The 230,686-nt window shown below is 45.6% G+C and carries 235 protein-coding genes and 4 tRNA genes (2 of these 239 cut by a window edge); 98 read left to right on the top strand and 141 right to left on the bottom strand.

Features of this window, described 5'->3' with window-relative positions; all coding sequences use genetic code 11:
• From MHUN_RS15065 to MHUN_RS15055, 3 genes are all read right to left on the bottom strand, one after another.
• On the bottom strand, positions 1 to 88 hold the start of the coding sequence (locus MHUN_RS15065) for an ATP-dependent DNA ligase (RefSeq protein WP_011449827.1). The gene continues 1,556 nt to the left of window position 1, outside the view; the window shows 88 of its 1,644 coding nt (coding positions 1-88); its start codon is at positions 86 to 88; its stop codon lies beyond the left edge, outside the window.
• 12 nt (positions 89 to 100) lie between these two features.
• A complete protein-coding gene (locus MHUN_RS15060; protein WP_011449826.1) occupies positions 101 to 958 on the bottom strand; it encodes an MBL fold metallo-hydrolase in 858 nt (285 codons plus the stop codon).
• Positions 959 to 1,021: 63 nt separating this feature from the next.
• Positions 1,022 to 2,173, bottom strand: coding sequence for a TIGR04084 family radical SAM/SPASM domain-containing protein (locus MHUN_RS15055; RefSeq protein ID WP_011449825.1), 1,152 nt, complete (start codon positions 2,171 to 2,173; stop codon positions 1,022 to 1,024).
• Between the two features lie 75 nt (positions 2,174 to 2,248).
• Between MHUN_RS15055 and MHUN_RS15050 the strand changes: the two genes are divergently transcribed.
• Both MHUN_RS15050 and MHUN_RS15045 read left to right on the top strand, forming a co-directional pair.
• Positions 2,249 to 2,629, top strand: coding sequence for a response regulator (locus tag MHUN_RS15050; protein WP_011449824.1), 381 nt, complete (start codon positions 2,249 to 2,251; stop codon positions 2,627 to 2,629).
• 17 nt (positions 2,630 to 2,646) lie between these two features.
• Positions 2,647 to 3,189, top strand: a complete 543-nt coding sequence (locus MHUN_RS15045; RefSeq protein ID WP_011449823.1) for a Holliday junction resolvase-like protein — start codon at positions 2,647 to 2,649, stop codon at positions 3,187 to 3,189.
• Positions 3,190 to 3,205: 16 nt separating this feature from the next.
• Here the strand turns inward: MHUN_RS15045 and MHUN_RS15040 are convergent, their stop codons facing one another.
• Entirely contained in the window at positions 3,206 to 3,670 is a 465-nt protein-coding gene (locus tag MHUN_RS15040) for a response regulator (RefSeq protein ID WP_011449822.1), read from the bottom strand.
• Positions 3,654 to 6,440 carry a PAS domain S-box protein gene (locus tag MHUN_RS17845; protein ID WP_052288912.1) on the bottom strand — a complete coding sequence of 929 codons (2,787 nt, stop codon included), beginning with the start codon at positions 6,438 to 6,440 and terminating at the stop codon, positions 3,654 to 3,656. Before MHUN_RS17845 ends, MHUN_RS15040 begins: the two co-directional genes overlap by 17 nt.
• 242 nt (positions 6,441 to 6,682) lie before the next feature.
• Between MHUN_RS17845 and MHUN_RS15030 the strand changes: the two genes are divergently transcribed.
• On the top strand, positions 6,683 to 8,806 hold the full coding sequence (locus tag MHUN_RS15030) for a PAS domain S-box protein (protein WP_011449820.1): 2,124 nt from the start codon (positions 6,683 to 6,685) through the stop codon (positions 8,804 to 8,806).
• Between the two features lie 2 nt (positions 8,807 to 8,808).
• On the opposite strand, the gene MHUN_RS15025 is transcribed toward MHUN_RS15030, so the two are convergent.
• Positions 8,809 to 9,504, bottom strand: a complete 696-nt coding sequence (locus MHUN_RS15025; RefSeq protein WP_011449819.1) for an HAD family hydrolase — start codon at positions 9,502 to 9,504, stop codon at positions 8,809 to 8,811.
• Between the two features lie 109 nt (positions 9,505 to 9,613).
• Between MHUN_RS15025 and MHUN_RS15020 the strand changes: the two genes are divergently transcribed.
• Genes MHUN_RS15020 through MHUN_RS15010 form a run of 3 tightly spaced genes read left to right on the top strand, consistent with a single transcriptional unit; the run spans position 9,614 to position 12,023 of the window.
• Complete coding sequence (locus MHUN_RS15020; RefSeq protein ID WP_011449818.1) at positions 9,614 to 10,801, top strand: MFS transporter; 1,188 nt, start codon at positions 9,614 to 9,616, stop codon at positions 10,799 to 10,801.
• A 52-nt stretch (positions 10,802 to 10,853) separates the two neighbouring features.
• The gene (locus tag MHUN_RS15015; protein ID WP_011449817.1) at positions 10,854 to 11,327 is read left to right on the top strand and encodes a hypothetical protein; all 474 of its coding nucleotides are present in this window, start codon (positions 10,854 to 10,856) and stop codon (positions 11,325 to 11,327) included.
• Positions 11,328 to 11,372: 45 nt separating this feature from the next.
• A complete protein-coding gene (locus MHUN_RS15010) occupies positions 11,373 to 12,023 on the top strand; it encodes a putative phosphothreonine lyase domain-containg protein (RefSeq protein WP_011449816.1) in 651 nt (216 codons plus the stop codon).
• 4 nt (positions 12,024 to 12,027) lie between these two features.
• Here the strand turns inward: MHUN_RS15010 and MHUN_RS15005 are convergent, their stop codons facing one another.
• The 23 genes from MHUN_RS15005 to MHUN_RS14895 form a co-directional block, all read right to left on the bottom strand.
• A complete protein-coding gene (locus tag MHUN_RS15005) occupies positions 12,028 to 12,174 on the bottom strand; it encodes a 50S ribosomal protein L40e (protein WP_011449815.1) in 147 nt (48 codons plus the stop codon).
• 62 nt (positions 12,175 to 12,236) lie between these two features.
• Positions 12,237 to 12,782: an RdgB/HAM1 family non-canonical purine NTP pyrophosphatase gene (rdgB, locus tag MHUN_RS15000; RefSeq protein ID WP_011449814.1), complete on the bottom strand. Its 546-nt coding sequence runs from the start codon at positions 12,780 to 12,782 to the stop codon at positions 12,237 to 12,239.
• Positions 12,779 to 14,341: a bifunctional N(6)-L-threonylcarbamoyladenine synthase/serine/threonine protein kinase gene (locus tag MHUN_RS14995; protein ID WP_011449813.1), complete on the bottom strand. Its 1,563-nt coding sequence runs from the start codon at positions 14,339 to 14,341 to the stop codon at positions 12,779 to 12,781. The genes rdgB and MHUN_RS14995 overlap by 4 nt, the downstream gene beginning before the upstream one ends.
• Before the next feature lie 5 nt (positions 14,342 to 14,346).
• Positions 14,347 to 14,535: a 30S ribosomal protein S27ae gene (locus tag MHUN_RS14990; protein WP_011449812.1), complete on the bottom strand. Its 189-nt coding sequence runs from the start codon at positions 14,533 to 14,535 to the stop codon at positions 14,347 to 14,349.
• Positions 14,536 to 14,550: 15 nt separating this feature from the next.
• Positions 14,551 to 14,889: a 30S ribosomal protein S24e gene (locus MHUN_RS14985; protein WP_011449811.1), complete on the bottom strand. Its 339-nt coding sequence runs from the start codon at positions 14,887 to 14,889 to the stop codon at positions 14,551 to 14,553.
• A 23-nt stretch (positions 14,890 to 14,912) separates the two neighbouring features.
• On the bottom strand, positions 14,913 to 15,431 hold the full coding sequence (locus tag MHUN_RS14980; RefSeq protein WP_011449810.1) for a GTP-dependent dephospho-CoA kinase family protein: 519 nt from the start codon (positions 15,429 to 15,431) through the stop codon (positions 14,913 to 14,915).
• On the bottom strand, positions 15,431 to 15,634 hold the full coding sequence (gene spt4 / locus MHUN_RS14975; protein WP_011449809.1) for a transcription elongation factor subunit Spt4: 204 nt from the start codon (positions 15,632 to 15,634) through the stop codon (positions 15,431 to 15,433). The genes MHUN_RS14980 and spt4 overlap by 1 nt, the downstream gene beginning before the upstream one ends.
• 2 nt (positions 15,635 to 15,636) lie before the next feature.
• Positions 15,637 to 16,209, bottom strand: a complete 573-nt coding sequence (locus tag MHUN_RS14970; protein ID WP_011449808.1) for a DNA-directed RNA polymerase — start codon at positions 16,207 to 16,209, stop codon at positions 15,637 to 15,639.
• A gap of 4 nt (positions 16,210 to 16,213) precedes the next feature.
• On the bottom strand, positions 16,214 to 16,624 hold the full coding sequence (locus MHUN_RS14965; RefSeq protein ID WP_143709535.1) for a PIN domain-containing protein: 411 nt from the start codon (positions 16,622 to 16,624) through the stop codon (positions 16,214 to 16,216).
• Positions 16,588 to 17,823: a translation initiation factor IF-2 subunit gamma gene (gene eif2g / locus MHUN_RS14960; protein WP_011449806.1), complete on the bottom strand. Its 1,236-nt coding sequence runs from the start codon at positions 17,821 to 17,823 to the stop codon at positions 16,588 to 16,590. The genes MHUN_RS14965 and eif2g overlap by 37 nt, the downstream gene beginning before the upstream one ends.
• A 125-nt stretch (positions 17,824 to 17,948) precedes the next feature.
• On the bottom strand, positions 17,949 to 18,242 hold the full coding sequence (locus MHUN_RS14955) for a DUF2098 domain-containing protein (protein ID WP_011449805.1): 294 nt from the start codon (positions 18,240 to 18,242) through the stop codon (positions 17,949 to 17,951).
• Between the two features lie 24 nt (positions 18,243 to 18,266).
• Positions 18,267 to 20,831: an oligosaccharyl transferase, archaeosortase A system-associated gene (locus tag MHUN_RS14950; RefSeq protein ID WP_011449804.1), complete on the bottom strand. Its 2,565-nt coding sequence runs from the start codon at positions 20,829 to 20,831 to the stop codon at positions 18,267 to 18,269.
• 4 nt (positions 20,832 to 20,835) lie between these two features.
• Positions 20,836 to 22,089, bottom strand: a complete 1,254-nt coding sequence (locus MHUN_RS14945; protein ID WP_011449803.1) for a GDP-mannose 4,6-dehydratase — start codon at positions 22,087 to 22,089, stop codon at positions 20,836 to 20,838.
• Positions 22,086 to 23,204, bottom strand: coding sequence for a glycosyltransferase (locus MHUN_RS14940; protein WP_011449802.1), 1,119 nt, complete (start codon positions 23,202 to 23,204; stop codon positions 22,086 to 22,088). The genes MHUN_RS14945 and MHUN_RS14940 overlap by 4 nt, the downstream gene beginning before the upstream one ends.
• Positions 23,201 to 24,367: a glycosyltransferase gene (locus MHUN_RS14935; RefSeq protein ID WP_011449801.1), complete on the bottom strand. Its 1,167-nt coding sequence runs from the start codon at positions 24,365 to 24,367 to the stop codon at positions 23,201 to 23,203. The genes MHUN_RS14940 and MHUN_RS14935 overlap by 4 nt, the downstream gene beginning before the upstream one ends.
• Complete coding sequence (gene glmS, locus MHUN_RS14930; protein ID WP_011449800.1) at positions 24,364 to 26,103, bottom strand: glutamine--fructose-6-phosphate transaminase (isomerizing); 1,740 nt, start codon at positions 26,101 to 26,103, stop codon at positions 24,364 to 24,366. The genes MHUN_RS14935 and glmS overlap by 4 nt, the downstream gene beginning before the upstream one ends.
• Before the next feature lies 1 nt (position 26,104).
• Complete coding sequence (locus MHUN_RS14925) at positions 26,105 to 27,271, bottom strand: sugar phosphate nucleotidyltransferase (protein ID WP_011449799.1); 1,167 nt, start codon at positions 27,269 to 27,271, stop codon at positions 26,105 to 26,107.
• Entirely contained in the window at positions 27,268 to 28,473 is a 1,206-nt protein-coding gene (gene glmU, locus MHUN_RS14920) for a bifunctional sugar-1-phosphate nucleotidylyltransferase/acetyltransferase (protein WP_011449798.1), read from the bottom strand. The genes MHUN_RS14925 and glmU overlap by 4 nt, the downstream gene beginning before the upstream one ends.
• Positions 28,470 to 29,729: a phosphopentomutase/phosphoglucosamine mutase gene (locus MHUN_RS14915; RefSeq protein WP_011449797.1), complete on the bottom strand. Its 1,260-nt coding sequence runs from the start codon at positions 29,727 to 29,729 to the stop codon at positions 28,470 to 28,472. Before MHUN_RS14915 ends, glmU begins: the two co-directional genes overlap by 4 nt.
• An 11-nt stretch (positions 29,730 to 29,740) precedes the next feature.
• Positions 29,741 to 30,376, bottom strand: coding sequence for a hypothetical protein (locus MHUN_RS14910; protein WP_143709533.1), 636 nt, complete (start codon positions 30,374 to 30,376; stop codon positions 29,741 to 29,743).
• On the bottom strand, positions 30,370 to 31,020 hold the full coding sequence (locus MHUN_RS14905) for a protein-L-isoaspartate(D-aspartate) O-methyltransferase (RefSeq protein ID WP_011449795.1): 651 nt from the start codon (positions 31,018 to 31,020) through the stop codon (positions 30,370 to 30,372). Before MHUN_RS14905 ends, MHUN_RS14910 begins: the two co-directional genes overlap by 7 nt.
• Positions 31,021 to 32,130, bottom strand: coding sequence for a SufB/SufD family protein (locus MHUN_RS14900; protein WP_011449794.1), 1,110 nt, complete (start codon positions 32,128 to 32,130; stop codon positions 31,021 to 31,023).
• A gap of 78 nt (positions 32,131 to 32,208) precedes the next feature.
• Positions 32,209 to 32,982 (bottom strand): TIGR01458 family HAD-type hydrolase, encoded by a 774-nt coding sequence (locus tag MHUN_RS14895; RefSeq protein ID WP_011449793.1) that lies wholly within the window; start codon positions 32,980 to 32,982, stop codon positions 32,209 to 32,211.
• Between the two features lie 92 nt (positions 32,983 to 33,074).
• Here MHUN_RS14895 and MHUN_RS14890 point away from each other — a divergent pair.
• Positions 33,075 to 33,145, top strand: a tRNA-Gly gene (locus MHUN_RS14890).
• A gap of 195 nt (positions 33,146 to 33,340) precedes the next feature.
• Here the strand turns inward: MHUN_RS14890 and MHUN_RS14885 are convergent.
• The gene (locus tag MHUN_RS14885) at positions 33,341 to 33,859 is read right to left on the bottom strand and encodes a hypothetical protein (RefSeq protein WP_011449792.1); all 519 of its coding nucleotides are present in this window, start codon (positions 33,857 to 33,859) and stop codon (positions 33,341 to 33,343) included.
• A gap of 154 nt (positions 33,860 to 34,013) precedes the next feature.
• On the opposite strand from MHUN_RS14885, the gene MHUN_RS14880 reads away from it, so the two are divergent.
• The gene (locus MHUN_RS14880) at positions 34,014 to 34,262 is read left to right on the top strand and encodes a hypothetical protein (protein WP_048067600.1); all 249 of its coding nucleotides are present in this window, start codon (positions 34,014 to 34,016) and stop codon (positions 34,260 to 34,262) included.
• A 540-nt stretch (positions 34,263 to 34,802) separates the two neighbouring features.
• Here MHUN_RS14880 and MHUN_RS20110 read toward each other — a convergent pair.
• Positions 34,803 to 34,964: a DUF2080 family transposase-associated protein gene (locus tag MHUN_RS20110; RefSeq protein WP_143709531.1), complete on the bottom strand. Its 162-nt coding sequence runs from the start codon at positions 34,962 to 34,964 to the stop codon at positions 34,803 to 34,805.
• Between the two features lie 344 nt (positions 34,965 to 35,308).
• The gene (locus MHUN_RS14875) at positions 35,309 to 35,827 is read right to left on the bottom strand and encodes a hypothetical protein (protein WP_011449792.1); all 519 of its coding nucleotides are present in this window, start codon (positions 35,825 to 35,827) and stop codon (positions 35,309 to 35,311) included.
• Positions 35,828 to 35,981: 154 nt separating this feature from the next.
• On the opposite strand from MHUN_RS14875, the gene MHUN_RS14870 reads away from it, so the two are divergent.
• On the top strand, positions 35,982 to 36,230 hold the full coding sequence (locus MHUN_RS14870) for a hypothetical protein (protein WP_048067600.1): 249 nt from the start codon (positions 35,982 to 35,984) through the stop codon (positions 36,228 to 36,230).
• A gap of 781 nt (positions 36,231 to 37,011) precedes the next feature.
• On the opposite strand, the gene MHUN_RS14865 is transcribed toward MHUN_RS14870, so the two are convergent.
• The 6 genes from MHUN_RS14865 to MHUN_RS14840 all read right to left on the bottom strand — a co-directional run bounded on the left by MHUN_RS14865 (position 37,012) and on the right by MHUN_RS14840 (position 41,457).
• Complete coding sequence (locus MHUN_RS14865) at positions 37,012 to 37,374, bottom strand: hypothetical protein (RefSeq protein WP_048067599.1); 363 nt, start codon at positions 37,372 to 37,374, stop codon at positions 37,012 to 37,014.
• Entirely contained in the window at positions 37,371 to 37,493 is a 123-nt protein-coding gene (locus tag MHUN_RS19820; protein ID WP_275039191.1) for a hypothetical protein, read from the bottom strand. The genes MHUN_RS14865 and MHUN_RS19820 overlap by 4 nt, the downstream gene beginning before the upstream one ends.
• Positions 37,494 to 37,868: 375 nt before the next feature.
• Complete coding sequence (locus tag MHUN_RS14855; RefSeq protein ID WP_011449790.1) at positions 37,869 to 38,567, bottom strand: DUF2637 domain-containing protein; 699 nt, start codon at positions 38,565 to 38,567, stop codon at positions 37,869 to 37,871.
• Positions 38,564 to 39,010: a hypothetical protein gene (locus MHUN_RS14850; protein WP_143709529.1), complete on the bottom strand. Its 447-nt coding sequence runs from the start codon at positions 39,008 to 39,010 to the stop codon at positions 38,564 to 38,566. The genes MHUN_RS14855 and MHUN_RS14850 overlap by 4 nt, the downstream gene beginning before the upstream one ends.
• Before the next feature lie 36 nt (positions 39,011 to 39,046).
• Positions 39,047 to 40,864 (bottom strand): hypothetical protein, encoded by a 1,818-nt coding sequence (locus MHUN_RS14845; RefSeq protein WP_048067597.1) that lies wholly within the window; start codon positions 40,862 to 40,864, stop codon positions 39,047 to 39,049.
• Positions 40,861 to 41,457: a bifunctional DNA primase/polymerase gene (locus tag MHUN_RS14840; protein WP_011449788.1), complete on the bottom strand. Its 597-nt coding sequence runs from the start codon at positions 41,455 to 41,457 to the stop codon at positions 40,861 to 40,863. Before MHUN_RS14840 ends, MHUN_RS14845 begins: the two co-directional genes overlap by 4 nt.
• Before the next feature lie 147 nt (positions 41,458 to 41,604).
• Here MHUN_RS14840 and MHUN_RS14835 point away from each other — a divergent pair, with 147 nt between their 5' ends.
• Positions 41,605 to 42,393, top strand: coding sequence for a hypothetical protein (locus MHUN_RS14835; protein WP_011449787.1), 789 nt, complete (start codon positions 41,605 to 41,607; stop codon positions 42,391 to 42,393).
• A gap of 491 nt (positions 42,394 to 42,884) precedes the next feature.
• Positions 42,885 to 42,958, top strand: a tRNA-Val gene (locus MHUN_RS14830).
• Between the two features lie 78 nt (positions 42,959 to 43,036).
• On the opposite strand, the gene MHUN_RS19815 is transcribed toward MHUN_RS14830, so the two are convergent.
• The 10 genes from MHUN_RS19815 to MHUN_RS14780 all read right to left on the bottom strand — a co-directional run bounded on the left by MHUN_RS19815 (position 43,037) and on the right by MHUN_RS14780 (position 54,704).
• Complete coding sequence (locus MHUN_RS19815; protein ID WP_011449786.1) at positions 43,037 to 45,928, bottom strand: PKD domain-containing protein; 2,892 nt, start codon at positions 45,926 to 45,928, stop codon at positions 43,037 to 43,039.
• 211 nt (positions 45,929 to 46,139) lie between these two features.
• Positions 46,140 to 47,735 carry an O-phosphoserine--tRNA ligase gene (sepS, locus tag MHUN_RS14820; RefSeq protein ID WP_011449785.1) on the bottom strand — a complete coding sequence of 532 codons (1,596 nt, stop codon included), beginning with the start codon at positions 47,733 to 47,735 and terminating at the stop codon, positions 46,140 to 46,142.
• Positions 47,732 to 48,652, bottom strand: a complete 921-nt coding sequence (gene twy1 / locus MHUN_RS14815; protein ID WP_011449784.1) for a 4-demethylwyosine synthase TYW1 — start codon at positions 48,650 to 48,652, stop codon at positions 47,732 to 47,734. The genes sepS and twy1 overlap by 4 nt, the downstream gene beginning before the upstream one ends.
• Positions 48,633 to 50,300, bottom strand: a complete 1,668-nt coding sequence (gene argS, locus MHUN_RS14810; RefSeq protein WP_011449783.1) for an arginine--tRNA ligase — start codon at positions 50,298 to 50,300, stop codon at positions 48,633 to 48,635. Before argS ends, twy1 begins: the two co-directional genes overlap by 20 nt.
• The gene (gene prf1, locus MHUN_RS14805; RefSeq protein ID WP_011449782.1) at positions 50,300 to 51,571 is read right to left on the bottom strand and encodes a peptide chain release factor aRF-1; all 1,272 of its coding nucleotides are present in this window, start codon (positions 51,569 to 51,571) and stop codon (positions 50,300 to 50,302) included. Before prf1 ends, argS begins: the two co-directional genes overlap by 1 nt.
• 76 nt (positions 51,572 to 51,647) lie before the next feature.
• Positions 51,648 to 52,526: an alpha/beta hydrolase family protein gene (locus tag MHUN_RS14800; RefSeq protein WP_011449781.1), complete on the bottom strand. Its 879-nt coding sequence runs from the start codon at positions 52,524 to 52,526 to the stop codon at positions 51,648 to 51,650.
• Complete coding sequence (locus MHUN_RS14795; protein WP_011449780.1) at positions 52,519 to 53,028, bottom strand: NUDIX hydrolase; 510 nt, start codon at positions 53,026 to 53,028, stop codon at positions 52,519 to 52,521. The genes MHUN_RS14800 and MHUN_RS14795 overlap by 8 nt, the downstream gene beginning before the upstream one ends.
• Positions 53,029 to 53,031: 3 nt before the next feature.
• The gene (gene queC, locus MHUN_RS14790; protein ID WP_011449779.1) at positions 53,032 to 53,694 is read right to left on the bottom strand and encodes a 7-cyano-7-deazaguanine synthase QueC; all 663 of its coding nucleotides are present in this window, start codon (positions 53,692 to 53,694) and stop codon (positions 53,032 to 53,034) included.
• Between the two features lies 1 nt (position 53,695).
• Complete coding sequence (locus tag MHUN_RS14785) at positions 53,696 to 54,400, bottom strand: 7-carboxy-7-deazaguanine synthase QueE (RefSeq protein WP_011449778.1); 705 nt, start codon at positions 54,398 to 54,400, stop codon at positions 53,696 to 53,698.
• Positions 54,291 to 54,704 carry a 6-carboxytetrahydropterin synthase gene (locus MHUN_RS14780; protein WP_011449777.1) on the bottom strand — a complete coding sequence of 138 codons (414 nt, stop codon included), beginning with the start codon at positions 54,702 to 54,704 and terminating at the stop codon, positions 54,291 to 54,293. The genes MHUN_RS14785 and MHUN_RS14780 overlap by 110 nt, the downstream gene beginning before the upstream one ends.
• Positions 54,705 to 54,861: 157 nt before the next feature.
• Between MHUN_RS14780 and MHUN_RS14775 the strand changes: the two genes are divergently transcribed.
• From MHUN_RS14775 to MHUN_RS14755, 5 genes are all read left to right on the top strand, one after another.
• Positions 54,862 to 55,290 (top strand): 30S ribosomal protein S12, encoded by a 429-nt coding sequence (locus MHUN_RS14775; RefSeq protein WP_011449776.1) that lies wholly within the window; start codon positions 54,862 to 54,864, stop codon positions 55,288 to 55,290.
• A 5-nt stretch (positions 55,291 to 55,295) separates the two neighbouring features.
• A complete protein-coding gene (locus tag MHUN_RS14770) occupies positions 55,296 to 55,880 on the top strand; it encodes a 30S ribosomal protein S7 (RefSeq protein ID WP_011449775.1) in 585 nt (194 codons plus the stop codon).
• Positions 55,881 to 55,922: 42 nt separating this feature from the next.
• The gene (locus MHUN_RS14765; protein ID WP_011449774.1) at positions 55,923 to 58,118 is read left to right on the top strand and encodes an elongation factor EF-2; all 2,196 of its coding nucleotides are present in this window, start codon (positions 55,923 to 55,925) and stop codon (positions 58,116 to 58,118) included.
• Positions 58,119 to 58,299: 181 nt separating this feature from the next.
• A complete protein-coding gene (locus MHUN_RS14760) occupies positions 58,300 to 59,169 on the top strand; it encodes a hypothetical protein (protein ID WP_011449773.1) in 870 nt (289 codons plus the stop codon).
• 99 nt (positions 59,170 to 59,268) lie between these two features.
• Entirely contained in the window at positions 59,269 to 59,742 is a 474-nt protein-coding gene (locus MHUN_RS14755) for a HEAT repeat domain-containing protein (RefSeq protein ID WP_011449772.1), read from the top strand.
• A gap of 22 nt (positions 59,743 to 59,764) precedes the next feature.
• On the opposite strand, the gene metG is transcribed toward MHUN_RS14755, so the two are convergent.
• Complete coding sequence (gene metG, locus MHUN_RS14750; RefSeq protein ID WP_048068090.1) at positions 59,765 to 61,759, bottom strand: methionine--tRNA ligase; 1,995 nt, start codon at positions 61,757 to 61,759, stop codon at positions 59,765 to 59,767.
• Between the two features lie 132 nt (positions 61,760 to 61,891).
• Here metG and MHUN_RS14745 point away from each other — a divergent pair, with 132 nt between their 5' ends.
• Positions 61,892 to 62,665, top strand: a complete 774-nt coding sequence (locus MHUN_RS14745; RefSeq protein ID WP_011449770.1) for a hypothetical protein — start codon at positions 61,892 to 61,894, stop codon at positions 62,663 to 62,665.
• Here the strand turns inward: MHUN_RS14745 and MHUN_RS14740 are convergent.
• Positions 62,652 to 63,629, bottom strand: coding sequence for a DHH family phosphoesterase (locus MHUN_RS14740; RefSeq protein ID WP_011449769.1), 978 nt, complete (start codon positions 63,627 to 63,629; stop codon positions 62,652 to 62,654). The genes MHUN_RS14745 and MHUN_RS14740 overlap by 14 nt on opposite strands.
• 130 nt (positions 63,630 to 63,759) lie before the next feature.
• Between MHUN_RS14740 and MHUN_RS14735 the strand changes: the two genes are divergently transcribed.
• Positions 63,760 to 63,833, top strand: a tRNA-Phe gene (locus tag MHUN_RS14735).
• A gap of 159 nt (positions 63,834 to 63,992) precedes the next feature.
• Here MHUN_RS14735 and MHUN_RS19265 read toward each other — a convergent pair.
• Positions 63,993 to 64,145, bottom strand: coding sequence for a hypothetical protein (locus MHUN_RS19265; RefSeq protein WP_204222978.1), 153 nt, complete (start codon positions 64,143 to 64,145; stop codon positions 63,993 to 63,995).
• A gap of 711 nt (positions 64,146 to 64,856) precedes the next feature.
• On the opposite strand from MHUN_RS19265, the gene MHUN_RS14730 reads away from it, so the two are divergent.
• The 6 genes from MHUN_RS14730 to MHUN_RS14710 all read left to right on the top strand — a co-directional run bounded on the left by MHUN_RS14730 (position 64,857) and on the right by MHUN_RS14710 (position 71,200).
• Entirely contained in the window at positions 64,857 to 66,551 is a 1,695-nt protein-coding gene (locus tag MHUN_RS14730; RefSeq protein WP_158498238.1) for a CotH kinase family protein, read from the top strand.
• Positions 66,552 to 66,643: 92 nt separating this feature from the next.
• The gene (locus MHUN_RS14725; protein ID WP_052288908.1) at positions 66,644 to 67,144 is read left to right on the top strand and encodes an ion transporter; all 501 of its coding nucleotides are present in this window, start codon (positions 66,644 to 66,646) and stop codon (positions 67,142 to 67,144) included.
• Between the two features lie 244 nt (positions 67,145 to 67,388).
• Positions 67,389 to 68,747 carry an IS4 family transposase gene (locus MHUN_RS14720; RefSeq protein WP_011449767.1) on the top strand — a complete coding sequence of 453 codons (1,359 nt, stop codon included), beginning with the start codon at positions 67,389 to 67,391 and terminating at the stop codon, positions 68,745 to 68,747.
• 319 nt (positions 68,748 to 69,066) lie between these two features.
• Positions 69,067 to 69,231: a DUF2080 family transposase-associated protein gene (locus MHUN_RS20105; protein WP_011448518.1), complete on the top strand. Its 165-nt coding sequence runs from the start codon at positions 69,067 to 69,069 to the stop codon at positions 69,229 to 69,231.
• The gene (locus tag MHUN_RS14715; RefSeq protein WP_011449766.1) at positions 69,221 to 70,741 is read left to right on the top strand and encodes an IS66-like element ISMhu3 family transposase; all 1,521 of its coding nucleotides are present in this window, start codon (positions 69,221 to 69,223) and stop codon (positions 70,739 to 70,741) included. The genes MHUN_RS20105 and MHUN_RS14715 overlap by 11 nt, the downstream gene beginning before the upstream one ends.
• A gap of 27 nt (positions 70,742 to 70,768) precedes the next feature.
• Positions 70,769 to 71,200, top strand: coding sequence for an ion channel (locus MHUN_RS14710; protein ID WP_083758483.1), 432 nt, complete (start codon positions 70,769 to 70,771; stop codon positions 71,198 to 71,200).
• Between the two features lie 68 nt (positions 71,201 to 71,268).
• Here the strand turns inward: MHUN_RS14710 and MHUN_RS14705 are convergent, their stop codons facing one another.
• From MHUN_RS14705 to MHUN_RS14685, 6 genes are all read right to left on the bottom strand, one after another.
• Positions 71,269 to 71,937 (bottom strand): DUF4956 domain-containing protein, encoded by a 669-nt coding sequence (locus MHUN_RS14705; RefSeq protein ID WP_011449765.1) that lies wholly within the window; start codon positions 71,935 to 71,937, stop codon positions 71,269 to 71,271.
• Positions 71,931 to 72,773 carry a polyphosphate polymerase domain-containing protein gene (locus MHUN_RS14700; RefSeq protein ID WP_011449764.1) on the bottom strand — a complete coding sequence of 281 codons (843 nt, stop codon included), beginning with the start codon at positions 72,771 to 72,773 and terminating at the stop codon, positions 71,931 to 71,933. The genes MHUN_RS14705 and MHUN_RS14700 overlap by 7 nt, the downstream gene beginning before the upstream one ends.
• A gap of 450 nt (positions 72,774 to 73,223) precedes the next feature.
• Entirely contained in the window at positions 73,224 to 74,081 is an 858-nt protein-coding gene (locus tag MHUN_RS19590) for a PD-(D/E)XK nuclease domain-containing protein (RefSeq protein ID WP_239441537.1), read from the bottom strand.
• Positions 74,015 to 74,974, bottom strand: coding sequence for an AAA family ATPase (locus tag MHUN_RS19585; protein ID WP_052288905.1), 960 nt, complete (start codon positions 74,972 to 74,974; stop codon positions 74,015 to 74,017). Before MHUN_RS19585 ends, MHUN_RS19590 begins: the two co-directional genes overlap by 67 nt.
• 389 nt (positions 74,975 to 75,363) lie before the next feature.
• Positions 75,364 to 75,993 (bottom strand): class I SAM-dependent methyltransferase, encoded by a 630-nt coding sequence (locus MHUN_RS14690; protein WP_011449763.1) that lies wholly within the window; start codon positions 75,991 to 75,993, stop codon positions 75,364 to 75,366.
• A gap of 96 nt (positions 75,994 to 76,089) precedes the next feature.
• Positions 76,090 to 77,589, bottom strand: a complete 1,500-nt coding sequence (locus MHUN_RS14685) for a serine hydrolase domain-containing protein (protein ID WP_011449762.1) — start codon at positions 77,587 to 77,589, stop codon at positions 76,090 to 76,092.
• Between the two features lie 127 nt (positions 77,590 to 77,716).
• Here MHUN_RS14685 and MHUN_RS14680 point away from each other — a divergent pair, with 127 nt between their 5' ends.
• Entirely contained in the window at positions 77,717 to 78,217 is a 501-nt protein-coding gene (locus MHUN_RS14680) for a SulP family inorganic anion transporter (protein WP_011449761.1), read from the top strand.
• 135 nt (positions 78,218 to 78,352) lie between these two features.
• Here the strand turns inward: MHUN_RS14680 and nrdD are convergent, their stop codons facing one another.
• Together nrdD and MHUN_RS14670 are read right to left on the bottom strand one after the other, a co-directional pair.
• Entirely contained in the window at positions 78,353 to 80,500 is a 2,148-nt protein-coding gene (gene nrdD, locus MHUN_RS14675; RefSeq protein WP_048067593.1) for an anaerobic ribonucleoside-triphosphate reductase, read from the bottom strand.
• A gap of 59 nt (positions 80,501 to 80,559) precedes the next feature.
• The gene (locus tag MHUN_RS14670; protein WP_011449759.1) at positions 80,560 to 80,814 is read right to left on the bottom strand and encodes a glutaredoxin family protein; all 255 of its coding nucleotides are present in this window, start codon (positions 80,812 to 80,814) and stop codon (positions 80,560 to 80,562) included.
• 131 nt (positions 80,815 to 80,945) lie between these two features.
• On the opposite strand from MHUN_RS14670, the gene thpR reads away from it, so the two are divergent.
• From thpR to MHUN_RS14655, 3 genes are read left to right on the top strand one after another with little or no spacing between them, the layout of a single operon-like run.
• The gene (thpR, locus tag MHUN_RS14665; RefSeq protein WP_011449758.1) at positions 80,946 to 81,497 is read left to right on the top strand and encodes an RNA 2',3'-cyclic phosphodiesterase; all 552 of its coding nucleotides are present in this window, start codon (positions 80,946 to 80,948) and stop codon (positions 81,495 to 81,497) included.
• A complete protein-coding gene (gene cca, locus MHUN_RS14660; protein ID WP_011449757.1) occupies positions 81,494 to 82,876 on the top strand; it encodes a CCA tRNA nucleotidyltransferase in 1,383 nt (460 codons plus the stop codon). Before thpR ends, cca begins: the two co-directional genes overlap by 4 nt.
• Before the next feature lie 45 nt (positions 82,877 to 82,921).
• Positions 82,922 to 84,652 carry a tetratricopeptide repeat protein gene (locus tag MHUN_RS14655; protein WP_011449756.1) on the top strand — a complete coding sequence of 577 codons (1,731 nt, stop codon included), beginning with the start codon at positions 82,922 to 82,924 and terminating at the stop codon, positions 84,650 to 84,652.
• Here the strand turns inward: MHUN_RS14655 and MHUN_RS14650 are convergent.
• From MHUN_RS14650 to MHUN_RS14640, 3 genes are read right to left on the bottom strand one after another with little or no spacing between them, the layout of a single operon-like run.
• The gene (locus tag MHUN_RS14650; RefSeq protein WP_048067592.1) at positions 84,636 to 85,919 is read right to left on the bottom strand and encodes a clostripain-related cysteine peptidase; all 1,284 of its coding nucleotides are present in this window, start codon (positions 85,917 to 85,919) and stop codon (positions 84,636 to 84,638) included. The two genes, MHUN_RS14655 and MHUN_RS14650, sit on opposite strands and share 17 nt — an antisense overlap.
• Positions 85,870 to 87,792 (bottom strand): clostripain-related cysteine peptidase, encoded by a 1,923-nt coding sequence (locus tag MHUN_RS14645; RefSeq protein WP_011449754.1) that lies wholly within the window; start codon positions 87,790 to 87,792, stop codon positions 85,870 to 85,872. Before MHUN_RS14645 ends, MHUN_RS14650 begins: the two co-directional genes overlap by 50 nt.
• 48 nt (positions 87,793 to 87,840) lie before the next feature.
• Positions 87,841 to 88,761 (bottom strand): ROK family protein, encoded by a 921-nt coding sequence (locus tag MHUN_RS14640; protein ID WP_011449753.1) that lies wholly within the window; start codon positions 88,759 to 88,761, stop codon positions 87,841 to 87,843.
• 53 nt (positions 88,762 to 88,814) lie between these two features.
• Between MHUN_RS14640 and MHUN_RS14635 the strand changes: the two genes are divergently transcribed.
• Positions 88,815 to 90,800 (top strand): cation:proton antiporter, encoded by a 1,986-nt coding sequence (locus MHUN_RS14635; RefSeq protein ID WP_052288904.1) that lies wholly within the window; start codon positions 88,815 to 88,817, stop codon positions 90,798 to 90,800.
• A gap of 4 nt (positions 90,801 to 90,804) precedes the next feature.
• Here MHUN_RS14635 and MHUN_RS14630 read toward each other — a convergent pair whose 3' ends face one another.
• Both MHUN_RS14630 and MHUN_RS14625 read right to left on the bottom strand, forming a co-directional pair.
• Entirely contained in the window at positions 90,805 to 91,209 is a 405-nt protein-coding gene (locus MHUN_RS14630; RefSeq protein WP_011449751.1) for a hypothetical protein, read from the bottom strand.
• 61 nt (positions 91,210 to 91,270) lie between these two features.
• Entirely contained in the window at positions 91,271 to 92,047 is a 777-nt protein-coding gene (locus MHUN_RS14625; protein WP_083758482.1) for an SIMPL domain-containing protein, read from the bottom strand.
• Between the two features lie 51 nt (positions 92,048 to 92,098).
• On the opposite strand from MHUN_RS14625, the gene MHUN_RS14620 reads away from it, so the two are divergent.
• Genes MHUN_RS14620 through MHUN_RS14600 form a run of 5 tightly spaced genes read left to right on the top strand, consistent with a single transcriptional unit; the run spans position 92,099 to position 95,042 of the window.
• The gene (locus tag MHUN_RS14620; RefSeq protein ID WP_011449749.1) at positions 92,099 to 92,416 is read left to right on the top strand and encodes a hypothetical protein; all 318 of its coding nucleotides are present in this window, start codon (positions 92,099 to 92,101) and stop codon (positions 92,414 to 92,416) included.
• On the top strand, positions 92,413 to 92,928 hold the full coding sequence (locus tag MHUN_RS14615; RefSeq protein WP_011449748.1) for a tRNA (cytidine(56)-2'-O)-methyltransferase: 516 nt from the start codon (positions 92,413 to 92,415) through the stop codon (positions 92,926 to 92,928). The genes MHUN_RS14620 and MHUN_RS14615 overlap by 4 nt, the downstream gene beginning before the upstream one ends.
• A complete protein-coding gene (locus tag MHUN_RS14610) occupies positions 92,901 to 94,001 on the top strand; it encodes an ATP-grasp domain-containing protein (RefSeq protein ID WP_011449747.1) in 1,101 nt (366 codons plus the stop codon). The genes MHUN_RS14615 and MHUN_RS14610 overlap by 28 nt, the downstream gene beginning before the upstream one ends.
• On the top strand, positions 94,001 to 94,522 hold the full coding sequence (locus MHUN_RS14605) for a transcription factor (protein ID WP_011449746.1): 522 nt from the start codon (positions 94,001 to 94,003) through the stop codon (positions 94,520 to 94,522). Before MHUN_RS14610 ends, MHUN_RS14605 begins: the two co-directional genes overlap by 1 nt.
• A complete protein-coding gene (locus MHUN_RS14600) occupies positions 94,515 to 95,042 on the top strand; it encodes an HDIG domain-containing metalloprotein (RefSeq protein WP_011449745.1) in 528 nt (175 codons plus the stop codon). Before MHUN_RS14605 ends, MHUN_RS14600 begins: the two co-directional genes overlap by 8 nt.
• On the opposite strand, the gene MHUN_RS14595 is transcribed toward MHUN_RS14600, so the two are convergent.
• Positions 95,037 to 95,534, bottom strand: coding sequence for a regulator of amino acid metabolism, contains ACT domain protein (locus MHUN_RS14595; RefSeq protein WP_048067589.1), 498 nt, complete (start codon positions 95,532 to 95,534; stop codon positions 95,037 to 95,039). The two genes, MHUN_RS14600 and MHUN_RS14595, sit on opposite strands and share 6 nt — an antisense overlap.
• A gap of 161 nt (positions 95,535 to 95,695) precedes the next feature.
• On the opposite strand from MHUN_RS14595, the gene MHUN_RS14590 reads away from it, so the two are divergent.
• From MHUN_RS14590 to MHUN_RS14570, 5 genes are all read left to right on the top strand, one after another.
• Positions 95,696 to 95,780, top strand: a tRNA-Leu gene (locus MHUN_RS14590).
• 412 nt (positions 95,781 to 96,192) lie between these two features.
• Positions 96,193 to 97,023 carry an ABC transporter permease gene (locus MHUN_RS14585; protein WP_011449743.1) on the top strand — a complete coding sequence of 277 codons (831 nt, stop codon included), beginning with the start codon at positions 96,193 to 96,195 and terminating at the stop codon, positions 97,021 to 97,023.
• A 129-nt stretch (positions 97,024 to 97,152) separates the two neighbouring features.
• On the top strand, positions 97,153 to 97,863 hold the full coding sequence (locus MHUN_RS17825; protein WP_158498237.1) for a nucleotidyltransferase family protein: 711 nt from the start codon (positions 97,153 to 97,155) through the stop codon (positions 97,861 to 97,863).
• A gap of 171 nt (positions 97,864 to 98,034) precedes the next feature.
• Positions 98,035 to 99,672 carry an IS1182-like element ISMhu1 family transposase gene (locus MHUN_RS14575; RefSeq protein WP_011449741.1) on the top strand — a complete coding sequence of 546 codons (1,638 nt, stop codon included), beginning with the start codon at positions 98,035 to 98,037 and terminating at the stop codon, positions 99,670 to 99,672.
• A gap of 216 nt (positions 99,673 to 99,888) precedes the next feature.
• Positions 99,889 to 100,596 carry a tetratricopeptide repeat protein gene (locus tag MHUN_RS14570; protein WP_158498236.1) on the top strand — a complete coding sequence of 236 codons (708 nt, stop codon included), beginning with the start codon at positions 99,889 to 99,891 and terminating at the stop codon, positions 100,594 to 100,596.
• Positions 100,597 to 100,932: 336 nt separating this feature from the next.
• Here the strand turns inward: MHUN_RS14570 and MHUN_RS14565 are convergent, their stop codons facing one another.
• Complete coding sequence (locus tag MHUN_RS14565; RefSeq protein ID WP_048068083.1) at positions 100,933 to 101,370, bottom strand: EVE domain-containing protein; 438 nt, start codon at positions 101,368 to 101,370, stop codon at positions 100,933 to 100,935.
• Between the two features lie 73 nt (positions 101,371 to 101,443).
• Here MHUN_RS14565 and MHUN_RS14560 point away from each other — a divergent pair, with 73 nt between their 5' ends.
• The 5 genes from MHUN_RS14560 to MHUN_RS14540 are packed head-to-tail and all read left to right on the top strand — an operon-like array spanning position 101,444 to position 106,336.
• On the top strand, positions 101,444 to 103,042 hold the full coding sequence (locus tag MHUN_RS14560; RefSeq protein WP_011449738.1) for a type I restriction-modification system subunit M: 1,599 nt from the start codon (positions 101,444 to 101,446) through the stop codon (positions 103,040 to 103,042).
• On the top strand, positions 103,039 to 104,148 hold the full coding sequence (locus MHUN_RS14555; protein ID WP_011449737.1) for a PDDEXK nuclease domain-containing protein: 1,110 nt from the start codon (positions 103,039 to 103,041) through the stop codon (positions 104,146 to 104,148). Before MHUN_RS14560 ends, MHUN_RS14555 begins: the two co-directional genes overlap by 4 nt.
• Positions 104,149 to 105,261: a PDDEXK nuclease domain-containing protein gene (locus MHUN_RS14550; protein WP_011449736.1), complete on the top strand. Its 1,113-nt coding sequence runs from the start codon at positions 104,149 to 104,151 to the stop codon at positions 105,259 to 105,261.
• Entirely contained in the window at positions 105,254 to 105,967 is a 714-nt protein-coding gene (locus MHUN_RS14545; RefSeq protein WP_011449735.1) for a hypothetical protein, read from the top strand. The genes MHUN_RS14550 and MHUN_RS14545 overlap by 8 nt, the downstream gene beginning before the upstream one ends.
• 3 nt (positions 105,968 to 105,970) lie before the next feature.
• The gene (locus MHUN_RS14540; protein ID WP_011449734.1) at positions 105,971 to 106,336 is read left to right on the top strand and encodes a hypothetical protein; all 366 of its coding nucleotides are present in this window, start codon (positions 105,971 to 105,973) and stop codon (positions 106,334 to 106,336) included.
• A 76-nt stretch (positions 106,337 to 106,412) separates the two neighbouring features.
• On the opposite strand, the gene ltrA is transcribed toward MHUN_RS14540, so the two are convergent.
• On the bottom strand, positions 106,413 to 107,885 hold the full coding sequence (ltrA, locus tag MHUN_RS14535; protein WP_011449733.1) for a group II intron reverse transcriptase/maturase: 1,473 nt from the start codon (positions 107,883 to 107,885) through the stop codon (positions 106,413 to 106,415).
• A gap of 432 nt (positions 107,886 to 108,317) precedes the next feature.
• On the opposite strand from ltrA, the gene MHUN_RS14530 reads away from it, so the two are divergent.
• Genes MHUN_RS14530 through MHUN_RS14515 form a run of 4 tightly spaced genes read left to right on the top strand, consistent with a single transcriptional unit; the run spans position 108,318 to position 115,615 of the window.
• The gene (locus tag MHUN_RS14530) at positions 108,318 to 109,421 is read left to right on the top strand and encodes a restriction endonuclease subunit S (protein WP_143709527.1); all 1,104 of its coding nucleotides are present in this window, start codon (positions 108,318 to 108,320) and stop codon (positions 109,419 to 109,421) included.
• Between the two features lies 1 nt (position 109,422).
• The gene (locus MHUN_RS14525) at positions 109,423 to 110,838 is read left to right on the top strand and encodes an ATP-binding protein (RefSeq protein ID WP_011449732.1); all 1,416 of its coding nucleotides are present in this window, start codon (positions 109,423 to 109,425) and stop codon (positions 110,836 to 110,838) included.
• A 5-nt stretch (positions 110,839 to 110,843) separates the two neighbouring features.
• A complete protein-coding gene (locus MHUN_RS14520) occupies positions 110,844 to 113,972 on the top strand; it encodes a type I restriction endonuclease subunit R (protein WP_011449731.1) in 3,129 nt (1,042 codons plus the stop codon).
• A 23-nt stretch (positions 113,973 to 113,995) separates the two neighbouring features.
• Complete coding sequence (locus tag MHUN_RS14515) at positions 113,996 to 115,615, top strand: IS1634-like element ISMhu5 family transposase (RefSeq protein ID WP_011449662.1); 1,620 nt, start codon at positions 113,996 to 113,998, stop codon at positions 115,613 to 115,615.
• Between the two features lie 99 nt (positions 115,616 to 115,714).
• On the opposite strand, the gene MHUN_RS14510 is transcribed toward MHUN_RS14515, so the two are convergent.
• Positions 115,715 to 115,945 carry a type II toxin-antitoxin system HicA family toxin gene (locus MHUN_RS14510; RefSeq protein ID WP_011449730.1) on the bottom strand — a complete coding sequence of 77 codons (231 nt, stop codon included), beginning with the start codon at positions 115,943 to 115,945 and terminating at the stop codon, positions 115,715 to 115,717.
• Between the two features lie 5 nt (positions 115,946 to 115,950).
• Positions 115,951 to 116,169 (bottom strand): type II toxin-antitoxin system HicB family antitoxin, encoded by a 219-nt coding sequence (locus MHUN_RS14505; RefSeq protein ID WP_011449729.1) that lies wholly within the window; start codon positions 116,167 to 116,169, stop codon positions 115,951 to 115,953.
• A gap of 281 nt (positions 116,170 to 116,450) precedes the next feature.
• Here MHUN_RS14505 and MHUN_RS14500 point away from each other — a divergent pair, with 281 nt between their 5' ends.
• On the top strand, positions 116,451 to 117,581 hold the full coding sequence (locus tag MHUN_RS14500) for a C45 family autoproteolytic acyltransferase/hydolase (RefSeq protein ID WP_011449728.1): 1,131 nt from the start codon (positions 116,451 to 116,453) through the stop codon (positions 117,579 to 117,581).
• Between the two features lie 7 nt (positions 117,582 to 117,588).
• On the opposite strand, the gene MHUN_RS14495 is transcribed toward MHUN_RS14500, so the two are convergent.
• The 7 genes from MHUN_RS14495 to MHUN_RS14460 form a co-directional block, all read right to left on the bottom strand.
• Positions 117,589 to 117,906 (bottom strand): hypothetical protein, encoded by a 318-nt coding sequence (locus MHUN_RS14495; RefSeq protein ID WP_011449727.1) that lies wholly within the window; start codon positions 117,904 to 117,906, stop codon positions 117,589 to 117,591.
• A gap of 294 nt (positions 117,907 to 118,200) precedes the next feature.
• Positions 118,201 to 119,127, bottom strand: coding sequence for an ATP-binding protein (locus MHUN_RS14485; RefSeq protein ID WP_143709525.1), 927 nt, complete (start codon positions 119,125 to 119,127; stop codon positions 118,201 to 118,203).
• 84 nt (positions 119,128 to 119,211) lie between these two features.
• Positions 119,212 to 119,838, bottom strand: coding sequence for a substrate-binding periplasmic protein (locus MHUN_RS14480; RefSeq protein ID WP_048067587.1), 627 nt, complete (start codon positions 119,836 to 119,838; stop codon positions 119,212 to 119,214).
• 271 nt (positions 119,839 to 120,109) lie between these two features.
• Positions 120,110 to 120,355, bottom strand: coding sequence for a DUF3006 domain-containing protein (locus MHUN_RS14475; protein WP_083758481.1), 246 nt, complete (start codon positions 120,353 to 120,355; stop codon positions 120,110 to 120,112).
• Positions 120,330 to 121,103, bottom strand: a complete 774-nt coding sequence (locus MHUN_RS14470) for a ComEC/Rec2 family competence protein (protein WP_011449723.1) — start codon at positions 121,101 to 121,103, stop codon at positions 120,330 to 120,332. Before MHUN_RS14470 ends, MHUN_RS14475 begins: the two co-directional genes overlap by 26 nt.
• 59 nt (positions 121,104 to 121,162) lie before the next feature.
• On the bottom strand, positions 121,163 to 121,342 hold the full coding sequence (locus MHUN_RS14465) for a hypothetical protein (RefSeq protein ID WP_048067586.1): 180 nt from the start codon (positions 121,340 to 121,342) through the stop codon (positions 121,163 to 121,165).
• 248 nt (positions 121,343 to 121,590) lie between these two features.
• Entirely contained in the window at positions 121,591 to 122,469 is an 879-nt protein-coding gene (locus MHUN_RS14460) for an ion transporter (protein WP_011449722.1), read from the bottom strand.
• A gap of 352 nt (positions 122,470 to 122,821) precedes the next feature.
• On the opposite strand from MHUN_RS14460, the gene MHUN_RS14455 reads away from it, so the two are divergent.
• A complete protein-coding gene (locus tag MHUN_RS14455) occupies positions 122,822 to 123,082 on the top strand; it encodes a hypothetical protein (RefSeq protein ID WP_011449721.1) in 261 nt (86 codons plus the stop codon).
• A gap of 64 nt (positions 123,083 to 123,146) precedes the next feature.
• Positions 123,147 to 123,674, top strand: a complete 528-nt coding sequence (locus MHUN_RS14450; protein ID WP_011449720.1) for a hypothetical protein — start codon at positions 123,147 to 123,149, stop codon at positions 123,672 to 123,674.
• 5 nt (positions 123,675 to 123,679) lie between these two features.
• Here the strand turns inward: MHUN_RS14450 and MHUN_RS14445 are convergent, their stop codons facing one another.
• Positions 123,680 to 124,450, bottom strand: a complete 771-nt coding sequence (locus MHUN_RS14445) for a PP2C family protein-serine/threonine phosphatase (RefSeq protein ID WP_011449719.1) — start codon at positions 124,448 to 124,450, stop codon at positions 123,680 to 123,682.
• Between the two features lie 94 nt (positions 124,451 to 124,544).
• Between MHUN_RS14445 and MHUN_RS14440 the strand changes: the two genes are divergently transcribed.
• Positions 124,545 to 125,660, top strand: coding sequence for a V-type ATP synthase subunit C (locus MHUN_RS14440; RefSeq protein WP_011449718.1), 1,116 nt, complete (start codon positions 124,545 to 124,547; stop codon positions 125,658 to 125,660).
• Position 125,661: 1 nt separating this feature from the next.
• Positions 125,662 to 126,291 carry a V-type ATP synthase subunit D gene (locus MHUN_RS14435; protein WP_011449717.1) on the top strand — a complete coding sequence of 210 codons (630 nt, stop codon included), beginning with the start codon at positions 125,662 to 125,664 and terminating at the stop codon, positions 126,289 to 126,291.
• A gap of 1 nt (position 126,292) precedes the next feature.
• Here the strand turns inward: MHUN_RS14435 and MHUN_RS14430 are convergent, their stop codons facing one another.
• The 8 genes from MHUN_RS14430 to MHUN_RS14390 all read right to left on the bottom strand — a co-directional run bounded on the left by MHUN_RS14430 (position 126,293) and on the right by MHUN_RS14390 (position 138,995).
• Positions 126,293 to 127,498 carry a cache domain-containing protein gene (locus MHUN_RS14430; RefSeq protein WP_011449716.1) on the bottom strand — a complete coding sequence of 402 codons (1,206 nt, stop codon included), beginning with the start codon at positions 127,496 to 127,498 and terminating at the stop codon, positions 126,293 to 126,295.
• Positions 127,499 to 127,539: 41 nt separating this feature from the next.
• Positions 127,540 to 128,388 (bottom strand): methanogenesis marker 8 protein, encoded by an 849-nt coding sequence (locus MHUN_RS14425; protein ID WP_011449715.1) that lies wholly within the window; start codon positions 128,386 to 128,388, stop codon positions 127,540 to 127,542.
• 3 nt (positions 128,389 to 128,391) lie between these two features.
• Positions 128,392 to 129,342 (bottom strand): hypothetical protein, encoded by a 951-nt coding sequence (locus MHUN_RS14420; protein ID WP_011449714.1) that lies wholly within the window; start codon positions 129,340 to 129,342, stop codon positions 128,392 to 128,394.
• A 57-nt stretch (positions 129,343 to 129,399) separates the two neighbouring features.
• The gene (locus tag MHUN_RS14415; RefSeq protein ID WP_011449713.1) at positions 129,400 to 130,902 is read right to left on the bottom strand and encodes a PKD domain-containing protein; all 1,503 of its coding nucleotides are present in this window, start codon (positions 130,900 to 130,902) and stop codon (positions 129,400 to 129,402) included.
• An 87-nt stretch (positions 130,903 to 130,989) separates the two neighbouring features.
• A complete protein-coding gene (locus MHUN_RS14410) occupies positions 130,990 to 132,441 on the bottom strand; it encodes a PKD domain-containing protein (RefSeq protein WP_048067583.1) in 1,452 nt (483 codons plus the stop codon).
• 147 nt (positions 132,442 to 132,588) lie between these two features.
• Positions 132,589 to 134,289, bottom strand: coding sequence for a tetratricopeptide repeat protein (locus MHUN_RS14405; RefSeq protein WP_011449711.1), 1,701 nt, complete (start codon positions 134,287 to 134,289; stop codon positions 132,589 to 132,591).
• Between the two features lie 269 nt (positions 134,290 to 134,558).
• Complete coding sequence (locus MHUN_RS17820) at positions 134,559 to 137,261, bottom strand: DUF3821 domain-containing protein (RefSeq protein ID WP_052288902.1); 2,703 nt, start codon at positions 137,259 to 137,261, stop codon at positions 134,559 to 134,561.
• Positions 137,262 to 137,354: 93 nt separating this feature from the next.
• Positions 137,355 to 138,995: a PEGA domain-containing protein gene (locus MHUN_RS14390; protein ID WP_011449709.1), complete on the bottom strand. Its 1,641-nt coding sequence runs from the start codon at positions 138,993 to 138,995 to the stop codon at positions 137,355 to 137,357.
• 193 nt (positions 138,996 to 139,188) lie between these two features.
• Here MHUN_RS14390 and MHUN_RS19810 point away from each other — a divergent pair, with 193 nt between their 5' ends.
• From MHUN_RS19810 to MHUN_RS14380, 3 genes are all read left to right on the top strand, one after another.
• Positions 139,189 to 139,317, top strand: coding sequence for a hypothetical protein (locus MHUN_RS19810; RefSeq protein WP_275039190.1), 129 nt, complete (start codon positions 139,189 to 139,191; stop codon positions 139,315 to 139,317).
• 138 nt (positions 139,318 to 139,455) lie between these two features.
• Positions 139,456 to 139,905, top strand: a complete 450-nt coding sequence (locus MHUN_RS14385; RefSeq protein WP_011449707.1) for a GNAT family N-acetyltransferase — start codon at positions 139,456 to 139,458, stop codon at positions 139,903 to 139,905.
• Positions 139,847 to 140,680 carry a tetratricopeptide repeat protein gene (locus MHUN_RS14380; RefSeq protein ID WP_083758480.1) on the top strand — a complete coding sequence of 278 codons (834 nt, stop codon included), beginning with the start codon at positions 139,847 to 139,849 and terminating at the stop codon, positions 140,678 to 140,680. Before MHUN_RS14385 ends, MHUN_RS14380 begins: the two co-directional genes overlap by 59 nt.
• 9 nt (positions 140,681 to 140,689) lie before the next feature.
• On the opposite strand, the gene MHUN_RS14375 is transcribed toward MHUN_RS14380, so the two are convergent.
• Positions 140,690 to 141,622 carry a cache domain-containing protein gene (locus MHUN_RS14375; RefSeq protein ID WP_011449705.1) on the bottom strand — a complete coding sequence of 311 codons (933 nt, stop codon included), beginning with the start codon at positions 141,620 to 141,622 and terminating at the stop codon, positions 140,690 to 140,692.
• 227 nt (positions 141,623 to 141,849) lie between these two features.
• Between MHUN_RS14375 and MHUN_RS14370 the strand changes: the two genes are divergently transcribed.
• The 3 genes from MHUN_RS14370 to MHUN_RS14360 all read left to right on the top strand — a co-directional run bounded on the left by MHUN_RS14370 (position 141,850) and on the right by MHUN_RS14360 (position 143,173).
• Positions 141,850 to 142,374: a GNAT family N-acetyltransferase gene (locus tag MHUN_RS14370; protein WP_011449704.1), complete on the top strand. Its 525-nt coding sequence runs from the start codon at positions 141,850 to 141,852 to the stop codon at positions 142,372 to 142,374.
• Positions 142,375 to 142,442: 68 nt separating this feature from the next.
• Positions 142,443 to 142,850 carry a bacteriohemerythrin gene (locus MHUN_RS14365; protein ID WP_011449703.1) on the top strand — a complete coding sequence of 136 codons (408 nt, stop codon included), beginning with the start codon at positions 142,443 to 142,445 and terminating at the stop codon, positions 142,848 to 142,850.
• A gap of 80 nt (positions 142,851 to 142,930) precedes the next feature.
• Entirely contained in the window at positions 142,931 to 143,173 is a 243-nt protein-coding gene (locus MHUN_RS14360) for a hypothetical protein (protein WP_048067580.1), read from the top strand.
• A gap of 52 nt (positions 143,174 to 143,225) precedes the next feature.
• On the opposite strand, the gene MHUN_RS14355 is transcribed toward MHUN_RS14360, so the two are convergent.
• From MHUN_RS14355 to MHUN_RS14330, 6 genes are all read right to left on the bottom strand, one after another.
• The gene (locus MHUN_RS14355) at positions 143,226 to 145,877 is read right to left on the bottom strand and encodes a PAS domain S-box protein (protein WP_011449701.1); all 2,652 of its coding nucleotides are present in this window, start codon (positions 145,875 to 145,877) and stop codon (positions 143,226 to 143,228) included.
• Between the two features lie 278 nt (positions 145,878 to 146,155).
• Complete coding sequence (locus MHUN_RS14350; protein WP_011449700.1) at positions 146,156 to 147,466, bottom strand: response regulator; 1,311 nt, start codon at positions 147,464 to 147,466, stop codon at positions 146,156 to 146,158.
• A 195-nt stretch (positions 147,467 to 147,661) separates the two neighbouring features.
• The gene (locus MHUN_RS14345; RefSeq protein ID WP_011449699.1) at positions 147,662 to 148,072 is read right to left on the bottom strand and encodes a DUF2493 domain-containing protein; all 411 of its coding nucleotides are present in this window, start codon (positions 148,070 to 148,072) and stop codon (positions 147,662 to 147,664) included.
• Between the two features lie 229 nt (positions 148,073 to 148,301).
• Entirely contained in the window at positions 148,302 to 149,186 is an 885-nt protein-coding gene (locus tag MHUN_RS14340) for a hypothetical protein (protein WP_011449698.1), read from the bottom strand.
• Positions 149,187 to 149,310: 124 nt separating this feature from the next.
• On the bottom strand, positions 149,311 to 149,721 hold the full coding sequence (locus tag MHUN_RS14335) for a DUF2493 domain-containing protein (RefSeq protein WP_011449697.1): 411 nt from the start codon (positions 149,719 to 149,721) through the stop codon (positions 149,311 to 149,313).
• Between the two features lie 343 nt (positions 149,722 to 150,064).
• On the bottom strand, positions 150,065 to 150,478 hold the full coding sequence (locus tag MHUN_RS14330; protein WP_011449696.1) for a DUF2493 domain-containing protein: 414 nt from the start codon (positions 150,476 to 150,478) through the stop codon (positions 150,065 to 150,067).
• 510 nt (positions 150,479 to 150,988) lie between these two features.
• On the opposite strand from MHUN_RS14330, the gene MHUN_RS14325 reads away from it, so the two are divergent.
• Positions 150,989 to 151,354, top strand: a complete 366-nt coding sequence (locus MHUN_RS14325; RefSeq protein ID WP_011449695.1) for a HEAT repeat domain-containing protein — start codon at positions 150,989 to 150,991, stop codon at positions 151,352 to 151,354.
• A gap of 248 nt (positions 151,355 to 151,602) precedes the next feature.
• Here MHUN_RS14325 and MHUN_RS14320 read toward each other — a convergent pair whose 3' ends face one another.
• Complete coding sequence (locus MHUN_RS14320) at positions 151,603 to 152,010, bottom strand: hypothetical protein (RefSeq protein ID WP_011449694.1); 408 nt, start codon at positions 152,008 to 152,010, stop codon at positions 151,603 to 151,605.
• A gap of 377 nt (positions 152,011 to 152,387) precedes the next feature.
• On the opposite strand from MHUN_RS14320, the gene MHUN_RS14315 reads away from it, so the two are divergent.
• A complete protein-coding gene (locus MHUN_RS14315) occupies positions 152,388 to 152,753 on the top strand; it encodes a HEAT repeat domain-containing protein (RefSeq protein ID WP_011449693.1) in 366 nt (121 codons plus the stop codon).
• Positions 152,754 to 152,857: 104 nt separating this feature from the next.
• Here the strand turns inward: MHUN_RS14315 and MHUN_RS14310 are convergent, their stop codons facing one another.
• Together MHUN_RS14310 and MHUN_RS14305 are read right to left on the bottom strand one after the other, a co-directional pair.
• Positions 152,858 to 154,330, bottom strand: coding sequence for a PAS domain-containing protein (locus tag MHUN_RS14310; protein ID WP_011449692.1), 1,473 nt, complete (start codon positions 154,328 to 154,330; stop codon positions 152,858 to 152,860).
• A 112-nt stretch (positions 154,331 to 154,442) separates the two neighbouring features.
• A complete protein-coding gene (locus MHUN_RS14305; protein ID WP_011449691.1) occupies positions 154,443 to 154,964 on the bottom strand; it encodes a rubrerythrin family protein in 522 nt (173 codons plus the stop codon).
• A 73-nt stretch (positions 154,965 to 155,037) separates the two neighbouring features.
• Here MHUN_RS14305 and radC point away from each other — a divergent pair, with 73 nt between their 5' ends.
• Positions 155,038 to 155,715, top strand: coding sequence for a RadC family protein (gene radC / locus MHUN_RS14300; protein ID WP_011449690.1), 678 nt, complete (start codon positions 155,038 to 155,040; stop codon positions 155,713 to 155,715).
• Here the strand turns inward: radC and MHUN_RS14295 are convergent, their stop codons facing one another.
• Positions 155,716 to 156,315: a flavodoxin family protein gene (locus tag MHUN_RS14295; protein ID WP_011449689.1), complete on the bottom strand. Its 600-nt coding sequence runs from the start codon at positions 156,313 to 156,315 to the stop codon at positions 155,716 to 155,718.
• A 144-nt stretch (positions 156,316 to 156,459) separates the two neighbouring features.
• Between MHUN_RS14295 and MHUN_RS14290 the strand changes: the two genes are divergently transcribed.
• From MHUN_RS14290 to MHUN_RS14255, 8 genes are all read left to right on the top strand, one after another.
• Positions 156,460 to 156,699, top strand: a complete 240-nt coding sequence (locus MHUN_RS14290) for a zinc ribbon-containing protein (RefSeq protein ID WP_239441536.1) — start codon at positions 156,460 to 156,462, stop codon at positions 156,697 to 156,699.
• Between the two features lie 69 nt (positions 156,700 to 156,768).
• Positions 156,769 to 156,894 (top strand): desulfoferrodoxin FeS4 iron-binding domain-containing protein, encoded by a 126-nt coding sequence (locus MHUN_RS14285; protein ID WP_011449687.1) that lies wholly within the window; start codon positions 156,769 to 156,771, stop codon positions 156,892 to 156,894.
• 5 nt (positions 156,895 to 156,899) lie between these two features.
• The gene (locus tag MHUN_RS14280) at positions 156,900 to 157,238 is read left to right on the top strand and encodes a carboxymuconolactone decarboxylase family protein (protein WP_011449686.1); all 339 of its coding nucleotides are present in this window, start codon (positions 156,900 to 156,902) and stop codon (positions 157,236 to 157,238) included.
• A 6-nt stretch (positions 157,239 to 157,244) separates the two neighbouring features.
• On the top strand, positions 157,245 to 157,904 hold the full coding sequence (locus MHUN_RS14275) for a peroxiredoxin (protein ID WP_011449685.1): 660 nt from the start codon (positions 157,245 to 157,247) through the stop codon (positions 157,902 to 157,904).
• Positions 157,905 to 157,913: 9 nt separating this feature from the next.
• Positions 157,914 to 158,528, top strand: a complete 615-nt coding sequence (locus tag MHUN_RS14270) for a flavodoxin family protein (RefSeq protein WP_011449684.1) — start codon at positions 157,914 to 157,916, stop codon at positions 158,526 to 158,528.
• The gene (locus tag MHUN_RS14265; protein WP_011449683.1) at positions 158,525 to 159,154 is read left to right on the top strand and encodes a flavodoxin family protein; all 630 of its coding nucleotides are present in this window, start codon (positions 158,525 to 158,527) and stop codon (positions 159,152 to 159,154) included. The genes MHUN_RS14270 and MHUN_RS14265 overlap by 4 nt, the downstream gene beginning before the upstream one ends.
• Before the next feature lie 66 nt (positions 159,155 to 159,220).
• Complete coding sequence (locus MHUN_RS14260) at positions 159,221 to 160,306, top strand: ribonuclease H-like domain-containing protein (protein WP_011449682.1); 1,086 nt, start codon at positions 159,221 to 159,223, stop codon at positions 160,304 to 160,306.
• Entirely contained in the window at positions 160,284 to 162,539 is a 2,256-nt protein-coding gene (locus MHUN_RS14255) for a DEAD/DEAH box helicase (RefSeq protein ID WP_011449681.1), read from the top strand. Before MHUN_RS14260 ends, MHUN_RS14255 begins: the two co-directional genes overlap by 23 nt.
• An 8-nt stretch (positions 162,540 to 162,547) precedes the next feature.
• On the opposite strand, the gene MHUN_RS14250 is transcribed toward MHUN_RS14255, so the two are convergent.
• Positions 162,548 to 162,967 carry a hypothetical protein gene (locus tag MHUN_RS14250; protein WP_011449680.1) on the bottom strand — a complete coding sequence of 140 codons (420 nt, stop codon included), beginning with the start codon at positions 162,965 to 162,967 and terminating at the stop codon, positions 162,548 to 162,550.
• 43 nt (positions 162,968 to 163,010) lie between these two features.
• On the bottom strand, positions 163,011 to 163,556 hold the full coding sequence (hycI, locus tag MHUN_RS14245) for a hydrogenase maturation peptidase HycI (protein ID WP_011449679.1): 546 nt from the start codon (positions 163,554 to 163,556) through the stop codon (positions 163,011 to 163,013).
• Here hycI and MHUN_RS14240 point away from each other — a divergent pair.
• The 3 genes from MHUN_RS14240 to MHUN_RS14230 are packed head-to-tail and all read left to right on the top strand — an operon-like array spanning position 163,556 to position 168,404.
• Entirely contained in the window at positions 163,556 to 164,257 is a 702-nt protein-coding gene (locus MHUN_RS14240; protein WP_011449678.1) for a vWA domain-containing protein, read from the top strand. The two genes, hycI and MHUN_RS14240, sit on opposite strands and share 1 nt — an antisense overlap.
• 5 nt (positions 164,258 to 164,262) lie before the next feature.
• Positions 164,263 to 165,039, top strand: coding sequence for a PP2C family serine/threonine-protein phosphatase (locus tag MHUN_RS14235; protein WP_011449677.1), 777 nt, complete (start codon positions 164,263 to 164,265; stop codon positions 165,037 to 165,039).
• Entirely contained in the window at positions 165,039 to 168,404 is a 3,366-nt protein-coding gene (locus MHUN_RS14230) for a protein kinase (RefSeq protein WP_011449676.1), read from the top strand. The genes MHUN_RS14235 and MHUN_RS14230 overlap by 1 nt, the downstream gene beginning before the upstream one ends.
• Positions 168,405 to 168,440: 36 nt before the next feature.
• On the opposite strand, the gene MHUN_RS14225 is transcribed toward MHUN_RS14230, so the two are convergent.
• Positions 168,441 to 170,186 (bottom strand): bifunctional metallophosphatase/5'-nucleotidase, encoded by a 1,746-nt coding sequence (locus MHUN_RS14225; RefSeq protein ID WP_011449675.1) that lies wholly within the window; start codon positions 170,184 to 170,186, stop codon positions 168,441 to 168,443.
• 117 nt (positions 170,187 to 170,303) lie between these two features.
• Here MHUN_RS14225 and MHUN_RS14220 point away from each other — a divergent pair, with 117 nt between their 5' ends.
• A complete protein-coding gene (locus MHUN_RS14220; RefSeq protein WP_143709523.1) occupies positions 170,304 to 170,702 on the top strand; it encodes an AAA family ATPase in 399 nt (132 codons plus the stop codon).
• Positions 170,703 to 170,736: 34 nt separating this feature from the next.
• Here MHUN_RS14220 and MHUN_RS14215 read toward each other — a convergent pair whose 3' ends face one another.
• From MHUN_RS14215 to MHUN_RS14205, 3 genes are all read right to left on the bottom strand, one after another.
• The gene (locus MHUN_RS14215) at positions 170,737 to 171,189 is read right to left on the bottom strand and encodes a hypothetical protein (protein ID WP_011449673.1); all 453 of its coding nucleotides are present in this window, start codon (positions 171,187 to 171,189) and stop codon (positions 170,737 to 170,739) included.
• On the bottom strand, positions 171,186 to 171,467 hold the full coding sequence (locus MHUN_RS14210) for a nucleotidyltransferase domain-containing protein (protein ID WP_011449672.1): 282 nt from the start codon (positions 171,465 to 171,467) through the stop codon (positions 171,186 to 171,188). Before MHUN_RS14210 ends, MHUN_RS14215 begins: the two co-directional genes overlap by 4 nt.
• A gap of 96 nt (positions 171,468 to 171,563) precedes the next feature.
• Complete coding sequence (locus MHUN_RS14205; RefSeq protein WP_011449671.1) at positions 171,564 to 171,752, bottom strand: type II toxin-antitoxin system HicB family antitoxin; 189 nt, start codon at positions 171,750 to 171,752, stop codon at positions 171,564 to 171,566.
• A gap of 155 nt (positions 171,753 to 171,907) precedes the next feature.
• On the opposite strand from MHUN_RS14205, the gene MHUN_RS17815 reads away from it, so the two are divergent.
• Both MHUN_RS17815 and MHUN_RS20100 read left to right on the top strand, forming a co-directional pair.
• Positions 171,908 to 173,668, top strand: a complete 1,761-nt coding sequence (locus tag MHUN_RS17815) for a histidine kinase N-terminal 7TM domain-containing protein (RefSeq protein WP_011449670.1) — start codon at positions 171,908 to 171,910, stop codon at positions 173,666 to 173,668.
• A gap of 99 nt (positions 173,669 to 173,767) precedes the next feature.
• Positions 173,768 to 174,013 (top strand): antitoxin family protein, encoded by a 246-nt coding sequence (locus MHUN_RS20100; protein ID WP_204223088.1) that lies wholly within the window; start codon positions 173,768 to 173,770, stop codon positions 174,011 to 174,013.
• Between the two features lie 401 nt (positions 174,014 to 174,414).
• Here the strand turns inward: MHUN_RS20100 and MHUN_RS14195 are convergent, their stop codons facing one another.
• Positions 174,415 to 174,735 (bottom strand): nucleotidyltransferase domain-containing protein, encoded by a 321-nt coding sequence (locus tag MHUN_RS14195; protein WP_048068071.1) that lies wholly within the window; start codon positions 174,733 to 174,735, stop codon positions 174,415 to 174,417.
• Positions 174,736 to 174,902: 167 nt separating this feature from the next.
• The gene (locus MHUN_RS14190; protein WP_011449668.1) at positions 174,903 to 176,525 is read right to left on the bottom strand and encodes a tetratricopeptide repeat protein; all 1,623 of its coding nucleotides are present in this window, start codon (positions 176,523 to 176,525) and stop codon (positions 174,903 to 174,905) included.
• A gap of 152 nt (positions 176,526 to 176,677) precedes the next feature.
• Here MHUN_RS14190 and MHUN_RS14185 point away from each other — a divergent pair, with 152 nt between their 5' ends.
• The 8 genes from MHUN_RS14185 (at position 176,678) to MHUN_RS14155 (ending at position 181,005) form a co-directional block, all read left to right on the top strand.
• The gene (locus MHUN_RS14185; protein WP_011449667.1) at positions 176,678 to 176,899 is read left to right on the top strand and encodes a type II toxin-antitoxin system HicB family antitoxin; all 222 of its coding nucleotides are present in this window, start codon (positions 176,678 to 176,680) and stop codon (positions 176,897 to 176,899) included.
• Entirely contained in the window at positions 176,886 to 177,110 is a 225-nt protein-coding gene (locus MHUN_RS20095; protein ID WP_011449666.1) for a type II toxin-antitoxin system HicA family toxin, read from the top strand. The genes MHUN_RS14185 and MHUN_RS20095 overlap by 14 nt, the downstream gene beginning before the upstream one ends.
• A gap of 131 nt (positions 177,111 to 177,241) precedes the next feature.
• Positions 177,242 to 177,550 (top strand): nucleotidyltransferase family protein, encoded by a 309-nt coding sequence (locus tag MHUN_RS14175; RefSeq protein WP_158498235.1) that lies wholly within the window; start codon positions 177,242 to 177,244, stop codon positions 177,548 to 177,550.
• 65 nt (positions 177,551 to 177,615) lie between these two features.
• Positions 177,616 to 177,807 (top strand): antitoxin family protein, encoded by a 192-nt coding sequence (locus MHUN_RS20090; protein ID WP_011449664.1) that lies wholly within the window; start codon positions 177,616 to 177,618, stop codon positions 177,805 to 177,807.
• Positions 177,792 to 178,256 (top strand): PIN domain-containing protein, encoded by a 465-nt coding sequence (locus MHUN_RS14170; protein ID WP_011449663.1) that lies wholly within the window; start codon positions 177,792 to 177,794, stop codon positions 178,254 to 178,256. Before MHUN_RS20090 ends, MHUN_RS14170 begins: the two co-directional genes overlap by 16 nt.
• Before the next feature lie 485 nt (positions 178,257 to 178,741).
• Complete coding sequence (locus MHUN_RS14165; RefSeq protein WP_011449662.1) at positions 178,742 to 180,361, top strand: IS1634-like element ISMhu5 family transposase; 1,620 nt, start codon at positions 178,742 to 178,744, stop codon at positions 180,359 to 180,361.
• Positions 180,358 to 180,663: a hypothetical protein gene (locus MHUN_RS14160; protein WP_048067570.1), complete on the top strand. Its 306-nt coding sequence runs from the start codon at positions 180,358 to 180,360 to the stop codon at positions 180,661 to 180,663. The genes MHUN_RS14165 and MHUN_RS14160 overlap by 4 nt, the downstream gene beginning before the upstream one ends.
• 108 nt (positions 180,664 to 180,771) lie before the next feature.
• On the top strand, positions 180,772 to 181,005 hold the full coding sequence (locus tag MHUN_RS14155) for a hypothetical protein (protein ID WP_011449660.1): 234 nt from the start codon (positions 180,772 to 180,774) through the stop codon (positions 181,003 to 181,005).
• A 347-nt stretch (positions 181,006 to 181,352) separates the two neighbouring features.
• Here MHUN_RS14155 and MHUN_RS14145 read toward each other — a convergent pair whose 3' ends face one another.
• From MHUN_RS14145 to MHUN_RS14045, 19 genes are all read right to left on the bottom strand, one after another.
• The gene (locus MHUN_RS14145) at positions 181,353 to 181,619 is read right to left on the bottom strand and encodes a hypothetical protein (RefSeq protein WP_011449659.1); all 267 of its coding nucleotides are present in this window, start codon (positions 181,617 to 181,619) and stop codon (positions 181,353 to 181,355) included.
• Between the two features lie 12 nt (positions 181,620 to 181,631).
• Positions 181,632 to 181,865 (bottom strand): hypothetical protein, encoded by a 234-nt coding sequence (locus MHUN_RS14140; RefSeq protein ID WP_011449658.1) that lies wholly within the window; start codon positions 181,863 to 181,865, stop codon positions 181,632 to 181,634.
• Positions 181,866 to 182,207: 342 nt separating this feature from the next.
• Positions 182,208 to 182,465 (bottom strand): HepT-like ribonuclease domain-containing protein, encoded by a 258-nt coding sequence (locus tag MHUN_RS14135; protein ID WP_048067569.1) that lies wholly within the window; start codon positions 182,463 to 182,465, stop codon positions 182,208 to 182,210.
• 30 nt (positions 182,466 to 182,495) lie between these two features.
• Positions 182,496 to 182,804, bottom strand: coding sequence for a nucleotidyltransferase family protein (locus MHUN_RS14130; RefSeq protein ID WP_011449656.1), 309 nt, complete (start codon positions 182,802 to 182,804; stop codon positions 182,496 to 182,498).
• Between the two features lie 1,022 nt (positions 182,805 to 183,826).
• Complete coding sequence (locus MHUN_RS18785) at positions 183,827 to 184,033, bottom strand: hypothetical protein (protein ID WP_143709519.1); 207 nt, start codon at positions 184,031 to 184,033, stop codon at positions 183,827 to 183,829.
• 883 nt (positions 184,034 to 184,916) lie between these two features.
• Positions 184,917 to 186,074, bottom strand: coding sequence for a DUF4114 domain-containing protein (locus tag MHUN_RS17810; protein WP_011449653.1), 1,158 nt, complete (start codon positions 186,072 to 186,074; stop codon positions 184,917 to 184,919).
• 16 nt (positions 186,075 to 186,090) lie between these two features.
• Complete coding sequence (locus MHUN_RS14115) at positions 186,091 to 186,534, bottom strand: type IV pilin (protein WP_011449652.1); 444 nt, start codon at positions 186,532 to 186,534, stop codon at positions 186,091 to 186,093.
• A 2-nt stretch (positions 186,535 to 186,536) separates the two neighbouring features.
• Positions 186,537 to 187,397 (bottom strand): type IV pilin N-terminal domain-containing protein, encoded by an 861-nt coding sequence (locus MHUN_RS14110; RefSeq protein WP_011449651.1) that lies wholly within the window; start codon positions 187,395 to 187,397, stop codon positions 186,537 to 186,539.
• A gap of 247 nt (positions 187,398 to 187,644) precedes the next feature.
• Positions 187,645 to 188,298 (bottom strand): hypothetical protein, encoded by a 654-nt coding sequence (locus MHUN_RS14105; RefSeq protein WP_011449650.1) that lies wholly within the window; start codon positions 188,296 to 188,298, stop codon positions 187,645 to 187,647.
• Positions 188,298 to 190,076, bottom strand: a complete 1,779-nt coding sequence (locus MHUN_RS14100) for a hypothetical protein (RefSeq protein ID WP_011449649.1) — start codon at positions 190,074 to 190,076, stop codon at positions 188,298 to 188,300. The genes MHUN_RS14105 and MHUN_RS14100 overlap by 1 nt, the downstream gene beginning before the upstream one ends.
• 1,318 nt (positions 190,077 to 191,394) lie before the next feature.
• Positions 191,395 to 192,045, bottom strand: coding sequence for a hypothetical protein (locus MHUN_RS19260; RefSeq protein ID WP_011449648.1), 651 nt, complete (start codon positions 192,043 to 192,045; stop codon positions 191,395 to 191,397).
• Between the two features lie 52 nt (positions 192,046 to 192,097).
• The gene (locus MHUN_RS14080; RefSeq protein WP_011449647.1) at positions 192,098 to 192,973 is read right to left on the bottom strand and encodes an Rpn family recombination-promoting nuclease/putative transposase; all 876 of its coding nucleotides are present in this window, start codon (positions 192,971 to 192,973) and stop codon (positions 192,098 to 192,100) included.
• Between the two features lie 306 nt (positions 192,974 to 193,279).
• Positions 193,280 to 194,194 (bottom strand): Rpn family recombination-promoting nuclease/putative transposase, encoded by a 915-nt coding sequence (locus tag MHUN_RS14075; RefSeq protein ID WP_011449646.1) that lies wholly within the window; start codon positions 194,192 to 194,194, stop codon positions 193,280 to 193,282.
• Positions 194,195 to 194,489: 295 nt separating this feature from the next.
• Entirely contained in the window at positions 194,490 to 195,371 is an 882-nt protein-coding gene (locus MHUN_RS14070; RefSeq protein WP_011449645.1) for an Rpn family recombination-promoting nuclease/putative transposase, read from the bottom strand.
• 87 nt (positions 195,372 to 195,458) lie between these two features.
• A complete protein-coding gene (locus tag MHUN_RS17800; protein ID WP_011449644.1) occupies positions 195,459 to 197,642 on the bottom strand; it encodes a PAS domain-containing protein in 2,184 nt (727 codons plus the stop codon).
• Between the two features lie 198 nt (positions 197,643 to 197,840).
• Positions 197,841 to 198,479 (bottom strand): hypothetical protein, encoded by a 639-nt coding sequence (locus MHUN_RS14060; protein WP_011449643.1) that lies wholly within the window; start codon positions 198,477 to 198,479, stop codon positions 197,841 to 197,843.
• A 48-nt stretch (positions 198,480 to 198,527) separates the two neighbouring features.
• The gene (locus MHUN_RS17795; RefSeq protein ID WP_011449642.1) at positions 198,528 to 199,685 is read right to left on the bottom strand and encodes a response regulator; all 1,158 of its coding nucleotides are present in this window, start codon (positions 199,683 to 199,685) and stop codon (positions 198,528 to 198,530) included.
• A gap of 7 nt (positions 199,686 to 199,692) precedes the next feature.
• Positions 199,693 to 200,067, bottom strand: a complete 375-nt coding sequence (locus MHUN_RS14050) for a response regulator (protein WP_011449641.1) — start codon at positions 200,065 to 200,067, stop codon at positions 199,693 to 199,695.
• Positions 200,064 to 201,929 carry a hybrid sensor histidine kinase/response regulator gene (locus tag MHUN_RS14045; RefSeq protein WP_239441535.1) on the bottom strand — a complete coding sequence of 622 codons (1,866 nt, stop codon included), beginning with the start codon at positions 201,927 to 201,929 and terminating at the stop codon, positions 200,064 to 200,066. Before MHUN_RS14045 ends, MHUN_RS14050 begins: the two co-directional genes overlap by 4 nt.
• 445 nt (positions 201,930 to 202,374) lie before the next feature.
• Between MHUN_RS14045 and MHUN_RS14035 the strand changes: the two genes are divergently transcribed.
• The 3 genes from MHUN_RS14035 (at position 202,375) to MHUN_RS18435 (ending at position 207,083) form a co-directional block, all read left to right on the top strand.
• Positions 202,375 to 205,188 carry a PAS domain S-box protein gene (locus tag MHUN_RS14035; protein ID WP_011449639.1) on the top strand — a complete coding sequence of 938 codons (2,814 nt, stop codon included), beginning with the start codon at positions 202,375 to 202,377 and terminating at the stop codon, positions 205,186 to 205,188.
• Positions 205,151 to 205,837 (top strand): sensor histidine kinase, encoded by a 687-nt coding sequence (locus MHUN_RS14030; RefSeq protein WP_083758475.1) that lies wholly within the window; start codon positions 205,151 to 205,153, stop codon positions 205,835 to 205,837. Before MHUN_RS14035 ends, MHUN_RS14030 begins: the two co-directional genes overlap by 38 nt.
• Positions 205,838 to 206,069: 232 nt before the next feature.
• Positions 206,070 to 207,083, top strand: coding sequence for an ATP-binding response regulator (locus MHUN_RS18435; RefSeq protein WP_011449637.1), 1,014 nt, complete (start codon positions 206,070 to 206,072; stop codon positions 207,081 to 207,083).
• Between the two features lie 222 nt (positions 207,084 to 207,305).
• Here MHUN_RS18435 and MHUN_RS14020 read toward each other — a convergent pair whose 3' ends face one another.
• From MHUN_RS14020 to MHUN_RS14005, 4 genes are read right to left on the bottom strand one after another with little or no spacing between them, the layout of a single operon-like run.
• Positions 207,306 to 207,905, bottom strand: coding sequence for a chemotaxis protein CheX (locus MHUN_RS14020; protein WP_011449636.1), 600 nt, complete (start codon positions 207,903 to 207,905; stop codon positions 207,306 to 207,308).
• On the bottom strand, positions 207,902 to 208,267 hold the full coding sequence (locus MHUN_RS14015; RefSeq protein WP_011449635.1) for a response regulator transcription factor: 366 nt from the start codon (positions 208,265 to 208,267) through the stop codon (positions 207,902 to 207,904). The genes MHUN_RS14020 and MHUN_RS14015 overlap by 4 nt, the downstream gene beginning before the upstream one ends.
• A gap of 60 nt (positions 208,268 to 208,327) precedes the next feature.
• Positions 208,328 to 209,446, bottom strand: coding sequence for a sensor histidine kinase (locus MHUN_RS17790; RefSeq protein WP_011449634.1), 1,119 nt, complete (start codon positions 209,444 to 209,446; stop codon positions 208,328 to 208,330).
• Positions 209,443 to 210,054: a chemotaxis protein CheC gene (locus MHUN_RS14005; protein ID WP_011449633.1), complete on the bottom strand. Its 612-nt coding sequence runs from the start codon at positions 210,052 to 210,054 to the stop codon at positions 209,443 to 209,445. The genes MHUN_RS17790 and MHUN_RS14005 overlap by 4 nt, the downstream gene beginning before the upstream one ends.
• Positions 210,055 to 210,338: 284 nt before the next feature.
• Here MHUN_RS14005 and MHUN_RS17785 point away from each other — a divergent pair, with 284 nt between their 5' ends.
• Positions 210,339 to 211,520, top strand: a complete 1,182-nt coding sequence (locus MHUN_RS17785) for a protease inhibitor I42 family protein (protein ID WP_052288899.1) — start codon at positions 210,339 to 210,341, stop codon at positions 211,518 to 211,520.
• On the opposite strand, the gene MHUN_RS13995 is transcribed toward MHUN_RS17785, so the two are convergent.
• From MHUN_RS13995 to MHUN_RS17775, 3 genes are all read right to left on the bottom strand, one after another.
• Positions 211,521 to 212,084 (bottom strand): type IV pilin N-terminal domain-containing protein, encoded by a 564-nt coding sequence (locus MHUN_RS13995; RefSeq protein ID WP_011449631.1) that lies wholly within the window; start codon positions 212,082 to 212,084, stop codon positions 211,521 to 211,523.
• An 84-nt stretch (positions 212,085 to 212,168) separates the two neighbouring features.
• Positions 212,169 to 212,696: an MFS transporter gene (locus MHUN_RS17780; RefSeq protein WP_052288898.1), complete on the bottom strand. Its 528-nt coding sequence runs from the start codon at positions 212,694 to 212,696 to the stop codon at positions 212,169 to 212,171.
• Positions 212,672 to 213,040, bottom strand: coding sequence for a hypothetical protein (locus tag MHUN_RS17775; protein ID WP_143709515.1), 369 nt, complete (start codon positions 213,038 to 213,040; stop codon positions 212,672 to 212,674). Before MHUN_RS17775 ends, MHUN_RS17780 begins: the two co-directional genes overlap by 25 nt.
• Positions 213,041 to 213,057: 17 nt before the next feature.
• On the opposite strand from MHUN_RS17775, the gene MHUN_RS13985 reads away from it, so the two are divergent.
• The 5 genes from MHUN_RS13985 to MHUN_RS13965 all read left to right on the top strand — a co-directional run bounded on the left by MHUN_RS13985 (position 213,058) and on the right by MHUN_RS13965 (position 216,761).
• Positions 213,058 to 213,735: a PAS domain-containing protein gene (locus tag MHUN_RS13985; RefSeq protein WP_011449630.1), complete on the top strand. Its 678-nt coding sequence runs from the start codon at positions 213,058 to 213,060 to the stop codon at positions 213,733 to 213,735.
• A 36-nt stretch (positions 213,736 to 213,771) separates the two neighbouring features.
• The gene (locus tag MHUN_RS13980) at positions 213,772 to 214,398 is read left to right on the top strand and encodes a PAS domain-containing protein (protein WP_011449629.1); all 627 of its coding nucleotides are present in this window, start codon (positions 213,772 to 213,774) and stop codon (positions 214,396 to 214,398) included.
• A gap of 90 nt (positions 214,399 to 214,488) precedes the next feature.
• Positions 214,489 to 215,130: a sensor histidine kinase gene (locus MHUN_RS13975; RefSeq protein ID WP_011449628.1), complete on the top strand. Its 642-nt coding sequence runs from the start codon at positions 214,489 to 214,491 to the stop codon at positions 215,128 to 215,130.
• Positions 215,131 to 215,318: 188 nt separating this feature from the next.
• Positions 215,319 to 215,642 carry a hypothetical protein gene (locus tag MHUN_RS13970; RefSeq protein WP_011449627.1) on the top strand — a complete coding sequence of 108 codons (324 nt, stop codon included), beginning with the start codon at positions 215,319 to 215,321 and terminating at the stop codon, positions 215,640 to 215,642.
• Positions 215,643 to 215,681: 39 nt separating this feature from the next.
• On the top strand, positions 215,682 to 216,761 hold the full coding sequence (locus MHUN_RS13965) for a LamG-like jellyroll fold domain-containing protein (protein WP_011449626.1): 1,080 nt from the start codon (positions 215,682 to 215,684) through the stop codon (positions 216,759 to 216,761).
• A 107-nt stretch (positions 216,762 to 216,868) separates the two neighbouring features.
• Here the strand turns inward: MHUN_RS13965 and MHUN_RS13960 are convergent, their stop codons facing one another.
• The 4 genes from MHUN_RS13960 to MHUN_RS19080 all read right to left on the bottom strand — a co-directional run bounded on the left by MHUN_RS13960 (position 216,869) and on the right by MHUN_RS19080 (position 220,142).
• Positions 216,869 to 217,270, bottom strand: coding sequence for a response regulator (locus MHUN_RS13960; protein ID WP_011449625.1), 402 nt, complete (start codon positions 217,268 to 217,270; stop codon positions 216,869 to 216,871).
• A gap of 98 nt (positions 217,271 to 217,368) precedes the next feature.
• Positions 217,369 to 217,491, bottom strand: a complete 123-nt coding sequence (locus tag MHUN_RS19805; protein WP_275039189.1) for a hypothetical protein — start codon at positions 217,489 to 217,491, stop codon at positions 217,369 to 217,371.
• Positions 217,492 to 217,510: 19 nt separating this feature from the next.
• The gene (locus tag MHUN_RS17770) at positions 217,511 to 219,439 is read right to left on the bottom strand and encodes a PAS domain-containing protein (protein WP_143709513.1); all 1,929 of its coding nucleotides are present in this window, start codon (positions 219,437 to 219,439) and stop codon (positions 217,511 to 217,513) included.
• Positions 219,321 to 220,142 carry a response regulator gene (locus MHUN_RS19080; RefSeq protein ID WP_052288896.1) on the bottom strand — a complete coding sequence of 274 codons (822 nt, stop codon included), beginning with the start codon at positions 220,140 to 220,142 and terminating at the stop codon, positions 219,321 to 219,323. Before MHUN_RS19080 ends, MHUN_RS17770 begins: the two co-directional genes overlap by 119 nt.
• 208 nt (positions 220,143 to 220,350) lie before the next feature.
• Between MHUN_RS19080 and MHUN_RS19075 the strand changes: the two genes are divergently transcribed.
• Positions 220,351 to 220,623, top strand: coding sequence for an RsbRD N-terminal domain-containing protein (locus tag MHUN_RS19075; RefSeq protein WP_011449622.1), 273 nt, complete (start codon positions 220,351 to 220,353; stop codon positions 220,621 to 220,623).
• Here MHUN_RS19075 and MHUN_RS13940 read toward each other — a convergent pair.
• The 5 genes from MHUN_RS13940 to MHUN_RS13925 all read right to left on the bottom strand — a co-directional run bounded on the left by MHUN_RS13940 (position 220,612) and on the right by MHUN_RS13925 (position 225,881).
• The gene (locus tag MHUN_RS13940) at positions 220,612 to 220,809 is read right to left on the bottom strand and encodes a hypothetical protein (RefSeq protein WP_048067562.1); all 198 of its coding nucleotides are present in this window, start codon (positions 220,807 to 220,809) and stop codon (positions 220,612 to 220,614) included. The genes MHUN_RS19075 and MHUN_RS13940 overlap by 12 nt on opposite strands.
• A 74-nt stretch (positions 220,810 to 220,883) precedes the next feature.
• Positions 220,884 to 223,310, bottom strand: a complete 2,427-nt coding sequence (locus tag MHUN_RS13935; RefSeq protein ID WP_011449621.1) for a methyl-accepting chemotaxis protein — start codon at positions 223,308 to 223,310, stop codon at positions 220,884 to 220,886.
• Positions 223,311 to 223,557: 247 nt separating this feature from the next.
• Positions 223,558 to 223,716, bottom strand: a complete 159-nt coding sequence (locus MHUN_RS19070; RefSeq protein WP_158498234.1) for a hypothetical protein — start codon at positions 223,714 to 223,716, stop codon at positions 223,558 to 223,560.
• A 123-nt stretch (positions 223,717 to 223,839) separates the two neighbouring features.
• Complete coding sequence (locus MHUN_RS17760) at positions 223,840 to 225,093, bottom strand: serine/threonine protein kinase (protein ID WP_011449620.1); 1,254 nt, start codon at positions 225,091 to 225,093, stop codon at positions 223,840 to 223,842.
• The gene (locus MHUN_RS13925; protein ID WP_011449619.1) at positions 225,090 to 225,881 is read right to left on the bottom strand and encodes an FHA domain-containing protein; all 792 of its coding nucleotides are present in this window, start codon (positions 225,879 to 225,881) and stop codon (positions 225,090 to 225,092) included. The genes MHUN_RS17760 and MHUN_RS13925 overlap by 4 nt, the downstream gene beginning before the upstream one ends.
• Before the next feature lie 155 nt (positions 225,882 to 226,036).
• Between MHUN_RS13925 and MHUN_RS13920 the strand changes: the two genes are divergently transcribed.
• Positions 226,037 to 226,273, top strand: coding sequence for a hypothetical protein (locus MHUN_RS13920; RefSeq protein WP_143709511.1), 237 nt, complete (start codon positions 226,037 to 226,039; stop codon positions 226,271 to 226,273).
• Positions 226,274 to 226,278: 5 nt separating this feature from the next.
• The gene (locus tag MHUN_RS13915; RefSeq protein WP_011449617.1) at positions 226,279 to 226,602 is read left to right on the top strand and encodes a hypothetical protein; all 324 of its coding nucleotides are present in this window, start codon (positions 226,279 to 226,281) and stop codon (positions 226,600 to 226,602) included.
• Between the two features lie 11 nt (positions 226,603 to 226,613).
• Here the strand turns inward: MHUN_RS13915 and MHUN_RS13910 are convergent, their stop codons facing one another.
• On the bottom strand, positions 226,614 to 229,184 hold the full coding sequence (locus MHUN_RS13910; RefSeq protein WP_048067559.1) for a cation-translocating P-type ATPase: 2,571 nt from the start codon (positions 229,182 to 229,184) through the stop codon (positions 226,614 to 226,616).
• 283 nt (positions 229,185 to 229,467) lie between these two features.
• Here MHUN_RS13910 and MHUN_RS13900 point away from each other — a divergent pair, with 283 nt between their 5' ends.
• Entirely contained in the window at positions 229,468 to 229,719 is a 252-nt protein-coding gene (locus MHUN_RS13900; protein WP_011449615.1) for a DUF4405 domain-containing protein, read from the top strand.
• Between the two features lie 61 nt (positions 229,720 to 229,780).
• Positions 229,781 to 230,059: a hypothetical protein gene (locus MHUN_RS13895; protein ID WP_143709509.1), complete on the top strand. Its 279-nt coding sequence runs from the start codon at positions 229,781 to 229,783 to the stop codon at positions 230,057 to 230,059.
• Positions 230,060 to 230,169: 110 nt separating this feature from the next.
• Here MHUN_RS13895 and MHUN_RS13890 read toward each other — a convergent pair whose 3' ends face one another.
• Positions 230,170 to 230,686 carry the 3' portion of a ferritin-like domain-containing protein gene (locus MHUN_RS13890; protein ID WP_011449613.1) on the bottom strand. The gene runs 56 nt beyond the window's last position, so only the last 517 of its 573 coding nucleotides appear in the window; the start codon falls outside the window, past its right edge — the gene reads right to left on this strand; the stop codon is at positions 230,170 to 230,172.

Genomic DNA, 230,686 nt, shown 5'->3' with positions numbered 1-230,686 from the left:
TCGTCTCTGCCAGAATGGAGATGGTCTCCAGTCTTCCTGATATTTTCTCAAGCCTGGAACACAATTCTGCAAATTCAAGAAATATCATGGTTCATGTCAGTTACAGGGAGATAGTTATCTTCCAGCAGTCATCCAGGCATTGCCTTCTGCACTGCTGTTTGGGTTTTCGGTGTGGGGGTCGCGTCTTGGTATCAATTGATGATGCAGCAAAGAGATCCACATCATCTGCTGCAAGCCCTAATGCTTCATGAGCCTTTCTGATGGCAAGACCAGGTTCGTTATTCTCCTCTGATAGGTGGGCAAGGATGGCACAATGGATAGACCGGGAAATTTCTGCAAGGACCATTCCTGCATCCTCATTTGAGAGATGCCCCCGTGAAGATGCAATTCTGCGTTTGAGAAAAGCCGGGTATGGTCCGTCTTTGAGCATCTGCGGACAATGATTTGACTCAAGGATCACGCCGTCAGATTTTTTTATCATCTCCATCATGCCAGACGTGACAACTCCGGTATCAGTGCAGTAGCAGATCCGCAACCCCCCTTCTTCAATAAGGTATCCGACCGGATCGGTTGCGTCATGCGAAACTGAAAAAGCTGTTACGGTAAAATCACCGATGGAGAAGGGATCACCCGGATGGACCGATTGAAAGGTGAAATTTTTCTTTGTCTGTATCATCCGGTTAGTTACATCAAGGGTCCCGCTCGTCCCATATGCCGACACTTTCAGAGCGTTTCCAAGAGGGCCCAGTCCTTTTACATGGTCCCCATGTTCATGGGTGATGAGTATCCCTTCGATAAGGTCGCGGTTTCCTCCTGCCTCAAAAAGCCGTCCCTTCCGGTCTTTTGTGCCCAGGATCTCGCGTGCAGATCGTCCGGCATCGATGATAAGAGCCCCGGACGTCCCTTCAATATATACACAGTTGCCCTTGCTCCCGCTGGCAAGGACTGATATGTTCATACCCTACACCTTTTGGATTTATTGGTCATAAGGTATGGTTTCATGAAAGAGGGGATGCGCTTTTCAGGGGATAATCTCGCATCCATTATACTTTTCATGAGCGAAGGCTCCAATGCTGATCTCACCCCGGCTTATCATCTCACGAATTACCGGCACGATACCGGTGATCGCATCATATAATCCCCGTACTGTCTCGCACACGAGATCAGCACCCTCTTTAGGCCAGGGTTTTACAATAGCCGAATAGAGACACCTTCCTCCACAAAAATCACGAATCTCACAGGTCTCACAGGCACCCGTGACTGGTATGATCGGCAGAGCGTTCGGAGATGCGGTCGTTATGGTACCTGCATAAAAGTCTTTCATCCCGACCATGATTGGGCATGGTGCGATATGTCCGTCTGTCAGAATAGTGTAATTTGCATACCCCGATCCACATCGTAACCTGCTGGGCCGGCCATGGAGCAGGTCTTCAAGCGGATCAATGAATGGATACCACTTTGGAACCTCTCCGGTCTCTTTGATACGAGAAAGCCAGTCCTGAACAAGCTGATGAATGCCGGGAATATATGAATCTCTTGCCCAGGTCTGAAAGGTTCTGAGTGAATAGTCATTCCAGAAGTTTGCATCTATCTGCCAATGAATCGAAGAGAATGAGTAATGCGGATTATGCGCAAGATATCGGACCGCAGACCTGATATCTGTCCGTTCGGTCACGGTCATCCGGGCTATGAGTTCATTTCTAAATCCACCCGCGATGATGTGGTGAATATTTTCCATGACCCGGTCATATGTGCCTTCACCCCTCCCTTCATCGGTGGTTTTCTTATCCCCGTCGATGGAGATGAGGATGGTATCAAACCGGTTGACAATTTCAGGAGAAAGTCGGTGAAGAAGTGTGCCATTTGTCTGGATCATGAATCGTGATACCGGCGCCTCTTCCATGATGGTCTGAATGAGGCCGGGGCGTAATGTCGGTTCTCCCCCGATAAAGGTCAGGACTGCATCAGGATCGTCTCCGAGAAACCGGTAGAGATCGGGAAGATGAAAGGTCACTTCAGCAGGAATCGATTCATCTATGGCAATTTCGCCGCAGTCCGTCTCGGGGGTATCAAATATTTTTCCCCGACAGTACTGGCAGACAAGGTTACAGGAATCAGTTATGTAAAGATGAAAATACACAAAAACCAGTATAAGTTCATTCTGATGATGCATGAATCTGATGAATCCAGTATATCAACACATAAATGTCTTATAACCAGATGTCCATACCATTGAGTATTCTGATTTATGGCGTATCGCATTCTTCTCATGGATGATGAACCGGCAATCTGTGAAATCACCGGAATCCTCCTGAAAAAACTGGGGTATGATCCCACAATTGCAGTCACCGGGGAAGAGGCTTTGGCTGAATATAAAAAAGGCCGTGAGAACGGGAACCCCTATGATGTGATCATCCTTGATCTCACCATACCTGGTGGCATGGGTGGCCGCGAAGTGATATCCATCATTCGGGAATCAGATCCTGACGTGAAAGTGCTGGTGTCTAGTGGTGATCTCTCAGACCCGGCAATAATCTCGTATGCAGATTATGGCTTCTCAGGTGTCCTTGCAAAACCATACAATAAAGTCGGACTGGATCAGGCCATAAAATCGGTATTGTCTTCATAATACTGTTCAATGATACCATGGATATAAATCCGGTCACTCTTTTACCCTTGTCTTTTGATGTCACACTCATTTTCCTCCTGCTCATCATTGCATTGCTCCTAATCATCGTTCATATCTGGAGAAGAGCAGACAAGCGTGCCCGTATGCTCTTTGAGTCATGGAAAAGAGATGAGTATGCAAGGTGGAAGACCTGGATACAGGAAGAGGCGGATGCACGGGCAGATGTGCAGGCAGAGGCGAGGTACAGGGATTGGCAAAGATGGGAAGAGCAGAAGATTCGTCAGGATGCGATCCGACGATCCCACTCGGTTATCAGGGGAAAGATCACCGAGCATCTGATCCCCTGGTTCTCTGAGTTTTCGTATCATCCGTCTGATGCCCGTTTTTTGGGATCACCAGTGGATTTTATCGTCTTTGATGGTCTGTCAGAAGGATGCCTGAAAGAGATCGTCATCGTTGAAGTGAAAACCGGGTCAGGATCTCTTTCCCCACGGGAACGGTCCGTCGCACGGATTATTGAGGAGGGAAAGATCCGGTTTGAAGTGATAAGAAAAGAATAGTCCTTAAAGTGACAGATTATGCATCATGCCTGAACGAACCTGGTGGTGTATTAACATTTCTCCAGTAATTTATCAGGTCCCTGATGGTCTCAGCGTATTTCTCGAACTGAACCGGTTTGACAACATAACTGTTCACTCCTGATTTGTATGTCTCTCCGATATCTGCTTCCTGATCAGATGAGGTAAAGACGACGATTGGAAGTGTTTTTGTTCGTTTGTCTTTTCTGATGGCTTTCAGGACTTCATGACCACTGATAAGGGGCATTTTCAGGTCAATGAAGACCACTGATGGAAGTGAACCCGGAGCTTCTTTATATGATCCTTTTCCATGCAGGAAATCAAGTGCCTCTCTACCATCAAGAAAAACTCTGACCTGGTCTCCCATATTAATCCAGTCAACCACATTCAGAAATAATTCAACATCATTCTGGTTATCTTCAATGAGAAGTATCTCAAGTCTCCTTTCACCTTTCGCTTCCATCTCTCCCCTGCACAGTAAAATAAAACGTTGTTCCCCTGCCCTTTCCAGATTGTACCCAGATCCTTCCATGGTGCCTGAGGATGATCCTCTTTACCAGTGCAAGGCCCACACCAGTGCCTTCAGCATTCGGAGATGGAGCAAGTCTTGAAAAAACTTCAAAGACTTTATCTGCGTACTGCATATCAAATCCGATGCCATTGTCTTTGATATAATAAATTATTTCACTTTCTTTCTCATATGAACCAATCGTAATATCAGGGACAGTATCCGGCAAAGTGAATTTTATACTGTTTGATATCAGATTATACCAAACCTGTCTGATAAGGCCGGGATCGCCTTTAGAAGAGCGCATGTCTTTTATATGGACTGAAATATTTCTGGTTTCAGGCTGACTGGTCAGTTCCGTGATTACCCCTCGCACCAGCCCGCCCATCTCTATGTCAATTACCTGCAATGGCTGGCGTGCTGTCCGCGAAAACCTGAGCAGATCCTGGATGAGTCTATCCATGGTTGTGACACTCTCGCGGATCCTGGAGATCAGGTGCTTGTTCTCTTCATCCAGGATATCCCCCGCTTTCAAGAGCAGGAGATGAGAAAATCCGTCTATTGCACGAACGGGCCCCCGCAGATCATGAGACACGCTGTATGCAAATGCGTCCAGTTCATCAAGCGACGACTGCAGATCCTCGGTTCTTTTCCTGATAATCTCCTCAAGGTCCAGGTTCAATTTATGAAGTGCTTTTTCAGATTCTTTCCGAAGGGTGATATCCCGAATGAGGGTGACAACTGTAGTTACCTGATCGTCGGTAATAATTGGAATAATTTTGGTTTCGAGGTAGATTGGTCGTTCCTTTTCTATGATTGTCTCATATACTGCAATCTTCCCTGATGAAAAGACACCATCATATTCAAGATAATCTTTTTCGGTCAGATAAGTAAGAATAGAAAAGAGTTTTTTTCCTTCCAGGTGTTTATGCTCTTTGAGTAACTTCGCCTGTTTGCCCAGTTTCCATCCATTCCAGATCAGGATGGAGTGTGTACTGTCGGTGACAAAAACCCCGTCATCCATTGCATTGACCGTCTCCCGGTACAAAGAATCAGATGCATGGAGACTTTTCTCAAGTTCTTTCACTTCTGTCAGGTCACGACCTACAGACTGGTATTCGGTTATTTCACCAGTTTCTGAAAAAATTGCCTGGTCTATCCATTGGATATATCTTCTCTCTCCATTTGGGAGGATGATATGATGTTCATTCAGGTCTGTCGGATGCTGCCTGGTAAGCCCTGCGAGATGGTTTTTCAACTGGATCCTTTCATCTTCCGGAATTTCCGGAGAGAATTTTGTTCCAAGTATTTCATCGCAACTTTTTCCAAAAAATCTGCAATATGCATCATTCACGAAGATATGTGTCCCATCCGGAGTAAACCTGCATATGAACTCATTTTGTGTCTCAACAACACTCCGGTACCTCTCTTCACTCTTCTGGATCTGGAGTTCTTTCTGCTGAACTTCCTGTAAGAGGTTCCTGATATTTTCTTCTGCCTGGATCCTGTTTGAGAGTTCGTTTTTAACCTGTTCCTCCTGGGTTTGTATCGTCCTGATCATCTCTTTCAGGTTTGATACCAGCCTGTTGATGGCTCCTTCAATCTGTTTTAGTTCCAGAATGCCGGTATCTCTGATCTGATGGTTCAGGTCTCCGTCTGCAATCTGATTTAAATCCTGAATAAGCCCTTTCACCGGGTATGAAAAGTATCGGGATGTCTTCCATACCGTGAGACCTGCGATAAGAAGGGTAAAAAGGAGGGCGGCTATGTATATTATTGAAATTTCAAGAATTTTTTCCTCGATCTCCTGGGTTGAATAGACTATCCGTCCGACAAGATTCATCATCGGTGATGAGGGGTACCTGGTATCCTGGATAGAGAGATATATTATTGAAATGGCCTGTTTCAGATCAGGTTCGTGATAATAATGACTCTTTTTTTCAGATAGTACCCTGATGACTTTTTCCTGGATATGCGGAGAGTAATTTCCATAGCCGGAATCTGCACTCCATCTGGTTACAATCTCTCCCTGTGTGTTGAAAAGTTCAATAGAGACGATATTTGGATTCAGTCTGGGAAGATTTTTTACTAACTCGGCATATGATGTCTCAGTCTCTTTTGGTATAAATGTTTGAAAATTTCTGCTTATTTCAAGCACATATTTTTTATCAGGTGTCCCCTGATATGCAAATTTCCGATTTGGGGACCCTTTGACAAATCCCTTTACTGTTCTGTCAATGACATAAGCTCCCTCTTCCCTGATTCGGGTGAGTGTTTTATAAAAAGAAGGATAATTACAAAAATTTAAAAAGAGGTCAGGAGTATAGGTCGTATGAACGACGGTGCCCTCAGCATCGATAATATAAAGATCCCATGTACCTCCTATCGTTTCATTCAGGTGTGTTTTCAAAGAAGGGAGGTCTATCTTTGTGATATCACCACCTGATTCATTATACGCTGCCAGGTACATATCCATCGCTTCTTTCATCCCTGGTTCAAATGAGTACTCATACAGGCGAATGCCCCCGTCGATCCATATGACCGATTGCCGAAGAATCTGTTCAGAATGGTTTTGCTGGAGCGTGAAGCGTGATTCAATCTGGGTTCGTGTATCAATATACCAGAGTGTTGTTATCGAGAGGATGGACAGGATTAAAATAATCAGTAGTATTACCATGAAACGACTGATAAGGGAACCACCGCTCATCGGAAACTTCTGACGCATGGACATCTGTCTTCTCTTTTATTATCTGGATTCATCTTTGAGTAGGACACGAACCGATATGTTAGAATTCATTGAATAGCTGATACATGTTTTGGTTTGATTTTTTCATTTATCCCATTCTATAATTGGCAATTTTTTGTAATATTAACAAAATATTATCTCCCTCTCTTCAATTTTAAAAAAAGATGCTTGCAGGGATGCATGGCATATGTTTAATAGGGAGAAATTGAGGAAATGTATCTATGGTTGAGGATGGGGAATTTCTGAACCGTATCCGCGGTTTACTCAAGATTTACCCCAGAGGGCTCACAATTTCGGAAATTTCCCAGCGTCTGAAATGTAACCGGAATTCTGTTGCGAAATATCTGGAGATACTTCAGATTTCCGGAACGGTTGAGATGCAGCAGATGGGGGCTGCCAAGGTATTTTATCTCTCACAACGGGTTCCCATCTCCAGTCTTCTGGGCTTTACCAAAGAAGGAATTCTCGTCATTTCAAGTGATGGTAGGATAATCCAGGTTAACGAGCGGTTTTGCAGAATGTTTGACCAGGATGTTACAACAATTACTGGCACGTCATATCTGATGCTTCCACAGGAAATTTTACGAGCATTTCATTTTGACACCTATTTTGATTCAGATTTAGAGACAGAGCATACCGCTGTTGTCACCTTCACCAAGTATGACTGGAGGCGGTTCTTTAAAGTAAAATATATTAAAACCGTTTTTGACGACGGACGCTCCGGCCTTACCATTATCGTGGAAGATGTCACCCTTGAGACTGAGATGGAGGAGCGGCTTCGTATCAGTGAAGCCAGATATCGTGGAATTGTTGAAGACCAGACCGAACTCATCTGCCGGTACAACCGGGACGGTGTCATTTCATTTGCGAATGGGGCATTTTGCAGACTTTTTCAGATGAATCATACAGAAGCACTGCAACACTCCTTATTTGAATTCATGCATCCGGATGCTTCCCGGCAGATAAAAGAAGGTATGCAGAGTTGTTCCCCCTTGTCCCCGGTTTTTCAATCAGAATTTGAATTCAAACTTCCTTCCGGGCGGTCCAGGTGGTATCACTGGGTGTCACGGATGCTGGCTGATGATAACGGGGGCATTCTTGAGTACCAGGGAGTTGGCAGGGACATCACCGAACGAAAGAATGCCGAACGGGAGTTATTAATTAAAAGTCATGCCATGGACTCTTCTATCGTTCCCATTGCACTCCTCTCTATGGAAGGGTCTATCACCTATGTAAACAGGGCATTTCTGGAACTATGGGGGTATCATTCTCCAGATGAGGTTATTGGACTGCCTTTTAAGCACTTTGCCAAAGATATCGATGTCTCTTCTGCCTCATTTCTATCTCAAAACCTGTTGCACGAGGATCGATCAGGGTATGTATATGAAGTAGACGGGGTCCGCCGTGATGGATCCCAGATAAACCTCTCAGTAACCATATCAGGGGTCACTGGCCCTGATCGAAATCCCATCTGTCTGATTGCCTACCTGTATGACGTCACCCACTGGGTCAGGATGGTCCGGGAACTTGAGATTAAGGATACTGCAATCGCACATTCTTATGAGGGTATGGCTATCATTACGCCGGATGATGTGGTAATGTATGCCAATCCTTCCTTCAAGCGGATCTTCTCCCGTGTCCCGGATGGAACTATGGTCGGAAGATCCATTGAGTGGAGTTTAAGTTACTATCCCCAGATCATCAGTTCTATTCCGGATATCAGGGCTGCACTTAATGAAAAAGGAAATTTTACCCGGGTTTTTTCTGATACAGGGGAAGATGGTTCCTCGCTTGTGATACAGGTCCACCTTTCACGGGTATTTGATAAAACCGGAGTTCACCTGTGCACTCTCATATCGGCTCTTGACATTACCAGTCAGCGGACCATGGAAGAGTCCCTTGCACTCATGGTTGAGCAGCTGGAAGGGACAGTAGATCAGATGGGTGACCCCACCTTCATTATATCCCGTGACCGTATGGTTGTTGCCTGGAATGAAGCGATGGAGATCCTTACTGGTCTGAACAAACATGAGATGATCGGTTCACTCAAGTATCAGGAGGTAATCAGGAACTCAAATCCATCTCTCCCCATCCTGGTTGACCTCTTTGACTTATCACCAAAAGAGTTGATCCAGATTTATCCACAGGTCTCACGGGTAGGGAACAGTTTTTACACCGAAGCGTTTGTTCCGGGATTTCATGAAGGAAAAGGGACATATGTCTGGGCAAAAGCCTCTCCTATTACGGATACCTCCGGAAGAGTAATCGGGTATATTCAGACAATCAAGGATATGACAAACTGGAAACGTGCGGTAGAATCGGTTGTCGGAAAGACAGTCGGCTGAATCTAAAGTCCCAGGATCGGAAGTATATCTGAAAAGGAACTGATTGAAAAATCGGCAATAATTCCTTCTGAATACTCCGGTGGCAACCGATTTCCATATTCTGCATGAATGGTGCACATTCCCGCTTCTTTTGCCGGTCTGATATCATTGATCAGATTATCGCCGATTGCACATATCTGGTGGGGCTGAATCTTCAGAAGTTCTGCAGCATGGAGAAACATTGCCGGGTCAGGTTTTTTCATCCCTGCCGTATCAGGAGTGACCAGGCAGTCGAAAAGATCAGCGGTCTGGATATGGATGAGCCGCTCTGTTGCATGCTCATGGCTTGCATTGGTAACTGCTCCGATCTTCATCCCTGCCGTGTGAATCTTCAATAATGTTTCATATACTCCGGGGTACGCTTCAATCGCTTCGATTTTTGTCTTCGTGTACACCTGAACTGCACGCATGAACACATCTGCATCGGTGATTCCCTGTTCAGATAAAAATGACTGAATGGCTTTCGGGCTCTCAACACCATAGGGAGAGAACAAAAAAGTCCGTACTAAGTCATCTGCTGTTCCAACTCCGATAGCCTGAACGACTCTCCTGCATGCCTCTTCCTTTGCATATCCAAAGTCATACAGGGTGTTATCCAGGTCTACCAGAATTCCGAGAAACCGGTTTCCACACCCCTGGCGAATATCTGTACCTGCCATGCTGCGTTGTATCTATCAGGATATCAGTCTCAGGAGATGATAAGCGATCTCATAGTGCTGTATCGTGGTGGAAGGGTCTCTCTTATGGAATCAGATGTAATAATACGGTATGCCTGCGAGTGATCCAGTTCTCATTACCGAAACGGATCGCCGGTTATTATTCATATCACTCTATGTGGCCGTTTTTTCTACCATGCTTGGGATTGGTATTGTCATACCGCTTCTTCCCCGTTTTGCCGAAACCCTTGGTGCTTCCGGATTTGGGATCGGAATGATTTTCTCCTCGTTTGCATTATCGCGGGCTTTCGCCATGCCATTCTTCGGAAGATACTCCGATATCTGTGGCAGACGTCAGTTCATCATAATCGGTCTGCTCCTCTATGCGATTTTTTCTCTCCTCTATGTCCCGGCTGGATCAGTGCTTGAGCTATCCGGTATCCGGTTTCTTCAGGGGATTGCATCAGCCATGGTGTTCCCCATAGCAATGGCATATATCGGTGATATCGCTCCACCCGGAATGGAAGGACGGTATCTTGGGACGTTTACCAGTTCACTCTTTCTGGGCATGGGTCTGGGGCCTTTTCTTGGGGGCATTGTAACCGATATTGCCGGCATGGATACAGCATTTATTTGTATGGGGGCGCTAACCGGGGTGGCACTGCTTACCTGCATCTTCTTCCTCCCCGGGTATCAGGGGTCGCGAAAAGAACAGAGTTCGATACTTCATCTGCTCATTCATCCAGGGCTTCGCATTCCATTATTATATCAAATGATGAATGCATTTGCAAATGGAACATTTATGGTCTTTCTCCCCGTCATTGCCGCCCATGTCGGGAACCTCTCTGCAGGAGAGACCGGCCTTGTAATATCGGTATCAGTTCTGTCAACTGCCCTTTTGCAGAGAGTATGCGGAAGGCTTGCAGATCGGTTTGATAAATATCTGCTCATTGCAACAGGGTGTCTTACGGTAACCGTTGCACTGGCTCTGGTACCTGGCTTTGAAGGCCTCTGGTCATATCTCTTCTTTGCCCTCCTCATGGGGATCGGAGGAGGTATATCAGTCCCGGCCATGTATGCCCTGGTCACCATAGCCGGCAGGGACGTGGGGCAGGGGGCAGCGATGGGAACGATAAACATGGTCATGAGCATGGGTATGATCATATCTCCCGTTGTCTGCGGATTATTCATGGACCAGACCGGGATTAGTTCAGTTTTTTATTTGTCTGCCGTAATAGTCCTCGTTGTCACCCCGGTATTTCTCTCAAAGGCTTCTTTTTTTCCATCACAAAGGAGGTAACTGGACACGGGGTACTATTTCCCATGGGGACACAGACAATCATGTGATATATATGATACGAAAACAGTGGAAGATTGTATTTCTGATCCTGGCAGTCATCGCATCATGCGGGTTTTGTTATGCGGCAACCGAACCGACCACCATGACCATGATCCCAAAAATTGGTACTTCAGAGCCATATGATGATGAAAAGTTCCTGATCCTCGTAACACCGGTAATCACCGGTCTCAGTGACCGGAATCTGAACAGCAGTGAACGGATCGATGTCCAGTCAGCTTATTACTCTGCAACTGCGATGAAAGTCAGTCCTGAATTTTATCCGGTTGCATTCAATGTCACCAAGCTGCTCTTTTACCTGGTATCCAGTAGTGAAGCAAATGAAGAACTTGGGAAAAGCAGCGGACTTGCGACACATAATAAAGATACCCGCAACTCCCTGAAAGCACAGGCTGATGCTGATGAAGATGCTGCTGAAGAAGCATGGCGCGGCCTTATCATGTTGTATCCGAACAGCACCCTGTTTTAGATAAAACCAATATCTATTTTTTCCCGTCAGGCATTATTCCTGAGTATGGACGCAGCTGATACGGTTGAACTCTCGGACAGCGCATATGCCATTTTTGAGTTCTTTTTCAGAAGCCAGCTGCATATGCGTAAAAAATCCCTTTCTCTCATCGTAGAGAGCGGTGAGCCTTTCGAAGAACTGTTCCATGAAATATTTACCGAATTCTCTACCGTTTATCCGGAAGTATACGATCTGCTCATCAGCCAGTTTCAATCTCCTGAAGAGATATACCGGATGATTCGTGAAGGGGAAGGCGTCATTCCAAGCAAGACATATCAGGCAAGGTGGATTGAACAGGATTCGCCTCATGTCGATGGTCGGGCTGCGGACATTGAAAAGGCCGGAAAATGGCTGGTATTTCTCCCGCCTGATCAGGTGGATGATATCTGGCGTCAGATCCGTGACCGGACATGGGAAGGAACTTTAGGCATTTCTGCAAAAGTGTCGACGGCAAAACCAGATCCGGATGCCCGTGATGATCGGAAAGTCATCTATGTCTATACTGCGGACTGGGAAGATGAAGCGGATGTGATGCGTGTCAGAGAAGAACTTCGCAGAATAGGAATTACAGACAGGATCGGGTATAAACGGAATATTGAGACCTTCAAGGGAGAATATAGTGCAAAAGGAAAAAAAGTAACGTTTTATTCAGCCTGAATGATCAGGCTTTCCGATCCTTGTTCTTTGGACGCAGGTGTACATACCCGCACTTTCTACAGCTGACTGCCCTGACCGGGTTACGGGCATTGCAGTGCATACAAATCTTAACATTAAGAAGCCGTGCTTCTGCCTCAGGAAAACGTGCCATATGATATCTCCGTAAATATCTGTCTTATATACAGGGTTGTATCCTCACATAAGGGTTATGTCTTACTGCTTCTCTTCAGCAAGCCATCTTCGCAATGCATGCAGTCCGATAGCCCGATGAGAGATCCGGTTCTTCTCTTCTTCTGTCATCTCTGCCAGGGTTTTTCCATCTACTTCAAAGACTGGGTCGTATCCGAATCCTCCACATCCCCGGGGAAGGACGATAGTTCCTTTGATAGCCCCGGTGAATGATCTCTGGCAATCCCCGTCATGATAGGCTATCCCTGTCTCAAATGTAGCGGAACGGTTTGCATATCCTGCCATGAGGGCCAGGATCCCGGTATTCCCGATGGTCTTCTGGACATAGGCAGCACAGGTCCCGGGAAATCCATTGAGTGCATGGATAAAGAGTCCGGTGTCGTCGGTGATGACCGGCCGCTGCAGGACCGAGTAGGCATACGCTGCTTTTCCCGCTGCAATCTCTGCCACCGATTCATACCTGAGCTCCGGAATCTCCAGGGGGACATGTTCTATCTCGGCAAGACCTGCAAGGATTCCTGCAGCTTCCCGTGCCTTGTGTTCATTGCTGGTAACAAACGTAATTCTCACAGGTATCTTCCCCGCAGTTCAATCTCATGCTCCCGGTTCAGTATCTCATCCGCCAGAGGCATCTTCTCCCGATATCCCTGGATGAACGCCTCTTTCAGAATGTCTGAATCTTTAGATGTGCTCTCAAGGACCTGGAAGAGGACATGAATATCCACACCGCGATGCTCTATATCAGATGAGGTTCCGGCAAGACCAAAATCTATAAGCCAGGTCTTGCCGTCATGTACAAGGAAATTGCAGGTTGTCAGGTCTCCATGCACAATCTGTGCTGCATGAAGTTTCCCGACCATCCGTCCGGTCTCCTCAAGGAGCTCTGGTGAGAGGCATTCTTTGAGTTTCACCCCGTCGATATGTTCCATGATAATGGTATCCTGAGTTATCTCTCTGATGATCGGAGTCCTGACCCCGGCTTTTCGTGCCTCAGCGATAAGTCGTGCTTCAGCCCTGGTTCGTTCTGCAATAAGTCGACGGTCTAGTTCGGGATGCCGGTATCGCTTTGATACCCGGATCTTGGATGCTGCTCCATCACAGAACCGGACGATGGCCTCTGCGCCCCGTGCACTATATGCATCCGGATGCCGTTCAGAACCAGAAGGTTCCTCTCTCCAGGTGACCAGGACCTGGTCTGCACGGTATGAGGGATTCACCCGTGACTCCTCAACCGGCAGAACTGATCCTGACTCAAGCATGACCCTCCCCGTATACGCGATCATGGCACCATTATCCCCGAGGTACTGGGGGTTCGGGACTGAGAACGCTGCATCACGGTCTTCGCACATACAGGAGAGCATCTCCTGCAGACGCTTGTTCATCCCGACACCTCCGACGAGGATCAGTTGTTCTTTTCCGGTCTGTGACAATGCGCGCTCTGTGACCTCTGTACACATGGCAAAGGCTGTCTCCTGGAGACTGTAACAGACATCCTCAAGGGGGGCTGATGCATCTTTTGCGGCACTCACAAGACCAGAGAAGGCAAGATCCATGCCCTTGACGGTATATGGCAGAGGGATGTATGAACCGTTTTTTGCAATCCGTTCTATTTCCGGTCCGCCAGGATGGGGAAGCCCCTTACTTCGTGCAAACTTGTCAATGGCATTCCCAATTCCGATATCAAGAGTTTCTCCAAATATCCGGTATCTGCCCTGCAGGTATCCCAACACCTGGGTATTTGCCCCGCTTGCATACAGGACGACCGGATCGTCAAATCCTGATGCAAATCTTCCAATCTCAACATGGGCTACACAATGATTGACGCCGATGAGTGGAACATCAAAGGATAGTGCAAGTGCCCGAGCCGCGGTCCCGACAATCCGAAGGCATGGACCAAGACCAGGACCCTGAGAAAAAGCCACGGCTACCGGAGTCGGATTTCCTTTCAGGACCTCTTCAATGACACTGGTAATGACGGATGCATGATGCTGGGCTGCTTCACGCGGGTGTATACCGCCCTGCACAGGTTTGTAGGGATGTGAGACCAGTTTAATCAGGTCATCATCAAAAAGAGCAGCACTGAGGTTCCAGGCTGTACCCTCGATCCCCAGTACAGGTCCGATCTTCATCAGGGTTACTTCTTGAACTCAGTGTATCCACACTTTCCACAGGTAACACGATCTTTGTGTTCACCCATGAAAACGCCCGGACCACAGCGGGGACAGTACCTGCGTTGAGGAACTGCATTCTTTCCTTCAACCTTGAAATAGGCTGACCGCTTGACTGCGGCCTTCTCTGATTTTTTTGCTTTTTTTGCTGCCATATTTCATCGTCCCCCTTAAGATGCCTCCGCAGCGTCACCGGACGGTGCATCCTGAGCATCTGCGTTGCCTTCTTCTTCTCCGGCCATACCCCGCTTTCGGATATACTCCGGTTCGATCTTCTTCAGGTATTCAGCAGAGGTGTACACCCGTGCGTCGCCTGTTATTTCAGTTAATCCGAAACGGTTGTGAAGGGATCCGATCACCAGCTGATCCTTTGGTGCGCTGAGCATTGCTGCAAGTTTCGCATGGACCATCTTGCGTGACGGGGTTGCTCCGGTAAATGTGATGCTAAACCCGATCTCTTTCCGGTTTAACAGAACATTCTCTGTTTGTGAAGTAATCGTAATCTCCATAGAGATCCGTATTAGGTTGCCTGTCAGATGTTAAATACCTCGCGCGCTGTCGGGGTGCTGACCTCTTCAAAACAGGTGAACAGCTCTTCTGCCCTTTTCTTCATTGCCGGAGTAATTGAGAGCAAAACGACTCCTTCTCCAGGCTGACCATAGAGAATGACAGTTCCCAGAGGCGCGTGCATTGCCAGCGGAACAACAGCCAGATCCTCTTCTCCTTCAACCTGAATAACCGTCCCCTGACGAGATGCTGCTATCTGTGTTGCATCAATCAGGTCTTCGGTAAGACCGCCAGCCGGATTTTTTACCAGCAGCTGATGATACTCAGGGATGTTCACTCCCGGATATGGCTGACGCATGGTATGCCCGTCTACAATGGCAACCTCTGGAGGCCGGCCAGCCCTGAGCAGATTTGCGGTGACAACATCACCAACACTAAATACGGTTTTTCCTGGTAAAAATTTGAGAACTTCCTCAAAAGAGTGAAAAAGGGTGCCAAATGGTTCTTTAAATAACTGACGGTGCCGGGCAGGAAGAATTCGCATCAACGGACCTTAAGGGCATATCTTCCGGGGAGGGTGATATTCATCCGGCGGGCTACTTCGCTATGCTCCGGATCGATGATGACCAGGTATCCGGTCCAGTCTGCGGTAAGATTGGAGGTCCCACAGATGGAGCAGGATGTCCCTTCAACAACCCGGTGACAGTCACGACAGACCATATGTTGTTTCTTCTTTGCGCTAGCCATGTTTAAACCGCACTCTTCTCTTTCTGTTCGTTCTTCATGTCTTCTTCAAGCCAGACTAGGTTCCCAAGACCAGCCTGTCGCATGGTAAGACCAATTTTGCTTTCACGAGGTTCACGTTCGTTGAGACTCAGAGTAACAACCCGTGCCCTGACAAGAGACCCGACACCAAGATGACGACCTGAATCCTGACAGATCAGCTGCGAGTTCTTCTCATCATAACTGATGTATTCATCAGATATCTGACTCACGTGAAGCATCGCATCAATCGGTCCAAGACTGACAAACGCACCAAAACTGGTGGTTTCTACAACAATCCCTTCAATAATCTCCTGAAGAGAAAGACGAAGAGCCAGACCTTCAAAGTCTACATCATAGTAGACCGCACCGTCACCGGGGACCATCTCCCCTTCTCCAATCCGGAGAACCTTGGTAACGGCGATAAAAATCCCGATCTCCTTGTCGATACTTCCTTCCAGCTGCTCCTGCAGCACATCCAGAATGACCGTTGTGAGATCCTCCCCAAGCCGGTGAGGAGGAACACGCACCTTGTCAATCAGTTCCAACCGGTAATACATTCTCTTATCTCCGAATCAACTCTAATTTCTGTTTTCCTGCAAGACTGACAACAGGGAGGCCGACATCAAGAACCTGATCACGAAGTCTCCGGTCATTGGTAACCACACCACACTGGAGATCCATCGCACTCATCAGTATCTGTTCGTCCGGAGTGCCTTGTCCTGATGATGCGATGATCTCACATTTCTGTGCGAACAGGAGTCCAAGACGTGCCGATGCTGCATGTTTCCCTTTTCCCCTTGCCAGTCCCTCAAGTTCCCTGATCACGATCTCCGGCACAATTATTCTGACCGAGCCGAGCATCCATTTCAGTTCATCAAGGAGGTCTATCTTAAATTGTGATGCCATAAGAAAGGCATTGGTGTCGATAAGGATGGTCACTCGATCAGCGTTCCCATCCCGATCAGTCGCCACCTTCCACCAACCTGCCTGCTGATAGCGATAGGTGACCCGATGCTGGCACAGACCGGACGTTTAAGAACGACTTCTGCTGCATCTTTCCGGGTATTGCTCACCAGACCGACTGTTACGGCAGTCCCGACAGAGAGCATCAAAGGCTCGCGCTGTTTGAGTGGTTCAATGGAAACCTCACTATTTGAGCCGACAACCCGCTCCATAAGTTTCACTGAGAACCACATCTTCTCCCAGACCGGCGGGAGTTTTCCGACATGACCTAGGACCTGCCCGGCAAGCATATCGCTTTTGGTAATCGCGGGGTCGAGTTTTGTCCCGATGGCAAGGAGACCTCCGGGAGTTGCAACATGGACTTTCTTCTGTCCTTTATGAATCTCTGTCACCTTGGTGATGATAGGCTCCCACTTGGTCTTGTTCTCCACCTGGTTCTGGATACCCGGCCGGATCTCAATCTCGGCACCATCCTCAATAAGACCCCTGATAAGCGAACCACCGACAACACCGCCTTTGACATCTTTCCAGCTGCATCCTGGCCGGTTCACATCAAATGAACGGGCGATGAGCATGACCGGATCAGCCTCCGGATGGCGTGATGGTTCTGGAATGACTTCGTCAAGAGCCTGAATCAGTGCCCAGATATTGATATTTTTTTGTGCTGATACCGGTATGATTGGTGCATTCTCCGCTATCGTTCCCTTGACAAAAGCCTTAATCTCCTCATAATTCCTGATTGCTTCCTTATGGGAGACCACATCGATCTTATTCTGGACGATGACAATTTTTTTAATCCCGACCAGTTCAAGAGCCATAAGGTGTTCTTTTGTCTGGGGCTGCGGGCACCGGTCAGCTGCTGAAATCACCAGCATGGCACCGTCCATCAGGGCAGAGCCTGAGAGCATGGTTGCCATCAGCGTCTCGTGTCCGGGTGCATCCACAAAAGAAACAGCACGAATAGGTTCTGTCTCACTGTCACATCTCGTGCAGACCGGGGTTGTTGTCAATCCCTCAGGTCCGCGGCATTTTCTGCAACGGTAAAAGACAGCATCTGCATATCCAAGTCTGATAGATATGCCCCGTTTCATCTCCTCACTATGTCTGTCAGTCCAGACGCCGGTGAGGGTATTTACCAGTGTGGTCTTGCCATGGTCAACATGACCGACCACACCAATATTTGTATTTGGAATCAGTTCTTCTGGCACCAGCTATTCAACCTCCTTACGTATTTCCATCGGATCATACTTATAGCCATAACCGCAGATAGCAGGAACAGGTGCGTTCCCCATCATGTTCATATACACCTGAAACCGGTGTACATCCACCTGTATTATCCTGCTCCGGCGCAGGCACCATCCAGGTTTGGTGGTTCTTCCATTGCTTCTTTCTCAACCTGACTTCTTTCCTGTTCCAGCCGTGCAAGCTGTTCATCGCGGTCAATTTCACGCTCATTCTTCTGGACAGATTCAGCAGGAATCAACTGGTCAAGCCGGTATAACAGGCCGGTTGAATCCAGTTCAGCAAAATGTCTCCCGTTCTTGTCAACCAGCCGTGTGATCGTTCCGGAGGTTCCGGTGCGAGGATACCGCACAAACACTCCGGCCTCCAGTATCTCAGGATTCATACTCTCCCTATTCCTCTGCATATATTAAATGCTCTGCCCCTCAATTACCTGTTTTTCAGTGACCTGGTATTCAGCTCCGTTTTTGGTGTTGCGGTACTTTCCTGGGATTGTAACCGCACCAACGGTTGTCTCTGTCGGATATGGGACAGTAAAGGTACCATTGATACTCTGTGTCCGATAGATAAATTCCCGCCCGGTGTTCGTCTTAACCGGTAATTCCAGCATGCCCTCACCAGGTATCTGTGCCCCTTTCACATGCTCGAAAATTTTCACATACCGTAGATCATGCATATCTGCAGGAGTAGTCCTGGTACTTGACTCAAAGATGAGCCGGTAATGACTGAGTGCTGGGACTGGCTCGACCGGATCCGTGTATCCGAAGTTGGCCAGGATGACATCGTATTGAGGATTTTCCTGTGCATTAAATGAGTTCACAAGGGCTTTTCCTGCTGAATAGTTCGTCTGCCCTCCATCAACGACAACCGGTGCATTCAGGCCCGTAGCCGAGGGTTTCATATACCGCAGGAAGTATACATTACCAGGTTCGGTATATGTCCCGTCAAAGTTATGGAGACGGGAGATCATCGTCTGGTAGTACTCATTGGTGAGCAGCGGATAGTTGACTCCCGATTTTGGATCATCCGGACTTGGGAAGATAAAGGTCCGCTGGTAGGGATAGACACCGACTTCCGGATCATCCCAGGTAGACATGGCCCAGAATTTCCCGGTATCCATCTCATAATCGGTGATGACATATTTTGTCTTCAGATTGGCAAGTATCTGATCTGCCTCACTCTCGTTCTTCGTCATAAAGAATCTGGCAGATCCATTCGGCCCGTTCACCCCGTACTGGAAGGGATTTGCATTGGGCATTCGTTTTCCAAGGAATGTTATCATGTGTCCATAATCCCACCATGACATGACCCCGTAGGCACTATCCGGATAGGTGAAATTCTTCTCATCATACATTGCAAAATAATCAACCCCGGGATCAGGGGTGTTCTTGTTCATCCATTCAGTCGCTTCTCTCCAGTCCGGGTTCAGGTTGTACGCCCCCATCATGAGATCCCGGCCCAGTGCCTGATATGAGAATAGGAGAGCCAGAATGAGAATAATCGCCAGGAATAAGTAAGATCCGGCTTTCACTGATCCTGCTGGGTGGCCGGATCTCCCTCGTGATACGTCATGGCTTTTCCCTGCTTTTTTCTTACCTGACTGATGGTCCTCATCCATTGGCGAGATTTCAGGTTTTTGTCCGAAGGGAAGCCGTATGATATCAAGAGCAAATCCTACGGCAATTCCTGCCAATATGGCAACCGGTACTGCCAGGTAGTACTCATATCTGATATGCTGACAGGTTGCGTAAAAGATCACGACCGCCCAGATGAGAGTAAACGCATGGGACGGGCAGAGTTCTTTTCTGATCCGATACAGGAGAACCGCAGCTCCTGCACCGAAGAGAAGAAGACTGTACTGGAATGTCCTCCACGCATCATCAAAGCTCCAGGGTCGTGCTTCCTGAATAGTCTTCCAGTGAATATCATCAGAACCAAAGAATGCATTGGCATTTGCCATCATGTATGCAAAAAGGTCAGGAAGGATGACTGCAAGGGCAATAATACCAAGAATAGTTACTCCGATAATGGCTCCGACATAATACCAGTAGGGCTTGTCCCGAAGCTGATAAGAAAATCCAAAGAGGAGAACATTTGCCAGAATCAGGAGAGTATAGGCTATAGGATGCCCGATGGTGTAATAATTGAGCCCTCCTTCTGAATGCACACCGATGAAGAAAAAACCGATGATTGCGACGAGGAACGTTACCGAATTAATGACCAGTGCCGATGCTCCCAGATGCCCGATATATCGCTGGATAATAAACCAGACCGGGGTGAAGATCCCGACGATAAGGGCGAACAATAACATGGTTGGCATCAGGGCAAGTCCAAGGACATAGGTGATCCCACATAAAATTCCAAGGAATATGGGAATCTTCCAAGTCTCCTTATCTTTGAGATCGACCGGATGCTTCCTGCTGTAAACGAGTGCAGTAAGATAACACAGACAAAAGAGTGTGCTAAAAAAGACTTCTCCTGCATGATGATCCAGGTACCCGTAAAAGGATCTGAAGAAGAACTGCCCTGGCACAATTGCGATGAAAAATGCCGCTGCAAGGCCGGCTTTCCAGTCAGCTACCCTGCTGACCAGGAGATAGATGACCGGGACCATGAGTGCTGCCATCACACAGGGAAGGAAGAGTGAAACAGAGATGATCTCTGTTCTGGTGGCAGCCCCGGTGATCAGACAGATAGTGGCCCCGAGAAAGGGGAAGAGCGGTCCCCAATGCATGGGCTGCCCGATGGGGAAGTAGGTCATCGGATCAAACCAGGCAACATTTGGATAGTTTGCGATAATCTGTTCAATCCTGCGCAACTGATAGGTCGGATCATCCATTCCGACAAACATCAGCACATCGGTAGTTCCTGAGTATGCAGGAAGAGTTCTGATAATAAATGAAAAAAAAGTAATGAGGAGAACAATTGCTCCTAATATGAGAGTAAAGGGTTTTAGATATCTTGAATATTCCATCTCATCACGCTCGTTCAATCGTATGAATACTACATCTGTTCTCCGGGTCCATATAGAAATTCATCTGATCCTGTACAATGTCTCTGATCTGGTACCTTACTTCGTATCCTAATTGTTTGATCTTTCTGATATCAGCAAACAAAATTGGGACATCAGATGGTCTGAACCGCTCCAAGTCAAATTCAATAGGGATTGTCTTTTCAGCTGTCCTGACAAGAATCCCACCATCCTGTGGTCCGAAATCCAGAGTGCCGTCAAGTATCATCCGGTCAACTTTTGATTTCTCAAAATATGCACCAAACAGTGCCTCATTGTCAGGCTCCAGGGGATCTTTCAGACACTTTCCGGTTCTGGTTGTGCAGATCTCCTTGACCGGCATACCACATGCCTCAATGCTGTGGAGTATGTAGCTGAGAACTGATGTGGTTCTGTTTGATCCCTGATTATAGACATCCCCGGGTTTTCCTTTCATGGCAAGGAGCTCATAACCATGCACGATGTCATCAATATGTGACCAGTCACGAAATGCATTCACATTCCCGATGGTGATTTTATCCGCCTCATTGCACCTGAAATGACTGACCTGGCTGGTTATGACCGAGGTGACGAACTGGATTCCCCTCCCGGCCCCTTCATGATTAAATGCCCGTGATACAATTCCTTTCAGGCCATAGGTGTAAAAATAATTCCTGAAGAGATAATCCCCATATACCTTGGAGACTGCATACGGAGACATGGGTCTGAGCGGGTTATTTTCATGTATCGGGAGTTCTGGGATCGTATCCGGTTCAGGGAAGATATTCCCGTATTTCTCTTTCAGTCTGGTATACTGCTCATCAGAGCTGATAACAAGCCCGTATTCTTCACTGGTTCCCGCAAAGACCAGCACCGGGTCTGCTCCTTTCATCCTGACTGCTTCAAGCAGATTGTTTGTTCCAAGTCCGTTTATCTGGGCTGTCTCAAGGGGATGGGAGAAGGATCTCGGGACAAATGACTGGGCGGCCAGATGAAAGATGTAATCAGGTTCTGCACTATCAATCGCATTTGCAATACCGGTCAGGTCTTCAAGACCTGCTTCCACGTAGGTAATTGCCCGTTCGATCTTCTTTTGTGACACATTCTTTGGTATAGTGCCATCTGACCGCCTTCGCACCATGCCATAGACCCGAGCCCCTTTATCCAGAAGATCCCGGGCAAGATATGAACCGGCAAATCCACTGACACCGGTGATCAGGACATTTTTATCATTCCAATTCATTCAGTAGTACTCCCCATGGATCCCTGGTCTTTTTCTGATGTATATTCCTCAAAGCAGGTATGCACATACATTTTAATTTGTTCCTTAAATATCTTGTAATCAAAAAGTTCTGCTCTCTTTCGTGCCTCATGTCCGAACCGGGAGGGATCAGTATCCACATTCCTGATGGCCTTCGCAATATCCGCAGCATGTGGGGCAACCAGAAAACCGGTATATCCATGTGCAACGGTCTCCTGGTACCCACCTTCACACACAGCAACCACCGCTTTTTCACAGGCCATTGCTTCAAGTGGGGTAAGTCCGTAATCCTCATCAATAGCGGTTGTGAGAAACCCTCTGCATCTGCCATACAGGGTCAGGAGTTCCTCATCGGGCACCGGGCCAAGAAAAGTGACATTTTGCGGGGCTCCATGAACAAGATGTTCAAATTCCGGATATATCTTTCCTGCGATCACAAGTTTTTTATCCGGAAGAAGGCGAAATGCCGCAATCTGAAGGTCAATCCTCTTCCATTTATCAATCCTGCTGACCGAAAGCCAGTAATCATCATATCCCAGATTCTGATATTTTTCCAGATGTATGGGCGGGTAGATGACCGTTGCAGGTTTTTGATAAGCCTTCCAGATCCTTGTTCTGACGGTATGGGAGATACCTGCAATACATCTGACATGCTTTTTGACAAACCTTCGGTCAAGGAACCGGAAAAAGCAGAGAATAATCATGAACAATTGCCGTTTCCCGACTGGCTTTGATGCCAGGGTAGGATAATACATATCATACAATGCCCGTCGCGGCGTCAGCATCATGTACGCATGTGGGATCTTCTCTGACAGAAACCGGAGAGACATATCATCGGTGGCGATATAAAAGTCATAATCCAGGCTGAGTTTTTTAAATAATCTCATTCCTGCTATCTGGCGAAGAGGCTCGTCAGGAAGTGTTTTATGAAGCGGAAAGAAACTGACCTGTTCAGCATCGGGATACATGGTGCGCAAATCATCACTTACCGACAAGCAGACGATGGTTGCATCCAATGCCCGTGCCATATCAATAAAAAACCGCTCTGCACCGCCAGGAATTTTAAAATCCATGCAGGAAAGGATTGCAATTCTCATATCTTCTCCTGAACGGGATTGACTATCTCGTTCAAATACCTCTCTGCAATCCTGTTCCATCTCATCTCTTCAGGGGGATCGTACCGATCCTGACTTTTGTGGAGTATCAGATCTTTTATTGTATCAGCAAGCCCGTCATTATCACCAGGCCTGACAAATCTGGTCCCTGCATAGGATCCAAGGCTTTCAACAAGTCCTCCCACCTGTGTCGCCAGTATGGGAAGACCGTATGCAATGCCGATATGGGCTACCCCGCTCTGGGAGGCACGGGTATAGGGAAGCACCAGGAGATCTGCGGCAGAAAAAAACACTGGAATATCCTCATCTGAAATATACCGGTTTTCAAGAATTATCCTGTCAGAGACTGGTGATTCTTTGATACGATTAAGAGACTCCTGGTCTTCCCAGGCCTCTCCGGCAATAACAAGGACGGTCTCCTCAAGAAGATAAGAAGGGAGTTTTTCAAATGCCTGAATAAGATGGGATACACCCTTGTATGGCCTGAGCAGACCGAAGAATAAAAGGACAAAGTTTCCCCCGATTCCGAGCTGTAATTTACTCTCTTCTTTACTCAGAATCGGATACTGGTCATAGAGTCCATGAGGAATTACAGTAATCCGGGATGGATCTATCCGGTATTGGGATGCAATCAGCTCCCGGTCATGCTCTGAGTGAACAATAAACCGGGAAGCGTTTCGCCGGATGATCCTGCCCATCACCTTTGCGTACATCCGGAGCGGAAGGATGGCGTACTCCAGGGGATCTACTACTTCATGAAACTCAATGATTATCCTGGCTTTCCTGCCGGAGAGCAGGAGCAGGGCAAGGAACATGTGCATGACACTGGATGTCCACCATTCAAGGATGACCACATCCGATCTCCTGATCCTCTGAGCCCCTGTTGCCCATGAAAAGGGATTATACCAGTCAAGAACTTCAGCGACATCTATTGTATCTGAAAAGCCGACTGAGCTGGTAGTGACACCCACCCGCTTCCATCCCGGAAAAAGCCGTTTTGGGAGCATATTCCGAAATAGTACTGCATGGACTGCACTTTTTTCAGACAGGGCATTACAGAGTCTGATGGTATAATAACTGATACCTGATAGAAATCTGGTCGACGGGCCAACAACAGAAATAATAGGGTGAGTGTTTTTTCTCATTCTACGGTAACACTCTTTGCAAGATTTCTGGGCATATCAATCTCTCTGCCCAGCCGGTTTGCGGTATGATACGCAAGGAGTTGTAAGAGCACAGTAGATGTTAGAACCTGGGTCCACATATGTGCTTTTGGAAGCGGGATTACCACATCTGCAATATCGCTGACATCCCCGTCGTCTTCATTTCCAAATGCAACAATGGGAGTCCCCCTGGCCTTCATCTCTTTCATATTCCCAAGCATGACTTCGTATGCAGGACCGGGGGTGCATATGGCGATTACCGGAGTATCGGGGGATAAGAGAGCGAACGGGCCGTGTTTGAGTTCTCCGGCAGCATACGCCTCGGCATGGATATAGGAAATTTCCTTCATCTTCAGTGCCCCTTCCATCATGACCGGATAAAATACCCCCCGTCCTACATAAAAGAGATGCTGCGCCTTACTGCAGAGATCTACTGCCTCAGTCAGATCGGTCAGGAGAACCTGCTCAAGTGCATACCTGGCATGGTCAAGAATATCATGACATCGTCCCCCGGAGAGGATATTCACAATCTGCATAAGAACTCCTACCTGGGCGATGAATGATTTTGATGCAGCAACACTGATCTCAGGGCCGGCATGCATCAGAATAGTGTCATGAGCACTCCGGGTGATAGAACTATTCAGAACGTTGGTTATCGCAACAGTTTTCACATTATTGCAGATTCCTTTTCGAATTGCTGAAAGTGTATCTGCGGTTTCACCACTCTGTGATATACCGATGATCACATCACTGAACGGGACCGGGGTATACTTATATTCAGAACCCAGCTCCAGCCTGACCGGGATGCCGCATACCGGTTCAATGAGGTACCGGAATATCATCCCGGCATGATACGAGCTCCCGCATGCCACAACAGTAATAGAGGATGCCTGACGTAGGGAAGATGGCAGTGTCTCTTCAGAAACGGCGTGAACCGCCCGGTGGATGGCATCCGGCTGTTCAAAGATCTCCTTGAGCATGTAGTGGGCAAACCCGCCTTTCTGCACCGTGTCTGGAGTCCAGGTGATCTCTTTGATCTCACGTTCTGCAGGACTATCCCCAAAGTAAACCGAATATGAATCTGGTTTGAGTTCTGCAATATCACCATCATCAAGGTAAATGATCCTTGAGGTATACTCAAGAAGCGGTGTGATATCCGATGCAGCAAATATCTCACCATCCCCAATACCAAGAACCAGGGGGCTCTGGTTTCGTGCAGCTATAAGCCGGTCTTCACCTGCTGATATAATCAGTAATGCATAGGATCCGGTCAGGAGTGGGAGGGTTATTCTGACCGCTTCAAGCAGATCACCTGCATATGCCTCCTCAATCAGGTGTGCAATCACTTCGGTATCGGTCTCTGAGCGGAAGGTATGCCCTCTTCCAATAAGCTCACGTTTCAAATGTGCATAATTCTCAATTATTCCGTTATGAACAACCGCAATCTTATCGGTACAGTCCTGGTGTGGATGTGCATTGACATCTGAAGGAATACCATGAGTTGCCCATCTGGTATGACCAATTCCGATAGTTCCCTGCAACATGCCCTGTGAATCAGGAAGGTCAGAGACTTTTCCGGCCTTTTTGTGGACACATACCTCAGATGCAAGGGTTGCTATCCCATAAGAGTCATATCCCCGATACTCCAGCCTTCGAAGACCCTGGAGCAGGATTGGGGCAGCACGCCGATAACCGGCATATCCGACAATGCCACACATCCTATATCACCCGGGTTTTATCCGGAATCCGGGTACAGGAGAATCTGAGATCTGTTCGTCCCTCAATGGTCACCTCATTGCCGACGATAGTATTCTCAAACATGACTGAGGGTTTGCAAAAGACACCATTCCCCATGATGACTCCGCATCCAGCACGGATCGCAGAGTCTTCTGATGGAATAAACCCCCTGGCATATATGGCAGATGTATACTCTCCAAGAGTGCATCCCTCTCCGATGACCGATCCTGAAATGCTGCTATGAGATGCGATAACCACATCATCCATGAGGATAGATCTCCGAATGACAGTGAATGGTTCGATCTTCACCCGGGATCCGATACTGGTCCCCGGTTCAATGACAACATGCGGTCCGATGGTGCAGTCCTCTCCGATGATTACCGGTCCGGTTATCACGGTTCCAGGACCAATTTTGGTTCCGGATCCAATGGAGACCTTTCCCTGCATGTTGACTGATGAGCTGATAATTCCCGATTTTTCCTGATATATAAAAGGTAGGAGACGATCATTCATGACAAGGAGGTCCCAGGGGTAGATGGCATCCTGCCAGGAATGAGCTTTTACTGCAGCAATCCTGGTATCCCGTCTGATTTCTTCATCGATTGCCTCACTGAGACTTTGAGTGGTTATTCTGGCGAGGAGCTCAGATCCCAGATGGTATACTCCGCAACTGACCGTCATCCTACTTGCAAGAACCGGTTTTTCTGTGATACTGGAAACCGCATCATCCTCAATGGTGACAACCCCGAAGTTTGATGGCTGACGGTGTGTAGTGTATAACAGGGAGTTTTTTATCCTGGCGATATCCCTGATGGAGTCAGGATCGATGTAATTGTCTCCGGGGAGAACAAGAACGTCTCCAGCGATCCGGTCACGTGCACAGAGGAGTGCATGGGCTGTGCCAAGTTGCTCGGTCTGCCGTACGATCATGATCGGCACACTCAGATGTGCCAGATGCCGCATTACCTGCTCTTTCCGATATCCGACTACGACGATAATATCCCGTATCCCTGCTTCCAGAAGTGACAGGATTGTATGCTCAATAATTGGCTTATTGGCGACCGGGATAAGAGCTTTTGGTTTGTTCTGCGTGAGCGGGCGGAGTCGCACCCCTTCCCCGGCTGCCAGGATGACTGCCTGCAGGCTCATCGGCGAATCACCGTATGATCTTCAAGTTTCCCTTCAACCAGGGAATGCGGGCCTATTCTACAGTGGTTACCGATGATCGAACCGACATTAACCGAACAGTTTATGCCAAACAGGACATCATCGCCGATAACCGCACCGAATTTTCGTCTTCTGGTATCTGTCCCCCCGATGATGATAGTCCCTTTATCATGGCGGAGATTTGCAATTTTTGTCCCTGCTCCAAGGTTACAGCCGCTTCCGATAACACTGTCTCCGACATAGGAGAAATGGGGGACATTTGTTTTGTCCATGATGATTGAGTTTTTTATTTCTGAACTATGCCCGATATGACAGGCGTTCCCGATTGCTGTTCCAGGCCTGATATAGGCATGCGGGCCGATCTTACAGTCAGCACCGATGATACATGGGCCTTCAAGGTATGAGCCTGACATGATCACGGTTCCCGATCCTATCTGAACATCTCCCTTGATGATGACACCTTCTTCAATAACTCCCTGATGTTCCGGAATGATCTCTCTCATCATCTCTTCATGAACCCCCAGGAGATCCCAGGGTGATCCCATATCTGCCCAGAAGCTAAGGCGAACCCCACGGAGAGTTTTATTCTGGATATACGTCATAAGAGCATCGGTCAGTTCCAGTTCTCCCCTGGGTGAGGGCCTGATGGTTTCAAGTTCTTCAAAAATCCCAGGTTCGAACAGATACATACCGGCATTAATAAGGTCGCTTTTCGGGTGAAGGGACTTCTCCTCGAGACCGGTGATGATATCCCCGTCCATAGTAACCACTCCATAATCCTGTGGATGATTGGAGGTGAACACCCCCATAGCCGGGGCCGGGGTTTTCAACATGGCTTTGATATCATCTGAGTGCAGGACCATATCGCCATTTAACAGGAGAAATTGCGAATGGACATGGGGCCTGACGGTCATCAGGGCATCGCCGGTTCCCTGTTGCCGTTTCTGGGTCACGTACCTGATTGAGATTCCTTTGGATGTTCCATCACCAAAAAAATTCCTGACTGATGCTTCACCATACCCGACGACAAAGATAAAATCGGTAATCCCAGCATCCATCACTGCATTCAGCAGGTGTTCAAGCATTGGTCTGCCGGCAAGCGGGAGCATAACCTTTGGCCTGGAACCGGTGAGCGGCCTCATCCGTTTGCCTTCACCGGCTGCGAGGATAACACAGACGGTCACTGCTTGACCTCTTTTCGTATGATCCTGACCATATCCTCACCTTTCACGAGGAGTCCTTTCGCGATATCCAAACTTTTTCCTTCAGCAGTAAACCGGATCTTCGGTTCAGTTCCGCTCGCCCTGATAAGACACCATCCGTCCTCTTCCTCGATACGTATGCCATCGGTTGGATTTACTGCACCGAGAGCATAGAGTAGGTCATGAGCATTCTCTAGTTCAAGGGAAGTCCGAAGTATCGGATACGTTGGTATTGATGCAATCTCAGAAGGGAGATCCCATTCCCCTGCCATCTCACAGAAGAGTGCCGCCGCATACGGTCCGTCGGGACACCGGGAGATCTGTGGGAATATCCATGCTCCTGAAGGCTCACCACCAAAGTCACCCCATCGGACCAGTTGTTCGGATACGAATGCATCTCCCACCGGAGTCCGTCTGACCTCTGCTACCTCTTCGATTGCCATGGATGCATCATAGGTAGTAACGACTTGCTTTGCTCCGAGGTATTTTGCAAAAAGAATGAGTAAGGTGTCTCCGGGAATAAAATTCCCATTATTATCAAAAGCCATCATCCGGTCAGCATCCCCGTCATGAATGACTGCACATGCAGAACCGGATTTTTTTATGAGTGACGGGATATAGGGCAGATGTTCAGGCAGAGGCTCTGAAGGGCGTGAAAAATTCCCTGCAACATTCGCATTCACCGCGAGGGTACGGGCCCCCATCCTGCTCAGCATGCGGGGAGTGATGACCGATCCTGCTCCGTTCCCACAATCCACTAGGACTTTGAGTCCCTCCTTGATCTGAATTTTACTGGCAATAGCAGTACTATGCTCTTCTGCCGGATAGGAGGGAATGGAGATTCCCTGATGTTTCCAGTCGCCCCAGGGAATATCCACAAGAGTCTCTTCTATCTCCTTTTGCTGGATGGCCGAGAATGAAGAGCCGTCCGGATTGAACAACTTCAAGCCGTTGTAGGGTTCCGGGTTATGGGATGCCGTAACCATGCAGGCCGCATCGGTGTTTCTGCCACCATACGCTACAGATGGTGTCGGAGCGATACCTCCATCATATATCCTGGCCCCTGCTGCAAGAGCGCCTGCACGGAATGCTGCAGATATGAGCGGCCCGGTTGTCCGTGTGTCCCGCCCGATTACTACCCGGCTGGCTTTTGCCCCAACCGCCTTTCCTACCTGCAATGCAAGACCGATGAGGGTATCATCATATCTCCGGCGGATCCCGGAAGAACCGAACAGCATACCAGATTGGTTCAATCTTCAGATGTTTGAAGGTTCCCTCTTCCGAACGGGCAGAAATGTTCACAATGAAGAAGTTGTGCAGTTCCAACCGTTGATGGTCCGAGGTAGAGCACTTTTTCTTTGGAAAGTTCTGAGAGGATACCCGCGTCATCCCCGATCAACCCGTCGCCGGTTACCAGAACCACGTCTGCATCTTCAGGACGGTTTACGAGGAGATTTCCTGCAAGTTTTCGTGCATCCGGCATATTTCCATAACAATAGATTCGTTTATTCAGGATTTTTGTGGCGAGTTCTGCTCTGCATTCGGAATGCTCTTCCTGCCTGCAGGCGTGCAGTTTCCTGGTGGTGCACAAAAATCCGGTCACTGCATTCAGGATACCCGCAGCTGCGGCACGCTGCGATGCCTTTTTCAGAGGTGCATTACTCATAAAGGAAGCCTTTGTAGTTGCTTTAATTATCTCGTTAGCAACAAAAACTGCTGATCGCCCTCCAAATATCACCTGAATCGGTACTCCTTTTTCATAGGCGCATTTGGGGAGATCGTAATCCGGTGTCAGTAGGACCGGACTTTCTGCAATACCACACTCTTCCATCATAGGCACTAATGCCTGAACTGCACTGTTTATTGGATGCATTGGTGTTACCATTCTTTTTTCCATCCATACATACCGATGAGGGGTACAAATCGCACCGCTCCGAACCGCTCTGTATGGTATTCATCTTTGTTTCTGGTCACTCTGGTCAGCTCCTGAATATCCCGATCCCCGACCGGGGCTACAAGTCTCCCGCCATCTGCCAGTTCTTCAAGCAGAGGCTCTGGGAGAGCGGGTGTGGCTGCGGTGATAAGAATGCCGTTGTAGGGGGCCTTCTCCGCATATCCCTGAGTTCCATCCTGGCAGAGCACCAGAACATTCCTGATACCTGCTCGTGTAAGATTTCTCTTAGCAAGGTCGGCAACTGCCGGGATTCTCTCAATTGAGATGACCGATGCTCCACAGGCAACCAGGATCGCAGCCTGATACCCAGAACCGGTTCCGATCTCGAGAATAAGGTCACCTTTCTCCGGTGACAATAGCTCGGTCATGACCGCAACGATATATGGTTGTGATATTGTCTGGTCATTTCCGATTGGCAGGGGATAATCCTGATATGCCTCACGGGCATATGGTTCGGGGACAAACAGATGCCGGGGGACGGAACGCATGGCTTGTAGTACCCGGGGGTTTTTCACACCCCGCGCTTCTATCTGCCATCGTACCATCTCCTCCCGTTCTGTTAGCCTGCTTTCCATCTAAAATCCTGATTTCTCTGCAGCGTCTATGGCGGCATCTATCTGATCCTGAAGCACGTCAGGCAGACCTTCTACTTTGACATCCAGGAACCCCCGAATGATGGTTGCGGTTGCAGTCTCCTCATCAAGACCTCTGGCCATTAGATATTCGATCTCGTCCCGGGCGATCTTTCCGACCGCTGCTTCGTGCGAGAGTTCGGTATCCACGACATCTCCCTTTATTTCCGGTATTGCGTGGATGGTTCCGTCTCGTAATATAAGCCCCTTACATTCGATATGGCCTTTCGTTCCTTTCACTTTCCCGTCAATTCTGCCCCGTGACAGTATGGTGCCTCCGGTGGTGATAGCCCGGGTGATAAGTTCTGCACTTGTCCCTTTTGCCCCAAGCACGGCGGTTGATCCCAGGTCCATAAAGGATCCGGGCGTGCAGACAACAACACTGGAAAACCTTCCGATTGCTCCTTCTCCTTTCAGGGTACAGAGGGGAGCCATCTGGATCTTTCTGACCGGTTCCATACACACATAATTTGATAGAAATACGCCGTTCTCCTCAACAATAGCTGCTGACCGTGGATATACTGCAATATTTTTCCCCCAATTATGAATCATGGTGGATGTGACCTTGGCACCCTTCCCGACATAGATCTCAGTAACCCCAAGGTGCGCTCCGCTTTTTCGCCCTGATGAACTGGTACATCCGGAGATGATGTGAAGCTCTGAATCTTCCTCTGCGATGACGATATTATGAACATGCTGGATGGCGGAATCTGACAGGAACAGGCAGGCCTGCAAGGGATAGATACTTTTTGTCCCCTTTTTTGCAATTATTACAAATCCTTTCGGATCAGGTCGTGATGCGACATACCTCGTGTATTTATCCTTGTCTTTTGATACTGCCTTCCAGATATAATCAGACACCCATGGGTATTTTTCCAGGGCCATGGTGAATGTCAGGAACTCAATTCCTTCACAGTCCGATGTGACATGACAGACATCCTGGTCTTTCTGGAAAAAACTTCCTGACCTGTTCTTCATCTCGACTTCAAGACCGGTAAGAGCAAGTCGTTTCTGATCCTCAAGAGAGAGATCCGTCATCTGAATATTGTGCATGATTCTGCCCTTCTTCTCATACGTTATACGTAGATCCTCATTATCACTCTTATTTTTGTTCCATACCAGCCTGATCTTTTACAAGGACTCAAGAAGTGATGGGAGCATCTCTATTGATTTCATCTCCATATCTGGTGTTACACATGAATTCCTGATCTCATCATGACGGCACTTGCCGGTGAGGGTTATTGCCCCAAGGAGTCCGGCATCCTGCGCCCCCTTCACATCGGTCATGATATCGTCCCCTATCATGAGAACTTGCTTTTTCTGCACGTTCCAGTCCTTCATGGCCGCGAGAAAAAAGTGCGGGGAGGGTTTTCCCATGACAACTGCGGTGCATCTGGTACTAAACTCAAGAGCGGTGACAAACGGCCCGGCACTCAAGGAAAGCCCGTCAACATCCTTCCAGTACCGGTCTTTTTCCAGAGCAATGAGTTCACCTCCCTGCATGAGCGATCGGAATGCTGCGTTCATCGATGCATAGGTGAACCGGTCACCGGCATCCCCTACCACAACAGTTGATGCGTCTCCATTGTGGACAATCCCTGCTTCCTGAAAATCTTCCCCCAGATCATCAGTAACCAGGAGATTGCAGATCCTGATGTTGCGATCATGGAGGTACTGGATAGCAGCAATGGCCGGAGTATAAATTTCATCAATGGATACCCTTACTCCCAGGCGCTCAAGTTTTTTCAGAACATTTTTTCTGGACTTCCTGGTTCCGTTTGAGATGTATCGGTAGGGAATATTGTTCTCCTGAAGAAATCTGATTGCGGTCTCTGCTCCGGGTATGGGCTCATTGCCTGTCATCAAAGTGCCGTCGATATCCAGCAGAACTCCGTGTATCTGCATAGGTGAATATTTGGATCTGATGGTGAGAAGTGTTGTGTCAGGGTGATTTGACAAATATTAAATACAACTATGCTCAACGTTATAGAGCATCTGCATCGATGGTCTAGAGGTATGACTTTGGCCTTCCAAGCCAATAGCTCGGGTTCGAATCCCGATCGGTGCATAATCTTTTCTCTTGTGTTTTGCCGGAAATTAGTTTTTTATTGAGGCTGTTGCATAATTCCATACCACGAATACGTTGAGGTAAAAATCAAAAATACTTCTCAAGAATCGTGCTTTCAATCGAGTGGGAATTGTGTTCTTGAGCAAACCGCAATTTTATTATGCAACTGCCTCTAAATAGAAAAAAATAAAGAGTTTATTCTTCAGGATTGGATAATGCATTAAATATTGGTTTTACTTTTTCTAATTCTGTCAATGTCTTTTTTGATTTTAGTAAATTTTGATCTAATTTTTTCGATTTATTCTCCAATTCTTGTTTAGAATTTTTAAATTCTTTTTCAGAAATTATAGATTTTGCAAAATCATCAGATAATTTGACAATATTTCTGGATATTTCACTTTTTTCAAATCCAACCCGTTTTACTATCGATTCGGATTCAAAATGTAATTTCTCAAACTCTTCTTTATACTTGCGTACTTGATCAAGTAAATACAACCGTTTTTTTTCATAATCATCTTTTAATGATTCGTATGTTTCTTGTTCAATTTCTCCATCGGTATAACGAGCATTTAATTGATTCAAGTAATGTTCGGTTTCATCAAATTCTTTTTGTATTTTCAGAGTTTTATTTACCAAAGAAATGTTTCCATTTGATGTATTAGTTTGACCTAAAGCTTTGTCTAACTCTTTACCAATATTATCTAAAAACCCCATTTTGATACCTCAAATAATTAAATTTAGTCAAATCCTTATAATCGAATCATAAAGCGATGACTATAAATTGTTTATTGTCGTACCAATTATTTGTATCTATAATATATCTATTATGTGGATACTTGAATGACTATTAGGATTTTATGTGAGTAACATGGAAGAAAAAAGCCCCATAGTAGCAGGAATTTTAAGTTTGTTTATTCCGGGTTTAGGACAAATTTATAATGGTCAAGTTGGGAAAGGATTTTTATGCATTGTGTTAACGGTAATTTTATTTATTTTAATTTTCCTATTAATTGGGATTCTTTTATATCCAATTTGGATTCTTTTGTGTGCATATGATGCTTATAAGACAGCCCAAATAATTAATGAAGGTGATGAACCTCCGTTTATTCCATTCTAATTTTTTTACTTCATCATTTTCTATCCCAACTAATATACTCGCAGAGAAAAAATTCTAGGATTCAGAATTTTTTTAACAATCAATAGAAAATTTGTTAATTATGTCTAATTTCTTAATTCCAACTATTATTGAATAAATAGATTTAGAGAATTGGGCAAAAAATCTTGAATATTCTTAAAAATTGGTAAAATTTTGATAATTACCTAAATATCAAAATATCTTGAAGTTTGTTCTTCTCTCATTGTATTAATATACCTACCTTCATAACAATTCAACATATCGTCCCATTTGTTTCGATTTTTCCCAGAGAGATCATAGGTAAAGCCTTGCATGGTATCACTAATTTTTCATTTCTTGAAGTGAAAATGAACTTTATCCCGATCTTGGATTGTCCAAAAATCGTATTTGTTCTATTTCATTTATTATGTTCTTGCATATTTTAATTCAAAGATCATAAAGAATTTAATCCCGTTATCTCTTTTCAAAAAGGAATTGTTTGTGATAATTTTCATGGGAAAATAAAATTCAACGAAAATCAATTTATTCGCTATCAATAGAAATATTTTCTGGCTCGAGTAATATTACAGCGGTTTTTTTGCCAATCCACTTTGTCGGCACATAAATACGTCCTGAATTAGCTCCTTTCTTGACAGATTTCTCTATATAATTATATCCAGAAATCTCATACTTTTTGATAGCCATTTAATATTGAACTATTATCTTGCAATTAATAGTCTAATATGTAAAAAAAAAGAGATTATCTCCTTTTTGTAGATATTAAAGCTCCACCGATAACAAAATAACGCATATGAAATTTAGGAGTCGATGATATTATGAGTTCAGTGGTATCAATAAAGTATACAAAAAAACCAGATATTTATCATGGTGATTATGAGGCTGTTGCATAATTCCATACCACGAATACGTTGAGGTAAAAATCAAAAATACTTCTCAAGAATCGTGCTTTCAATCGAGTGGGAATTGTGTTCTTGAGCAAACCGCAATTTTATTATGCAACTGCCTCTAAATAGAAAAAAATAAAGAGTTTATTCTTCAGGATTGGATAATGCATTAAATATTGGTTTTACTTTTTCTAATTCTGTCAATGTCTTTTTTGATTTTAGTAAATTTTGATCTAATTTTTTCGATTTATTCTCCAATTCTTGTTTAGAATTTTTAAATTCTTTTTCAGAAATTATAGATTTTGCAAAATCATCAGATAATTTGACAATATTTCTGGATATTTCACTTTTTTCAAATCCAACCCGTTTTACTATCGATTCGGATTCAAAATGTAATTTCTCAAACTCTTCTTTATACTTGCGTACTTGATCAAGTAAATACAACCGTTTTTTTTCATAATCATCTTTTAATGATTCGTATGTTTCTTGTTCAATTTCTCCATCGGTATAACGAGCATTTAATTGATTCAAGTAATGTTCGGTTTCATCAAATTCTTTTTGTATTTTCAGAGTTTTATTTACCAAAGAAATGTTTCCATTTGATGTATTAGTTTGACCTAAAGCTTTGTCTAACTCTTTACCAATATTATCTAAAAACCCCATTTTGATACCTCAAATAATTAAATTTAGTCAAATCCTTATAATCGAATCATAAAGCGATGACTATAAATTGTTTATTGTCGTACCAATTATTTGTATCTATAATATATCTATTATGTGGATACTTGAATGACTATTAGGATTTTATGTGAGTAACATGGAAGAAAAAAGCCCCATAGTAGCAGGAATTTTAAGTTTGTTTATTCCGGGTTTAGGACAAATTTATAATGGTCAAGTTGGGAAAGGATTTTTATGCATTGTGTTAACGGTAATTTTATTTATTTTAATTTTCCTATTAATTGGGATTCTTTTATATCCAATTTGGATTCTTTTGTGTGCATATGATGCTTATAAGACAGCCCAAATAATTAATGAAGGTGATGAACCTCCGTTTATTCCATTCTAATTTTTTTACTTCATCATTTTCTATCCCAACTAATATACTCGCAGAGAAAAAATTCTAGGATTCAGAATTTTTTTAACAATCAATAGAAAATTTGTTAATTATGTCTAATTTCTTAATTCCAACTATTATTGAATAAATAGATTTAGAGAATTGGGCAAAAAATCTTGAATATTCTTAAAAATTGGTAAAATTTTGATAATTACCTAAATATCAAAATATCTTGAAGTTTGTTCTTCTCTCATTGTATTAATATACCTACCTTCATAACAATTCAACATATCGTCCCATTTGTTTCGATTTTTCCCAGAGAGATCATAGGTAAAGCCTTGCATGGTATCACTAATTTTTCATTTCTTGAAGTGAAAATGAACTTTATCCCGATCTTGGATTGTCCAAAAATCGTATTTGTTCTATTTCATTTATTATGTTCTTGCATATTTTAATTCAAAGATCATAAAGAATTTAATCCCGTTATCTCTTTTCAAAAAGGAATTGTTTGTGATAATTTTCATGGGATTATATACAAAGTGTTATAAATTATTCTGCTTTTCCAGTTCGCCAAAAATCTGTCGGTAAAATTTTTGTCGACGCTAGTAAATATATACTAAAAATGAATGATAAACCTCAAATCGTGTGAATATCTTCGTTTTTAGGTTTTATTTATACCTATGTCGAAAAGGGTTCTATTTGCCAATATTTTTGTGATTCTTTTAACTTGATTGGTTGGAAAAATATTAAAATTATTAATGAGGTAATGATACCACAACAGCAAAAACTAACGTTATTGGATGAGTGAATATCTTTTAAGGTATCTTGTGGTTCTTGTTTCAAAACCAGCCCAACAAAGGTTTTCTTTTCCCATTTCCAACCGGAATTTACAATCTGGAGGAGGTAAGTCTATCTCAATAATGGTAGTATTTTCCTCGGTCTTCAAACGATATTGGGTGGGTTTGAGTCCAACCCAATAATATAATTCTTTTTGATAATCAACAAAATTCTTGAAAGCTAATCCTTCAGGGAAGGTTACATTTATTAGATATGGCGTTATTTCAATCTTTAATTCCTGTTCATCAGTAAACTGATAGTTACCGCAGATATTTCCATTATAGGACTTATTTAAGTTCCCCTCTAATTTGACATTCATGATCGGACACCTTCTATCTCCTTCAGTGATTTTCTTTTTTTCTTTCCCATTTCTTGGGGTTTAATATTCATAAAAGGGACCTGCTTGAGAGGCTTAACCAAGGGTGCAAGGGCTTTCATGCTGCCTCCTTTCTCACGATTTCATTTAATTCGGTTCTTAGTTCTAATATTTCACTATATATTTGCATGTAACAGTAATCCATACAAAGATCAATCAAGGTTCGATAACTCTCTACTCTTACTCTATCCCTTTCTGGATCACGAATCCTTCCTGATTTGATCAAATTCTTCAGGTCAAATATCGCTTCTGATAAAACCGTATGAGCTTGATCATAGGTGAGCGGTGAGTCCACTAATACATCTCTTTTAAATATCATATGCCATTAACGTCCACTTATTGAGATAAAAAGGTGGGTCGGGATTTCAATATTAAAATGGTTAATACCATTTTTTAGTATCCATTATCCGAGAAGGCCCAGAAATTGGACCTACTTCTCATGTGAAAAATTCTTCTACTTGATAATTATTAGGTTTTCTTCCCCTTTTAGTGAAAACGACTTCTTTTGCCAGAAAACCTTCCTCTACAAGTTGTTTCGCCCTCATAGAGACGATTGATGGGCTAAGATTTAGGTCTTCACCCGCTTGTCTATAGGTTACACGCGGATTCTGAATGAAATATTCAAGTACCTTTTCTTTTTCCCCTATCAATTGTGTTGAATGAGGTAACGCTTTCGAATTCTTATCAATACACACAGATTCTGAAATAAATAAACCATCATTAATATTTTGAGAGAGACTGTCCCCCTCATCTAACTTTGATCGCAACATATAGGTCAAGATTTCAATAGCAACACATAAGGCACACGGCGGCAAGGCATGTACCAACTGAACCTGAAGATTATCAGGACTATTTGAAACGTTAAACCATAAACTTCCCAATGAAAAGGCAATAAAAATCGCCCAAAGCCGAAGAGAACCCTTTCTCGAAAGATTATTGTAGAGTATGGCAATACTTGATACTACTAATAATGAATCCAAGCATATTGGCCATAAGGGGGAGAGAGAAGAAGAAATGCCTGCTTTTTCTGCTAGCTCCCGCAAATTTGTATATGAGAGAAGGAATGCACACCCTGCAACAATCGCACAGAATAACGCTACCGCCCCTAAACATACCTTCTTGATAATCTCCCTCATAGTAATTCCCCCATCTCAAGGTTTTTTAATTCTCTATAATGTTCAGAACACAGAGGATACATGCCATGCTGGTTTCCATATTCTGGTGTCTTCGTACACCCCTTTACCATGCACCATTTTCCATCAGATTTAACTAACCGCGTGTATGAATGAGCACTTACAAGAATCGGAACCGCGTAAAATTCCTTCCAATCATAGCTTGATTGAAAAGTCCTGATCTCGTTATGATCCGGAACAACTGTCTTATATGGCACAATTGAGGTACATTGTTCATAAGGAATTAGAGAATTTTTCCCGGTTTGTCCTACATACTCTAGTGGTTCACTTTCAAAGTTCTCCGTGCTATTTGTGCTCAATGTTCCAGATGTAATAACGACACTGGTAGGAAGGGACAGATTTGAATCTTCAAATTTTGGAGAGGGTGTTGAATCCCATCTCTTCAATCCAGTCTCATCATTGATATCTACAGAGAGTGTCCTTTAAGCCGGAGACTCCACATAGCGTTTTCCTCTGAGGACTTTAGGACAAGATGGTGGAAGTGGTTCTCCCTCATCGAAATAGTACCGTTGAACAATTTCTCTCCACTTTGCTTCATTGGGGACCACTAACTTCCTGACCTGCTTACCTTTTAGTGTATCATACTTCGTGTAAATCCGGTCCCTTTCAATCTCAAACCCAATAGAATGAAGAGTACGGGTTATACTTTTTGGTGATGAGTTAAATGGTTTCGAGATCATTGATGCAGTTACTACCAAAATTTCGTTATCCTCGTAGTAGTCAGCAAATTGTGCATTCTCTGCAAATTCATCCCCTAACGCTAAAGACAAAGCATAATTAAAGATACCTCCTTCCCATGATTCAGAACGAGTCTTCTTTACTTCGGTTTGCCTCTTCATGAGATACTCTGTTATCCTCTTTTCCCCATCCGGAAAGACTTGGAGCATTATTGAGAGCGGTCTAATCATCTGCTTCAATCGTGGCTCAACATTGAAAGTGGATAGATCAATCATCTTTTCTCCATCCACCTGATTCCAATGATGTAAAGTGAATGCTGCTAAATGGGCTCTGATAATCTCAACCTGTTCAAAATACTCCCTAGAGAGTTCTGAAGGAATGTCCTTCCTCTCTGTTTCATAAGGGGAATAAGAAATACATCTGCCTTCAGTAGCAACATCGATGAATGGTTGTCTCATAGCGATGATTTTCGGTCCGAAGGGATCGAAGTATTCTCCTTGAGAGAGATCATTCTTGTCACACAGGATATACGGCTGCCCCTTTTCAAAACCTAAGTTTAGATATTTAATTATCGGGTTTTCAGCCCCACCACGAAGATCAGCTTCATCGATTCGAAGTGTACCTCTCCATTTCTCATGGGTTCTCATGAGGCCTGCAAAACTGGATGCTCCTGAAGCAGAGAGAGGATAAAAGCAAAGATCTGACACCACTCTTAAGAACCGACTTTTTCCTTTTCCTGTATCTCCTAAAAACCGAAGATATGGGGTTGTTACGCATTTCACATAAAACCATGTGAACATTGCATAATATGCAAACATTTCCAGATCATGCTTAGCAGAATCGAGATATTTGGACATATGCCCCATTATTAGATTAAAGAGACTAATCGCATCCAATACTGGATTCATTTCGAGAATATTACCGTTAGGTATACCTACAATAGGAATTACCATCCTACTGTCCTGATGTATGGGCAATTCACGCGGGTATATCGTGTACCCATAAGGTGAGGTGATACATTTGTCAAAAATGTAATTCCTATTTTCATCTAAGTGTACAAATTGGTAGACCTGATCATCACTGACAGTCGTGAGGTATAAGTTTCCCCCTTTTTCAAAGTACGTGAGAACATAGAATTGTTCCTCCTCATTCCCTCCTTTTCGAGAACGATTCTGCTTTTTCCAATCTGCATCCAGCTCTTTAATCTGATCTCTGTAACCCTCATGTTCAATGAGAGCGTTTTTTACATCCTTAAATAAATCACCCCTGATCTTGATTCTGCCAGCTTTCTCACAATTAATTAGACCGTACTTGACTGCAACAGCTTCTAATGGCCCCCCACCACTTCCACAACGATGACAGTACCAAAGATTCTTGCTGGTATTGATGCAGTAATTTTTCCCTGTAGTACTGCCATGTATTGGATGTGTCCCACAAATTTCATCTCCCAATTTATGGAGGGGTCTAGTCATATCTGGATGCAAAATCTTCACTACCTCAAGATTTAGGGTATCTGATAGAGTTTTACCCTCCTTGGTGACCTTTGCATCCGGGAATATCACTGTGGTTTGATTGGAAGAATCATCCTGAACAAAGTCTTGTAATGAACCTTTGAAAGTATCATCTCCTGAATTTGATTATAGGTTATTTCCATAATAGGGGCATCATTTGTGATGAGATACTTATTACCAGAAGGATGTGTGCATCCGGGTCCAACTACAAAGGCTGGACAATCTGAAAAAAAAATCTCTCCGATGTGTTTGCTATTATCTTTGGGATCATAGAGTGGAATTTTTTTGGCAGGGCATTCGTCCTTAATTTTAAGATAAATGTGATAGCCATCATCAGAACCTGTCTTGACAATAAAGGTTTCCTTTAAATAATCAAGGATTTCCAAACGATCAAAAATGTCTTTTTCATCAACATCAAGAACTGCAATTGTGCTAGATGGTATCACACCATAATTTCCCCCCGATGATATGTGTTTTTGGAGTACTGGGTCATCAATGGAATAATTATTCTTACTGGACCACTCCTTTTCTATAGGATTTTTTGATCCAGACGCAACGAGGATAAACCGGCATTCTTTTAATTTTTCATCGACAACAGTAGATCTGATGGCTTCTTTTTCCGTGTTGAATTCTAACTTTGTCATTAATTTCTCCTGCCCTATCTATGGGCATACAAACATTGAACCCAAGCATATTTAGTCATAAATGAGTGAATTAAGGCATATATTCGAAAATTTCAGAAATTTTAATCATTTTCGAAACATTCGGATTTTATTTAGAAAAACGAACCTATGTTAAATAGATTAGATCTTGTTGATTTTGTTCTTGAAAGAGCAGGAAAGTATGATAAGCAGATTTTGGAAGGATTAGTTATACTTAGTTTAGACTCTGACAAAAACCCTATTCCAATAAGTAAAAGCGATTTAACCAAAAAATTGAACCAATCGGGTTCAACTTTAAGCCCCCATATCAATTCTCTAATTGAAAAACAATTTATTACTGTTAAAATTACCAATAGTGAAAAATTACGTGAAAAGCATCAATGCTCTTTGTCACTGTTGGGTTTTTGTTACTTAATATTACTAAAATGGGGGGAGCCTGATATTTTTATTAGCTCAACGGTCCCAGAATCCTATAAAAAATATATTACATATTTTTCCCATAATCAGCATTTACATCCTGCCTTTTCCCTAGTTATTGATGAAATGAGAATGGAAAATCAGTCTGGGCGAAAATCATATATTAATGAACTTGTATGGGTGCTGAACATCGCATGTGCATTTTGGTACCGTTGGTTTATCCACTATGAATTTAAAAAAGAATCGATAGTATATCGAAAATATTACTTTGAAGGTAATCAATTAGCCACCTTTTGGTATTATCTCATTATTTGCGCTCTTGATCAATGTTCCCACCTTTATACAAGAGAAATGATAATTGAGGTGTTGTTCCCCAAACTAAAATTGGACAGAGATTGGCCTCAACTTGAAGAGAAATTTAATTCAATTCTATATGAATATCAAATACAAATAGATGTTCTGAAAGATGTTTTAAAGCCTGAAATAGTTGATTTTAGATAATTATCTTGTCTATATTGATTATGATATTCACTAGATTCTGGATATATCAATATTTCAATTAATGGGCCCGCTGAGATTCGAACTCAGGATCTCCGCCGCCATTTTATTCTATTACTGCCTCTCAGTATTCATGGAGCCCCATTTTCTTGGTTGGACCCAAGGTAGGAAAACTGAACCAAAATCTGGTTATGTCTATCCCTATATACGTTTCCCTGTCGATTCAATTAAAAACAAATTTATAGGAAGATCCTTCGCAATATATAAAATATCTGAATCATATATTTTGGTCGATGTGGAGGCAGAATCAAAAACCGGTTTTCTACTCGCGTTACAGTCCGGGACCCTTCCATTATGGCATCAATCGGCAATCCAAACCGGCAATTCAGTAGAAAACTGTGATCCGGTTTATATACATCAAGAACAAATGTTTGAAAGCACTAGTTTAGCTTCTAAAACCGCAATTTCTCCCGATCGGTGCATATCAGTTCATGGGGCTCGTGGTCTAGCTGGTTATGACGTCGCCTTCACACGGCGGAGATCCTGAGTTCGAATCTCAGCGGGCCCATGCATTAGAAATAGTCTTCGTTTTTTGAATTTTTACAATTATCTGTCCTCAATAAAGGACAAAAAGATAAAAAAAAGATTAATTGGTCGTATTCCCTGCGGATGCAACAATCACCGGGGTCGTTCCACTGCTGCCACCGGTGGTCATCTGGGCAAGGACGTAGGACGTTCTTCCTTCCATAACATTCACGACCTGTTCCCAAGGCTGATAGCCGGGCAGTTCGATTCTGATGGTATGCTGCCCTGGAGAAACCTGTGACAGGGTAACCGGAGTTTTACCCTGAGCCACTCCATCAAGGTAGGCCACTCCGTTCCCTGGCATGGATGAGATCATCACATATCCGTAAATGGGTGTCCACCATGACGGATAGAGAGCGGCGGTCACATAGTTCACACTTCCGCCACCTTTCACATCAATAGCCTGGTTCCAGTCAAGATACCCTGCAGAGGAGACCCGTACCTGATGCATACCTGGAGTTACGTCGGCAAGCCAGAGCGGACCAGTTCCTGCCTCCACGCCATCAACATACACCGTTGATCCGGCCGGATAGGTATACACGCTCAGGATACCATTCTGGCTTGGCTGCAGTCTCATATCTGCAACGACCTCAGTTGCCCTGCCTGAAGTAACCGGAACGTTCACATAGTAATCTGAAAATCCTGGCTTGGTAACTTTCAGCTGGTAGCTTCCTGCCGGGAGATTCTCTATTCTGAACGTCTGCAGGAATTTTGTCTCACCCTTCAGGGCATTATCAAGATAAACAGACGACCGATCAGGTGCGTAAATTATCCTGATTGATCCTGAACCAACCGGTCCTGAAGAGACCGTGACATAATCTGTCTTTACTGCAGTATTGGATGATGCCTGATTGCTCGCCGTAAGACTGACGGTGTACTTGCCAGGCTGCTGATATACATGTACCGGATTTGCAACCAGTGCGGTTCCACCGTCTCCAAAGACCCATGACCACATGGTCGGCCCACCCTGGGAACGGTCACTGAACTGGACTGTCAGAGGTGCATTTCCACTCGTTGGGGTTCCAACAAAGTCTGCAATAATACCGCCCGATGGGGAGACCGTGATATATCCTTCTCTGACCTTGGTGCTCGTGCCACCAGTCTGAGATGATGCGGTAAGTTTGACCGTGTAGGTTCCTGGGGTCTGGTAGGTGTATGAAGGTGATGCAACCGTCGAGGTTCCGCCATCCCCAAAGTCCCATGCCCACATGGTCGGCCCGCCGGTCGAGAGGTCAGTGAACTGGACGGTGAGTGGCACGGTTCCTGAGGTCGGTGTTCCAGAGAAGTCTGCAATGATTCCTGATCCACCAACAGATATGTAATTCTCACGGGTCATGGTGTGAGATCCGCCACTATTCTTCACCGTGAGCTTGACGGTATATGTGCCACCAGCGGAATATACGTGGCTTGGATTTGCCTCGGTTGAAGTTCCGCCATCCCCAAAGTCCCATGCATAGGAAGTTGGCGGTCCGATTGACAGGTCAGTGAACTGGACCGTCAGTGGAGCAGAGCCGGAGAGTGGTGTTGCTTCAAACATTGCTACCGGAGGCGGTATGTCTCCGGTCACAGAGATATAGTCCTTTTCTGTCTTGGTATCAGATCCTGCCGTGTTGGAGGCGGTCAGACTGACGGTATACACTCCTGCTTCCTGGTAGGTGTATGATGGTGATGCGACCATTGAGGTTCCACCATCTCCAAAGTCCCATGCCCACATGGTCGGCCCTCCGGTGGACTGATCAGTGAACTGAACAGTCAGGGGTTTTGGCCCACTCCGCTTGTCAACGGTAAAGGCTGCAGTGGGTCCGGAGCCCGAGGGGCTGACGGTGATATATCCTTCCCGAATTTTGGTACTGGAGCCACCGGTTGCTGAACTTGCCGTTAGTTTTACGGTGTATGTTCCGGCATTCTGATATGTGTGTGAGGGATTTGCGAGCATTCCTTCCGTTGTACCGTCACCAAAGTCCCACGACCACATGGTCGGACCTCCGGTTGAGGTGTCGGTGAACTGAACTGTCAGTGGAGCAGTACCTGATGTCGGTGCTGCGGTAAAGTTTGCAACAATGCCACCGGACTGGGTTACGGTAATGTATCCCTCTTTTGTTTTGGTACTGGAACCACCGGTTGCTGAACTTGCGGTCAGTTTTACGGTGTATGTACCGGCATTCTGGTATGTGTGCGAGGGATTTGCAATCATTCCTTCTGTGGTTCCGTCCCCAAAGTCCCATGCCCACATGGTCGGGCTTCCGGTTGATGTGTCAGTGAACTGGACGGTGAGCGGAGCGGTTCCTGATGTCGGTGTCGCAGTAAAGTCAGCAACAATGCCCCCGGACTGGGTTACGGTAATGTAATTATCCTTGGTGACGGTGTAGGTACCGCTCATGGAGCCCACGGTCATCTTAACGGTATAGGTTCCCGGAGTCTCGTATACATGGCTTGGGTTTTTAATGACCGAGCTACCTCCGTCGCCAAAGTCCCAGGTCCATACTGACCACTCGGTCGTGGATGTATCAGTAAACTGAACCGTAAGTGGTGCCGCTCCTGAAGTCGGGTTTGCCGTAAAGTCAGCTCCGAAATTGCCAACCGTCAGATCCAGTTCTTTGGCAACACCAGGTTCAAATGGAACGGTCTGGTCTGCCTTCTTATCCCCAATATAAAAGGATATGGTTGCCGATCCGGATTTCACATCATCTTCGGTTGCAGCAACAACGAGTTTATCATCAAAGATGCCGGTCCCACCATATGTTCCGGCAGTGGAAAGAGCAATTTTTCCTCGTACCTGATCATTGATCTTTGCGATCAGCGCAGTACCAATTGAAGCAGGTGTTCCGTCAACGGTTACTTTACCATAAAATTCGGCAGGCAGCGGTGGTACTGCCCCTGCCGTCATCATCAGCAGACAGAGCAGAACAGCCAGCATAGCCGCCGGCCTGATTATTCGAATCCCATCCATCATTTCATCCCCTAAAGAAGCATATTTTCCCGATGTTTCGATCAGGAGTACGTAAGTGTCCTGAGTGTTTGAATATTGTGCACAGGAGAGATAAGTATTGTGGAAGAACTCCTCGCTCCGAGTCAGATACGGATAATAAAATCAAATGAAAAAATATCTTTAAATTGGTATAATTATCTGGATATTTTTAAAAAAATATGGTTATCGGGCTTTTCTATACTTCAGAAGTGGGAAGCACTTCAGATCTGATTGTGAGAAATACCGGACCTCTCACATCAGTCTTGAGATTATTATCGGTAATATATCGCATGACCCAGGGCTCAATCTTCAGGTTGATATCACCTGGAAGCCGTGCCATCTTTATCTGAACCGTTGTCGGGATACCGAAATGTGCTGCCTGCTCTATCTCTGCAGCAGCCTGTGATGCGGCAGCGAAGAGGTATGAAATTCCTGTTGAAATCCCGTTCTTTCTAACCTCTGCAAACTTTTCCGTGTCCGGGACACCAAGGATTGCGCCCTTATGGACGAAGATCTCATTCATGCAGGCTGGTCCGAGGAGTTTTGCGTTCTCCTCCGGTTCCTCGACATATACTCTGATCTGTTTTCCGGCAATCTCCCCTTCAAATGCGACAAATGAACAGGGACCGATTGCAGTGCTATGAGTAACTGCGGTATTAATCAAGGATCTGACAAGATTCTTACCAGGGGTTGTAGCGGGTTCTGCGAGTAATGAGACACCTGCTGCAAGTTCAGTATCGGTATACCGGATGGGGAAGAACTGGGGAAAGCAGAGTTCACGAACATCCTTTGCCTTGTTCATGATCATTGCCATCCGCTCTACCCCAAGTCCCAGATTCATAACTGGAATCCCTACCCCGTACTCTGCCAGGGCCACCGGAGAATAGATCCCAAAGGTTGCTACCTCAACCCATCCATGATCAGGATGTGCGGCATATACTTCGGTCTGAGTATCTGGCATGTAGTACTTCGACCGCTTGTCATCGGGCCTGAATTCAAAGTCAGTATACCCGAATGCTGACAAAAGTGCCCGTGCAACCGCTTTTCCATCCTCAATGGTCACATACTCACCGGCAACCACACATGATGCGGAATGATAACTCATGAGACGGTGAGAGTCTTCTGCCTGTTCCCGCCTGAAACACCGGTCAATTGAAAAGAGTCGTATCGGGTGGGGAACTTTCTCCCAGATAGCCCCAAGGGTCTGAAACCATCCACTCGTCATATGGGATCGGAGCGTCTGTCTGGATGACTCTGGCTTTAATGCACGAAATTCCGGAAACACCCGGTCCAGAATTTCAACGATCCGGGCATCATCGGTATGGAGCACTCCGGAGAGTTCATAGGCCAGCTCATCCCCGTCGATCTCTGATTTTTTATATGCATGAAGGGTCTTTCGGAGTGATTCCTCCTCGTCCTCTGAAAGATCACGCCCAAGAATTGAGTTTATCTTCTGAATCTGTTCCTTCCCTATTCCGACATTCGGACGGGGGAGCCCGCCCAGATAAAATACCCGGTCCAGAACTGCCATTGCCTCAGGGCCGAACTGCCGGTAGACTTCCTGTTCATCAACGATGATTGGATTTTCTGCCTCCTGAAACCCGATGGCGAGGTATGCCTCCCTCAGCCGATGAATGGTCTCAAAAACCGGGTGGGCCTGTGCCCGTAAATACGTTAGACGGGGATACATCAGATCAGTCGTCGGGGGGGTAAGAACAGATGGCCCTGCATGCCATGCTGATTCAAAATCCTCCTTCCCTCGTTTTTTAAACTCTTCTGTGTCAAATATCATGAAACTCGCTCCAGACAGATAACCCGCGACAACGTGTTTTCACCCAGGACTCTGTATGAAAGATGTGGAAGCATTCTCTTCGTAAAATGTTCAATCTCGTCATGAAGGGGCATATGCTTGATAGTAAGCCGCCGCTGGCTGTATCCGACATGCATGTACGCCTTCACTTCAACAAATTGTGCACCGCTCTCCTGAATAATCCGTGCATACCCCTCCGGATCCTGGTCATTGATCCCCCTGACAAGGGTGACACGGATAGCAGTCCGGTCTCCCGCATCGGTTTCATGTCCCAGACACGAGATACTCTCAAGGACCTGGTCCCAATAGTCCTCCCGAGGCCGTGCAATCCGAAGATAAGTCTCGCGGTCAGGGGCGGTGAGGGAGATGTACTTCTGGTACGGATGGCACCGTTTCAATACATCCGGCATCGTGCCGTTTGATACGAGAAATGTTGTGCCTCCTGTCTGATTAAGTAGATCAATCAGTTCAGGCAGGTGCGGATAGAGGGTTGGCTCTCCTGCAAGAGAGATGGCATACTGGTCAGGCTGTAATGCCTCCTCCCATTTCTCTTTAGTAACCTTTGGTGAGACTTTATATCCCCCCAGGGCTTTTTTCTGGAGAAATGGAATGCGGGATACGATCTCCTGTGGCAGGAGATCTTTTTCACCGGTATACTCATGCTCAAATGAGCGCCAGCAGAAAAGACAAGTATGATTACACCGAAGGGTCGGGGTAAACTGCACACACCGGTGACTGGTTATGCCGTAAAACTGGTTCTTATAACACTGATCCCCGCCGGAGAGGGATCGTTTACACCAGAGGCAGGGTTTGAGGGCAGCAGAAGAATCAGGATGGAAGAACTGGTATCCCATCCTCCGGAGTGCCTTCTTTGACTGGTCACATTGCACGGAGTGCATCAATCCCCAACGTTTCCAATGCTTCCTTGAGCGTATTTCTCGTTGCATCAACCAGAGTCAGCCGCCGGTCCCTGATCTTTCCTTCTGCCCTGAGCACCGGCTCAGCATGATAAAATGAGTTGAATATATCGGCAAGTTCACGGGCATATATCGCAAGAAGATGAGGTTTCAGCTCAGTGACAACCTCGGTAATAACTTTCGGGAACAGAGCTATCTGCTTGGTGAGTGCAATCTCTCCTTCTCCTTCTGCCTCAAAACAGGGTGTATATGATTCGGCCTTTTCAAGAATGCTACAGGCACGTGCATGGGCATACTGGATATATGGCCCGCTCTGTTTTTCGAAGTCAAGGGCCTCTTTCCAGTCAAACACCGTGCTCTTTTCTGGTATGGTCCGGATGATATCATATCGGATGGCTGATATCGCAACAGAGTGAGCGATCTTTTTGCGTTCCTCTTCGGAGAGTTCTGACCTTCGTGCGGTAACCTCTTCCATTGCCCGCCGTTCAGTCTCTGCAATCAGTTCATCGGCAGAGATGAATTTTCCTTTCCGGGTACTCATCGATCCTTCAGGAAGAGAGACAAACTCGAAGAAGACTATCTCCGGCACCCGTTCACCCAGAATCTCAAGGGTTGCCTGCAGCTGAGTCCCGATAAGTTTGTGATCAGCACCCAGGACATCGATGACCCGGTCAAAGTTATGGCCCTTCCAGATGTGGAAGGCAATGTCACGCGCGGCATATACACTTGTCCCGTCAGAGCGTCTCAGGATGTAATTCTTTTCAAACCCAAATGCGGAGAGGTCAAGAGAGAGGGTCTCCTCAATCCGTGCTTCTGGGAGGTGGGAGATCCGGGAAAGAACCTTTGCTGTATCGCCATTCCGGATAAAGTCACTCTCATAGATAAACCGGTCATGCTTCACGTGCATGGCGGCAAGGGTATCTTTAAATCCGTCCAGACAGCGTTTCACCGGGATCTTGAACTGGCTGATAGTATCAGGATCGCCTGATTCAACCAGTTGCATGAGCCGGTCGATCTCTGCATTGAGAGCAGGTTCTTTTTCAAGATGGCGGTTTGCTTCGATGTATACATCGGCTATCAGATGGTCGCCTTTTCCTTCGGCATGGATATCTGCCCCCTGGGTTGCAATTCCCCAGGCAACTATTGCTATCTGTCTGCCCATGTCATTGACATAGTATTGGACTTCAAGTGGATAACCGGCCTTTCGGAAGCATCTGGCCAGCGTATCGCCGATTATAGTGTTTCTGATATGCCCGACATGAAGGGGGCCGTTCGGGTTTGCAGATGTGTGCTCCAGAACCACCCGCTCGGATTTTTCCTGCCCTTTTCCGTATCCCTCACGGACAGCCTGCTCCAGCACGTTCATGCAGTATTCTGCTCCGAAGATGAAATTGACATAAGGGCCGACAGCCCGGGTCTCTGCACCGGTCTCAGCCATTACCTGATCACTGATTGCTCCGGCTATCTCCTGGGCGATTATGGCTGGAGCTTTTCTAAGTTCTTTTGCCAGGGAAAATGCAATGGTTGAGGCGACATCGGCATGATCTCCGCCGTCTGTCAGCATGACATCTTCTTTTCCTGTATGCTGCCTGAGTATTGCAGCAATTGCATCACACGTTGTGCGGTACATCAGTATCCTGTCCTGTATCTGAGAATTGCGGCAATACCACCAAATGCCGTAAATAACTGTGATCCCTCTTCGAAGTCGTCAGAGATAATTGCGACCTTGCTGTTGGACTGGTCGGCAAGATAGGTCAGTTCATCAACAATATCTGAAGAGTCAGCAAGCACCAACGGAGACGTACACTTTGGACAGGAGCCAAGTTCGATATCCTCCGGATTTTCGCCAGGAGTAATAAGGACGGTCTTCTCTTCTGTATATCCACAAGCGTCGCATTTTATGGAGAGCCGGCTTTTCCTCAGTTTATCCGATAGCAGCAATGTGTCTACCGCACCGATCTCAAGATTTGCCCTGATTGACTGTTCTCCATACGCAGCAAGACCATTATCCTTGACAAGTTCCTTAAAGAACCGGTCCATGAGGTGTTTCTCTTCAATGACTTCCTGACCTTTCAGCGCATCTTCTGCCGCTTCGACAAGTTCCGGAAGACCGCTCTCATTGGTATACGCTACATCAAATAGTCCAATGATCCGCTTCTGGACTTCATGATGCAGAAAATTCCCTTCTTCAAACTCTTCCTTTGTCGGAGAGGGCCCGCCAATCAGTAGCCCTTTGAACCGGTTAAAAAAGTCCTTCTCATTGAGGAATATCTCGCTGGCACGCTCACCGACCTTCTTATAAAATTCATTTATCGCGATAAGACGGAGACGTTCAAAACGGATACTTGACTGACCACCTTTCCGCTGTTTTCCTGGGACGGTGGATGTTGTCCCACCAACGGGGTCAATCCGGTTTCCCCGTAAAAATCCCCAGTATGCCTCACGCCTGTCCAGTACCAACAGGCCATACACATACTTCTCCTCAAGCATTTCCCGGAGTGGTTCCAGTTCAAAACGGGAACTGCATCTGTACAGGTAGAGGTTGAGCGGTTCAGGTGGATTTACAATATCACACTCAAGATCCTGCCGGTCCCCGTGTTTATTAACGGTACCACAAAAGACTGCTATTCCATTCTCCGGAGGCTTTGAATAATATTTGAGCCTGGAAAGAATACTTGAGATAGCACTCTGGACATTGGTCCGTGTCTGCTTGGACTTGATGTTCGCACACTGGCCAAACTCATCCCTGAGCTGGGCGGTTACATCAAAGATCTGTTTGTCAGGAGGAATATACAGAGAAATAAGTTCGGTTCCACTCCCTTCCTTTGCCTCCAGACGCTCAAGCATCTTTTTAAATTCATATTTCCGTCTTGCTTCGTCCAGTTCAACCGCTTCGCTCATGAGACTATCCTACAGTATAAGCTGGTATATATTGATCTGAGGCTGACTTAAGGTTCACCGTTGCCCCTGCTCAACTTCATGAAGGCGAAACGAGGGCGATGATCCTCTCATCAACCTCCCTGTTTACTCCATGAGTCCCGTTGAAGGGGATGAAGATTGCTTCTTTTCCGGCCGATACTGCCAGAGTTTCCCCCTCTGTAAAAGCAATCACCGGGTCATCAGGGGCATGAAACAGAATGACCGGTCGGGGTGCTATCCTGGCAACCTGGACATCGGGATCAATGCTCAGGAGAAATTCCCTGATGGGAGATGTATACTCCTCTCCAATGTGGTGAAAACCTGATGTGGAGATCCCGATATATCCGGCAAAATCTGGATCAGAACCTGCTGCGAGTGCGGCATACCGCCCCCCATTAGAATCTCCCACTGCATAGATCGGAATATCCGGATATATTTTTTTGAGATACTCTTTGGCGGAGATCATATCAGCCGCAATCAGGTAAAACTCCGGCCAGGCCCCCTGCATAAAGAGTCCGGCATCTTTTTCAATATTCATCGGGTATCCGGGGGTTGCACCACCATTTCCCCTGACATCCATAATGAGCACCCCAATTCCATGCTCAGGGTAATAATGCATGTATTCAGCATAGCCGGCAGCGGGATTGTTGGCACCCGGAGCCCAGACCAGAAATGCAGCCGGATTTTTTGGACTGACAAGGATGGCATGTACATCCCCGGCAAACCCCTTGAATATCAGGTCGGTACTGATCAGGTTCCTTCCTTCTTCAAGGACCCGTTCTTCAATAACAGTCTCCGGAACTGAGAATCCGATGCTGCCATCAGGAGAGAGATTCCATGATGCAATCACTTTCTCTTCATTGCTCGCATCCATGCAGCCTGCAGTCAGGAGGGATAGGGCAAGAATCAGGACCAGAAAAAGGTATGAGTTATTCATCAGAACGCTCGCATATCCACCGGTAAAAGATGCAAATGGTCTTTGCATCCACGATTTCGCCGGTTCGGATCATCTCCCTTATCTGCGGTACAGTAACCCGTACCGGCTCAATGACTTCATCATCATCAGGGGAATGTTCCCTTGAAGGGACCAGATCTGTTGCCTCAAAGAGCCAGAGCCGCTCATCGGTAAAGCCTGGTGTTGTATAGATATATCCTAAGGCATGCATGGACCCTGCAGCCATACCGGTCTCTTCGATGAGTTCCCGTTTTGCAGTCTCCATCGGATCTTCACCTTCTTCCATGGTTCCGGCAGGCGCTTCAAAAATATAGGTGCCAATGGGAGATCTCCATTGCCTGATAAGTAAAATATCATCTCCTTCATGGGGGAGTATGACGACTGCATCACCGGGATGGACGACAATCGCCTCCTTCTCCCGCCCATCCGGGAGATGAAAGCCCCGCTTTTCAACCCAGAGCCTGCGTCCGCGATATATCTCCATAATTTACCGGTAGGGGATGGGATCCTGTATCCCAATCTGTCTGAATGCTTCCAGTCTATAATGGCATGATCCACATATCCCGCACGCAACCTCGTTCTCTGCATAACAGGACCAGGTATCCTCGTACGGAACGTTCAGGTCCATCCCTATCTTCAGGATCTCTGCTTTGTTGAGTTTTACAAAGGGCGTCTTCAGGATAATGCCTGCATCCGGGCGAGTCCCAAGGGTGATAACCTTCTGGAATGCATCAATGAACTCTGGTCTGCAGTCCGGATATCCAGAATAGTCTGATGCCTGGACTCCGATATAGATGGCATCGGCCCCCCGCGCCTCTGCAAAACTGGTGGCAACCGAGAGGAGGTTTGCATTTCTGAAGGGTACATAGGTATCTGGTATTCCGTCTCCTGCATCTTCATGAGCCTTGACCTGCATTGCATAATCCGTCAGACTTGAGGCTCCAACTGCCTTTAGATAGGTAAGATCCACCTCGAGGAATTCAAGAGCATTGAGGTGACGGGCAATCCGTTTTGCACATTCCCGTTCCTTCTCTTCGGTCCGCTGCCCATAAGAAAAGTGCAGGGCAAGGATATCATATCCATCATGCTTTGCAAGACAGGCGAGTGTGGATGAGTCCATTCCGCCTGACAGAAGACATACTGCTTTCATTTCAGGGTAATCCTATGAATTTGTGTAACTGAAGCTGCATTCGTGCCGGTAGATTTCTTGAAAGAATATATGATGCAATTCGTTGATAATCGGTCCCATAAATGGGTGAGATGAATATCTCTGCCTTTGTCGGGTGGGACATAATGACTTTTTCAGCGTATTGCAGATCGTCATCTGTTCCGACCACAAACTTGACTGAGTCGGTGGATTTCAAATCAGATAAGAGGTTGATGTTACTGAACTCACCTGAAGACGGGCATTTCACGTCCATACAGATCGAAATGTCACTTGGAAGATCATCAAAAGGAACTGTCCCGTTCGTTTCGATGCTCACCATTTTTCCGGCTTTGATAAGCTGGCGGGCTAGTTCTGCAACCTCATCTTTCTGAAGGAGTGGTTCACCTCCGGTAATACAGACATAGTGTGGTTTTTGTAAAAGGGCTCCTGCAACAACTTCGCTCACATTCATATCCATTCCACCCTGCCTGCTTGCCGGTGTATCGCAATAGGAACATGAAAGATTGCACCCGGCCAGTCGGATAAAGATAGTAGGATAGCCGGAGGTCAGTCCTTCTCCCTGGAGTGAGGTAAATATTTCAGCGATCTTCATGCCTGAGCTCTGCGCAGCCGGTTGGTGACTCCCAGACCCTGATGGTATCGACGATGATATCTCTCCCGCTGTCTTTGTATCGCAATTCAATGGCATCCCTGATCAGGCGTGCCAGAAGTTCACTTGTCGGATCACCAGGAGTCGTAATGACCTCATGAAACTCCTGAATACGCGGGACCATCGGATCTGCTTCATTGAGGATGATCTCATGGTCATAATAGTCCACGACCTCACGGATCTCATTATAGTCAACCAGAATATTTGTCTCTTCATCGGTGTAACCTGAAAGCCACACCTCCACTTTCCAACGGTGGCCGTGAAGATTGTGACACTTCCCCCGGTAATGTAACAACCGGTGACTTGCGTCAAATGAGACCTCTTTGTAGAGTCTGATCTGCATGAGATTAGGTTGGGCGTGAATACAACTATTATATTGCATAAGTGTCAACGTATACAGACAGGTTTCAAAGCCGACATTTTATATCGGAATCGTCGCGCATTTGGATTCTAATTCGCCACTTATTGGCGGAATTATCGAAGATTATCAGAGTGATGTAATGGGACAGGGTAAATTTGCAGCACGTAAATTAAAGCGTGACTCTGCGAGATTTCGCTGGAGTGACCCGCATTTTGCGAGAACAGCAGGTGGTCTGAAACTGAAGTCCGATCCCCTTGAGGGCGCGCCCCAGGGAAGAGGTATCGTCCTTGAGAAGATCGGTGTTGAAGCAAAACAGCCAAACTCCGCGATCCGGAAGTGTGTTCGTGTTCAGCTGATCAAGAACGGACGTCAGGTATCTGCATTTGCAGTCGGTGATGGTGCCATCAACTTCATTGATGAACACGATGAAGTCGAAATTGAAGGTATCGGCGGTCGTCTCGGACGTTCCATGGGCGATATCCCCGGGGTCCGGTTTGTTGTCACGAAGGTGAACAATGTCTGTCTCCATGAACTGGTGATAGGCAGGAAGGAGAAGCCACGCAGGTGATCGTGATGAGTGAAGAAGTATCTGCCCCGGCTCGTCTCCTCTTTAACCGCTGGGACACAAGTGAGGTCACCATCCGTGACCCAGGTATCGCACGGTACGTGAACCTGAACTCGATGATGGTGCCCCATTCCTGTGGGCGTCTTACCCGCCAGGAGTTTCATAAAGCAAATATGCTCATTGTCGAGCGGCTGATCAATCAGCTGATGCGTACTGAAGTAAACACGGGAAAAAAGCAGCTTGCCATCCGGATTGTCAGAGATGCTTTTGAGATTGTTCACCAGAAGACCAAAAAGAACCCAATCGAAGTACTCTGTGATGCAGTCGCAAATGCCGGACCCCGTGAAGAGACCGTCCGTCTGAAGTATGGTGGTATCAATGTGCCGAAGTCTGTTGATACCGCACCGATGCGCCGGGTTAATACCGCAGTCGGTTTAATCGCAGCCGGTGTCTATTCAGCATCTCACAAGAAGAAGAAACCCGTTGCAAATGCCCTCGCAGAGGAACTCATTGCTGCTGCAAATGGGGATGTCAAGTGTTACTCTGTCGCAAAGCGTGAAGAACGGGAACGTGTTGCTAAGTCTGCACGGTAAATAACAATCCCATTTCTGTTTTTTAAAAATTGCAGGTGAAATATGAGCCGAGGGAAGAAAACGGTAGAGCGCGTTATGCAGCTCATGAACCAGCCGGAGTGTATCAGAAACATCGGTATTGTCGCCCATATCGATCACGGGAAGACTACTCTTTCTGACAACCTCCTAGCCGGAGCAGGTATCATCAGTGAAGATTTGGCAGGAAAAGCCTGCTGGATGGACTCGGATGAGGAAGAACAGGCACGTGGTATCACTATTGATGCATCCAACGTATCAATGGTCCACGAGTACAACGGTAAAGAGTACCTCATCAACATGATTGACACCCCCGGTCACGTTGATTTTGGTGGTGATGTTACCCGTGCAATGCGTGCGGTAGACGGAGCAGTTGTACTTGTCGATGCAGTCGAAGGAACCATGCCCCAGACTGAGACCGTTCTGCGTCAGGCACTCAAAGAACGTGTCAAGCCGGTATTATTCATCAACAAGGTCGATCGGCTGATCAATGAACTTCAGGTCGATGAGATGGAAATGCAGATCCGGCTTGGTAAGGTCATTGACAAGGTCAACAAGTTGATCAAGGGTATGAATGAGGAGATGTACAACAATGGCTGGAAACTTGATGCCGCCAATGGAACGGTTGCATTTGGGTCAGCACTGTACAACTGGGCTATTTCTGTCCCGTACATGAAAAAGTCCGGTATCTCCTTTAAGGAAGTATATGAGCACTGTAAGAAGGGTGAGATGAAGGAGCTTGGGAAAAAGAGTCCGCTCTGTGAAGTCGTCCTTGATATGGTCGTATCATTCCTTCCCAATCCAAAAGAGGCTCAGCCACGCCGTATTGGTGTTATCTGGCACGGTGATGTCAACAGTCCTGAAGGAAAGGGTATGATCACCTGTGATCCGAATGCACCCAGCTGTCTGATGGTCACTGATATCTCCTTTGATCCTCATGCAGGAGAAGTTGCAACCGGTCGTCTTTTTTCAGGAAAGCTCAGCCGGGGCAATGAAATGTATGTCATGGGAACTGCAAAGAAGGTTAACCGTCTGCAGCAGGTCGGTATTTTCATGGGTCCGACCCGTGTTGAAGTTCCCGAGCTCTATGCAGGGAACATTGCTGCAGTTACCGGTCTGAAGGATGCCATCGTCGGTTCTACCGTTTCAAGCCTCATGGAAATGACACCGTTCGAATCCCTTGAGCATTACTCTGAGCCGGTCGTTACCGTTGCCGTCGAAGCAAAGAACATGAAGGATCTGCCAAAACTGGTCGATGTTCTGCGTCAGGTCGCAAAGGAAGATCCGACCCTTCGTGTCAATATTAATGAAGAGACGGGAGAACACCTCATTTCAGGTATGGGGGAACTGCACCTTGAGATCATCACCGGACGTATCAAGCGTGATAAGGGTGTTGAGATCATCACTTCCGAACCGATTGTGGTGTACCGTGAAACCATCACCCAGGAACTTACCGAACCAGTCGAAGGTAAGTCTCCAAACCGTCACAACCGGTTCTACTTCACACTTCATCCGCTCCCTGAGCATGTTGTTGAGATGATCAAGAACCATGAGATATCCATGAACCAGGAGTCTCTTGAACGCCGTGATACGATGATCAAGGCCGGTTTTGACAAGGAAGAGGCAAAAAACGTCAAGGATATCTATGCTACAAATCTCTTCCTTGACATGACCAAGGGTATTCAGTACCTGAACGAAACGATGGAGCTTATCATCGAAGGTATTCACGAAGCCCTTGATGGCGGTCCGCTTGCTGACGAGCCGGTTCAGAACATGCTTATCAAGCTTGTTGATGTCAAACTTCACGAGGATGCAATCCACCGTGGTCCGGCTCAGGTCATCCCTGCCGTCCGGAGTGCAATCAAGGGTGGAATGCTCCTTGCTGGAGACTCACTTCTTGAGCCGATGCAGAAGCTGCATATCACTGTCCCCCAGGATCACATGGGAAGTGCAACCTCACAGATTCAGAGCCGGCGTGGTCAGGTCTTTGATATGACCAGTGAAGGAGACACCATCACCGTCATCGGAAAGGCACCGGTCGCGGAACTCTTCGGATTTGCCGGAGATGTGCGTTCAGCAACTGAAGGTCGTGCAATGTGGAACAGCGAATTTGCAGGTTTTGAGATTGTACCGGCAGGTTCTGCCAAGGATATTGTCCTGCAGATCAGAAAGCGCAAGGGACTCAAGGAAGAGCTGCCTAAGCCCGCGGATTACCTTGCCTAAATCTCCCCCCAATTTTCATCACTCGATTAAATCATTTTCTTTATATTTATTTTTCTGGATATCGTCTAAATTCCAATTTTTCTGTCACTGAAAATTGACAAGGTATATATGTATAACCGACGAAATTTTCGTGACCAGTCTGACTACGGATGTGGTCAGAAAATTGATGGGGTTGATTAATATGAATGCCTGTACAATGAGGCAACTAAGCACAGTGCTTATTATAATCCTGGTTCTTACAACCGGGTGGGCATCTGCTGTCAGACCTACTTCTGCAACATATGATCAGACCGGAATTACGACTACTATCGATGCAACCTGTATCGGTACACTTCTGGTAAATCATGATATGGAGTGGCAGCAGACGAATCTTCCCAATGGGGATCTCGCGAATAATACACTTTCACCAGATGAAACAAGGGCAATCTTCACCTATCGTGAAAATACCCTTGCAGCCAGTGGAACTACGAGGTACACGAAAGAGTACAATATGGATGGTTCCAATGTATCTGATGGCAGAGACAACCTCTACGCCAGACATACGGTGAATTACCAGGCTGATCAGAGCCAGAGCGGTACGATGCTGTGGGATGAGGGAGCAACCATCACATCACTCGGGGCAGCAACGAATGGAAATGAAGTAGGTCGTTGTGTGTTCGCAGGTGGAACCGGAGGAAACGGGGCAGCGTTCAAAGGAACTGTTGAAGCAGGAAGCGCAATGAATGTGCAGGAGGTTGCTGCAGTGACGACGGTTGGTGGCCGTGCGATTTCAGAGAGTTCTACCGTCCCGGTGAATCTGCGGTATGGATTTGATGCCCAGGGTCTGGGTACCAATGCGAATAATACCCTGGCGGTCGGGGCAGCAGAGGTCTATATGAATACCAACTTTGAGACCTATGATAACATTTACCAGGCAAGTGGCGATGGAAATGTTACGACAAAGATTACAGACCGGCAGAGAACTGTGGCTCGCGGACTGTTTGATCTGGCTCAGACACATGAATACTCATCAACTGCAATGGCACAGCCGACCGTAGCACCGGTCACATAACAATAGAAGAGAGAACGATTAGGTAGGTGGGGCAGCCTTGGATGGGAGGAAATACCTAATCCTTCATTCTTTTCTTTGATAACATCCAATTCTTTTTTCATGTCTTCACTTGAACTGGAGTCTGCCTTGGCAGATCTTCGCAGTACAAATAAGGAAGTTCGTGCACATGCTTCAGCATCCCTCTCCGGAATGGGAAAAACCGCAGTCCCACCCTTACTTACATTACTCAATGATACTAACTGGGTAATCAGGTACAGGGCCGCTGAAGCACTGGGAGCGATTGGTGATGTCCAGGTTGTTGAGTCCCTTATCGCTCTTACCACCGATGAAAAGGATCATGTCCGGTACATGGCCGCAAAATCTCTTGGAAAGATGCAGGATCCACGAATTCCTCCGATCCTCATCGGGCTCCTGACCGATGATCATCCGTATACCCGGAGGATTGCAGCAGAGGGGCTTGCCAGGTCTGGTTCTGATTTAGCAAAGACTCCTCTTATGCAGGCACTGGAACAAGAACCTGATCCTGATGTGAAGAATGCAATACGGACTGCACTATCGCAGATAATGTCGTGACAGAAAAAAGAGATTTTTTTAATTATCTGATTTTTGTTCCGGATGGAACCGGGGTTTCAGGCCTTAAAAGGGATGCATTATCTCCGGCGGCCAGGATCATTCCATTACTTTCAATTCCGAATATCTTCGCCGGCTTCAGATTGGTGCAGACGACCACGTCTTTTCCGACTAGTTCTTCAGGATTGTGAAACTGGGCTATCCCACTCACAATCTGCCGTACTTCATCGCCGATGCTGACCTGTAGTTTCAGAAGTTTTGTCGATTTTGGAACCTGTTCAGCAGAGAGGATTTTTCCTGTCTTCATCTCAACTTTCGCAAACTCTTCAATAGAGATCTCCGGGGTCTTGGGCTTTTTTTCCGCATCCAGAGCATCTATCCGGTCACGGAGTCGTTTATCGAGTTCTTGAGTCATCTTATCATCAATTTTTGAGAATACAATGGAAGGTGCAGGAAGTGGTCCGGGGCTGAGAGGTTCAAGCCCGGCTGAAAATCCATTATTGGCTATTAGGCTGTCCTGGCCGAGCTGGCTCCAGATGAGTCCGGCCCGTTCCGGCATAACCGGTTCAATGAGGAGCGTCAGGGCTTTTGCCAGCTGAAGACAGTTCCTCATGACCTGTGCCATGGCTGCCTGATCAGTCTTTGCCAGTTTCCAGGGTTCTTTACTCTGAATATATGTGTTCCCCCAGGCGGAGAGTGCGAGGATTGCATCAACCGCTCCTTTAAAGTCATAGGCCTCAACAAGCCCGGTTACCTGTCCGATGGCCTCGGTTATCCGGTCAAAGATCTCCTGCTCTACCACACCTTCAGGCACTCCGCCGAACTGTTTCTGGGAGAGATGAAGCGAGCGGTATATGAAGTTACCCAGATTGTTGACAACCTCATTATTAATCCGTTCCTGGAAGAGCTGCCAGGAGAAGTTCATCTCCTTTGTATGGCTGGTGTAGGAGAGAAGATAGTACCGAAGGTAGTCGGCAGGCAGCCCCTGGTCAAGATAATCCTCATTGGTCCAGACCACATATCCTCGTGACTTAGAGAACTTATGGTCATCAATCTTGAGCATTCCTGAGGCAACTACTGCATAGGGTGTTCCATACCCTGCACCATGGAGCATGGCCGGCCAGAAGACACAATGGTGATAGGTAATGTCCTGTCCGATAAAATGGGTCACCCGTGTGTTTTCACCACACCAGTACGTCTTCCAGTCTCTCCCGGTCTTCTCTGCCCACTCCTCGGTAAATCCGATATATCCAATGGGGGCATCAACCCATACATAGACGACCAGATCATCATGACCTGGGAATTTCACTCCCCATTCAAGTGTCCGGGTAATGCACCAGTCATGCAGATCCTCATTCACCCAGCCCAGGGCGTAATTGATGGCGTTATCGGTCCCTTTTAATTCGCCCAGATATTCCCTGAGCCAGTCCTGGAATCCGCTGAGTTTAAAGAAGAAATGTTCCTGCTCCCGGTATTCTGCCCGGTTGCCACAGATTTTACACGTCGGTTCCAGGATTTCTCCCGGTTCAAGGTGTTTCCCACATCCCTGATCACATTCATCTCCCCGTGCCGGTTTTTTGCAGTGGGGACAGATTCCCTCAAGGTATCGGTCGGGCAGGAACTTCTGACAGTGTATGCAGTATGCCTGCTGGATGACCTTCGGGTATACATAACCCCTGTCTATCAGCCGGCTGACAAGATGTTTTGTCCGTGCATGGGTGGTTGGATCATCGGTCATCCCGAAGTGATCAAAGTGCACCTGCATCTTGGTGAAGGTGTCAGAGAAATGGGTATGATACCGTTCAGATATCTGGCGGGGAGTTGTACCTTCCTTTTCGGCACTCACGACGATTGGCGTTCCATGATTATCCGAGCCGCAGATAAAGACCACCTCTTCTCCTTTTCGCCGCATGAACCGCACGTAAAAATCCGCAGGTACATATGTCCGGAGATGGCCGAGATGGCAGGGGCCGTTGGTATAGGGAAGGCCACAGGTAACAAGAAGTGGGCGGCTATTCATCAGGTACATTTTTGAAGATAATTCTATAAAATATACAGAGGATGAGGACCTCTGTTCTCCCTGATCCTGAACCGGCATGTCAGACTGACTGACAGTTGCGCAGGAAGCTCCTCTGGGGTAAATGGTAATTTTATGAAGAAAAAAAGAGCGTTTAAAACATTGTCACTCGGTTCAGATCCGGACATTCCCCAGGTTTCTCTCCTGCAGGAGTTCATCTCCGCATACCGTGGCATAGAAGCTGATCTCATCACCTTTCAATTACTCCGATCCTTTTCTGCGCAAAAAGATGCGAAGATAGATGAGATAGCAGTCGGTGGAAAGTTTTGCAGGTCACGGCTGGAAGAGGCCCTGTCCTGGGATGAAGAGTCCGGACCGCATGTCATTCCTGACGCCATGGTCGCCGATTATGAACTCATAACCAGTTCAGGCAGGCAAATACGTTCGGTGCACGAGAGTCCTGCGGTTTTGTCTACCTGCCCCTCCCCTGATGACGAGGATGCCTATGCTGAGATGTTCCATGGATTTCGTCAGCTCCTGAGAACTCTGCGGGATAACCGTGTCTCCGGTCATATCATACATCTGGAGAATTCCGGCCCGTTTGATCTGGAACTCCTGTCCGGTCCAAAAAATCTCCTTTTCATGGAGCACCCTGCCCTTCATACTCTTGAGGAACTCTTAGAGCACACATCAGACCTTATCATCCGGGCAGAGATGATCTCCCATGTTGGTGATCTTATGGATCGGTACCAGGTGAGAAATCTCATCGTGTGTGATGCTTCAGAACCCGCCCTTCTTGATGCCCTGCAATACGTGGACCATGATCATCTGAAGGTGGCAGGATATGGAGCAGGATCAGAAGAAGAGTACTGGGAAAAAGTTAAGGAGTCTGCAGTTATTTTTGAATAGTGTCTGCGTACCTGGCAATTTTTTCAAACCATTGGTTTTTTTTAAAGAGACGGAGGAGTATTTTATCTGTCAGGGTAAAATTGAAGAATCCCCCTGCTGCATTGGGATGACCACCGCCGCCAAACTCCCTGGCAATTTTATGGGAAATATTGGGAACTGACCTGATAGAAAATTTTCCTGACTGGGAGACCAGAACCTCGATATCAGATCCAAGTTCTTTTCGAAGGTAGGCAGCGGTTTCACTTGGGTAACCGTACATGGGGGCGACAACGGTGCGGTATTTGGTTCCAAGAATACTTGCTGCACGCTTGGTCCGTTCCATGACCCGGTTCATCTCCCGCATGATATCCTCATATTCGCTCCTGATCTTCTTGTCATCAAAGACCCCAAGCATGATCATATCACGGACATGCTCCCTGTTCTCATGCCGCTGAAGTACAAGGCCCAGAACACCGGAACGGGGATCCTGGTGCTTCCAGAGGTCATAATCACAGACCACAAGAGCGATCTCCTGGGCGATCACATCATCCGGTGTCAGGTCGCTGGCACATATACCACAGGCACATCGGCCGGTATCAATATGGAGGTGATCAACGATGCTCTTCACCAAGCCGATCTCATCTTCGTGCCACCGGTGATGATCCCGCCATTCTATTCGCCATCCTTTCTGTTTTAGTCTTCGAAGATGTTGCTCGATCCCTTTCCGGTATGAAAGGTCGCTGATAGAGAGGGTGTCTCCTTTGCCTGCTATTTGGGAGATGATATCCAGGTACATCGGGAATTTTCCAACGGAGCTGAATACCGTGTACACTCCTTCTTTCCTGAATCTAATTCGATGAACTGCATCAGCGCCAACAGCGTCAAAATCGTTATGGGTAAGATGAACTACTTTAACTGTCCGGAGAGCGATATCTGCCTGAATTTTTGTAGTATCCGGTTTCGCACTCCGTCTCTTGAAAAACATCAGGATAATGTCGGTATTCAGATGCCTTAATGGACGTGGTATATACCGTACTGGTTCCCGGTAATTGTGTGTGAATATGAGGTTCAAATGAAAAGTATTAATTATGCATGAGTGTAATCTGTATAGTCGCGCCTCAGTAGCTCAGACTGGGAGAGCGCCAGACTGAAGATCTGGTTGTCCCCGGTTCAAATCCGGGCTGAGGCATAGATACCAAAGTCAAATGCCTAAGTTATTAGGTATTACTTTTTTTGAACAATAGTAGCTGTTGCATAAATCAATCTTGATAGTACAATAAAGGAAATTAACGTTGTGAAATTAAAAATACCCATCCTGAATTTGTCTCATAGTGCTAATAAAAAACATTCATGAAACAGCCTTTGATAAATTATAAATATCAGGATCTGGTGCTTTAATAAGGATATCCGCCTTTGCAATTATTTCTAAAAATTGCTCTAATGATACTTCCTTGGGTACCATTACCTTATTCATTGTTGGAATCTTCTTCCTTGGAAACAACGGATCATCATAGTATTCGTTGTTTTTTAAGAGATGCCTTATTCTTTGTGAGTCGTGAATTCAAACACGTGCATTGTAACAGTGAATTTCGATGAAAAGTAACATACATATGGAGCAAATATCCCAGTGCTCCACATGCAATAAGGAAACGGATTCGAAATAAATACTATCCCCTAAGTCTCTTCCGGGCTTCCGGATTTGACAATCTAACAATACGTATTCTGGATAAATATTTATTGCCTGTGCATCCATCCCAGTGGAGCCAGGCAAGAGGAAACATGAGAGAAGAATACCATTCTTCCCTTAAAAGCAAATTAAAGAGAATTAATGTCGATGTCACGGTCCACATAGTGACAATGTATCTTTACTATCATCTCTTTTTATTCCCTTCATTTATTATTTTGTCAATTTCTGAATGGGATTTTAAAAAAATGGGCTGTTAGGATCAAATACTATTGTTCACCAGGCGATTCAGTTCTGTGAAAGAATAACATTTCATTGAAAATTACATCTGCCTCCTATTCTTCACCTGGATACGTACCTGGTTTTAGTAATGTCATACTGATCTGTTGTATCTTTCAACCATCTGAATCCGCTTTTTTAATATTTCACTCAGTACGAGATATCTGTCTTCAGGCAGCCATGGCTGTCAGATAATACTCTCAAGCCCCATCCCATTCCGGACGGAATACACAATTTCATATGACTATCATGACACAAATTAGCTTTTCGACAAAGATTTTTGCACTTATCCTGGTTGCAATCTGTCTCCTTCTCCTTCAGCCAGGAAGTGCTGATGTAAATGAGAGTTTACACCTCCTTGCATCAGATTCGGCTCCCGACTATGATACGGTCTTTCCGGATGATGAAATCCGTGAAATTAATATCACCATCAGTCCTGAATCCTGGACCGAAATGCAGGAAGACATGACGGCCAAGTACGGGGAGTTTGGAGGTGGGAGTATGCCCGGACCCGGAAAAAGGGGTGGTCCGGGTGAAAACATGCCTGATGTTAACAGATCAGCAGGAATGAATATGCCAAAACCACCTGGTGAAAACGGCCCTGGTTTTCTGAATCAGGAAGATCCGGTATATGTTCCCGCCACCATCTCATTTCAGAACGAAACCTGGGATCATGTCGGTATCAGGTATAAAGGAGTAAACTCCCTGATGACTGCATGGAGCGAGGGAATCGGGAAGATCTCCTTAAAAGTTGATATGGATCACTACGAGGATGAGTTCCCTGAGACAAAGAATCAGAATTTTTTCGGGTTTAAAGAACTCAATCTACAATCCGGAATGTCTGATGTGTCTGTCATACGGGAAAAATTAGCCCCTGAAATCTTTCAGGATGCAGGGGTGATCGCTCCGGAGACTGCTTTTTATAAGGTATTCATCGATAAAGGAGACGGATTTGAATATTTCGGCCTCTATACCCTCGTTGAAAGCATCGATGATACGGTTATTAAAACTCAGTTCTCAAACGGAACGGGAAATCTCTATAAACCGGAGGAAGAAGGTGCAACCTTTGCTTTCGGAAAACTCAATCTCTCTCACTTCGAGAAGAAAACCAATGAAGATGAAGGAGACTATTCTGACATCGAACAACTCTACACTATTCTTCATTCAGAGACACGAACCGAAAATCCCGAAAATTGGCGATCAGACCTTGAATCAATCCTTAACGTCACTGAGTTTCTCACCTGGCTGGCAACCAATACGCTCATCAAAAATTGGGACACGTATGGAGGAAATGCACGGAATTATTACCTGTATAATAATCCGGATACCGGGACATTCAGCTGGATCCCCTGGGATAACAATTATGCATTCATGGAAGGAATGGGGAAAAATTTTGGAGATGGTGGTTCTGCCGAGATGAATAAAACACCGGGTTTTGGGTTTGCACCACCTGAAGGGATGAACATGACCTTTCCTGAAATGAAAGGACCCGGACATGAGTGGGGACCGGATGGAATGAATAATCCGAACCAGCCTGGTTTCATGCCACCGGGTGGTATGAATATGACCATGTCCGGAATGGACGGTCAATTCGGCCCGGGTATGGGAATGGGTAGCAGTGTATCGTTTTCAATGGAGAATGTAACTGAAAGATGGCCGCTCATCAGGTATCTCATGGATGATCAAGAGTACCATGCACTGTATGTTCAAATTCTGAAAAGAGTTGCAGAAACGAGTTTTGATCCAGAAAAGATGGAAGAGATCTGTGATCAGTATCATGATATCATTGCATCATCTGTCATCGGACCGGATGGTGAGCGTGAAGGATATACTTATCTTACGAATGAATCAGATTTTGATGCTGCTTTTGAAGAGATGAAAGCCCATATCAGATCCCAATACGAAAAAGCAATAGAGTATGTAGAATCCCAATCTGATACATAATCCTCTTCTTTTTTTGCTTATACTCACTCTTTCAAAGAAGATAATCATCGACACCATTTTCTTCTTAAAAAAAGACATTAATTCTGATAAGATTGGATTCTGAATCTTCACTGAAGTGGAAAATCTTCAATATTATCGATGATACTGATCATGAATCCAAACCTGACCGGTTTTTTGATTTCTTCATAATTATACTTGTTTTAGTTAATGTAGCCCTCATCTTCCTGGAATCATACAAATCTATCTATGAAGAATTCCGGGAAATCGCTACTTTCATTGAGATTATTACGGTTCTGGTCTTTACCATTGAATATATTTTGAGAATCTGGACATGTACCTGTTTCAAGGACTATCGTGATCCGGTGAAGGGAAGGCTCAAATATGCATGTACTATTTACATGATTATCGACCTTATCGCAATTCTTCCCTTTTACGTAGCACTCTTTTTCCCATTTCATCCAAGGGTCGTTCAGTTCTGTAGACTATGCAGAATCTTCAGGATATTTAAACTCCTGCGTTATTACAGTACTGTTGATGTCATTTTCTCCGTCCTCGTGAAAAAAAAGGGTAACAATTCAGGTTTTAGAAAGTAATCAAAAATAGAGAAATCTACTTCTATAGGATTATTCCCCCATAATATATTTGTTTGTCATCTTTTTTCTGATAAAAAATCAAGGGAATTTAGTAAGTATTCATGTAAGACAGCTTTATGGCCTGATACCTAACTAAGCAAAAATCAGTGTTACTGAGCAAGAATACAATTCCAACCTTAAATCGATACATTTATATATTTTCGGCGCCGCCCTACGGTGAGCACCGTCGGGCGACCTAAAGAATATGAAGAAGCCTTCTTCTAAGGGTCAAAAAAACCTAAAATCTTGGGTATTTCAGAAATTTACCTTTGATTTTATAGAAAAAAAAGCTCGGGAAACAGGATTTATGCAGAGAAAACGGAAACTCGATCCTGTCCTTTTGATATTTTCCCTCATTTTTGGAGTCAGCAGTCATCTAAAACCCACATTAGAGGAGATTCATCGTCATTATGTTGATCTTGATGATAATCCAAAGATTGAAACCTCAATTCTTAACCAAAGTTTCAGGAAACGGTTTAATTATAAATTAGTAGATTTTTTGAAATCCCTGATGGATCATTATATCGATCAAATAGTTCATCAGTCCCCTGCTCATTTAAAGGGAATTGTTGAGGATTTCAAAGATATTTTAGTTCAAGACAGCAGCATTATTCGAATTAGTAAAAAGCTCTACGATTTGCATCCCGCAGCACGTTCCCGTGACGATTCTGCAGGATTAAAGATCCATGCAGTTTACAGTGTTGTTTACCATTCTGTAAAAAATGCAATAATTACAACAGAAAGAGTTCATGACTATAAGATGCTAAAAATTGGACCTGATGTTGAAAATATTCTCCTGATTAACGATCTGGGATACTATTCTCTGAAAACATTCTCTAAAATTCAAGAATATGGAGGTTTTTTTGCTAGTAGAGTAAAAAGCAATGCCGTTTTTAAGGTTGTTTCAATCAATTCAGGCCCTCCAGAAATAACATCAATTGTAGATCATAATTGCTTTAAAAGCATAAATGGTGATGATTTTTTAGATAGAATGCCAAAGAAAGGTGTTTATGATCTCATCTGTTCATTTCATATTGGAGACAAGCATATTAACAAAATTAAAACTCCAATATTTCAAGAATTCAGGGTAATTTGTTCTTGGAATCCTCTCACTGAAAAATGGCATCTCTACATCACAAATCTCGGAAAAGAGGTTTTTTCTGCTGATGATATTTATGAGTTATACCGATTTCGCTGGGTGATTGAACTTATTTTCAAGGAATTGAAAGGGGATTACGACCTTGGAAAAATGTTACTCAATAATGAACCAATGGCGTTTATTCACATTTATTCCATGTTGCTACGGTTTATTATTAGCAGAGATCTGTTTACCTGGATTGTATCTACGACTCGAAAAAATGATAAAGGAAAATATACTCAGATGCTATGGTCAAAAGTATTTTCAGAGAAAGGATTGGAGTTTTTGAGCATATTGAATCAAAATTTATTTGGCACAGGCAATGTTAAGAAACGATGGGATAAATTAGAAAGATCACTGCGGCACCTTGGCAAAAGCCGCAACAATAACGAAACTCTCACCTTGAAATTTTCAGAAATTCAATAGGGTCTTATCTTCGGATAAATGACCCGATGGAGGGTTAGGTACTACTGGCTATCGGTAAAAAATCAGGAAAAACTCGTAATTCTTCCTTTTTTCTCTAGTGCCTATACGAAGCTTCAATGTTTTTAGTTTAGACCGCTATAGTGACACATTAGCGCGTACGAGTAGTAGAATAAAGTGGGAGAGGTATCTCGAGGTTTATGTATGAGACATATTTGATATTACGGAAAGTTGAAAAATTATGTCGCCGGATCTGGATCTATCTCCAAAGCTGTCTTACATGAGTAAGTATTAAATACTATAGATATCTAATAGATATCTAATGAGAACTGTTCCATTCAATGTTGCTACAGAACTGAAGGTAAACAACATTTGTGGTTTTTATAAACGAGAAGTCAAACCCTTTGGAACAAGTGCGAAAGTAGATTGTCCCAAGGAACATTTGGGTAAAACGGTTTATTTGGTTATTCTGGATAATGACGAATAATAGGACTTCCGAAATCAGTGATGAATCTATAGACGATTTACGGCGTAATATCCATCAATTAAAGAAAGAACTTAAAATTGAACGTAAACGCAGAATTTTAGCAGAAAACCAAAAAAATGAACTGAAAAAGGAAAATAAAAAACTCAAAAAAGAAATTGCAAAAATATTGAGTTCTGCACCTTTTCTCTCAGCATCAAGTAAAACAGCTGAAGCAGGAGGAGTTCCGAGTTCAAAGACCTTTTATCGCCGGAAGAGGCAGTGTGAAGAAAATAGGAAAAGTGGAGGTCAACCAGGGCATGAAGGAAATGGAAGGAAAAGACCCGCTTCCAATTCACCATCGATGAATATCCCCTTGGATTCATGTCCTGAATGTGGAACGCATTTGAATGAACCAGTCAACGGGGCGGAACAAACACGCACCATTACGGATATTCCATTTCCAAGGCACATCGTTTACGAAATCCATTATCCGAGGTATTGGTGTTCAACTTGCAAGAAATTAGTACGTGGAGAGTTGCCCTTACCGCCAAACCAGCAATTCGGACCTGCTGTAGCCTCTTGGATTGCTTATCATAGAATGTTAGGATTGACTATAAGGAAAATCCAATCCAGCCTCTTAGAAACATACGATATTCAAATGAGTGAAGCTACCATTCTGAAACTGGAAAGGTGGGTTGCAGATACTCTCAAAGAAGATTACGAAAAACTCAAAGAAAAGATAATTCAGGAGAACAATATCAATGCAGATGAAACCAGTTTCAGAGTGAATGGAGAAAATGGATGGTTGTGGGTATTCACTTCGACAATTGGCTCATATTACAAAGTGGCATCAACTCGAGGACATTCGGTTCCCGAAGAAGTTTTAAAAGGTTTTAATGGCGTTTTAGGAAGAGATGCATGGAAACCATATGATGTCATAATGTGTTCAGGGCATCAGTTAGATCTTCTTCATGTGAATCGATGGTTGGAAAGAGCAGAAATAAAGCACAAAATTGAACCGCGAAGTTTATTGACCTCTCAACCAGTCAAAATACTAAGAAAAGGCAGACCTCCAGAAAAATTTCTTGAGTTTGTTGATGGAGTTCGTTCGATTCTAAAAAAAGCGGTAGAATATACTGAAAATGATCCTCCACCATCTTTGGATGAACGGAAAAATGCACGTGATAAATTTCAGGCTGAGCTTACGGGCTTGCTTGAACGAAAATGGGTAGATCCAGATGTTATTCGTATTTCCAAAGAACTTCGAAAACGGCAAGATATGTTACTTACTTTCATGGTCCATGAGGATGTTCCATGGCATAATAATGATGCGGAACGTGCCATACGTCAGGGGGTACTTCATCGAAAAATTAGTGGGGGGAGAAGAACATGGCTCGGAGCTGAAGGTTTTGGAGTCTTGCTTAGTATTTACGAAACTTCGAAGAAACAAAAGGAGAATTTCATGCAATTGGTGGGAAGAAAGTTAGGATTTGAAGCACCTGTCGAGAATGGCAATTGTTCAACTTCCTAAAGTTGAGTAGTTACAAAAAAGGATTATATCTTCTCTATCATCCTTATTCTCTTCACCTTTCTCATCTCCTCCACCTTTGTCATGTACACCGTTGAATCTGAAGCACAACCAGAAAAGTTTGAGGATTTTGATAATGCTCTCTGGTGGGCGGTCGTCACCATGACAACGGTCGGATATGGAGATGTGTACCCCGTCACTCATATCGGAAAAATGTTTACTATCGTGATGATGTTACTTGGAATTGGAATTATTGCCCTTCCAACGGGTATTATTGCATCCGGTTTTCTTGATGAGATGAGGATACGGAGTGAACATGAGGAAAGTAAAAGAATCCCTTCGGTTACAGATGAACTGATAAAAATACATGAATTGAAAACCGATGGGGTCATTTCAGAAGAGGAGTTTTTGGAATTAAAGAAGAGAATACTCCTGCAACATGAAAAAGAGTTGAATAGCTAATGAATAATTCAATGTTCTATCAGTAATATCGCGGGAATAAAGCAAATTCAACATTCCCTATCCGAAATTTATTCTATGGTTCCGGGAGAGAGATGAAGAGGAAGGGATTCCTCAACCGGTCTGTTATCAGAATTCGGATTTTTTTTATGAATGACCGGAGCCTCTTCTTCATAGGTAATTATGATGTCCGCTGAATCCCGGATGAAATCGATTTCAACAATTTCAACCTGCGTAATTGCAAGTCCGGTTCGATTTATCAGATCTTCGATTAACCGATCATGTTCATCGGCACGAATCAGGTCTATCTTCTCATACTTGATCAGTTTCTTCTGTTCATATCTGAATCCCCATTTCTGTTCAAGAATGAAGAGCACCGCAATGATCACGAAGTCAGAGAGGCATAATTTCACAATATCCCCGCTATTATACAGGATTGAGTTCATGATCGGCAGAGCAACCATGACAAAGAGATAGGTCATCTCCCGGATGGGCACGGTATCGGTCCGGTACCTGAGAACAGAAAACAAGGCAAAGAGGCCAAATCCCACTCCGATTGTGAGTTCGACTGATGTAAAAAGACCCATCACCAGGTATATGACGGTCGAGAATGCTAGGAATGTAAATATATAATCCTGGGCTCTTTTTCTCGGATAATAGATTCCTCGTGCGATGATTACCGCTGCAAGAAGATTTATGAGAATTCCCGCAAGGAATGAACCATAGGGATCGGTTAACATAGTACCGGTCCTCCATTGGAAAGTTTATTCAGTATCCGCAGAATTATCCGGAAGTTGTTATGTTTCACAAAATCACCATATAAAAGTGATATTCCAATGCAGTATTTCGAAAACCCTCGTGGTCGTAATCTTATCGTATTCAGATAGTCAAGGGCAGGTGACCTAATATGATCTGAACTTCGCTTTATCTCTGCGATGACAATGTTTGGGAGCAGAATATCGATGGAACCTGAATGAAAGGTCAGATCGATATCAAGAGTGATCCGTTCAGGATGAATTGTAGATACGAGGGTAATTCTTCTGTATTCGTTTATCAACACTGGTTTATACTCTGCATAGTCAAAGGGGAAACATGACGAGAGAAATTCACGGATATCTGATCCAAGCCTGGTGACCAGCTCCTCGATCTGAAGCCGGTGTTTGATAGTACGTCCGGTATTTTTCTTCTCCTTTACCTCCAGATACGTGAGGTCAGAATCTATATAGGACCGGGTTCTTACTTTGTATCGAGGTTTTCGCCCGTTATGATGGGCAAGGTATAGTTGAAACTCCGGAGAGTCAAAGTAGGTCGTTTTGTAGGTCTGAACTTGTTTTCCATCCACTTCGAAGATGTGATATGTTTCCGGAAGGTGTTTGAGAAGATCGAGAGCCTGATGTGTGGTGAGCAGATATTTTGATTCTTTCCGGTTCTGCAGGGTTGCATGAGAGATATCAGAAATATCTATAGGCCTGAACTTTGAGAGAATGACATCCAGGGAGGGATTTAACTTATCTTGAGTTGATGATTCCGTTCCGGATATTGGTTCAGGGGTATGAGATTGAATATTATTTTTCATTGGTATCTGTCCTTTTCACGAGAATAGAATTTTTCATAGGGTTCGTTGGTTATCATGGGTTTACATGTGGATACTTCAGTGAAGCGATATAACTCATGAGATGGTCATTGATTAACCGGATGTATTGAAAAATATTACAGAACTAATGAGTTGGATATTCGATAAAATTCAAGAAATTCAGTTAATAAGGAGTATTGTTTTTATGGTTTAGAGAAAGTCTTGAAAACCAATAATTAGAGTCCGATTCTATGTTGGTTTTTCCTCTACACCCATAGTAATTCCGCGAATATGGATTATTCTCATCCCCACAGGTTCGGCACGTATTATTCTCCTTCTTCTCCTAAAGCTACATATCAGAACCATTATCGCAAATCCGTCGAAAATTTTCTGTTAGATCTATCTAGTTATTATTTTGATATAAGGAGTCCACGATTCATATAAAAGAGAAGTTCACGAAAATTTCCCAGGACTATTCCTTGTTAATTCAAACACTCGGAATCCTTGATTCCCAAAACAATATATAACAAACAGGCGTATCTTTGCCTCCGGATACTCCTGAATCAGCCCCTCTGCGTACCCTCTTATCTGCCTGGTATCCTCTTCTTGTACCTCAAATTCTTCGATCGGCGTTTTTAGCCTGGCCAATTCGATGTTTGAAAAATACTTAAACTCGATAACCCATCGCAAAGAAGAAAACCTTTCATGATACTTTCCGACAAACTCAAGGTCACTCTTACCTGAAGGGTACGATCGTTCCACATTCCAGGTGAACCAGGGAGAAAGATACCTGCTGCAAAGTTCGTAGAAGGTAGTGCGGTAAAAGTTCTCATTCATCTGGGCAAAGACTGATTCAGGGAGCTGGCTGACATATAACTGCCAGTAATCTGAAAAAAGTTTAAATAGATCAGGGTTTTCCACAAATCCCTGCATCATCTCTTTGTATTTTTCCTGACCGAGGTCAATACGAAATATTTCATTAAAGTACTCAACTGCTATCTCTTTCATCGAAAGGTTGGGGAAGCTGAGTTCAAATTCATCCTTCCTCGTCAGGATGCCTAAGTAAAACAGAGATACCGGATAAAAAACAGGTTCAAAAAATTCACTTACATTAAATTGTGAAACAAGGGATTTTCGGTTAATTGAGATGGTTTCACGGGTAGTCAGCTGGCTGACCAGTTCTTTGGTATTCTCATTACTCCCGCCAGTGAGTCTTCTAATCCACGAGAGATCGGTTCGCAGATTCAGATCAAAGAGATCATCCGGGATTGTCTTTTGTTCACAAAACTGCCTGAGGAAGAACATGAGCATAGTAGGTTATATACTGCTGCAGTATGGGGACTTACAAAATGATACCCATTATACATATTTTTTACTACTTCATCCACCTGGAGACGAACTGAGGGATCAAGGTTATAATCATGGTAGAGTGTATCCATCAGCGTATCAACTTCACTCTGGGTAAACCCGAGCATAGACTCAAAGGTGGGATCAAGCGTGAGGAATGTTGAGATGTTGTACGCAGAACTGAGGTCATCGATGGTAATCGGAAGCACACCGGTGATGAAAATATTTTTCACTGACCCGGATCGCCTTCCTGCTTTCAAAACCTTATACACAGATCTGAGAAAACTGTCTCCGGTCGTTATTTCCTGATACAGGCGATCCTGATAAGTTGTGATAAGTTGGTTGACAAAGTTATCATATTCGTCAATGATGATGTATACAGGGGGGGCACCTGACATCCAGAGATACGTGAGCCAATTGTTAAGATTCGTTGCAACCGGGGTGTGAACATGTAATGGGGGAAAACCTCCGAGATATTCAGGGTATAAGAGTCGCATGTTGTTGAGAAGGTTGTTACAATACTCAGTAAAATTACGTTCTGTTCCCGTAAGACCATCTTCAACCTGTACTTCAGAAAAGTCAAAGAGAAGAACGATATATTTATTCTGATCTCCGGTAGGGTGCTGTCCTATCCATGTATGGCCAAAGAGTTCCTCAAAATTTTCCTTATTCCGAAGGTCATAGTAGTGCTGTAGCATTGAACAGAAGAGAGATTTTCCAAACCTTCTGGGGCGGAGAAATACAGGATTCTGAATGTTCTCAAGTTTATTGATAAAATGGGTTTTATCGACAAAGTATCCCTTCTTCTCTATGATCTCTGCATAATTTATTATCCCGTAGGGGATACGCCGATCCATATTGTATTCACCCGGTTTCGTATACTATAAGTCAGCAGAGAATATGAATCAAATGTTGTCAAGATCACGGGGATCTCTCCGTGAACAGTACAAATCCTATTTCCAACAATCAACGTATCGATCAACAAGATTTTTTGCAAGATTCTTTTGAACCAGTCCCAAACAGGCACAGGTCCACTCAGGATCGATGTGTGCGATTTAATTTCGACACACCATTATTTCGTTCTTGTCCGGGAAATGATATGTAGAAGTACCCCAACCAGAAATACTGGAAAATGAATATTCCTACAATCGATAAGAATTAAAATTTACGCGGTTACTATCCACATCACCGCATACAGGGAAATGAATATTGAATACTCTGAATCCCAGATGGAAATTTCAATTTTTTACTCTTTCCCAAGCAGAATACAATAATTAAACCTGCTCCCGTGCCATCCCTTCTCAACAAACCCGATCCCACCGGCGAGGTCTCTTACTGTCTGCACTCTCTGGAAATGTGGATCCCGGATCGTCTCTTCGATGAGCAGCATTCCACCGGGTTTCAATGCTCCATAGATCTCCTGCATCGCTCTTTCATGATCCGGAATCTCACCAAGAACGGTAATCATCACGATCCGGTCGTACTGCTCCTTTCCGAGTTTTCCTTCTCCGATACCACCCTGCAGATATCTGATATTCGAAAGACCCTCTTTTTCTGCCCGCTTTCTTACCTCTGCAAGCATCCCTTCCTGAATATCCATTGCGGTAACATTCCCTGTCTGTCCGACGATCTTCGCAACCGGAATTGATACTCTCCCAGGACCGCACCCTGCATCAAGAACCTGCATACCCGGGTTGACATCAAGGTATTCAATCGTCTTTCTTGTCCGGCCGCTCATCCACGCAAACGGCGGATCCAGCATCCATTTCATCCATACCGGACAGGGAAGTGATCGTCGCTGTGAAGCATACCGCCATCCAACGAAAAGGATAATGATCACCAGAATAAGAATGCCTATGATAATGAGAATGCCCATTATCTGAATTATACATTATCGGATAGCAATAAATTCATCTAAAAGTCATCGGGCTGTTCATCCGGAACCTGAAAAAGGAATATTTGAATTCCTGATTCAGGCACGAGTGAACGGTCCGAACTCATTGGATTCAATACCTGTCACTGTTCCTGATTCATCTGCAATGAACGTCAGATATCCGACCAGATCATCCGGGTTCGGGAATGAGAGATACCAGGTGTTATCTGTCCAGTGGACCAGGTTCCCCTGGTATCGGTTTTGCCCGAGCCCGATTATCATATGTTCCGCATCTGGGCCCAGGTCAATCTGAATGGAACCATACAGGGGACTCGCATACACCCCTTCGATTGCACCAGGGCTGATAGTCGCAGGACCCGGGTTTTCAGGTCTATCAGGATTTTTAATTAAAGAGTTCCACCCCTTTTGATTCTGTAGTTCAAGAGCTTGGAGGTCTATTCCACTCCTGCCGATATACCGTTCAAGAAACTCATCCCTGACTGCTTCAGGAAATGCCGTCAGCTGCTTGTTTGCGATAACCACAATCCCGCTCTTCTTCCCCGGAATGAGAACAACAATTGAGCGGACACCATCAAGTGCTCCGTTCTTCTCAATGACCCGTTCATCAAGGAAGTAATAGGAGTCACAGCCAAGACCCACTGCCCCGTTTGGATCATGAAGGGGACCTGAAGGACCGGCGACGAAGCTTGCTGCATGAATATCCTCTACCGTTTTCGGACTGAGTACCATCGTTCCCTCAATCGTGCCATTATTCAGCATCAACCTGATCCACTGAGTCATATCACGGCCGGTAGAAACAATCTGGCCGGCAGCGGGAAGCGACGCCTCTTCGAAGGGAATTATATCCAATGTTCCATCAGGAGTACTGGCATGGCCGGTAATATGATTATCATCAAGGTACAGGGTTTCATGTCTGGCCCCTGAACGGGTCATCCCGAGTGGCACTATCAGTCGTTCATCGGTAAGGTTCTCCCAGCTCTTTCCATATGCCTGTGCTGCTACCTCCCCGGCGATGAAATACCCGGCATTTGAGTAGATGTACCGCTCCCTGAACCCTGCATCTGACTCAAGGAACCGCATCCGGTACAATATCTCATCATTGGAAATTCCGATTCTTCCGAGTAGTTCACCATCGCGGCGAAGTCCGGTCCGGTGGGCCAGGAGATCACGAAGGTTTGAATGATTGCCGACATACGGATCCTTTAAGGTGAAACCGGGAAGATACTCTGCAACCGGTGTATCCCAATCCAGTTTTCCTTCATCTACCAGAGTTCCGATGGCTCCACCGGTGAAATATTTCGTGACTGATGCTATCTGAAACCGGGTATCAGGATCAACCTTTTCTGGGTTTCCAAGTTCACGGACCCCGAATCCTTTCAGGTATACGACAGTGTCATTTTCAACAATGCCCACCACGACACCAGGCACATCAAAATCAGCCATCTTCTGGGTGATAAATTCATCAAAGCCATCCAAAGTGTCAGTCGGCGGTATGGTTTTTGCACTGATTCCACAGGTGAAAAGCAGAAGAAGGATGAGACCTGCACAGAAAAAAGAACGCACGGATAGTACTGTCATACCTGATCCTTACTCTGAAATATAAAATAACAGATGCCTTCTCTTCAAATAGTATCGGGGCTATCGATCGGGTATACATCAGGAGATATACACAGCATGTCTGGCAGCGAATTCGAAGGAAAGAAGGATGGGTCTTCTCATATTGACCGGCTGTTGCATTATACTCCCTGGCTGGCATATCTCTCTGCTTACCGGCGTGAATGATTCAGAAGTGATCGTATCGCAGGGGCAGTGGTATTTGCCGTTCTTCTTCCTTCAAACCTTGCGTTGGGGGGAGTTAGCCGGATTTGTTGCCATGCTTGCATATACCCTCTTCAGCAGTTCTCATCAGATCATCAATGGAACTGAATCGACCACGGCTATCCTGCTTGCAACAACCGTCGCCCCTCTTGCCATGTTAGATTCTGCACGATATGCAGCACTTGCCGGTGCTCATGCACTCTTTATCAGTTTCATCTATCTGGTGGCCGGCCGGTTCAGGCTTGGGTTTGTATCCGATTTCTTCTCGAAACCTATCCTTACCGGGTATATGACCGGAACATCAATAGTTTTACAATCAGCCCGCTCGGGAAGATGTTTGGCTTCAGCCTGTCAAGTATCAAGATCTTCGATAAATTCTTTGAACTGATCTTCAGACTGGACCAGACCCATATGCTGACCTAGCGTTTGGTATCGTCACTTTGTTCATCCATTTCTGTATGCGGGTTTTGCAAGTTGATAAAATTATGAGGGGGGATTATGGGGAAAAATTGAAAAGAGTTATTTATACGTGAATTGGCGACTGGATTCCTGTTTGAGTCTCTCCAGGATCTTTTACCGGGATATGAGCCCGTTTGCCGTCCCACTCCGAGAACTGGTGCAGGCATACGGTCAGGTCACGGGTGAATGCAAAGTATCCTATCTGGGTGCTTCGACAGAGTTTCATAGCCATGTCCATCAGGCCACGGGGATCAGGCCGGGCTTCACCAAGCCAGATATGAAAGATATTTCCACCGTCCACAATCGGGAAGAAGACATGTTCGATCTCGGCACGGCGTGCAAGGGTGATGTCTGCACCAGGAGCGACATGGGTTCCATTAGTATAGTATATCGGAAGATCGCGGGTATCGCCAAGACGGGATAAGGCAACTTCCAGATTACCCTTGATGACCTTTTTTGCCTCCTCGTGAAACTCCCTGCGGAGAAGATCGGCAACGGCAAATCGCTGACCGGTTGTCTCTGCCGGGGTACGTGCAAGGGCGATGGTCATCCCGTGCTTTCTGGTCAGCTCCTGGCTGTAGAGTTCCATCTCGGTCATTGCAAGGACTCCGAGACGGAAAGCCTCATCTGATTCATGGAGCTGATGGCCCGTAAAGTGCTGGACCATTTCATTCAGACCGACAATCCCTATGGTATAGACAAGTCCGTCAAAGTCAACGGCCATTGCACCACGTTCACCGGTCTTTGGGTCACGGGGTCGCTGCATGGCAAAAGGCATCCGGTTACTCTTCTTGATATGCTCCATCCACCGGAGTTTTATCTTAAAGACCTCAACAGCGGTGTCCATCATCGACCGGAGCTCGGCAAAGAGTCGTTCCTCATCACCATGTGCCTTGTAGGATGCCCGGGGACAGTTGAGTGAGACAACACCCCACGATCCCATGGAGAAGTGCATGCCATCTTCAAAATAGAGCTTTTTATCAAAGTCTGCATCCTTATCGGCCATGGTGGAGAACTGGTATGCACAACACTGGTAACAGGAGATTCCTTCCCCTGCCCCCCGGTATGCCGGGAGCTGGTTGTCATAGTATGGTGTTCCAAACTTTGATGCCAGTTCAAAGGTCATAAGGTAGAGATCTTCATAACTCGGAAGATCAGGGTTTTTTGCATTGAATTCCTCGTCCTCATGCATGAAGTCAGGCTCTATACTGATCTCCGGTTTTGGAAAATTAAATGGCTTGCCCCAGTAATCACCTTCAAGCATGACCTCCATAAGAGCCTTAAAGAGCAGTCTGACCTCCCGTTCACAGGAGCCATAGGTCTGCAAGGGTGCATCGGTTCCATTCCAGATCTTTCCTTTATAAACACAGGGCTTGTCTTTCCAGAGCTTTGGGACTCCCGGTGAGAGCTGGACTGATGAGAAGACCAGCTGGCCGCCTCGGGCAACCATCATCTGGGTCATCTCGTAGACAAACATCTGCATCAGCTGCTTCATCTCAATATATTCCATGCCCGTGAAATACGGCGCCAGGAATGTGAGGAAATTATAGTACCCCTGCCCGCCGGCAAAATTGGTCTGGGCACTTCCAAGAGCCTTTACTGCATGGAGTACTGCAACCTCTGCCCGGTTTGCAGGTCCAGCCACCGATGCCTTTGTCCCGTTCCCGTCAGGCATGAGACCATAGTAGAAGAAGTACCGGAGATCCCAGTCCTGGCAGAACGGCCGTGTCCCGAAGTACTCGAGATCATGGATATGAATGTCCCCGCAGAGGTGACGGTCTGCGAGATGGGGAGGAAGCTGGAGGAGGTATTGCTCCTTGCTGATCTTGTCTGCCTTTTTTTTATGAGACGTTTCAGCATTCTCCTGCAGGTTTGCATTATCCTTTGCCTCAAATCCCCTGCCGACATCTATCTGGTGAGCATCAAAGACCGGAGTTCCAACCCTGGTGCAGACATTTCTCCACTGGATCCTTCCTCGTTCGATAAGGATGATATTCATAATCTCCCGGATTAAAGGACCTGAAAGCGTGCGCAGGTTAAGTTTTCTGATCCGGTCCTCCACCTCCCGTGCTATCTCCTGTGCCGTCTCCTCATCTGCCCCGTCAAATCCGTAAAAAATCTCGACAAGCCTGGTCTCTTTCAGAATCTGTCTGACAATACGGTCCCGGTCCCATTCCAGGATATGCCCGTCACTGGTTCTGACAGGCGGCATCGACGGGATGGCAATACCGTCTAATGTAGTCTGACGTGTTCTCCCTGCCACTCCATCACCTAACAGAGTTGCAATATCCGCTGTTCATTGATGGCGTCACCACTGAAGAGTTCCTGAGAGGTCAGGAACGTCTTATCAACCTGAAGGACCGGGGCCTCCTGTACAAAGATGCCGTTCACGCGGAGCTCAGTCAGTGCCTTCGCAGATGACATGTCGGCAACGGTGAAAGGTATCTGGTGAGATGTAAGAAAATCCTTGAGAATTTCACAACGTGGACAAAACTCAAGTGTATATACGATAAAGACCGCCCCCATAATGATCAATAATCATTTGGATTACTTCATAGAAATAAAGATCCGGGCAGAAACCATTTCCATATATCTCTTTATATACATGAATGATCCAAAATCCCTTATCTTATAAGGTAAAGACATAACAGGGCAGAATGGTCCGTTTATTCGTTGCAATCGACCTTCCTGATGAAATCAGGGAACAGTTCAGGGATGTTCAGGATGGCCTGCGGTCAAGCCGTGCACGTCTGACTCTGGTGGATCAGGAGTCGATGCATATCACGTTAAAGTTTATCGGTGAAGTGAGCGGGTCAGCCCTCTCGCAGATTACTGAAATATTACAAACCATAGAGGCTTCACCTTTCTCCATGGAGGTGGGGCTTATCGGGACGAATAGTCAGCGGGCTCCCCGGGTGGTCTGGGCAGAAGTGGATGACCCTGGACAATGCCGGGCACTTGCAGAATCAATAGACTCTTCCCTGGCCTCACTCGGATTTGAACCGGAGAAGCGGAAGTTCAGACCCCATATCACCATCGCACGGGTAAGGCAATTTCATCAGTCACTCTTTGAAGCCCTGGCAGGCGTAGCATCCTCATGCTCGGGAACCATTCCGGTCAGGGAGTTTATATTGAAAAAGAGTGAACTCACCCCTGACGGACCCATATATACTGATATTCTCCATGTCTCTCTCCGGGAGCGTTCATGACATTTTCACCACTTGAACAGTCAGTTCTCGCAGAGATACGTCCCACCAAAGAAGAACTTGATCGGATGTACGCCCTTGCAGACCGGCTTATTGCAGATATCCGTGGATCCGGCAAGGCTGACGGTATGATGGTCGGATCGGTTGCCAGAAAGACCTGTGTGCATGGTGACCGGGACCTTGATGTATTTATGCTCTTTGATCCTGCCCTGCCACGTGAAGACCTGGAACGGGAGGGCCTTGCCCTTGCATGGAGCATTGCACACCAATATACCGATATAATCAGGGAGAAGTACGCCGAACACCCGTACCTGAATGCGACGATAGATGGTTTTGATGTCGATCTTGTCCCCTGTTATCAGGTAAAGGAGGCGACCGATATCCAGAGTGCAGTTGATCGGACACCATTTCATAACCGGTATATCTCTTCACGTATCGGTGATTTTACCGATGACGTTCTCCTTTTAAAGCAGTTTGTCAAGGCAGGCGGAGTCTATGGGTCTGATCAGATGACGGAGGGGTTTGCCGGATACCTGTGTGAACTCCTGGTCCTACATCATGGCGGGTTTCATAACCTGCTCAAGGCCGCAGCAGGCTGGAAACCCGGAATGTTCATCGATATTGAGCAGCATGCAGCCAAATGGTTTGATGAACCACTGGTTGTCATCGATCCGGTTGATCCCTGCCGGAATGTATCGGCCTCCGTGTCAGATACAAAACTTCTTGAGTTTATTGAGCTCTGCCAGGGGTATCTGAAATCACCGTCAAAGTGGTTTTTTTACCGCCCACCGATCTGTATCCTGACCGAGGAAGAGGTCAGCGCCCTCTTGAAAGGTCGTGAGTCTGCATTTCTTGCGATCACCCTGAAAACCCCGCCCTATATTGAAGATATTGTCGTCCCACAACTTCGGAAAAGTCTGCATACGTTGGTTGATCTTTTAAAAAGGCATGAGTTTGTGGTTATACGGGCAGATACGTGGATGCTTGAGGATCGAAGTATGCTCCTCTTTGAGCTCCTTGTTGACACTCTTCCGGCGGTCAGGTTCCATGCAGGTCCACCGGTCACCGCCCATGTCAATGCGGCAAAGTTCATTGACAAGTATATTCATTCAGATATCATCTTTGCCGGGCCATTCATTCGTGACGGCCGGTACGGGGTGGAACTTCCCCGGCGCTACCGGCAGGCCTCCGATCTCCTCTCCTCAAATGAAGTATTTGGAACTGCTCTTGGCAAGCATGTCAAGCATTCCATGAAAGAGGAGTTTGTTGTCCATTCAGGGCTTGAGTGCTGGCAACCCGGGTTTGAACCATTTATCAGTGAGTTCCTCCAGAAAAGCAGCCCGCTTGTGCGGATACGGCGGGCTGAAGCACGAACCTCATAAGGCCCTGCTCGAAACTATTTAGGAACAACAGGAGTAACTTCGCATATGACCATTCCACGTCAGGTTCATGGTTTCATCATACTGGTGGTATTGCTTTTTACCGTGCCAGCTCTTGCCACACAGTCTGATGACCTGATATCAGACGGGAATGTCTTATACAGCCAGGGAATGTACCAGGAAGCTATCTCCTATTTTGAGCGTGCTATTGAACAGGATCCTTCGAATGCAGCGGCATGGTACAATAAAGGGGTTTCACTTTATAAACTAGGTCAGGTGGATGAAGCAATCGCCTCATATGAGGTCGCCATCGGGCTTGATCCCCGGAACTCTGATTACTGGTACAATAAGGGAAATGCCCTCTTAAGTAAGAACCTGCTCAATGAGGCATATGCGGCATATGATGTGGCAATTCAGCTTGACCCCTATGATGTACAGGCCTGGATGGCAAAGGGAAATGTTCTGTCTGACCAGAAGCAGTACGAAGATGCCATCAGGGCATATGATGCTGCTATCCAGATAGACCCGGATAATGAGGAGACCTGGTTTGCAAAGGGGAATGCTCATTACAACCAGGAAAATTTTAAAGAAGCGGTGTCCGCCTATGAGATCGCTTTACAAAAGGACAGTAAGGACAGTAAGGCCTGGTACAACAAGGGAAATGCCCAGTATAATCTTGGAAACCTTGAGGATGCCCTGAAAAGTTATGAGATGGCCCTTGCCTATAACCCGAAAGATGCCATTGCATATACGAACAAAGGAATGGCTCTTGCAGATCTTGAGCGGTACGACGATGCAATTGATGCCTATGAGGCTGCTCTCAGCCTTGACGCAACCGACCTGAAAGCCTGGACCTCTCTTGGACAGGTGTATACGAAACTGCGAGAGTATGATAATGCTGTCCGGGCATTTCAGATGGCTCTAAAGCTCAACAAGACTGACTCATCGGTCTGGAAGAATATCGGCGATGTCCTCATGCTGGAAAAGCGGTACGATGAGGCACTTGCTGCATATGAACAGGCCATCGCATTAAACCGGATGGATTCATCAGCCTGGATTGGGAAGGGAACTGCTCTGAATAACCTTGCCAGATACAAAGAAGCTCTGGGCGTATTCGAGATAGCCTGCTCCATGTCTCCCCTGTTTGCTTCAGGATGGGTAGGAAAAGGGAACAGTCTTTCCGGACTTGGGCAGATACAGGAGGCTGATGGTGCGTATGAAGCAGCGCTTCAGCTTGACCCGAGGAACAGTCAGGCACTTGCCGGAAAGAGTAAGAATCTGGTGACAACCGGCGATCCGGAGACTGCACTCCAATCCCTGCAGCTAGCCATTGCCGCTGATCCGACAAATATGGCCCTGCTTGGCCGGCTTGCCGAGATATATGAAAAAATGGGGCGGTATCAGGATGCTCTTGATGTCTGGAATTCAGTCTCCCTGAATGAATCTGATCCTAACCTTGTCAGAAAAGGAAAAGCGATGACTCTGGTCCGGGCAGGCAGGGAGGCTGAAGCGCTGGCTTTATATCGGGACGTTCTTGGATCCGATCAGCAGTCAGGGTTTGTGTATGAGCAGTATGGGGATGTGCTGGCACTTGCCGGAGATACCCCTGGAGCGGAGCATGCCTACCGAAAAGCGATGGAGATACAGCCAAACCTGACCGGGATCCTTCTGAAGATTAATGCACTTGAATCCACTCATAAAGAGACTCCGCTCACAATCTTCCCAATACTACTCGGACTTATCACCGGATGTCTGCTCCTGGTCAGAAGAGAGCGGTGATATTCCCGTCTTCTCCACATTCTCCCAGGTACCTGATAAGAAATCTGTCCCATGACGGAGTAATGAATGCACTTTCCCGGTAATATTCGTAAAATACAGGATTGATGAGGACTGGTGAGAGGATGGCTACTCCGTGTGCACCAGGGACCATGGCATCATGGCGGGCAAAAATAACCGTCCGGTTTATCCCTTCACGTACTTCTTCTGCAGATTTTGAGAGATAGGGAACAGTAAGCCGTGCCTCATCTGCAAAGGAATACAGATCCATGGTCGTCTCCTGGAGTTCTCCGGTTCCGGTGCGGCCAAATTGCTGTGTCTGTGATAGAATGCGGGCTATAGTCCTGCATCCCTCCTCATCTCCGGCAAGGGCATGAAGGTCTTTTGCAAACCGATCCAGCCGCTCGGTGAGATAATCAGCCTCTTTTGGATTAAGGAGTGCGATTGTCTTTCCCTGACCGGGGGTCTTCATATACTCGTCGGTGAGATTTTTTGCATACTGCTCCACCGATTCATCCGGATGTGCACTGATATACGAGATCCAAGGCTTATATGGCCAGCCATCTGCCGGTTCTGCCTCTTCACTGGCGATCAGGTATGATGCAGACGGGGAGAGAGCGGAGAGAACCTCAAGGCATCCCATCATACATGAGTCAAACCCGATAAGGTCGATATCCCATGACCCAAGGCCCTTGGTCAGATCGTCGATGGTCAGCCCGTCGTCGCCATGGTTCTGGTCAAAGAGCATCCCGGTATATGCCTGCCCGTGGCCAATGAAGATGAGGAAGAGCCGGTCATACTGATACTTTTTGTTGATGTATGAGAGGAAAAATGCGAGTGATTCAGGATCACCCATACTGGCATTGCGGACCTTTTGAATTGACAGGTTGCTGTTGCCAAGTTCCCCGTCTGCAAGGTCTGCTTTCAGGTCGTCAAGCCCGGCGATGGTCATCCCCCTCCATCCGGGTTTGTCTGCACCACCATATGCTGCAAGAATTGTTATCCGCTCTGATAGATTTTCAGCACCTTTTACCACCTGTGTAAAATCATCGGTTATAAGCCCCATATGCTGCTCAAGGGTTCCACCAGATGCATAGAGAGCGATAAGCAGGGTGCTGTTTTCATCAGCTGCTGCGGGGATGGAAATTGCCGATATGATAAAAAAAATGAGGCATATCAGGGAGATGTTCTTCCCTGTATTACCTGTGTAATGGATTAAATTACTGGTTATTCTCTTCAGGTTCCTGCAGTGCGGTGATATTTGTCTCACTCTCCACGAGTGTTATCTCGCCATTCTCTATCTGGAACACCTGCATCCCTGCATAGTCACCAGGTTTGTTCCCATATTCTGCATAGAGTGCCTGGGCATAGGTGCCGTCAGGGAGGATGTCATAAATAAGTTTTGTATTCCCGGATATAACGAGAGCACCTATCTCAACCCACTCTCCACCGGTTTCGGTATCTTCGTCCACTTTCCATGCATATGAATACACCGTATCATTCGGTTCCAAGTCAAGGTTTTGCCGTGAGAACTGAATAATGCCATTTGGCCGGATTGTATACGGGCAGGCAACAAGCCGTGTCTCGCCGGTCTGTGGATTGATATATACGTTCAGCACCGCGGTAGTATTGAGTGATTCCCTGATCAGATCAATTTCTGACGTATACAACACCGATCCTGATGGCCCAATGGACTCAAAGTTCATTCCGAGGAGTGCATAGTTGTCTTCGTTATTCATATCCTGCAGGTAGTACCACCGACCATCCCACTCAGGCAGGGTGTACTCGCCGTTCTCATCAGGGTCAAGTGGCTCATTACCCAGTAGAATGAGTTCGTCCCCGTCAGCATAGTAATACTCAGCATAAACGGATGCGGTGTTTGTCGGATCTTCAATAAGAAACCCCGAATCAGATCTCATGATCTCCGGTTTTTCAGTGTCCTGGCCTGAAATCTCGAGGAGATTTACAAAGAACGAGTCCCACCCCGGAGTAATCCGTGCATCATCACCCAGTTCCTCATACAGGTCAGGGGTGATACGGCTCGGGGACATAATAGACAGTCCGCCAGATTCGGGCACATACTCATCATTCCGGTGGTACAGGACCGTTTCATCAATACGCGTGGTAACGACTGCTATCTCATCAGCAAGGTCAGGGGTCTGGTTCCCGATAGCTTTCAGGAATGATTTGAGGTCTACTGATGTCTCTCCCCCTTCCCGGTTGTCTGACCCATATCTGGCAGGTACCTGGTATGCCTTTCCAACAACCCGGTATCCTTCAATGGACTCGGTGTAGGGCATCATACTGGTCCCAAGGCGGTCCAATGCCTGAATGAGAGCAGGGATCTTTGTAAGATCGATGACCGAGAGGGTTTTTCCGGTATCATCCCTGTTCATGTATGTATCAACGATGATCTGCCCCAGTTCCTCAAATCCAATTTCAGGGTTTTCCCCAAGAGCTTTAATCCAGGTTTCATACTCCCATCCGGTCCCTGGTTCCGTCTCTTCTGATCCGATCAGGAGTATTCCGTATGGTTCCATGGCTTTGGCAACTTCAAGCGCTCCCATAAGGCAGGCGTCATACCCGATAAGGTCATATGTACTGCCGGATGCCTCAAGTGCCTGCGAAATATCCGTGAGTGAGAGCTGCCCGTCGGTGACCTCATCAACACCAAATCCGTCATACCCCCCGCCATGATCCCAGAATACAAGGATCTTCCGGTCAGATGGAAAATTCTCTCCGATCCATGAGAGGAAGTGCTCAAGGGTTTTCTTATCACCCATGTCTGCATCCGGGTCATGATACAAGACATCCTCAGTATTTCCGATCACACCGTCTGATGCATCCTCCATCAGTTCTTTGACGGTGACATAGGTAATCCCACCAAATCCTGGCGTTTTTGATCCCCCATACCCAAGAACAATCTGGAGATTTTGTTCGCTGGTCTTGCCATACCCGTCAAGAATTTCCGCGATATTCATGGTCGCTGACTGTGTTTCTGTCTCCAGATCACCGGCTATCATGTAGATGACAAGGAGGTTATGTGTCTGTGCTGGTGATATGTCATCCTGTGTTTCTTCCCCCATCCCTGCCGGAGTTATCCAAAGTAGCAGGAGAAGGACAAAAATGTGTGCTGCCCTCATCGGTTTTTCCGTAATCTTCAATAGCTTTTCCAGCTTTATTAAATCAGTTTAAATCATCTTCGGATGAAATACGGCCATCGCAGCACCAATAAGTGGTGCATCTCCGTTCAGGGGGCTGAATATGCAGGGTGGGAGGTCAAGGTACCGGTCAGTATAGACAAGTGCTTGGTCAAGCAGGTCTGGATTCCTCTGGATGACCGTTCCGTCAAGGATGATACAGTCAGGATCATAGGCGACAATCACCGATGAGAGTCCCCGGCCATTCACTTGTGCAAGGGCATCCCGAAATCCAGCATATCGGGGATCAGTAGCTGAGAACCGGAGAATTTCGGGTGTCGTTGAATAAATACAGGGAAGATCATGTGCGGTACACCACTCCCTGAAAAAGAATGGAATTCCTCTCCCTGAAGCATACCCTTCCCAGTGACCAGAAAGACCACAGGTGCAGGTGAGATTATACGTCGTATCAACCGGGAAATGACCGATCTCCCCTGCGTTTCCTCCCCGGCCGGTGATGACCTTTCCATTGGTACATATTCCGCCCCCGATTCCGGTTGAGATGGTGATGTAGACAACGGTTTCATATCCTCTGGCCCCTCCGGCACAGACCTCACCCAGAACGGCTGCCCGGCAGTCATTTTGGAATATCACCGGAAGGTTGGTTGCTTCTTTGAGGGGGGCAACAATCGGGACGAAGTCAAAGGGGATGTTCGGGGGATGGTCAAGGATCCCCTCCCTGATATTGAGCGGCCCTGCAGCAGCAATGCCAAGACCGGCAAGGGGGATATCTCCTGCAATATCCATGAGGGCCCGGGCAATAGCCAGGGGTATGTCCTCTGCGTTCCCGCTGACCGGCGTTGGAAATTTTTCAATCCTGACAATCTTTCCGTCCTCACGAATCAGGCCGACACGGGTATTGGTTCCCCCGATATCTGCTGCACCGGCGATCCGTCCTTCACCATGCTGCATGCTCCTCTGATGATCTGCCGTATGATGAAAAGAACCTAGTGGTATCAGGTGCCATGATAGGTCAGTTCATGGAAGGGCAGTTAGCAACTCTGTTTACCGGGATTGTGGTGGTTTTTCTCATCGCCGTCCTCCTCCTCATCGTCCTGTACCGGGTGAAGATCCCATCAGTCGTTGCCTTTTTAATCGCAGGGTTTCTGGCAGGACCGTCCGGTCTTGGCCTCATCACTAATGAAGAGTCTATCAGTTTTTTTGCAGAACTCGGGGTTATATTTCTGCTATTTACCATCGGTCTTGAGTTTTCAGTATCACGGATCTTCAAATCAAGGCGATATGTCCTTATCGGGGGGGTGGTTCAGGTATTATCTACCATTGTCATCTTCACCGCCCTTATGCAGATTACCGGGATGGATCTTGCCCATGCCTTCTTCTGGGGGATGCTGGTCTCCTTGTCATCAACGGCCATCGTGATGAAGGTGCTTGCTGACCGGATGGAGGTTGATAGTCCTCATGGGAGGGCAACACTTGGTATTCTCATCTTTCAGGACCTGATCGTCATTCCCATGGTCATGATTACCCCGGTCCTTGCCGGCACGACAGATACGGACGTCTCCCTTGCCCGGCTTCTTATCGGGAGTTTTGTGATCATTGCGGTGGTGTATGTTGCTGCAAAGTATGTGGTCCCGGCCCTTCTTCTTCATGCAGCCAGGCTTAAGAATCGTGAGATGTTCCTCTTCATCGTTATGGGGACCTGTCTTATCGTTGCATACCTGACCAGTGAGTTTGGGCTGTCGATGGCCCTTGGTGCATTCCTTGCCGGTATCATCATATCAGAGTCGGAGTACAGCACCCATGCGATGTCCAGTATCCTCCCGTTCCGGGATCTGTTTACCAGTTTCTTCTTTATTTCCATCGGGATGATCTTTAACCTTCAGTTCTTCATTGAAAATCCGCTTATTATCGCAGAACTGGTTCTGCTGGTCATCGGAGTCAAATATGCGACCGGAACTCTTGCATCCCTGCTGGCAGGTCTTGCCCCCAGGGCCTGTGTGATGACCGGTATCTCCCTTGCTCAGGTCGGAGAGTTCTCCTTTGTCCTTGCGACAACCGGAACCTCGCTTGGATTTTTCGCCCAGGACTCCTTTCAGCTCTTCCTTGATGTGTCAATTGTAACCATGGGCGTTGCTCCGCTTCTCATAGGTCTGTCAGGAAAGATTGCAGCCCCGCTCTCCTCTCCCCTCTGCCGGATTATGCCCGACCGGAGCCATGTGGAGGAGACCGAAGAACAGGGGCCGGAGGATCATATCATCATCGTCGGATATGGTCTGAACGGGAAGAACGTGGCAAGATCAGCAGATATCGCTGGTGTCCCGTACCGAATCATTGAGATGAATCCTGATACCGTACGGGACGAGAAGGCGAAAGGAAAGCCGATTATGTTTGGGGATGCAGCCCAGGGTGAGGTGCTGAAAAAGGCCGGGATAGCAAAGGCCCGTGTTCTGGTTATCGTCGTCAACGATCCCTTCGGAACCCAGCAGATTGTCCAGACGGCACGGATGCTCAATCCGGCTATTCATATCATCGTCAGGACCAGGTACATGGGAGAGGTCGCCACCCTTATGGATCTTGGTGCCGATGAGGTCATCCCAGAGGAGTTTGAGACGGCGGTTGAGATCTTTACCAGGATTTTATACACCTACCTGATACCGACAAGCGAGATTGACCGGCTGGTCAGTGAGATTCGGGCAGGTGGATACCAGATGCTCCGGAGTATTAACACCCCGTCCTACTCGTTTGATGATCTTCGGGTTTTAGTGCCTGACGTGGAGATGCGGACAATCCGGATTGCTGAAGATTCACAATATGCCGGAAAAATGCTGAAAGAGACGATGATCCGGAGTACGTATCAGGTATCGATCGTTGCCATCCGGAGAGGTCAACAGATGACGGTCAGTCCGGGTGGAGATGAGATGCTCTGTGGCGGAGACCTGGTGATGGTCCTTGGAAGTCCTGAGGATATCATCAGGGCATTTTCCGCCTGATTTTTTATTCTTCAGTATCGATAAACCTGATTGCTTCCTGGTATGCATGTGGTCCGGAAAACCGTCTCATCTCCTGCAGGTCATCAGAGACGATGATAACTGGCCGGCCGTTGGTTACCGCAAAGGTGAGAGTGCATTCCCGGTATTCACCGATGGATATCCCCTGCGGCAACACCGATGCCGGCGTGAATGCAAGAATCTCAAATGCATCGTCAAAAGGCTGCTCCTGGAAGAAGTAATAGAAGACCTGCCAGGCATTGAGCAGATCAGAAACGACAATAGCATCCCTCATCGCAGGATCAAGGGCAGTAAGGCGCATCCGGGTGCAGACAACATCCTCGTCACAGTCCTCGAGGATTCTATCCACAACTTCAGAGAGTACTGCAAAGGGGATGGGTTCATCATTCATATTACGTATAAGACCTGTGAGAAAAAGGGGTTTATGGGTTTTCCAGGTATGGATTTTCCGGTCAAAGGATCCGGTATCCTGTGGTAACCCGTGCAGTTACTTCAACCGACCCCGGTTCTATAGGAGTTGACGGAGCTCCAGCGGCCATCTGCACAGATCGGGAGTCCTGGTTGTAATAGACCGGCGGCTGGTAACTTTCATCCACGGTAACTTCGTGAACATCTCCAAGTGACTTGCCCATGGCAGCCATCACGGTCTCAGCATCTGCCTGTGCTTTCTTCACGGCGATGGCAAGTGCCTCTTTTCGAAGCTCTGCGGTCTTCTGCTGACTTAGGGTAAACTGCAGGGAGCTTACGGAGTTTGCACCTGCTGCAACGGCAAGGTCAATGAGATCTCCAACCCGGTCAATCTTCTCTGTCTCGATGGAGATGGTGTTTGATACCTGGTAGATGGTGATATTATCGCCGTATTTTGCTTTGAGGGTGTCATCCGGGTAGTATACTTCAGAGATGTAGTAAGAGGTAGTGCCAATCTCCCGTCCGGTCAGGTTCCCCTTGGAGGGATCACGAAGTGCTGACATGACGGTTTCCATCTTCCGTGCATTCTCCTTTTGTGCCGCCTTTACATCCGGATTCTTAGTCACAACGGTGAGTTCAATCTGAACCCGGTCAGGGGTCGCCTTGATGGTTCCGCTTCCGGTGACATGAATGAGCGGGATGCCATCGTCTTTTGTCTCCGTGGCACTGACGGACATCATACTGGTGATCAGGAGGATGAGCACCAGGCCGGTGATACGTGCGTGACTGTGCATACCATCAGAGTTGAATGCTATCTTCATACCTTTTCCTGTGACTTCAACAAAGTTGGTAATTATCCGGGGGAAGTACTCATGGCAGTTGAGAGTAAATATGTGGGAATAGTGAGAGACGAGGATATCGACTGGACATTATATCATCTTATACTAGGAAATCCAGGGTGTACCTGTGAGACACTTATTGAACAGACCGGGTATGCCCAGGATATCGTCAATGCGTCACTGGCGCGGCTGAAGCGGTATTGTCTCGTGGATATTCGGGATAATGCCTGGCGTGCCTGCTCGACGGAGGAGATTGTGCTCAGACATCAGATGGCAGATATATTTTCAGACGGGCTTGAATTATCAGGTGGAGTAATCAGGTACAGGCCCTCCGGAGAGGAGAAGAAATGATAGTAGTTCTGAGGATTGGTCACCGGCCCCAGCGGGATATGCGGGTTACCACCCATGTTGGCCTTACGGCACGGGCTCTTGGTGCAGACGGGATGTATATTGCTGCAGATGACCGCGGTGTTGTGACAAGTATCCGGGATGTTGCCGACCGGTTTGGTGGCGAGTTCTTTGTCGAAGATAAGGTCGGGTGGAATTCGTGTATTAAGAGGTGGAAACAGGATGGCGGGGTTGTGGTCCATCTTACCATGTTTGGCCTGAACCTGCCTGATGTTGAGGAGGAGATCAGGACAAAGGAGAAGATCCTGGTCATTGTCGGTGCAGAAAAGGTTCCAGGGGATCTCTACCAGATGGCAGATTATAACGTTGCGGTCACGAACCAGCCGCACTCCGAGATTGCAGGGCTTGCGGTGTTCCTTGATCATATCGCTCCAAATGCACTCCATCGTGAGTTTCCGGGGGCCAAGGTCCGGGTGTTTCCGAATCCATGCGGAAAGACGGTGGAAGAACTCTGAAGCGGATTCTCGTGGCCGGGTTCTCGACCCGGCATGTTGTGTTGTCTGCCAGTCGGGCCGGGTATGAGGTCTGTGCGGTTGATCATTTCTGTGATGCTGATCTCCGGAAACATACGGTCTGCTGCATGCCGTTTGAGGAGCTGGCAGAGCTCCCCATCTGTATCAGGGATATATGCGGGAGGTATGCCATCGATGCGATAATTCCAACTTCCGGGGCTGAGACACTTGAGAATCTTCCCGCTCCGGTCTTCGGGACCGATGCTCATACGGCGCGACAGTTTCTGAACAAGGGGTTTGTGCAGGAATGGTTCTCAGAACTTGCTATTCCGGTTCCTCCGCTTGCAGGGCCAGGAGAGTTCCCGGCAATGCTCAAACCACTCTCCGGTTCAGGGGGATGGCGTAATACCGTAGTCAGTTCCCAGGCGGATATCGATGTATGGAAAGAGGCCTTTCCGGATGAGCCGTTCCTACTGCAGAGGATAGTGCAGGGAATTCCTGCATCGGTCTGTGTTGTTGCCGGATGTGGCCGGGCACAGGCACTTGCGGTAAATCGTCAGATTCTCCGGGGTGAAGGCCAGTACAGGTTCGGATACGCCGGCTCTCTGACCCCTTTTGACCATCCGCTAAAGGATCAGATGATCTCCTATGCAGAACGAGCAGCAGCAGCGTCCGGGTGTCTTGGTATTCTTGGGATTGATTTCATGGTCAGCGATAGCGAGGTCTATGCAATTGAGCTCAACCCCCGGTTTGTTGCAACCCTTGATACCATCGAGGCTGCTACCGGAATAAATCTGGTACAAATACACCTGGATGCCTGTCAGGGAGTTCTGCCTGATGCGATGCCGATTCCAAAGCAGTATGCACTCCGCCGGATTCTGTTTGCTGACCGGCAATGCGCCGTTCTGGATGATCTCTCCTTCCTTGCTCCGGGAGTTGCCGACATTCCTGTCCCCCCCGCCTCATTTGAAGAAGGAAGTGCGGTTATCAGCGTGTATGGATCCGGGCCTGATCCAGCGTCTGCACAAAGAGCACTGGATACTACTATCAGGGTAGTGGGGCAATATATACGGTGATGGCTTCCCACGAGGAGATACTGGCTGACAAGGCTATTTTTGCATACCTTCACCGAATGATTGGGGATGAGGGAATTGAACTCATCCGACGGTTTCCGACAGATAAGGAATATAGTGATGAAGAACTTGCAGAGGTCACAAAGATAAACCTGAACTCAGTCCGGAATACCTTGTACACTCTGTATGAACACCGGCTGGCAAAATATCGCAGAATAAAAAATAATGAGACCGGCTGGCTGACCTATCTCTGGGAACTTGAACTGGACAATATGTATGATTCAGTCTCAAAGGATCTTGAGATAATTCTGGAAAAACTTCGTAAGCGGTACAAATACGAGAGTGAGAACGCATTCTATAACTGTCCGAACTGCGGAAACACCATCACATTTTCGGATGCAATGGATTCACAGTTTGTCTGTCAGGAATGTGAAAACAAGATGGTTCATTTTGACAATGACCTGCTGGTGAATGCTCTGCAGAAACGTATTGCACGTATTGAAGAGAATCTCGGTCATGTGTAGTCCGGGAGACGAATATTTATCTTTTCTTAACGAGGCCGGGTGTGATCCCGGAGTCATTGAGCATTGCCGTGTTGTTCGTGATGTTGCTGTCCGGATTGCATCTGACATTACCGGTGCAGGAAGAATAGTAGACACGCAATTAGTTGCTGCAGGAGCGATCCTTCATGACATCGGCCGGTCCAGGACTCATGGGATGGGCCATGCTGATGAAGGAGGGATTATCTGCCGGTCACTTGGGTTTGATGAGCCTCTCTGCCGAATTGTTGAGCGGCATATCGGGGCCGGTCTTCAGGCTGACGAACGGGCAGGGTTCGGGCTTTCTGCTGTTGATCGGATTCCTGAAACGCTGGAGGAGAAGATTGTGGCTCATGCTGATAACCTCGTGAAAGGAACCCGGGTGATAAGCGATGAAGAGTTTAAATCATCGTTGGAACGGTTTGATGAGCCGATCAGGGAACGGTTTCTTGCACTGGCGAATGAACTGGAGCGGCTGAAAACGCCTGATCCAGAATCTTCATAGAATGAGTCGCTTTACAACCGGTAACTCCCTGAGCTCATCGATGACTCCGGGGGGCATTTTTCCTTCAGCGATAATAACCAGGCGCGGCTCTTCAGAGAGGTGGGGATCAGTGACAAAAACCTGCCGCAGGCCTATGTTGTGGGATGAGAGTATGTGAATGCAGGCATCTACGATACCCGGCCTGCTCGCGTCCTGAGGTATAACGGTGATGACAGAGAGGGAGAGACTCTCAGCAATGACGGAGAGATCCGGGGTGGCCCGCATGTTTATGAAGATGTCCCGAAAGGGTGAGGTGAGGATGCGGCGGGCAGTGGCTTCGACGACCCTCCGGTCAACATGGAGTTTGGCGGCAACCTGCGTCGCTGCCACCGCGATGGTATTACATGCGATTTTCCCGTCCTGATTTACTCCGAATCCGTTTTCGAGAAGAAACCTGACGACCCGTGTTTGTGACGGGGAATCTTCAAACCAACCGAGAATCGCAGACCACATAGATCTTTTTCTGTTCTTCATTGGTATTAGACAGTGGGTCTTCTCCGCGAGTGGAATAGATAAGTTCTTTACGTACTACATCGACCTTATTCAGGCACAGAGACCCGATGTTCAGGATACATTCTGATCTCCGGTAATACGGTGCAATTATTGTTCATTGAGCGAGGGTATCCGAGCCAGGTCAAAGGAGCAAGGTTGAGGGCCTTGTCGCGAAGGCGTTCGAGCGTTCAAATCGCTTCCCTCGCATTCTTCTTAAAAATGTTCTTGCGAATTACGGTTATTTCTTAACTTTTCATATTGCTCATATATTTTGTTTGGAAATAACAGATCTACACCAATCACCTTCCAGAGTCACCTGATGCACAGATGACCATATTGGAATCAAGATAATACATTATTTATCCAACTCTTTCATGGACTATTGTTTAACTTCTGATATTGATTATGCCCATTGATACCTACATAATTTCCTGTTTTTACCATGCATCTATAAAGTTCTGGAAAAACTCGAGATGAAACTGCTCGTTGACGTAAATCTGACAGTCACCGATACAAACAAGATCAAGAAGATCTAAACGGTCAGTCTGAAGAAACCCACGATGGATGATGTCTATATGCACTTCACCGGAACGGAGATCCGGGACTAACAGTGATCGATATGGTTTCAGGATTTATTGCGGTATTCAAACGGGATATTCGCCGGTATGTCAGATTCAAGGATCAACTCTTCACCTCGATGCTTCATTCTATCCTCTGGCTTGCTCTCTTCGGTCTTGGGATGGCAGGAAATTTTGAACGTATTCTTGGTTGTGGTTCTGCTCCGGCTGGGATGATCTCCTATGATTACCCTACTTTCATGTGTCCGGGGATGATTGCTGCTACCATTCTCTTTGCGAATCTGTACGGGGGATTCTCAGTGCTCTTTGACAAGAATTGGGGAATTCTCCGGGAGATCATGGCCAGCCCAATGCCGAGGCGTGATCTGATCATCGGGATATCCCTCTCATCAGTCACAAAGTCACTGATTCAGACGGTTATCATCATCGTCTTCGGGATAGTCCTTGGTGTCACGTTCTTCTCCGGAGAGAACTTTGGTGGAGTGCTCATCTCACTCGTCGGCATGGTCCTCTTTGTTGCTGTCTTTTCAGCAGCGGTGCTCTGTGTCTCACTCTATGTTGCATTCAAAACATCATCATCGAAAGGGTACCAGGGCGTCACGACTGTTCTCTCAATGCCGGTCTTCTTTGCGTCTAATGCTCTCTCTCCATCGGCAGGACTTCCCCCCGTTCTGCAGGAGATTGCTCTCATAAATCCACTGACCCACCTCTCAAACGGGCTCAGGTACTTCTCAATGGGCGATCATTTCAGTGCTCTTGGGCTGGAATTCATCTATAGCAGCACGGAGATCCTGATATCGTTCATCTACCTCCTGGTCTTTGCATTGGTGACGTTCTATTTCCCTCTCTCCGGGCAGTTGAGCAGTCGGTAATTACCTGAACCCTGCTCCCTTTTCGTTATGAGCGGGGTATTCCGGGGAGAAATATCTCTTTCCCCTGTGTATGTGATATGGCAGACCACTCTTGCGCATATATCCTGTTTCCCGAAATGGAGAATTAACATGACATTGATACATCGGCCGATTATTCCTGATGGGCTTCCGATTACAGAAGACCAGATCACTGATTTCTGCACACGTCATCATATCTCCACGTTTTCCTTTTTTGGATCAGCCAGCACAGGGACTCTCCGGCCTGACAGTGATATAGACATCATGATCACGTATGAGTCAGGGTTTCACCCGGATCTCTTTACGTACCATGAGATGATCGAAGAGATGGAGAAGATCTTTGAGAGAAAGGTGGATATTGCTGATAGAAAGCAGGTTGAGGCAGGTGAAAACTACATCCGCCGGATAGGGATGCTGAATAACTTAAAGCCAACCTACCGGCAGATCTCGCACCTTCTTGATATTCTGCTCTATATTCGTTCTATTGAACGGGTATATGTGAACAACGAGGAAGAAAACGCTCCTGATTCGGTATCCAGAAGATTAATTCATGATGGATTGGTGTATCAGGTAATCCGCCTTTCACGAATAGCACAGCTCGTTTCTCCGGAGATGAGAATGACACTCCCGACCATCCCCTGGGATGAGCTTGACCAAATTGCGGATATGGATCTTCTTGATGAGCCGGATTCAGAGTTGATACGAGAAATACTCTCCCGCTTGCGGGAATCTGTCACAGATCTTCAGAACAGGATTCCGGATGAGGAGACCTTTATCCGGAAGGTTGAGGAGCAGGGATATTGGAGTGAAAATGGAGAATAAGTCGAAATTTTTAATTTTATTATGGGTTAATCTGTGATCCTATAAGCGTTGTTACATTGTGTATAAATAAAAACCGATTGTAGAGGGTGTTGCACAACTCAGATCCCCCCATAATTTTTTAACTAAGGTCAATCAAAAGTACTTTACCTTAGTACGTCCAACATATACTCAATGTATAATACGATAGGTCGGGATTTTGAACAACTTTACCTTCTCCCTGAGGATATTAGAGACTGGGTTCCGAGTGATGATTTCTGTCATATATTAATTGATTTAATCTCAATTCTCGACCTATCCCCATTATATAAGGAATACCGGGAAGACGGCCAAGGTGCGGCATTTTATCATCCAGAAATAATGACTGGTTTGATCATTTACTCATATTTTAATGGAGTTCGTTCAAGCCGTCAAATAGAGAATAAATGCAGATACGATGTAGGATTTAGAATAGTAACCCGCAATTCTCTCCCAGACCATTCCACAATCTCGCGATTTATCAAGAAAAACAGTTCTTTTATTGGACAACTTTTCATTCCAGTATTGACTCTCCTTAATGAAGCAGGATTAATCAATAACGTCCTTCTCGCCTTGGATGGAACAAAACTAAAGGCGAATGCTTCACTTGGATCGAACATGCCATATGAAAAGATTGAGGGAGAAATTCAAAAATATCTAAAGGAAGTCCAAGAAAAAGATGATGTCGAGGATCGTCTTTATGGCCCGGATAAATCAGGTAACGAGGTTCCCGATGATTTTAAGACTCACTCAAAAAGGATAAAACGATTCATTCAAGCAAAAGAACGACTTGAGGCTGAACATAAGGAGAAATCCCAAAAAAAGGAAGAGAAGATTGCCCAAAGGGAGGAAGAGGAGAGAGAGTCTGGAAAAAGGAAACGAGGTAGAAAACCTAAAAAGCCTGCAAAAAACCCTGATGAACAAAGTCTTGCAAACACTACAGATCCTGATAGTTCAATAATGAAAAGTGGGCCTGGTTGTATTCAAGGATATAATGGCCAGATAATTGTAAACCAGGATGGCTATATTCTGGTTCCGTTTTTAAGTAATTCACCCGTTGATTACAGATTACTTCAACCATGTTATGAAAGATTAGAGGAAATTGCTCAATTAACCGGCTTATCGCTTGAATATCTTAATTTACTTACTGATGCTGGTTATTGGAGCTATGAAAACTATCTGTATATGAAACAGCAGGATATTGGATTTCTCTGTTCTACATGCCATGAACCAGATATTTTCAGTATTAGAGGCCTCGAGAGAAGTTTACTTGAACTTGAACGAATTTCCGATCAACTTTTTGATGGCATTTGCAGTATTCCAACGTTAGCATCTATTGGTGATTGGTGTACGAGAAATCTCATTCAAGATGATAATATTCCAACACCCGCTTCTATTGCTAAAGGGATTATAGAAGTGACAATGACTCCGTATGGTGCCAAAAAGACATATTCACAACGAAAAACGATTGTTGAACCCGCATTTGGATGGATTAAAGAAAATCGCAATTTAAGAAAATTGCAGAGAAGGGGAATATCACATTGTCAGGATGAATGGAGTTTGATTTGTTTAACACAGAATCTTCGGAAGGTCTGTTCAAGAGGGGAGTTGAAGAAATTCAGAGAACTGATCCTGCAAAAGAAGCGGCATATTATCTGTAATAAGGGAGTGGGTATTAGAATACCTTATTCAATATTGTCCGATGCATTATCATCTTTGGGCAGAATGATCGGAGACAATTTTCTAAAGATGTTGATAAGAAAAAGTACTTACCAAAAATTTTCCAAATTTTAGTCATGCAACACCCTCTGTAATTAATTCTTTATTGGATTCTTTCAAAGCTGACAATAATTTTACATGTTATTTATGGACAATTCAATCAAAAAATCTGTAATTCATCCTTTCTTTCTGTTTGATTGGAACATTAGATCAAAGGCTCCTGAAGTTCCCATTTAGGAGATTAGTCATTAGTATGCATATTTATATATGCAGATTCCCCTTATTATTTTTATGGAAAAGACCACTTACTCTTTTCTGTTTTTGGTTGTTCTTACTGTGACTCTTGGTGGAACATCTCTGTGTGTAGCAGAAACAACAGCCGAATTAACGACAAAGGGGATTGCTTTGTATGACGATGGTCATTATGATGAAGCGTTGGATTTATTTGAACAGGTACTCGAAACAGAGTCCGATTTTGCCTATGCATGGTATAATAAAGGTAATGCTTTGTATCATCTTAAAGAGTATAAAGAAGCGATAGAGGCTTACAAAAAAGCACTCGAAATAGACCCGGAATATTCTTATGCTGATTATGCATGGTATAATATTGGAAATAGTTATTTAGAACTTAAAGAGACAGAAAAAGCCATTGAGGCATATGAAAAAGCGATAGATTATCTTTATTCTACTGAAGAATGGATTAAAGCAATTGAAATTGCAGATAAAGTAATAGAATTTGCCCCCACCAAAGAATATTTTTGGTCAGTAAAAGGTGCTGCATTAAATAATATCGGTAAGTATTCAGATGCAATAACTGCTGCCGAAATGGCGATTAAACTGAACAGTAAAAATGCTCATGGGTGGTATGTTAAGGGATATGCATTGGATAAACAGGGAAAAACCCAAGAAGCAATATTATACTATACGACTGCTTTAGATCTTGACCCAAAAAACAGTGTATATTCAAAATCTCTTAATGAATTGAATGATTTGATGTAATCAATGGTATTGAATGTAGTTTTTAATCGATACAGATTATGGCTCTTTACGACTAAATCATAAAATTCACAATTTTTCTCCAGAATCGATTTTTTAGGAGGACAATATTAGTAATGGTTAAGGTTCTCTAACTAGTCATCTTGTTCATCTATTGAACTAAATTTGTTTAGAAGAATTTCCAATGTGACATGATTTTTTAATAGATGTCTCTTTTTATAATTCGGAGAATTTATTTGTTAGATCCATAATTCCCATTAAAGAAAAATCTCATAATATTTCTAGAATTAATCGGTTTCCTTCAGATTTCATATTCATTTCTGATAGGATATTGATAATTTATTTTCCGGCAGAGAGTATTTTCCGGTAATCCTCGTCAGGTATCTCCCGCATAGCCTGTCTAAAATGCCCGGACCACATGGTCTTATTCGTCACAAACCCAAGGTCAGGAATTAACGGTTTAATCTCCACCGGCTCTTTGAATATCTTCACTGGTTTCAGCCTGAACCGGTATGGAAATCCCTCGTCACCCATCTGGGGTGGAGCGGTGAAGAGCGGTTTTCCATCTTCAAATAGTTCGGTTACTTTGAACTCTCCCATGATAGCAGAGGGAAGGACAGTATCTCCATGTGTTTCGGACCTGACATACATGAGAATAGTATCTCCTGGTTTTACCCTCGAATGAAGTCCTTTGCTTCGCTTTGGAACACCCCATATGTTGTGTTTTTTCACAACCTCCCAGTTCTGCCTGTTCCCTGATGCTATCCAGATTGCCATAGTATCTATGTAGGCCGCACCAGTATTTGAAAACATATATCGTTTGTCACGATTAACCCTCTAATCTCTGAATATGGCCCGTGCGAAAAAGACAAAGGAAACAACCGCAGCAAATCTTGGGTTTGAAGCAACCCTCTGGGCAGCGGCTGATAAACTCCGGAACAATATGGATGCGGCTGAGTATAAGCATGTCGTCCTTGGTCTCATTTTTTTGAAATATCTTTCCGACGCATTTGAAGAGAAGCACTCCTCGCTTGAGCAGGCATACTCGGATCCCCAGAGCACCTGGTATATTGCTGAACCTGAAGTCCGGTACGGGGTGATTGAGGATCCGGATGAGTACAGGTCGGAGAACATCTTCTGGATTCCAAAGGAGGCACGCTGGTCCTATATCCAGCAGAATGCGAAGCGTCCGGAGATTGGGAAGATCGTCGATGATGCGATGTATGCCATCGAACGGGATAATGCGGTTCTGAAAAACATCCTTCCCAAGGAGTATGCCCGTCCCGGTCTTGATAAGGAGAAACTGGGAGAACTCATCGATCTCATCGGAACCCTGAACCTGAGCGACTCTGAAAACCGGTCAAAGGATATCATCGGCAGAGTGTATGAGTATTTCCTCTCCGAGTTTGCGAGTGCGGAAGGGAAGAACGGCGGTCAGTTCTATACGCCCCGTTGTGTTGTTCAGACGCTTGTTGCGATGATCTCTCCCTTCAAGGGTCGGGTGTATGATCCCTGCTGCGGGTCTGGCGGGATGTTTGTCCAGAGTGAGAAGTTTGTTGAGGCTCATGGTGGCCGGATTGGTGATATCTCCATCTACGGGCAGGAGTCCAACCCAACCACCTGGAAACTGGCAAAGATGAATCTTGCCATCCGGGGGATTGATCATGATCTCGGGGCTGAACATGCGGATAGTTTCAGGCGGGATCTCCATGCAACATTGAAAGCGGATTACATCCTTGCCAATCCTCCTTTCAATATGAAAGACTGGGGAGGGGAGAACCTCAAGGATGACGTCCGGTGGAGATATGGTATCCCCCCGACCGGGAATGCGAACTATGCCTGGATTCAGCATTTCATCCATCATCTCTCCCCATCCGGGATAGCCGGGTTTGTGCTGGCAAATGGATCGATGTCATCAAACCAGTCAGGAGAGGGAGAGATCAGAAAGAACCTCCTCGAAGCTGACCTTGTGGACTGCATGGTGGCCCTTCCCGGTCAGCTCTTTTACTCTACCCAGATTCCTGCCTGTCTCTGGTTTGTTGCCCGGAACAGATCAAACGGGAGGTTCAGGGACCGGAGAGGTGAAGTGCTCTTTATCGATGCCCGGAAGATGGGTGTTATGCGGGATAGGACCCACCGGGAGCTGACCGATGAGGATATCGAGAGGATTGCCGGGACGTATCATGCCTGGCGGGGAGATGCGAGTGCCGGGGAATATGAGGATGTACCGGGTTTTTGTGCTTCGGCAACCCTAGAGGAGATAGCAAAACACGGGCATGTTCTTACTCCAGGTAGATATGTGGGGGCCGAAGATGCCGAGGATGACGGAGAGCCGTTTGCTGAAAAGATGACCCGGCTGACAAAACAGTTATCTGAACAGATGGAGGATGGTGCCCGGCTTGACGAGGAGATTAAGAAGAATCTGGGGGGCTTAGGATACACCATATGAGAAAGCAGGCAGACAAGTCAATCAAGAGCCTGTCCGGTTTTGATGAGATTTCTAAAGAGCGAATCTCTGCTCTGCTAACTGAGTTATCCTCGTATATTGATAAGACTCATCTTCGGATTGCTTCAGGTATCAACTACGAGATGGTTCAGCTGTACTGGAGTATTGGGAGCAGTGTTCGCACCGAAATACTTCATGATGATCGAGCCTCGTATGGAGAATACATTGTCGTGACACTGTCACGAGAATTGGTTACCCGATATGGAACTGGTTTTTCAGAGAAAAATCTTCGAAAGATGATTCAGTTTTCAGAACTTTTTCCTGACAAGGATATTGTCACGACACTATCACGACAATTAAGCTGGTCGCATTTTGTAGCTCTTCTTCCTCTGAAGGATTCATTACAAAGGGATTTTTATGCAGAGATGTGCCGGATTGAGCGATGGAGTGTCCGTCATCTCAGGGAGAAGATCCAGGGCATGCTCTTTGAGAGGACAGCCCTTTCAAGAAAACCGGAAGAGTTAGCCAGGCAGGAGCTCGAAGCTCTCCGGAAAGAGGATCAGATGAGTCCGGACCTGGTCTTTCGGGATCCGTATTTCCTTGATTTCCTCGGGCTTTCTGATACCTACTCTGAAAAGGATATTGAATCGGGTATTATCCGGGAGATCGAGCGGTTCATTCTTGAGATGGGTTCTGATTTCTCGTTTATCGCGAGGCAGAAGAGAATCACCATCGACGCAGAGGATTATTATATTGATCTCCTCTTCTTTCACCGCCGGCTTCGGTGCCTGATTGCGATTGACCTGAAACTGGGAAAGTTTCAGGCTGCTGATAAGGGTCAGATGGAACTGTATCTCCGGTGGCTTGACAAATATGAACGGGTTCCGGGTGAAGAGTCACCGATGGGTCTGATTCTCTGTGCCGGGAAGTCTACTGAGCATGTGGAGCTGCTCGGGCTTTCGGACAGTGGGATACGGGTTGCTGAATACCTGACTGAACTACCGCCGAGGGAACTCCTTGAGGCGAAACTGAAGAGTGCGATGAAGAGGGCACAGAATCAGTTCGGGAAAGAGGATGAGGATATTTATTCAGAGAAGGTGGGACGCTAGATGGATTTTTCAGACCTGGTTCATTGCATCTCGGAGGTCAATACTGAGCTCACAAAGCAGGCTGTAAAAGCGGTAAACCGATCACTGACCCTGCGAAACTGGCTTATTGGGTATTATATACGTGAATTCGAGCAACATGGGTCAGATCGGGCATTATATGGTGAATCCCTCCTTGACCTGATAGCGGCCCGTTTGTCTGATACTTCCGGATTTTCAGCCCGTACTCTCCGATTATATCGCCAGTTCTATCTGGTATATCCGAACATTTGGCAAACACTGTCTGCCGAATCTGCAGGTCCTGAAAAATGGCAATCATTGTTTGCCACATTCAATCCCTCTCATCTTCTGCAACCATGCGGCGAGGAAATCCCGATTCAGAGTATGAATGCCGGGCGGGATGATATCCTGATGAACCTCTCATTCAGCCATTTTACCCTCCTGATGCCGTTAGACGATCCCCTGAAACGCCGGTTTTACGAGGTGGAGTGTGTCAGGGGGAACTGGTCGGTCAGAGAACTGAAACGACAGATCGAGAGTCTGTACTTTGAACGATCCGCTCTTTCACAGGATAAACAAGCATTATCTGAACATGTTCAAGCCGGAGCACAGACAGATTCACCCCACCTCATAATTCGCGACCCATGTGTGTTCGATTTTCTCGGGATCAAAAGTGAGGAGGTCATGTATGAGTCTGATCTTGAGCAGGTTCTTCTCCGCAAACTTGAGTCATTCCTTCTTGAACTTGGGTACGGGTTCTGTTTTGAGGCTCGGCAGAAGAGGATTCTGATCGGTGATGAGTACTTCTTTGTTGACCTCGTGTTTTATCACCGGGTGTTGAAGTGTCATGTGATTATTGAACTGAAGACCGGCGGGTTTTCGCATGAGGCACTGGGGCAGCTGAATACGTATCTGAATTATTTCAAGGCTCATCTTATGACCGAGGGGGATAATCCTCCGGTCGGGTTACTTCTGTGTACTACCCAGAATCATGCCCTTGTGCAATATGCCTGTGCCGGAATAGATAATCAGGTGTTTGTATCGAAGTATCAGGTCAGACTGCCGGGGACAGAGGAGAGCCGGGAATTTGTAGAGAGGGTTATCCGGGATGAGTGAAGGGAAAGATATCCATGAGGATTTGAAACCGGGTTATAGCGATTATGCACATGCAGGAGTGAAAGCGGGTTTATCTTTATTTCCAATAATTGGAGGTCCAATTTCAGAATTTTTCTCAATGATTATTGCACCACCATTATCAAAAAGACGCGAGGAATGGATGGGAATAATATATCAAGAGTTAGTGAGGTTAGAAACAGAAATTGATGGATTTAGAATTGATAATCTCAAGGATAATGAGCAATTCATCAGTGTCTTGTTGTATGCCACAAATATTGCAATGAGAACGCATCAAAAGGAAAAGATCGAAGCATTGCGAAATGCTGTAATTAATTCAGCAACTGATCTTCCCTTAGAGGATGACATCCAATTTATTTTCCTCAATTTAATAGATAGATATACTCCATTACATTTAAAATTATTAGAAAAAATGGATGAATTTCATTCAAGAGATGTTCACAAATTACTTGTACATTCTTCAGGTTCTCTAATTAAAAGTGATTTATCAATATTAATACCTGAATTTAAAAATAATTTTGAATTATCTTATAAAATAGAGAAAGATCTTGTTAATGATGGTTTAATTTACGAAGATAAGTTACCTGATGAAGCTATCAACCCTAAAACGAACCAACGGAGAAGGACTACAATTCTAGGACAAAAATTTTTAAAATTTATCAAAAGTCCTTTTAACCCTGATCAATGAGGAATGATGAATAATTACGGAAATGATTGGATTAAAGTGAATTTGGAAGAATTATGTGATGATATTACTGTTGGCCATGTTGGATCAATGGCAAATGAGTATGTAGACTCAGGTATTCCTTTCCTTCGTTCCTTAAACGTTAAACCATTTCGAATCATTAAGGAAGATTTGAAATATATTTCACCTGAATTCCATGAAAAATTAAAAAAATCATCGCTACGGAGTGGTGATATTGTAATTGTAAGAACTGGCGAACCTGGAGCCTGTGCGATTATTCCACATGATTTTCACAATTCAAATTGTTCCGATGTAGTAATTCTCCGACCTAAATCTTCAGTTTCTAATCGTTTTTTGGTGTATGTCGAATAGCCAGGTTAGGTTACCCTAACCCAGCCTTCCAAGAACGGACCGTGCGATTTTCACCGCAATCCGCTCAAGTTTTTCACTACCCGCTTTTATGGGCGTAGTGAAGGAACATCCGTATCGATCTTTGCTTTGAGAGGAAAACTCCTGGCCTGTTTTCAAAATACTCGGTATCAATAAACGGATTTGCATCCAGTTTTATGAATTTTCGGTATTGAATTTTGGTGTTGGAGAAGTTTTCGAGAGTAAGAGTAGAGGTTCTAAAGACCTGTTTTCTGGTAAGTGTTGGGTGCCAGTATTTTCTGGCAATCCATCTCTTCCCTTTATTATTATGACGGCGCTTTGCCCATCTCCACAACATATTTCGGACAACCCAGTCAAGTTTCCCAAAGGTCATACTTGCAGAAACCGTCCGGTGATACATTGCCCATCCCTTAATTACGGGATTTAGGGCTTTGATAAGGTCTTCCTGTTTCCAGGCCTTCGCCGACTTAATGATTACCCTTACTTTATCAATGATTGCGGCAATAGCTTTCTTCGAAGGTTGTATCAGGAATTTGCCTTTGAATTTTCTGAAATTCCAGCCCAGGAAATCGAACCCCTCGTTGATATGAACGATTTTGGTCTTTTCCTCAGAGAGTTCAAGCCCTCGTTCATGAAGAAATTCAGTGATGAGTTCCTTGCACTGGAGTGCCGTTTCCTGTGAGTCTGCCGTTACGAGAAAATCATCTGCAAACCGTATGAGATGAACCTTATTTCCGGGAAAGTGTTCTTTCAACATTCTTTCCATGCCGTCAAGAGCCATGTTAGCCAATAAGGGGGAAATTAAGCCGCCTTGGGGCGTACCTGACTTGTTACGGTAGAGTATTCCATCATAAATATAACCGGCTTTCAGGAATTGGTTAAGGATTCTTTGGTCAAGAGGGATGTTATCAAGCATCCATTGGTGTGCGAAATTATCGAAGCACCCGCGGATATCACCTTCTAATATCCATTGACCTGAAGTCTTTCTGCTTAAGCACTGAAAAGTGTATGAAGCAGCATCCTGTGCATTTCGCTTCATTCGGAATCCGAATGATGTCTTGTCTGCTGTGGTCTCAGCCCAAGGCATAAGAGCCATTGCATACAAAGCTTGCATAGCACGGTCATACATGGTTGGAATCGAAAGAGGTCGCATTTTACTCGATTGCGGTTTAGGGATGTAGATTCTCCGGAGAGGTTTTGCCCGATAGCCCTTGTCCGAAAGCGTTAATGCTGCTTTCATTTTCTGTTCAGGGGTGGTCCATTTTTCCCCATCTACTCCTGCACTTCTTTTACCTCTGTTTTTGGTTACTCGTTGTACTGCCAACATTTTTGCATAAAACGAATGTGTAAGCAGATACTGGAGTCGTCTTGCAAGTCGATATTGGCCGTTCTTCACTGCTTTTGCGATACGTGTCTGAAGTCGCTTTACATAATCTCTTGCTTTAGCAAATGGAAATTTCTTCCATTGTTTTGCAAGTTTTCTGTCCGAGATGTCCTCGCTTTTATGCGTAATTGAACTTATCCCGTTCATTGAAACCATCCTGTTCGCCGTGAAAAACCAGCTGCACGTCGGCACCCTTTCAGGTCAGGGCAAAGTTTGAACCCCTATCCACAGCCATTACAGCCGGGCATTCGCGTTTTGCAGCCTCCTACTCCCACTACGCATGTGGTTCCTCTCACAAGGTTCTTACCTAAAAAAAAATTTTTTTTTTTTTTTTTTAGGAGCGTATTGGGTTTTCCAAGTTCAATAAATCGGATAATTGTGGTATTTTAGGACCCGCCCATAGACCGGAATCAGCTTCGTCCATTCGTACCAGCATAATTCAAGCTACTGATACCGTGATTCTCCCTCAGTGGGGACAGGGGCAAATCTCTTTCCTCCTGATATAATTAACGATCCTGCAGCGGTTCAACGTTTGTTTGTCCATGATACCTTTCCCTGGCAGCTTATCCCAAAGAGACTATGGGAATCACCACGTTGTTCCTGCAGCTTCGCACCCGTTTATTGCTAAACACGCACGTGCAGGTAGGGACGCCCAGAATGGATTGGGTGGCGTTACCGATTTTAAACCGGGTTCGCAATCCGATTTACTGCTTCTTGTCGCACTATATTAACTCAATTACTCATTCTCATATTCAATCCCATTTGGTAGGTGCAGTCCAACAGCATTTTAACGTAGGTTCAGCTCGTAAAATATCTATAAATCTCCCTCCCCTCCCCACCCAAAAAGCCATCGCCCACATCCTCGGCACCCTCGACGATAAGATCGAACTCAACCGCCGGATGAACGAAACCCTCGAATCCATCGCCCGGGCCATCTTCACGAGCTGGTTCATCGACTTCGACCCGGTCCGGGCCAAGGCCGAAGGACGGCAGCCCGAGGGGATGGATGCGGCAACGGCGGCCCTGTTTCCGAGCGAGTTTGAAGAAGTTGAGGGGCAGGAGATCCCGAAAGGGTGGCAGATCAAACCGATTGGAGATATACTGGAAGTAAAAGGTGGTTCGACTCCTTCAACTGAAAATGAATCTTATTGGGGCGGAAATATTCCGTTTTGCACTCCTAAAGATTTGTCAAATAGTAAAACACCCTTCATATTATCAACGGAAAGAACAATCACTGAATTAGGTGTTGGAGAAATAAGTTCTGGGATTTTACCTATTGGTACAGTTCTTTTATCATCAAGAGCTCCTATTGGATATGTCTCAATAACAATTGCCCCAATCTCAATTAATCAAGGTTTTATTGCGTTAATTCCGAATGAATCCTGTAATAATTATTTCATCTTTGAATGGCTTAAAGCAAATATGGAGTTGATCATAGGAAATGCCAATGGAACTACTTTTTTAGAGATAAGTAAAAAGAATTTTAAGCCCTTATCACTATGTTTACCACCAAAAAAACTAATGCAGGCATATAGTTTATTGATAAACCCGATTTTTACGAAAATAAAATCTAATTTAATACAAAATCAAGAATTGTCGCAAACACGTGATACCCTCCTCCCCAAACTCCTCTCCGGCGAACTTCCCATAGACAACCCCGAACAATTCACCGGTGTATCCTGACATGAACCGTACTGATCTCTCGATCCTGCTCCAAGAAGGCGAAGGCTCCATGCTCGAGTACAAGGAATCTCTCTCCTCTGCTTTATCACGGGAACTCGTAGCCTTTGCCAACACAACCGGAGGCAAAATCCTCCTCGGAGTCAGGGACGACGGATCGGTCAAGGGTATCACAGACACGAATGACATCAGGGCACGAATACAGGACATCGCCCGGAACTGTGACCCGCCGGTCAAGATCCTTCTCACCCACATCGACACCGTCACCATCATCACGGTCCGGGAGAGTTCTGAAAAACCAGTCCAGTGCAGCGACGGGTTCTTCTGGCGACAGGGGGCCGTCACCCAGAAACTCACCCGTGAAGAGATCCGGACCTTCTTCCAGAAAGAAGGAGCCATCAGGTTTGAACTCTCCGTATCACCAAAATTCAGGTATCCGGAAGATTTAGACGAAGAAAAATTCACGAACTGGCTCTCACAGAGTGGGATATCACCGAATGGAAACCAGGAAAATATTCTCGTCAATATCGAAACAACAGAGCGATCAGGCGGAAAACTTCTCTTCCGGAATGTCGGCATCCTCTTCTTTGCAAAAGATCCCCGGAGGTTCTTCAACCAGGCATACATCACCTGCATCCTCTTTCAGGGGACGACCAATGTCCGTATCCTTGACCGGAAGGACTTCGCAGGTGGAGCAGTTGCCGATATCGAGGATAGTCTCCGCTTTATCGAGCGAAATACCCGGCTTGCGTACAAGATCGAAGGCCTGAAAAGAGAAGAGATCCCTGAATACCCGATGGCTTCACATCGGGAGGCAATCACCAATGCGGTCATGCACCGGGACTGGTTTATCGAAGGTGCGAACGTCTTTGTCCAGATCTTCTCTGACCGGATTGAGATAATAAGTCCTGGCGGCCTTCCTCCGGGGATGCAGCAGACCGATCTCGGACATAAGAGCGTCAGAAGGAACCCCATCATTGCTGACCTCTATCACCGGATAGGGTTTATCGAAAAGGCCGGGACCGGAATCGAGCGGATGAGGGAAGGAGCACGGGAATCTGGGTGCCCGGAACCGGTCTTTGATGCAGATGGGTTTTTCACCGTAACCTTCACTCCGATGGAGACTCCTGAAGATGACCGACACCAAGATGGCACTAAGATAGCACAAAGAAGAGAGAAGATGGATCTCCTGAAGATATGCCAGAAGGAGAGTACATTAGTTGAAATACTCTCATATTTTGGGAGAACTGATAGGACTAAATTCCGAAAACATATTCTCCAGCCATTAGTAGAAGATGGTCTTCTTGAGCTCACCATTCCGGACAGACCAACAAGCAAAAATCAGAAGTACCGGATAACCCCTGCTGGAAAAGAAGTATTACACGAATATCTCTCTGAAATCACTGCCGACAAACGGTAACAATCATGGCAACAACGGGATTATGTGAATCTGACGTAGAAGAAACAGCACTTGATATCTTTCGTGACCTTGGGTACGAGGTCCTCTATGGGTATGAGGTCGCACCCGGAGAACGGGATCAGATCCGAAACTCGTTTGAAGAATACCTCCTTGGGTCCAGACTCGAAGACGCCATCTTCCGGCTCAACAAAACGCTCCCCTGTGATGCCCATGAAGCAGCACAGAAGATCCTCACCAATCCCGGTCATACCACCCTCATACAGAATAATAAGACCGTTCATGAGATGCTCTCCGGTGGAATCACGGTTGAATACCGGCGGAAGGATGGATCCGTTGGTGGAGATCAGGTCAGGCTTATTGACTTTGAACACCCGGAGAACAACGAGTTCCTTGTCGTCAATCAGTTCACCATTCAGGAAGGGAAAAACCACCGAAGGCCTGATATCGTCCTCTTCATCAACGGAATCCCGGTCATCATCTTTGAACTCAAAAACCCCACCGATGAACGGGCCACCCTGACCATTGCCCATAACCAGCTCCAGACGTATATGCAGGAGATCCCCTCATTCTTCTCATACAATACCATGGCGATCATCTCAGACGGAATCCAGACACGGATTGGAACCCTCTCCGCATCACTTGAACGGTTCTCCCGGTGGAGGACGATTGACGGAGCACAGGAAGCCCCGAATCATATCCCTGAGATCGAAGTGCTCATCCGGGGTGTCTGTAACAAAAAGCGGCTTCTTGACCTGATCCGGTTCTTTATCGTATTTGAAGAGGATGAACGGGGAAACACCATCAAGAAACTGGCCGGATACCACCAGTATCATGCCGTAAACCTGGCGGTCAGGTCTACCGAGACAGCTATCAGTGACGTCGGAGACCGCCGGTGCGGAGTCGTCTGGCATACCCAGGGGTCAGGAAAAAGTCTCACCATGGTCTTTTACTCAGGAAAGATCATCCAGACTCCATCACTCCAGAACCCGACGATCCTGGTCATCACCGACCGGAATGATCTTGACGATCAACTCTTCGGAACCTTCTCCCGGTGCAGAAAACTCCTCCGCCAGACGCCCATCCAGGCAGAGGGCCGGGACCATCTGAAGACACTGCTCAGTGTCGCATCTGGTGGTGTCGTCTTCACTACCATTCAGAAGTTCTTCCCCGAAGATGAGAACAAGGAGACCTATCCCCTCCTCTCTGACCGGAAGAACATCATTGTCATCGCAGATGAGGCACACCGGAGCCAGTACGGGATGCATGGAAAAGTAAGCAAGAAAGGAGAGATAAGTTACGGATTTGCCAAGTACATCCGTGATGCTCTCCCAAACGCCTCATTTATCGGATTTACCGGGACACCCATCGACCTTCAGGATAAAGTCACCAGAAACGTCTTTGGTGAATACATCAGCGTCTATGATATCCAGCAGGCCATCAAGGACAAGGCAACCGTTCCTATCTATTACGAAAGCCGTATCGTCGATATCAGGATGAATGAGCAGATAAAACCGCTCATTGACCAGGAGTTTGAAGAAGTCACTGAGAACGAAGAAGTCATCAGAAAAGAGAAACTCCGGACAAAATGGGCTGCCCTTGAGGCCATCGTCGGAGATGAGAAACGAATCAATGAGGTTGCTGATGATCTCATCCGCCACTTTAAGCAGCGGTCAGATGCCATCGAAGGGAAAGCGATGATCGTCTGCATGAGCAGGCGGATCTGTGTGGAGCTCTACAAAGCACTGGTTGAGAGGCAACCTGATTGGGATTCTCATTCAGACAATGAGGGGTTCCTGAAGGTGATCATGACCGGTTCAGCAGGCGATGAGAAAGATTTCCAGAAACACATCAGACCCAAATCAGGCCGGGAACTCCTTGCAAAACGGTTTAAAGATCCGGAAGATCCATTCAAAATCGCAATTGTCCGTGATATGTGGCTGACCGGATTTGATGTTCCCTGTCTGCATACTATGTATATCGACAAGCCCATGAAGGGCCATACTCTTATGCAGGCAATCGCCAGGGTAAACCGGGTATGGAGAGATAAGCCTGGTGGACTTATTGTTGATTACATCGGTCTTGCCGAAGAACTGAAAAAAGCCCTGGTCACCTACACGGAGAGTAAAGGCAAAGGGGATCCCGTATTTGACCAGGAGAGGATAGTCGATAAGATGATGGAGAAGTACGAGGTCTGTTGTCATCTCTTCCATGGATTTGACTGGTCAGGCTGGCGGGGAGCTCCGGCAGCGACTCGTCTTTCCATCCTTCAGGCAGGATTCAACTATGTCCTTGATGATCCTGAACGGAAATCAGACTTTATGCAGCACGTGCTTGAACTCTCCCAGGCTTTTGCCCTTGCTCTCCCCCATGAAAAAGCCATTGAGATCCGGGAAGATGTCGCGTATTTCCAGGCCGTTCGGGCACAAATCATAAAGACATCAGAAGGAGCAGGAAAATCAGAGTACGAACTGAATCTGGCGGTAAAGCAGATAGTTTCAAAATCCATTGTCCCCCTTGGTATTGTCGATATCTTCAAGGAGATGGGAAAGGATGTCGGAGATATCTCAGTCCTCTCCGAAGAGTTCCTCAATGACCTCCTGAAATACAAAAATCAGAATGTGGCAATTGCTGCCATGACCCGGCTGCTGAATGATCAGATCCGGGCACGAACCCGGAAAAACACAACCGAAGCAAGAAAATTCTCCGAGATGCTTGAGCAGACGATAAACAAGTACAATAACCGGAAGGTCACGACCCAGGAGATCTTAAAAGAACTTGCGCAGATTGCACGGGAGATCAGGGAGGCTCAGCAGAGAGGAGAGGATCTGGGACTTACCGAGGCAGAACTTGCATTTTACGATGCACTCGGTGTGAATGACAGTGCGGTGGTGATTCTCGGTGATGACATACTCAAAAAGATAGCCCAGGACCTGGTAAAGACCATCAGGGAGAATGTTACGATCGACTGGTCATCACGTGAATCGGTTCGGGCAAAGATGCGGGTTGCGATAAAGAGAATCCTCCGGGTGAACGGGTATCCTCCGGACAAACAGGAGAATGCTATTCAGACGGTGATGCAACCTATATTCGTCAGATCTATTAAAATTTTATATAATAGTAAACTATATAACTAAGAAGATCTCCATTACTATAATTAATGAAAGATGAGGATGTTTCATTAGAAATAGACTCCATAAAAACCATTGATCATCTTGGAATAGTTGCAGGCACGTTCCATAAGCTTGGTTTAGCTCCTATAATTGACCGGGCAATCCCTAAAATTGGTCAACATCAAATATCAAGTTCTCAAATTTTATTAGCCCTCATTCTCAACGGACTTGGATTCACAGAGAGACGACTCTATCTTTTTCCCGAATACTGCAAGCATCTTGATTTGGAACGTCTCATAGGTCCGGATATTTCTGCAAAAAATCTAAATGAATCAGTCATTGGTCGCCTTTTGGATAAGATATATGCATATGGCCCCAGCAAGCTCTTTACTGATCTTGTCACCCAGATGTTTACTGTTTACAAAGATGGAGTACAGCTTTGTCATGTTGATACAACCAATTTCAGTGTTCATGGTGAATATGGAAATGAATCCGGAGATGGATGTATCAAAATTACAAAGGGACATCCAAAAGACAAACGCTGGGATTTAAACAGATTTGCCTTAAGTATGGTGGTTAACCAACACGGGATACCGATTTTTGCTCGTGCACACGATGGCAACGAATCAGATAAGGAAGTTCTTGTGCAAACAATCCTATCATTGCAAGATTCATTCACATTTGATCCTGATGTAATCTTCATGGGTGACAGTGCCCTGTATACTGATAAAAACATCAAAACCCTCGGTCCGGAAACAAGGTGGATATCAAATGTCCCAGCCACAATAAATGAGATGACAGAGTTACTCAAATCTGATCTTCTCTTCACTCCTACCTCAGATCCACGGTATTCTTGCAGTAGCGTTGACTCACATTATGGTGGTGTTCCTCAAAAATGGATTGTTGTCTCATCTGAAGAGATGAAAGCTCGAGAATTGAAGACGTTTGAGAAAAACCTCCCTGTGAGGTTCAAAGCCGCATTAAAAGGGTTAAAACAGATTTCTAAAGTATGCTATGCATGTGAAACAGATGCCAATAACGCTCTCTTACGCTATCTTAATGAAACACCTTTAGTAAAATTGGTGGATTCAAGGATCAAGGTCAGTTATAAACGGGAAAATGGTAAGAAGGGGCGCCCAAAAGCAGGAGAAACGTTAATCCCACAATATTCGATCGATGCAAGGGTTGAACTTGCTCAGGATTTCGTTGAAAGTGAAAAACAGTATCTGGGCAGATTTATTCTTGCAACGAATGTTTTGAGTTTGGATTCTGAAACGGTTCTGAATCACTATAAAGGACAGATGCTTGTCGAAAAAGGTTTCCGGTTTTTAAAGGACAAATCATTCCGGGTTGCTGAAGTTTATCTGAAAAGTGAAAAAAGGATCGAGGCTTTATGTATGGTTATGGTTCTCTGCCTCATGGTTTACTCATATACTGAAATGCTGCTGCGAAAAAGGCTGAAAGAAGAAGATGAAACGGTGTTGAATCAGAAGAAGAAACCTACCTCTCGTCCAACGCTCAAATGGATTTTTTTTAAATTCAGAGAGATTAAGTCATGTATTATTTCTGTCAATGATGCACTCCATTCATCTATCCAGAATTTGGATCGAGAACTATTGAAGATATTGCGATTGCTTGGGCCGGAGTACGAAAAATTCTATTGTTGAAAAAAGATCTGGCGAATGTGGGATGCAACAGGCGGAGTTACTCTGTTCGGCAGTTGCAGGGTGAGTTACTATCTATCAGAATGTGTATTATCCAATCAATTATTGCAATAGAAGAACCGACAATAACTCCTCGATTTCAATTCCGGACTGCTTCAGAATTGCTTTCAGAGTCCCTCTATCCAGTTCATTAAGGTCAGGAATTACGACTGTTCTCTGTCCATCGTTTCTTTTAAGAACAACATGACTCCCTTTCTGATGATCGATGAAATATCCCAACCGAATCATGGCATTTATTACTTTCCGGGCGGGAAGAAGAGGAAATTTACTCATTACTATTAGACATTAACCTGCACTTCTCTGACGCAAACCTGATTAGCCTGAAGAGTAATATGATTTGGATTTGCTTCCAGATATGCTTCAATTGCCTCTTTTGCATTATCTGTAGCTTCTTCTATTGTCTTTCCCTGTGTGATGCAGCCAGGAAGCCCCGGTACGGTTACAACAAACCATCCATCCTCTCCAGGTTCTATGAGTATGTTGAATTTTTGGAACATTCCTCTTCTCAATAATATTTAGTTTCTATGTGATTATGATTATTGTGTACGGGGATCGTTTAGATACTATCCTCAAAAAACACTCCCTAAATTATAATCAGACAAAATTAAAAAACGCTCATCCTCCAATAAATCCGGTGCATCCCTCTACCATCAGCCCCTTTATATACTTAAAAAGAACTCATACCATTATGAAAGCAATTCTCGTTACTTTACTCCTCTGTTTGCTGGCCATCACTGCTGCCGTCTTTTCATCGGAGCAGGAGCAATCTCCCACCTGAATGCCGACTGATCTCCCTCTCATCGCCACCTTTGAGGACGGACAACGGTATCAGGCTGGTCTCTATCCGGTCATTGTCCTTACCGGTTCGTATCGTGAGATGGGACGTCAGTATGGCGGTCTTATGAAAACAGAACTGACTGAAGAATACGCATTCCTCATGAACACTATCACAAGCCAGGGAATGACAAAGGAAGAGATCATGAAGGATGCCAGAATGGTTCCGGCATATTATCCCGAGCGGGTAAGGGAGATCTTTACCGGTATGGCAGAGACATCAGGGCTCACCTATGATGATATTGCATTCCTCTATTACGGGCCAATCTTCCTGTTATTATCCTCTTCAAACCCAGAACCGGTTCCTGCATCATGTTCATACCTTGCCGCCTGGGACAATTACACAACCGATGGTTCCCCGGTAGTCTCCCGCAACTGGGATCTTGCTGATTCTATAATGCCGCTCACAGAATGGTATGTCCTTGCCATATACCGCCCCACGGATGGCAGCAACAGCATTGCGACCTGGAGCCCTGCCGGAGCACGACCAGAGACCTTCATGAACAACAAAGGACTCTTCATTGCTGATGATAACTGTGGCCGGGAAGATAATGCCCCCGAGACCAGACCGGAATTCATCACTGAATACTACCGGTTCATGTTCGATTACTCTGACCTGAATGCCCTGGAGGCGGCAATAAACGGAACTGCCCCTGATGTTGGCTGGATCGTGGATGTTGCAGGGCCGGACGAGGCATTTGTGCTTGAGAAATCAACCGACCGGACGGTAAAAAGGACCGGTGACGGAGTTATTGCAGCTGCAAACCATTTTGTTGATCCATCCTGGAACCTCCCAGAGCCCCCTGAACACTCACTCTCCCGGTATAACAACCTCCTCCGCCAGGCAGAAGAGGCGAAGGGAATGATCGATGCAGAGAAGATGATGGAGATCCGTGACGTCTGTATCGAGGATGGAGGATCAAAGTTCTGTCATTCTGACCTCGGAGGCGGGAAGTACTCAAGCAACCATCAGGTTGTCTTCGAGCCACAGAACCAGACGCTCTGGATGAATGTCATGGACAAGGAGTGGCAGAAGGTTGATCTGGCCCCCTTATTCGGGAATGAGGCGTCATAAGGCAGCCTTATTGCGACGAAAGGAAGATGCCGGGATCTCTACCGGTCACCTGTTTTTTATCACAATCAGCGACTTTTTTTCGCAAAAAAGTTGGATATTGTCTGGTGACCGAGATATTCGAATAATTATATAACAAGGCCATTGGATTTTCAGTGCAGGTATCACAGACCAGTTTCGGGACCTGAACCCATCCAAATGGAGGGATGACAGCATCGCCACCTGATGCGGGATCTGCCGGAATACCGGATACAAAAACTGCAATAAGGATGAATGTAGTGAGAAAAAGAACGATGCCTTTCCCTGGATAATCCGCTTCATTGTTCACCTGTACACAGAGAATCTGATACGACGATGTTGTCAGGTAATAAAAGCACCGTTATCTCTCATAGCCCTAAAAAAGATGTATGATTATAGGATAATGCAAAATTTTCTGAAGTAATTCAAAAATTTTGCTTATTCCTATGAAGTGCAATTCGAATGCACGTCTTGGAATAACCTTTTTTTCAAACCGATTATTCCAATACGTTTTGTTGGGCACTATAAGGATAATTCGAATTTCAGCCCGGCTATAGATCCGGTACTCAGAAAGTTTCTCTGTGGTAATGTCCAGGATCTCCACTCACTCATTCGTTTCCACGATGCGGTATTCACTCTCCGGTACCGTAATTTCAAAACGAATCCCCGCATCTGGTTCTCCGGTCTCCTGCAGTGATATGTCCGTTATTGAGAGTATCTCCCGGGCAAGAAAGAGGCTGGTCCCGCTTTTTCCCAAATATTCCCATTTGAAAACCTGCTCCTTCTCGTTTGCCGGTATTCCCTGACCATCAGATTCAATGATGATGGTAATGGTGTCTGCGTTCTTTTGACACGAAAGCCCGATTCTGGTAACCTGATCCCCTTGCCTAGCGATCGCATCCATGATTGACAAAAATGCATCCTCAAGCAGGGGATCTGCAAATATTTCGATATCAGGCAGATCTATTCTCCTTGAGATATGTGAAAGATCAAGATGGGATATGGCACTGAGAAGAACATATTCAAAATTCTGCCATCGTGGCTGATTGATCCCGAGATTCTGATATTTCTCTGAAAAGGAGAGGTTGTCCTGAACCGATTGTAAAATCTTCTCTTCCTTCTCGAAAATTATCTTTGCTTCATCAAAGGATTCAGATTCCTTTGAAATCTGGATAAACCCTGCCAGGTTAAAGAATGCATTCCTGATATCCTGGCTGATGAGTGTATGGAGGAGGTTTAGTTTTTTCCGAGCCTGAATGAGTGCACTTTCACTTTTTCTCAGTTGATAAAAGTTATCTTTCAGTTCTTCATCCATCGCGGTAAGTTGGTCATATGCAGCTCGTAACTCTTCATTTTTCCGAACCAGTTCCTCGTTCTGTCTGGCAAGTTCAGCCGTCTTCCGTCTTACCTCACGCCGGAGAAGATAACTCATCATAACAAAGAGAGAGGCAAGGCTGGCAACTCCTCCAAGAATCCACCAGAGAAAAGCAGGTATTATCTCTTCGGCTGTAATGCTATACCATCTCTGCATTGACATGCTGTAGATGGAGGATGGATTCTTCTTGCTTTCTGCAATATAGGGATCGATCGCCTTGAGAAGATCCTGGTTCTTCCCCTATAATGCCGCAAACCCAAACTGTGCCGGGTTAAACATAACCGGGGTTGTGGCAAGCCCGTATTCCTTCACCTCCTCCTGACCTGCAGAGTTAAACATCACAAGGGCATCTGCTTCTCCTTCTGAAACAGCGGTAAAAATATCGGTCGCTGTGTCCTTCTCCAGATATATGGCAGTTACTCCGAATTTTTCTGCATAGTCCCGAAGTCCCACCCCACTGGATGCTCCCCTGACCATTGCGACTCGTTTACCTTCCAGATCAAGGATGGTATTGATGCCCGAATCAGGGCGTGCATAGACCTGTGACCAGATCGAGAGAACCGATTCATTTGTGAAATCATAGAGTATGAGCCGTTCTGGCGTGACCGTCACCGCAGGCATGAGATCGACATCACCCCGTGACAGGCGATCCCAGCTCTCAGAGAGTGTACCACTTACCCAGATGACACTCCAACCTTCTTTTTTAGCCAGATCCTCGATAAGGTCGACAAAAAACCCGGCCGGGTTTCCCTGCTCATCGGTGAACAGGGAGGGCCTGAGCTCAGTCAGAGGTACTCTGACATCTCGAGCACCAAGAGCAGGAGAGCAGCATACTGCCATGATGCACAGGAGAGCCAGAAGTACCAATGCCCACCGCGGAGGTCTTTTCCTGGTTTTGGAATGGAAAATCGGAATCATATGCGTCAGACTGGGACTTTGGAGTCGGACTGTGATGATACTTTAATTCGGCTCTGAAAGTTTAATTGTTTGGGCGGGTAGTAATTGTTTGCACATGTCTGACATACCAAATGGGAGAATAACGTTCTGTCAGGCGTTGCAGCCATATATTCAGGAATGATTGAATGAGGGCTCTCACACAATGATGAGCAAAAGAGATCCTGCTCCCACACCAGAAAAATTAAAGATTTACCCGCTTCAGTCTTGTTCTCTGGTCTTTGATATCTTTCTCAATATCTTTCCTCTTCTCCTCGTCCTTCTCTACGGTTATCCTTACCACGTCTCCTTCATTCATTCCCTGAAAGAGTGAACAGGGGAGATGGATCTCCCGATTTGGCTTGGTAGGGGTGACCAGTACCAATACATCATCCTCAACCCGGTCAACAATCGCCAGGACCATATTAGACGAACCAGTATTTTTCTCCATCAGTCCTCAAAACAATCGTTCCTTCTTCATCAGTCCTGAATACCTCAACCCCGGCCTTTTTCAGGGCATTGATCGTGGAAGGGGCCGGATAATGATACTCATTGTCTATGCCCAGCGAGATGATTGCACAGTCAGGAATATCTCCGTTCAGGATGGCACGGGTCGCAGATCCCTTGGAGCCATGATGTGCAAGTTTCACGATATCACATGAAGCATCACAACTCTCACAATCCCCGGTGAAGAAGATCCTGACCTCTCCGTAGGTAAGCAGAAGGGCAAGTGAGTCCTCATTCAAATCACCGGTGAGCTCATCCGGAGAGGTGACAAGAATAGTGATATCATCGGTGAAGGGAATTGTATCACCCTTTTTCGCGGTTGCATATGGGATCTGTTTTTTTATCAGGGCTTTTTCCAGATTACGGTAGGCCGGGGTGGTATGGGTCGCTCCATTATCCACATAGAGACTGACCGGTAGCGCTTGCAGAATATCGCTCATTCCCCCTATATGGTCAGTATGCGGATGAGTGGAGACCAGAACGTCCAGACGAGTAACTCCCTGATACTGAAGATAAGAGAGAATGTCAGGGCCAGCATCCATATCCCCTGCATCGATAAGCATGGTATGGCCATTATGCCTGATAAGCGTAGCATCACCCTGACCAACATCAAGGAAATGAACTGAAAGGGAAGAGACTGGTGAAATTATGAGTATCAGGGAAAAAATTACGAAAATTCTGGTGTGGTTCATCTATAGGTATCCGTTTGAGAGCAGGAACACGATATATGGCAGGCAGTTTTTATGAAATTTTAACGTTCCGGCCTCTTTTTGATGAGAGGCAGCACATCACTATACCTGCAGATCGGAATCCTGACCTTTCCGTCAGCAGTGACCGCGATCCCCCATGTTTCAGCCAGGTTTCTGACTCGTTCAGGATCTATCTGTTTTTCAATCATGTCAATCTCCCGGAACGATGAACATTCTTCCATATTATTTCCAGAATGGGTATATGTTTACAGTTTCAAAAAATCTGCCGGTTTATCGTGTCCGGTAAAAAGTCCTGTAATAATCAATGGAAACCCGTGGTTAATCCAAAGCCTGCATTCTGAATGCAATTCATCTTTTAAGCCATATTTTCTGGATTTGTACAGAAAGTTGGCATTACATTAAACCCTTACGATTATTGGTATCGGTTTCCAAACCAATACGAATAATTCCAGCAATATCAGATATACGATTATTTCAGGATCTTTTCCTTCCCTCGCCTGAACTCATCCTCTGAAATGATCCCTTCATCCAGCAGCTCTTTTAATTTCCTTATCTCATCTGCTAGATGCAGGTCAGAGAGATCATATGATCCTTCTTTTGAAGCACGGAGTTCTTCGAGAAATCCTGAAGCAATAATCCCTGTTGGAAGTGCAATTATCCCGATTCCTACAATTATTATGAGGAAAGAAAAAAATTTCCCTATCTCTGTGACCGGAATAACATCACCATATCCAACCGTGCTCGTCGTCTCGATAGCCCACCAGAGAGCATCATCAAAGTCCTTGATTTTATCAGGTTGTGCTTCAGCTTCAAAGATATAAATAAGGTATGAGCTGAAGGAGAGAAAAACCAGCAGGATAATGATAATCGAGAAGAGATACTGGCTGTCTCTTTTAATCACCCGGTATATCACATCAATGGATCCATAATATCTCAGAAGTTTTAAAACCCTGAACAGTCTGAACAGGCGGAGAAAATGAACAACATATGGACTGAGGGGTATGACAAACATCAGGTAAAATGGAAAAACTGCGAAAAAGTCTATGATCATCGTGAGGGAACAGGCATAACGCAGCCTTCCGGTAACGGGGTGTGAATACTCCGGATAACAGGTGCAGGTCCAGATTCTGAGCAGGTATTCTGTGGTAAAGACAATAATGGTGATGTATTCAATAAGATCCAGATATTCTGTGTAATTATTCCGGATGGTCGGATATGTCTCAATGAAGATGACGAAGGTGTTGACAATAATGATGAAAATGATGAAAAAGTCAAAGATGTTGTTCGGTTTCCCTCCCTCATCCTTATCATCGATACTATCAAAGACTCTTCTTTTCAGTGACTGCATCTTTATCTCACATGTGACATGCTGACATTTGGTTGCTCAATCTATCTTTCATTGAAATGAGAAGAAACCTGCTATCAGGATTGTTCATATATCGCCGGAGGTCGAACCATTCCAGATGATGGGATCTCTCTGTGGGTGACGTTATCGTGCCTGGAAAAGGTTTCGGTAATCAAGGTGAAAAGATTGCTTTTCAAATCCAGGACTCTGAATGCAGTGTATCCTTCAAGCCAGATTTTCAGAATCCGTGTAGATAGTTTGAGATGAAACCATATTCCTTATTCTGAATACAGGAGGAATATAACTCCAAATACATATGAGAGATATGGGTTCCTGTAGAAAAATTTAGATCCCGGTGGGGTATCGTAATGATCAGGGAGTACACCAAGGATTTTTACAAAAGAACCTGCCAGTATATGGTATGTCAGTCACTCCCTGTATACATCATGAAGATCATGACGGAGAATATACCTGTCGTATTTGCAAAGAAAATCACTGCTCTGCATGTATCCATATGGGAAGTGGTATCTGTCATTCCTGCATCTATAAGGTTTTGATAATCATCCTGGTCATCATGGTCATCACCTCGTATATTGCATGGTTCGGGCTGCTTTAAAACCCATAGAGGAAACCATTTCCTAATAGATAATCTAACTTATACAGGATTATCGAGGCATAATATGAATATCAGGTTTACCCTTCTGGTCATCAGCATCGGATTTCTTCTGATGCTCACCGGTCCTGTCGTCGCCGATACAAACAAGTCACTTACATCGCCTATCGTCTTCACCGCCCCTGCCCAGGTGGTATCGCCTCAGTCAGCTGGACATGACTATGTTCTGGAAAAGGTCTCTCTGGCAGGTGATTATGCGTATACCCGCCCGGGAAGGTCGGTTACTCCCCGGATCATCATCACAAATCAGGGAGGCGATGACATCGCCCCTGGCAATGTCCCGGTAGAGGCATGGATTGGTGATACCAGGCTCATTCCGGTCACTGATACCTTTCCGCCCCTGAAAGGAGGAACATCCGCCATGTTTGACCTGCGGTTCATGATTCCCCATGATATCCCACGGCTTCCAAATCACCTGACGATAAAGATAGATCCATGGAATACCAGGAAAGAAACCGGTGACGGAATAAATGAACTCTCGACCCTGTCTTTGGTGGTCATCGAAGACAAGAACAAAAGCTGGGACGACTTTTAACCTTTTTACTCAACATCAGCGATGATGAGGGTTATATTATCCGGAGCTCCTGCATCATAGCAGATGGAAAGAATCTCCTGTGTTGCGGAGGTTGGATCCCCTCTCAATGCTGCCTTGAGAAAGAGTTCCCCTCCGTAATCCCAAACCCCGTCGGTGCAGAGAACCAGTCGTGTCCCCTTCTGTATGGGGTGAGTTGACATTCTGATATCAAGTGAGCTTCTTCTTCGTCCCCCGGACAGGCATGAGGTGATGATATGACCAAGTGGATGGGATCGTGCCTCTTTTTCAGTCAGCCGTCCGGTCTCGATCATCTCCTGGACAACTGAATGGTCTTTTGTCATGCATTGTATTCCCTCATTTCCAGGTAAGTTCATATACACCCTGGAGTCACCACATGAAAAGATGATTATGCGGTCATGAAGAGCGAGCACACCTGCGAGGGTTGTTCCGAGCCCGTCAAGGTCTGGCCGGGTTTCAACCAGGTGATCAAGATGGGTTTGTGCTGCGTGTATCAGGTTATGAAGGGTCTCCTCCCGGTCAGGGCAAAGTGGTCGTGCCAGACATCTCATCACCTCCCTGCTTGCAATATCTCCGGCCACACTGCCGCCGATACCATCTGCAACTGCAAGGATGACCGGATATGAATCAATCCTCCATGTTTTTGGTTCAGTCAGGGATACGCAGGCAAGAACATCTCTGCCCACCAGCAGACTGTCTTCATTGCGTCTTCGGTACAGCCCGGTGTTGGTGATGGCAGCTATAGCCAGGGAATGCATGGTTCGTCACCTCCGCTCTCATGACATACGATATGACAGGGTATATGAAATACCTGACTTATATATTGTAGCAGAATAGAAAATCACTCCTATCATGCACCATTATCTGGTAACCCCTTCCTCGTACCGGTATATCTGTACCCGGATTGGGCTGAAGAAGAAGTCTCTCATTTCGCCTGACCAGTACAACCGGCTCCTGAATATGGAGCTTTCCCAGATCATCCGGTTTATCGGAGAATCCGGATACCATGAAGAGGTGCATACGCTCTCCTCTGCCTATTCAGACATTGAGTTAATTGAACATGCTCTTACTGAAAATCTCGCAAAAACATACCGGAGTATCCTCTCTATTGCCCCCGGAGCCTTACAAGAACTTGCTGAGCAATACTTTTCGCGATGGGATATCGAGAATGTCATGCTTATTCTGCGGGGATGCCAGTTTCACATCCCTGGTGACCGGATACGGGCCGTGCTCATTCCTGCCGGTGTCCTGTCCCCCTCCCATCTTGACCATCTCCTGACCCTGCGGTCCATTCATGAGATCACCGATAGTCTCTCTTCATGGATTCATTATAATATTCTCTCAGCCCGGATTACTGACGGATACCGTCGTGGCCTCTTCGCCTCCCTGGAGAACGAACTTTACCTTGCGTATTATGGAAATCTGCTCTCCGATGCCAGGTTTGGTATCAGGGGAGGTGATGTCATCCTTCCCCACCTGCGGTTTGAGATAGATATCCTCAATATCAGAAATATATTCAGGCTTCGTGCCGGGAGCAACGTGTCTGATATCACCCCGTTTATGGTGACAGGCGGATATATGACTCCGGAAGACTTTCAAAGGCTCTATGGGGTGACAGACCGGGAGACCTTTGTGAATGAACTGTCCCGTGCCGGGATCCTGTCAATACTCACCGAAGCACTCAAAAACCTGCGATGTGATGAGAATGTCTGTGAGGCTGATGCAGCAGATGTCGTCTGGCGAAGATGGGCGGCTCACAAGACACCCTTATACACCGTCATGCTCTCGGTGAATGCCATGCTCCTTCATCATCTGGACGGACTTGCACGGCGACACCAGTTCTCTGTTCTTCCCATCATATCCTATCTTGAGCACAAGCGGTATGAGATTGCAAACCTTCGGGCTATAGCGAGAGGGAAGCAGTTCGGGGTTAATCCGGATTTTATTAGACAGCATCTGGTGATGTAAGGTGTCATATCTTCGTGATATCAGGCCGACAAAATCAGAACTCCTTGTTTTAAAGTCAAGACTTAAAATCGCCGTCAGGTCTTATAAGACGTTGCAGATGAAACGTGATGGCCTTATTCTGGAAGTCACAAAGCTGGCTCCTCTCGTGAAGGCAGAATATGATCTTCTCATGGTCAGGTACCGGCGGGTCAGGCATCTTCTGGCCCCTGCCTACATGATTGAGGGGATGCTTAATGTCACAATTGCGGCATACTCGGTTGAATCAAAGACCGAGATTGAAGTCTCTGAAAAGAACCTCTTTGGTATCCGGGTCCCGGTGATTACCGGGAGTAATGTGAGGACAGATCTCGTGGATCGGGGATATGGACTCCTCGGTACTTCGTTGGTCATTGATGATATGGCAGATGCGTATGAGAAGCTCGTTGATGCAATTATTGCATATGCCGGAAATGCCGCGGCACTCAATCACCTGATAACCGAGATAGAGCGGATTTCCCGCCGGGTAAAGGCACTCGAGCATGTGGTAATACCATCACTCGAAGCGTCTATCGCAACGATTACGGCAAGCCGGGAAGAACTGGAGCGGGAAGAGCAGTCGCGGCTGTTTCATGTGAAAAAAAGATGGAAATAGGTCAGATCTCGTCACAGGAGAGATACCGTCCGGCACAGACGATGTACTGCTTTTTATCACTCCCTGTCACGAGGGTATAATAGGCCTCTTTGTAGAAAATCCCCGTCTCAAGCGGGTTTGAGTAGGTGTATGTCACAATACCTGAACCCTGCTTCATAGCTCCGGTCACGATCTCATCCCTGAATTTCTTCCCCGACGCATCTACTTTTCCTGAAAAGTTCGTCCCGGCAAGGGAAGGCTGTGCAGCATTGGCAATAAGAGTGACTCCGGTATCAAAGACATACACATATAATGAAGGGTCAGACCGATCCTTGTACGGATGTCGCCCGTTCTGAATATCTGCAAGGGTTCCGGTTGCATCCCGGCTGATGGCATCCGCAGTGAGATTGACAAGGTTGGTTATCTGTTGCCGTGTTTGTGACTTTTCAGCACAAATCGGACCTACGTATTTCCCGACAATCTTTTCATAGGTGGTAATTCCCTCATCCTTGCGGTCCGTTTTCATCGCATCCAGTTCGGTCTGGATGGCATCGATGATGTCTGGATCAGTATTCAGGTTAAATGCAATGTAGTAGGTTGACCTGCCCAGATCATCAAGGATATAGAATGATTCCGGATTTTCTGCGATGGTCTGAATCAGGCTCTCACCAGGATACAGGGCATAAACCCATACATCTGATGTTCCATCGATCAGCCGCTGAACTGCTTCAGCAGGGGTTGTCACCTGGAATATGTTCTCATCCGGAATTCCTGCCTCTCTGCCGACATACAGGCCGATATCATCTTTGATGACAACTGCCCGAAGATCCTTGTTCTCCGGCCGTGCCGTCTTCAGAGATTCATTTTCAGCAAAGAAAACAAGAGGGCATTGCATGAGGGGCCCAGCCCATTTGAAGCGTGCCTCACGCTCCGGTGTTCGTGCCATTGAGAAAAGCCCGGTATTGTTCCTGGATTCTGTCATCCGGTATGCATCAGACCAGGCCATAAGACTGATATCTTCGGTGGAGAAGGAAATCCCGGCTCTCTCAAGTGCTGTCCTGAGAAGTTCCACAGACAGGCCGGAAGGCACTCCGTTTTCAAGATAATTAAATGGTGGATATTCTTCGGTTAAAAAAATCATGTCATCAGGCATCGGTACGGCCATGGAAAGAGATGAAAAGAGGGAAATGCACAGTGCAATGAGCATTCCGGTCCGTATAGATCTCATCAGCTTTTGGATTTTTGCGTGTGGAGATAAATAGATGACTCTCAGATCAGGGGGTGTGGACTCTTCTCCCCGGAGACAGGCAGATCTGCATGGGTTACAAAGAGCGGGTATTCTATCGCGGCCATTCGCAGAAGGATCAGGTGTTTTCCGCCAGAGGTGAGGGCGTATACCGGCACTGTGGATCCTGCCTGAAGAATGGCGCATGGTCCGCAGATCTCACGGATAGTCTGTGAGGCACATGCGGTTACGATATCAGCATATTGTTTAACCTTCTCTGCATCCTCGTGAGAGTAACCGGTAGTATGCACGGCGATGATGATAGCATCTGAATCATACTCCCTGATCGCCCGTGCATCCTCCGGATTATGGATGGTCACGATAAGATGCTCATATCCGGCCATTTTCGCAGCACGGACGCCTGCAATGGGATCAAGGAAGGCATGGTCAGGATCAACAACGATCCCTCCTTCATCTTCTATTCTCCGGATAACATCAGGAATCGGTGACGTACTGATAAGTCCTGACATTCTCCCTCCTATACCCTGTGCCATCTCCGGTTTCGTGACAACAACGGTACCGGCCCCGTCACAGACGATGACCGCTGCATCAATAAACCGGCTTTTCAGGGCAGTGCTGATTATTTCTGACGCTCCAAATCCGACAAACACCTCATCTGAAGTAAGCTCACGACCTGGGGTGCACATCCCAAACGAGTCTATACGGTTCTGAATATTATCCCGTATTGCTTCAGATGTCATCTCATTGACCGGACAGGCAAATCTGCGTGCAAGAGGGCATTCGGTTATAAGAGGACTTCCTACTTCGACCACTTTACCATCTCTGACGACGACTCTGCAACGTCCGGCTGCTTCTATGATATGTTCATCCATAATTTATCTCCTGAAAAGGAGGAGAACGAATCCAACTCCCAAAATCCCGATGAGGGGTAATAATCCTGACTTTTCAGTGGGGACAGGGGTCGGTGGTGCAGGAAGAGGGGTTCTTTTGGGGATCGGATCAGGTGTTATATCAACCGGTTCACCATTCTGTCCGGGAACGACGCTTGTTACACTGGTCACCAGAGTTGGTGTAGGTGTTGGTTCCTGTGACGTGATGACAGGTTCAGGGGTTGCAAGGACTGAACTTGGAGATGTCAGACTGATGTTGTCGATATACCCGTGGGCCTTTCTTCCGTTCTGTCCCTCACCGATGGAAGTCAAAAACAGGTGGGTAAACTCTTCCATCTTACCGGTTACCATTACAAAATGACTAAACAACGGGGTATCATCACCTGGAGCAGTGACCGTCATACTGACCCGCTTTTCAACCGGGTACCAGGTAAGCCTGATATGATACTCCTCCCCGTCCACAAATCGCACGGTTTTTCCACTATAATTTGCTTTCCCTGGAATGGAGTACGTCTGGGAACGGAGGTTTTCCTTAGATATTGCAGTGAGAGCAAAAGCCCCTTCTCCATTCTGATTATAAAGCTCGGCCAGGACAACCGGTCCTTTCTGACTGTCATATCCTTCCGTTCCAAGACCAAACCTGAATGAACTCTTCTCTTCGGTCAGCACCGGGTGCACATCAAATTCCAGGGTGAACGGACCGGTGAATGGCCCTGAGAGGGGATAATAGGCATAGGATCCGGTACCTCCTGTTATCTGGTAATGGTACTGTCCCTTCCCTTCATCCAGATAAAATGACGACGGGCTGTTCGTTTCCCACCCGGTTGCGTCTGAAAAGTCTGTTGTATACAGGGTTATATCGGCAATAACGCCTCCATGGAGGGAGAATATCAATGAAAGAATGAGGATTGAAAATATTAATCGGGGGTCTGGCATACGTGTGTGCCTATGGTATCGTATCCCAAGAATGAAAGGTTGCCGATCGTACCCGGGTTATCCCATGGTAAGTTCGGCAATCCCGCCCTGGAAGTTCATAGCCTGGGCTGATTTCTGATAAAAGAACCGGCCAGCACTATCCGGTCCGATTCCGGAGAACGTGAACTTCGGACTTTCAACATACTTGTACGGTTCAGAATTGATATACAGCGTTGAATAGGGATCCCCTCTTGGTATGGTGAGGTTCAGGGTTGATGCATAGCTGTCAAACCCGCCAAGAGAGAAACTGTTGACCGGGCCACGTGCCAGCGTCTCCCCATTCTTGACAAGGGTGATATCATTAAAGTTGAATGCGGTAAACCTGTTCTTATCGGTGGATATGGTTCCATCCATGGATCCCGGCCCGTAGATGAGCTGGATCATATCTCCTGGTTCAAAGGTAAAAATCTTCCCGGCTATCTTCATGGAACTTGCCGGATCAGTCACTCTGAGCCTAACATATCCATCAGGGATGAGTGCTCCGTTTATACTTCCTGCAAGATATACATCCATCTTGGTCGGGGCAGTGACATTAATACCAGCCTCCTGGGAGTACTTGTCTGTTCCATAAGCGTTGGTGACCCGGAGGGTGACATTGTATACTCCGGCATACTGGAAGATGTGAACCGGGTTCTTCTCAGATGACTGGGTCCCATCGCCAAATGACCATTCCCAGCTCTTCGGGCTGCCGGTTGAGAGATCAGTAAACTGAACGGTCAGGGGGGCCTGTCCACTTGATGGTTCGGCAAGGTATTTTGCGACCGGCGGGGATCCAATCACGATAAAGTCCCCGGCAGTCCGGCGGTTTGATCCATACGCATTGGTCACGAGGAGGCTGACAGTGTATGCTCCTGGTACAAAATATGTATGAACCGGGTTTTGAAGGGTGGACGTCGAGCCGTCTCCAAAGCTCCAGAGGTATTCGGAAACCTGCCCGTAACTGAGATCATGGAACGTCACCGTCAGTGGTGGATCGCCAACCCTGGGTTCAGCGGTAAAATCACTGATGGGTGGCTGGAACGGGTTTGCATCCTTTAAATTTACCGGGATGTTGGTCGGAAGCGGAGTCGGGGTGACCGGAAGGACCATCTCAACCGGAAGGGGAGTTGCCGATACCACCGGTGGGGGATCAAGTCGAGCCTTGTCTATCAGAACACTGTCTCCCTTGTCGGTCACGTACAGCACCTCTACCAGTCGTGGTGCATCCGGTGCCGGGTAATAAAACTGCATCCGTTCTCCTGGTGACCAGGGCCATGTACCGCCCTGGAAGTTCATATTTGTGTTCGGCTGAACATCCCCGTTCACCTTGATGATAAGCCGGTCTGATGAGAACGAATCACCATCAATGTGTTGCATCACGATCGAGTCGCCTTCGCCTTCAATACTGATAGTGGCCTGGGGTATCCGTTCAGGTATCGGATTCCATACCACCAGGATCACACCAAGAAGAAACAGCACAACCATGATAACGGTCATGACCACGATTGTCTGAATCTGCGTCATTGCGTGTTCTTTATTCATGTACCAAACCCATCCCGATTTCCTCACCTTTCTGCACCCCCGCACAGATTGCCTTTATTCATTGATTATTAGCTGGTTTAAAAATATTCAAAAGGGAGTAGTGACTTCATATGATTCAATGCCTCCCCTGAAGGAAAATCCTGCCCCATCCTGGATACTAAAGAGGAACTTGCCGGTTGAATCGGTTCCGACATTGTGCAGGGTTACCATCTGACCCGGACTTGCCACAATCGCCGGAATCCCGTTTACCAGTCCTTTCAGACCAGGTTCCTGGGCGATGATCCGGATGGTGATGTCAGCCGATGCAATCTGCTCATATTGATTGATATTGATGTTTGTAAGCCATCCGGATCCAAATTCCTTGTCATTTACCCAGATTGATACGTTTTCAAAGTTGAACTGGACAATTGCATTGTTTATGATAGAGATATATCCGGTGCCCCCATCGTTCAGGTCAATTCTGACCAGGTCCCCCTTCTTCAGATAGTAATCCTTTCCTCCTATTCGAATCAACATCGCAGGGCCCCTGACGGTGAAGAATAATGATCCTCCTGCATCAATACTTGCTGCTCCGGGGCCTGAAAGAAGCGTGTCCTGCCTGTCAACCGGGAGCACGGTGATCTCTTTTACCGGTGTTTCTGATGACTCATCAGGGTCACAGAAGGTCATGTCAAGGCTTGCGGTGTAGGTACCCGGGAAGGGATAGATGTGCTCAGGGTATCGTGCATTGGATGTCATCCCATCACCAAAGTTCCATGACCGGTTCTGTGCACACACCTGTGTCTGATCAGCGAACTGAACGGTCAGTGGCTGAATGCCGGTGGTCGGTTGGGCATCAAACCTGATCAGGGTCTGGTTCATGAAATCCTCCATCTGAACCGGCTGAACAGGAATCGGCTGGGACGGAACCAGGATCTCCGGGGTCATAACCGGTTCAGGTGTAGGCTCAGGGGTGGGAGTCGGTGTTGGTGTCGGCGTGGGCTCTGCTGGTGCTGAAAACAGCAGAGTTTCACCTTCCCCTTTCGTATATATTACCGCCACAGATGCCGGTTTTTCATATCCGGAGGTGTCAACCTTGAGGACCGTCCCCTGTGTCCACGGCCATGTCACGCCCCCCATCAGCATGATCTTTTCCCGTGGTATTTCAGCGCCGCCCAGCGTAAATCTTACATCCTGTTCCTGAAGCTCAGGGCCGGATTCATAATACAGGAATACGTCTTCTCCAGACTGACTTGGCGTCATGGTAACCGTCGGCGGACCAGCCGGCATCAGTATGGGCATAACAAAAAATACTCCTGCAAGAATGATCGCTGCTATTGCGACAATTGCAACAATAATTAACCTGATATCGATCTCTAGTTCGCGCCCGCCGGTCTCCTCCGGTTCTTCGGATTCCTCAGGTTCAGGCGCTGCTTCTTCTATACTCTCGTCAACGTAAGGCGAAGCTTCCTCTTCCGGCTCATCAAGCTCCAGGTCAAGCTGATCAGCCGTCCCCTCATCGTCGAGAAGCTCGAGCATGTCCTCTTCATCATTCATCATATACCTCCGTTCCGGATACCGGGGGCTCACATCCCACAAACAGGCCAGATATCTGTATGATCCAATTATCCAATATATTATATAAAAGATAGTGTTTGATAGTGAACCGCCCTTCAGGTGTAAAAATGGTCATGGGTTTACCATGACTTATACGTGCCGGACAAACTTGTTACAGTCACGAACCCTGATGTCATTCAGGTAATGTATCGCGGTCTCATTCTTTGGATTTATCCTGGTCGCTTCCTTGAAGAATTTTTTCGCCTCACAAAACTCTTTCAGCTGATACAGGACAAATCCTTTTGCTGCAAAAAGGTCGTCGATAGACTCTTTCTGCATGATTTCAACCGGAATATCCTTAACAAGGCCCTGGATATCGGCTAAGATCTCATTTGCTCCTTTATAATCGCCGGTGTCAATCAGGCTCTGGGCCTGATTACAGATCTTCTCGATCAAATCTGAGTGTTCGTTCTTTACCCGTTCAGGATGACTTGTCAGGGAAGGGACTTTGCCCACGTCCTTTTGTGCACTCTGTGCAGACTCTTTCTCCTTCTCTTTCTCCTTCTCTTTCTTCTGTCCGTTCTTGCTTCCGCCCTTCTGCACAATATGGCTGTAGATCCGCTCTATCTCTTTCGCATCATCCTTGTTGGTGCAGGACTCCTTCGCTTTGCTTAATATTTCAAGTGCCTCATCACCTTTCCCGATATTAAAAAGTGCAATACTCTTCAGGAACAATGACCGGTAGTCATCAGAAGACTCAAGAAGCATCTCATCAAGGCGGGTAATGGCTTCATAGTATTTACCCTGCTTAATGAGTGCCTTAATCTTCTGATGGTTCCCTGAGGGTGAAGTGGCAACCTCTGATATGATGTTGTCAGGTTCCGGGGCTGGTGCAGATGGTGCCGACTCCTGATCAGATTTTGCGCCAATCTCCTCTTCAGGCTTAACTTCTGATACGTTCTGCTTAAATGAGATGGTCGTCTCTTTCTTCGGGATTTCCATGTCCGGTTTTACCAGAACCGTGACCGGGGTGGCAGATGTACTGATATCGGTAATATGGTATGATCCCCGTTCAGCCGTGATGTCCCGGGCCGGCTCCATCATCACCTGCTGCTCACTGATGACTCCGGAACCTGATCCTCCCAGTCCTCCGATGTCCATCTCCGGGGGTAATCCGCCATGTATGTCCGGGTGGACTGCACTGACATCACCAACCGGAGAGGGAGAGGGAGGGTTCTGAACTGCTGCGAAATTTAAACGGTAGGGATCCGGTGTCTGGGGTGCTTCAGGTGGAGGGGATGAGGCAGGAGGTTTTTGTCCAACAGGGGGTGCTGCGGGCTTTGGGGAGGGAGCAGAAGTTTTCTGTGGTTCAGGAGGAGTGGATGCCTCCTTTGGCGTACTGGGGAGATTTGGCGTGCAGTATGTCGACAGATGGGTGAGCATCTCCTGGTACCGCAGGTTATCGATCTCACCTTTTGCATACCGCATAAACAGGACCGCAAGTGGCGGATTGTAGGGATATGCAGGAATGTCCCGCATGAGAACCCCAACCTTCTCCTCAAATTCAGCAGTGTCGATATCCCCTTCTGCATACCTGAGATGAATTGCCCTGAGCGGAGCACTCTGCTGATAATTGCCGATATCATTGAGAAGATGAGAGATGATCTCTTTATACTGCCCAATAGTAATCTCTCCGTTTGCGTACCGCTCTGAAGCTATCTTCAGAGAAGGAACCTGTTGGAATGAGATATTTTTCAAAAACCAGGAGAGAAATTCTTCATACTCTGCAGTATCAATTTCTCCCCGTGCATACCGCACCTGCACTATTGATAGAGGATCTTCTTCAGTCATGTGCCTCCCCACCTGTTTACCGGTATATTTTTGAACATTATAAGGTACAATGCCGCTTTATGCCAGGGCACCGGGTAAAATTTTATATGGTGGTGTAATCCCCTCTTTGTTTGTCGGAAAATACCCGGTATCTTTCCTCCTGTCGGCGCGCAATTTTTGATACACATTCTGGCATTCCGGTAAAAAGTGGTTTTGAAACATCTGCCTGAAAAGAGAAAGAGGAAATAATATCCATGTCATGCCGCACACGTTCGTATTCACTCCCTCTCTCATCTCCCGTATGAATCGGAATCCTCGTCCATTTCCTCTTTACTTTCAGCGAGTTTCACATTCTTTTCATCACTGCCCTCTGAATCATTCTCTTCTTCATCTCTCTCTTTGCGCATCCATGTAACCAGTGCTGCAATAAGTCCTGCTACGCACAGGCCGAAGAGAATCCCAAAACCGAGCAGGACAGGTGGTTCCCGCATTGTCCGCATAATGTTCGGTATCATTCCATTCGTATCCGCAGTCGGAGTCTCGTGGACCTGATCTGGTGTCGATGCCGGCTTCTCCGTTTGGACAGGCTCCGCGGTTGTCGGCTCTGGTTCCAATGTCTGGATCTGTATCTGTGTCTGGATTGGTTCCGGGGATTGGGGTGGTGTCAGGTTCATCGTCATGGTCTGTACAGGCGTTACCGGCATTGTGACCTGCAGAACACCTGATGCAGTACCAGGAGAGGAGACCGCCTGGATAAGAACCTGGTATCGTCCTTCTTTCAGTGTTCCTGCCGGGATCTCAAATGAGAACTCCCGCTCTTCTTCTGATCCCGGATACGTTGTTGTCGTTCCTGAATAGCCGGACCAGCTCCCCTCACCGCCCTTCTGGGTAGGCCCGAACCGCTCATCGGTTATCTCCACAAGGAGGCGTGAACCTGATGCAAGGTTCGTTGTCCCTGACAGGACAATCGGCATCTTTGTCGTTCCGTTCAGTGATCCTGCTGTGATGGTAATCTTCGGGTTCTGCACAAAGATTGAGTACTCGGTATAGGTATCATCAATAAACTGGCTTTGCAGGGCGGTAATCAGGGCAGCAGCGGCAGCAGGACCCTGAAGAGCCCCCGGGCCTGCAATTCTGAACACCGGAGCGCCATACCAGGGAGTTGCTCCGAGCACCATCTCACGATTCCGGTCTGGCCAGAGATCAAAGTTCCCGTTGGCCATCGGGTGCTGGATGATGACAGAATATTCACCTGGTGCCATATCACGGGTGACAGAACTGGAAAGTTCATACGAGAACCATCCTCCCCGCTCGATCTGCACCGTGTCATACCTGAAATAATTCCTGCCAAATATCCAGATGGCTACCCCAGCATCAGTCCGCCCGCCACTCGATCCGGTTATCGATAGTTCATCACCCTGTGCAACTGTCATTCTCCTGCTTGAGACCGAGATATACGGACGTTTCAGTGTTATGGGAATCGCCTGCCATGAGGTGCTTTCCAGGTGATACCGGTCACGTGGTGCAGACACGGCATATATGGTATACGTCCCGGTATCCAGGCCCAGTTCGCCGGTATAAAGCCTGTACTCCCATGTATCGCAGTCACCGGATGCCGTCGTGAAACTTCCCGGATTTCCATCAGAGACCTGCCGTCGTGGGGCATCCAGTCTGCCACCCGCTGACGGAAGGTTTGGACCGGTGATGAAGAGGTACGTCTCACACGAGCCTGTATTTGTTCCCCTGAGCATTACCTCGTCACCAATGGTAAAGGTCTCGCTCCCGGTAGTGAGGGATACGGACCCTTTGACTATCTGCACGTCTATGGTGTCTGATCGTGGATGTACTGATCCTGCAGGGCCTTCGATATGGATGGTGTATCGCCGGTCACCAGTCTCCTGTGTTGTCCTCCACTCAATCGTCCGTCGGCCGGTCCGGTCAGGCGTCACTTCTGCATAGTAATATACCCCGCCAAACGGGTATGAAGGAACGAGGTCACGAATCGTAGTGTGTTTTCCGGAGGGGCGATAGGATCCGATGATATAGGGTCCATCAGGATTATCCTGTCTCACCCCTTCCTGTGAGGTGATGATCATCGGTGGCTGGTCACCTGGAGAACCAGTTCTGCTTCCTCCCTCAATCCAAAGGATATAGGGGGATCCCGGAGATCCGGTAATCGTTACACCAAATGGATCTCCTCTCACCACGGTCTCTTCTGAGAGATGAAGTCCCGCCCGTTCGGTTCCGAGCGTAATGTCGGTGCCCCGGAGGGTATATCCGCCCTCATAGGACCTGAGATTGTCTTCCATCCGGTTCACCGCAAATTTTGGTTCTATATGATAGAGGCCTGATTCATACCCGCTCCAGCCGGTGTCCCATCCACCGCTCTCAATCGGAGGGGCATACCCGAGTTCCCCGGTTGGCATGAATGAACTGAAGACATACTGGCCACCACCGGGTGTCTTTACTCCGGCAAGCGTCCCTCCTCCGGGAGTTTTTATCTGGATCTTCACCGGCCCGTCATTGTAGGAGTAATCCGGTCTCCGGGTAATACCGGCAAGATTTGTTTCAACCTGGATGACCAGGGGCGTTCCCCGCGATACCGTGCCATATGACCGATCTCCCATCGTGTTCCGGTCCATAACCTTTAACGATATTCGCGGGTTCCTGACGATAAACGCAACCTGGCCGGGAGTTCCCCGTACCTGGTCCCACTGGTACCATGCACCGGTCCGGTCATAAAAGAGGTCAGGAATTACACTGAATCTCCCCAGATTCACCTGCATGATGTCAAGCGGCTGGTCACGACCAGGGGAAGATCCTGCCGGAAAATATGCGATGGATGTATAGGGGTACGGAACAGCATAGTGGATGTCAAGTCCCTCTTCTCCCAAATAGACCTCTCCCCCTGGAGGAACAATAACCGGACCTGCCAGAACCGGTACACTGAGAAGTATCAGAATGAGCATGAGCCACACCAGACGAGAATACATATGGCAGGCTTAGGTGCAGGAAGGGATGAACTTTCCGGGCAGGAAAAATCCAGCCGGATGCTCATATTTTCCTGAATAAAAAGAGTTTTTGACTTATGAATGAATAAGGTCCTCTTCCTTGTGCTCCCTCCCTGGTTCAGACACCCACCTGACCAGTATCTGTCCGTCTGTTTCAGGGAACACATAAAAGAGGGTAATATCAGTTCCGTCCGGTTCAATACCATATAAGAGTCCTCCTCCTTCTGATGCGAGAGCATAAATCGCCGGAAACAGACTGATTCCGTTTCTGTCAGGCCCAAGGATAGTATCTCCGGGACCTGTCGGGTCTTTGGGTTCTGCAGGGACAACCACCTGCTGGTACGGGACACCGGTCTTATCTGCATCAGTTTCTGACACAGAGGAGAGGGATCTGATGGTCGCTTCTGATATCATAGGAATTGCTGTCTGCATGCGGCGGGATGCGGTAATGATGAGCCCATCTTCTTCAGCCCTGACTTCTGATATGAGCAGTTCACCAGCAGAAGAGGCATTGTTATAGTTATTTTCATAGAGCATTCCACCCCCGTGCCTGGCAAGTGCATGTCTTGCCTGTCCATAGGGAACTGTGTTCTGATCCATGTAGGTGGCAATCTCCTCTCCAATCCAGGTCGCTGCAGCCGGGTCGGCTAGAAGGGTCCCATTCACTGCAAGGACACTCACAAATTCTGTATCGCCCGCAAACGCCCCCTGAGGATCATTGACTGCCGCGAGGAATGAGTTTTTGTTCTGATGAGCCTGAGATGCCGCCTTCTCTCCAAGAACGGTGAGACTTACATATGATGGAGGATATGATGGAGTGTCACTGACCGGTGATGCAACGATGACCGGGTTCGGAGTTTGTGCTGGGATGGATCCTACAGGCACCAGGTACGCGGTAATACGTGCATTCTCTTTGTCCCGAATAAATACGGATGTCGTATACTGCTGATATCCGGCAAGGTTCAGGACAAGGGTATGGGAACCTTCAGGGAGGGTCAGGGTTCGGGGGGTGGTTCCCCGGCTGGTCCGGTCAAGAACAATCTCTGCCCCCTCCGGATATGATTCGATCATGAGTGTACCTGATGTGATTGGGGCAAAGCTCGGCTCAAGAACCACGTATATAGTATTGTCCGAGTCCGGCCGTACCTCAATATTCCCATTCCAGGTCTCATACCCGGATCTGGTCAGGGTGACCTGATATGAGCCAATTATCAGATTATCAATGGTTTTTGGGGTGGTTCCCTGGTATACTCCGTTCAGGGTTATCTGTGCCCCGGATGGTGCTGACGTTATCCGAAGACTTTTACAGCAGGGATCAGGGCCCAGGGTTGCATGTACCGGCTTTGTCTCTCCTGCTGCCGGGTTTTCATGCAGTTCACGGCTCCATGGTTTGTATCCGCTTTTTTCGATCCTGACGGTATGGTATGGAGCACCTGTGGTGTATACTTCAACCGTCACCGGTGTATACCCTACCAGAGAGCCATCAAAGATGACCTCTGCATTTGAAGGTTCTGAGGTAATCCGGAACCATCCAACATCACCTCCGATGACTGGTGGGAAGGGATCAGGGAAGAACATATCATCAATGGGTCCGGGCATATCGTCGGGATCGAGGAATGGTTCAGGCATGCTCTCTTCTTCAGCCAGGACCTGCCACAGGGCGAGATGGATAAGAATTAACAAGAAACAGAATACGATCTGATATCGTCTGTTCATAACCGGGTTGTGCCCTGTGCAGAGATATGGTTTTCGGTCTGGTCATGGGGAAGATTACGCAATAATCATAATCCCGGCATTATTTTTCCATTTGAATCAAAATCGTATTGTTTGGCACTATTGCATGGCAAACTCTGATATACCCGGATAGTGCATTGAATACATTGCTGACATAGCAGGCAGGGGAATAATAATGAATCAGGAGCCGGATATCCAAAGGATAAAGAAAGAGATTCTGGAGCGGGCAATTGACCGGTATGAGATGAGAATTGCGGATCTGAAAAGTCAGATTGAAAATTCCGGGGTTCCTGCACCAATGTAACCCCATTATCTTCTCGTTTGATTCCGGAAAGGATCATGGAGGGCGATATGCCGAATGGCGTTCAGTTCTTATTTTCGAATCTTTTGAGTGATACCTTTCAATTTATTATCGAAGAGAGACCTGTTTTTCATATATTCTATGGCTCATCTGCATATACGAACAGCTGATCCTTCGGATCTCCCCATTCTTCTCTCCCTCTATGCTGACATGCATGATTATGATGAGCAGGCAGGTGAGGAGGAATTGTCCTATGCCTGGAAGGAGATCATGGATAATCCTGCGTTGATGCCTTTTATCCTGGAGGTGGATTTTGTTCCGGTGTCTACATGCATGTTTATTTATGTCCCGAACCTCTCCAGGGGGGCACGACCATTTGGTATAATTGAGAATGTAGTGACCGGAAAGCAGTTTCGGAATAAGGGTTATGGTACTGCATTGATCTGTCATGTGCTTGACTGTGCATGGAAGAAGAACTGTTACAAGGTTATGCTGTTATCCGGTAGAAAGAGTGAGGCAGTATTCAGGTTTTATGAGCAGGCTGGTTTTCTCCGGGGAGAAAAGGAAGGGTTTATTGTTTATCCTCCCTGATACGCAGAGACTTTTCCAAAGTATCCTGATTGTTATTCTCTTCAATCAGGTAGGTGTTGCTGATATCGGAATGGACGATTCTTATGAGTACTGGTTTCTTGCCGGTATGCTGCTCCATCAGGAGGGCAGATTATCTGAAGCAAAAGAAGCCTATGAGCAGGGCCTGGTCTGTGATCCGAATAATTCCGCTCTTCTCAACAACCTGGGAAATGTCCTGTCTGATCAGGGTAATCATACGGGGGCACTTGCCCGGTACGAGGCGGCACGGGATAGTGGAGGGGGTGATTCTGTCATCCTCGGAAATATCGGCCGGACGTTATTTCTGCTGGGGGAGTATGACAAAGCCATTGAGATGTGCCTCGAAGCAACAGCACTGGATACCCAAAATTCCATCGCCTGGTACTATGCTGCGACTGCATATTATGAACTGAACCAGTATGAAAAAGCCATCGAATATTTTCACAAGGCTCTTGCATTGAATCAGTCATTTGCCCTGGCATGGAATAACCTCGGCAATGTCCATATGCAGCGTGGTGAATATGACGAGGCGTTCAAGGTCTACAACAAAGCCTTGGATTCAGATCGGAATCTCACCCAGGCATGGTATAATCGTGGTGTTCTGCTCTTTGCAACTAAACGATATTGTGAGTCTGTCAGAGCATTTGAAGAGGTCATGCGGATAAAACCCGATGATATGGATGCCCAGGAACGCCTTCGTGTAGCAAGAGATGAGTGTGAAGCAGATGCAACCCTCCTGACCGGTTCCCTGGAATAAACCTGGGGGTCAGGTCTCACAGATTACCCGGCTGACAACTATCCGCCAGGCTCCTTCATACAGGCCGGTGGTGTTCCAGACTACTACTTTTGTCACCAGATCAGGTGACATATCGTTCTGGAATTCATATGCGCCGGTTCCACTGGTCTCATTCTTTATCCGATGAACAATTGCAGTGAGGGATGGATGCTTCTGGAAGAATGAATCTGTAAAGACGTTTTTATTGATCTGGAGTGGATCGGTATCATAGATGACGAGACCGTCCGGTTGCATGATGAATGTCTCATATCTCCTCTCCGGATCAGCCATAAGGATGGCATCTGAAAAGATCTCTTTCTCCTCGATAAGGACTGAAAGAACTCCGGTTACCGTACCGTTCACAATGACTGGGTAGCTGATGGGAGTTGCCAAAATTCCCTCAACCGTCTGGATGAGTCCTCCCATGACCGGCTTTTTCAGGGTGATTGCGTCCTGCAGATGTCCCTGGTTTGAGAGATCAGATCCGATGATCCCGGCATACTCGTCTGATGCAACGCCGGTTATGATAAGTTCATGATTCAGGAGAATGGGACTATATGTATATGGTGAAGCGTTCCTGGTCTCTGACAAAACCTTCTCTGCATGAGGGCTGTTCACCCCCTGCATTACCAGATAGTCCGCGCCTTTCCTAAGGGCGATATTGATGGTCTCAAGTTCGGCTGTCAGGGTTTGTGTGACCGCATCACAGACATTCCGGGCATCTTCAATAGTCTGTTGTTGCGATACCCTGGCTGGTGAGAATACCGGAACAACACCTCTGTTCTGCTCGTTCTCAATCACTCTCCCCTGTTCAGATTTTTCATCAAGGCACCCTGCAACACATATAAAAATGAGGAGGATAGCAAACAGTATTCGGTATAACGGCGACAGCCCGCTCATCATATACCGTTTTCGGTTCTTCATATTTGTCTTTTGTTTTCTTTGACAGGGGAAAAAAGCGGTATATTGTATTATATCCAATATTTCTCTGGTGATGCCATGATTGTCCGGTTGATCTCCCTTCTGTCAGGACTTTTCCGGGAAGCATCTTCCGTGCATGATGGTGTGTTTTTCTTGTAAAACTCCCGTTATACTGGTTCTCCTGGCTTTTAGATTTCAGTAGCGTATGCGAATAACAGAATCAATTATCCATGATAGCACACGAACTTTCGAGTCATCGACTGAGTCTGGTTCCGGTAACGGTCGCCAGTTGTACTGCAGAACTGAAAGAAAACTACGGATTATCCCTCCTGCTGGATGCAGATGTTCCAGGAGACTGGCCTCCGCCACTTGTCACCAAAGAAACCCTTCATGAATTTATCGGAATGCTCACTGATCCGTCATCCTGCCGGTTATGTGCCTGGTACTGGATTTTGAAATCGGATGGGAGAAGCAGTCGCCCGGTTCTGATTGGAAGTGGCGGGCTCTATATAAACGAGGATGGGACCTGTGAGATCGGCTATTCAGTGCTTGAGGCATTCCAGTGCCGGGGGTATGCAACCGAAGCGGTCGGCACCATCCTTGACTTTGTGTTTTCACAGGGAGATTTCGGGACGGTGTATGCGACTACTTACCCGCACCTCTATCCATCAGTCCGGGTCCTTCAAAAGAACGGGTTTATTCCGGACGGACCGGGAAAAGAGGAGGGAACGGTCAGGTTTTATATCCGAAAATAAATTACATTTTATTTTTTTCCAACGCATGATATCACAGGTTTCATATCATTTGAGATAGAGAATCGTGCATGGCATTTATTGTATGGGATGAGGTATATTCGACCGGTATTCAATCAATCGACGACCAGCATAAACATCTTATCTCACTTCTGAACCGGATGTTTGAGGCATTATTGCAAAAACGGGGTAAAGAGGAAGTATCGTATGTGATTGAGGAGATGAACCGGTACGCAGAGTACCATTTCCAGACCGAGGAATCTCTCATGGAGAGGGCAGGTTATTCTGATCTGGCCGAACACCGGATCTTTCATGATGCATTTATCTCGAAGGTGAATGATTTTTTATTTAAATACAATCAGAATGATGAAGCGCTCAGTGCAGAAGTGACCATTTTCCTCACCAACTGGCTTAATGAGCATCTCTCCACGATAGACCAGAAATATGTCCCGGCGCTGCAAAATGCGAATATTTCCTGATTTAGGTATTCCATCTCTCCTCCATCAGTATTATATTCTCAAAGGCCGTTTATTTCAGGCGCATCGTTGCGCAGGTGCACGTGAAAGAGATAATAAATGGTCATATATATGACACGAGAACCTCCATTCTGATTGGAGAACGAGAAGAACGGGGTTCATTTATGTATAAAACAGGGAATGGCGAATTTTTCATTTATCACGCATCGCCTCTGGCAAATCGCCACCCGTCATGGATAAATCCAATCAGTAAAAGTGTTGCCATTCGAAGACATTTTCGGTACTCTCATAACCAGATGGCCTTTGAACAGGCATTTTGTGAATAAGCGACGGTTGTTTTCCGGGTACTCCCCGGTTGCACCTGATTCGTCCTTCAGGCTATCCTGATCCAACTTCCTGAATAATGCCGTCAATACTGACGACAAGTCCGGTTTCATCAGCGACTGGTCTGCCACGCTCGCTCATGACCCTTATATGTCCAAACTTGTCAATAATCCGGTACTCTATCTCGTATGGCTCTCCTGTTTTGATTGACTCTTTCTTTGCCTGAATAACCCGCTGTTTGTCATCAGGAAAAATAAGTGGGATAAGAGAGCTGATCTGTCCGCTTGCAAGTTCTTTTGCGGTGTATCCGGTCACCGATTCGAGATGGTCGTTGTAAAACTCCATGTCTGAACCGGCAAGTGAGACCCTGAACACGATCCCAGGAATGTTCTGAGCCAGGGTTCTGAACTGTTTCTCACTCTTTTCAAGATTTTCCCCGGCTTCAAATCTCATGAGAGCACTTCCGATGAGCGATGATCCGATTTCTAGAGCACTAATCTCTTTTCGACTCCAGATACGCTCAGAGTTTGTTTCAAGAAACCCGACAGCACCCCAGATATCAGTTTTGGTTTTGATAGGGACGAGAAGGATTGATTTTACTCCTTCCGGTTCAAGAATCCGACGATCACTTCCCTTGAGATCTTTTACCAGACTGTAGATGGTCTTCTCTTGTACGAACACATCCTCTATGATCGATCCTTCATCGTCATTTTTCAGTCTCATTGATAAGGGAGACCGGGTCCGTCCGACAATTCCTGTTTTCGCATTCCATTCAAGTTCTGATCTGATAAGCTGGATACTGGATGAGGGTGCCTTTTCAAGAAGGCAGACACGACTGACGGATGTTGCCTCTCCAATCAAGCCGATGGTCCGAAGAGCAGCATCTTCAAAGTTTGCTGACTGGAGAATATCTGAAGCAGCCCGGCTTACCGCTTCGAAAATCGCGTTCTGTTTTCGAATCTCCAACTCCATTATCTTTCGTTCACTGATATCCCTCAGGGTCTCAATGACTCCGATGATGTCCCCGTTGAGATTATATATTGGAGCTGCCTTTATCCACAGCCAGATTCGCTGTTTTGTAACCGGATGCAGGGTCTGAACATCAACCGTGACCCGGTCTCCGTCGATATCCGGATTGTTATACCGAAAGAGGACGGTTTCATCGCGATGGAGGATATAATCTGCGAGGACCGGCCGTTTCTGATGATAAAAGGCGACTGCACAGGCATAATCTCCACATCCGATAATATCCTCCTTTTTTGTCCCGGTTAGTTCTTCCATAGCCCGGTTCCATGCCGTCACTGTTCCTTCAGTATCAAGCACGAAGACCGGGTCGGGGAGGAATTCAAGTATGTCTTCAAGACGCTGGTGTGCTTCTTTAATCGCTGCTTCAGTCTTTCTCCGTTCAGTGATATCACGGGTAATTGCGAGAACAACCGGTTTTCCCTGCAGGTAAAAGAGGTGGGCATTTACTTCAACCGGGACCAGACTCCCATCCTTGCGAACGAGATCTATCTCAAAGAACCCCTGTTCATTCTGCATGAACTTTTCAGTAACCTCATTAAAATACTCCTCCATGGATTCAGGAATGATATCAGACAGGGAAAGGGTCAGAAACTCCTGATAGGTATACCCGGTCAGCTGGCAGGTCAGGTTATTTACTTCACGAAATCGTGCATGCTTTAAGTTCTCGGTCAGTTCCATAAGGATAATGGCATCTTTTGCACCCTCAAAAAGACGGCGGTATTTTTCTTCACTCAGTGCCAGCTTGGTCTCTGCCTCAAGCCATGCGGTAATATCCCGCCAGACCGAAATATAGTCCAGAATCTCGCCGGTCTCTGAAAGCCGGGGGGTTGTGGTGGTCTCAAACCATATCCATTTCCCTTTCAGCGTCCGGAATCTGAATGATGAAGGGAGGCGGGACCAGTTCACCGTCTCGGTTTCACCACCATTCTGAAACCGGGGGAGATCTTCGGGATGAATAAATTCTGATATCGTCTTTCCCATCAGTTCCTGGGAGACATACCCGGTGAGCAGTTCACATGCAGGTGAGACATAGGATATCATTCCGTCAGGCTCCCACCTGATGATCATGTCATGAACTGATTCGGTGATAAGACGAAGATTTGACTCACTTGTACGTATTGCCTCCTGAAGGGCCTTCTTTTCAGTAATGTCCTCCCCGGTGATCACAAGCGCAGGACGTTCCTGGAAGAACGAGACGGCGGATATGGTAAACAGGTACAGCGTCTCTTTCTCTTCACGGATAATTCGTGCCTCTTCTGATCGTGTTTCACCAGGTCGGACCATCCGGATTGCTGCAACAAGGTCAGGGCCAAACAGGTCATCAAGATGTAGTGCTTCAATGCTCAGGTTGGAGATGGCTTCAATTGTTGAATGTATCATCCGTAAAAATGAATCATTTGCCCATCTAATGGAGAGATCCATGTTCAGGATGATGAGCATGTGAGGCGAAAAGTTGAGTATGGAGGATTCCGGTTGGATATCTGACAAATAGTACTTCTTCTTCTGCCCATGCTGGCGCATCTCAAGTTTTCCGGATGATACCAGGTTGTCTAAGTACCGGGCAACGGTGTGTCTGTGATGGCCGGATAAACGGGAGATATCTGATATACTCAGGGATTTTTTTCCCTTGGTAAAGGTCTCCAGGATATCCTGATTTATTTTTGAACTACCGGAATCCACGGTTTTATGTTTTTGTTAATAAGATTTATTCTTTCGGCCACCCGTTTATTTACCTATTAATCTCCATAGGGCGAATTTTGTATGCTCATGTGTGAGGCGAGGTCTTCACGCTATTGAGCCGGAGTCTGCTCTGAACGCTAAAATCACACACAGGAAAACAGGGGCCAATATATCACAATCACCGAACATGTGTTCATTCTGGTATGAATAACCCTTCCTCGATATCCCCTGTTTTTGAAAGGGCTGTTCTTTTCTGAATCGGATTAAAACCCCATGTTTTAGAGGTCCTGAATATCTGATCCAAACCGGACTGATGATTCCGGGCACCCGATCTCAAATCGTGTCCGATGGCCTTGTATCCCCGTCTCTGCAATATCCATGCCGGAGAGTGCCAGCATCTCCCTGATAAGACAGAGGGATGGATGTGACAACAGACCATGGTGAAAGGTGAATATCTTTTCCTTGTCAGTCTCTGCTATTCCCTGGTCATTGTTTTCACAGATGATGACATATCCGTTCTCTTTCACATGAAACGAGAACCGCATCTCCGTTGGCTTCTCATCTCCATCCTGAAGGGCAACGATGAGATCTGAGAGGACGTGTTCAAAGCAGGGATCGGCATAAATCTCAATGTCTTCAGGAATGAGATTTTCATACCTGATTGACTGCCTGCGCACCCGGTCAATCGTATTATTAATACTGTTTCTGATACCCAGCCATGTCCGGGGCATTGTTCCTGTTCTGATATACTGCCGGATATTTTTCAGGGCGATCATACCGGCATGCAGGTGCGAAGAAGCAGTACTGATCCCCTCTCCTACATCCGGTAATGATGCCTGTACTGAAAGAATCTCGTCTGCCGGCTGCACCCGAATCTGATATATCTGTTTGAGCGCCTCTGAGAGAATCTCGATCTTTTCATGTGCGGCAGCCAGTGCGGTCTCGAGCCTGCCTCGTTCAAGATTTTTCAGATGAAGTGACTCATTTGTCTGCTCAAGATCTTCAATCAGTTTCTGCAGCTGTGCGTTCGTATAATGGAGCCGTTCATGGGCTACCTGCAGTTCGCTGTTATTCTTGACCGCGGTTTCATAGGTTGAAAGAAGAATGTTCAGGATCTGCATCCGGCTTGATGCGATGGTATGTACTTCACTGGAGAATACCACATCAAGCGGCTGGACAGGCTCTTGTGTGCCTGGATGATTCTTTGCCTGCATGATGCCCGTTATCCGGGAGAAGATATACTCAGGATCATAGGGTTTAATGATGAAGTTATCAGCACCGGCTTCAAGACCCTTGATCACATCCACCGGGCTGTACAGATGCGTCACCAGGATGACAGGGATGTCGTGAAACTTTTCATGCTGTTTTACCGTTTTACACAGGGTATACCCGTCCATATCAGGCATCATCACATCAGTAAGGATGATATCCGGTCTCTTCTCTTCAATTCTCTCCAAAGCTTCAAAACCGTTCTGTGATACCGTAACCTGATGTCCCCGTTTTTCAAGGAGATGGCGGAGATATTCTGCCTGAGTCCGGTTATCCTCAACGATCAGGATGTGTAGTGAGGTGTCAGGATTTGATTTCATAGACGAGCATATCCTACATGCCTTTTAAAAACATCATGCTGTGTATACAGATGAAGATGATGATTTGAATCCAGGGCACAAAAAATGATATACTATGAATAATCGGGAAAAGGCTTGATAATAAACATGTAAGAGAAATAGAGGGTATTTCTCATGGTATGTGATAGGTGAGGAATCAGAAAGATTGGTATAGGGTTAGTATGGGGTCGGGACTGCACCGGTGTGGTAGTAATCTGCCTCGGAACGTCCTTCAAAGCCACCGACGCTTTTTACCTGAAGATTGTTTGCCTTTGCCTCAGCGATGAGGTTCTTTGATTCCTTGCTGATTCCGTTTGAGAGGACAAGCAGGTGGGTCGCGTATTCTGCCATCTCTGAATCACGGATAAAGGTGGCTGCATTGATATAGCTCTGGAAATCCGGGGCAAATTCCCTGAACGTAATGCCATGTTCCAGTGCATATTCTTTCGTGAACATATCAACTCCACCGGATCCTCCGGATACAATCTCATCAACTCCACCGATCTCCGAGATGTACTTGTTGATTTCTGCATATACGAGGTCTTTTCTTTCGCAGGTCCGAAGTCCTGTCACGATGAGTTTCTTCATGGTCATTCTCTCCTTATGGTTCGTGTGTCATCAGCACCATGATGTCACTTGTGAACAAACATCCTTGCATTTGACGTTAAAAATAGATATTTTTTCAGGAGTCCTTATGGCATACTTTTATAAATTATAAAGTAGCATTTATCCTTATCTGCTTAACTGACATGGCTGAAGGATAAAATTATTGTTTATAACAGAGTATCCAACCGGAAGGTGATTATGGGGGGGCTGGTCATATCTTCCGGTCAGGAGAAGCCAATACATGACATATCTCATCAGCATGGGGTTGTAACTGCTCTTTTGAAAGGAAGGTAAAGAAAGATAGGAGGATGGGGACGATATAGTGCTGCCTGTTTTCAAGGTCCGGGCTTGTGATGAGAAGATCGGTAAGAGATCGCGATATATCTGCCCCTGTCCATTCCATGGGAGGAATCCCGCATCCAATAACCAGGTATTTTATAAGTGTGCTGATAACTGGTGCACAATGCCGGTAGGAATCCGGATCCAGGGATGCGAGCTCCCTGGAGTCAGAGAAAGGGAACAGCCATTCGTATAAGACGTGCGTTAAGGAGCGTATGGTCTGTTCATCTTTTCCTGGAACCTGGTTTTGAATGAATCGGTAGATAAAGGTGGACATGGCATCATCCCGGGAACTATCAACGCCGGCGGCGAGCGCAAGGAAGATGAATGCTTTTCTCGGTCCCCAATACTGTGATTCATCCATCCGGCAATAATACTGAGTGGTCAGAGCCGGCATATGGTCCGGAAGATCTTCTTCTCCTATCATCTGGTTATCTGATGCACAGTATGCAAAAAAACGGGACAAAATGATCGGGACCGCCAGAATATACTCCTCGCAATGGATGAGCGACCTGGGATAGTGAATGAGCAATGTCCTTTCAACTCCATCCTTTGTCCAGTTGCCCGGTGTCTGATCCTGATACAACCACATATAATAAGAGAAATCATCAATGATCTCTGTTGAGAGGGACTGCTCTTCTGGTGATAATTCAGAAAATTCGTAACCTGCCTGAAAGCCCTTCAGATATTTCAGAAGCGGGTGAGGTTTTTCATCCGTCGTCTGTGGGGAGATATCTTCAGGCAAAAAAGCATCCATGTCAGAAATGATGAGCTTTTGAAGAATAAAAACGTTCCATGCGTTTTATTTCATGAAACATGGGATAAAGGAGGGTATCTCCCATGTATGGTGATAGAGATCCCGAGGAATTTGGGGATGGTGTTTAGTAAAGGGTCGGGACGGTACCAGGTCTGTACATCTCACTCTCTGAAGGTCCTTCAAATCCTCCGACACTTTTTACCTGAAGATTGTGTGATCGTGCTTCAGCGATGAGGTTCTTTGATTCCTTGCTGATTCCGTTTGAGAGGACAAGCAGGTGAGTTCCATATTCTGCCATCTCTGAATCACGGATGAAGGTTGCAGCATTGATATGGCTCTGGAAGTCAGGGGTGAACTCCTTGAACTTAATGCCGTGTTCTTCTGCATACTGTCTGGTATAGGTGTCAACACCTTTGGATCCACCTGATACAATCTCGTCAACTCCGCCAATTTCAGAGATATACTTGCTGATTTCTGCATATACGAGGTCTTTTCTTTCGCAGGTCCGAAGGCCGGTTACAATGAGTTTCTTCATGATCATTCTCTCCTGGTTCATGTGGCATCAGCACCGATGCACATGTGAACAAACATCCTTGCATTTGTGGTTAAAAATAGGTATCTTATCTAAACTCCATAAAAAATACTTTTATATATTAAATTAAAACGTAAAATAAAATCCTGCAATTCTCTCTTCCCGAATATCTCTTGGTTCCATTTTCTTCTTTAGATTATTCATAATCCGATATTCTCTCTCAGGAGTAATCATGATATGCGAAAAAAAGGGTGGGACAGTCAGTCAACAGAAACAAAAGACATGAGAGGAGGGTCTCATGCATCCGGGTATGTATTTGGAGGGACGGAGGAGATACCGTATGGCATTAATAGAATGTTCCCGGATATGCACCGGCATACCCGCTTTCATGTCCGGGCATTCCTTTAAAGACGCCGATTGTTTTGATAGTGAGGCGGTTTCTTCTGGCCTCTTCGATAAGGTTTAAAGATTCTTTGCTGATTCCGTTTGAGAGGACAAGCAGATGAGTGCCATACTCAACCATTCGGGCATCCCGGATAAAACTGGCTGCATTGATATGACTCTGCCAGTCTGGAAGGAACTCAACATACTTAATTCCATTCTCCTGTGCATATTCTTTGGCAAAGAGGTCCACACCTTCTGAACCACCGGACACGATCTCATCGACGCCTCCTATCTCCATAATATATTTCGAGATTTCAGCTTCGACGATGTCCTTTCGGTCACAGGTCCGAAGTCCTGAAACGATGAGTCTTTTCATGGCTTCTCTCCTTTGTTCGCCGTGTCACCAGCACCATGATGCCACGGGTGAACATACTTCCTTTGGTGTAAAATTATTTGAAAAAGGTTTAATTGGAGTCCTTTAGGGTTATCTATATATTCTATGCATTTCTTATACAGAAAAGGCATGACTCCATGCATTACATTCCCCTGAAATCTCCCAGTTGGATGATCATGATCAGAGAGGATTCGTCATGGCGCAGTGATCAGAGCTGACTGACAGACTGCGTATGATACTCGAGATCAGAAAATCATGAGAAATCTCTCAATGAGCTCTCGCTCAGTATGATATTCAAGCTTAATAAAATCCCTTTGGTTCAGTAGTATTGATTACTCTCTGATTTTTGATATGCACAATTGCATTTCGTATACGCATGGCGTATGCTTAATAACCGGTTCTCACAAGAGTTGTGAGTAGGGAGGTCGGGAACAATCATGCGGACAGTTTTCCTGTGTGCTGTTCGTCCTGGTTCTCCCATAGGTGATAGTTATGCCCGAAACGCATTATAAACGTCTTGTATCCTGCGACAAAGCAGAAAAATGCTCCGTAGCGCTTGATCTTGCAAAGATCGGAAAACCAGCATATCAATATATTGTCCAGTCACTTGCAGATGAGAATGAATGGGTCCGAATGTTCATGGCCGAAGCACTTGGAAACATAGGTGATGCCCAGGCACTCCCAAACCTGCTTCCACTTCTGAAAGATGAGGACCAGATGGTTCGGTTCATGGCAGCAGAGTCCCTTGGAAATCTTGGTTCAAAAGATGCTATTCCTTATCTTGAAGAAGTGTGCAGAGAGGATAATTGCTTTGTCCGTGTCAGTGCAGAAGAAGCAATTGAAAAGATCCTGAAATAAAAACCCTCAAAATGCAGAGTCATCCTGAATAATTTTCCCTCTTTTCCCCTTTTTTTTTATTCCGGATTTTCTGAATAAATCAGAATACCCGTACGGGCCAGTATGTCAGGTCCGTGCAGGTATTGAACTCCTCCTCATCTCAACTATGTTCTGCATTCCTATCCAGTGTGCTCTATTGGTTCTATCTATCGCCTTTCTATCGGTCAGGTACACAAATTATCCGGTTCTGGTTTTATCAGGATGATTACTCACGGCCGTCCGTTCCCATGCAAAGTCCCCAGTATGTGGTACTGAAAGCAGTAGTCCTGATCAGCGGCATGGATGGTATAGGTCTTCCTGATTACCATTCCCGGCACAATCGTCTCGATGTACTCGTACATGGAGGGGGGAATCATCCGGAAGAAACATTGCATGAGATTTTTTCCGATGTAATTTCGTTCATCAGCTGATTCCAGATAGGAGAATTCCTGATTGTAGTATGATATACCAAGGTATTCATCAAGAATGAGAACAGCATCAGAAATTCTCTCCTTCATCGCAGGATTTTGTTCTCCCAGGACACCGGAAGGAGGCGATTTCTGACTCAATAAGGGGCCGGATGACGGATGAATGGATATTCTTTCTTCCGCACATACGGGCACTGGCAAGCTGGACATATGATAGTATCATGTCTCACAAGATGTAATGATCTGTGAAGCAGGACTCCAGTACACGTATTTATATATGGTATACTCGGGTTTTCATGTCTGTCATACCGCATCCTGGATGTGACATATTTCCTGATGACTGATTCTGATGGAGGTTGTGATCTGTGATGTACCAATCCTGGATATGGGAGAAGTTGAACTTTTTTGATTACCTATGGATAAAAATCATCTCATGGTATTTTCTTTCTGAAGAGAATATGCATATTCGCATTTCGTATTCGCATGGCGTAGGTTTATGCCGGTCTGAATGAGAATGGAACAGTGTAGGAGTGTTATGTCCGGATGGTCACTATCGATCGTATGGATACCTCTTACAAGGTGTAAGCATGCCTGAAACCCACTATATGAAACTCTTGTCCAGTACAAACGAAGAAAGATGCACAATCGCCTTGAAACTTGCCAGCATGGGGAAACCGGCATATCAGTATATGATTCAGTCCCTGGTCCATGATAATGAATGGGTCAGGATGTTCATGGCTGAAGCACTCGGAACAATTGGCGATGAAAACGTGGTCCCGCATCTCCTTCCACTCTTAAAGGATGAAGATCAGATGGTGCGGTTCATTGTTGCTGAAGCCCTTGGTAATATCCGGGCCAAAGAGGCAGTACGCCATCTTGAGCAGGTATGCCAGTATGATAATTGTTTTGTCCGCATCGCAGCTGAAGAAGCCCTGGAAAAAATTCGTTCCTGAACCATGGCCACCTGAATGTATGAGTTTAAAACCTACGTATATTCTGAATATTATGATACCAGAACACGGGAAGACTCTCTCCCAAAACCACACACTCCCGTGTTTTATGACTCTTTCAAATTTTCCTTTACTCTGAGCAAAAATGCCCCGGTCTGCCTGAGAAGTGTCTCAACAAGACGTTCGGGACCTGGTGGATTTCCTGCACGTGAAATAAAAAGTACTGATCCCTGGCACTCCTCTTCTAGTCCGATTCCCATACAGTGAACCTCATACTGGCTCAGGTACCTGCCAAGGCATGCGAATGGTGTTCCAGATATCCCCGGATAATCGAAGATGTTCGGGGGCATCGGGGAGAGTAATCCGGGTGAGAGGACCGTCCGGACTCCTACTATACAGGGAAATGACTTTCCGATGAGATTCTCAAAATAATCTGACCATTTTTTGTTTCGCCAGTGAGTTCCCTGTGAGATCACCCTGACGGCCCCTTGTGTCTTTGAAAATGACACAATAATAATGCATGAATGCGGCGCGGTCTTTTTCAGGTAATCACCAAGGTATTGATAGAGCTGGTCGGAATTCTCTATCGCCAGAAGACCGGTTGTGAAGTCCGAGAGGAGCGTTATCTCAAAGATAAGCTCCATTTTCGCTTTTTCCCCCCGAACCTGACTGGTGATATCACGACCGACGGACTGATATTCCACCAGCTCCCCTTCGTCATTAAACAGCCCACGATTTGTCCATTTATGCCATGCAAGTGTCATGTCAGGCATAATGACCGGGTTTTCAGTAGTAACAATCGGGTTATTGACGGTGATATCAGCAAACTGCGATCGTACCCGCTTCATATCCCTGGGTGGTATGGGCGGAGTGAATTTCTTCCCGATGATATCATCCTTGTCAACACCGAATGCACGGCAGTATGCCTGATTAGCAAAAATGACGGTCCTGTCCGGGAGATAACGGATAATAAACTCTGTCTGGTCTTCAACTACGGCCCGGTAGAGTTTTTCACTGGATTTCAGGCGCTCCTGACAGAGTCTTTTCTTTGTAATATCTTCATAAAAAAGAGTTATCCCGTGTATGCCGCCATGCAGGACGGTTCCGATCATCTTTACATTAAAAATCCTGATATTTGAGTCTGCATTGATGATCAGCTCTTTCTGCAGGGTTATTCCAGGTCCTGCACTTTCAAGCCCGTTTAATATATCATCACTGACCATCTTCAGATTCAGGGTGAAGATCTTCTTTCCGATGATGGTCTCCGGTCCCAACCCTTCCGCTTCAAAGAATGCAGTATTTGCGAAGGTGACAACATTGTATGCATCCAGGATGAGAATGCAGTCAGACGTCACACTAAGCATCTCATACAGTGGCATCCTCTGCGAGAGGAAAAAATGTTTCGCAGGCCCTATCCGGTCAAATTCCACGTCCCCTGATATGACCAGAACGTCGAGATATTTCGCCATGGAGTTTCGGTTGATATTCAATGCACGTGACAATTCAATGACTGTCATCCCACGGGGAGATTGACGTAATAAGTGCTTGACACGTTCGAGCTCTGGTGAATACCGGTCCATGGATAATGAGTATAGTGTGGTTATTGACGCCTATTTAGTAATATGCCTTGCATAAGCAGGCTTATAAAAATGTTATGATTTTGTGCTGGCTTTGCGAATCAGGGCTGCAGGATCAGAGGGTTACTTCCTGAAACTTTTTCCCTGGAACACCACAGATAGGACAAGCACCAGGAGCTGATTCCAGCACAACATTGCCACAGACGGGGCAGAGGAATATCTTGGAAACTTCCAGATCCTTTCCTGCCTTTACTGCTGCACGTGCCTTTTCATAAAGTCCTGCATGGACCTGTTCTGCCTTCATGGCAAAGGTGAATGACCTTGTGGCATCCTCATTTCCCTCTGCCTGGGACTGCTTGATAAACTCAGGGTACATATGGGTAAATTCTTCAGTCTCACCTTCAATTGCTGCGGACAGGTTCTCCAGGGTTCCAGGGATTCCATATACCTGCAGGTGGCGGCGTGCATGTATCTCTTCTGCAAGTGATGCAGCCTTAAAGAGTGTTGCAACTTTTGTAAACCCTTCTTCGGCTGCCTTATCTGAAAATGACGCATATTTTCTGTTTGCCTGGGACTCCCCTGCAAACCCTTCCATTAGGTTATCTTTGGTTGCCATACTGATAAGATCGAGATCCATGTGGATAAGTGTTTCGAGAGGATCGGATCAGTAATCTCATCATTCACTCCGGATAACAAATGAGGGCACAGATATGCCTGCCAAGCGGATAACTGATATTGATCCCCTTGACCGCCCCAGGGAGAAGATTGAAAAGAAAGGGGCATCTGCCCTGAAAGATAGTGAACTAATCGCAGCAATCCTGGGAAAAGGAACGAAAAATAATGATATCCTCACCATCTCCAGCCAGGTTGCGGATCTTCTAAAGAAAGACAACCTTCCGTCCTATGATACACTTCTTAGGATAAATGGCATTGGACCGACAAAAGCAGCGGTGCTCATGGCCTGTTTCGAACTTGCCAACCGGTACGGGACCCCTGCAGAAAAGGAACGGATCCGGATAACCGAGCCGGATCATATCCTGAAGATATCTGAGGTGACTGACCTTTCCGGAAAATCACAGGAACATTTCCTCGTTACCACCCTGAATGGCGCTTCAGAAGTTATTTGCACCCGTACCATTACAATGGGACTATTAAATCACAGCCTTGTCCATCCACGGGAAGTCTTTGCCGATGCGATAACCGACAGGGCGGCTGCGATCATCTGCATCCACAACCATCCCTCCGGAAACCCTGAACCAAGTTCTGAAGATATCACGGTGACCAGGCAACTCTCAGAGGCCGGGAAGATTCTTGGCATCAGCCTTCTTGATCACCTGATCTATACCAAAGGGAAGGTCACCTCCCTTCGCAGTCTTGGATACCTCTGATCATGAATGTTTGGTCAGGGCTGACCCAAGGGCAAATCCTTTATCATATGCCTCTTTCAGCAGGTCCGGGAACCGGTCCAGATCCACCTTATTATCCATATCTTTTATGAGCAACTCATCTGCAAGTCTACAGTCAAGGATATCACAAAATGCCTGAGTGGAGATCTTTATTCCGTCAAAGTTATTGGGCAGGTTCATGCCTGATATTGATAACAGCAGGGTCTTTCTGGTTTTGCGCTTCTCTGCTGGGATCAGGGGTGCCTTTCGTTCATATTTTGCGCAATAAAAAACCTGGCACCGGTCCATGAATGATTTCAGGTGGCCGGGAACTCCCATGGTCATGACCGGTGTGGCGATGATGAGGCTGTCCATGTTTTTGAGTAATGGATATATAGGGATCATATCATCTTCCATGATGCAGGAGGACTGTTCCTTACAGTAATACATCTCCCTGCATGATGAGAACTCAAGGGACGGTACATCAATGAGGGTCACCTCGCATCCTGCCTTTTCAGCACCGGCTATTGCCTGTTTTAAAAGTTTTGCCGTATTTCCTTCCGGAAGAGGACTTCCCAGAAGCGCAAGGATTTGTGGTTTCATACTATACTGTTCACATCATCATTCTTTAATTCATTGTCTTTCCTATCAGGTTCATTTCATGATCCAGTGAAAATTGCCGGTATTATATCCTGAATCGAGTCTATTTTGGCATGTACGGATTCGAATCAGTTATAAAGATCAAGGATGATTACTGATATGGTGACAACCGTGACCGAAGCAAAAAAGGTCAAGGCTGGCGAAAAGGTCGGCCCGGGAAAATACGTATGTATTGATTGTGGTAAAGCACTTGAATTTACCGAGGCAGAACAGGATTTACGGAAATGTCCTGCCTGTGCCTGTGAGATGTATGACTGCTTCCCCATGACTCACATCCGTTCAGATGTGAAGACCCCTGAGGATGCAATCAATCCACCAAAACGGTAATTTTCTTTTTTTAGCCCGGCTTTATGCCACGTATCGCCTGATGAACATATTCTTTCGGAGGAGATTTCAATGGTAAATGTATCAGAAGAAGGACAAGTGTATGAGTGTGAAATCTGTGGAAATGTAGTCAAAGTTCTTGAAGTCGGAGGGGGAGAACTCGTCTGCTGTGGCGAACCGATGGTTCTTCAGGGGTGAGGGACATGTCTTCAGGGATGGATGATCTTGAGAAGAAGATAGGAAAGGTCCCCAAAATCTTTAAGAAACTGGCTGAGACCGACCCTGACATACATGAGATGATTCTCCGCCTGGATCAGTATATCTGGGATGACGGGGCATTGTCCCGAAAGACAAAAAAACTCATCGCGATTGCAATTGCTGCTTCCATGAGGGATCAGCATGCAATCAAGGCCCAGATGGCAGGTGCGAAAAATCTGGGAGTAACCAAGGATGAAGTTGAAGAAGCACTCCGGGTCGCGTATCTCCTGGCCGGAATGCCTGCCTATGTGAATGGAAAGGTAATCGAAGAAGAGATAATGTGATTGTTTATGTGTTATGAAGAAGAGTGCGAATGTGACGGGGTGGGATTTCCCATCCTTGGTGAGCCTGCACCGGATTTTGAAGCGGTAACAACCCATGGAAAATTAAAACTCTCCGACCTGAAGGGGAAATGGGTAGTGCTCTTTTCCCATCCGGCAGACTTTACACCGGTCTGTACTACTGAATTTATTGCATTTTCACAGGCTGAAGCTGAGTTTAAAGCACTCAATGTTCAGCTGATCGGTCTTTCCATCGACAGTGTCCATTCCCACCTGGCATGGGTCATGAATGTCAAGGAAAAGATGGGAGTTGAGATTCCGTTCCCGATTATTGCTGACCTTGATATGAATGTGGCCTCAAAATACGGGATGATCCATCCTGGTCAGAGCTCGACTGCTGCAGTCAGGGCGGTATTCTTCATCGACGACAAGGGTATTTTACGGGCTATGATCTATTATCCCCTCAGCAATGGCCGGTATATTCCCGAGATCATCAGGCTGGTCAAGGCACTTCAGACAACAGATAAGGCTGGCGTTGCTACCCCGGCAAACTGGCAGCCTGGTGAGAAGGTCGTCGTCCCGGCCCCCGCAACCATGGAAGATGCAAAGGTCCGTCTTTCCCAGGGATATGAGTGTAAGGACTGGTATCTCTGCTTTAAAAACCTCTAAAAAATTTTTATGACACCTATCCGAGTGCTCGCCATTGCTGGAAGTCCCCGGCGACATGGCAATTCTGAGATACTCCTTGACTGGATTCTTGATGAGATGGGACAGGACCCGGATGTTCGTGTTACGAAGGTCGTCCTGAGTGATGCAGATATTGCTCCCTGTCGCGGGTGTAATGCCTGTGAAAAACTCAACGCCTGTGTCAATCATGATGGTATGGATCTTCTTCATGACCAGATTCTTGAGGCAGACTGTATCATCCTGTCCGCACCCATCTACTGCATGAGCATCTGTGCCCAGGCTAAAGCACTCGTTGATCGGGCACAGGTTTTCAGATCCAGAAAATATGTGCTCAAACTCCCGGTCGTCCCTCCTGAACGGATTGGGAAGCGATGGGGCATATTCATCTCAACCGCAGGTCAAGACTGGGATTATGTGTTTGATGCGGCCATTCCGGTTGTCAAATGTTTCTTTCACGTCATTGAAGTCAAAAACCGTGATCTGTCATACCTGATGATACGGCATGTTGATGAAAAAGGAGCAGTTATGTCACACCCGACTGCAAGAGGAGATGCCTTATCTCTCTCCCGGTCAGTACTAGAGACAATGAAGGAGCGATTGACTTGAAGAAGACGGTCACAGTCATCGGGCTCTCCGGAAGTCCGCGTCGAAGAGGAAATACTGAACAGCTCCTTGACCGGTTTCTGGCAGGAGCTTCAGATGCAGGGGGGATCACCGAAAAGGTGGTTCTTTCCACCCTGGAATACTCATCATGCAAAGGATGCAATGCCTGTCATCAGACTGGCACCTGTATCATGGACGATGCAGTGCGGGAGCTCTATGACCGGATGCTTGCCGCTGACTGTATCATCATCAGTTCACCTATCTATACCATGGGCATTACCGCTGAACTCAAGTCATTTATTGATCGTGCCCATTATATCTGGGTCAGGCATTTTGTCCTTGGTTCTCATATCATCAGTCCAGAGGAGAAAAAGCTCCGCCGTGGGTATTTTCTCTCGACTGCAGGGATGGATCAGGCAGATGTCTTTGATACAGCATATCCGATGATCAGGGCTCTCTTTAATATTCTGGGTTTTACCCATTGTGCTGGGTACCTTGCTTCTAATATGGATGGATATGGTGGCATTACCGGGCACCCGACTGCTCTTGATGATGTATACCGGATCGGGACCAGTGCAGTCACTGGGATAATGGCAGGCAGACCCTGTTTAGAGCTGGCAAGGCGGTGACACGGTCCTCTTCACTTTCACCCTGCGGCCTTCATCCTTTATATGCTTATTCGATGACCTTGGAGTATGGCAGGGGCTGATCTTGCAGGTATCGGGAGGAGATGGCAGGAGAAGATAGCTGCATCACCTGAGTATACCATTGTCCCTCATGATAACATATTCAGGCTTGGTCTGAACCGGTATCCGGTCAGGGAGTCTGTGTTTTTCGAGAACCAGCAGCTGTTATCCAGGCTCTGTCGTGACTATTCTGATGTCTGTCTTGAGGACTGTTTTTCCGGCGAAGAGCGGAGAAATCAGGAGGGGGAGTATTATGTTATCAGTTCCCGGTCTTCTGCACCATGTATCCGGCATGGCAGATCGGATATTCATGCCCTGTTTGATCATGACCTGACGTTGGTGCGGGGGGTTGGTCCTGCAGTATCTGCACGGCTGAGATCGAAGGGTTGTAAAACGCTGCGGGATATGGCACGGATGAGAAAGTACCGTCCATCTGCTCTCAGTGTGCTTGAGGTACTGGAGCAGGAACCGGTTGCTATCTGCCGACTCAGTACAGCACGAAAAGGGGCAGCCCACCCGCTCACGCTTCTGACATCCGGTCTCTTCTCTCCTGAATCATTCCGGTTTGTTGATATCGAGACTCTTGGTATCTTTGGCAGGCCGGTCATTCTGATAGGTCTTGGGTACTTCAGGGGCGGGGAGCTGCAGGTGAAGCAGTATCTTCTTCGTGATATCAGTGAGGAAGCACCGGCCCTCTCTGCATTCATGGAGGAGATCCCTGAAGATGCCGTTCTTGTCAGCTTTAATGGCAGGAGTTTTGATATCCCGTATATTGCGGACCGGCTGGCTTATTACGGGCTCCCTCCACTTCCTGCAATGCCCCATTATGATCTCCTCCACCCCTCACGGCGCCTGTGGAAACATGCTGTCCCGGACTGCAGGCTGGGTACCCTTGAGGCACGGATTCTGGATATCATCAGGGATGAGGATCTCCCTGGTGCCCTTGTACCTGAATGGTACTGCAGGTACATGGAGACGAAGAATCCAGGCCCCCTGGTCCCGATTGTTGAACATAACAGGCAGGATGTGGTAAGTCTGGCCTTCCTTCTTGAGCGTCTTGTTTCAGAGTGGTATGAGCGTCTCCGGTTTTCTTGAATTTCTCCTGGAGAACCGGCGGTACTCTGAATATATTGCACATATCCAGAGAATCCCAGGGAAGGATGCTGCCCGGTCTCCGGCTCCGGTTGTCCTCCCCGCCCGTGTAAAAGACTGGCTGGAGAAGGAAAAAATAACGCTGTACTCCCACCAGGCTGAAGCAATAGAGGCAATTGCAGCCGGTGAGGATGTTATCCTCTGTACTCCGACAGCATCAGGAAAAACCCTCTCCTTTCTGCTGCCATTCCTCACCATACGCCAGGAGGTTCGGGATGCAACCGCCCTTGCCATCTATCCGGCAAAAGCCCTAACCCGTGACCAGCAGAAGACGATGCAGGAACTGGAAAAGGCAACCGGAATGCCTATTCAGCCGGCTATCTATGATGGAGATACCCCCCAGCATGACCGGCCTCTTATCAGATCACAGGCAGGACTTATCCTCACAAATCCCTATGAACTCCATCAGATTCTCCCTTGGCACCGGCAGTGGTCCTCCTTCTTTTCACGGCTCAGATACATAATCCTGGATGAAGCCCACCAGTATAGGGGGGTGTTTGGGAGCAGTATGTCTGTTCTCATAAGAAGACTGCTTCGGATCTGTGATCATTATGGCTCATCACCACAGTTTTTCCTCTCATCGGCAACGCTTGCAAACCCTGCTGATTTTGCCCGGAATCTGACCGGACGGGAGATGACGATCATCGACAGAAGTGGTGCACCTACCGGAGATCGGTTTTTTATTCTGTATAATCCATATCAGGAGATGGTCCAGCCCAGGTCGGTTTATTCGGAAAGCGCTGAGATCCTCTCTCTTCTGGTTGAAGCCGGCCTGCAGTCCCTCTGTTTCACCGGGTCACGCCGGATGACTGAACTGGTATCAGTCTGGGCGAAAAACCACCTTCACAAAAAGTCTCCTGACAAGGTGAACAGCATTGCCGCATACCGGGCCGGGTACCTCCCTAAAGAGCGGCAGGAACTTGAAAGAAATCTGAAAGCAGGGGTGATGCGGGGGATTGTATCAACAAATGCGCTGGAACTCGGGATTGATATTGGGTCTCTTGATGCCGTGGTAATGACCGGGTATCCGGGGACCATGATGTCAGTCTGGCAGCAGGCAGGACGGGCCGGCCGGTCGGTATCTGATGCCCTTGCCATTCTTATTGCGATGCAAAACCCGCTTGACCAGTTTTTTATGCGGCATCCGGAGGAGTTCTTTGCCCGCCCCCATGAACATGCCATTATCGACACGAAAAACCCCTATATCCTCTCCGGACAGCTCCTCTGCGCCGCTTCTGAACTTCCGGTCAGACCAGTATCTGATATCCGCTGGTTTGGAAAAGGGATTATTGACCATCTTAATGCACTGGGAGAGAATGGCCTTGTTGCAGAGACTCCGCGGGGGTATGTCTACACCGGGAGAAAGCGGGCAAGTGAACTGGTGTCATTGTCCCAGATCAGTGAAGTCTGGACGGTGGAGGTCAGAAACCGGGTTATTGAGACGCTGGATATCAGGCAGGCATGTCGCGAGGCCCATCCTGGTGCGGTCCTTATTCACCAGGGAGAGCGGTATCTGGTAGGCAGCTGGGATTTTGGCCGTCACCGGATCCTTGCGACCCAGGAGGATCCGGGGTATTATACCAGAGTAAACCACCAGACCAGTGTTCAGATCCGTGAGCAGCTGATGAGCCGGGAGATCAGGTCCGGAACACTCTGTCTGGGCAGAGTAGAGGTATCAGAACTCTATCACGGGTATCGCCGGCTTATAGATGAGAGGACCATCTCCACCGAACTGCTCTCCCTTGAACCGATTACCTTTGAGACCATATCGGTCTGGATTGAATTCTCTCTCGAAGGAATGCGGATCTTGTCAGCAGATCGTGATGTCGGCGGTTCTCTCCATGGGGCAGAACATGCTCTTATTGCCATGATGCCCTACCATGTCCTCTGTGACCGGTGGGATCTGGGGGGCCTGTCATCGGCCAGCTCCGGAGAGGTCAGGGGAAAACCGGTCATCTTCATCTATGATGGGTACGAAGGGGGTATCGGTCTTGCGGAACGTGCATATCATATTTATGAAGAGCTCTGTGAGTCGGCGGAGAAGATGGTCAGGGAATGCAGGTGTAAAGACGGGTGTCCGGCCTGTATTTACTCACCGAAATGTGGGAATGATAACCAGCCGCTTGATAAAACAGGGTGTATTGCGCTTCTTCGGCACAGTGCCAGCCAGACCTGACAGGAGAATTATTTCTTCTCTTTTGCCTTCGCCTGTGCTGCCGCTTCCTTTCGTTTCTTGAAATGCTCGGTGATCTTTGTTATATGTGCGATTTTATCCATTTCAGTCCCATAGAGGGCAAACCCCTTTTTATCCACCGAGATTATCTTGTAGAGCTGGCGAATTTCTTCAGGTACCCGCATGCCGGGGATGGATCGCATATGAATGAAGTTTTCAATCTGAACCTGGAAGTTTTTCTTGAGGAGTTCCCGAAGCTCCTGAATATCATTGCGGAGTTTTCTGATATCTTCCTGATTCCAGTGCAGGATCTGCTGCTCTAGTTCTGAAATCCGGTCTATTGCCTCTTTGCTCTTTTCAATATGTTCATCAACGGCCTGTGACAAGGCCAATTCGGCCATCTCAGCGCTATCGATATTCTCATATTGCATGATCATTCCCCTTATTCTGTATACGTGTACCCTGCAGCTAAAATCAATCTTGTTCCTGCTTCCCCTGAAAACCCAGGACCGGCAGGTGATCATACCGGTGAGTTCTCAACAGACTGATAAGTTCAGCGGCGGCACGGGAAACCGGGGGTGTCAGCGGGGTGTCAGGATCTAGGCAGCCGGGCTCTATTCCGATAAAGGTGACGTGTGAATGGGGGGCACACTGCTCAATGAAGAAGGTAAGGGGGAGTTGATGCGTCCCAATCCCATAGTCCCTGATAGAATCGTGCGGAATGATCCGGATGCTACCGGGCAAAAGTCCCATATGAACGGCATCAACGATGACAATTCGTTCTGGTCTGCGTTCTCGTACCGGACGGATAAAATTCTCCGGAACAATGCCTGCATTGATGACAGTCCAGTCCGAATCCAGAAGTGCTTTTGCGATATAAGGGCCAACACCGTCATCCCCGAGGAGGTCATTTCCAATACCAAGGAGCAGATCCACAGCTATGTACCGCTCCCTCCTGACTTCAAATAACCGGTATTGTTTGATAATTATTTTATAAGTTACCGGCCAATTTTCAATCAATGGGCTTAGAAAAACTTGAAGACATCGTTGATATCCCCTATCCGCAACATCCCCACTGTGCCACGGTCCTGGTCCTTGACACATCGGCATCCATGTCAGGCAATAAGATAGCAGAGCTGAACGAGGGCCTTCGCATCCTCACCGATGAATTGAAAGAGGACGATCTTGCGGTAAAACGGATAGATCTTGCCGTGATAACCTTTGGGAAAGGGGTTGAACTGGTCAGGCCCTTCACCGGCATATCGGCATTTGACCCTCCGGAACTCTCTGCCGGCGGGTATACTCCCATGGGTCAGGCTATTCTTGAGGCTGTCCGGCTTGTTGAAGAGCGAAAGGCCGAGTACCGGACCATCGGAACCGATTACTACCGCCCCTGGATATTTTTAATCACCGACGGTCAGCCGACAGATATGCGCAAAGGTGACGAAATCTGGGAGAAGGTTATTGAGGCGGTGCATGGGGGAGAGAGGGATCACAAATTCCTCTTCTGGGCGCTTGGTGTTGACCAGGCCAATATGACGGTGCTCCGTGAGATATCTCCTCCGGGCAGGACCCCGCTCATGCTCAAGGAAGCGAAATGGGCCGAGATGTTCCTCTGGCTTTCAAAGAGTCTCTCCCAGATATCAGACTCCCGGATTGGTGAACAGATATCACTAGAGAACCCGGTTGGTCCTGAAGGCTGGGGAGTAATTCAGCTCTGATATCAATGTCTGCCGGACATGCCAGACCCGGATCGTATTTTGCCTGTGGTGCTTCGGTCGCAGGAACCAGGCATATTCGGGATCAGATACCATGTGAAGATGCCTGGGCCGGTGTCATCCTCCCCGGTGCTCTCATCATCGCGGTTGCTGATGGTCTCTCATCCGCAGAACATGGAGGAAAAGGTGCCGATATTGCCGTATCTTCCAGTGTCAAAAATGCCGCAGATGGATATAAGGCCGGTGAGCCGGACATTGCTGCTCTTATCAGGTCAGCCATGAGTGCCGGGAGGGAGGATATTGATGATCATGCCCTTTCTGAAGGACTGGACATCTCATCCTTCGCAACGACGCTGCTTTTGGCTTTTCTCACCCCGGATGGCGCCTTCTGTGGTCATATCGGGGACGGAGCCTGTGTCACCCTTTCAGAAGGCGAACCATCCCTGCTCTCGGTTCCCGGAACTGCCGAGTATGCCAATGAGACTGCTGTCCTGACCGCACAGAACTGGGAGTCACAATGTCGCATCTCACATCGAGCAGCCGATGCGATCATCTGTGCAACCGACGGATGCCAGGGAGCCCTTATCCGAAGGGAGGATGGCGCCTATATCCCATATAGTCCTTTTGTTGTGCCTCTTGTCAGATCCCTTGGCCAGTACATACATGAAGGCCGGGACCTGAATACCGAGGTTGCCGATCTCCTCTCTTCTTCCCGCATGCGGGCACTCTCATCAGACGACATGACGTTGGCCGTTGGATTCTCCCTGTCTGGTGAGCCCTTCTGATGACCGGGTCGTCCGGATCAGAACCAAAAATCCGGATTGACCGTACCGTAATAGAGGTCTCTCCTCTCTCATCAGGTCCGGTTCGCGAAGAACTGGTCATCATGAACGAGGGAAAGGGACGCCTGTATGGAAATATCCGTTCAGATGCAGACTGGGTTACTGTTCTTGACACAAATCTGAATACCACCTTTATCCAGCGGGTAATTCTTGAGATACGGCCTGAAAGAGCCCCGGCAAGTGGGGAGTCATCGGTTCATATTCTCTCAACCGGTGGAATCGGGCGGGTAAAGATTGAGATCAGAAAAGCCCCAACACCAGTATCAGCGCTTCGGATGGATGAGAAGGTCTTCCAGTTTTGCGGTATTACGAAAGATGAACCAATCTCTTTTTCATTGACGGTCAGAAATGCCGGCTCCGGTTTTTTATCAGGAACCGCAGTTCCGCTCTGTGACTGGATTGAGATACCTGCCCGGGGCATCTGGACACGGACGGTGCAGGTCATCCCGGTCAGAGTTATCACTTCGAAAGCCCCGAAAGCCCGACATCCGATCGGAAGGATTCATGTAAAGACGAATGGCGGGGAGGAGACGGTTGAGGTATCCATTCACCGTTCACAGGAGAAAGGACCGGTTCCCCGGTTTATGCCATCTTCACTTCGCATATCCTGGACTGTCCGGGGTATCATCGAAGAGCGTCTTATCGTGAAGAACACCGGAGCAGGAACCCTTCGGGGAACTATTCCTTCAAAATATCCCTGGATAACCGCAATTCCGTCAATATTCTCCGTCACCGACAGCACCATGGTTACGATCAGAGTGGATACACGCCTGCTACCGGGACATGTTCCAGCATCAGTTCAGCTGGTGATCATCACCAATGTCGGGCCATTCACGCTGAATATCGAGATCTCACGTTCATATCTGGCACAGGAGAAAGCACGGATCCGTCTTCCCAGAATAAAGACCAGATCACGAATGACTGTCCTTGATCAGCATGGTGGTCAGCTGCAGATACTATCATCCGGAAAATCCGGCGGCGAAGGGGAGATATGGTATGTGGAAGGTGATGAAACACGGTGTGTGAAGATATTTCATCCGCACCGAAGCAGTCCTGAGATGGAAGAGAAGATCCGGATCATGCAGAAGAGTCCGATCCGGATTCCTGCCGGTACGGGGATCTGCTGGCCGTCGGGTATCATCCTCTCACAGGCTCCCTCACGGTTTCTTGGATACCTGATGACCCGCCTTGATAGCAGATTTATGCCGGTGCATGCCTGGTATGATAAACCTGACCAGGATTTTTCCTTCTCAATGAAGGCAGCAGCACGACTTGCCAGTCTTGTCCATGCGGTCCATGCATCCGGACACTGTGTTGGCGATCTTCGTGAGAATAATGTTTTTATCAGCACGAGCGGAGAGATATGTCTCATCGATACCGATTCTTTTCAGATAACAGACCCGTCATCCTCACGGACATGGTTCTGCCGGGTCGGGACAGGAGAATACCTGCCTCCCGAACTGATAGACGGATCGTTTGAGAAGCAGGATATTGACCGGCTCTTTGCTGACCGGTTTGCCCTTGCCGTCCTTATCTTCAGGTTCCTGATGCAGGGAGCCCACCCGTACCAGGGACGGGGACCGCTCATCGAGGATGCACCCACCACTCCGGATAAGATTATTCGTGGCCTATTTGCGTATGAAGGAAAGATACCAGGATTGTATCCTCCTGACTATGCCCCGCCCTACGACCGGATTCCGTCATCGGTCCGTGCCCTGTTTCATGAGGCATTTGTGACCGGTCACCAGCACCCGCAGGCCCGTCCCGAACCCTCACGATGGGCACAGGTTCTGGGATTTTCATATGATGGCAGACTTGCTGCAGACCCGAAAGTTCTGATACGGGTGACGGGTTCGGAAATAAAAACAACGCCTGAATCAGTATTGGTACCAACAAAACCGATTGTACCGGACTATATCGACGATGAGGGATGTTCGCTTGATGTCGGAGACAGAATTGTTCGCATTTCTCATGGGGAGATTCGAAAAACCGACCGTGACGGGTTTCAGCTCCTTATCAGCATGAACCGCCTCACTCCTCTGTTATCATGCCCGGTTAGTCAGGTACCGCCATCGGTGATAGTCCCGGAAAAAATGGTCTACCAGAACCAGGGGCCTGAAAAACGGATACATTATCTTATTCCTGATATTGATTTCAGCCGGTACGTTCATTGGCACGAGGCAGCAGATCCTGAAACCCGCACATCGTGGAGAGGAGAAAAGTTTTCATTCAGGTACCGGGTTGCAGCATGCACAAATCTTCTCTCCGCTCTTCTCTCCATGAGTCGGGTGGGACTCTCTCCATTCAGCCTGTCCCCCCGTTCTGTCTTTGTCGGTCCGGACAGTTCAGTTCGGGTTCTTGCAGTATCGCAGGAGCAGGTGAGGACCGATGAAGAAGATAGAAGGTCCCTGCTTTCCGAGATCAGAACCCTTCTCTGTAACATGATGATGGACGGATGTGATCCCGCTCAGGTCTTTAATAGAAGAGCCCGATATCGGTTCTCTGTTCCTTCTCCTGACCGGATTCCGTTTCCGATGAGGAGTATCTTTTCAGGATCGCAGGATTGTTCTGGATCACTTGAAGATATCCTCTCCTGCTGGTTTGAACGGTCTGAACATGCATTCCTCTCCCTCGTTTCCTGCCCGGCTGATCCTGATCACTGGTTCTGTACGTATCCCGGACTTTGTCCATTCTGTTATCCGGATCAGTCTGCACGTCTTCTCCTGGCCCCTCGTCCCCGGTGCTGTATATTACCGACAAGAGTTGTGTTTCTGCTGTCAGCACCAGTACATACGGTCAGGCATCTGAAACGAAGACGGGTACAGCGGGACCGGATAGTGATCCCGGTTATTCCTCTTCCATTCTGCATGACCTTCCCGCTCCGGATATCTGCCAGATTCATACCAATTCTTGCAGCCCGGAATGGTGATATGGTATTGCTGCCGGTGTGTTATACACGCTCACTTCCGATATGTATTCCCTGGATGACTACCGCTCTTGTCATCATTCCTCCGTTATTTTCACTTGAGGCACTTATCCTGAAGAGGTTTGATATCTCGCTCATTGATGAGATGCGATGGGTATCCTCACTGGAACAGATGAAAGGGAACTTCTTCCCACGGCTGGTTCGTGTAAAGAGGGTACGGCGTCAATATGTGAGAAAAACCATATCCGTCATGTTGTTTCCCGGATTTTTTGAAAAACCAGCGAAAATTGCTCCATCAAAAGGAAAGAAAGGAAAGAAGGGAAAGACAAAGGGACATCTCTCAAAAAAATTAGCTGAATTCATCGAGGAATTTTTCGGATAAAAATTTTTGGTAGAGATGAGTGAAGATATTTCTATCTCATTCCTGCTCAATACCGCTATCTACCCGGTTGATTCTTCCACCGGTCTGTTCATGAATTGGTGACGGAATATACGTGAGATAGGCAATAAATTCGTCGACATCAAGTGCTCCATATCCAACAAGTGTCCCTTCTTTCATAATGGTATATCCGTCTCCTCCATGGGCAAGGAAGTCTATTGTCGCAACCGTGTAATATGCGTTCATATCCATCTCCTCTCCGTCAATGGTGATATTGACTACCCGGTCTGATGGATCCCTGGATTCATCATAGAAATAGGAAAACCCGGATATCTGCAGAAGATGGTCAGGCTTTACCGTACGGGTCCACTGTTGATTGAGCAGGTCTTTGATCTGCTGCCCGGTCATTTGTACTGAGTAGATCTGGTCATGGAATGGCATGACTGAGTAGGCATCGCCGGTTGTTATCTCACCAGCATCGATGTCTGCACGAAGATATCCGATATTCAGGATGCTAATGTTTGTCTTCATATCCCATCGGAATGCATCGGTTGCGATATCGTAGAGCAGTGATTCTCCATTCTCATCCGGATTCCTGGTAAGGGGGATGTCTGTTGTCGCAATAACTTCACTAATAAGAGGTGCAATGGTGCTGTTTACTGCATCGAGCAATTCCTGGGAGTTTTCATCCGGCGTAAATCCTGCCCCCTGGTCAGCATATGCGGTGACAATGGTTGCCGTCTTGTTCACAATATCCTTCATTTCTGGGTCCAACTCAAGGGTTACATCAGCATAGGCCGAGCTATATGAATATGCCTGCGTAACAAGGGTCGGTTTCCCGCCGGCATTTGGCACGTACTGGTTGGTGAATTGATGAGAATGGGCTGATAAGACCACGTCGACATCCTCATCCAGTCTCATCACAATCGACGTAACCCTGCCTGAGAGATCCCCGGTCTCCTGTGTCGGACCATCATAGGGTGTCTGGCTTCCTCCTTCATGAAGGAGAACGACAAATGCATGAATACCCTGTTCCTGAAGCACCTTCACCTGGGCATTGATGGCATCTGCTTCATCGGTGAAGGCGACTTGTTCGACATTTCCAGGTTCAGATATCTCACCGGTTAGCTCCGTGACAGCCCCGATGAAGGCGACCGGGACGCCCTCTATGTCCTCTATTACATATGGCTCAAGGAAGAGGTTGTCTGTTCCATTCCAGAAGATATTTGCAGCAATGACCGGCCAGAGTGCTCCGGGATAGGGATCTACAAGGTGCGTAATGTTCGTCCCATCATTGCCTCCGTTTATGAGCCGCTGTAATTCGGAGAGGTTGCGATCAAATTCATGGTTGCCAAGGGTTCCAATGACTCTGACTCCCGTTGTCTCTGTTGTGTCTGGTTTCTTCCAGTCGCCGGTTACAAACCGGTTCATAAAGAGTATTGCCGGTTCATCGAGAAGCAGATTTGATTCTGCCGGCGATGCTCCGGTCATGTCACCAGGAAGGGCAATTATGGTGGTATTTGTTCCGTAGGTATCGATTGCATCAGAGAGATATCCAGCAAGAACCGGGATACTCCCTGCCGGAGATCCATTCATCTTCTGTCCAGGGCCGAGTTGTCCGTGAAAGTCGTTTACTGCAAGGATGTGAAATTTTACAGGCCCGAATGCCTGGTCATCAGCGGCGGTCGGGATGAAAAAAAAGCTAATGAGATACAGGATGGCGAGAATGCCTGCAATCCGAAGGGTGTGATGTGGGGGAACGGGCATGATTGGATACCGTTGCATGAGAGATCCTCTGCAGGAGAGGATATGAATGTATAGGTTATGTACCACAGGGTTTTATGGTTCATTGACATATATTACCAGAAGATCGATATCGAATTCAGAAATCGGGGGAGTCAGGTGAAACGCCCTATCCCGTATGGAATCATGAACTATGCAGAACTGGTCAGGGATAATGCGTATTTTGTAGACAAGACCCGGTTTATCGCGAAACTTGAGGAGATTCACAACCCGGTTTTTCTCAGGCCACGTCGGTTTGGAAAATCCCTTTTCTGTTCAATGCTTCACTATTACTATGATCGTGCACAAGAAAAGAGATTTGAGGAACTCTTTGGTCATACCTGGATAGGGAAAAACCCAACCGCACGTCATAACCAGTTTATCGTTTTCAAAGGGGATTTTTCAGAGATTGGCGTTCATCAGCAGATTACAGAGTCCGGGACAAAAATCGGGTATTCATCCGTAAAGCGAATCGTCCATATGGCAAGAGAGGCGTCTATGGATCACGAATCCGGGTAATGATTCGATTATTGAATTCAGTATAGGGGCTGAATTACTTCTCCTGATATCGTGCGATATAGGCATGTGTCGATTCAATAGATTCAAGAAGTATCGGAGTTGTATCCAGCAGATCATGAAATAATTGAATAATCTCGCTATGCTGGTATTCATGCACGATGGTATTTCTGATCTCCCTGATTGTCCGTACATCATGTGCAGATTCAATATAACCCATCTTTTCTGCCCGGTTAATCCGGTCCAGAACACTCCCGCCTGGCTCAAGTTCCACCACCCCAATCGTTCGAAACATCTGCTGGATGAGAATATCACTCGAACGGGCAAATCTGCTACTCAACGCTTCGAATGCGTCCATCTCTTCAATGGAGTATGCTGATTTTTTCCCAATTCCTGAGCATATCTGATATGAATGCAAGAGCCATTCTTTGCTCTCCTGCAGGTACGTATCTGTCTGAATAAGAAGATCAAGAGCATCAGTCTGGTTCATAGTTCAATTCCCTCTCTCATGGCAATTCGTGCGAAGGGAGTTTTTGGTTCTGGTTCAATAAGGATATCGATCTTTTGTTCGCCCAGATTATCTTCAAGTGCGATTCGGATATTACGTTTTTCAATTCCTGAAATTTTGTTTGAAATGATGAAGAGGTCTATATCCCCTCCTTTCTGAGAATCATCTGTCCTTGAACCAAAAAGGATAACCCGGGCGGAGGGATCAAACGAATATATCGTTTTTTTAATGAGCGATACCTCACCTTCGGATAATCTCATCTCAATATATATTACCGTTTGATCGTATTGTTTTTTCTCTAAATCGATAAAACAGGGGAGAAGGTCAGATATAATTATCCATGTGTGGAAGGTAATTTATCCAAATCGTATCCAAAGGGCAATCCATTCTTTCACGACAGAAAGAAGGACTTTTTTACACTCTTTAAGTGAATCACCTGTTGACCAGAAACCGGGTAATGAAGGTATTTCACCATAATATGGTTCTTTCTCTTCAATACCTTCGAATTTTGCTGTGGATAATGCAGCCGTAATGTAATCATTCACCAGAATTTATCTGAAATTTTCTGAATTATTCGGGATTTACCCGGACATTCATCCAGTCATGCGGGTAAAAAATCAGGTCCCAGAAGCACTTAATATTTTATCAGGGAAAATATGTGAGCTATCTCATACCGTACCTGAAATAACTCGGATAATATATGCAGTTTTCACTCTATGCCGGCCTTCTTCTCCTATCCTCTCTGATATCAGTTGCCCTGGCTGGTTATGCATCTCATCGCCCATCTGACAAGGTCATGCGGGCATTTTTGTATCTTATGATCGGTGTCTTCTGCTGGTCATGCACCTCTTTCTTTGAAGCGATCTCAACCTCGATTGGGTATAAATTATTCTGGTCGGTAGTATCGGTGATCGACCTGGTAGTGCCGGTCCTCTTTCTTTATTTTGTCCTTCAGTTCACCCGGAATGGAGACCGGATTCCAAAGAAGGCCGTATATCTTCTATTGATCATTCCGGTAATCAGTTTCATTCTTTCTGCAACCTTCCCAATTCATGGTCTCGTCTGGCCTAAGATTTACCTTGTCGATACTATTCTGGCCGGGTTCTCTCTCTTTTATGTTCATGGGGCCTGGTACTGGGTGGAGATCATCTATAGTCTCCTGCTGTATTTTGCCGCTGCCGGTGTGCTGCTTCATGCTGTGATACGGTCAGCCCCGGTATATGCCGTTCAGATGTGGCTGGTATTTGTCAGTTCGCTCTTTCCTGTCATCTCAAGTCTGCTCTATGCGTTTGCCTCACCAATATTCTTTGGAATTGATTTTACTCCCATATCATTTACCCTGACCGGCCTGGTCCTCATCTATGCAATTACCCGGCACCTGCTCTTTGATCTGATTCCGATTGCTCATGAGCAGATCATCATGGATATGCAGGAAGGGGTGATTGTGATCGATGAACAGGACCGGATAGTGGAATTGAATCCTGCTGCTATGCTCCTCCTCCCGGTGACTTCCGGTGTTGTGGGAAAGCATGTCTCATATCTCTCACCCCTCTTTCCTGATTGTGGAGATGAATGGTCGTCTTGTTCAGATGGGAGAAACCGGCTGTCCCATATTGGTGACCGGTGGATTGAGTTTCGGGTTTCCCCGGTGAACCGGAAGAGAATGCCTGAAAAAGGGTGTGGACGGCTCCTTCTCTGTATCGATGTTACCGACCGGGAACGATCAAAGCAGGAACTTTCTGCCAGGAATGAAGAACTGGAAAAGATGAACCTTGATCTTGCCCATGAGGTTTCTGAACGCCGGCTTGCGGAAACGAGTCTTCGTCTGGCAAATAAGAAACTGAATCTTCTCACGAGTATCACTAGGCATGATGTCCTGAACTGGGTGACGGTCGTGAATGGCTATGCCCGGATTCTTCAGGAGTCAGGAGATGAGCCGGATACTGAATCGCTTGATAAAATAGTGCATGCCGGAGATACAATCGGGGAGATCATCTCCTTTACCGGGGTGTATGAGGATATGGGGACCGAAGCACCAAAGTGGATATCGGTCGAATCGGTGTTTGAAGAGCCTGATATTGCCCGTCTTCTTGCACCGATTTTATTTTCTCTTGAGGTTTCAGGGCTCATGGTGTATGCTGACCTGATGTTCTCCCGGGTGTTTTACAATCTTCTTGATAATTCCTTCCGACATGGGGATGGGGTGACAAACGTCCGGGTGTCCGGATATCCTGCCGGTCTGGAGTATTGTCTGGTATATGAAGATAATGGGCAGGGAATTCCTGATGATGAGAAGGAGATCGTATTCAGCCAGGGACATGGGAAGAATTCAGGTCTTGGGTTATTTTTGATCCGGGAGGTTCTGGATATTACCGGGATTCGGATCAGGGAATGCGGGGTATATGGGAAGGGTGTCAGGTTTGAGATGGTAATTCCGGAGGGGGGATATCGATTGTCATAACTTCATATACTTCTCTGGTGACAATTAAAAATTCTTGGGTTAAATTGACGGTTTCATGAGAAATTATAAACGGATTAATGAATTAATGGATAATATTAGATTATAATAAAGACGATCCGTGCACATTTTACCGCTTCTGTTTTCGAACCTATTGACAAGATTGATCTCAAGGATGGTACTGATGTTATTCTTTCAATAATTATCAACGAACCTGAAAAATCAGAAGATCTCTGGGCAGTATTAGATAAGTATACCGGGATCATAGAGGGCCCTCCTGATTGGTCATCAGAGCATGATCATTATATCCATGGAACTTCTAAAAAAGGACAGCTAAATAAGGAGTAATCAGGGTTGTATAGTTTTAAAAAATTATTTGATATTTGCAGACACTTTTTTAAGTAGGAAGGTTTTTCCAATTACTTCTTGAGTATAATTCATCCAATTATTGATTCAGAGATGAATGCTATCTTTTTTACCCGAATTAATAGTAAGCGTCAGGTTTTTGCCAATTACATTCCGATAAGTATTGATCGTTGTTCGCTGTGGTTATTCGACTCGGACATGGGAACATGATGATGGAGGTTCGGATATCCGGCTGATAATGAGTATTGTCGGGTATATGAGGAAAATGGGCACAAAAAGAATTCGGGTCTTTTGTAGCTTTTGATTATGGAAATATTCGATATTTCTGGGATTCGGACAGGGAAGCAAAGTATATTGGAAGGGTTTCAGAAAACCGTTGACTCTCAATTTTTTGATTCATACAACACTTTTCCTTCACGTAATGCCCAGTATAACACAGTTCCTGGTACTGGATTTAATGCCTCTTCTTCGCTGTATACAAGAATATCTACCCCGATACCTGGAGCGACCCTTCCTATTGCATTCCGATACTCAACCATTTTTCTCCCTCTGTTCTCAGGATTATTCACAAGAACAAGAATATCAATATCTGAATCTTCGGTTGCATCACCTCTGGCATATGAGCCAAAGAGAATAATTCGTGAGGGTTCCTCCACATTTAGTATTTTTTTGGCCGAAGATGCGATTCTCCCTTCAGCGAGCATGATTATCATATCGTGTCAGAATGAGATAAATTTTCTTTTTGTTGATAGATCATATCTGGTTATCCAATTTAGTTTCTTCCAGGATTAAAAACGATAAGTACAGCCCTGGACAACAAATGGTATCTTGAGCAAAAATGGGTTTAAGGTGATTTATTAGAAATACTAACTCACAAGCAGTCTTTATATCTCTCTTCAACTGCTGCTGCTTCCTTTTCTTTCCCCTGCATCCGATATGCTTCAACCAGGATAGGATACACTTCAGTAGCTTTCAGAAATGATTTTTTCAGCAGTTTTTCACAGATTCCGATCGTCCGTTTTGGATATCCTGCTTTGTTCAGGAATCGTGCAAGAAGTACCATGGCAATTGGTTCATACAGCCCTGCCTGAACTGATCTCTCAATCAGGTTCAGACCCGGTTTGAGGTCCTTGTGCATGAGATGCTGATATCCTTCCAGGAGATATACAATTTCGTTCATCTTCTTCTCTTTATACATGGGAAGTAAATCTGTCAGCTCATCAATTCTTCCGAGTTTTCCTGCCAGAAAAAATGCCCAGGAGGATTCAGAGAGAAGTCTGCCTGCTCGTATATGCCCGGACAGGAACTCAAACGTTTCTGTATTATCTCCTTTTTCCCACAATTGTTTGAGTGTATCCTGAAGATTATCTTCCGGATTATTTCTTGAGTATCTCCCTTCCATGGTATAATCCCATAATGCATTCATCATCCGGGACTGTTCACGGGTTTCCATCCGAATATTTGGATAACTTTTTTCCATCTCCTCAATCAGGGGCATTATGAGATCTGAAAGTCCTGTATTCCTGAGATGGAGCAGCATTTCAAATATCTGACACTCATTTCCTCCGGTCTCTTCCCGTAAATGAGAGAGAAATTGCGGGTCATGTATGGCATCGGTATGGAGTGATTCTATGAGTTTCTTTCCGATGGAATATTCTGACGTGTATTTTTTTATTTCATTGAGATTGGTATGTATGTGTAAATCTATTGCAGTATTATGAATCGGAGTGAAGGAGAAAAATTTTGATGCAAGGGAATATCCTTCATCAGCAATTGCTTCGGCTACAATAAACCCTGGCAACGCTTCATATGGTCCTTCATCGGTCAGTGTCTGATAGATATGATCGGTTATGGAGTCCAGTATTATTTTGATGAAATACACAAATGCATAGATCTCTACCTCATAATTCTCCCGGATATTATATTTTTGAAGGATCTCAAGTCCGATTACAGAGAAGCCAATGGGCAAAGAAAGGAGGCATGAAAAATCATCCGGGTATTCCAGGACATCGTCATCAATGATGAGATCAACAAGGTCTTCGGTTTGAATTATTTTATTCCACAGGTATACTGCTTCGCTTTTCTTATCAAGTGTTCCCGCAGCGAGGAACGCAATCAACTGATCGCCTGGAGTATCCTGTTTTGTGATGAGCCTAGCGAGGAGATTGTTCATCTCCTCATGTTTTCCGAGTGCTCCAAGATGCCTGGCTATCCTGAATTGAGAGAACGGGCTTTTTTTCAGGTCATCTATTTCCTTCAGGAGGTGTATTGCCTCTTCATGGTCTCCCAGGAGGGTGAGTAATAATTCACGTGTCAGCAGGATACGATAATCATCCGGGTGCTCCTTTTCCAGGTTCGTGATCTCTTCATAGATATCCGCTATTGTAATGTCTGAAAGTTTGCCGCCGATGAGGTCGAACCCGTCACCAACAGCATACAAATTGTCTCTATCACCAAAGAAAGAAACCATACGGTATGTATGTGTTGGTGCCATGTTAATATTGTTCTAAAACCCATATGTCTCAAAGAATGTGTCACCTGAAATTCATGAAAATTGAGTTGTCATCTGACGATAGAAGTTCATATATTGCATAAAATTTCTATAGGAGATAGAATAACTGCCCAATTTATTCAGGAGATAATAGTATGATAAAACAACTTACAGCAATTATTGAACGTGAAGGAGATGGATATGTATCATTATGTCCTGAATTGGATATCGCAAGTCAGGGGGATTCAGTTGAGGATGCCCGTAATAATCTCCGAGAGGCAATTGAATTGTTTTTTGAAACTGCATCCCAATTTGAAATTCAGACCCGATTACACCAGGAAGTATATGTGACTAGTCTGGAGGTTGCAATTGGGTAAACTCCGTATTCTCTCCGGAAAAGAAGTTTGTATAATCCTTTCTACACATGGCTTTTGTGAGGTCCATCGGCGGGGAAGCCATATTGTTATGCAAAAAAGACTTGTTGATTCAACAATCACTGTTCCGGTTCCAAATCATGATGAGATAAGGGTGGGTACATTGCTATCCATAATTCGTCAGTCCGATCTCCCAAGAAGTGAATTTGAATAACAATTGTTGAATGGTTTTAGGTTTGAGATGGTGGTTCCGGAAAGGGGATTATAGGCCTTAGGTTTTCAAATGGCAGTAAAAACTTTTCAATTCATAGAGAGTATTGTATGAATAAGGTACAGGTGAACATCTTGGTTGATCAACCTCCTCTTAACAAGGATCTCATTCTCAAAACGATTCGTGAACTCTCTCCTGAATTCCGGACCGTATATAAAGTAAAACGTCTGGGTTTATTTGGCTCTTATGCATCTGGGTCAGCTCATGAGCACAGTGATATCGACATCCTTGCAGAGTTTGAACCCGGAGCTGATATATGGGATTTATCTGGATTAAAAATAAAACTGGAGTCCATATTTGGGGTTTCTGTTGATGTTACTACAGTATCTGCCCTAAAGCCAGAAATGCGTGATTCGATTCTGGCAAATATTGCATATTCATGAAAAATTCAAAAAAAGTTATTAGTATAGCAATTACATATACTGATTTACGTTATAGGTAAGAAATAATGACTGTGACGATTGATTGCATTTATGATGGAGAAGTATTCCGTCCTCTGGAAAAAATTGATCTGAAAAAAGGTGAACGATTAACTCTTCATATAGAGCGTCATATTTCTTTAGATCCTATTGTACTACAGACTCCGGTTACTGATGATATTATCCAGTCATTGCGGAGAGAGTCGTGGACATCTTTATAGATACATCTGTAATTATTCCTTTTCTTATTGAATCTCCTGCAACTATGGAGGTAAGAGGTTTCTTTGAAAACTTCCATGGATCATTTCATACGTGCTCGATGGTCTATCAGGAGACCCTATTTATTGGGATGAGACTTATTGCCGTCGAAAGGTTAAAAATCCGTTCATATATTGATTTAAAAGAATACATTATAAAAAATGGGCATTCTTTTGCAGATGATTTTTATGAGAAGGTTTCTCTTCTTTTTGGAAATATGACTATTCACCGGGATTCTGCAGATACGGATCATATTATGCAACTTATGGTTGATTATGGGCTATTTCCCGCTGACGCTGTTATTGCAGCTACAAGTATCGAACAAAAAATTACTTTATTTGCATCCAGAGATAAAGATTATTCCAGGATATGTTATTTGAAACTTTTTCCTTTCAATGAAAATTTCAGATAATTTTTGTAAATAGGAAGCAAATCGTTCTGGAATAAACACATAACATTACACACCGGATGCCTCATAATACAGGGTTTGATTGTTTTTGGTAACCCTTATTTATGGGATTGTGTCAGAGTATCATTCAGTTGTTCTTTCACAAAATGATATAAATCTGGAAGGTCCTGCTCAATAATCAACCATATTCTGGTTACCTTGTCTCCTCACTCCAAACATTATTACATCTGCCGGCTGGTACACCCTCTGGTCCAGAAGAGAATCTATGGTTCGTAGCATTTGTTCCAGCATTCGGATCTGTACGAGTATTGTTTTTCGCTGTCATTATTAATGCACTACAAATTTTTTACGCTATATACTGGTTGTTATCTAATTAGGATTCTCCAGAGGGCATAATCTGGCCTGATTATGCCTATATTCGTCAGATCTATTAAAATTTTATATAATAGTAAACTATATAACTAAGAAGATCTCCATTACTATAATTAATGAAAGATGAGGATGTTTCATTAGAAATAGACTCCATAAAAACCATTGATCATCTTGGAATAGTTGCAGGCACGTTCCATAAGCTTGGTTTAGCTCCTATAATTGACCGGGCAATCCCTAAAATTGGTCAACATCAAATATCAAGTTCTCAAATTTTATTAGCCCTCATTCTCAACGGACTTGGATTCACAGAGAGACGACTCTATCTTTTTCCCGAATACTGCAAGCATCTTGATTTGGAACGTCTCATAGGTCCGGATATTTCTGCAAAAAATCTAAATGAATCAGTCATTGGTCGCCTTTTGGATAAGATATATGCATATGGCCCCAGCAAGCTCTTTACTGATCTTGTCACCCAGATGTTTACTGTTTACAAAGATGGAGTACAGCTTTGTCATGTTGATACAACCAATTTCAGTGTTCATGGTGAATATGGAAATGAATCCGGAGATGGATGTATCAAAATTACAAAGGGACATCCAAAAGACAAACGCTGGGATTTAAACAGATTTGCCTTAAGTATGGTGGTTAACCAACACGGGATACCGATTTTTGCTCGTGCACACGATGGCAACGAATCAGATAAGGAAGTTCTTGTGCAAACAATCCTATCATTGCAAGATTCATTCACATTTGATCCTGATGTAATCTTCATGGGTGACAGTGCCCTGTATACTGATAAAAACATCAAAACCCTCGGTCCGGAAACAAGGTGGATATCAAATGTCCCAGCCACAATAAATGAGATGACAGAGTTACTCAAATCTGATCTTCTCTTCACTCCTACCTCAGATCCACGGTATTCTTGCAGTAGCGTTGACTCACATTATGGTGGTGTTCCTCAAAAATGGATTGTTGTCTCATCTGAAGAGATGAAAGCTCGAGAATTGAAGACGTTTGAGAAAAACCTCCCTGTGAGGTTCAAAGCCGCATTAAAAGGGTTAAAACAGATTTCTAAAGTATGCTATGCATGTGAAACAGATGCCAATAACGCTCTCTTACGCTATCTTAATGAAACACCTTTAGTAAAATTGGTGGATTCAAGGATCAAGGTCAGTTATAAACGGGAAAATGGTAAGAAGGGGCGCCCAAAAGCAGGAGAAACGTTAATCCCACAATATTCGATCGATGCAAGGGTTGAACTTGCTCAGGATTTCGTTGAAAGTGAAAAACAGTATCTGGGCAGATTTATTCTTGCAACGAATGTTTTGAGTTTGGATTCTGAAACGGTTCTGAATCACTATAAAGGACAGATGCTTGTCGAAAAAGGTTTCCGGTTTTTAAAGGACAAATCATTCCGGGTTGCTGAAGTTTATCTGAAAAGTGAAAAAAGGATCGAGGCTTTATGTATGGTTATGGTTCTCTGCCTCATGGTTTACTCATATACTGAAATGCTGCTGCGAAAAAGGCTGAAAGAAGAAGATGAAACGGTGTTGAATCAGAAGAAGAAACCTACCTCTCGTCCAACGCTCAAATGGATTTTTTTTAAATTCAGAGAGATTAAGTCATGTATTATTTCTGTCAATGATGCACTCCATTCATCTATCCAGAATTTGGATCGAGAACTATTGAAGATATTGCGATTGCTTGGGCCGGAGTACGAAAAATTCTATTGTTGAAAAAAGATCTGGCGAATGTGGGTTATGGATCGGAGAAAGCTTTTACCTGTGATACATTGAAAGAGGATATTAACTCCTTTCCAAGGTTGCATGATGAGATGGGGGCTGAATCTCCACGGTGCATTCTTATTGGAGTGGTGTTTCGTGAGCTGAATATTACCGGTTTCCTGATTCTGGTTTCGTCCTCTCCGGTAGTGTCAGGGCTCATGGTGTATGCTGACCTGATGCTTTCCAAGGGGATTATATTCTTGATACTTTGTACAGCATATGAACAGAGTGGCAGAGTATTAGATCGCCATTGATTTTTCAAGTATCTCATGTTGGGTAAAGGAATAATTTGAGTGGAACACGTAGTTGCTTTTGGTTTGTGTGGCAAAAAACTAATAGAGTGATAGCGATATATTATTATTATGTCGGTCGCGACTCCGAAAATATCGCAAATTCTGGAAGTTATTCATTCTTTATCAACAGATGAACAGGAATACATCGAAGAGATCCTTCATAAACGTCTTATTGAGCAGAAAAGAGAGAAATTAGCACGAGAAGCCCATGAAGCTCTTAATGAATATTATTCGGGCTCATGTAAAGAAGGCTCAATAAAAGATTTATGGAAAGATTTAGATGACTCGAATAGTCTGGAATGAACGATTTATTAAGTCATATCAGAAATGGTCACGAAAACATCCTGATTTGATAGGAATATGCAAAAACTTAAAATTTTTAAAGCAGACCCATTTCACGTCTCATTTAAAACCCATCCTCTTCATGGATCACTGGAAGGGTTTTGGTCATTTTCTATATCATATCAGTACCGGATCTTATTTTCTTTTTTAGATAATTGGAAAGGCTCAGTACATCGTAACCCTTCACTAACAATTTTAAATTTTAATAAGAATGTAAGCTTCCAGATGATTGTCCTACTTGACACCCTTGAAGATTATGATCAGGGGGAGCATGAAGATTTATGGGTATGCCTATGCACAGAAATAGGTTAAATCTTCCCGTATTTCTTGTGAGCCTGTTCAATTGTCATGATTTTCTCTATCAAAATCATATCGGCATCAATTGAATAGAACAACGTATATTTCCATGATATATGCATACGCCAGTGAGGTTTTTTCGTTTTTAACCTCTTGATATTCCACCGGGCATGTGGATGGTGGATGAGCTCTTCGATATGTTCACCAATGATACGTCGATCCTTTTCAGGAAGCCCACGGATAAACTCTTTTGCTCGATCTTCTATTCTGATCTGCACAAAGAACCTCGTCTACAGCTTGAGTTCTCTTTTTGCCTCTTCCCATGAAGTGAAGGTGCCATTTTTACTAATCTCATCAAGATCCATTTCGAGAGTCCGCCTTTGGTGTTCAGCAATAAGATCAGCGACAGTATCACCAAGGGTCTTCCCTGGTTCTTTAATATTTGAAAGTGCCACCCATGTATCCGGTGTGAGAGCTACCCGCTTACTAGCTACCTGAGCCTGTTTCTGTGTATGTGCTGTCATTATTTCTATCTCCGATTTCTATCAATTTCATGTTTCGATTCTCTATTCCAGATTATGTATTATGACAACCTTCTCGCAAACGTATGGGGGGTGTCCTTATACAGTTGTATTACCCTGTAAAGTTGTATAATAGTAAGCTTGTGATCTCATAATCATTTTCATCAATATGGCAATATCAAATAAAGGGCTGGTATATTGGCATTCCGACATTGAATCTCAGAAAACTCCCAAATTTATATATTTCTTTATAAAAACTATGGAAGTATAGGTTTCGTCTTTCAAATATCTTATCACTCATAGATAGTTTTTCAAAGAGTTAGATCGGGTCAAGCCCGACCCTTTTTAAAAGAGTTGTTGCCAACTTTTCCTGTTTCTGGTTACATTTACTTCGGTATACTGATGAACAAGAATATTTCTTAAACAAGCAATATCCTGCCATGGGATGTTGTGATTCCTATTTTTGATGTGATCTGAAAGCCTCTGGGTTGTTTCAGCGAGGATTTGTAGTTTTCTGATCACTGCATCCTGAGTCTTGTCATCGGATAAAAAATATTCATATCCGTCCTTTGTGTATTCACGAATTTTTTTTAATATATTCATCAATCAGGATGAGATAATATCTATCATCCTTCATAGGGATATTGCCTCATGAAGAATCTTATCTTTAATATACCAGTGAAGACACTCCGGTTCAACAATGTCAATTTTTATTTGAAGGAAGTCTTCCAGTTCCCTGATGAGTGCCACCTGGTCGAGGAGGTTTCTGCTCGCATCAATATCTGCAAGAATATCGAGATCGCTATCCTCTGTTTGTTCCCCTCTTACAAATGATCCAAAAATCCGGATATTATCTGCTCCGTGTGATTTTGCAATTGAAATAATTTCATTCCGGTGACTCAGAATTTCCTTCAAGGATCGGATTTTTTCATCTTTTTTCATGCGGTTTCTGTATATTTTCAATTTTTATCAAAATTTTCAGGAATAGTCCATACATATTGCACAATAATCATCTCTTAATCAAGCCATCGCAATTTTTCTAATTGATGGTCAATTTATTTCTGATATGTTTCTATTGTGTTTTGTCATAAAAAATATTTTGATATCCCTGTATTCATAATATCCCAAAAGGGCAGTCTGGTTGGTTTACTTTGAACTTCGGAATATCTTAACTTAAAAATTCTGTGTTCGCTGAATAACCGAAATTTACCGCCCATAATGCTGTGTTGGAAGTAATGAATCATGTCCTATTCAATGTCGTGTTTGATCGTCGAACCGCAGGAACGGGTTTATCCGGGGAATGTAACTAAATCTCCTCACGTGTATGACCTGATATACTGGTTTACATGGTGATGGCTGTGAACCGGCATTTTTTTAATTCTCCATGAGTCAGGAGAAGGATCAAATACTGAATCGAATAAAAATTGTGTATTCTAATGAAACCAGCGGGTATTTTCCATCTTCAGGACTGGGTTTGGAAACAATGCCCAGATTCTTCACAGCGGTATATGGCCCCGGCAGGTCAGATCTCAATTTTCGTTATGCCTGGAATAATTCTCTCGCTGCTTTTATTGTGAATACCACAACGTTCCGAAGAGTTTCTCCATATAATCTGGTGCAAATCCCGTCCATGGCTTAAATAGTCTCTATTTAACCGTACTTCACAAAGATCTATGCAGGGACCACAATTTCCACACTGCATGGTTTCTGTATCTTTCCCAGTATATACAGGGGTGTATGCATACTATGCACAGCTATGCACCGGTTATGCACACCTGTGTGCATAGCAAAGAACCTTAATATTCTTTATAAATTCAAAAATAGCTAAAATTAAATGACTTAGTAGTATTGTATGCACACTTTTTATGATCGTACAAGAGGGCTCAGTTATGGTTCCGGTGAGGTGTACATGCACCTTCCGAAGTGTGCATAGCAGAATTGAAATCTTACATGTATTCATATTTTTAGAAACCATCTGAACCATGACCTTCTTTGTTATGCATGTTCGTGTGCATAGCTCGTGCATAGGTGTGCATAGATGCATAGCAGTATCCGACAGTGATATACACATGTGGGCTTCTGCTCCTCCGATCAGATTTCCTGGTCCTTGGAAGGAGACCTGCTGGTCTTTTAATATCCGGGGTTTTATTGGGTATCTGAATGGTGGTCATGGGATTTCCTTTTCTGGTGGGATAGTTTTTGGATTGGATGTGAGATCTTGTCTGGTGTGTGTGAATGGTGGAGGTCATACTATTCTCATTGAGTTTGCCGGGTGAATGACCCCAAAGGGTGTGGGATAGAGGTGAGATCTGGTCAATGTGGTTGTCGTGGCTGCGGGTATGATGCCGATGGCTCGTGTCATTTGTTCCGGTATAAACAATGGATGTGGATCTGCACACATGCACACCAGGATCAAGAGAGGTCATGATGGCCGGGGTTAAGCTAATCCTATCTGATTTTTCGGTAATTGGAAGGAGATTTGCTGGTTTTTTATTATCTGTGGGTTTTTCTACAGGGGTTTGAATGGAAGTCATGAGATGTTCTTTTGGAGGGGGATGGTGTTTGAGTTTTTTATCTGGAAAATTCTGGAAAGGTTGTTTGGTTTTTATTTGTGAATTTGATTATACTATTGTATTCAAGAGATGTCGTTGAAATGGGGATTTAGGTGCTGTTACTATATTCAGATGTATTTCACATCTATTAGATCTTTTATGATTGCTATGATATACTGTTTTGTATCTGGATCTTATCATGAATACAGATTCTGGAGTTATGTCATTAGTGTAATCAATATTTCTTTATAGCAAAAAATTGTAGATTTCCAGAATATGAGTGAATAATTTTACATAATTAACAAAAACGTTTTTTGAGTCAATTAATTAAAAATTGGTTGAGTCAAACTTGCAGAAAAAAGATCTAATTATATGATTTTTGTATACTTCATTATTTCAGAGTTGAAATATAATAATTACCTTTTTTTAATGTTTTCATCATGAAATTTATAGAACTGACTCTGATTAAACAATTCAAAAAAAGAGGAGATAGATGTGAAAATTATCTTTTATTATTATTGCTTTTACAATCAACACACACAACATCACTATTGTATCCAAGTGATTCACAGGATGGTGTCGACTCTTCACATTTCACCAATACACTTTGATCATGCCCTAATTTCCACTTAATATTATTCCAGAATCTATTTGTCCAAAATGGAGCATTATGAGCATCTATATAGAATGTTGTCGGCTGACACCGGTATTGCTCAACCATTCCTGAGCCAGTGAATTCGTTCCATGGAAGACTGGATTCATGAACTGGAATTACAATATTATTTGCAGAACTATTATAGGTAAATTGTGCGACGCATGTATACTTATTTCCATCTTTATATTTTGAATTACACTTACATACGGTGCCGGTATATATGGGAATAAGTGCTCCACTTCCTGTATCTCCACCTTGTGTACATCCTGTAGATAAATTACCACTGAGGTAAAACTCTAAATCATTATAGTCTTTATCTCCCCCATTCCAGAAATCTTCAAAACTCACAAGGTATCGATGATGTGTGCCACTGTTTTTAAAGGTAATCGCTGCATGAGCTAACTTATCAGGATTTCTTGATGCAGGACCTGTGAAATATGTTTTCCCATTTGCTGTATCAGAAAAGATTAATTCTGTCCCAATAGGGAATGTGCCAAGACTCCAATTAGTTCCAAATGGTGTCCCAGTTCGACCATTTGGCATTTCCCCTTGTGACCAGCCTAAATCAATTACCTTCGGATCTGATAGTTTGAATACATTTTTATATCCAGCCGATGAGTATGCAAAATCAACAATTACTGGGGTCGTGTCATCCATAACACAAACAGATGCTCCTACGCCACCCAAGTCTACAGGAATGACCTCAGTTGCTGTCGGTGTTGGAGTAATTGGAACCTCTGGAGCAGTGTCGTTAAACCAGCTTGGTTCATCAAATTTTTGGTCGTCCTTTATTACTTTAAATTCGTTAGGTACCTCTTCTTTAGAGGCAGAAGTGATGTTTCCTCCAATTGAGGAACTATAGGGGAATTCACCAATGTAAATATCTAACGCTTTAGGTTTTCCCTCTCCTTTGTTTGTTACATTTACTTCTGCATATGCGATAGTAAAGCACATAAATACTGCCGCAATTATAATGATAACACTTAAAATCACATTTTTGTTCATACAAATCACCTAATTATCAATTCTTTTTCATAACATACCAGGATACAATCACATCTCCGTTTTTCATGCTTTTTACATTTTCATTATATTTGTAGGTAAGATTATAATCATCACCCGGGGAGCAAATTTTTACCTTATCCATTGAAGAATAAATCTCTGCTGGGTAAAACCAGGTAGGTGCGATTTCAAATCTTTCCTTAAATGTCCGATTAAAATATTCTGTTGATAAATAAAACTTCATTTTTTGAGGATCGATAACGTCACCTCCTTCATGACGGGTTACGATGATGAAGGAATTTGTGTCACATTGCATACAGGAAGAGCTAAGAACCACTTTTTCTTTTGATACTGGAGGAGGGGTTGATAATAATACAACTCCAATTATCCCGATTCCTGTGATGACCAATGCAACCAGTATCAATGCTCCAATAATTTCTGATAATCCATTATCCTTCATCATTTTTAGTCACATCTTGCAATCTCACTTTTTGTTCTTCCAAGCCACCATTGAACTTTATTGAAAAAAGTTACATTAATAACATCTTTCATACTTCCGTTGTTGCTAAAATTTGTATGTGTAACTGCACTATTATTGCCAATAAAGTAGTTCCATGGTTTTAATGGTCTTTCGGCTTGAACCTCAAAATAATACGGTTTTGTTGAATCATCATGCATGGAATACGTAAAACATGCATAACATGAGCCATCATCACACCCGGCAGGATTACAGCCAGGATCACCCTTTTTTCTTGGATTAATAAGAACCGGAATTAATTCTCCAGTGGGATCTTTACATGACGCAGACTCGTTATTTTCGACACAGGGGGCGTTTTTGATCTGGTCCTTAAAATCTACTTTGACCATGGCTGATCTGAATGGGTAGTGCCGAATCTCCATTCCAATTGGTTTAGATAAAACCTTCTCCCTAAACCTTAATGTTTGCCCACTTTTCCATTCCGGAATCGAATTCCAAAAATCTCTTGATGATAAACTGCTATCACCAATGTCCGAAAACATACAATCTTCAGGTGTCCCTTCATATACCCACCATGGAAAAATTTCTTTTGAACTTCCATCTTCTAAATAAAGGATAAATTTCACCTGATTCTGCGAAAATGATTCTCCCCCACCATGATAGAGAATTATTTCATAATTTCCATCCAAATCACACTTCACACAGTATGATGTAAGTGATGCCTTTGGCGTTTTTTCAGGTGGCGGTGTTGAGAGCATAATCACCCCGATAATTGCCATGCTTAACATAACGACGCCTATCAGAAGAACCGCTCCAATAACTTCTGATACTGCGATTTCGTGCCTCATTGTCATACCCCCATATGACAGACAGAGTGGTTGTCATATAAGAATATATATGTTTCCTAAGATATCAAAAAATCGTTTATAGGCAATCAAATATATGTGTAAAATTGTCCGAAAAATTCAGTATCTCGCATATTTTGAGAATATTTAGCTTGAGTTAAAAGTAATTTCATTAATTACGCATACGCTAATTGTAAAAATATCAAATTAAACCAAATTTTAAGTTTATATTTTAGTTATTTTATGGAAGTTAATTCACATCAGTCCCAAATTGGTTCAGGACCAATGTTATTTCGTTTTCTGAGGGTAAATTGTATACTACCATCACTCGATCTACTGGTGATGGGGGATTTTGAATCCTTAACACTGTACCAATACTAAAATTTTTATCGTAAGAATTATATGGTTTAAATTCATTACTTGATATTTCTTTTTTTTCCCATTTGGTACTCTCAACATTTAATCCATTTACCAAAATTTTCATGCTATCAATATCAAGAGAATCACCTCCGTTATGGCAGATGTAGATTACTCCACATTCTGCAAGATTTGAACACATTGGAGCAAGGCAATGTTCCATACATCTTAATACTTCACTTGAAGAATCGCCTGATTGATATTGCTTATTTTTGAAATAATTCCGGAGTTTGCAATCCTCTTCACATTTTTCTTTATCAAACGGATCATGAATTGGATGACAACTAAAAGAGCCCTGTGTACATGGAAACTCCGGATCAAAATTATTTATATTTTCACTGCATGCAACACTTAATTTTACTTGTGGGATCTGAATCGGTTTGATCATGGGCAGATAAATAGCAGAGAAAATACCAAAGGCTGCGACAATGATGCCCATGAGTGCAATGGCCCCGATGATTTCTGAAATAGCATGGTCATATACCATTAGAGTGCCCCACTCTGCATGACAAGGGAGACTTCAGATTCTGTGTAATCCAGAATAAATGGTTTTTCAGTCAAATGGGCGTTATTTATATAATTCCGAACTGCCTCTAGACATGTATCGCTATCATATGTTGTTTGTGTGCATTTTCCACCTTTGGGTAGCTCTTGACCGGCTTTTTCACCAATAATTAAATTTGCGGAATAATTCTGCTTTGCTTTATCTTCTATTCGAAAAGTGTAGATATATCCACTAAATCCTCCAATATCCGGATTGTCAGATATCGTTTTATTAGTAATAGTTTTAATTTGATCAAACCCTCTTTTCCATAATTCTGTTGAAGTTATCATTCGGTTTTCATCATCTGGTGTTAATGTTCCTGTTGGAGCAGAATTTGGACTTGTTACTCGTGGATCATCTGGGATGAATTGAAGCCATATTGCATGGGCGTTAGGTTCATTTGCTTCTTTTAATTTATAATATTGTATTGATCCATCGGTTGGTTTAGTTCCAAAACCTGTTAGTTCAATCGTTCCATTAAATATATTGTGATGAATTTGATCAACTTTAGTAAAGATCTGAGCACTGACTGAACCGCTAATATCTTCTGTATCTGTTATCCGAATGTTGTTAATACTTACTTTTAAGTAATACTCCTCACTGGGGGGGTTTTTTATTGGTGTTATTGCAATTGATGGAACCAACATTACTGATGAACCCTGATCGGATGGTTGATTTAAAAATAAACCTCCCATTTCATAGAGTAAATTTTGATTTACCCAATACCTGTTCGCAGATTCATATTGGAGGGAGCCAATTCTAGGGGGATAATAATTATTTTTGTTAGTGATTGTGGCATTTTTATAATTTGATAAATTTTTTGATGGATCCATTGTTGTTGACTGGACATTTGAGTAATAAAAATCGTAAAATTGTGATGTATTATTCGATATTATATCATTTAATATATTAATTGTAAAATTTGTGCCATAAGTCTCATTCAATGTAATATTTTCCACAAGAGTTCTTTCACTAATCCATTCACGATAATGATCAGTTCTATTATCCATTATCTCTAATACGATGTCATAGATTTCCTTTTTATTTGGATATCTGATCAGTGCTGTGGCATTGATGTATTCTGGTGTTGGAGTGATTGTCGGTGTAGTTGTAGGGGTGAAAGTTATATTGCTCATATTAATAGTGATGAAAACGTCCTCATAGGTTGTTCGTTTTTTTGATGTAATGTTATAAAATCTTTCATCCTTTGTTGTAAAATTTATAGGTTCAGGAGGACAGTGATCTGGTTTCTTACAAGAAAAATTGATTAAATCGGGATAATAATTATAGTACCTCTGGGCATTATATTTCGTATAATTACTAACATCTGTCGGTAAAGGTGATACAAACGATATATCACCTACATATCCATTCACAACAACTTCAAGGAAATCATTCTGCTCATTTACCATCAATGTCCCAGAGGCTTCGATATACGAACTCATTGGCATGATACTTAAAGCACCAGAACCTACTGAAGATAACGTTCCTAATTCAAATGATCTGGCAATTGGAAGGTTTATCTTATCATTAATAATTAACCCGTCGATATCCGCTTTTAATCCGATAAATTCCTGAGTGATATATTTCATATGAGAAATCTCTGCATCTCTTCCCTGTATTGGTACTACATACAAAAGGTACATAGAGAAGAGTATCCCTAGCAGAGAGACGATCATCAAAAACCCGATAACCTCTGATAGCGCCTGCTCTTGTTTCACGCCCCACCCCAAATAGTTCTACATATATCTCTCAAAGTTCATGAAACTATTTATTCTTATTACCTTCCCCCTCCAGAAGATGAATGGTAATTCCAAAAGATTCGAAATATTATTCTTTTTAACAAAAAACCGTGTTGCCCTTTAAATACCTAAAGATATCTGAAAATTACCATAGTTGCTCCTCCTCTCATCCTTGGCATGGATCTCAAAAATGGATATTCAATCCCTTTACCATAGAACCACGCTATTCCCGGATCTCACCTGTACCCTATACCCGCCATGGTCTTATCAAAATGATCAATAGCGGCCTGTTATTAAAACAATATACATGAATATTTACTAAAAATATCGCCCAAATGAGGTTAAATTCAAGTCATAAGATCCTCATGACACAAACCCGGTTATTTTGAGAAATAAAACCCATATTATTGAAATTTAACTGTCGAATCACCCATTTGAGTATGGATCTCCCATATCGCACCATCTCACATTCCCCGCTGCAATCAGACAACTCGACCAGACCCCGATATGAAACCCGGTAACCCCAATCATTCCAAGCGTTATCTTTCACGATACCGGAAATTCCCAGTAATTCCTGACTGAATGGAGCAGTTCCCCACTACATGAGAAAACCGATATTCAGAGCCAGGAACGTATTCCCTGGTGGTGAATATTTCGCAAAATAATCTTTTTCATCCACATTGGGACCATACAGAAAGGTATCCCCCGGTTCGGAACAGAAATGGTAATAAAATCCATCCGGAGCGAATAATATCAGGAATGAGCAATCCCAAATCAGAAATTATTGAAAGAATTGAGGACGATACAGTGGATACCCGGTAGTGATAGTATCAACCAAAGCTCTGATGGTGCCGTTTTTGGGGTTACCGGTACCACGACAATGAGGTCCCTCTCGTGATTTAATCTGGATTCCTGCAACTCCGGAGCTGACCATGTCTTCAATTGAAAAAAAGCATATTGATTTATTCGGGTTATTCAGTTCATGCATACACCTGTTTTCCCACCCACGATGAGCGAGAAAACGATACATCTCTGTGGTTTGAGGTGCTGAAAGCAGTACAAAGACTGGGATTACATCTTTCATCGCCTGTTTTCATCTGTGAAACATACAGCCGTGACCAGTACAGAAGAATCCGGTTGAGGAGTTCAGGAGAGGTACTGGGATCTCAATATCAGACAGATGTAGGAATTGACAAGCAGGTAATGAGATGGGCTGAGAAGTTGGGGTTTCTATGGATTCTTGAAGAGGGAAGAGACTGAAAAAAGGGTGGGCGAAAAATATTTTCCGGGGAATTGGTTATTCCTGATTGCGTAACTTTCGGATCTCTTTAGGAGGGAGACCGGTCGCTTTTGAAATAAATTCATCATCCATACCGAGGTTTATGAGGTTATGAGCAATAGCTATTCGTTCAATCTCGATCCCCTTTTTCTCTCCAATTTCAATTCCGGTCCTCTCCGCCGCCTGAAGTGAATGTTTTTGATCCAGCAAAAACTCCTCCCTTGCTTCGTATCTGAGTCTTTCCTCTTCATCCCAGCTCATCGCTATGAGCATATCCGTTGCTTTTTGAATAACCGGGTTTGCTTTAGATGTGATATTGTGTGTCATGATATTCACACCATATAATGGGAGGAATTCGTTGTTATTTTTCGGAAGAGAGTTAAACCTTTTCTCATCGCGGAGTGAAGAGATCTCTTTAAATTCCAGCCCTGTGATATCTTTGATAAATTGGTCATCCATTCCTTTTGTGATTAATTTCCTGGCTGTTTCCTGTTTAGTTTCAATAATCCCCTTTCTCTCCGCCGCCTGAAGCCCATATTGCTGATCAAGCAAAAACTCCTCTCGTGCTTCGTATATGAGTCTCTCCTCCTCATCCCTGCTCATCGCCATGAGCATATCCGTTGCTTTGTGAATAACCGGGTTCGCTTTAGATGTGATATTGTGTGTCATTAAATTCAAACCAAAAAAAGGGAGAAATTCTGTGATATTTTTTGGAAAAGGGTTAAACCTCTTTTTCGTTGCGAATAGAAGAGATTTCTTCCAATTTCAGACCAGTAATCTCTCTGATAAACTGGTCATCCATCCCTTTTTTGATTAGTCTCCTGGCTGTTTCCTGTTTATTGATGAGAATTCCTTTTCTCTCTGCCGCTTGAAGCCCATATTGCTGATCAAACAAAAACTCCTCTCGGGCTTCGTATCTAAGTCTCTCCTCTTCATCCCTGCTCATAGCAGTGAGCATATCCGTTGCTTTGCGAATAACCGGGTTTGCTTCAGAAGCCATATCTAATTCCTCCCTTGTTTGTGCATACAGAAAGTTCATCCATGGTATCAGTTTATCATTTGTATCTTGTTCTCTTCTCTTATGTACCTTTGGCAGTTCCAGGATATGTATCTCTAGAAGATCAGTGAGTTCAAATTTCTGTACACAATTAATTATCCGTGAACACACATGAAAATCGTCAGTGTGATATGGATCATCGTCAAGGATGAGAATAGAAATCGTCTTTTTGAGTACATGGTATCCATCGCCTGCCTTCATCTGTGAAGCATACAACCGTGACCAGTACAGAAGGATTCGATTGATTAATTCAGGTGAGTTGCAGAGTTGCATCTCAATATCAACCAGAATGTTCTCATCAATCTCCGCTTTGATATCCAGAATGCATTCTTTAGTATCATAATACAATTTCAGGATATATGGGTTTTTGATGGTTGCATGCGTAATCCTCCGTCCCAGAATCGCACTGATTAGTGAAGTCAGGAGTTCCTCGTTTCCCTCTTCGCCGAGCAGATACCTGAATACATAATCATTCTTCGGAGACAGGATATAGGGTTCATCCCCGTTTTTAATTCTCCGGGGTACTCGTTTGGGGGTCAATGTATCATCATCCAGAATAATGCTCCCATATCTACGCGGTCAAGATATATGAATGAGGTGAAATAAAAATCACTGAATGAAAATAATGTTTTCAACCGAAAATCCGGCACTTACCCTGAATAATGGGTTTTATTCAAAAGAGGGAAACACATTGGAGGAATGAGATGATCAGTGTCAATATGTATGGCGATCATATGCTAGAAGTTCTCAGAAAAATTGTCTGTACCGGGTAAAATTATAAATAAATTATGAAAATTGGCGTCCCTTTCGCAAGTTAAGGAAAGAATTTAGGAGGGAAACCGGTTATTATCTATTATTATGCAATGAACGAATCACTGCAATATCAAGCCCTGTAATTTTTTTAATAAATTCGTCATTCATTCCTTCTTCAATTAATCTCATCGCAATATCTTTTCTTTCAGTTTCCCTTCCTTCTATTCTTCCTTCTATTCTTCCTTCTTCTCTTCCCTCTCCTTTCGCACCCTGAATTTCAATTTGTCTTCCCAGGAGATATTCTTCTCTCGCCTCGTACATCTGTCTTGTCTCCTCATCCCTGCTCATCGTAATGAGGAGATCAGTTGCTTTCTTAATTACCGGGTTTGCTTCAGATACCATGATTAATTCCTCCCTTGTTTGTGCATTAAAAAATAACATCCATTGCAGGAGAGTATTACTTTTATCTAGCTGTTTCAGGTTATGTAGTTTTGGCAGCTCCAGGACATGTACCTCTATCATATCAGTCAGTGTTATGTGCTGTTTCCAATCATGTAAATGTGAACATGCATGATAATCTTCGGATGAATGGTTAAGATCATCTAATATAAGAATGGACGTCGTTTTTTGAAGAACAGTATAATCATTTCCCTGTTTTATCTGCGATGCATACAACCGTGCCCAATAGAATAGGATCCTGCTCATCAGACAAGGTGAGTTCCAGAGTTGAATCTCAATATCAACCAGTTTTTTTGAATTAATAGCCGCTTTAATGTCAAGAATGGTCTCTTTATCCTCTGAAAATAATTTAAGGATATATGGATTTTTTATCACGACATGTTCAATCTCCTCATGCAGGATGGAACTAAGAAGCGATGCGAGAAGTTCTTCATTCCCGTCATCACCAAAGAGCAGCCTGAACAAAAAATCATTTTTTGGAGACAGGATATAGGGTTCATCCCCGTTTTTTATTCTCCGGGGTACTCGTATGGAATTCAGTATCATCATCCAGAATAATGCTCCCATATCTACGCGGTCAAGATATATGAATGAGGTGAAATAAAAATCACTGAATGAAAATAATGTTTTCAACCGAAAATCCGGCACTTACCCTGAATAATGGGTTTTGTTCAAAAGAGGGAAACACATTGGAGGAATGAGATGATCAGTGTCAATATGTATGGCGATCATATGCTAGAAGTTCTCAGAAAAATTGTCTGTACCGGGTAAAATTATAAATAAATTATGAAAATTGGCGTCCCTTTCGCAAGTTAAGGAAAGAATTTAGGAGGGAAACCGGTTATTATCTATTATTATGCAATGAACGAATCACTGCAATATCAAGCCCTGTAATTTTTTTAATAAATTCGTCATTCATTCCTTCTTCAATTAATCTCATCGCAATATCTTTTCTTTCAGTTTCCCTTCCTTCTTCTCTTCCCTCTCCTTTCGCACCCTGAATTTCAATTTGTCTTCCCAGGAGATATTCTTCTCTCGCCTCGTACATCTGTCTTGTCTCCTCATCCCTGCTCATCGTAATGAGGAGATCAGTTGCTTTCTTAATTACCGGGTTTGCTTCAGATACCATGATTAATTCCTCCCTTGTTTGTGCATTAAAAAATAACATCCATTGCAGGAGAGTATTACTTTTATCTAGCTGTTTCAGGTTATGTAGTTTTGGCAGCTCCAGGACATGTACCTCTATCATATCAGTCAGTGTTATGTGCTGTTTCCAATCATGCAAATGTGAACATGCATGATAATCTTCGGATGAATGGTTAAGATCATCTAATATAAGAATGGACGTCGTTTTTTGAAGAACAGTATAATCATTTCCCTGTTTTATCTGCGATGCATACAACCGTGCCCAATAGAAGAGGATCCTGCTCATCAGACAAGGTGAGTTCCAGAGTTGAATCTCAATATCAACCAGTTTTTTTGAATTAATAGCCGCTTTAATGTCAAGAATGGCCTCTTTATCCTCTGAAAATAATTTAAGGATATATGGATTTTTTATCACGACATGTTCAATCTCCTCATGCAGGATGGAACTAAGAAGCGATGCGAGAAGTTCTTCATTCCCGTCATCACCAAAGAGCAGCCTGAACAAAAAATCATTTTTTGGAGACAGGATATAGGGTTCATCCCCGTTTTTTATTCTCCGGGGTACTCGTATGGACTTCAATATTTCATCTTCCGCAATAAGTCCTCTATTCTTTGAAGTTCAAAGATAAATAATTCATGAAATAACAATCTCTGATACAAAGAAAAATTAGCCGATTTCTGGTTCCTTCTGCTTCCATGCACCGTCAGGAATTCTGATCTCAAACACCGCTCCCTCACCCTCCGTACCGGTCTCAGTTATCGCGAGCCCGGTAATATCCAGAATCTCACGAGTCAGGAATAACCCAAGACCGGTGTTCTTTCCGACCCCTTTCCTGAATATTCTCTCTTTCATAGTCGCTGAAATTCCAACGCCGTCGTCCCTGATAACCCAGGTGACATCTGCACCGGTCTGGAACCAGTACGACGTTATTCTGGTGATCGTTCCACCATATCTGAGTGCATTATCCACAATATTGAAGATCACCCGCTCGAGGAGGGGGTCAGCATACACAAAAAGATCGTTCAGCTGAATATCCACCTGGATATCACCCATTTTCAGGCCTGATATAGCGGTTAAGAAAACACGGCCCGCATTCTGCCACAATGGTTCCTTCACCCCAAGATCCTGGTAATCCCTGGTAAATTCGATCTGTTCCTGAATGAGCAGGGCAACCTGATGTGCTTTTTTGATATACTGGGCACGTTGCTGCGCATTCTCCTCTTCCTCTGCATAGGTCAGGTACCCAAGAACTCCGGTCAGACTATTCAGGATATCATGCCTGGTAATCGATGAGAGGAGATGTAGTTTCGCATTCACCAATTCAACTGATGCTTGTGCGGATTTGAGGTCGGTGATGTCAATGATAACAGCAACAACGCCATTGATACTTCCGTTGGTTCCTTTGAGTGGAGAATATCTCCCTCTTAAAAACCGTTTTTTCGGACTCTCATCAGGAAGCTCAATCTCTTCATTGAATGGGACTTCACGGCCACGTAATGCACGGGTTATCAGGGGCATATGACGCTCAAACCTGGTATCCTGACAGAAATCCTCATAGCTATGCCCCTCTATTGCTTCGGGTTTCAGACCGAAGGATGAACTGAAACTGGTATTTGCAAGAAGAATCCGTCCTTCTTCATCAAAGCAGATGATGGATACCGGGACCGTGTCAATAATTGAGCGGAGGAGGCCTTTATGTGAACGAATCTCATCCTCTGCCGTTTTCCGTTCGCTGATATCCCTGACCGAAGCGATAACGCCGATAATCTCCCCGCTGGAATCGCGGAACGGCGTGTAAATGATCGAAACCCATCCACTCTTACCGGTTGTGGGAATCTGGTACCATACATCCTGTGAGAGAGATTCACATCCCTTCAGAGCTTTTTCAAGAAGGCCATGGAGATCATCTCCTTTCAGCAGGGGAAGAAAATTCAGGGCTGGTTTTCCCAGCACTTCCTCTTCCGGAATACCGGTTAGATGTTCCATGAACCGGTTCCAGACCCGGTATCGGAGCTTGGTATCATAAACCACAATCCCTTCACTGACACTGGATAAGATCTCCTGAATGCACTGGTTTCGTGCTGAGAGGGATGCCTCCACCTCTTTCAGATAGGTGATATCATGCATGGTGGTGAGAAGAACTGGTTTTCCACTCCGGTTCAGGGAGCAGACTGAGAAATAACCGGTGATATAACTCCCATCCTTTCTCCTGATCACGATCTCTTTTTCCCTGGGAGATGCCTGTTCATGAAGCCCGCTTACAATCTTCCTGCGGTCTTCTGGATCTTTGAAGATATTCAGGTCAAGGGAGGTCTTCCCAATGACCTCTTCACGCTGGTACCCGAGTGCCTGCACAAAAGCCTGGTTGACTTCGATAAATTCACCGGTATCGGGATCGGTAAGGCTCATCGGGATGGTGTTTTCGGAAAAGATCTTCTGGTATATCTGATCCTGGATCTGATGATGATGTATCTGTCTCCTGTTCTGAACTGATGTCATGATTAGAGCGGTAAGGTTCTCTCTCCATGATGAAGATATAGTGTCTATCCTGAACCATCCATCAACTAGGGGGAGAAGATCATGCCGGTATGGCTCAGTGGAACAAGAGAGTACGGCTGCAGTTTGCCAGTATGTCCTAATCTCCTGTATTGTGGAAGAGAGATCCGTCTCATCAGGTTCATTACCTACGAGGATGCAGGCAGCATCCGGGAACTTCTCCCATGAGGATCGGTCTGGTCGTACAATCACATCAATCAGGATCTGATCTGACTGAATTCCTTCCAGTATGAGTCTGGAAATATCGTCCGGATATCCGTGCAGGAGAATATGAATAGGAACTCTGTGTGTCATGAGGGACGAAGGTGCAGGAGTCTATTCCTTCTTAATTGAATTCCATGTATATAGGTTTTTCAGTCCGCTTCCCATACCAATACCTTTTTATTTGATAATGGAGTCAAAACAGGGCTGCTCTCTGTCGTATGGCACGATATCACTACTGTTAATATCGGATTATCCGATGGATGATGGATGAAGAGCAGGTCTCTGACGTTATTCTCCATGATGTGTACACAATAATTGTCCGATTCCGCAAAAGAGGAATCCTAATGCACTGATAAATGAGGTTGGTTTTATATTCATGCCGTATATTAATGGATTTCCAAGCAGATATCCGATAATGAGGAACGCCCCGGCAGATGATAGGATTATCGCAAGGACGGGTGCATATCTGAACTGATACCGGTTTATGTACAGACCCAGTGCACTCAGGAGAAATAAGAGAGCACTGACCGGTGACATGGAACTCTCTGGTGCGATCAGATAGATCTGATCTGGTGAATGGATGTACCAGTGGATAATACTGGATTTCCCGAAGAAACTCATAAGAAATACCCATATCCCGATGAGGGCCGGAGGGATGAGGAGAACATCCTGAACAATCATAAACCGGAGATCATGCACTCCATATTCCGCAAGATAGAGACTTATTCCGAGCAGAATAAAGAGAAGAGCTGAAATCGGTGCTATTGTCACACTATCCGGAATGATCGTGACAAGAGATCGTGAGGAGAGTGCCCAGCCAGACAACCCAAGAACACCGATACCCACTATCATCACTGCCCAGCATCCGGGGTGGAACATGAGGGGTTTGTTCTGACCAGGTTCACGGATATGGGCAATTTTCATCATAGGTTTGTTTTATGAATCTCTGACATCCGGTTATACCGGCTTTGAGTTTTATCCCTGAACCGGATGTTGTCTGTCAGGGTTTATTTCATAAGTCTTGTACCCGTTCAGTCCAAGGAGGACATTCCGGACCTTTTCAGATTTGAGGGATCCCAGGTCCAGTTTCTGGATACAGGCATCTATCTTCTTTATTGCCTGGATAACCTTGTCATGCTCTTTCATGGTACATTCATCACAGCATGACATGATAACCGTGAGAGGATTTCTAATCTGATCCCCCAATATTGCAATCTGGTGAAGATTATCATCAATCTGGGATACTGCCCGTTTCAGTTCTTCCATCGCCTGTTTTCGGAAGGTGATATCGCGACAGATAATAAGGCAGAGTCTGGTACCGTTCTCCTCAAATAAGTGAGCGCTCAGTTCAACCGGGATGACATGCCCGTCTTTTGCGATATGCTCCCCCTCAAAGGTGAGGTGTTTCTTCTCAAGTAATGTGGACATGAACTCCTGGTAATGAGCAAACTGTTTCGCTGTATCTATCTCTGCCATATGTTTGCTGAGCAGTTCTTCATGGGTATATCCAAGCAATGAGGAGGCCACATTGTTTGCCTCCAGTATCCTGCCAAACTCACCATTCGGGGTTATCTCATGCAGGATTATGGCATCGTTGGCATATTCAAAGAGGTTTTTATATCTCTTTTCAGATATTCTGAGTGCTTTATTCACATCCTCAAGTTCTGAGAGTTTCTTCTCCAACTGGTGAATCAGGCGTTTGTTGTGTTCTGTGAGGTATTCATTCTCTCCAAGGATTATGGTCTTTGATTCAATATGTTCTTCTGGAATTTCGTGAATAAGGTCGCGGATAATGGCGATAAACTCGGCTGGATCGGTAGGTTTTATGATAAAACTGTCCGCCCCAAGGCTTTCGGCAAATTCCCGATCCTTTTGTTCGGTATATGCAGCGGTGTAAAAGATGAATGGGATTTTGGCCAATTCGGGATCCTTTTTCACCTCACGGCAGAGTTGGAATCCATCCATCTTCGGGAGCAGGATATCAGAGATGATAAGGTCTACGTGTTCGGTCCGTAATGTTTCAAGAGCCTGCATGCCGTCCTCTGTAGAGAGGACAGAATAGCCATATCCGGTCAGGAGCTTTTCAAGTAGGTATCGGTTAATGTATTGATCATCGACTATCAGAACATTCATTACGATCTCATTCCCGGGTTTTGAAGTGTACTTTTATCTGATCAACAAAGGTGGCCGGATTAATCGGTTTTTCAATATAATCCGTCGCCCCTGCTGCAAGTATCCGTTCCTTGTCTCCGGCCATGGCATAGGAGGTGACAGCAATAATCGGGATGGTATCAATACCAGGAGTGCTCCGGAGGATTCGTGCGATCTCATATCCGTCCATTTCAGGGAGCTGAATATCAAGGAGGATAATATCAGGTCTCTCTTCTTTTGCCTTCTGAATGCCGATTAATCCGTTTTCTGCTTCAATCACAGTATATCCCTGTGATTCAAGTAAAAAATGGATCAGGTACATATTTTGTGCATTATCTTCGATAACAAGAACCTTGTGAGTCATGATAATTCTTCTCCAGCTGGTAATATAACCGTAAATTCACTTCCCTTTCCTGGTTCGCTGGTAACCATTATGGTTCCCCCATGTAATTCCACGAGTTTTTTGCATATGGATAATCCAAGGCCGGTTCCTTCATGTTTCCGGGTAGTTCCGGTATCGATCTGCTGGAACGGCCTGAATAGTTTTTTCATCTCCTCTTCACTGATTCCGATACCGGTATCTGATACGGAGATGCATACGTTCTTCTCCCTGAGCGAACTTTTAACGCAGACATATCCTCGTTCGGTGAATTTTATTGCATTATTGATAAGGTTGATGAGAATCTGCTCGATTCTTCGTTGATCTCCGATAATAAACCCTGTATCCGGAGATATGTCAACATGGAGGGAAAGCCCTTTGTCCTCGGCACTCTTTCTCAGGGTTGTGCAGACCGATTCTATTGATTTTTGAATATTCACCGGTTCCCGTGAGATATTAAGTTCTCCTGCCTCAATCTTTGAGATGTCAAGGACATCATTGATAAGTGCAAGCAGATGTCTGGCACTGTCCTGGACCATCCCCAGCTGCTTCTCCTGTTCCTTGTTTAATGGCCCGGCCAGACCCTGAAGGATGATGCCTGTAAACCCGATGATTGAATTGAGCGGAGTTCTGAGCTCATGGGACATGGTCGCGAGAAATGCGGACTTTAACTGATCTGCCTCTTCTGCCCGGTTTCGTTCGGTGATGAGATCCGTATTTGCAGCCTCAAGCTGCTGTGTCCTTTCTCTGACAAGATCTTCCAGATGGTCCCGGTATGATGATAACTCGTTGAATGCCTTGTTTTTCTGCTCTTCTTCCTCCTTTATTTTGCCTATCATCCGTTCAAAGGATTTTGCAAGTTCCTGGACTTCACCTTTGGTATGAAGTTCTATCTTCTGGTTCAGGTTCCCGGTCTCGGTGATATTCTTCGTAATATCGGTCAGGTAGGAAAGAGGGCGGATTATGGTCTTGTCAAGGATGATAAGGGTGGTGATGCTGAGAAGGATAAGGGCAAGGAAGACAAAGAGGAGCATGTACATCATTGAGGCCATTATCTCTTTTTCAATCTCATGGTACGGGATGGTGATCAGTAATTTCCAGCCCAGCATGGGTGAGGTATAAAAGATGAGGTATGCAGATGGGAGGGTGAGAATTCCTCTGCTCGTGCTGAGCAGATACTCTGTCTGGGCTTCCCCAAGACTTTCACGGATATTGGTAAATAGTGCGCTTTCATTTCGTGATGCAAGGATGATTCCACTCTCGTTTACCAGCATTATCTCTCCGGATCTCCCGATATCAAAGGAAGAGATATACCTGGTCAGGTTGGTAAGGGTGATGTCCGCTCCAAGGACACCATACACAGTCCCGTTCGGATAGGTCAGAGCCTTGACTATGCCGATGTTGATATCCGGCGATGTGACCGACATATAGGGCTCGGTCATCATGATTTTATCCGGGTTCTCTTTTCCAAGGATGTACCAGGGCCGGTCTCTGGGGTCGTACCGGGTCGGCCTGGGCCGGGGGTGGGATCTGACAAAAGTGCCAGTCTCCCGACCCATGTATACCGAATTAACCGACGGGTGGGTGAGCCTGAATGCATTCAGATCATTGATAATTTTGGCCTCCCGAGGGCCGATAGAATAGACGAAGGTATCTTCTGATGCATTCAGAAAATTTGTAAACCCGGTATCATCCGGGTCTGTTATGATATCATGCAGCAGCAGTTCGGAAATATCCTGCTCAACCTCCTGAATAAAATTGGAGAGTGCAAAGTCAATATGTTGTAATTGGTTCTCTGTATCGGCATGAATTGTCTGCAGGTTTTTTTCATGAATTGATGAGGGCATGATAACTCCCAGACAGACGAGTACAAGGGTAATTATGCATAAATATAACAAAAGAACCCGTGTCCGGAGTTTCATAAACGGATTATTTATCTTTCTTATATATATAGTACAATGATCGACATTTCTTGTATATGAGGTATGTCTATGAACGAGTACCTCCCATTTTTCTCACAATTTTCACAATTTTCTAATCATTCTATCCTTTTTTATCTCTCTTTCTCCGGTATCAGATCGGTATATCTTCTGTGAACCGGTAGGGAAAGTACTCAAATACTCAGAGGGCAATTGGATACTTATTGCATACATATTGCATGCTGATGGGTCATGAACAGAACATGGAATGAAGAGGGGTTTTTTGGAATATTGATGGTATACTGCCATGGTATTCATTCCTGCCGCGGTTATCTCACCTGTTTCAGAATGAACTCCGGGGACGGGGGGCTTTATGATATCTTCTCCTTCTGAAAATAAACAGCATTTCCTGTATTTGATCCTTGGATTATCACTCGTTTTCGGTCTCATTATTCTGATTGGATATCTGGCCATTGAAAGTCAGCATCAGGAGACAGAAAAACAGATAACCACTGAACTAGAAACCGTCGCACAATTAAAGGCAAAAACTATTACGGACTGGTATCATGAGCGGTACTCTGATGCTGAAGTTGCCATGGTGAATCAGATCCCCTCTCAGTATCTGTATAATCTGGAAGTCTCCCAAAAATATGATGTTTCCAGGGAAGATCTCATTGCCTGGTTGGACAGTCTGGTAGCCAGTTATGATTACCGGGGCATCATACTGCTGAACCGGACCGGTGAGATGGTGATATCTGTCCCTGACACTGCATCAGTATCCGGTTATAGCTCAGACACAACCCTGAAAAGAGCACTTGATTCTGATACTCCACTCTTCACTGACATCTTCAAAGACCCTGAATCAGGCATCGTTCAGATGGAGTTCTGGGTCCCGGTCCGTCTCCGTCCGGGTGAAAGATCCTTAGGAGTCCTGGTCTTTCAGATCGATCCAGGAAGATATCTCTTCCCGCTGATCCAGACCTGGCCCACCCCAACCAGAAGTGCAGAATCCCTTATCGTCCGTCTGGTCGGAGATGAAGTTCTGTTTTTAAATGACCTTCGTCATGTGCCGAACGCAAGTCTTTCTCTCTCTATTCCGGCCAGTAAGGAGAATGTACCTGCGGTTATGGCGGCAAAGGGATATAAGGGGATCGTGAGAGGAGATGACTATCGTGGTGTCCCGGTTGTTGCTTCGATCACCAATATATCTGATACTCCCTGGTTCATTGTAGCGAAAATTGACCAGGATGAGATATATGCTCACTTCACCGAGTTCAGCCGGTTTGTGATGGGGGGTATTGTACTCCTCCTATGTATCGCCGGTCTTGGTGTACTGATATTCTGGAAAACAAGGGAGAATGAGTTCATCAGTCACCAGTTACAGCAGCAGGAGCATGAATTGTTCCTTGCCGAACGGATTCGCCTGCTGATGCAACAGGCCAATGATCCAATCCTGATCCTTGATAAAGACTGGTATATCCTTGAAGTAAATGATGCTGCAGTATCCATGTACGGCTATTCTCCTGATGAATTGAAAGGGAAAAAGTGGTTTGATCTCCGGTCAGAAGCAGCAAAAAAGGATATTCCGGAAGATTTAATTCGCCTGTCCCAAACGAACAGTCTCATACTTACAACCGAACATCAGAAAAAGGACGGCACTCCCTTTCCGGTTGAGGATAGTATCAGGATTATTGATATTCAGGGGACACGGTATATCCAGGCGATAATCAGGGACTTAAGTGAACGAAAAGCGCATGAGACAGAGCTTCTTGAGAAAAATACTGAACTCTATGCGATGAATGAGGAGCTGAGCGCTTCATATGAAGAGCTGGCCTCACAACAGGAAGAACTTCGTGATCAGATGGAGATGGTCAGGCAGAGTGAGAGAGAACTGACTGAACTGAATCATCGTCTCACTGAAGCACAACGAGCGGGTCGTGTCGGTATCTGGGAGTATTATATCAAAACCGGGAAGGTCTGGGCAACAAAGGAGGCATGTCGTATCTATGGACTTTCCCCTGTTGCGGATGGTTTGCATGACATAACGGAAATTCTGGATTGTATTCCTGACCGGGAACGGATCTCTACTGCAATTCATGATTTAATTGAACGGAATATTCCTTTTGATACCACCTATCGTATCCATCCTGCTGATGGGTCCGAAGACCGGTACCTGTCCTCTATCGGAGAGCTCCATTATGATGAAGAAGGAAAACCCGTCAAAGTGTTTGGGGTCATTCAGGATATCACTGAAAAATACCTGCTCATGGAAGACCTCAGGCAGAACCAGGAAAAATTGTCTGCATTATTTAACTCCCGGATCCTTGGTTCAGTTTTTTCTGATATTCATGGCAGTATATTTGAGGCAAATGATGAGTTTCTCCGGATTATTGGGTATACACGGGAGGAGTTTTTGAGGGATGGGGTGAAATGGACCGATATCACTCCCCCGGAATACCGTGCCCGTGATGCTGAAGCGATAACCGAGGCACACGAGACCGGTGTTTGCACTCCATATGAAAAACAGTATATCAGAAGGGACGGTTCCCGGATTTGGGTGCTTACCGGATATGTGCTCATTGGTGAGGCGAGGGAAGAAGCAGTCGCATTTGTCCTTGATATCTCAAAATCAAAAGCGAATGAGGAGAGGATACAATCCCTGAACCAGGAGCTTGAAGAGCGGGTCATTGAGCGGACAAATCAGTTACAGTTTATCAATGAAGAACTCCAGGCAGAGGTAGAAGAACGACTCTCTGCAGAGAAGAAACTCTTTGAGACTCTCTCGGTTTTATCAGCCACCATCGAATCCACCCCCGATGGTATTTTAGTTGTGGATAATAACCGGAATATCTCAGTGTATAATAAAATATTTGAAGAAATGTGGCAGATTCCTGATTCCGTGCTGCGATTACGGGATGAGCGGGTAATCCTGAAGGAGCAGGCATCCAGGGTTCAGAATCCGGATCATTTCTGTTCCAGAATTGCTGAGATCTATCAAAATCCAGAACTTGACTCCTTTGATGTCATTGAATTGGCTGATAACCGGATTCTTGAGCGGACATCCAGGCCCCAGAGGATTGAGTACACCATTGTCGGCAGGGTCTTTAGTTTTCGTGATGTGACCAAACAGAAGGAGATGGAAGGGGCATATGCAACCCTGGCAGGATCCCCGATCAGGTTTTCGTGATGTGACCAAACAGAAGGAGATGGAAGAACAGATAGCAACATCGCTTCGGGAGAAAGAGATCCTCTTAAAGGAGATTCATCATAGGGTTAAGAATAATATGCAGGTTGTCTCAAGTCTCCTCTTCATGCAGGCACGTTCCACACAGCAACCGGAAGTCAGGGATATTCTTCTGGAGTCGCAGAACCGGATCAGGTCAATTGCTCTTGTCCATGAGAAACTCTACCAGTCAGAAGATTTTAAGAGGATTGATTACAAGGATTACCTGGAGAAGATCGCTCACCATATCTTTGAATCATACCAGATATCCCCGGGGACTATTCTTCTTAAGGTCAGGTCAGAAGATGTATTCCTCTCGATTGAGAAAGCCGTTCCACTCAGCCTTATCATCAATGAGCTGATTACCAACTCAATTAAGCACGCCTTTCCAAAGGGGCTGTCTGGAGAAATTCGCATAGATTTCTCTTTGGAAAACTCCCGGTACCGGCTCATCTATCAGGACAGCGGACCTGGGATTCCTGACAAAGGGGCCATAGAGAAACCCGATACACTGGGGATGCAGTTAATCAGGGGTCTTGCCGGACAACTTAATGGAACGGTCAGATATGAGACGTACCAGGGGTTTGGCTATATCATCGAATTTCCTGCCTGATCTTCCTGCCTGATTATTCGTTCATCCTCTCCTCTCATCCTCTCCTGTCATGCCCGGCATAGATGCCCGGCTTTGCGTAAAATATATGAGAATATGATGATCACAATCTCTATCTCCTCGTATGATAATACGTAGACTTCAGGATACCCAGAGCTTCAGCTGATATCAGGTAACCGTGATCATATACAAAGTTCCTATCCCGGCATTGTCACACTGACAGAGGCAGACAAGAATGAATTCAGCCACCCGTATACTTGTCGTTGAAGATGAGTTTGTAACCGGCCTTGAGATACGGGCACGCCTTGAAGACCTGGGATATGAGGTCCTTGATATTCTTGATACCGGAGAAGAGGCAGTCAGAAAGGCTGGAGAACTCCGCCCTGATATTATGATCATGGATATCACACTTCGGGGAGAGATGACCGGAATAGAGGCTGCTGATACCATCCGCAGAGATTATAATATACCGGCCATCTACCTTACGGCCCATTCTGATGAAGCAACGGTTCAGAAAGCGGTTCATTCAGAGCCGTTCGGGTATCTCATAAAACCACTCGATGAACGGGCATTACATACCACGATCCGGATGGCTCTCTATAAACATGCCATGGATAAGGCCCTGATTGAGGGCGAAAAACGGTATCGGACCATTGCTGAACTCTCTGAAGATCTGCTCTTCATCCTGAACCGGGATACATCCATTGCATTTCTCAATTCCCGTGCCCTGGCTTTCTTCCATCTCCCATCAGAAAATTCGCCATATCCTTCTCTGAAAGAGATTCTCCCATCCGATCTTTACGAAAAGATCGCGGTGCAGATCCAGACGGTCTTTGAATATGGCAGTTCTCTTCATGCAACCCATCATTTCACCTACGATGGAGAGGATTTCTGGTTTGATTGTTCTATCGTCCCTATTATAACCGCGGATGGGGTTATTCAGGTTATTGGTCAGTTTCATGATGTCTCTGCCCTGGTCAGGATTGAAAAGGAGATTGAAAAGAAAGGTCTGGTTCAGATTGAGCATAATATGGAACAGTTTCAGATCCTCAATGACCGGATTAGAAATCCTCTTGCAATCATTATGTCCCTTGCCTCACTGGAAGATACGAAAGAGAATATAGAAATAATTGAGCAGGTGAAACGTATTGATGCCCTTGTTACCCAGCTGGATCACGGATGGGTTCAGTCAGATGCAGTTCGGGCATTTCTCTTAAAGCATTATGGTCATGGGAAACCGATTGACTAAAACCGGTTCCTTCTCTTCAGATGCATGATTCAGTTTTTTTCCTGCAAATATCGTTACCATGAATTACCTGTCATCCAGTACTCTGAATTCTGGTTCTCTTCCGGAAAGATACAGATATGAGTATTATCATGGAAGAATTTCAGGCAGGTACCATTACCTGCCGGTAAAGTGCATTCATACCTTGAAGAATGTGAATACTTTACCCGGACGATAAAAAAAGAGTTATGCCATCTTTTCAGTAATAAATTCTGCAATCGTCTCGATCGATCGGGTAGTCAGGAGAATAACAATCTTTCCGGATATCTCTATTTCCCTGACTTCAAAGATCGTATGCACGACTGCAACCGTCTCTTCGCCGAGAAACCGGGAATCGGTGAGGATGTGCTCCAGTGAATCCTCATGGTATTCAGGGATATGGAACTTTATCTTTTTCCCCAGAATATTGGTTATTGATCCCATGACGGCATTTACAATGATATTCGCAATTTCAGTCAAAGTCATCTGCCAGAGTTCATCATTCGTCTGGTTTTTTTTCTCTTCACCGATCATGAGACGGAAGATGCCTTCAGCACTCTCCTGCGGAAACATGAGCATTGCAGTGCCATCAAAAGCACCACTATAATCCTGGCTAATGACGGTAAATGGAAGGTCAGGACAGGGAAGTTCCTTCTTCAATTCAGTAACCCTAATGATTTTTATCTCCGGAACCCGCAAACTGACATGATGGCCGGTCAGAGTATTCAGGCTCCCTGCAGATCGTCCAACTCCGATATTGACCAGTTCCACCATCCCGTCGAGAACCGGCTGTGTGATATGGTTCATGATTCTTTCGTGATCAGGGAAGTAATCACCGGGATGAGTTCTTCGGCTTTCACAGGTTTATTCAGGAATGCCTGAGCTCCAAGAGAGAGACATTCCTCCCGGGTCGAGTCCTGCACATCAGAGGTGAGCATCACGACCGGTATGGTATTCCCGGTATCATGAAGTTCTTTTAAGACCTGCAGCCCATCTTTTTCAGGCATCAGGATATCAAGGAGGATAAGATCAGGGTGTAACTCTTTTATCTTGAGAAGGCCGTCATTTCCGTCTACTGCTTCATGGACCGTAAATCCCCCGGCACGTAAGGGGGCTCCGACGACCCTGCGTTGAAATACTGAATCATCAACGATTAAGATACTGCTCATTGATAATCATAATGACGGGATTTGAGAAATAGATTGTGGAAATGTCAGCAATATCAGATCTCATTCCTCTCCCGGATATCTGAAATGACCGGCAGGAACCCGGATCTCAAACCTGGCTCCTTTCCCCGGTGTTCCGGTCTCGATTATCTGCATCCCGGTGATACCCAGAATCTCTCTTGTAAGAAAGAGCCCAAGACCGGTATTTGATCCAAAACCTTTGTTAAAAATTCGTCCCTTTTTATCTGATGGAACCCCAACGCCATTATCCTCAAGAATGATGGTGACACTATCAGGGCCCTTCACATGTGACACCGTAATGTGGGTGGTATGTTCTCCATGACGGACCGCATTTTCCAGCAGATTGTACACCGCTTTTACAATGAGCGGGTCTGCTAAAATTTCCAGGTTTCCGGTATTGGTTTCTATTATAATATCCCGGAAGTTCGGTCCTATTCCTGAATTTTTCACCAAAGATTCAACGTGGTACCAGGCCGGAACAGCATTACCCATCTCCTGGTAATCACGGGCAAAGGTGATATGCCGTTTCATGGATAACGTCGATTCTCTCATCTTTTCAAGGTACGTCTGAATTTTTCCTCCAGGTTCCTGATTCAGAATGATCCCTAAGTATCCTTCAAAGACCGTCAGAGAATTTAACAGGTCATGCCGGGTGATTGAAGCGAGGTTATTCAGTTTCGAGAGGGCCATCTCAAGAGCACGTTGTGTTATTTTCTTCTCTTCAAGTTCAAAGGCCAACTGGTCTTTTATCTGCCGGTACATGAAGACCTGTTCGGTAATGGCCGTTACATCTTCAACCGTGATGATCGCCTGTGTTCCTTCATCCTGAAGAATAAAGGGAGATATTATTATTCGCTGATATTTTCCCTCATTCTGGGAGTTATCCCTGAGTGGAAAAATCCGCGGATGGAACCGTGATGAGAGGATGACCGGTCCGCCTCCTTTAAATACAACTTTCAGCCGTGACTTTTCATGATGCTCTCTGAACACCGGAACAACATCCTCAAGAACCCTCCCTTCAGCCTGGATTTGGCTGATACCGGTCCACGTTTCTATAGTCCGGTTCCAGAAGGTGATGGTGTGATCCTCCCGGATGATGCAGATACCAACCGGGAGGGTATTGAGGCTTTGAGAGATGATGGATGCATAATCAGATGTCATAGCCCCTTCTCCATGATCTCCAGAATGGTTTGCTGCATAGAGTCAAATGATTCTGATGTAATTGAAAAGAATAAAAAGCCCTCGATCTCACGATCCTGGATCTGAAATTTCGTTCGGGCCAGGATTCCCAGTTTGGGGTGAGAATTGATAATAAGAGAATTTTCCACCCATTTTCCAATCCGGTACACCGGGTAGAGAAAGGTGAGAGGAGATGAGAGAAGGATAGAGAATGAGCTCATAACCGAACTGATAACAACATTCCCGACTTCAATGAGAGTTTCAACCCTGAGTGCATCCATCTCATCAGGAGAGCCCTCTTCCCCAGTCAGGAGAATAACGAGATGTATTGCACTTTTATAGGGGATGATGAGGCTTAATGAACCGGTATATTCTCCGGAGAATGAGAGAATTACCTGGGATGATTCATCAGGATCGGTGACATCCAGGGCAGATAGGGCCGTCTGGTGGTTTATATCAAATATCCTGACTTCAGGGACGGTCAGGGTAACATGAGCTTTGGTCAGTTCGTTTATCATTCCGGCTGAATGACCGACCCCTATTGTGATTAATTCTCGAATCCCGTCTATTACTTCTTCAGATATTTCCATGTTCGAAATTCCATTATGGTTTAATCCAATGAATTGTATTTTTCACAACAATGAATCTTTGTATGAATAATAAGGTTCATCATTCTATTCTATCATTTACCCGGTTATCCACAATTCTCATACTATGGCTTATATGCAGGTTATTTGTACTTGAGTCCGAAATATTCTCTTACCAAAAGGTATTTGAAGAGGTAAAACCTATGGGCAGGTATATGGGGTAAAGGCAAATGAGCCAAATTCATTTCTTATGTATACTGGTGATATTATTTTTTACGATTCCAGTAATGGGAGACAATAATCCTCATATTGGTATCATGGACGAATCGGTAGATTATATTCATGCAAATATTCTCTCTAATACTGGTTCAGATTCATCTTATTCTGCAGAGATTCCTTCTCCTTCACAAAAATCTGGAAAACGTATAGATTCCGGAGCAAGATTTTATTATATAATTGGTCCTGTCAGGTTGCATCATCCATCTGATAGTAGCGAGGAGAATCCTCCAACATTAAATTCAGTCATCTATTTAGGAGACTATGTGTTCACGGGGGATTATGGAGAAGCAATCATAAAGACACCCGGGCAATTCTTTTTCACGGTCCTGCCCAATTCACATATTTTGATTGGAGATGAATCAGATGCAAATACTGGCAATAAATCAGTCATAGAACCCGAAGTTATCAGTAAATCAGATACTGGTTCAGAGGTAGAGAAGCCTTCTGCTTCGGTTACCCAGACCGGGACTGAGACTGAAGGCCCTGTCAGGATTTACCTTGGAGAAATGGATGAAATTTCTCTCTCCGAAAATCCCACGACAGGATTCCAGTGGGAGGTAACCGTAACGAAAGGACTTGAAATTGTCAGTGATTCTTATCGGTCGGAATCGAAGGAAGGAATGGTTGGAAGAGGTGGTATGCATATCTGGACTATCAGAGCAGTGAGAGAAGGGAGTCAGACCTTCCATGCTGTATATCGCAGATCATGGGAGCCTAAAACCGGTAATGAGAAAACCTATGCAAAAGAATATGAGGTGATCTCCGATAAAAATAGTCAGACCGGAATACAAGAGACCGTTTTTCCACAACCGATTTCGACTTTACATCCGCAAATTGAGCCTTCCTCACAGGACCAGATTACCTACTCTGAACAAAATGCCATTATCCCTATGGATACCGAATGTGAGTGGAATGGAATCTGGGATACGAGTTTTCAGAGGATGACTCTTACCCAGAAAGGAAATGTAGTTGAGGGAAATTATGAGCATGATAATGGTAAAATATCTGGAATAGTTGAAGACAATCGATTAATTGGTAAATGGTCTGAAGAATCAGATGGAATAATTGATGAGTCTGGTGATTTGGAATTTACCATGAGTGATGATTGTACCTCATTTACCGGAAAATGGAAGCATGAATCAGAGGAGAGTTGGTCTGGACAGTGGAATGGTAAGAGGATAATGGGATAATTATAACCATACCTCTCCTTTATACACAACCGTATTGGATTTCAGGGTATCAGCGATAGTTATCGTCCACAGTCCGTGTGGTTTCAGCTCTTGGTTGCCCCCGCCACCGTCACCACACCCGGTCTGGCCTGGATTATTCACAAAAAAGTATGTTCCCCCTCTTTTTACGATAAATATCTGGGTCCCCGGTCCTACTCTGAACGGAGCTGATCCTATAGCCTCACACAAGGAGACGGTATGACTGGATCCATCCGGAGGGGAGATATGAATACTCATGTCTTTGAGTTCATTTCCTGCTCCCGGACCGGCACTCTCCCCGGATCGTCCACTGATTCCCTCACCTGCCATGCACAGTACACTGACCGCATCAATTATCTTTGTGGTATTATTGTAGATAGGATCGGCTTTAAATGCAGTAAATGCGGTATCAGGGACCGATCCGATAAGGCCCATCATAAAGGCTGAGACGATGGATGCCAGTGCAACCACCAACGCAACCATCAGTATTTCTCCGATCACTTCTGACACTGCAGGATCAAACGGGTATTCTGGTATTCTGCTCATGGTATGTACCTATTAGCTGATGATGATATAGGTATGCTTATACCCCCGGTTCATATGGACCTGACATTGGAGCCTGTCTCTCTTTCACCAGGATGATAAGAACCAGTCCCATATCTGCAGAACCATACAGAAGAAGAATGCTGACTGAAATGCCGGCATTATCTCTGCAGGTTTTATCGTATGGGCTGCTACCATGGCCATCTTTGGTCCCATGACTAACCCGGCAACAAGCAATGTCAGGGCTACACCAAGGGAGGATCCAAAATTTGTCATCATCTTCAGAAGGCCTGAGGTAATCCCCCGATCCTTCTCCGGTGATTCTCCCATAATTGCACTATTGAGTGGTCCATAGGCAACTCCCGCTCCCGCACCCAGGATGAAGAGGTACATGGCCACCTGATAGGCATGACTCTCAACCGACAGCGTGGATAGGAGGAAGAGAGCGAATACACAGACGATAAACCCAATGATAATTGGCTTTTTCGTACCGATAACATCAGATATCTTTCCTGAAATCTGACCCGTGAGTATGTTCCCAATCGGCAGGGCCAGAAGAAGAGCTCCGGAGGTTCCAGTTGGGAGTGCCTTCACAATCTCCAGATAAAAGGGCATGAGGAATTCACTCCGGCAAGTCCTAACTGAAGGATGAGAATATCGGCATTCTGAAATGAGTACGCCCGGTTTTTAAAGAGTGAGAGATCCATGAGCGGTTCAGCAGATCTCTTCTGCCTGACAAGGAAGAGGAAACAGAAGATGACTGCCAGCACCAGTGCTATGATGCCATGGGAAGCATTTGGACCGGTGATGGTATTCAATCCGAATATCAGGGATGCAAGGGTTATGAATAGGAGCAGAATACCTGGAATATCCAGTTTTGCTGACGGACTTGTTGGTTTGAGCAGGGGGATACAGAGAAAACCGAGGATGATTGCAAGAAGGCCGACCGGTATGTCCACGATGAAAATGAACCGCCATGAGAGCATACGTTTTTCGAAAAGATGGGTGTCTGAATGCACAGACCAGTCATGCAACCCCGAAAGAAACGCGGATCTCAACTCTCGTCCGTGTCAGCAGGTTATACAATAAATCAGGTGATGTGGCCGGTTCCATCGAATCAATACGGGATATCACCGAGTTGAAAAGAATTGAAGAGAAACTCCGGAAAAGTGAAGAACGATTCCGGGGTATGGCTGAACATTCATCTGATCTGATCGTGGTCCTGAACAAGGAACTGGAGGCAGTATACCTCTCCCCTTCGTCAAAAAATATCAACGGTTATGAACCTTCAGAGCTCATCGGAAAAGCGGTTGATGGCGCTGCAAATACGGTTTTTTCTGATTGCCAGCAGGAGTTTCTAAAAGTTGTAGCCGAACTTAAAAAAGGGACCGCTCTGGATAACATCGAGATATGTCTCACAAAAAAGGATGGAAGTCAGGCATATATCGATATATCAGTAGTGCCGGTGATCGAGCAGGGGATATTAACCGGGGCACAGGTCTTAATTCGGGATATTACCGAACGGAAAAAGACTGAACTTGCAACCCAGGCCCTGATGGTGAGCATGGTCGGGACAACCGGGTATAATTCCCTTCGAAAAATCGTATGCACCATTCAGTCCTGGATTCATGCCGACTGCGTATTACTCGGTTAAATCTCTGCTGATCACAGGGACATCAACATTCTCTCTATGGTCCTTCTGGGAAATGAGTACATTTCTGTCAGTTTTTCCCTGAAAGGAACCCCCTGTGAACAGGTGATATCAGGTGGTTTTTGTCAGTATAATGATGAGATCTCCCTTGCATTTCCTGCATGTAAAGAACTTGAAAAGTATGAATTCAGGGGATACCTTGGAACCCCTCTTCGTAACTCATCCGGAGAGGTAATAGGCAGCCTCTGTGCCCTGTTTCAGAAACCCTTTGAGACCTCCCTGTATGTCAGGCAGATACTGGATATCATCGCAGTTAAGGCTGCTGCAGATATTGAGCGTTCCCATATTGAACAAAAGCTCAGAGAAAACCAGCAGATGCTTGCAGAGGCGATGGATCTTGCCCACCTGGTAAACTGGGAGTATGATGCGGTTGCTGATATTTTTACCTTTGATGACCGGTTTTATGCCATGTACGGGACAACAGCAGAGAAGGAAGGGGGATATCTGATGTCATCGGATACATATGCCCGTGAGTTTGTCCATCCAGATGATCTGTATGTGGTTGCTGAAGAGGAGCACAAAGCCCTCACCGCCTCCGATCCTGATTTTATCTCCCAGCGTGAGCACCGGATTATCCGCAGGGATGGTGAAGTCCGCTCCATTTAGGTCCGGTTCGGGATAACAAAGGATAATAAAGGTTAAACGATTCGGACCCATGGAGCCAACCAGGATATAACCGAACTGAAGAAGAATAAGATGGCTTTAAAACAGGCAAACCGTCAGCTCAGTCTCCTGTCCAGTATCACCAGGCATGATATCCTGAACATGGTGACCGTCCTGCTCCTCTATCTTGAACGATTGGAAGGGGAGTGTGCAGATCCGGAATTGTGTGAAGCATATGGCAAAATGACCTCTGCAACCAGGATGATACAGGGCCAGATAGAGTTTACCAGGGTCTTTGAGGATATCGGATTACACGAACCGGTATGGCAAAAGACTGGTGAGATCCTTGCCCGGCTGAATGTGCCATCCAGGGTCCTGTTTAAGAGTTCATTACCCGACATCTCTGTCTTTGCAGATCCCATGCTGGAAAAGGTGTTTTATAATCTGCTGGATAATTCTATCCGCCATGGTCAGCGGGTTACAGAGATCCATGTCTCTTCACACATGACTGATACGACCCTGGTTATTGTGTGGGAAGATAACGGGGTCGGGATTCCTGCAGATGAGAAAGAAGAGGTGTTCGAGAGAGGATTTGGGAAGAACTCCGGTCTGGGTATGTTTCTTGCCAGGGATATTCTTCTCCTGACCGGAATTGAGATTCATGAGATCGGTGAATATGGTGTCGGGGCCCGGTTTGAGATACAGATTCCGAAAGGTGGATGGATATATTCATGACGTGTGATTATTCCGGGTGGGAGAAAAGATCTGAAGAAGCACGTGCTGAACATCGAAGAGGGGAATCTATAAGCTTAGAAGATATTAAAAAGAAATATGGGATTGAATAAGTTTTTCTATGGATTACATTTAATTATGATTACATCCAATCCGGATAGGATCACACATCGGATTGGACGGTCTCCGTTATGCTCAAAGAAATATCATTCCGCCTTGGTATGAATGGAGCTCTGTACCTGGGCATATGTATCGGTTGTATGATATCCGGTATACTGTTTTTGACGATGGTTCTCCTTTTCGATATGGAAACCATACTTCTCGTGTCTGTTACAGCTGGTCTTGTTATTGCGGCAATCATACTTATTGCTCTCATAATATATGCACAGAACAGAAGGAGAAGAGCAAAGGAGGATCTCTGTACCTGTCGGTATCGAAGTTCAGTGTATACCGTATGCCGTGAATGTGCATACAAAGATAAATCAGAATGGATAGGAAAAGATAAGAAAATATGATGGGTGTCTGATTGTTTTTATGCCTGATGTTCTCATATTATGACATTAATCCATGAATTATTGAATAATTTTCGTTTGGATAAGAGAGAATCAGCAGTGAGTGCTCTTATCGGAATCATCCTTGTACTCTTTCTGATGGTACTCTTAACCGGTATTATATCAGCCGTTTTAATGGGGTTTTTATCCGGCATGAGTTTTAAATCAGCATACATTGTCGTGGATGCACAATATTCTACCCAAAACGGATATCCGTCAATTACCCTCATGCATCTGCAGGGAGATCCCGGGTATTTATCTGAAGCGAATACCGGAGGGAGCGGATATCCACTCACAATTCGTATCGAGACGGTAGATGGCAGCTCAGTTGTAGTCCCACTTCCCCCTGGGCAGATATGGAAGCCTGGAACCTTGCTCTTCATCACCCATTCTGATACTGGCTATGTCGTGACTGCGGATAGGACACAGATTCCCGGATCAAGACTCAATTTTCCTGGAAATGAAATCCGGATATCAGTAATCGATGCCCTGAACCAGGTGCTGGTGTATTCAAAGACCTTCATTATTAATGGAACACCGGTGAATACGTCACAGAATAATACTACACCAGAGTTTCTTCGGGGAGCTGGATATTCGGTATCAGCCTGGATCAGGTTCACCTCCCCGCCTTCTCCCACAAGTCCGGATCAGAAATGGGCAACGGTGGTGGTTGATGGTGATCGTGACAGTAACCGGCGGTTTCATCTTCAGCATAGCAGTGACAATTCAAGGTTTGAGTTTGCCTTCCGTACGGCACAGATGGCAGCAGGTGGGAGGTCTGCATCATATATTCAGTCACCTTCCGGGCCGGTGCAGGATCAGTGGTTCCATGTAGTCGGGGTTTATAATCAGACGAGTGGAGCTATCCGCCTGTTTGTGAATGGTGCAGAAGTTGCCTCACGGATTCTGGACTCTAGTGGGATTGCTGCTTCACCAGGGCTGTATCAGACCGGGGGACCAGATGGTATCAGATTCAATTCAGCGATAAATCAGCGGAAGTTACGGGGAGAGATACGGGGCATATCCACCATTGATGAGGAGATGTTCCCTGCTGAGATACGATCAATCTACAATACCGGATGAGGAGGAACAGTAAACCTTGGAGACATGAAAAAGAAATATGGGTCGAATGGGGTGTTTTCTGGTGAAAAGCGTGAGACCATCCTGGGCCAAAACCAGGATCTCCCCTTTCAGACCCCGGAGTCCTCTTTCTGGCTCCGGTACACTCCGGCAAGGATCATCTGTGAGAGTTTAAAGGCAATTATATGGAGTTCCTCACCTTTTTCAAGGTAAAAATCAACGTTATTTTCGATTGCCTCATCGATTATCTCCCGCTCACCCATACCGGTGAAGAGGATGAACGGTATCCGGGAAAAAGATCTGACTCCTTTCAGCAATTCAACCCCGGTCATCTCGGGCATGTTGTAGTCTGAAACCACAACATCATACCGGCCGGTTTTGATCTTTTCTAATGCCTCCTCTCCTGATAGTGCACAATCGATATAAAATTCTGTATATTCAGAGAGATAATCCCGTATTGCGTCAAGGAACGGGGGCTCATCATCAACGAGGAGGAGAGTTACCTGCTTCATAATCTGACCTGGATCGGTGTAGATTGTTTGTCAAGATGGTACATATGGATATCGTTTACATCTCCCTCCGGTCAGGTGATTTTCGTCAAAAGATCATTCTATTCACCGATGGTCACCGGATTCTCTGGCGAGAGGACAAATGCCATTATGGGTCCGAATATCAGGCCTATAAAGAGCAGGTGAATTATTCCACAATATATCGTTCTGTGTATCCTGTTCATGTGAATGATTCATTCCTGTTCATTCTCTCCACTTCCCATCCGGAACAAGGATCTCAAATCGTGCCCCTTTCCCTTCTTCACCAACTTCCCTGATGGAGAGATTGGTAATCGAGAGAATCTCCCGTGCCAGGAAGAGTCCTATACCGGTATGGTTTCCAAATCCTCTGCCGAATATGTGTGCCTTGTCGTTGAGGGGTATACCCACTCCGTTATCCTCACAGATAATAATAAGGTCATTATCCTTGTGTGCGACTGAAAACCGAATATAGGTAATCTTTTTGCCATGGCGGATGGCATTCTCGATAAGGGTTGAGAAGACTTTTCTTATGATGGGGTCGGCATATACTAAAAGCGACGTGGAGATCTGGTTCTCTATCCGAATGGCCCCGACATTAATCTCACGTTTTGCAGATTCGATGATGGAATATAGTTCCTGCCACCCTGAACTGACAATCCCGAACTCTTCATACTCTCTCGTAAAGCCTATGGTTGCCTCTATCCGCTTTCCAGCCTCCTGTGCCCTGGTAATGTACTCATGTATGGTATTAGGATCCGAATTCTCCAGGGCCAGTTCATGATAAAAATAAATAGCGGTGAGAATATTGAGGATATCATGCCTGGTAAGGCCGGTAAGGAGTCTTAATTTCTGGTTTGACTGGCCGATGGCCTCTTCAATCTGTTTCCGATCGGTGATGTCGGTCAGCTGTTCAACGATGAGCTGTACATTTCCGTCATCATCAAGGTTCGGGTTACTCCGGCAGATCAGGTACCGTTTCAGTTCAGGAACATACTTCTCGACCATCTCTTGTTTTTTACTCTGCAGTGCTTTTGATGTTGCACAGATCTCACAGGGTCTGGTTCGTCCGATGAAGGAGTAACATGGTCTTCCTGCGACCTCTTCAGGCGAGAGCCCCAAGGCATCATATCCAGCCTGGTTATACCGGATGATGGTATGATCAGGATTTTGTATCCCGATGATGTCAGGAATACCATTGAGCATCCCTTCAAGGAGACGGTTTGCCTGTTTGAGTTCATCTTCTGCCTTCTTTCTTGCAGTCACATCCCAGACGGTTGATATCATCAGAGTGCTCAGGGGAATCGGAATGTTCATGGCACTGATGTAGGTGGTCTCTTCCCCTTCCCTGATGATGGGGATATCGTCCCAGTGCATCCGGCTTGGATCACCGCTGGCACAGTCTGAAATCACCCGTTCGCGTATGTTTTTGCGATATTCAGGATCTTCATAGATGTAATCCCAGATAACATCAGGTTCTTTGAGTGCTTTCTCAGGTATCCGGTAAAATTTCAGGAAATTGGCATTATGATAGGAAAATGCAACCGTGGGCGATACAGAGTTAACCGCAACACCTATGGGAAGGTTGTCAAGAACAGTTCTGATGTATTCTTCTTTCTGGCGGATTACCTCTTCAGCCTGTTTTCTCTCGGTGATATCAAGGATCATTCCGATTAAGCCCTGAATGTTCCCGTTTTGATCAAGGAGTGTCGCCTTATAGAAGATGACATTGTGCATTGTTCCATCAGCATACCATACTTGTGACTCATAGGTCTGGGTCTTTGGGGCATCAAGAAGTTCCTTATCTTTTGCATAATAGGTATCTGCAAGTTCTTGTGGGGCAATGTCATATACCGTCTTCCCGACGATCTGTTCTTTTGTGAACCCGATATAGTGCTCAAATGCCTGATTACACCCGATATACCTCCCTCTTGTATCGTTATAAAAGACCGGGATCGGGATGGTCTCCAAAAGCCGGTCCAGGAATAGTTTCTGGTTTTTTATCTCATCCTGTGCCAGGGTTTCTTCAGTGACATCAACGATATGGACCAGGTATCCTGACAGCTGGTGGTCGCCATGATACATCGGGGTAATCTGCACTTCGATGGTTATCTTTCCTGCCTTGCTGGTTGTATAGAGATTTAAATTTTTCACCAGAGCTGGTTGTATAGAGATTTAAATTTTTCACCAGATCAAAGTCAAAGACCGAACGATATCGAATTGTCTCCCCTTTCTTTAATGCTTCAAGCCTCTCTTTGGGTACATTCGGATCATCAAAGAGGGAGAATCCCCTGACGTCATCCGATGAGTGCACACCGAACAGATCACAACAGGCAGGGTTGATGTCCAGCAGTCTGCCATCCTTGTCATAGAGCTCGATTGCTATTGGTGAGTTAATGTATATCTCTGCGAACTGATCTTGTATCTCACTGAGGGCTTTCTCGGTTTGTTTTTTCTGTGCGATGGTGGTCACTTTCTGGGCAAGTTCAGCAAACTGCGATCGTATCTCGCCCCCTTTCATGACATACCCGTCTGCTCCGTTCTCAAAAGCAGCGATAACCACCTCTTCCCGTCCCCGTCCGGTGAATATGATAAACGGAGTATCGTCACCCCGTGCCCTGATAGTTTTTAGGAGGTCAATACCACTCATATCCTCCATCTCGTAATCTGAGATGATAGCGTCATACCGGGTATTAAGAAGTAGTAAAAGCGCCTCTTCTCCTGATCCGGCAAGGTCAGCCTTTATGTTATGTAAGACAGCCAGGTACTCAGCGGTTGCTAATCTGACGTCTTCTTCATCATCCACGACAAGGACATGAAGTGCAGATGTATGGTCCTGTAAAATTGTTCTGTTCATTTCAGGCCTGTACTTATCGTTACGTATTATTTTCTGTAACATAAGTGTTTTGATGTCTTTTTGTGGTAATCATATCGTAGTATTTATAATGTATGGAAGAAAATGTGTTGTTTACCCCGAGGTGTTACCGTGGCTATTACATACAAATTCCCTGAAATACTGCAAAAACACTCTGATATTTTACTTGCTGACTGGGTTAAGGAACAGCATGCTGCCATTACTCATCGTCGTGACCATCAAGGATGCAGAACTCGAGCAGCAATCAAAAGAATTCCTGAATGTCTTTTTAAAAAATATTCAATCCGGAACTATTGAACGGATTGACGGGGATGAATGGAGAGAGACGAGGTATTACATTGAAGAGGTTTCACAAAAAAGAATTGAACTTGGATTTACTGCATCAGACACCGCGATTTTTATATTCTCCTCTGATATAGACTCCTTATTGGAAGTGATAGGGTCCGTGATATTACAAAGATAGAGGGTCCAATTTCTCATATGTATGCGTATCGGTGAGATTCGCAGCATTTAATTCTTTCCGTATTGCTCTTTTGGGACCAACATAAACCGCTTCATAAGAGATCTTCAGGATATTTTTAAAAAGTCCGGAGAGATCAAGAAGGCCTGCACCAGGTGAAAAATAAACACGGATGTCGATATCACCCATCAGATACTATATTCCTGGCGACAAAAAAAGGGTCGTGACTTTCTCACTCGTCTCACGTGCCTGAATATAAAAAATTAAAAGGTAAACTGGTCCATCTCTTCTTTGATCCTGGCCACCGCTTTTTCAGCCCGATCGGTAGTCTGACCAATCCGCTCCATAGACTCATTTACCTGGGCTACCATCTGGGTGATCTGTCCGACGGCTGCTGATGACTCCTCACTTGCTGCTGCAAGACCGACCGACTCCTTTGCCGTCTGCTGCACCATATCACTGAATTCATTCACCGTGGCCGTGACCTCTTGTACCGATGCAGCCTGCTCCTCACTTGCTGCGGCAACCTCACTCATATTCGAGTTGATCGTAGAGATTGACTCAACAATCTCATTAAAGACTGCCAGTGTTTCACCAACGGCAGTATTCCCGCTCTTGACTTCTATTATCGAGTTCTGGACTGCCTTTGCCATGGCACCAGATTTCTTCTGAAGGTCGGAGATGATTAACGCGATATTCTCTGCAGATTTTTGCGATTCATTTGCAAGCTCCTTGACCTCAGCTGCAACGACGGCAAAGCCAAGGCCTGCTTCTCCTGCCCGAGCAGCCTCGATTGCAGCATTGAGGGCAAGCAGATTTGTCTCTTCTGCAATGGAGCTGATAATATCAACAATCCTGTTGATCTCCTGCATCTGACCACTGATCTGCTGGTTCATCTCCTCTATCTCTGAAGATGACTCCATGATCCCGTGCATCCCCTTCTCAGCAAGACCTGCAGCATCTTTTCCTTTCTCTGAGAGTTCTGCAGCCATATTGGTCAGTACCGATACATGCTCCATCTTTGCTGCAACTGAAGAGACCGTGGTTGCAAGGTCCTGCATGGCAGTCAGGATCTGCTGCGTTGCCATACCGCTTTTATCTGCCAGGTTGTTCACTGCGGTAGCGATGGATGCTACCTGTCCGACTCCTTCTGACACATCCTCAATACTCTTATGAGCGGTGTTTGTCTCAGCATTGACTTCATCAACCCGTTTACTGACTTCGATCATCTCTTCTGTCAGTTCCTTCATCTGTGCATGAACCGCTGCAAGAGCCTTGGACACATCAATACCAATGGTATCAAGGGCATCCCTGAATGTTACAAACTCCCCTTTCAGCTGGAGGTCAGGGTTCATCCGTGCCGTAAAGTCACCGGTTGCGTACCGTTTGGATAGAATCATGGCTTCATTGAGGGGAACAGCCATCGCATCCACGGTCTCATTGACTCCATCGATGATGAGGGCATAATCACCCTGGAATTTCCTGCTATCCCCTCTGGTTTTCAGATTTCCGGATGCTGCAGCCGTGCTCAAAGTCCGGATCTCATCCCTGAACTGGAGGAATGTATGGACAACATCTGAAAAAGCCTGCGAGAGGATACCGATCTCATCCTGAGAATACACCCGGTCTGTCTGAGCGACGAGCTTACCGTCACGGACCTGTCTTGCCAACGTGACCAGTTCATCCATCCGTGTTGATATGGATCTTCCAAAGAGGGTGGCAACGATAAAACCACCGATGATTCCCAGAATTACAACTATGAAGATAGTATTGCGGATTGCATCAATGGGACCGGTGAAGTCATGATAGTCGGCATTTGCAACGATGATCCAGTCAAATGGCTCAAAATAACTGAATACTGCTATTTTATCTCTTCCATCCCAGGAATATTCCAGATATCCTTTCTTTTTGGTTATAATCTCTTTGATGAATGGAAGATCTGAATCATTCTTCCCTTCTCTGGTCGGGTGAATAAGGGCCTGGCCGGTACTGTCAAGGACAAATACGTACCCGTTTTCACCTATCTTTTTACTCTTGATCTGATCCTGCAGGATACCGATGGTGGAACCCTCCTCAACACCGACAAAGAGGATACCGATGATCTCTCCTGCAGCATTCTTTATCGGTTCATAGGCAGTGATATACTTCTTTCCGACAACCGTTGCCGTGCCATAATAGGTCTGTCCTTTATTGATGACGGCATCATAGACTGCCGGTGAGACCGGGGTTCCGATGGCACGTTTTCCATCCTCACCGATAACATTGGTGGAGATACGAATCGCCTGATCACCTTTCTTCTGGAATATGGTTGCCGCTCCGCCGAGCAGATTCTGGACATTATCAACGATCTCAAAGTTGTCATTAACCTTGTAGGACGAGCCCAGCATCAGGTTCCCATTGATGATCTCTGGTTTCCCCTTCGCGTAAAAATGCTCATGCAGAACATTCAGATCACTCTTCACTTTGACCTGGGTAAGTTCGTAGGCGGTTTTTGTCGCCTCCTCCAGATCCTGACTTTGAACTTCCAGGTTGATCTTTATGCTTTCGTGAATTGCGGATTCTGCACTGGTATAGGCGACATATCCCAGGACAAGGGTCGGGATAATGACCAGAATCAGGCAGATGAGGGTAATCTTCCGTCCGATAGTTGCGTTGTCAAACCAGTCGGTCATGGCAGAAATGGTCTTCATGGTCTCTCTCAGGTGAAATATACTATATGCTTAAATGATTTATAAAAATGAGGATCTGATTATTATAGAATTAGATATTCAGACATTTTCAAAGAAAAGAGGCTAATTTTTAGAATTTCAACCCAAATTTACAACTTTATCATGATTGGTAGATAGCCTGTCAATTTCTGGTTTTCAGGCTCCTGATGCTGTCTCATAATTCCACTATCTTCATCTCTCGTTTGGTTATATCGATTGCAATCTCCAGTCAGACAATCCTGTCATCGATCCATCGTATCGCACGGTCCAGACATTCATGCAATTGACCGGTACCAGGATTCCTCACATCCCAGGTATAGAGGCCGGTTGGATCGTTCTCATCAATAAGGTGTGGATTTGTCCAAAAATCACCATGGAACATTCTCATGATGGTACTGAGCACCTGGAAGAAGATCTGAAACTGGAATTTTCAAGGTCATGCATTATACTCCATGGTGAGCCTGAAACCGGAGACCATCTTTTACAATCGAAAATTTGTAATATTTCAGATTTAATAACCAGAATCGTCACTTCTTTCAGGAGCAATCCTCTCAAGATCAACTGAAAGTTCCCGGATTGACTGATATCGTCCGGCTGGGTCTGAAACCAGACATTTCAGAATAATTGATAGAAGTTTCTCTCCTTCACCGGTCTGAAAGACAGGTTCTGTTCCGGACGGGATCTCCGGTCTGCCAGTGAGGAGTTCGGCACATACCATTCCAACCTGCCAGATGTCCGTTGGAGCGGTGCATTCTGAATACACCGAACGCTGCTCAGGGGCTGCATAGGTTGGAGAAAACCCCGATACTGACCGTCGGTCTCTCCCTGACCGGGCAAGCCCCCAGTCGGTGAGTTTTACCATCCCTTCGTGAGTCAGAAGGATATTCGTGGGTTTTATATCACAATGGATAACTCCCCGGCCATGAGCATATATAAGAGCGGATACAAGACCCTGAATGATCTGCAACGCCTGTGGTATTGGGTGCGGGGTTTTCAGATCTGCAACCGATCGGGGGAGATACTCTATCTCAATATACGGAACAGGGAGGATATTTGCAGAAAGAAGTGTGGCAATATGAGGGTGTTCCAGATCTCTCCAGATACTGATCTCCTGCATAAATGAAAGACCGGTCATTTCATCATCCGTTCGTGGGACTTTCACGACGACCGGCGTTCCATCACCTGTCCGCTCTGCATACCAGATTCTTCCAACGCCACCTTCTCCAATAGGCCTGACATTTCTGTATCGGTTCATCGGCAGGGGAAAGGACGATATATCTCTGCCCTGACGTATATTTTCATTCCCATGACCTTTCCACACCTGGCTGATCACCATATATATCCCAATGAGAAGAGAGCAGATGAGTGAAATAATGACGAGTATCGCATGAGAATAGACCATCTCAAGAAGGTTCATGGACTGGCGGGAAAAGAGCAGAAGTCCTAACGTCAGGGTGGCTGTAATAACCAGACCAAATCCAGATCCAATAATGAATCGAATTGAATGACGAGCCCCTACAAGAGAGATGATATGGCACAGTATCAAAAGCATGAACAGGATGGAGAAGGAAGGAAGGGAGAGGTTTATCGCATTCCCCAATCCCTGTCCTCCTCCGTGTCCGTGCCGAATCGGGGCCGATAGAAACAGAAACTCCACAAGAAGGTACTGGAATGCAAGAAGAAGATGGATAATCAGAACTCCCCACATGTAAAGTGATTTCTTTCGGAGAGAGAGATCCGGGCCGGGGAAGATGGTAGTTTTCATGGGGTATGATTCGGATTGGTATTTCCTGAATGAAAGGTAAAGGTTATGCCAAGGGTTCCGGGTGAGAGTTCTATTCTGTCGCCGTCCTGCAAAACCACCGGATCATGACCGATTGGTCTTCCATTTATATAGGTTCCCCCTTTGCTGTTCCCATCTGCTAATGTCCAGAACCCTGCTTGCTTTTTCACCCATGCATGGGGGCGTGATACCCGGCTGACCGATCGGTACTCATCATTCAGAAGAAGAGCCGGTTCAGGAGAAATTCCGTTCCATCCCTCTTCAATTCTTCCGACCCGGTATACTGGTTCTGTCAGTTCAATCATTCTTCCCTGCTCTGAACCATTCATGATGACAAAACCTGGTCTGGCAGGGAGAATGGTATGCAGGCCGGTTTGCGCCGCTATTACCTGCTTTGAAAGGTCCGGGTTACTCGTTCCGGCAACCTGGCTGAAAAGTGTGAGATTGTATGCTGCATGGTTCAGACCATCCGGGACAAGCTTATAATAAAAAACCGGCTGACCCATGTTTACCGGTTCATCAGAGACTCCTATCTCTTTTCGGATGATGCCGAGCGAGAGCAGTTTTGTCAGATGTTTTTTGGTATTCTCATAACTGGTCGCAATCTCATGTGAGATCTGCCTGACTGTCCTGGGTTTTGTTCCGATAAATGAGAGGATCTGAAGGCGGATGGGGCTGGCGAGAACATCAAGATATTCGGATAATTCTGATATAAACTCAGGATCAGAACTGGTAAGGATTGTCCGGTCATCTGGTCTTTCCGGATTCATATATTCATCCCACTCATTCATAGGCCGGCCATGGTTATCAAGTTCTACCCTGTATAACCATCAGGTTCATGGTATGAACTTCTCCCATTTTATCCCTATAAATCCGGGCAAAGCCCATGAGGATGTATGCACCGCTCAGGCGGTCAGGAGAAGATATGAAAGCAATAGTCGTAATCCTTATCCTGGGCCTTATCGCTTTAGGAGCCACTTTCCCGGTATCAGCAGCCGGACAAGGTGGAAATGGGAATGGTATGATGCTGCACAATGGCGATGGTTCAACAGGGACCGGGGTTTGTCCGAATCCGGATTGCCCACAGGCAGACTGCCCGAACAATCAGACCCCGCCCCGTGATGGAACCGGAATGCAGTACGGGAAAAATCTGAAAAGGTGAGTCACATGAACCGAAGAGCAATGGGTCTTGTAGGTATCGGACTTCTTGTGGTTCTGGTCATGCTCCTGGTTACTCTCCCGGTATCTGGTGCAGGAAAGACCGGACCACAGGACGGGACCGGGTATCATCATGGCCTCTCTCATCAGAATGGTCAGTTTGAGACCGGTTATGGTTATGGTTCAGGGAATGGGACCTGCATCCAGAAGAACTGTCAAAGCAACGGAGTCAGGCCTCTTGATGGAACCGGTATGCATCATCAGGCTGGGATGAGATCCGGTAATGGTGGACGGTCAGGATCCCACGGGCATGGGAACGGCCACCGTTCCTAATTTTTCTTTTTTTATATCCCTGAAAAAATATGAGGTATCTGATCTTTTCGCACGTTCCAGATTTTCCAGGCCTCAAACCAGAGCACACTTACACTGGCAGCGAGGACACAGGTGACAAGTTCTTCGACCGGTATCAGAGAAAACCTGAAGAGATCCCGAAGTGCCGGTATTGCAAGGATCAGGACAAGGCTGCAGATTGTTCCAGCAAATACCCATCTCATAGCCGTATTCGGTGTCCGAATCGTAGAGATTATCGTTTCTGACCAGGACCGGTTGGTCAGGATGAGAAGCAGGTTTGCGAGCACAATGGTGATAAAAGTCATGGTACGCACCTCTGTTTCTAAAAACCCGCTCATCAGGGAATAAAGATACACAAGCATCACAACACCGAGGACGACAACCCCCTGCATCAGGCTGAGAAAGAGGGTCTTTGGTGTGAAGAGTCGTTCATCCGCAGACCGGGGCGGCCGGTTCATAATGTCCTGCTCTTCTTTTTCTGCCTCAAAGACGATAGAACAGGTTGGGTCTATGATGAGTTCAAGGAAGACGATATGCATCGGCATAAGAATGAGTGGCATGTCAAAAATGACCGGAATGAGTGACATTCCCGCGATTGGAATGTGGATAGAGAAGATATAGGCCATTGCCTTTTTGAGGTTATCATATATTCTCCGTCCAAGCCTGACCGCAGAGACGATAGAGGTGAAATTATCGTCAAGGAGCACGAGCGAAGATGCTTCACGGGCAACATCAGTACCTCTCCCACCCATGGCAATACCGATATCTGCAGATTTCAGAGCCGGTGCATCATTCACCCCGTCGCCGGTCATGACAACAACCTCATTATTCGCCTTGAGGGCTCTGACAATCCGGAGTTTCTGTTCAGGAACGGCACGTGCAAAAACAGTAGCTGTTTTGAGCCGTTCTTTGAGGTCATCATCCGAGCACTCGGTTAGGTCAGTCCCGGTAACTGTGTTATCGGTATGCAAAAGCCCGATCTGATCTGCAATATTCTGGGCTGTACGGGGGTAATCACCGGTTATCATAATGATCTTGATACCGGCAGCATAACACTCGCTCACCGCTTCAGCGATCCCCGGTCTGACCGGATCAGCAAACCCGATAAGGCCAAGAAACGTAAAAACGAAGTCATGCTGGATACGTGGGAGCTCCGAAATTGTAAATGATGATTTTGCAACGCCAAGAATCCGAAGGCCCTTTGATGCCATCACATCTATCTGCTCTGCAAGTTTTTTCTGTTCCTGCTCCGAAAAATGACACAGATCAGCAATCGCTTCCGGAGCACCCTTGGCGGCTATGATAAATTCGCGGCCGTCCGGAGACTGCCAGACATTAGACATCGCCAGGAGGTCAGATGAGAGAGGATATTCGGTTATGAGCTTCCAGTCTTTATGTATATGCTCTGTTCTTCCAAAATCTCCCTCTGAGAGCTGTATAAGAGCCTTTTCCATGGGATCAAAGGGATCTCTCTTACAGGCAAGAATGGCGTATTCGGATAGTTCATGACAGGAATCAGGGACCGAATTTTCACCGGCTCCGTCATGCTCACAGAATTCATCATCTGCGAAAAAGGATTGCACGGTCATTTTATTAAGCGTAAGCGTCCCGGTCTTGTCTACACAGAGAACTGATGCAGAGCCCAGGGTTTCAATTGCAGGAACCTGACGGGTAAGTACATGCTTTTCTGAGATTCTCCATGCACCAAGCGCAAGAAAAACCGTTAAAACCACCGGGAACTCTTCCGGAAGGATCGCCATCGCAAGAGTAATTCCTGCAAGAAGTCCTGATATCCAGTCTCCCCGGCCGATTCCATAGATGATAACGATGATAAGGCACAGGAGAAGACCGCATGTTGCGATGATCTTCACCATCGAGGATATCTCCACTTTCAGCCTGCTATCATCCCGCCCGACTTCCTGGAGAACCATGCCTATCTTCCCCATCTCAGTCCCAGAGCCAGTACTTTTGACTTCAGCAAGGGCCTGACCCTGAACGATTAGGGTTCCAGAATATACGAATGGCTGATCATCTCCGCCCGGAGCCTGCTCTTTCAGCCCTTCAGTCCAGGGAATCTTTCGTACGGGGACCGATTCACCGGTAAGGAGTGATTCATCAACGGTAAGATTATTCGATGAGAGGAGAATCCCGTCGGCAGGAACCCGGTCTCCTTCTGAGAGGATGAGGATATCACCGGGAACAACCTCCCGTCCTGCAATCCGCCTCTGCTGGCCGTCCCTGATTACGAGAGCCCGTGGACTTGAGAGATTCCGGAGGGCTTCGAGTGCCCGTTCAGTCTTTCGTTCCTGGTATACCGTAATACCGATGATGACCAGCACAAAACTCATAAGCATGACAGCTTCGGTGATATCACCAAGGAAAAAGTAGATAAGACCACTCGTTACCAGGAGGAGGAACATCGGTTCTCTGGCAACCTCAAGTATGACCTCAAAAATACCGTCTTTCTTATGTTTTGGAAGTTCGTTATATCCGAATGTCTTGATCCGCTCTTCTACCTGGTCTCTGGATAGTCCTTGTATAGTCTCAATATCTATGAGCGTCATGGTGATACCGCAATAGAGCATATATTACTCAAAATCAGACAGACTGCTGATGTACTCATCAGATTTTCATTGAGAGGGGATAAGGGATTCTGTGGACAAGTCAGGCTCTCACCTCCCCCTCTGATCCGGATGGTTGTAAGGGTGAACCTGAATGATAGTGCTTTTTTTATATGTTCAATAATCCATTATTTCATAAACTTCAGAATCGGCTGTTTATCAGTGATTCAAGAGACATGGCTCATGCTGTGCAAACCTCGTATAAAAACAACTGGAGTAAGGAATTATGGGTAGAAAAACTTTCATCAGAATCACCAGTCTTCTCCTCCTCATTGTAACCGTCATCTGTGTAGTGACCGGCATTCTCAAATGGCCAGGTCTGATACCTGCTCTGGGTCTGACGTACCGCCAGGTTCCGGTTGCTCTGATTACGGATCTTCATGACTGGTCAGGATTACTCATGACCGTACTGGTGATGGTCCATATATATCAGTTTAGAGGATTTATCCGGAGAATGGCTCGTAATTTGATCTCATAAGGAGTGTACAATGAATACGAAACACATATTAACAATTTTTCAGATGTTGTGCCTAATGAGCATGATAAGCGGGTTTGTTCTGTCTGCCTCCGCATCCGGAAGGGACGGATGCCAGGACCCCCTCCTTGCAGCACAAACCGAAGAGAAGAAGGTAATTACCGACAATGCAGGAAACCTGACGCTGATAGATGAAGATACACGGGAAAAAGCCGATGCCCTTGCAGGGACCTGTCCGAAAGGGTTTCATTGCAGTTGTCCAGGCTGTCCGCTCTGGAGTGATTTAGATGAGGATAATTTCTGTGATCACGGAGAAGAGCCTGAAGAACTGGATGAGGAGTGATATCTTAAAACCACACCTCTCTCTTTTTTGCCAAGTTTCATATCTTTCATCTTTCACTTGGTTCACAGGTCTTCCTTCATCGCACCTGTGTAATTACTGGAAAAAGAAATTTAAGAGAGTTGACGGGTAAATGCACTCAGGTGATTCTCCGACCCGTTCCGGAGATTGGTATATACCTGGATGATATCCGGTCTGGTAGTATTGGCGATTGCCTTATCAAGATCTGCGATATCTGTCTCTTCAATTGCTACCCCTGCTTTGAGAGCATCAGTCAGAGATTGTGCTCCCTGCTCTGCCAGGGCATCTGCCAGAGCCTGAATGTCCGGATTATTATATCCTGATGAATAATTTCCGATCATGTCAGAAGGAACCTGATATCTGTCAAGGAGGAGTTGCACTTCACTGGCATGGATTGTTTCGGCCTCTCCAATATTCCGGAAGATCGGAATTGCATACATCTCATACCACACCATGTAGAGATCATGGGCCATTTGTTCTTCTTCCCGCATGAAGAGGAGATCTGATCTTTCAGTATCAGAGAGATTCAGGTCCTCTGGTTCCGGAAGGACACTATTCTGATTTCCCTGGAATCGGTTTCCATACCCCTGTGAAGCGACTGAAACGGGA

It is taken from the genome of Methanospirillum hungatei JF-1 (assembly GCF_000013445.1).
Taxonomy (GTDB): Archaea; Halobacteriota; Methanomicrobia; order Methanomicrobiales; family Methanospirillaceae; genus Methanospirillum; species Methanospirillum hungatei.
Note: the sequence above shows the minus strand (reverse complement) of the source record. Positions and strands in the feature narration are given on the sequence as shown.

Excerpts from the sequence above, each read along its gene's own strand:
- MHUN_RS15060 (WP_011449826.1), bottom strand. The coding sequence starts at position 958 with ATGAACATATCAGTCCTTGCCAGCGGGAGCAAGGGCAACTGTGTATAT.
- MHUN_RS15055 (WP_011449825.1), bottom strand. The coding sequence starts at position 2,173 with ATGCATCATCAGAATGAACTTATACTGGTTTTTGTGTATTTTCATCTT.
- MHUN_RS15050 (WP_011449824.1), top strand. The coding sequence starts at position 2,249 with ATGGCGTATCGCATTCTTCTCATGGATGATGAACCGGCAATCTGTGAA.
- MHUN_RS15045 (WP_011449823.1), top strand. The coding sequence starts at position 2,647 with ATGGATATAAATCCGGTCACTCTTTTACCCTTGTCTTTTGATGTCACA.
- MHUN_RS15040 (WP_011449822.1), bottom strand. The coding sequence starts at position 3,670 with ATGGAAGCGAAAGGTGAAAGGAGACTTGAGATACTTCTCATTGAAGAT.
- MHUN_RS17845 (WP_052288912.1), bottom strand. The coding sequence starts at position 6,440 with ATGCGTCAGAAGTTTCCGATGAGCGGTGGTTCCCTTATCAGTCGTTTC.
- MHUN_RS15030 (WP_011449820.1), top strand. The coding sequence starts at position 6,683 with ATGGTTGAGGATGGGGAATTTCTGAACCGTATCCGCGGTTTACTCAAG.
- MHUN_RS15025 (WP_011449819.1), bottom strand. The coding sequence starts at position 9,504 with ATGGCAGGTACAGATATTCGCCAGGGGTGTGGAAACCGGTTTCTCGGA.
- MHUN_RS15020 (WP_011449818.1), top strand. The coding sequence starts at position 9,614 with ATGCCTGCGAGTGATCCAGTTCTCATTACCGAAACGGATCGCCGGTTA.
- MHUN_RS15015 (WP_011449817.1), top strand. The coding sequence starts at position 10,854 with ATGATACGAAAACAGTGGAAGATTGTATTTCTGATCCTGGCAGTCATC.
- MHUN_RS15010 (WP_011449816.1), top strand. The coding sequence starts at position 11,373 with ATGGACGCAGCTGATACGGTTGAACTCTCGGACAGCGCATATGCCATT.
- MHUN_RS15005 (WP_011449815.1), bottom strand. The coding sequence starts at position 12,174 with ATGGCACGTTTTCCTGAGGCAGAAGCACGGCTTCTTAATGTTAAGATT.
- MHUN_RS14995 (WP_011449813.1), bottom strand. The coding sequence starts at position 14,341 with ATGAAGATCGGACCTGTACTGGGGATCGAGGGTACAGCCTGGAACCTC.
- MHUN_RS14990 (WP_011449812.1), bottom strand. The coding sequence starts at position 14,535 with ATGGCAGCAAAAAAAGCAAAAAAATCAGAGAAGGCCGCAGTCAAGCGG.
- MHUN_RS14985 (WP_011449811.1), bottom strand. The coding sequence starts at position 14,889 with ATGGAGATTACGATTACTTCACAAACAGAGAATGTTCTGTTAAACCGG.
- MHUN_RS14980 (WP_011449810.1), bottom strand. The coding sequence starts at position 15,431 with ATGCGAATTCTTCCTGCCCGGCACCGTCAGTTATTTAAAGAACCATTT.
- spt4 (WP_011449809.1), bottom strand. The coding sequence starts at position 15,634 with ATGGCTAGCGCAAAGAAGAAACAACATATGGTCTGTCGTGACTGTCAC.
- MHUN_RS14970 (WP_011449808.1), bottom strand. The coding sequence starts at position 16,209 with ATGTATTACCGGTTGGAACTGATTGACAAGGTGCGTGTTCCTCCTCAC.
- MHUN_RS14955 (WP_011449805.1), bottom strand. The coding sequence starts at position 18,242 with ATGAATCCTGAGATACTGGAGGCCGGAGTGTTTGTGCGGTATCCTCGC.
- MHUN_RS14950 (WP_011449804.1), bottom strand. The coding sequence starts at position 20,831 with ATGGAATATTCAAGATATCTAAAACCCTTTACTCTCATATTAGGAGCA.
- MHUN_RS14945 (WP_011449803.1), bottom strand. The coding sequence starts at position 22,089 with ATGAATTGGAATGATAAAAATGTCCTGATCACCGGTGTCAGTGGATTT.
- MHUN_RS14940 (WP_011449802.1), bottom strand. The coding sequence starts at position 23,204 with ATGAGAATTGCAATCCTTTCCTGCATGGATTTTAAAATTCCTGGCGGT.
- MHUN_RS14935 (WP_011449801.1), bottom strand. The coding sequence starts at position 24,367 with ATGAGAAAAAACACTCACCCTATTATTTCTGTTGTTGGCCCGTCGACC.
- glmS (WP_011449800.1), bottom strand. The coding sequence starts at position 26,103 with ATGTGTGGCATTGTCGGATATGCCGGTTATCGGCGTGCTGCCCCAATC.
- MHUN_RS14925 (WP_011449799.1), bottom strand. The coding sequence starts at position 27,271 with ATGAGCCTGCAGGCAGTCATCCTGGCAGCCGGGGAAGGGGTGCGACTC.
- MHUN_RS14915 (WP_011449797.1), bottom strand. The coding sequence starts at position 29,729 with ATGCTGTTCGGTTCTTCCGGGATCCGCCGGAGATATGATGATACCCTC.
- MHUN_RS14910 (WP_143709533.1), bottom strand. The coding sequence starts at position 30,376 with ATGGTAACACCAATGCATCCAATAAACAGTGCAGTTCAGGCATTAGTG.
- MHUN_RS14905 (WP_011449795.1), bottom strand. The coding sequence starts at position 31,020 with ATGGAAAGCAGGCTAACAGAACGGGAGGAGATGGTACGATGGCAGATA.
- MHUN_RS14900 (WP_011449794.1), bottom strand. The coding sequence starts at position 32,130 with ATGCACAATATTCAGATGACGGATCTCTCTCTTGAGGATCAGAAACGA.
- MHUN_RS14895 (WP_011449793.1), bottom strand. The coding sequence starts at position 32,982 with ATGCAGATACACGGAGTTCTGCTGGATATCGACGGCACTTTGATGACA.
- MHUN_RS14885 (WP_011449792.1), bottom strand. The coding sequence starts at position 33,859 with ATGGGGTTTTTAGATAATATTGGTAAAGAGTTAGACAAAGCTTTAGGT.
- MHUN_RS14880 (WP_048067600.1), top strand. The coding sequence starts at position 34,014 with ATGGAAGAAAAAAGCCCCATAGTAGCAGGAATTTTAAGTTTGTTTATT.
- MHUN_RS20110 (WP_143709531.1), bottom strand. The coding sequence starts at position 34,964 with ATGGCTATCAAAAAGTATGAGATTTCTGGATATAATTATATAGAGAAA.
- MHUN_RS14875 (WP_011449792.1), bottom strand. The coding sequence starts at position 35,827 with ATGGGGTTTTTAGATAATATTGGTAAAGAGTTAGACAAAGCTTTAGGT.
- MHUN_RS14870 (WP_048067600.1), top strand. The coding sequence starts at position 35,982 with ATGGAAGAAAAAAGCCCCATAGTAGCAGGAATTTTAAGTTTGTTTATT.
- MHUN_RS14865 (WP_048067599.1), bottom strand. The coding sequence starts at position 37,374 with ATGAATGTCAAATTAGAGGGGAACTTAAATAAGTCCTATAATGGAAAT.
- MHUN_RS19820 (WP_275039191.1), bottom strand. The coding sequence starts at position 37,493 with ATGAAAGCCCTTGCACCCTTGGTTAAGCCTCTCAAGCAGGTCCCTTTT.
- MHUN_RS14855 (WP_011449790.1), bottom strand. The coding sequence starts at position 38,567 with ATGAGGGAGATTATCAAGAAGGTATGTTTAGGGGCGGTAGCGTTATTC.
- MHUN_RS14840 (WP_011449788.1), bottom strand. The coding sequence starts at position 41,457 with ATGACAAAGTTAGAATTCAACACGGAAAAAGAAGCCATCAGATCTACT.
- MHUN_RS14835 (WP_011449787.1), top strand. The coding sequence starts at position 41,605 with ATGTTAAATAGATTAGATCTTGTTGATTTTGTTCTTGAAAGAGCAGGA.
- MHUN_RS19815 (WP_011449786.1), bottom strand. The coding sequence starts at position 45,928 with ATGATGGATGGGATTCGAATAATCAGGCCGGCGGCTATGCTGGCTGTT.
- sepS (WP_011449785.1), bottom strand. The coding sequence starts at position 47,735 with ATGATATTTGACACAGAAGAGTTTAAAAAACGAGGGAAGGAGGATTTT.
- twy1 (WP_011449784.1), bottom strand. The coding sequence starts at position 48,652 with ATGCACTCCGTGCAATGTGACCAGTCAAAGAAGGCACTCCGGAGGATG.
- argS (WP_011449783.1), bottom strand. The coding sequence starts at position 50,300 with ATGTACCGCACAACGTGTGATGCAATTGCTGCAATACTCAGGCAGCAT.
- prf1 (WP_011449782.1), bottom strand. The coding sequence starts at position 51,571 with ATGAGCGAAGCGGTTGAACTGGACGAAGCAAGACGGAAATATGAATTT.
- MHUN_RS14800 (WP_011449781.1), bottom strand. The coding sequence starts at position 52,526 with ATGAATAACTCATACCTTTTTCTGGTCCTGATTCTTGCCCTATCCCTC.
- MHUN_RS14795 (WP_011449780.1), bottom strand. The coding sequence starts at position 53,028 with ATGGAGATATATCGCGGACGCAGGCTCTGGGTTGAAAAGCGGGGCTTT.
- queC (WP_011449779.1), bottom strand. The coding sequence starts at position 53,694 with ATGAAAGCAGTATGTCTTCTGTCAGGCGGAATGGACTCATCCACACTC.
- MHUN_RS14785 (WP_011449778.1), bottom strand. The coding sequence starts at position 54,400 with ATGCCATTGAATTGCGATACAAAGACAGCGGGAGAGATATCATCGTCG.
- MHUN_RS14780 (WP_011449777.1), bottom strand. The coding sequence starts at position 54,704 with ATGCAGATCAGACTCTACAAAGAGGTCTCATTTGACGCAAGTCACCGG.
- MHUN_RS14775 (WP_011449776.1), top strand. The coding sequence starts at position 54,862 with ATGGGACAGGGTAAATTTGCAGCACGTAAATTAAAGCGTGACTCTGCG.
- MHUN_RS14770 (WP_011449775.1), top strand. The coding sequence starts at position 55,296 with ATGAGTGAAGAAGTATCTGCCCCGGCTCGTCTCCTCTTTAACCGCTGG.
- MHUN_RS14765 (WP_011449774.1), top strand. The coding sequence starts at position 55,923 with ATGAGCCGAGGGAAGAAAACGGTAGAGCGCGTTATGCAGCTCATGAAC.
- MHUN_RS14760 (WP_011449773.1), top strand. The coding sequence starts at position 58,300 with ATGAATGCCTGTACAATGAGGCAACTAAGCACAGTGCTTATTATAATC.
- MHUN_RS14755 (WP_011449772.1), top strand. The coding sequence starts at position 59,269 with ATGTCTTCACTTGAACTGGAGTCTGCCTTGGCAGATCTTCGCAGTACA.
- metG (WP_048068090.1), bottom strand. The coding sequence starts at position 61,759 with ATGAATAGCCGCCCACTTCTTGTTACCTGTGGCCTTCCCTATACCAAC.
- MHUN_RS14745 (WP_011449770.1), top strand. The coding sequence starts at position 61,892 with ATGAAGAAAAAAAGAGCGTTTAAAACATTGTCACTCGGTTCAGATCCG.
- MHUN_RS14740 (WP_011449769.1), bottom strand. The coding sequence starts at position 63,629 with ATGTTTTTCAAGAGACGGAGTGCGAAACCGGATACTACAAAAATTCAG.
- MHUN_RS14730 (WP_158498238.1), top strand. The coding sequence starts at position 64,857 with ATGACACAAATTAGCTTTTCGACAAAGATTTTTGCACTTATCCTGGTT.
- MHUN_RS14720 (WP_011449767.1), top strand. The coding sequence starts at position 67,389 with ATGAAGAAGCCTTCTTCTAAGGGTCAAAAAAACCTAAAATCTTGGGTA.
- MHUN_RS20105 (WP_011448518.1), top strand. The coding sequence starts at position 69,067 with ATGAGAACTGTTCCATTCAATGTTGCTACAGAACTGAAGGTAAACAAC.
- MHUN_RS14715 (WP_011449766.1), top strand. The coding sequence starts at position 69,221 with ATGACGAATAATAGGACTTCCGAAATCAGTGATGAATCTATAGACGAT.
- MHUN_RS14705 (WP_011449765.1), bottom strand. The coding sequence starts at position 71,937 with ATGTTAACCGATCCCTATGGTTCATTCCTTGCGGGAATTCTCATAAAT.
- MHUN_RS14700 (WP_011449764.1), bottom strand. The coding sequence starts at position 72,773 with ATGAAAAATAATATTCAATCTCATACCCCTGAACCAATATCCGGAACG.
- MHUN_RS19590 (WP_239441537.1), bottom strand. The coding sequence starts at position 74,081 with ATGCTCATGTTCTTCCTCAGGCAGTTTTGTGAACAAAAGACAATCCCG.
- MHUN_RS19585 (WP_052288905.1), bottom strand. The coding sequence starts at position 74,974 with ATGGATCGGCGTATCCCCTACGGGATAATAAATTATGCAGAGATCATA.
- MHUN_RS14690 (WP_011449763.1), bottom strand. The coding sequence starts at position 75,993 with ATGGGCATTCTCATTATCATAGGCATTCTTATTCTGGTGATCATTATC.
- MHUN_RS14685 (WP_011449762.1), bottom strand. The coding sequence starts at position 77,589 with ATGACAGTACTATCCGTGCGTTCTTTTTTCTGTGCAGGTCTCATCCTT.
- MHUN_RS14680 (WP_011449761.1), top strand. The coding sequence starts at position 77,717 with ATGGGTCTTCTCATATTGACCGGCTGTTGCATTATACTCCCTGGCTGG.
- nrdD (WP_048067593.1), bottom strand. The coding sequence starts at position 80,500 with ATGCCGCCTGTCAGAACCAGTGACGGGCATATCCTGGAATGGGACCGG.
- MHUN_RS14670 (WP_011449759.1), bottom strand. The coding sequence starts at position 80,814 with ATGGGGGCGGTCTTTATCGTATATACACTTGAGTTTTGTCCACGTTGT.
- thpR (WP_011449758.1), top strand. The coding sequence starts at position 80,946 with ATGGTCCGTTTATTCGTTGCAATCGACCTTCCTGATGAAATCAGGGAA.
- cca (WP_011449757.1), top strand. The coding sequence starts at position 81,494 with ATGACATTTTCACCACTTGAACAGTCAGTTCTCGCAGAGATACGTCCC.
- MHUN_RS14655 (WP_011449756.1), top strand. The coding sequence starts at position 82,922 with ATGACCATTCCACGTCAGGTTCATGGTTTCATCATACTGGTGGTATTG.
- MHUN_RS14645 (WP_011449754.1), bottom strand. The coding sequence starts at position 87,792 with ATGAGGGCAGCACACATTTTTGTCCTTCTCCTGCTACTTTGGATAACT.
- MHUN_RS14640 (WP_011449753.1), bottom strand. The coding sequence starts at position 88,761 with ATGCAGCATGGTGAAGGACGGATCGCCGGTGCAGCAGATATCGGGGGA.
- MHUN_RS14635 (WP_052288904.1), top strand. The coding sequence starts at position 88,815 with ATGATAGGTCAGTTCATGGAAGGGCAGTTAGCAACTCTGTTTACCGGG.
- MHUN_RS14630 (WP_011449751.1), bottom strand. The coding sequence starts at position 91,209 with ATGAATGATGAACCCATCCCCTTTGCAGTACTCTCTGAAGTTGTGGAT.
- MHUN_RS14625 (WP_083758482.1), bottom strand. The coding sequence starts at position 92,047 with ATGAAGATAGCATTCAACTCTGATGGTATGCACAGTCACGCACGTATC.
- MHUN_RS14620 (WP_011449749.1), top strand. The coding sequence starts at position 92,099 with ATGGCAGTTGAGAGTAAATATGTGGGAATAGTGAGAGACGAGGATATC.
- MHUN_RS14615 (WP_011449748.1), top strand. The coding sequence starts at position 92,413 with ATGATAGTAGTTCTGAGGATTGGTCACCGGCCCCAGCGGGATATGCGG.
- MHUN_RS14610 (WP_011449747.1), top strand. The coding sequence starts at position 92,901 with ATGCGGAAAGACGGTGGAAGAACTCTGAAGCGGATTCTCGTGGCCGGG.
- MHUN_RS14605 (WP_011449746.1), top strand. The coding sequence starts at position 94,001 with ATGGCTTCCCACGAGGAGATACTGGCTGACAAGGCTATTTTTGCATAC.
- MHUN_RS14600 (WP_011449745.1), top strand. The coding sequence starts at position 94,515 with ATGTGTAGTCCGGGAGACGAATATTTATCTTTTCTTAACGAGGCCGGG.
- MHUN_RS14595 (WP_048067589.1), bottom strand. The coding sequence starts at position 95,534 with ATGTGGTCTGCGATTCTCGGTTGGTTTGAAGATTCCCCGTCACAAACA.
- MHUN_RS14585 (WP_011449743.1), top strand. The coding sequence starts at position 96,193 with ATGGTTTCAGGATTTATTGCGGTATTCAAACGGGATATTCGCCGGTAT.
- MHUN_RS17825 (WP_158498237.1), top strand. The coding sequence starts at position 97,153 with ATGACATTGATACATCGGCCGATTATTCCTGATGGGCTTCCGATTACA.
- MHUN_RS14575 (WP_011449741.1), top strand. The coding sequence starts at position 98,035 with ATGTATAATACGATAGGTCGGGATTTTGAACAACTTTACCTTCTCCCT.
- MHUN_RS14570 (WP_158498236.1), top strand. The coding sequence starts at position 99,889 with ATGGAAAAGACCACTTACTCTTTTCTGTTTTTGGTTGTTCTTACTGTG.
- MHUN_RS14565 (WP_048068083.1), bottom strand. The coding sequence starts at position 101,370 with ATGGCAATCTGGATAGCATCAGGGAACAGGCAGAACTGGGAGGTTGTG.
- MHUN_RS14560 (WP_011449738.1), top strand. The coding sequence starts at position 101,444 with ATGGCCCGTGCGAAAAAGACAAAGGAAACAACCGCAGCAAATCTTGGG.
- MHUN_RS14555 (WP_011449737.1), top strand. The coding sequence starts at position 103,039 with ATGAGAAAGCAGGCAGACAAGTCAATCAAGAGCCTGTCCGGTTTTGAT.
- MHUN_RS14550 (WP_011449736.1), top strand. The coding sequence starts at position 104,149 with ATGGATTTTTCAGACCTGGTTCATTGCATCTCGGAGGTCAATACTGAG.
- MHUN_RS14545 (WP_011449735.1), top strand. The coding sequence starts at position 105,254 with ATGAGTGAAGGGAAAGATATCCATGAGGATTTGAAACCGGGTTATAGC.
- MHUN_RS14540 (WP_011449734.1), top strand. The coding sequence starts at position 105,971 with ATGATGAATAATTACGGAAATGATTGGATTAAAGTGAATTTGGAAGAA.
- ltrA (WP_011449733.1), bottom strand. The coding sequence starts at position 107,885 with ATGAACGGGATAAGTTCAATTACGCATAAAAGCGAGGACATCTCGGAC.
- MHUN_RS14530 (WP_143709527.1), top strand. The coding sequence starts at position 108,318 with ATGGGAATCACCACGTTGTTCCTGCAGCTTCGCACCCGTTTATTGCTA.
- MHUN_RS14525 (WP_011449732.1), top strand. The coding sequence starts at position 109,423 with ATGAACCGTACTGATCTCTCGATCCTGCTCCAAGAAGGCGAAGGCTCC.
- MHUN_RS14520 (WP_011449731.1), top strand. The coding sequence starts at position 110,844 with ATGGCAACAACGGGATTATGTGAATCTGACGTAGAAGAAACAGCACTT.
- MHUN_RS14515 (WP_011449662.1), top strand. The coding sequence starts at position 113,996 with ATGAAAGATGAGGATGTTTCATTAGAAATAGACTCCATAAAAACCATT.
- MHUN_RS14510 (WP_011449730.1), bottom strand. The coding sequence starts at position 115,945 with ATGAGTAAATTTCCTCTTCTTCCCGCCCGGAAAGTAATAAATGCCATG.
- MHUN_RS14505 (WP_011449729.1), bottom strand. The coding sequence starts at position 116,169 with ATGTTCCAAAAATTCAACATACTCATAGAACCTGGAGAGGATGGATGG.
- MHUN_RS14500 (WP_011449728.1), top strand. The coding sequence starts at position 116,451 with ATGCCGACTGATCTCCCTCTCATCGCCACCTTTGAGGACGGACAACGG.
- MHUN_RS14485 (WP_143709525.1), bottom strand. The coding sequence starts at position 119,127 with ATGCAGAGATGGTATAGCATTACAGCCGAAGAGATAATACCTGCTTTT.
- MHUN_RS14475 (WP_083758481.1), bottom strand. The coding sequence starts at position 120,355 with ATGGAGAAAAATACTGGTTCGTCTAATATGGTCCTGGCGATTGTTGAC.
- MHUN_RS14470 (WP_011449723.1), bottom strand. The coding sequence starts at position 121,103 with ATGAACCACACCAGAATTTTCGTAATTTTTTCCCTGATACTCATAATT.
- MHUN_RS14465 (WP_048067586.1), bottom strand. The coding sequence starts at position 121,342 with ATGGAAGAATGTTCATCGTTCCGGGAGATTGACATGATTGAAAAACAG.
- MHUN_RS14460 (WP_011449722.1), bottom strand. The coding sequence starts at position 122,469 with ATGCAGTCACTGAAAAGAAGAGTCTTTGATAGTATCGATGATAAGGAT.
- MHUN_RS14450 (WP_011449720.1), top strand. The coding sequence starts at position 123,147 with ATGAATATCAGGTTTACCCTTCTGGTCATCAGCATCGGATTTCTTCTG.
- MHUN_RS14445 (WP_011449719.1), bottom strand. The coding sequence starts at position 124,450 with ATGCATTCCCTGGCTATAGCTGCCATCACCAACACCGGGCTGTACCGA.
- MHUN_RS14440 (WP_011449718.1), top strand. The coding sequence starts at position 124,545 with ATGCACCATTATCTGGTAACCCCTTCCTCGTACCGGTATATCTGTACC.
- MHUN_RS14430 (WP_011449716.1), bottom strand. The coding sequence starts at position 127,498 with ATGAGATCTATACGGACCGGAATGCTCATTGCACTGTGCATTTCCCTC.
- MHUN_RS14425 (WP_011449715.1), bottom strand. The coding sequence starts at position 128,388 with ATGGATGAACATATCATAGAAGCAGCCGGACGTTGCAGAGTCGTCGTC.
- MHUN_RS14420 (WP_011449714.1), bottom strand. The coding sequence starts at position 129,342 with ATGCCAGACCCCCGATTAATATTTTCAATCCTCATTCTTTCATTGATA.
- MHUN_RS14415 (WP_011449713.1), bottom strand. The coding sequence starts at position 130,902 with ATGAATAAAGAACACGCAATGACGCAGATTCAGACAATCGTGGTCATG.
- MHUN_RS14410 (WP_048067583.1), bottom strand. The coding sequence starts at position 132,441 with ATGATGAATGATGAAGAGGACATGCTCGAGCTTCTCGACGATGAGGGG.
- MHUN_RS14405 (WP_011449711.1), bottom strand. The coding sequence starts at position 134,289 with ATGACTGAAGAAGATCCTCTATCAATAGTGCAGGTGCGGTATGCACGG.
- MHUN_RS17820 (WP_052288902.1), bottom strand. The coding sequence starts at position 137,261 with ATGTATTCTCGTCTGGTGTGGCTCATGCTCATTCTGATACTTCTCAGT.
- MHUN_RS14390 (WP_011449709.1), bottom strand. The coding sequence starts at position 138,995 with ATGAACAGACGATATCAGATCGTATTCTGTTTCTTGTTAATTCTTATC.
- MHUN_RS19810 (WP_275039190.1), top strand. The coding sequence starts at position 139,189 with ATGAATCAGGAGCCGGATATCCAAAGGATAAAGAAAGAGATTCTGGAG.
- MHUN_RS14385 (WP_011449707.1), top strand. The coding sequence starts at position 139,456 with ATGGCTCATCTGCATATACGAACAGCTGATCCTTCGGATCTCCCCATT.
- MHUN_RS14380 (WP_083758480.1), top strand. The coding sequence starts at position 139,847 with ATGAGCAGGCTGGTTTTCTCCGGGGAGAAAAGGAAGGGTTTATTGTTT.
- MHUN_RS14375 (WP_011449705.1), bottom strand. The coding sequence starts at position 141,622 with ATGAAGAACCGAAAACGGTATATGATGAGCGGGCTGTCGCCGTTATAC.
- MHUN_RS14370 (WP_011449704.1), top strand. The coding sequence starts at position 141,850 with ATGATAGCACACGAACTTTCGAGTCATCGACTGAGTCTGGTTCCGGTA.
- MHUN_RS14365 (WP_011449703.1), top strand. The coding sequence starts at position 142,443 with ATGGCATTTATTGTATGGGATGAGGTATATTCGACCGGTATTCAATCA.
- MHUN_RS14350 (WP_011449700.1), bottom strand. The coding sequence starts at position 147,466 with ATGAAATCAAATCCTGACACCTCACTACACATCCTGATCGTTGAGGAT.
- MHUN_RS14345 (WP_011449699.1), bottom strand. The coding sequence starts at position 148,072 with ATGAAGAAACTCATCGTGACAGGACTTCGGACCTGCGAAAGAAAAGAC.
- MHUN_RS14340 (WP_011449698.1), bottom strand. The coding sequence starts at position 149,186 with ATGGATGCTTTTTTGCCTGAAGATATCTCCCCACAGACGACGGATGAA.
- MHUN_RS14335 (WP_011449697.1), bottom strand. The coding sequence starts at position 149,721 with ATGAAGAAACTCATTGTAACCGGCCTTCGGACCTGCGAAAGAAAAGAC.
- MHUN_RS14330 (WP_011449696.1), bottom strand. The coding sequence starts at position 150,478 with ATGAAAAGACTCATCGTTTCAGGACTTCGGACCTGTGACCGAAAGGAC.
- MHUN_RS14325 (WP_011449695.1), top strand. The coding sequence starts at position 150,989 with ATGCCCGAAACGCATTATAAACGTCTTGTATCCTGCGACAAAGCAGAA.
- MHUN_RS14320 (WP_011449694.1), bottom strand. The coding sequence starts at position 152,010 with ATGTCCAGCTTGCCAGTGCCCGTATGTGCGGAAGAAAGAATATCCATT.
- MHUN_RS14315 (WP_011449693.1), top strand. The coding sequence starts at position 152,388 with ATGCCTGAAACCCACTATATGAAACTCTTGTCCAGTACAAACGAAGAA.
- MHUN_RS14310 (WP_011449692.1), bottom strand. The coding sequence starts at position 154,330 with ATGGACCGGTATTCACCAGAGCTCGAACGTGTCAAGCACTTATTACGT.
- MHUN_RS14305 (WP_011449691.1), bottom strand. The coding sequence starts at position 154,964 with ATGGATCTCGATCTTATCAGTATGGCAACCAAAGATAACCTAATGGAA.
- radC (WP_011449690.1), top strand. The coding sequence starts at position 155,038 with ATGCCTGCCAAGCGGATAACTGATATTGATCCCCTTGACCGCCCCAGG.
- MHUN_RS14295 (WP_011449689.1), bottom strand. The coding sequence starts at position 156,315 with ATGAAACCACAAATCCTTGCGCTTCTGGGAAGTCCTCTTCCGGAAGGA.
- MHUN_RS14290 (WP_239441536.1), top strand. The coding sequence starts at position 156,460 with ATGATTACTGATATGGTGACAACCGTGACCGAAGCAAAAAAGGTCAAG.
- MHUN_RS14285 (WP_011449687.1), top strand. The coding sequence starts at position 156,769 with ATGGTAAATGTATCAGAAGAAGGACAAGTGTATGAGTGTGAAATCTGT.
- MHUN_RS14280 (WP_011449686.1), top strand. The coding sequence starts at position 156,900 with ATGTCTTCAGGGATGGATGATCTTGAGAAGAAGATAGGAAAGGTCCCC.
- MHUN_RS14275 (WP_011449685.1), top strand. The coding sequence starts at position 157,245 with ATGTGTTATGAAGAAGAGTGCGAATGTGACGGGGTGGGATTTCCCATC.
- MHUN_RS14270 (WP_011449684.1), top strand. The coding sequence starts at position 157,914 with ATGACACCTATCCGAGTGCTCGCCATTGCTGGAAGTCCCCGGCGACAT.
- MHUN_RS14260 (WP_011449682.1), top strand. The coding sequence starts at position 159,221 with ATGGCAGGGGCTGATCTTGCAGGTATCGGGAGGAGATGGCAGGAGAAG.
- MHUN_RS14255 (WP_011449681.1), top strand. The coding sequence starts at position 160,284 with ATGAGCGTCTCCGGTTTTCTTGAATTTCTCCTGGAGAACCGGCGGTAC.
- MHUN_RS14250 (WP_011449680.1), bottom strand. The coding sequence starts at position 162,967 with ATGCAATATGAGAATATCGATAGCGCTGAGATGGCCGAATTGGCCTTG.
- MHUN_RS14240 (WP_011449678.1), top strand. The coding sequence starts at position 163,556 with ATGGGCTTAGAAAAACTTGAAGACATCGTTGATATCCCCTATCCGCAA.
- MHUN_RS14235 (WP_011449677.1), top strand. The coding sequence starts at position 164,263 with ATGTCTGCCGGACATGCCAGACCCGGATCGTATTTTGCCTGTGGTGCT.
- MHUN_RS14230 (WP_011449676.1), top strand. The coding sequence starts at position 165,039 with ATGACCGGGTCGTCCGGATCAGAACCAAAAATCCGGATTGACCGTACC.
- MHUN_RS14225 (WP_011449675.1), bottom strand. The coding sequence starts at position 170,186 with ATGCAACGGTATCCAATCATGCCCGTTCCCCCACATCACACCCTTCGG.
- MHUN_RS14215 (WP_011449673.1), bottom strand. The coding sequence starts at position 171,189 with ATGAACCAGACTGATGCTCTTGATCTTCTTATTCAGACAGATACGTAC.
- MHUN_RS14210 (WP_011449672.1), bottom strand. The coding sequence starts at position 171,467 with ATGAGATTATCCGAAGGTGAGGTATCGCTCATTAAAAAAACGATATAT.
- MHUN_RS17815 (WP_011449670.1), top strand. The coding sequence starts at position 171,908 with ATGCAGTTTTCACTCTATGCCGGCCTTCTTCTCCTATCCTCTCTGATA.
- MHUN_RS14195 (WP_048068071.1), bottom strand. The coding sequence starts at position 174,735 with ATGCTCGCTGAAGGGAGAATCGCATCTTCGGCCAAAAAAATACTAAAT.
- MHUN_RS14190 (WP_011449668.1), bottom strand. The coding sequence starts at position 176,525 with ATGGCACCAACACATACATACCGTATGGTTTCTTTCTTTGGTGATAGA.
- MHUN_RS14185 (WP_011449667.1), top strand. The coding sequence starts at position 176,678 with ATGATAAAACAACTTACAGCAATTATTGAACGTGAAGGAGATGGATAT.
- MHUN_RS20090 (WP_011449664.1), top strand. The coding sequence starts at position 177,616 with ATGACTGTGACGATTGATTGCATTTATGATGGAGAAGTATTCCGTCCT.
- MHUN_RS14165 (WP_011449662.1), top strand. The coding sequence starts at position 178,742 with ATGAAAGATGAGGATGTTTCATTAGAAATAGACTCCATAAAAACCATT.
- MHUN_RS14155 (WP_011449660.1), top strand. The coding sequence starts at position 180,772 with ATGTCGGTCGCGACTCCGAAAATATCGCAAATTCTGGAAGTTATTCAT.
- MHUN_RS14140 (WP_011449658.1), bottom strand. The coding sequence starts at position 181,865 with ATGACAGCACATACACAGAAACAGGCTCAGGTAGCTAGTAAGCGGGTA.
- MHUN_RS14135 (WP_048067569.1), bottom strand. The coding sequence starts at position 182,465 with ATGAATATATTAAAAAAAATTCGTGAATACACAAAGGACGGATATGAA.
- MHUN_RS14130 (WP_011449656.1), bottom strand. The coding sequence starts at position 182,804 with ATGAAAAAAGATGAAAAAATCCGATCCTTGAAGGAAATTCTGAGTCAC.
- MHUN_RS18785 (WP_143709519.1), bottom strand. The coding sequence starts at position 184,033 with ATGACCACCATTCAGATACCCAATAAAACCCCGGATATTAAAAGACCA.
- MHUN_RS17810 (WP_011449653.1), bottom strand. The coding sequence starts at position 186,074 with ATGAACAAAAATGTGATTTTAAGTGTTATCATTATAATTGCGGCAGTA.
- MHUN_RS14115 (WP_011449652.1), bottom strand. The coding sequence starts at position 186,534 with ATGATGAAGGATAATGGATTATCAGAAATTATTGGAGCATTGATACTG.
- MHUN_RS14110 (WP_011449651.1), bottom strand. The coding sequence starts at position 187,397 with ATGAGGCACGAAATCGCAGTATCAGAAGTTATTGGAGCGGTTCTTCTG.
- MHUN_RS14105 (WP_011449650.1), bottom strand. The coding sequence starts at position 188,298 with ATGGTATATGACCATGCTATTTCAGAAATCATCGGGGCCATTGCACTC.
- MHUN_RS19260 (WP_011449648.1), bottom strand. The coding sequence starts at position 192,045 with ATGACACACAATATCACATCTAAAGCGAACCCGGTTATTCACAAAGCA.
- MHUN_RS14075 (WP_011449646.1), bottom strand. The coding sequence starts at position 194,194 with ATGATGATACTGAATTCCATACGAGTACCCCGGAGAATAAAAAACGGG.
- MHUN_RS17800 (WP_011449644.1), bottom strand. The coding sequence starts at position 197,642 with ATGACACACAGAGTTCCTATTCATATTCTCCTGCACGGATATCCGGAC.
- MHUN_RS14060 (WP_011449643.1), bottom strand. The coding sequence starts at position 198,479 with ATGATGAAAATTGCCCATATCCGTGAACCTGGTCAGAACAAACCCCTC.
- MHUN_RS17795 (WP_011449642.1), bottom strand. The coding sequence starts at position 199,685 with ATGAATGTTCTGATAGTCGATGATCAATACATTAACCGATACCTACTT.
- MHUN_RS14050 (WP_011449641.1), bottom strand. The coding sequence starts at position 200,067 with ATGACTCACAAGGTTCTTGTTATCGAAGATAATGCACAAAATATGTAC.
- MHUN_RS14045 (WP_239441535.1), bottom strand. The coding sequence starts at position 201,929 with ATGCCCTCATCAATTCATGAAAAAAACCTGCAGACAATTCATGCCGAT.
- MHUN_RS14035 (WP_011449639.1), top strand. The coding sequence starts at position 202,375 with ATGATATCTTCTCCTTCTGAAAATAAACAGCATTTCCTGTATTTGATC.
- MHUN_RS14030 (WP_083758475.1), top strand. The coding sequence starts at position 205,151 with ATGCAACCCTGGCAGGATCCCCGATCAGGTTTTCGTGATGTGACCAAA.
- MHUN_RS18435 (WP_011449637.1), top strand. The coding sequence starts at position 206,070 with ATGAATTCAGCCACCCGTATACTTGTCGTTGAAGATGAGTTTGTAACC.
- MHUN_RS14020 (WP_011449636.1), bottom strand. The coding sequence starts at position 207,905 with ATGAACCATATCACACAGCCGGTTCTCGACGGGATGGTGGAACTGGTC.
- MHUN_RS14015 (WP_011449635.1), bottom strand. The coding sequence starts at position 208,267 with ATGAGCAGTATCTTAATCGTTGATGATTCAGTATTTCAACGCAGGGTC.
- MHUN_RS17790 (WP_011449634.1), bottom strand. The coding sequence starts at position 209,446 with ATGACATCTGATTATGCATCCATCATCTCTCAAAGCCTCAATACCCTC.
- MHUN_RS14005 (WP_011449633.1), bottom strand. The coding sequence starts at position 210,054 with ATGGAAATATCTGAAGAAGTAATAGACGGGATTCGAGAATTAATCACA.
- MHUN_RS17785 (WP_052288899.1), top strand. The coding sequence starts at position 210,339 with ATGGGAGACAATAATCCTCATATTGGTATCATGGACGAATCGGTAGAT.
- MHUN_RS13995 (WP_011449631.1), bottom strand. The coding sequence starts at position 212,084 with ATGAGCAGAATACCAGAATACCCGTTTGATCCTGCAGTGTCAGAAGTG.
- MHUN_RS17780 (WP_052288898.1), bottom strand. The coding sequence starts at position 212,696 with ATGCCCTTTTATCTGGAGATTGTGAAGGCACTCCCAACTGGAACCTCC.
- MHUN_RS13985 (WP_011449630.1), top strand. The coding sequence starts at position 213,058 with ATGAGAGCATACGTTTTTCGAAAAGATGGGTGTCTGAATGCACAGACC.
- MHUN_RS13980 (WP_011449629.1), top strand. The coding sequence starts at position 213,772 with ATGGTCCTTCTGGGAAATGAGTACATTTCTGTCAGTTTTTCCCTGAAA.
- MHUN_RS13975 (WP_011449628.1), top strand. The coding sequence starts at position 214,489 with ATGGCTTTAAAACAGGCAAACCGTCAGCTCAGTCTCCTGTCCAGTATC.
- MHUN_RS13970 (WP_011449627.1), top strand. The coding sequence starts at position 215,319 with ATGCTCAAAGAAATATCATTCCGCCTTGGTATGAATGGAGCTCTGTAC.
- MHUN_RS13965 (WP_011449626.1), top strand. The coding sequence starts at position 215,682 with ATGACATTAATCCATGAATTATTGAATAATTTTCGTTTGGATAAGAGA.
- MHUN_RS13960 (WP_011449625.1), bottom strand. The coding sequence starts at position 217,270 with ATGAAGCAGGTAACTCTCCTCCTCGTTGATGATGAGCCCCCGTTCCTT.
- MHUN_RS19805 (WP_275039189.1), bottom strand. The coding sequence starts at position 217,491 with ATGAACAGGATACACAGAACGATATATTGTGGAATAATTCACCTGCTC.
- MHUN_RS19080 (WP_052288896.1), bottom strand. The coding sequence starts at position 220,142 with ATGAACAGAACAATTTTACAGGACCATACATCTGCACTTCATGTCCTT.
- MHUN_RS19075 (WP_011449622.1), top strand. The coding sequence starts at position 220,351 with ATGCTGCCATTACTCATCGTCGTGACCATCAAGGATGCAGAACTCGAG.
- MHUN_RS13940 (WP_048067562.1), bottom strand. The coding sequence starts at position 220,809 with ATGGGTGATATCGACATCCGTGTTTATTTTTCACCTGGTGCAGGCCTT.
- MHUN_RS13935 (WP_011449621.1), bottom strand. The coding sequence starts at position 223,310 with ATGAAGACCATTTCTGCCATGACCGACTGGTTTGACAACGCAACTATC.
- MHUN_RS19070 (WP_158498234.1), bottom strand. The coding sequence starts at position 223,716 with ATGAGAATGTTCCATGGTGATTTTTGGACAAATCCACACCTTATTGAT.
- MHUN_RS17760 (WP_011449620.1), bottom strand. The coding sequence starts at position 225,093 with ATGAAAACTACCATCTTCCCCGGCCCGGATCTCTCTCTCCGAAAGAAA.
- MHUN_RS13925 (WP_011449619.1), bottom strand. The coding sequence starts at position 225,881 with ATGAATCCGGAAAGACCAGATGACCGGACAATCCTTACCAGTTCTGAT.
- MHUN_RS13920 (WP_143709511.1), top strand. The coding sequence starts at position 226,037 with ATGAAAGCAATAGTCGTAATCCTTATCCTGGGCCTTATCGCTTTAGGA.
- MHUN_RS13915 (WP_011449617.1), top strand. The coding sequence starts at position 226,279 with ATGAACCGAAGAGCAATGGGTCTTGTAGGTATCGGACTTCTTGTGGTT.
- MHUN_RS13910 (WP_048067559.1), bottom strand. The coding sequence starts at position 229,184 with ATGACGCTCATAGATATTGAGACTATACAAGGACTATCCAGAGACCAG.
- MHUN_RS13900 (WP_011449615.1), top strand. The coding sequence starts at position 229,468 with ATGGGTAGAAAAACTTTCATCAGAATCACCAGTCTTCTCCTCCTCATT.
- MHUN_RS13895 (WP_143709509.1), top strand. The coding sequence starts at position 229,781 with ATGATAAGCGGGTTTGTTCTGTCTGCCTCCGCATCCGGAAGGGACGGA.